The organism is Dictyoglomus turgidum DSM 6724 (assembly GCF_000021645.1).
GTDB classification, from domain to species: domain Bacteria; phylum Dictyoglomota; class Dictyoglomia; order Dictyoglomales; family Dictyoglomaceae; genus Dictyoglomus; species Dictyoglomus turgidum.
Map to the genome: position 1 here is coordinate 1,669,786 of NC_011661.1, position 185,775 is coordinate 1,855,560.

Consider the following 185,775-nt stretch of genomic DNA (forward strand, 5'->3'; position numbering starts at 1 on the left):
TTCGCCTGCCCCATAAAAACCTGTATTTGTTATGACATTTAATCCAGTTTTTTCTGATAGAATTTTCAAAACCTTTACATCTCTTCCTACATACTTGGGAGTACATTCAAAGAAAGTACTATAACCTAAATTTTTAATCTCCATTAAATACGGTAACATTATCTCTACAATCTCATTTCTCAAATTATCATCAATCTTTATTTGTTCTTCGGCAGGAGAGAAATCCACAAGAATATGCTCATGAACTAAGGTTTTTCCCATATCTTTTTTATCAACAAAACCTTTTACAGTCATAACCATAAGGTTCACCCCTTTTGCTTTTTACAAATGATATTGATATAATATCAAACATGAGAAATTTTACAAAGCCAAGAATAGTATATAGTGCTTGTCTTAATTCAGAACCAGTAAGATACGATGGTGGAATAATAAAAGATAGTTTTGCTCTGAAATTAAAAGAATATTGTGAAATTATAACAGTATGTCCAGAAGTCTCTATAGGGCTTGGGGTACCCAGGGAAAAGATCATAGTATATGTGGAAGAGAATAGATTAGGAATCTATCAACCCAAAACTGGATTAGACCTAACCGATAAGATACTTGACTTTTCCGAAAATTTTCTAAATACCTTACCTGAAATAGATGGATTCCTCCTAAAAAGTAAATCTCCTTCCTGTGGCCTATCAAACACCATGATTTATAAAGATAGAGAAGGAAAAATCTTCCACTCTAAAGGAAAGGGAATCTTTGCTCAAAAGGTTTTAGAAAAATTTCCTTACATTCCAGCAGAAGACGAGGGAAGGTTAAGAAATCCAGAAATTAGGGAGAGATTTCTAACGAGAATTTTTGCTCTATCAGAGTTAAGAAATCTCAAGAATAAAGATAATACAAAAGTAAAAGACCTAATAGAGTTTCATCAAAACAACAAATATCTCCTTATGGTTTATTCTCAAAAGCATTTGAAAGAACTTGGAAATCTTTTAGCCAATCAGTCTAAATATCCCTTTGAAGAGCTAATTGAGAAATATGCCCTCTTGTTTAAAGAAGCACTCTCTACAAATCTTAAAAGAGGAAATCATGTTAATGCCATCTTCCATATATATGGATATTTTTCTAGAAAATTAAAAGCGGGAGAAAAAAATCATTTTCTACATCTTTTAGATCTTTATAGAAGAGCGAAAATAAATTTAAGCCCTCTTGTTGAAATCTTGAGAAGTTGGGCATATAGATTTGATGACCAATATCTTTTAAATCAAACCTATTTAAATCCTTATCCTAATGAACTATCTTATATTGAATAAATTCTAACTTTTATGGTATAATTTTCCCAAAATTAAATATGGTTTTCCAGGGGAGCTGAGGGGATAAGCTCGGCTGAGAGGAGACCTAAGATCCCGGTCTCGACCCTTTGAACCTGACCCGGGTAATGCCGGCGGAGGGAGTGAAAGGTATAAAAAATCAAAGGACCGCTCGGTATAAACCGGGTGGTCCTTTATGTTTAATAGGGAGGGAAAAACATGCTTGTAAACGATAAAGAAGTAAATTTTAAAGGAAATTTAAAAGAATTGCTTCTTTCTCTTAATTATCCCACCGAAAAAATAGTTGTACTAGTAAACGGAGAAATTGTAAAAAAGGAAAATTGGGATAACGTAGAGTTAAGAGATGAAGACTACATAGAAATTGTCTCTCTTGTGGGAGGGGGATAATAATATGGGCTTAATAATTGATAATACTATTATAAATAACCGTCTCTTTGTAGGGACAGGTAAACTGCCAGATTATAGTGTTATCCCCAAAATGCATGAAGAACTAAAAATAGAAGTATTTGCTGTGGCAGTAAGAAGAATAAACCCCGAAATCAATAAGGGTTATTCTATCTTAGATTTCCTTCCTAAAACGGCAAAAATAATGATTAACACCTCTGGAGCAAGAAATCATAAAGAAGCAGTTAAAATTGCGGAAATAGGAAGAGAACTTACGGGTTCTGATTGGGTAAAAATAGAGATATCAGGAGAATTAAAATACCTTTTACCCGATAATGAAGAGACCATAAAGGCAGCAGAAATACTTGTCAAAGATGGATTTAAAGTCTTTCCCTATATATCTCCAGACCTTATCGTAGCAAAAAAATTAGAAGAAATAGGAGTTTCTGCAGTAATGCCTTTAGGCTCTCCCATAGGAAGTAACAAGGGAATCGATTGTGAAACTTTGCTTAAGGCGATTATAAATGAAATCTCTATTCCTGTTATTATCGATGCTGGTATAGGAAGGCCTTCCCACGCTTCAAAAGCTATGGAATTAGGTGCTGATGCAGTACTTATAAATACAGCCATTGCTACATCCAATGATCCCTTTAAAATGGCTGAGGCTTTTAATTTAGCGGTAAAAGCAGGAAGAATTGCCTACGAAATTGGTCTTCCCGAAGAAAAAGACTATGCTGACGCTTCGTCACCACTGATAGATTTTATAAAAGGAATTAGGTGAAAAACATGCTCAGGGAGATTCTTAAAGAAGCAGATGAAATCTTGAGAAAATCTCATGTCTTAGAGAATAAAGGAGGAAATGTCAGAAAAATAATTGATAAAGACAAGATATCAAAAGAGGACCTTTTTATTCTCCTCACTGATAATTCCGATGAAACTTTAATATTAATGGCTAATAAAGCAAAGAGACTTACAGAAAGGTATTTCGGAAAAGTTATAACCCTATTTACTCCTCTTTACCTTTCTAATTATTGTCTTTCTCCCTGTGAGTACTGTGGATTCTCAGCTAAACTTCAAATTCCAAGGAAGAAACTAAAGGAGGAAGAGATAATAAGAGAATACGAAGCCATCAAACAAACCAGCATTGACAGTATTTTACTTTTAACAGGTTGTGATAAAATTAATACTCCCTTTGAATATATCCTCTATGCAGTTAAACTTGCTAAAAAATATTTTTCAGAGATCTCCATTGAAGCATATCCTATGGAGGAGGAAGAATACAGAGTCTTAGTAAAGGAGGGTTTAACAGGAGTTGTTCAATATCAAGAAACTTATAATAAGGAAACCTATAAGAAGCTCCACCCTGTAGGTCCTAAGAGTGATTACGAATATAGATTACATACTCAAGAAAGAGCACTAAATGCAGGAGTTTATGAGGTAACTGTAGGAGTACTTTTAGGAATTAATGATCCCTATGAAGATGTGTTTAAGAGCATTCTTCATGCGGAGTACCTCTCTCAAAAATATCCAAAGGCTGAGATTAATATATCTTTCCCAAGATTTAGAGACCCCAAAACAGGCTTCAAACCCAAGTACCAAGTAAACGAAAAATTACTTTTAAGGTTTATTTTCTGTGCAAGAATTTACCTACCCCATGTAGGAATAACCATATCCACAAGAGAAAACAGCAGATTCAGAGATAATATCATTGGCTATGGAGTCACTAAAATGTCTGCAGGTTCAAAAACTACTGTAGGGGGATATGCTCAAACTGAAACAACAAGTGTTCAATTTGAAACTGATGACAGAAGAACTGTAAATGAAGTTATTAATGCAATAAAAAATAGAGGATATAGACCAGAATTCACAAATTGGATAAAAGGAGGCCTATATTAATGAATTCTTTTGAGGAAATGCTCCTTAACTATTTCACAAAAGAACAACTTGATAAAATTCAAAAAACCCGCATTGTAATAATGGGATGCGGAGGGCTTGGTTCCAATGGTGCCATTTCTCTAACACGCACAGGATTCAAAAACTTTATCCTCATAGATTACGATAAGGTTGAAATTTCAAATCTTAATCGTCAAGCCTACTTTCTCCATCAAATAGGAATGCCTAAGGTAAAAGCTCTAAAAGAAAATTTATTAAAAATAAATCCCGACTGTAATATTGAGGAATATGAAGAAAAAATAACCCCTGAAAATATAGAAATATTTATGAATAAAGGGGATATTATCATGGAGGCCGTGGATTCAGCCCAAACAAAAACTCTTATTCTCAATACTGCTATAAAACTTAACAAGAAAATTGTCTCTGCATCGGGAGTATGTGGTTATGGAAATTCTGAAAAAATAAAAATAAAAAGATTTAATAATATCTCTATCGTAGGTGATTTTGAAAGTGATAACTCTCTTTTCAAACCCTATGCCCCTAAGGTAATTGCAATTTCAAATATTCAATGTGATGAAATCCTAAGGATGGTGCTTTATGAATAAAAAAGAAAAATTAGAGCTATTAAAAGATTTCAATCTATACTGCCTAACCTGTGAAGAATATTCCATAGGAAGGAAGAATATTGATGTGGTAAGAGAAATTCTTGAAGCAGGGGTAAAGATTATACAATACCGAGAAAAGAAAAAACCTATGAGAGAAAAATATCATGAAGTCGTAAAAATAAGAGATTTAACTGCTAAGTATAATGCTTTACTTATAGTAAATGATCACCTAGATCTTACAAAAATAGTTGAAGCAGATGGGGTACATATTGGACAAGAAGATTATCCTATAGAGGTTGCTAAAGAGTTCTTAGGGGAAAACTTCATTATAGGTCTCACTACTCATACAAAGGAACAAGTTATGGAGGCATTACGAAAAGGAGCTGATTATATTGGACTTGGACCTATATTTCCAAGTTATACAAAAGAAAAACCTCACCCACCAATCGGAATAGAGATTCTTGATTGGGCTATCAAGAATATCAGTATTCCCGTTGTTGCCATTGGGGGTATAAAAGAATCCAATATCCATGAGATACTAAATCTGGGAGCCAAATGTATAGCTATGGTGACTGAGATTGTTTCTTCTCCAAATATTTATGAGAAAACGAGAAAAATCATCCACATATTGGAGGGATATAAAAATGGAAAATACATTGCTTGAAAAAGCCCAAAAAGGAGAACTTTCTTATGAGATAAAATCTGCATTTGAAAATGAAGAAATACCAGCAATGGAAATCTTATTAAAAAACATAGTTGAAGGAAAAACTGTTATTCCTGCTAATAAAAAAAGAAAAAGAAACAAATACTATGCCATTGGAAAGGATTGTACAGTGAAAATAAATGCAAATATAGGAGTTACAGGAAGCTATTCTAGCTTTGATAAAGAACTTAAAAAGGCTGAACTTTGTGAAAAATATAATGTGGAATCAGTTATGGATCTCTCTTGCGGTACTTTTGCTAAAAGATTTAGAGAAAAGCTTATAAATGAATTCTCTTTTATAGTGGGAAGTGTTCCTATATATGATCTTTCCGTTAAATTTAAGGATTTTACAAAAGCAAAGCCAAAGGATTTTTTGGAAGTTCTTGAAGAACACGTAGAAACTGGAGTTGACTTTGTTACTATACATGCAGGAATAAATAGGGAACTTGTGGAAAAATTGAAAGATAAAAACCGTCTCCTAAATATTGTGTCTCGTGGTGGCTCCATGATCTATAAGTGGATGGAGACAAATAACTTCGAAAACCCCTATTTTGAATATTTTGAAGATGTACTTAAAATATTGAAAAAATATGATGCGACTATAAGTATAGGTGATGCTTTTAGACCAGGATGCATACAAGATGCAGGAGAAGAGCTACAAGTAAGAGAAACTTACATAGTAAGTAAACTCGCAGAAAAGGCAAGGGAATATGGTGTACAAGTAATTATTGAAGGTCCTGGCCATGTAAGAGCTAATGAAATTTATTGGACAGTAAAAATGATTAAAAAAATCTGCAAAGATGCCCCTTTATATGTTTTGGGGCCCCTTACTACAGATATTGCAGCAGGCTATGATCATATATCTGGAAGTATGGGAGCATTGATTGCATCCCTTGCTGGAGCTGACTTCCTCTGCTATGTCACTCCTGCAGAACATTTAAGACTTCCAGATTTAGAAGATGTAAAAGAAGGAATTATTGCTTTTAAAATCGCAGCCCATAGTGCCAATATAGCAAGAGGATTTAGAAAATCTATTGAAAAGGATATAGAGATGTCCTTGGCAAGAAGAGAGTTGAACTGGGAAAAGATTATAAATCTTTCTATAGATCCTGAGAAGACAAAAAGATATAGAGGAGAACTCCATAATACTTGTACCATGTGTGGTGAACTTTGTGCCATCAAAAACAGTAGTTAAAATATTAGTTATAGCGGGATTAGATCCATCAGGGGGTGCGGGAATATTCCTGGATATAAAAACAATCCAAAGGCTTGGAGGATATGCTTTTGGTATTCCTACCTGTCTTACTGTCCAAAATACCCAAAAAGTCTACAAAGTTTACGAAATAAATCCAAGATACTTTTTGAAAACCTTTGAAGTTTTAATTAAGGATGTAGGAGAACTTGATAGTGTAAAAATAGGAGTCCTATATTCAAAAAAAATTATTGACTTAACTATAGAACTTATTAAAAAATATCAACTTAAAAACATAGTTCTTGATCCAGTAATAAACCCTACAAAAGGAGTTTTACTCCTTAAAAAAGATGCTTTTTCCTCTTTCCTAAGGCTGATATCCTTATGTACAGTGATAACTCCAAACATACCAGAAGCAGAAATCCTAAGTGGAAAGAGAATAAAATCCTTGGAAGATATGGAAACTTCTATAGAAGAAATCAGTAAAAAATTTGAAATTGAAAATATAGTTTTAAAGGGTGGACATTTAAATATAGAAAACAAGGTTTATGACTTACTTTATTCTAGAAATAGATTTGTATTATTTGAAAAGGAGTATTTAAAAGATCAAAATATCCATGGGACAGGATGTCTGTTTTCCTCAATTCTCTCCTTTTTTCTTGCCCAAAATTTAAACATAGAAAAAGCATTTTATGAAACACAAAACTTTTTTCAGAAAATCATTAAAAAAACTATAAAGATAGGAAAAGGGCAGGACTTAGTAAATTTTTAAGACTTTTCATAATTTTCTCAGAAACTGCTTGTACAACTCCTTCTACTCCGCCTCCTACTGGACCCGAAGAGGATACAGCAATATTTAATTTTGAGGATGGAACTCAAGGATGGCAAAAAGCAAGTGGTGATGATGGGTCAGCAGTAATAGGTGTTTCTCAGGATACCACAAAAGCTTATAAAGGAAATGGTAGTTTAAAAGTAGACGTAAAGTTAATTAAGGGAACTCAAGAAAAAGCGGGAGTAGAAATATATTTTGCTGAACCTGTAGATATGACTGGAAAAACATTGACAATACACATGTACATTGATCCTAGCTTAAAAGGAAACAATAATGGCATACAAATATTTGCAAAGGACAGTGATTGGTCTTATGGAGCAGGACCTTGGATCAACGTATCTGACAGCAATGTAGGAACATGGACAGAAGTAACACTAAATTTTGATAACCCAAATTGGAGTTGGGCAGGTGGAGGATCTGATGGTCAATTAGATATAACCAAAATAAAGGCAATTGGAATCAAAATCCTGATGGGTGGAAATGCTCCAGCAGGAGAAACTCTTGAAGGTTCCTATTGGCTTGATTCTATAAACTACTAACATAAAAATTAGAGCGAGAGGCTACTTTTATTAAGCCTCTCGCTCTACCAATTTAGTCTAACCACTTCTTCATTTATACCTTCATCGCTGACTTTTATCAAAATAAAATGAGGCTTTCCCTCATCAAGGTTCGATGAAATGTAAGGACGGGCGCCACCAATTCCAGAGATGATATAAACAACTCCGTTAATTTCTTTCCTATAATACATATGAATATGCCCTGAAAAAACATAATTTACATGATATTCCTCAAATAATTTCATTAATATTTTAGACTCTACAGGATCTGCCTTGTGAAAAAGGAAAAACCAACTTGGAGATATAACTGGTTGGTGCATAAAAACAAATTTATATTTCTTATTGGTCCCCTTAAGTACTTCAATTAACCATTCAAGCTGAACCTTTCCAAGAGATCCCGAAGCGTTATTCAGAATAATAAATCTTGCATTCTCATAGTCAAAATAATAATACAAGGGTCTCTTAGTAAAGCTTTGAAACCTTGCCCCCTTAGGATCTTTATATAAATCATGATTCCCAGGAACGATATAAAAGGGTACACTTACATTCTTTAAAATGCTTCCCACATACCGATACTCTTCGTCACTACTTTCTACCAGAATATCTCCCAGCTGAACTATAAAATCAGGTTTTCTTTTTACAACTTCAGAAAGATTTCTTTCAAAAACTCCAAAAACAGGCCTTCCCGCTCTATCTCCAATTACCGCAAAAGTAAAAGCATAAATTGTTGAATATAGACTAATAAATAAAAAAATTATTGCTAATATTTTACTTGTATTTCTCATCTTATTAGACTAATATATATCTCCTTCTCTTTTACAACTTTACTTTCTATCTCCCTTATAATTTTATTAAAAACTTCATCCTTATTAGATTTACTTAGTTTACTCTCTAACACACTATAAATCAATCCCCCAGCCTCAACTATAAAGTTTTTAATTTCATCTTCGCTGTATTTGTCCTTCTCTTTATAAAAATATATAAAGTTAGGCCTTCTATCAAGCACTATATGATTAAATAAATATCGTACATCAAGCAAAGAACTTCCTACAAACTCACTCCATACTTTTTCGATCTCCTTGATCAAACTCTCTTCCTTTAGTTCCCTTTTTAAAGTATTCCAAAAAATATAGAAAGAATAAATCATAGCTATTTTATAGTCACTCTTCACATTTATCAAACAATTATTAATTATTAAATTAGCAATAACATTTTGAGTATATATTTTCTCTAAAGGAGAATAATCAAAAACTTGCCTTAAAGTTCTCTCTCCATCAAAGAAAAGAGAAACCACAAATTCATCTGTCCTTAAATCTCTACATACAGGAACAAATATATCATTTCCCTCACCCTTTAATACTACCGAAAATTGTTCAGCTTTTGTCTTGTCGATTTCACTTTTCACATACTTATTCAGAAAATCAAATACATCTCTTATAGCTAATTCCACTTCATTAAAATCAAATCTTGTCAAATGCCTATAGAAGTAATGCCATGACATCTTTTCAGAATTTATCAAATCCTCTAACAAGCCTGAAAAATCCTCATGAATTTTAGAGACAAAACTCTGAATATCCTTTTTCAGCCCTCTTTCATTAATCAAGTATCTTCTGCCTTCTTCCTGCATCAAAAATTTCCAAAACCTCCATAGTATATATATCCAGAAGAGCCTCTCATCATCGTCTACTCTAAGAAGCTTTCCCTCCCTTATCAATTTCTGAATTAACTCAAGAGCTTTTAGCTCTCCTAATGGTGAGTTTAAAACCACATCCCTTACTTTAGCAGTACCATCAAAAGAGGAAGATACCACTTCTTCTTCTAAAGCAAGTCCATCCATTCTAACAGGAAGTAGCACAAAGTCGCTTAAATAGTTCATTAAGTCAAGATGTTTAGAGAAATTTACAATAATCTCAAGAGGATCTAAATTCAAAGTTTTATTCTGGGTCTTCCCTTCAGGATAAAAAACAAAGTCCCCTATATTCCAGAGCACAAGTCCCAAAACTGCATTATATCCCTCTATAAAACCAGTTTTAACATTAACTATCTTACCATTTTCAAAAAATACCTCTACCCTCTTTAAGCCGTTATCTATTTCAAGCTTTCCTGTCTTTCTTCCTATGGAAAGAGTCTGAAGTACTTCCCAAAGAGGAATACTTTGTAAATCTCCCCTTATACCCATAACATTCCCCCTTTTCCCCTTCCTAAATAAATTTTATCTTAGTAAACCCATTTTTCTTTTCCTATATTGATCAAAGATAATTGCTGCTATAATTATTGCACCTATAGCTGAGGGTTGCCAGTAAGCTGGAAAACCTAAAAGTACCATTCCTGTTCTTAGAACCTGCATAATAGCAGCTCCAATAATAACTCCAAGAACTGTTCCTTCACCTCCAGCAAGAGAAGCTCCACCTATAACTGCCGCAGCAATTACATCAAGCTCATAACCTAAAGCTGCTGTTGGGGCAGCTACGCCTAATCTTGCAGTCATTAAAATACCACCAATAGCTGTAAGAACACCACAGAGAGTATATACTAAAATTTTTATTCTTCCAGTATTAATACCTGAAAGCCTTGCAGCCTGCTCATTTCCACCAACCGCATATATCTTATATCCCCAAGAGGTTCTATTAAGAAAAATTGATGTAATTACTCCTAAAATTATCATAAATATTACAGGAAGAGGTATACCTACACCTAAAAAGGGAACATCATATTGGCCAAGGAAATTAAAGGATTTTGGAAGATCTCTAACGGGCCACCCACCTGTTACTCCATAACAAAAGCCCCTTGCAATATTCATAGTACCAAGAGTAGCTATAAAGGGCGGAAGATTAGTTTTACTTATGAGTATTCCATTTATAAAACCTATTAATCCTCCAATAAATATTCCACCAAGAATAGAGAGAAAAACCCCAAAATTTGCTTTAAGCATCATGGCTGTTATTAGTCCTGCCATAGCCATTACTGAACCTACAGAAAGATCTATTCCTCCAGTAATAATAACCATCAATATACCAAAACCACTAATGGCAATCCAAGAAAAAGCCCGTAATATATTAAATATATTTGTAGAGGTTAAAAATGTTTCGGTAGTTAAGCTTAGAAAAAGAGATAGTAAAAATAATATGACCAATATTCCTAACTCTTGAATCCTACCAGTTTTTATTAGCCTTTTACTTTTCACACCCTCTTTCATTTCTAATCCTCCTCTCATTTAATTAACTATATTTCCAGAGGCATATGCCATAATTTTTTCTTGCGTGGCCTCTTCCCTTGAAACTTCTGCTACAATCTTTCCTTCACTCATAACAAGAATTCTATCGCTCATGGCAAGGACTTCAGGCATTTCCGAAGATATCATGATTATAGAAATTCCAGATCTGGCAAGTTGACTCATAATCGCATGTATCTCAGCCTTTGCTCCTACGTCTATTCCTCGAGTAGGTTCATCAAGAATAAGTATCTTAGGCTCGGAAGCAAGCCACTTTGAAAGTACTACTTTTTGTTGGTTTCCTCCCGAAAGATAAAGAACTTTCTCAAATACCGAAGGAGTCTTTATATTTAATCTCCTAACAAATTCTTCTGAAATCTTTGTAAGCTTAGCTTTATCAACAAAATTCAAAAGTTTTAATAATTTCTTTATAATTGTTATTCCTATGTTTTCTCTAATAGGCATATTTAATATCAAGCCTTGATTCTGTCTATCCTCAGGTACTAATCCAATTCCAAATTTAACAGCATCCTCAGGAGAATTTATCTCTACTTTATTACCCTCAATAAAAATCTCTCCTGATTTTTTAGGATCAGCACCAAAAATCAGTCTCACAAGTTCTGTTCTTCCCGAACCTACAAGTCCTGCAATTCCAAGAATCTCTCCTTTATAAAGAGTGAAACTAACATTTTTAACCACATTACTACTCAAATTTCTAACCTCAAGAATTGGCTCTCCCTTGATACCTTCTTCCCTCTTAAACATATCTCCAATAGGCCTATTTACCATAAGATAAATAACTTTGTCCGGTGTAGCCTCGTCCTTAGACATATATCCCACTAATTTACCATCTCTTAATATGGTTATTCTATCGGCAATTCTAAATACCTCTTCCAATCTATGAGAAATGAAAACAATAGCAATACCCTGATCTTTCAACTGCTTTATTACTTCAAAAAGTTTTTCTACTTCTTCCGGACCAAGAGCTGAGGTAGGCTCATCCATAATTATTATTTTTGCCTTGAGAGCTAAAGCTTTTGCTATTTCTACAAGTTGGATCTGAGCTACCGAGAGATTTTTAACCAGCTCATCAGGAGGAATGTTAGCTCCTACCCTTTCTAAAAGCTTTTTTGCTCTCTCCTCTATTTCTTTTTTATCCACAAAACCAAGAAAACCCCATATTCCTTTTCTCTTAATCTCCCTTCCAAGAAATATATTCTGTGCCACAGTTTGATTAGGAGTTACATTCAATTCCTGATGAATAGTACTAATTCCTAAAAGCTGAGCATGATAAGGATCTTGTATCTCAACCCTCTTACCTTCAAGATAAATCCTCCCTGAATCCCTTTTATAAACTCCACTTAAGATCTTCACAAGGGTTGACTTACCTGCACCATTTTCTCCCACAAGTGCCATAACCTCGCCAGCATATGCCTCAAAATCTACCCTATCAAGAGCTTGAACTCCTGGAAATGCTTTAGATATTCCCTCCATCCTTAAAATTGGCTCCAAGCTTACTCACCTCCTTATTTAAAAAGAGGGTACGGCCTTAAAAAAGCCGTACCCTCTATACTTCTTAGTGTATCATTAGTTTAGAATGGAGGTGGAAGAGGTGTCTTGAAATCTTTCAAGAGCCATGCCCTAATCATTGCATCTACATTTTTCTGGGTTACAATATCCATTCCAGAGTCAATCCAATCTGGGAACTTTTCGTTATTTACCACTTTCCTATAAAGGATATCTATAGCATCATAACCCCAACCCCAATATTTTTGACCTACTAAACCGCAAAGATATCCCTCTTTAAGTAATTGTAGTTCCACAGGAAGAGTATCAAAAGCAACAGTAAATACTTTCTTAGCCTTTGCAGCCTTTTCCCAAAGAGGCATAGATCCTCTTTCTGCAAAGAGGGGCCAAAGTCCTACAAAGAACCAACCTCTAAGCTTTGGATACTTCTGCATAGTCTCTTCTACTACCTGTACTCCTCTATTAATATCATCATAACAAGCTACAGTAGTAACAATCTTTATCTTTGGATATTTCTTAATTTCATCTTTGAATCCTCTCATTCTTTCCTCTAAGTTAAGAGCTCCAGGTACACCAGTTAAAAGTGCCACATCTCCACTGGTACCCATAGCTTTTACAAGGAGTTTTGCAGCCCATTTACCGCCCTCATAGTTGTTAACTCCAAGATATGTGAATCTCTTACTCTTGGGAGAATCCGCGTCAAAAGTCATTACCGGAATTCCTGCCTCAACTGCCTTATTAATTACATCTATCAAAGCGGTAGGATCATTACAAGAAATAGCTATCCCATCAACCTTTCTTGCAACGACATCTTCCACAACTCTTGCTTGCTCCGTAGCATCAGAAGCTACTGATGCCACATATAGAACCTCTACTTTATAAGGACCTTTCTTAGATAGTTCTTCTGCTCTCTTAAAAGCACCGTCTCTACCAAGCTCAAATACTGGGTTATTCAAAGCTTTAGGAATCCATGCGAATACGAGTTTTTTAGGAGTCTGGGCTGTAGTAGCCATCAAAAGGAATACCGTAACGATGAATAGAATTACTAAAAGCTTTTTCATTACCTCACCCCCATTAAATTAGTTAGTAAGACTCATAAATAAAGAAACCTTAAGAAAATCTTTCACCTGAACGCTAACCCCTATATCACCCCTTCCTATTCAGTGTGTAGAATAATTATATAACACTCCTTAAAAATTGACAATGTTATAATAAATCAATAAAAATTTTAGGAGGCTACCATGAAAAACACAACTAAAATTTTCGTCTTGTTAATTCTTCTTATTTTCTCCTTTGCTCTTGCCGAAAACGTGGACAAAAATCTATTAACCATAGCTAAGGGGAATAACCTTTTTGGCCTGAACCTCTATCAAAAACTAACTATAAAAGAAGGAGGAAATATTTTCATCTCACCTTATAGCATATCTTCAGCTCTCGCCATGACTTATGCTGGTGCAAGTGGAAACACTAAAAAACAAATGTCAGAGGTATTATATTTTAATTTGCCTGATGATGAATTACATTTCGCCTTCTCAAAACTAAACTCCATACTCAATACCCCTAAAAGTGATTTTCAACTTGCCATTGCCAACTCTCTATGGGGACAGATTAATTATCCTTTCCAAGAAGACTTTCTTGATCTTGTTAAAAAATATTATTCTGCTGGATTTAATTTAGTAGATTTTGTAGACGAAATTAATAGAGAAAAGGCAAGAAATGAGATAAACAAATGGGTAGAAGACAGGACAAACCAAAAAATAAGAGAACTAATACACAAAGAAGATCTCAATCCTATGACAAGACTTGTCCTTGTCAATGCTATCTACTTTAAAGGCAAGTGGAAGTACACTTTTAATAAAGAAGAAACAAGAGAAATGCCATTTTTCCTCAATGAAAATAAAACCTTAAAGGTTTCTATGATGCACCAAATTAATGAGTTTAATTACTATGAAGATAAAAATCTTCAAGCTATTGAGCTTCCCTACTCAGGTAATGAACTCTCTATGGTGGTAATCCTTCCTAAGGAAAGAAATCTTTCAAAAATTGAGAAAAATCTAACTTATGATATGTTAAACAGTATTAGTCGTAGTATGGAGAAAGAAAAAGTAGATTTATATATTCCCAGATTTAAAATAGAGAAAAGATATATCTTAAATGAAGCTTTAATGAAACTTGGAATGACCGATGCTTTTATTGATATGCTTGCAGACTTTTCAGGAATGACAGGAGATAAAGACCTTTACATAAGTAAAGTAATTCACCAATCCTTCATAGAAGTTAACGAAGAAGGAACCGAGGCAGCTGCAGCAACAGCAGTTATAATGTCAGGAAAAAGTATAGGATTAGGCCCTAAAGTATTCAAAGCTGATCATCCATTTCTCTTTTTCATAATTCATAAGCCCACAAATACAATTCTCTTCATGGGGAGATTTATAGAACCTTGATTTTTTGGTAATATTAATAAAAAAATAATTTGAGGTGATAAAATGCCTATAATATATGATAGAGAAAATAATATTTTTCACTTAATGGCAGGAGATTCCAGTTATATTATAAAAATCTTTAAAAACAAATATCCTGTACATCTTTACTGGGGGAAAAGACTAAACCATTCTCATTTCTCAGAAGCTTTTATCACCTCTCCCTTTGGGGCAAATCCAGATCCTAATGACAAATCCTTCACTTTTGACAGAATGCTATTAGAGTATCCTTCGTATGGAAATTCTGATTTCAGACATCCAGCCTTTCAAGTAGAGCAAGAAGACGGTTCCCGAATAACCCATTTAGTTTTTAACAACTACAGAATATATAAAGGAAAGCCTAAGCTTGAAGGTTTACCCGCAACATACGTAGAAGACGAAGATGAGGCAGAAACCCTTGAATTAGAACTTGCAGATGAACTTATAAACTTAAGAGTCATTCTATTATACACCGTTTATAAAGATTATAACGTAATTACAAGAAGCATTAAATTTATAAATGAGGGAAATCAAAAACTAAAGATATTAAGAGCTCTAAGTACTTGTGTTGACTTTGATCATTGTAATTTTGATCTTCTTCATCTTTGGGGATCATGGGCAAGGGAAAGATACGTAGAGAGAGTACCATTGATGCATGGCATAAAAGTAATTGAAAGCTCCCGTGGAGAAAGCTCTCACCAACACAACCCCTTTATAGCTTTACTCTCCAAAGATGCTACTGAGAAACATGGCGATGTATATGGATTTAGCTTAGTATATAGTGGAAACTTTGCAGCAAACGTAGAGGTGGATCAATTTAATACCACAAGAGTCACTATGGGTATTAATCCCTTTGAATTTACATGGATTCTTGAAAAGGGTGAAAGTTTTCAAACACCAGAAGTAGTAATGGTTTATTCCTCTCAAGGAATAGGAGAAATGTCTAGAACTTATCACAGATTATATAGAAAAAGACTTGTGAGAGGAGTTTATAGAGATAAAAGAAGACCTATTCTTGTAAACACATGGGAGGCAGTTTATTTTAATATAAATGAAGAAAAACTTCTCTCCTTAGCTAAAGAGGCTAAAGAACTTGGAATTGAACTTTTTGTCCTTGATGATGGATGGTTTGGAAGAAGAGACGATGATACAAGTTCTCTTGGAGATTGGTATGTGGACAAAAGAAAATTACCTAACGGACTTGACGGATTGGGCAAAAAATTAAATGAGATAGGACTTAAATTTGGACTTTGGTTTGAGCCTGAAATGGTTTCTCCTGATAGCGAACTATATAGAAAACATCCTGATTGGTGTATACAAGTTAGGGGAAGAACTCTCTCTCAATGTAGAAATCAGTATGTGCTTGACATCACGAGAAAAGAAGTAAGAGAAGAAATATTAAGAATGATGAAAGAGATTATAAAAAATGCACCTATAGAATATATCAAATGGGACATGAATAGACCTTTAACTGAAGTAGGTTCTCTTGCTCTCCCTCCAGAAAGACAAAAAGAAGTATTTCATAGATATGTGTTAGCTTTATATGAAATGATGGAGGAACTTATTTCAGAATTTCCCTATATCCTCTTTGAGGGATGCTCAGGAGGAGGAGGCAGATTTGACCCCGGAATTCTCTATTATATGCCTCAAATTTGGACCAGTGATGACACCGATGCTATAGAAAGATTAAAGATACAATGGGGAACCAGTATAGTATATCCAGCATCCACCATTGGAGCCCATGTATCTGCAGTTCCCAATCATCAGGTAGGAAGAATAACTCCCTTAAAAACCAGAGGCTATGTAGCCATGTCTGGTGTATTTGGATACGAAATGGATCTTACAAAATTAACTCCTGAGGAAAAGGAATTAGTAAAAGAACAAATAGAGATATATAAAAGAATATGGCATATTGTCTTTGAGGGTGACCTCTACAGACTTGTAAGCCCCTTTGAGGAAAACTCTGCTTCTTGGATGTTTGTTACTCCTGATAAAAAAGAGGCTTTTGTGATTTATGTAAATATGTTAGCTGAACCTAATCCTCCTTTTAAAAAGCTTAAACTTGATGGATTAGATCCCAACAAAAAGTATATAATCGAGGGTACCGACAAGGAATACTATGGAGATGAACTTATGAACATTGGTATAAATATACCTCCTATGAGAGATTTTGATTCTTTCGCTTTTATATTAAAAGAAAAATCTTAAAAAGGAGGAGTTCTGTGAAATGAGGGTAATTATACGTAGAAATAATGAGATAAGGGAGATTAAAGGAGATCTTAAAGTAAGGGAAATATTTAAGGTCCTAAATATAAACCCAGAAACAGCTCTTGTAATAAAGGGAGAAGAGATTCTTACCCCCGACAAAATAGTAAGAGATGATGAAGAGATAGAAATCATACCCGTGATTTCTGGAGGAAGGTAATGCACTGTACTAAGTGTCATAATGAAGCAAGCATATATATAAGAAGGCATAATACTGCCTTTTGTAAGGAACATTTTATAGAATATATATATGGACAAGTAGAGAAAGCTATTAAAAAATATAAGATGTTTGAAAAAAATGACCAAATCCTTGTTGCAGTCTCCGGAGGAAAGGACAGCCTTGCCCTATGGGATATTTTAATTTCCTTAGGATATAAAGCTGATGGCTTACATATCGATCTTGGAATTTCAGAATATTCTGAGAAATCAAAGGAAACTGTTAAAAAATTTGCAGAAAGTAAAAACTTAAAACTCCATATCATCTCTATAAAGGACCTATATGGTTTAGGAATAAAAGAAATTGCTCATAAAAATAGAAAAACCCCCTGCGCTACTTGTGGCGTAATAAAGAGGTACATAATGAACTTAGCTGCTCTGGAATTAAAATATAATGTGATTGCCACAGGACACAATCTTGATGACGAATCTGCAACTCTCCTTGGAAACATCCTTCATTGGCAAATAGACTATCTTAAAGCCCACTCTCCAATACTCCTTGAAGATGAGGTTGGATTTGCAAGAAAAGTTAAGCCCCTTTATAGAGTCTCAGAGTACGAAACCTCTGCCTATTGTATTATGAAGAAAATTGAATACATAATTGACGAATGTCCTATGTCCATAGATGCTCAATCTCTTAAATATAAGGAAATCTTAAATATCATTGAAAGGGATTCCCCCGGAACAAAAGAACAATTTTATTTTGGTTTTTTAGAAAAAGGAAAAATTTATTTTAGCCCAGAAAAAAGAGATATAAAGCTAAATAATTGTAAAATCTGTGGACAACCTACTACCTCAGAAATATGCGGATTTTGCAGGCAAATGACAAAGGCAAATTTAGAACCTCTACGGATAAAAGAATTTGTAATAAAGTTAAAAGATTCTTATGGGCAAATTTAATATATCCTCATCTTTTTTAAAATAAGCATCAAGTTTTATGGTGGGATTAGTATTAATTCTCAAAGAAAAAACTAAATAACATATCTCTGGAATCATACTATTTTTGTCCTTTTCTGACAAATACTGTCCTCCTTCAGGATGGGAATGATAAACCCCTATAAAGTTTTGCCCAATTTTCTCTATAAATCTTAAAATTTTAATCTCTTCCCATGGATCTATAAGATATTCTCTATAAGGATCTGAAGAAACATTCTTAGTCGTAAAATAGCTTTTAACGATAATTTGAGAAGCTCCCACCTCACCCCCAAGAATTCCACACGCCTCAAAGGGATATTCATGGATGGAATGTACAACAAGCATCTTAAAAATATCCTTAGGAAGATAAATTTCCATTATCTTATAAAAAAGACAAAACCTTAGGACAATAAGGATCTGGTTTACTAATATCCCTTTCTACTATATAAGATCTCGCATAACACCCCCCTTTACAGAATTCTGCTACACCGCAACCAAAACAAAGTTTATATCTTTCTTTAAGTAACTTATAAAATCCATTCCGTTCCACTTCTCTTAATGCTTCAGAAAGAGATTTTGTCCTTATTTCAGAAAGAGGCATATCCAGTACGTCACAAAGCATAATATCACCTGTAGGAGCAAGATCTATACAATCAAAAACATGGCATTCATCTACAATAACATAGTTTGAGAGTTTCATACTCTTCATAAAAGGCACACACCAAAGTATTACGGGATATTCTTCCTTCTCAGCCTCATAAGAAACTTCCCTAATGGTATCTATTAAGATTTTGGAATCTATATAGATTCCTGTGTTCTTAGCTTCTCCAGAGGGAATTACTGGTATCATACAAAGATCTTTTGCCCCAATATTCTTGGCAAATTTTACCATATTTTTAGCGTCATAATAATTCAAGGAAGAAATAGAAAAAATTATGGAATAAGGAATAGCAAATTCATTGATTAAGTCTATACTATTTAACAGCTTGTCAAAATTACCTCTACCCCTCATCTTTTCAAAAGTCTCTCTATTAGAGCCATCAATAGAAACATAAAGATATACATTATTGTCTTTCAAAAACTTCGCTATTTCCCTGGTAAGCAGAAGAACATTAGAATTCAAAGACACTTCAAGTCCTAAAGAACGAGCCTTTTCTATATATTCAAAAAGATCTTCTATTAAAAGAGGTTCCCCTCCTGTGAAATCTATACTTTTAATGGATAGTTCCTTTACTTCTTCTATCAGTTTTAAGGCTCTCTTTTTTGAGATTCTTCTCTCCCAATTCCTCCTATGGACATAACAGTGAGGACAATTTAAATTACATCTTATGTCAAGGATCCAAATAATATTAGTAATGAATATATCAACCTCCCTTCACAGTTTTATAATAGTCTGTTATATTTTACTATTAATAAAATTTTTATGTCAAAACCACATGAAAACTCAATTACAAAACCAAATTTCTAAATGTGAAAAATACTAATAATGAAAAAACTATAATGTAACCAATACCAATACCTTTTGACAAAGAAACTAAATCTGTGTTAAACTCTATTCAAGAAGCGTAGGGTAGGAAAAAAGCCCGGGAATATGGATTTTATCCACCCGGGCTTCTAAAATCAAAAATTATTAACACATGTTAATAGAGGTGAAAAATGAGAAAAAAGTTCTTCATTAAGAAAGCTTTTGTCCTCATATTTATACTCTTAATTTTTATAACCTATATTCATGGATATAATGAACCCTGGTATAAAGATTCCATCTTCTATGAGGTATTTGTAAGATCCTTTGCAGACAGTGACGAAGACAAGGTAGGAGATATAAATGGACTTATAGAGAAATTAGACTACTTTAAAAATCTAAATATTAATGCTTTATGGTTGATGCCCATCTTTCCCTCAATAAGCTATCATGGCTATGACGTTACTGATTATTATGATATTCATCCCGCTTATGGTACCTTAGAAGATTTTGAAAATTTGGTAAAAAAAGCCCATGAAAAAAATATTAAAATTATTCTTGATTTAGTAATAAACCATACTTCTTCTAGACATCCTTGGTTTGTCTCTGCTACATCTTCTTACACTTCCCCTTATAGGGACTATTATATATGGAGTCCAAAAAAGCCTGATAAAAATCCTAATTTATGGTATCAAAAACCCACAGGATACTACTATGCATTATTTTGGTCAGAAATGCCTGATCTAAATTTTGACAATCCCAAAGTAAGAGAAGAGGTTAAGAAGATTGCAAAATTCTGGATAGAAAAGGGTGTTGATGGATTTAGACTTGATGCAGTCAAACATATCTACGATGATGACTATAAAAACATCCAATGGTGGAAGGAGTTCTACTCATATCTAAAAGGTATAAAACCTGATATTTATCTTGTAGGTGAGGTTTGGGATAATGAGTATAAGATAGCAGAATATTACAAAGGTTTACCATCAAACTTTAATTTTCCCCTCGCTGATAAAATAATAAATTCTGTAGCAAACCAAAGAGACTTAGGACTTATAGAATTCCTACAATTTGAAAGAGAACTTTTTAAAGAAAGCAATCCTAACTTTATTGATGCCATCTTTTTGAGAAACCATGATCAAGTAAGAGTTAGAACATCTTTCGGAGGAAGCATAGATAAGAGTATTCTTGCTGGATCTATTTATTTGACTTTACCAGGAACTCCTTTTATATATTATGGAGAAGAAATAGGAATGGAGGGAGCAAAACCTGATGAGTATATAAGGGAGCCCTTCAAATGGACCGATGATATGAAATCCAAGTATCAGACCTATTGGATCATCCCAAGATATAATTTTATAGGAAACGGTATAGCCTTTGATACGGAAGAAAAAGATCCTAATAGTATATATAATCACTACAAAAGAATTTTAGAGTTAAGAAGTAAATATAAAGCTTTATCTCTGGGAAGTATTGAGAGGATAGAAACTCAAGACAAATCTATCCTTGCCTATAAGCGAGAACTAAACAACGAAGGATTAATAGTTATTCACAATCTAAATAGAGTAGAAACCACCTTTAACCTTAGTTTTAGCGTAAAAAATGAGGATATTCTCTATATTAGAAATGCTAAACTTAATAATAACAAAGTGATTTTAGGTTCTTATAGCACTGTTATAATCAAAATTCCATAAGTAATCCCAAATTTCATCCGTTAGGACACAGCCTCCTTTCTCATAAGCAATAAGTACTGCTCCTACAGCTGGTGGAATCTTAAGAGGGATTACTTTACACTTTTCTGCATAAACCCTTAACTTTCCCTGAATATATTCGGGAAGCCATTCTGCTCCTTTATAAACACTTCCTGCAAGAACCACAGGAGTTTCTTCCCTTAAAAGATCTAGTTTTTTCATAAGATTATAAGCTGAAATAACAGTCTCATCTACAACCCTTTCTACAATTTTTATGGCTACCTTATCCCCCATTCTTACAGCCTCAAAGAGTAAAGGAGCAAGTTCTAATGCCTTGTTATATTCTGAGGGATTATAATAGAGTCTTTTAGCAAGATCAACATAATCCTTTTCATTAAAAAAGTTAAGAACAATGTCTTCTAATAATGTCTTTTCTCCCCTTCCATCATAGGATCTAAAAGCATGAAAAAGCATCTCTTGTACTATAGAAGAAGCGCCACCCCAATCTCCAAAAATATATCCCTCACCAAAATACCTATACCATCTACCATTCTTTGCTCTTCCATAACCATTATTTCCCGTTCCCATCACAATAATTACTCCCCAAAACTCTTTGTTTCCAGCTCTAAGAGCAATGGGAGCATCATTCTCCACTATAAATTCCTTTGCTATATTAAGTTCTTTAATCTCCTTCTCAAGCATAATAAAATCTTCGGGAAAATCTGCTCCAGCAAGCCCAAAACAGGCAACCTCAAACTCTATATTCCTTCTTTCCCCCTTTGCCTTTTCAATTGCTAAAATCCAATTTCTTTTTGCTTCTTCAACTCCTATTCCCTCATAATTCCCAGGACCAGACCTCCCAATACCTACTATCCTTCCTTCCCCATCCAAAATAACAGCTTCCGTCTTTGTTCCCCCCGCATCCACTCCGAGAAAATACTTCATCTTCAATCTTCTCCTTTTTATATTACTTCAATTCTGGAAAGAGTCCTTTATTCACCTCTATTAATTTATTTAACAGTTTTTCAGAAAGAGAAAGAGAAGAAATAAGGGGATGTTGAGAAAGAGCTAAGAGAGCTTTTTTATACGAACCTTCCATAGCTGCCTCAATGGTTAGCCTCTCATAAACTTTTACCGCTTGTATTAATCCTCTAACTTCTATAGGTAAACCCCCGATAACATATCTGTGAAATCTATCTTTTTGTACATAAACAGGTATCTCTACTACGCTATCTTGAGGAAGATCAAGAATACTTCCATCGTTTCTCACATTGATTATTTGAAAACCTTCCTGCAAGCCATAAAGATGTGATATTAAGTTTACAGCAGCCTTAGAATATAAAGCCCCTCCTCTTTTAGAAAGCTCCATTGGTTTTGTATCAAGATTTGGATCTTGATAAAGCTTTAAAAGGTCTTCCTCTACTTTCATAACTTCTTCAGCCCTCTTAGGTTTATGCTTTAGCTCTTCAACCATCTCTTCTCGAAAGTAATAATATCTAAGATAATAATTAGGAAACATCTTTAAGTAATCTATTATTTTCTTTTCCGAATCTGAAGCTTTCTCTTTTGCCTTCTCCAAAAGTTCGCTGGTTCTATCTTCACCTCTAACAAAAATCCTTCTTACAAAACTTAAATGATTTAACCCAAAATAATCTAAAAAAACCTCTTTCATATCTACCTCAGCAAGGTCTGCAAAAAACTTTTGAAAATTTATAGGAACATTACACAAACCTATAGCCTTTACCTTTGTATAATTTAAGAGCATCTCAGTTATGATTCCTGAAGGATTTGTAAAATTAATAAAATAGGAATTTGGAGCATAGTTTTCAACTTTCTTAGCAATATTATAAACCACAGGAATAGTTCTTAATGCATTAGCAAAGCCACCAGGGCCTGTAGTCTCTTGTCCTAAAAGGTTAAATTCTAAAGGAATTGTTTCATCAAGAAGTCTTGCTTTGTTTCCTCCTACTCTGATTTGATTTATTATAAAATCAGCTCCAGGAAGTATCTTATCAAGATCAGTGGATTTTTTAAGATCTATTTTAGCTTTGACTTTATGGATCATTCTCTTCAAAAACTCATAGACAATATTTAACCTATTTTCATCTATATCCATAAGAACTATTTCTAAGGAATCAACTTTATCCCATATATCAAAAAATCCCTCAATCAATTCTGGGGTGTAGGTACTCCCTCCTCCAATAACAACTACCTTCATGAGGTAAACCTCCTCAAAACAAGTTTAAAGATATTATAAACCACCCCAAAATTTTTGTAAAGTATGTTTACTAAATATACTTTTAATTTTACTGAAACTCTTTTACTATCTTTTCAAAAACCTCAACAGGCGATCTAACCTTCTTATAAAGGGGTTCACCTTTTAGTTGAGGTAAAATTTCCTCAAAAGTTTGTCTTTCGTTTTTATAGATAATCCCAATAGGTATTTTATTCCCCCATTCTAAAGACTTTTCAAAAGCCTTCATAACATCTGTAGGATCATAATCTGGACCAAGTTTATAAATTCTTTCCTTATACCATTGATAGGTATTTATCCTATTAAAGGTAACACAGGGCTGAAGAATATCAAGCAAAGCAAAACCTTTGTGTAAAATAGCTTGCTTCATCATCTCCACTAAATGATCTGGATCTCCTGAAAAAGACCTTGCCACAAAAGATGCCCCCTGAGATATGGCTAAGGCTATAGGATTTAGGGGCTTATAAGGAACCCCTAAGGGCTGTACCTTTGTTTTCATTCCTTGATCACTTGTAGGCGATGCTTGTCCTTTTGTAAGACCATAAATTTGGTTATTATGGACAAAAACCTTTATATTTAAATTTCTCCTAATGTTATGTATAAGATGATTACCACCCTCTCCATAGGTATTTCCATCTCCAGACTCGCAAATTACTATTAAATCTTTATTAGCAATTTTAGCTCCCACAGCAGCAGGAATATCCCTTCCATGAAGTCCATTAAAAAGATTGCATTTAAAATAATGGGGTGCCTTTGCTGCCTGACCTATTCCTGAGACCATAAGAAGATCCTTAGGTTTAATTTCTAATTCAGAAAGAACCCTTTTCAAACAATTTAAGATAGACCAATTTCCACATCCAGGACACCATGCAGGTATTTGATTGTTTTCAAAATCCTCTATTCTCATCCCATTATCTCCTTTACCCCCTTTATAATCTCTTCCACATAAAAGGGAAATCCATTATATTTAACTACTCCTCTCTCCACATTTATACCCGTTTCCTTTCTCAATAAAGCAGCAAATTGTCCTTGATAATTCTGTTCTATGGTATAAAGTTTCCTTCCCTTAAATTTCTCCAAGGATTCTTTAGCTATAGGATACACATCGGAAAAATGTAGATGCCCAATAGGGTAACCTTCATTAATTAGCCTCTCTATTCCCTCCCTTATTACGCCATAAGTAGATCCCCATCCGATAAATACAAATTCGGGATTATCCACACCAAAGAATAGGGGTTCCTCAATCTCTTTTAGTAAAAGTTCTTTTTTCTTCATCCTCTTTTCTACCATTTTCTTCCTAATTTCAAGGTCTTCTGTTATATGCCCCTCTTCATCATGTTCATCACTATCGGTAATCACAAGAGCTTCTGATTCTCCTGGAATAGCAAAGGGAGAAACCCCGTCTTCAGTAATTCTATGTCTTAAGTAATCAGCATTACCTTTTGTCCTATAGGACTTTATTTCAGAAGGCGGAATCAATCCTTCTATTACTGCTTTGGAGTCAATTAGGTATTGATCGGTAAGAATTATAGATGGGATTTGATATTTTTCAGCAAGTTCAAAGGCCTTTATGGTTTTATAAAAAGCATCCTTTTGATCTCTTGGAGCAGTGATGTATCTTGCAAACTCACCATGTCCTGCATGAACCACAAAATTTAGATCACCTTGTTCAGTTCTTGTGGGAAGTCCTGTCGCAGGTCCTGGACGCTGACCTATATGAATAACTACTGGTGTTTCTGTCATACCTGAGAGACTTAACCCTTCTACCATTAGAGCAAAACCTCCACCAGAAGTAGTAACCATAGACCTTGCCCCAGCAAAGAAAGCTCCAATTGCCATATTGATTGCAGCTATCTCATCTTCTGCCTGTTCCACCACTATATCAAAATCCAATTCATGCTCTGCAATAAAGTTCATAACCGCTGTACCAGGAGTCATAGGGTAGGAAGCTAAAAATTTACAACCTGCAACTATGGCTCCAAATCCTACAGCCTCAGCCCCATTTACTAGTAATCTTTTACCTCTACTTCTCTTAGGAAATTTCCCACAACTCTTTCCCAAATTTAGAGTATGTTTATAACCTTCTTCCAAGGCTCTTAAATTTATTTCAAAATACTCCTCTTTGAAACCTTCAGAAATAACCCTTTTCATTTCCTCCATATCTCCCCTACTTAATGCAAGAAGAGCTCCACAAAAGATGGTGTTTTCTACAAGTCTTGACTTTAATTCTTGGGTTATCCTCCTAACAGGGATTTTAATAATTCTGTCTTCCTTAGGAAAATCTTCTGTGTTTATGTTCTCATCGCAGAGGATATACCCTTCTCTCTTTACTTCAGGAATATGCAACTTAATAGTTTCCAAATTTAAAGCAATAAGAATGTCTATTTTATCATCATCAATGGCATATATGGGTCTGTCGGATATCCTAAGGAGACTATAGTTATGCCCACCCCTAATACGAGATTGATAGCTTTCAACAGTAAATACATAATAGCCAATCCTAAAAAAATATTTTGAAAGAATATTTGATACAGTCTGAATTCCCTGACCTGCTTCTCCCCCTATCAGGATCTTACATTCCATAAATATCATTCCCCCAATTTTTTAAACTATTATAACATTTGAAGATAAAAAATAGAATAAATCTTATTTTAGTAATTCTCTAAAGTAGTTTATAAAACCTAATATACCTGCTCCAATAAGAAGCCCATCATTTCCCAAGGGTGATGTATAGAAATATATCTTATCTTTTAAATATTCAAAGACATATTTATCAACTTTGTCTTTAAGAATTTTAGTAAAAAGATTTAAGATATCCTTTGTCATACCCCTATTACCAGAGATACATATGGCTTCAGGTGCAAGAATATGTATAGTATTTGCTAAAGAAATTCCGAGAAATTCAAAGATTTCTTGCAAGACAGAGTTTTTGTTATCTTGGATATAATTTATGAGTGCCTTCTCTAAACTTCCCAAATCCAATATCTTTTCCTGAATCTTTGGAATTGAAGCAATACTCTCAAGACATCCTTTATTTCCACACCAACATTTTTCTCCTATTTCCTTACTTACTATAGTATGTCCAATCTCCCCTTCAATATTATTAAAGCCTTCAATAATATTCCCTTTATAGTAAATCCCAAGTCCTATGCCTTTTTCAAACAAGAGATAAAAGAGAATATTGAAATTTTTACCTTCACCAAACCAAAGTTCTGAAAGGAGTCCAGAATTTGTATCTTTCTCCATGTAAATAGGATAATTAGGATATTTTTCTTTCAAAAATTCTTTTAATTTAAAGTTTTTCCAGTTTAAACCTACAGAGAGAATTACTTCTCCATTATATTTATCAATAATACCGGGAACCGAAAGAGAAATAGCTACTACATTATTTTTGTATTTTATAAGCAAAGGATCTATGAGTTGAAAGAGATCCTCTTTCTTCTCTATAGGATGATACCTATCTTCTTCAATTTTTCCATTAGCATTGACAACTCCTACTCTTCCCTCTAATCCACTTAAATCAATCGCTAAAACCTTTAACTCAGGATTAATGGTCAATTTAGTAGGTCTCCTACCCCTTGAAGTTTCAACCTTTCCTACCTCTATAAGAATATTTTTTTCAATGAGCTCGTCTACAATCTCAGATATGGCCGTCTTTGTCAACTTAGATATTCTTGCGAGTTCTGCCCTAGATTTGGGACCTATTTTTATAAGAATCTCAAGAACAAGATTTTTATTGTATAAGCCTATATATTCTGGTTTTCTTCCCTCTCTCATAATATCAAACCTCACTTTATTTTATTTTTATTTTATAAATTTTAACACAAATTTCTATTGTGATATAATTAGAACACAAAAATGGGAGGTGGAAAGAAATGAAGAACAAAATATGGAAACTCCTAATTATAGTTTTTCTTATACTCTCCATGTCCTATCCTCAAGAGAAAAATCTCGCAGTTTCCATATATCCCATTGGTAGCATTACCAAGTACATTGTAGGAAAATTATGGAATATCTCCATTTTATTACCATCTAACACTAACCCTCATCTCTTTGAACCCACTTCAGAAACCATGAGAGAAATAGAAAAGGCGAAACTCGTAATCATCAATGGGAAGGACGTGGATATTTGGGCAAAAAAACTTGCCGATTCTGCTAAAAAAGATGTTTTAGTAATCTCGGATTACTTGAAAGTTAGGGAATCCAATCCTCATTTCTGGCTTGACCCTATATTGGTAAAAGACATGGCAAAGATAATCTATAATAAAATTTCAACTCTTGATCCTTCAAATAAAGGCTATTACCTAAAAAACCTAAACGATTTTAACAAGAAAATAGATGAACTACACAAATATATTATAAAAGAACTTTCTACTTTCAAAAATAAGAAAATAATAGCTTATCATCCTTCCTTTTACTACTTCTTTAAAAGATATAATATAGAGGTCCTATCATATATAGAAGAAGGTGAAGGGAAAGAGCCATCCCTTAAAAAGATCTTAGGGATAATTGAGATTATAAAAAGGGAGAACATAAAATATATTGTTAAAGAGCCCTTTGTGAATAATCCCACATTGGAAACAATACAAAAAGAGACAGGAGTAAAATTGGTGGATATGGATCCTTTAGGATATAATAAAGATTATTTTAGCTTGATTAAAGAAAATGTAATTATACTAAAGGTGATCTTTAATGAACAAAATCCTTGAGATAAAAAATCTCTATCATAGCTATAACCATGAGCTTATACTTGAGAACATAAATTTGCACCTTTTAGAAGGAGAATTTTTAGGTATAATCGGTCCCAATGGTGCAGGAAAGTCTACTTTACTAAAAATTATTGTAGGGATAATTAAACCATTAAAGGGAACAGTAAAAGTTTTCAATAAAGATGTACAATTCTTAAATGAAGAGAAAAAATGGATAGGCTACGTACCTCAAAAGCCTGATTTAGAAAAATATTTACCCCTAAAAGTTAAAGAAATCGTAGCCTTAGGAAGAAGGGTGGCGAATAATTGGCAAAAATTAACTGCCTATGATTTTGATTTAATTGATAGGGTTATGGAGGAAATGGAGATAAAAGATATAGAGAATAAAATCTACGGGGAGCTTTCAGGAGGACAACAGCAAAGGGTACTTATTGCAAGAGCCCTTGCTCAAGAACCTAAATTATTAATCCTTGATGAGCCTACGGTGGGAGTAGATATTAGCACCCAAAATAAATTTTACACCTTGTTGAGAAACTTTAAAAAACAAAATACATCAGTTATCTTGGTATCCCATGATATTGGTATAATCACTAAAGAGGTAGATAAATTAGCTTGTCTAAATAGAAAACTTTATCTTCATGGTTGCCCCGAGGAAATAGCAATACATGGTACTTTAAAAGAGCTTTATGGAGAAAACTTCCTATTTCTTACCCATAAGGAGGAGTAAATGGAGATCCTTACTTATACCTTTACCCAAAGAGCTCTCATTACAGGAGTTTTAATAAGTATACTCTCAAGCATAATAGGAATTTATTTGATTTATCGTGGAATGACTTTTATGAGTGCAGGAATAAGCCACGCAGTTTTCGGAGGACTTGCCATTGGCTATCTTTTAGGAATAAATATGACTTTAACCGCTATCCTTTTCACTCTTTTTTTAATATGGAGCATACCCCACATTGTGAAAAGATCTAATTTAAAACAGGAAATTCCTGTAGGGATATTTTACTCCTCATCTATGGCACTTGGTGCTCTCTTACTTTCATTTCATAAGGGCTATACTACTGACCTTTTTAGTTTTCTCTTTGGAAGCATTCTCTCAGTAAAAGAAGAGGATATTATATTGACATTACTTCTCACAGCCATAACTTTAATATTCTTTGTTAAAAATTATTGGAAGATCATATTTATACTCTTTGATAAGGAGACAGCAGAAGCATCAGGAATTAAGGTTTTTAAAATTGAGAGATGGATCCTTATGCTCACTGGAATCTCTATTGTCCTTATAAGCAAATTAGTAGGAATTATTTTATCCTCAGCTCTTATTATAATACCTGCTGCAACTATTATTCCCTTTGTTAAGGACATTAAAAAATCAATCTTATTCACAATTCTTCTTAATTTAATTTTCATTACTCTTGGACTAATTCTTTCTTATTACTTCAATATTCCTACAGGCTCTACTATTGTAATGATAGCTACAACGTTCTTCCTTATCTCACTCTTTATAAAAAAGAATTATTAATTACTCCTCTGTTTTCTCAAAGATTTTTTTAAGTAAAGTCTCTTCAATTACCTCTGATGCTGCCCCTATGGGACCTGTCAATGCTCCAAGTTTAGTAACCATGATCTCAGGTATAGGTGGAAAAGCATGAAGATTAACAATCCTTCTTACAGGTTCTAAAAGGAGTTCTCCCGCCTTAGACAATCCCCCTGCAATTATGATTATTTCTGGATTAAAAAGATTTATAAGATTAGCTATGCCAATCCCCAAATAGGTTCCCATCTCCTCAAAAATATTTAAAATAAATCTATCCCCACTTTTTCCTGCCTCTATTATCTCATCTAATATTTCATCTTTTGTTTTATTTTCAATATTTACCTTGGTATACGCATTTTTTTGTATACCTTCAAAAACCTTTTCATATAGAACTTGGGTAGAGACATAAGTTTCCAAACATCCATAACTACCACATTTACATTTTTTGCCATTTCTTTCTATTACTGTGTGTCCAAACTCTCCAGCTCTATCATTAGGACCTCTGTACAACTTTCCATCAAGTACAAAACCCGCACTCACGCCACTTCCAACCCTTACACATATGATATTATCCTTTCCAATCCCTGCTCCATACCACATCTCTCCATAGGTAACTGCCTTTATTATATGCTCAATAAAAAGGGGATAATCTTTAATATATTGTCCTAAATACTCTTTTATGTTTATATTTCTCCAACCAAGATTTGGAGAAAAAATACATACCCCTTCTTTTCTATTTATGGTTCCTGGAACTGCAACCCCTACTCCAATTATCTCCTCTTTATTCACATCTTCTATAAGAGATCTATAAACATTCACCACACTACCCAGGACCTCGTTTACATCAGTAGTATTTAAATTTATTACCTTGCTTTTTAAAATCTTCCCAGAAAGAGCCATAAGTATTCCTGTTATTTTGTCTTTTTCAATCTCTATACCTATAGGGTAATATCCTGTTTCATTTAAAGTAAGTTCTATAGGTCTTCTTCCTACCTTAGTGACTTTAGCAGGGGTCTCTTTAACTATGCCCACATTTATTAAATTTTCCACAATACTAGAAACAGCTGAAGGACTTAATTTTGTAATCTTAGAAATATCATAACGGGAGATAGGTCCCATTCTCCTTATAGTATCCAAAACAAGAGAAACATTTGTCATTCTCATACTTTTAATATTTACCGGCTTCAATTCTCCTACCTCCAAATACTCATAATTTTTTTTAGTACTAAAAAATTATATTATTAACATAAAACCAAAGTCAATTGTATAATATATAAAAAATACAAAAGAGGAGAAACATGGACAAGAAATTAATTATGATTCTTGAAAAAATGCAAAAAAACGAGATCACTGAATACTTTGTATACAAAAAGCTCTCTGAGTGGGAAAGAGACGAGAGGAATAAGAAAATCTTTTTAGAAATTGCTGAGGATGAATTAAAGCATTTCAATCAACTTAAAGATTATACCAAGAAAGATTTAAAACCAGATAAAATAAAGATTTTCCTTACTTTATTCCTTACCAAAATATTGGGATTCACTTTCACTACAAAACTTATGGAAAGGGGAGAAGATAGAGCTATAGAAGGTTACAGCGATCTTCTATCTTCTCTCCCCAATATAAACAAAATCATAGAAGAAGAAAAAACTCATGAGCAAAAACTATTAGAAATCCTCGACGAAGAGAGATTACATTATGTGGGATCTATAGTCTTAGGTCTTTCTGATGCATTGGTAGAATTGACTGGAACTTTGGCAGGCTTAACTTTTGCCTTTCAAAACAATAAACTTATATCTCTTTCAGGACTTGTTACCGGAATTTCAGCGGCTCTTTCCATGGCTGGATCAGAGTATTTATCTACTAAAGCTGAAAGTTCTGAGAGAAACCCTCTAAAAGCAGCTATTATTACAGGCATAACCTATATCATAACAGTAATAATATTGATTTTTCCTTACTTACTCACACCTAACTATGCCTTGTCTCTTGTATTGGCTTTAGTTTCTTCCATACTATTAGTGTTGATTTTTAATTACTATATTTCAGTGGCAAAAGACTTAGATTTTAAGAAAAGATTTGTCGAAATGTCCATCATAATATTCTCAGTATCCTTTATAAGTTTTGCTATTGGATTAATCATCAAAAGAGTTCTTGGGATAAATTTAGATTAAAAAGGGGAAGCCTATGCTTCCCCTACTAAACTTAATCTTGGTTTACACCTTCCACTAACACAATATTTATCCTTAAAGTGAGAAACAAATTCTTCTCTGAAATACTTAACTGCAGAACTTACAGGAAGATAAACCGATTGCCCTAAGGGACAAAAAGAGGTATCTTTCATAACTAAACTTATATTAACCATCTCATCCAAATCCTCTTCTGTCCCTTCAAGAGACGCAAATCTTTCAATTATCTCCACAAGTCTCTTAGTACCTACTCTACAAGGGGTACATCTGCCACAGGACTCATGTTTAAAGAACCTCAAAATACTCTTAAGCATATCCACAATACAAGCCCCATCGCTCATCACTAAAATAGCTCCAGAACCAAGAACCGCCTTATATTCCTTAAGATTTTCAAAATCCATTTTTACATCAAGCATCTCTTCCCCTAAAAAAGCTCCTGCAGCTCCTCCTACTAATGCACACTTAAATTTTCCACCATTCTTAATTCCACCGCCATATTGGAAGATAATGTCTCTTAAAGGAGTCCCCATTTCCACCTCAATCAGTCCTGCATTGACCACATCACCAAGAATGGTATAAACTTTTGTACCTGGACACTTCTCCGTTCCAAACTGCCTAAACCATTTAGCCCCATTCCTTATAATATCAGGCACATTTGCCAAAGTTTCCACATTATTAACTACCGTAGGCTTATTTCTCAAGCCTTGAGATACGGGATAAGGAGGTTTTATGCGAGGAATGCCCCTTTTGCCTTCTAAGGACTCAATTAAAGCTGTCTCTTCTCCACAAATATAAGCGCCTGCTCCTTTTCTTACCTCTATATCAAAGGAAAAATTAGTGCCCAATATGTTCTCTCCTAAGAGTCCATATTCTCTTGCTGTATTTATGGCTTTTTGCATTCTCTCAATGGAAAGCTTATACTCCCCCCTTATATAGATATAACCCTTTTTAGCTCCCACAGCATAACCTGCTATGGTCATCGCCTCCACGATTCTAAAAGGATCACCTTCAAGAATCAATCTATCCTTAAAAGTTCCAGGCTCACCCTCATCAGCATTACATACAACATATTTTTCGTCAGATGGTATTTTATAAGTAAACTCCCACTTTAGCCCTGCAGGAAACCCTGCCCCACCTCTACCTCTAAGTCCTGATTCTTTTATCTCTTTTATAACATCTTCAGGGGTCATCTCTGAAAGAGCCTTTGAAAGTCCTTCAAATCCACCATTTGCAATATACTCTTCAATACTCTCAGGATTTATAACTCCACTATTCCTCAATACTATTCTTACTTGCCTTCGTGTGAGCCCAATCTCTTCTTTGGTTACTAAAGTTGGCATAGACACTCCTTCAATCATAAGTCTCTTTAAGGGCCTTCCTTTAATAAAATGCTCTTCTACGAGCTCTGGTACATCTTCTAATTTTACATTTCCATAATAAATTCCCTCAGGATAAACCACCATAACCACACCTTTACCAATAATTCCCAAGGGTCCTGTTTCAATAACTGCTATCTCTTTATCTAATCCCCTTTGCTTAAGTTCTCTTATTAACGCTTCTTCCACCTCTTTTGCTCCCGCAAGGAGAGTATTAGCGTCTATAGATATAAGCACATGGCTTCTCGCTATACTCATAAATTCCCCCTCTTTTCCTCTAAGATTTTGTCTATCTTTTCAAAGGTAAGATTACCATATACCTCATCATTAATCATCATGGCAGGAGCCACAGCACATACCCCAAGACAGCTGGTAACTTCTAAAGTAAATACCCTATCTTCGGTCGTCTCTCCAACTTTAATATTTAATTTTCTCTCTAAATACTCAAGTAGAGACTCTGATCCCACTAAGTGACATGGAGGAGAGTCACAAAGTCTTATTACATATCTTCCTCTGGGTTTTAAGCTAAACATGGAATAAAAGGATGCAACTCCCTCCACATAACTTACAGGAAGCTCCAAATACTCCGCACAGGCTTTTATATCTTCTGGGGTAAGATAATTGTAAGGATTGTTATTTTGCAGTTCATGGAGAATCTCAATAATATAGTCTGGATCCCTAGGAAAGGACTCTAAGATTTCCTGTCGAGTTTTCATTTTTTAAGCCCCCCCCAAATTATAAATCTTTTTTTATCTTTTAAATAGTGTAAAAAATAACGATTTACTCTGTCAAGATTTTTCTTCAACCTCTTCCTTGATAATCCCAATCATTATTTCTGCTAAAAAAGGATCAAACTGGGTACCTTTATTTTTCTCTATCTCTTGAATTGCTTCTTTTAAACTTAAAGCCTTTTTATATGGCCTTTCTGCAGTCATAGCCTCAAAAGCATCAGCAACAGCAATTATCCTTGACTCAAGGGGAATATTTTCTCCTGAAAGCCCATCAGGATATCCTTTTCCGTCCCACCTCTCATGATGATGCCTAACTATTTTTCCCAGATCCTTCAACTCTTCCACTTGAGAAAGAATTTCTTCACTTTTTACAGGATGTATTTTTACAAATTCGTACTCGTCCTCTGTAAACCTGCCATTCTTATTAAGAAGGTTCTGAGGAATGTAAATTTTTCCAATATCATGAACAAGGGAAGCCCAATAAACCCTTTTAATTCTCTCCCTATCAAGACCAATCCTCTCGGCTATCTTCACCGCATACCTTGCTACCCTTTCTGAATGTCCTTGAGTATATCTATCATAATACTCCAGAGTTTTCACTAAAACAGTAATTAATTTTGTTAAATAAATTTCTCTCTCCTTTAAATAGCTCCTAAAAAAATAAAAAATTGATATGGTATTTGTAAACTTTTCTATCAGTTCTATATCAAATTCATCAAAATTTTCCTTACTATCCTCAGGAATATCAAGGCAGAAATATCCCCATAAATTATTATTCCATTTTAAAGGTACAATTAAAGATTCTTTTATAGGTTTACTGTATTTTAATAGGGTCTCTCTTAATTTCTCATTTCTTCTCTCAATTTTTAAAAGCTCCTTAACCACAATTGGTTTTTCAGAGCCTATGTAATTTCCTTCATCCAAGATCAATCCTTCTAAACTTTTCTCATGTCCTATGGTAGCTATTAGTTTTAAATTGTTTTCTTCTTTTAAAAATATGCTTCCATACATTGCTTTAGGAACAAGTTCAATGATCACCTCAAGAACCTTTCTTAAGAACTCTTCATCTTTTAAAGTCAAATTTGACATCTCTGATATTCCCATAAAAAAACTCCAGAATCTCTCTACGGAATCTTCAAGTTTTTTCCTTGTCCTTTTTATTTCATAAGAAAGCAGCCTACTATAGAGAAATATTAAAAAACCAATAAGAGAAATAGAAATTAATATAGGATACACATATCTTTCAATTAAGGTTTTTTCTCTCTCTTCGGAGATTACATATTTTTCTGTTAATTCTTCCAACTCTCTTTTGGCAATTCTATCAATACCCTGATCTATTAGAGCTATAACCCAACCTTTGTTTTTAAGGGCTGCTACATGAAGATAATTAGTAGTAATAACAGGTCCCTTACTAAATTTATACAAAAGGTCGTGCTTAATAAGATAATAACTCGCAGGTATATCATCCATGAGAAAGACCTTTATCTCACCCTTTTTAGCAGATTCTACAATCTCAGAGTAATCATCAAAGAATTTAAAGCTGATATATGGGTTCTCCTTTAAAGCAACTTCTATCAAAGCATCTCCTCTTTTCACACCAACCAGATATGGAGTTAAATCCTTTAGAGAAGAGATCTTAGGTATTTCAGTTTTATAATATATGCTTGAAGTAATTTTAAAAATAGGCTTTGAGAAAATTAAGTATTTTTCTCTTTCAGGAGTCTCAAAGATAGTATCAATAGCATCAAACTTCCCTTCAAGAAGCGCCCTTTGAGCTTTTTCCCATTCCATAGGAAAAAGTTCCACCTTTATTCCCATTCTTTCACTCCATATTTTCCAAAAATCCACTGATATTCCTATCAAATTTCCCTTTTCATCTATGAAAGTGAAGGGGGGATAATCTTTATCAATAATAATCTTTAAGGAATTTTGAGCATTAACCTGTAGATTTATAAGAAGAAATATTAAGATTGATAACAGTATATTTCTAAACTTCATAATCATACCTTAATACCTCTTTAAATTAATTATATCAAGATTTATGCTATACTATACCAAAAAGAAAAAGGATTTTGCAAAAAATGGGACTTATAATTTTAGCTCTCGCTCCTGGGATCTCTATAGCGTGGTATGTATATAATAAAGATAAATGGAACAAAGAACCATCAAAATTGATTCTTTGGTCCTTCATCCTTGGAGTAATTATTTCCTTTCCTGCTGCTATTTTTGAGCTCATTATGGAATCTATCATTCCTTTTAATTTTAATAGTGATTTTGTTTCACTCTTTCTTTATTCCCTTTTAGGCATTGCCATTATAGAGGAAGGAACAAAGTATTATGTGATATATAAGTATATATATCCAAAAGAGGAATTTGATGAGCCCTTTGATGGCATAGTATACTCAGTAATGGTAGGAATGGGTTTTGCTACTATTGAGAACTTCTTTTATGTAATTTCGGGAGGATATTTTGTAGGAATTACAAGAGCCTTTCTTGCGGTACCTGCTCACTTTGTTTTTTCCTTATTTATGGGATATTCTTTTGGACTCGCTAAGTTTGGAGCAAATCCTGAAAAGCATCTACTCCAAGCTCTTTATTATCCTGTATTTTGGCATGCCTTATATGATTTTTTAATTATTACTCAAAAATGGTACTTATCAATTCTTATATTGCCCATAGTCTATGGGGTAGGAAGGTGGATATGGAAAAAAGGCCAAAAGCTTATTATCTTTAAATCGGAGGAAGAACATGCTTAAAGCAATTCTTTTTGATCTTGATGGCACCCTTCTTATGAACAATTTTGATTTATTTATGAAGAATTATTTTTCCCTTCTAATGGAAGAATTCAAAAAGATAGGAGATGAGAAAGATCTTTTTAAAAATCTAAATTTTGCCATTGAAAAGATGCTCGCAAATAAGGGACCAAAAACCAACTATGATGTATTCTGGGAAGAGTTTACAAAGCTTACAGGAAAAGATAGAAAATACATGGAAGATTTCTTTATGGATTTTTACTCAAAAAAATTTCCTCTTTTAAAAGAACTCTCCCAAGCAAGAGCAAATTCCTATGCTAAAGAGGTCGTTGAGAAATCCTTTGAATTAGGATTAAAAGTAGTGATTGCTACTAATGCGGTATTTCCCCTTATAGCCATAAAAGAAAGACTTAAATGGGCTAATCTTATTAACTATCCCTATGATTTGATAACTTCCATGGAGGTAATGCACTCCTGTAAACCGAACTTAGAATATTATAAAGAGATCTTAGAAAGGATAAATGTAACTCCAGAGAAAACTCTCATGGTAGGAAATGATATAAAAGAGGACCTTTCAGCCTCCAAATTAGGAATCTTAACCTTTTTATACACCCCTCACAATAATCTCATCTTAAATCTTGATCATAAGCCTGATTTTATGGGAGATCTTAAAGATCTTTTTAAGCTCCTTCCTCTACTATCTAAATAAAGTAAGGTGTTATAATATAGTATCCTTGAGGTTTTGGGAGGTGCAAAAATGATAAGTAAGATCCTAATAATTCTTTTTGGACTTGCTTCCATAATTCTTGGAATTTGGGGCCTAATAATCTGGTGGTCTTATTTTGTTAAGGCTCTCATGGCAGTAGTTCCAATATTTCTTTTATTCTTAGGGATAATATTAATCATTTTTGGATATTCAGAGTTAAAAGATCAACTCTCTAAAAAAGAATAAAAATTTAATGGGAGGGGAAAACCCCTCCCATGATTTTTAATATCCTAAGCTTTTATCTACCACATTCAGCATTCTACTAACCTCAGGATAATTTTTTAAATTATGAATAAATATCTCTACAAGCCTATCATCGTAATAAGGGGTCATTCCTGCTATATGAGGAGTTATAATTACATTCTCAAGATTCCATAATGGACTTTCTTCTGGTAAAGGTTCTTCATAAAACACATCAAGAAGAGCACACTGAATCTGCCCATTTTCTAATGCCTTTACAAGAGCATCTTCTTTTACTGTCTTCCCTCTTCCTACATTAATAAAGATGGCATCTTTCTTCATCACTTTAAATTCCTCTTCACCTATTAAATCCTTTGTCTCAGAAGTTAAAGGTAAAACTAAAACAATAATATCTGATCTTCTCAACACTTCATGTAAATCCTTATAGGAAAAAAGCTCGTCAGGGAGAAAAACCATATCATCCTTTTGATTTATATCTCTTTTTACTCCTATAACTTTCATACCAAAACTCTTTGCGATTCTTCCTATCTCTTGACCTATTTTCCCATAGCCTATTATCCCCATGGTCTTTCCTGTAAGTTCCTCACACCATTTTATCTCATCTCTATTCCATTTCCTCTCAAATTTTCCCCTAAGAGCTATATTTATTCTCCTGGTCCAAGAAAGTAAAAGAGCAAACACATGTTCGGCAATTGGTTTAGGATGAACACCACTTGCAGTAGTTATAATTATGTCTGAATTAAGAAGTTCTTCAAAAAGAAGATTATCAATACCTGCTGAGGAAGATTGAATCCATTTAAGATTTTTTGCCTTTTTAAGATCATCCTTAGAGATATGTCCCCCTAAAAACACCTCAGCTTCTTCAATATTTTCCACAATCTCAACATCATTTCTTGCCTCTTTTATCCGTTCTAAATATTCTTCTTTTAAAGGGTAAGCTATATATACTTTCATTTTCACATTTCCTCCCTTTGAAATTTCTTATTATATTATGTTATAATCTTATTCACTATGGAACTTTACTTATATAATACACTAACAAGAAGAAAAGAGAAATTTGAACCTTTAAATCCGCCCTATGTGGGGATGTATACCTGTGGTCCCACAGTATATAACTATGCCCATATAGGAAATCTGAGGACTTATATTTTTGAGGATATATTAAAGAGAGTATTATTATATAATGGTTATATAGTAAAACATGTGATGAACATTACCGATGTAGGGCATCTTACCTCTGATGCCGACGAAGGAGAAGATAAAATAGAAAGAGAGGCTAAAAAGGAAAGAAGAACCGCTTGGGAAATAGCAGAATTTTATACTGAAGCCTTTAAAAGAGATATTAAAAAATTAAATATTCTTGAACCTGATATATGGTGTAAGGCCACTGATCACATCAAAGATTTTATTGATTTAATACTTATTTTAGAAAAGAAGGGCTACACTTATAAAACTTCTGACGGAATTTATTTTGATACTTCAAAAGTTCCTGATTATGGAAAATTAGCAGGACAAGACTTAGAAAATCTTCTTCCTGGGGCAAGAGTAGAATACAATCCCGAGAAGAAAAATCCTACAGACTTTGCTTTATGGAAGTTTTCTCCAAAAGATGTAAAAAGACAAATGGAGTGGGACTCTCCATGGGGCATAGGATTTCCTGGATGGCATATTGAGTGCTCTGCTATGTCCACAAAATATTTAGGACAACCTTTTGATATTCATTGTGGTGGTATAGACCATATCCCTATACATCATACTAATGAAATTGCTCAATCAGAAGCAGCCTACGACAAACCTATGGCAAAATATTGGCTTCATGGAGAGTTCCTTGTAATGGGTGAAAAAAGAATGGGAAAATCCGAGGGCAATTTCATCACCTTGTCAGATTTAGAAGAAAAGGGATATCATCCTCTATCCTATAGATATTTTTGCCTCACAGCCCATTATAGAAGTCCATTAAGATTTACTTGGACTGCTTTAGAATCAGCCCAAAGAGCCCTATTTAGATTATACGAAAACATGAAGAGATACCCTCAAGAAAATGCCTCCTATGATAAAAAATACGAAGAGGAATTTCATAAAGCTATAAATGATGATTTAGATATGCCAAAAGCCCTTGCCATAACTTGGGAATTAGTAAAAGATGATCAGGTACCTCCCGAAGTAAAGAGAGCAACTCTTCTTCAGTTTGATAAAGTTTTAGGACTTTCCCTTAATAATCCCCCAGAGATAAAAATAGAAATTCCTGAAGAAATTTGGAAACTCGTGGAAGAAAGAGAGTTAGCAAGAAAAAACAAAGACTGGGAAAAAGCCGACAAAATACGTGAAGAAATAAGGAATAAGGGCTACATTATTGAAGATACTCCTCAAGGACCAAGGGTTAAGAAAGCTACACCGTTAACAAAATAATATCAATCCTTATACTTATACATTCTCTCGTCCGCTACCTTTAAAAGAGTATTCAAATCTTCTCCATCCTTAGGATATTCTGCTATGCCATAGGTAAAACTTAAATTAAATCCAAAAGAACTCATCATTTCAATCTCAAATTTTTCCTTTACTCTATGTACTATTTTTTCTGCAGTATCCTTATCAATGTTTAATAAAATAATACAAAATTCATCTCCCCCATATCTTACCAAGATATCATAATCCCTAAAGTTTTTCTTAAAAAACTCTGATACATTTACAAGTACCCTATCTCCTAATTCATGCCCCCATCTATCATTTATATTTTTAAAATTATCCAGATCAACAAAAACTAAAGAAAACAAACTATGATTTCTCTTTATATCCTCATAACTTTCTTCAAGAAATCTTCTGTTATAAACTCCTGTTAAATGGTCTAAATAAGCCAATTTTTCTGTTTCTCTTTTCTCCCACTTTAACTTTTCTTCTCTTTCTTTTATCTTGGAAATCATATATGTAAATGCCTTAATAAAATCTCCAAGCTCATCATCTCTATTTTTTATAAGCTCTATCTCATACTCGCCATTTGCTATTTTGTGAGAGACCTCCACAAGTTTTTCAAAAGGCTTAAAAGTTATATTCAATAAGACTCTTATAAGAGATATAGACAAAATCAAAATAATCCCCAAGGATATACCAAAAATAATTAGAATCATCTTATTAAACTCATGTAAAGAAGTATCTTCCTTGTCCATAACAACATAAATCCCATTCTCCAAAGGAACCACCATATGAAGATAAGGATACTTGTAATAATCTTCTAAACTAACTTTGTTAGAGCTATCCTTAGAAACAAAAGTAAGTCTTATACCCATAATTTCTTCCAATCCTTTTATATACTCCGTATCGACTTTCCTCGCAAAGAGAAGATAAGCACCATAAAATTTTTTTCTATTCTCATCATACACAGGTCCTACAGCATAAAGATAAAAATCTTTATTTATCTCCATTAGAGAAATTTCTATCTCTCTCTTTAATGGAATCTTATTTAACGGAAAATTAAAAGAAGAAGTTATTACTCTTCTATCCTCAGTAAAAAGCACCACATCATAACCTAAGGTATTTTTTATCCATGGATTTATATTTGATTTAATCCAAAGCTTATCTCTTTTAACAACTGCATTCTCACCAAGGTCCTTCCAATAAGTATAATCTTTTATTTGATTTTTTAAAATCTGCTTTTCCCTATTTATGATATATAAAATTGTTCTCTTATAAGCTTCTACTTCTTTGGTCACTCTTTCCCTTAGATTTAGAGCAAGTAAATGAAAAGAAAGCAGAAAAATCAAGAGAAAAGCCAACAATATAACGCCAGAAGCTAAGATTGTTATTCTAAATCTAAAACTCTTTATCTTTATAATGTCTAAGACCTCCAGTCTTTTTGATATCTAAGAAAAAATTATAACATAAGATTTATAATATCAAGTTTTGTGTTAAAATAATTCATGGAGAGGTGGCCGAGCGGACGAAGGCGCTCGCCTCGAAAGCGAGTAGGCTAAATGCCTCGTGGGTTCGAATCCCACCCTCTCCGCCATTTAAAACATGAAAAACAAAGTTAAGAATATTAAGAGAAAGCTTAAAATTTTATACCTCTTTTATAAAGATCCTACTGTCCCTCTTATAAAGAAATTTCCTGCCATAATACTCCTTGGTTATACCTTAAGTCCAATTGATCTTATCCCTGATTTTATTCCCATACTTGGATATTTAGACGATTACATAATACTTCCCATAGGCATATATCTTTGTTATAAATTAATTCCCCAAGATAAATTGAAAAAATATGAGGAAATTATTGAAAAGCAAGATCCATCTTTGAAAAAGAATTGGATTTCAGGAGTAATTATCCTTCTAATTTGGATAATCATACTAGGAATCCTATTGAAACGATTGCCTAAAAGTTAATGTTATTGTAAAATGTTATAAAAATAAAAAACGGGAGGGTTAAAAATATGCCTTTTGTGGATCACCGTAATCAAAAAATTAGAAGATCAAAAGAAGAACTTCTCAAACACATGCAAACCTTTAAGTTAGACTTGAAATTTTCCGTAGGAATTTGGTACTTTACCCCTGGTGGTGGTAGGTTCCATGAACCCTATGTAGAACAAAAAGGTATCCCAGAAAGAATAGAAATGGCTGCTGAGATGGCAAAATATGGAGTAAAAGGAATTGAAGCCCACTATCCAGCAGAGGTAAATGAAGAAAACCTTCATCTTTATAAACAGTTAGAAAAAGAGACAGGAATAAGACTTGTTGCGGTTCCACTGAGCCTATTCTATGATAAGATCTTTGAATTTGGCTCTCTTTCTAATCCCTATGAAAAGTATAGAAAAATAGCCTATGAAAGGTTAGTAAATGGATTAAAATTAGTGAAAGAGGCTAATGCAGATATTTGTATTATTTGGCCTGGAATTGACGGATATACTTATTCCTATGGGCATCTATACTATCATATGTGGGATACCTTTGAAGAACTTGTAGCACAAGCCATGGATGAGGTACCTGGAGTACAAGTAGCTATAGAACCAAAACCATATGAGCCTGCTCCTAATAACATATATAGAACTACTGCTGATGGAATTTTAGCTGCAAGAGACATAGAGGCAAGATTAAAGAATCCTGAAAATTTAAAACTTTTACAAGAAGGTCATGCTCTTGTAGGACTTAATCCTGAAGTAGGTCATGTAAGAATGGGATTTGAAGATCTTCCTTATGCCTACGCAAGAGTAGCGAGAGAAGGAAGGTTATTCCATACCCATTGGAATAGCCAACCCTTAGGAAATTATGACCAAGATCTAAATATAGGAGTAGTTGACTGGGATTCCACCGAGGCTCTTCTTTACACCCTAAAAATGGTAGGGTATCAAGGATACTTTGGAATAGATATAAATCCAGAGAGAATTCCTGTGGTTAAGGCTATTGAGATCAATACGAAAGTTCTTCAAATTATGAATGAAAGAATTGAAAGATTACCTCATGATAGAATCATTGAATGCTACTTTGATCCAGAAAACCATAGAGGCGAACTTGAATTAATTCTTGCTGAAAATCACAGATAAGCCCTTTAAAGATGGGGGAGGACTTTCTCCCCCATTATTTTTAACCTCACTTTAACCTATAGTCAAAAAAACCTAAAAATACAAATAAATAAAAGAATTTAGGTAAAAAAATACTAATTTCTTTGATTTTTCCATCTTGCTCTATATGTTGGGTTGTGGTATATATATAACCACAATATTTAGTGGGGAGGGTAAAAATTGAGATGCCCATTCTGTGGATATGAGGATACTTTTGTCATAGATACTAGAGAAATTGAGGATCAGAAGGTAATAAGAAGGAGAAGAGAATGTCCTAACTGTAAAAACAGATTTACTACCTATGAAAGGATAGAAGAAAAACCTATCATGGTTATTAAAAAAGATGGAAGAAGAGAACCTTTTGACAGAAATAAGCTTCTTGCTGGACTTCAAAGAGCAGTAGTAAAAAGAAATATAGATAACGAAAAATTGGAGGCTATAATTGACGAGATCATCACAAATATAAGAAAACAAGGAGTAAGCGAAATAACTTCAAAAGAAATTGGAAAAATGGTGTTAGAGAAACTAAAGGATCTAGATGCGGTCGCTTATGTGAGATTTGCTTCTGTTTATCAAGAATTTAGCTCTTTAGAAGAATTTGCAAAGCTTTTATCTCAAATGAAAGAAGAATAATCTTAACTTAAGGGGGATTAGCCATGATTAGCAATCTGAATGACTTAATAAAAGAATATTTAACAAGGGAAGATTGGAGAGTTAATGAAAACTCCAATATGGGATATTCTCTACAAGGACTAAACTACTATTTATATTCTTCTTTAATCGCAAAATACTGGCTTGAAGAAATCTACCCACCAGAGATATCAAAAGCCCATCAAAGTGGTGACTTCCACATACATGATTTGGGCTCTCTATCGGTATATTGTGTAGGATGGGATCTTGAAGACCTACTTCTCAAAGGCTTTGGAGGAGTAGAAGGTAAAGTAGCAAGCAAGCCTGCTAAACACTTTAGAACAGCCTTAGGACAAATAGTAAACTTTATGTTCACTTTACAAGGAGAAGCAGCAGGAGCTATAGCCTTTTCTAACTTTGACACTTTTCTTGCTCCTTTTATAGCCTATGATGGTCTCACTTACAAAGAAGTAAAACAAGCCATGCAAGAGTTTATTTTCAACTTAAACATACCTACAAGAACAGGTTTTCAAACCCCATTTACAAATCTAAGCTTTGACCTTGTAGTACCAGAAGATTTAAAAAACAAAAAAGTAATAATAGGTGGAGAAAGAAAAGAAGCGACCTATGGGGAATTCCAAAGAGAGATGGATCTTTTGAATGAAGCTTTTGCTGAAGTAATGATAGAAGGTGATGCCAATGGAAGAATATTTACCTTTCCAATTCCTACTTATAGCATAACTAAAGACTTTCCATGGGAAAAATCAAACCTTACGAAAATCTGGGAAATGACAGCAAAATATGGTACACCCTATTTCTCCAACTTTGTAAATTCGGATATGGATCCTTCAGATGTAAGATCCATGTGTTGTAGATTAAGGCTTGACAATTCCTTGGTAAGACAAAGAGCCTTAAGTTTCACTTTGAATAACAATACCAAAAATGTAGATGAACTAAAACATAGGGGAGGAGGACTCTTTGGTGCCAATCCATTAACAGGGAGTGTAGGCGTAGTAACCATCAATATGCCAAGACTTGGATATCTTTCTAAGAGCGAAGAGGAATTTTTTGAAAGATTATTTTACCTTATGGAGCTTGCAAAAGAGAGTTTAGAGATTAAAAGACAAGTAATTGAAGACCTAACTCATAAGAACTTGTATCCTTATTCTAAATATTATCTCTCTGGAATTTATGAACTAACAGGACAATATTGGGGAAATCATTTTGCCACTATTGGACTTATTGGAATGCATGAGGCTTGTGTAAACTTCCTTGGAGAAGGTATAGAAACTCTTGCAGGAAGGGAATTTACCATAAAAGTTTTAAAATTCATGAGGGAGAAATTGATAGAATTTCAAAAAGAAACAAATAATTTGTACAATCTAGAAGCAACCCCTGGAGAAGGCACTTCTTATAGACTTGCAAGAATAGACAAGAACAAATATCCTGAAATCTATACATCGGGAACTGATGAACCTTTCTATACCAATTCTACGCAACTTCCTGTAGATTACTCCGCTGATCCTTTTGAAGTCTTAGAGCATCAAGACGAGATTCAAAGTTTATATACAGGTGGAACAGTACTCCATATATTCTTAGGAGAAGCCTTAGAAGATATAGAGATGGTTAAAGAAGCAGTAAAACTAATTACTTCAAACTACAGACTCCCATACTTTACCCTTACACCTACCTTTAGCATATGCCCAGAACACGGTTACCAAAGAGGAAGTCATGAAAAATGTCCAATTTGTGGAAGAGAGACAGAAATATACTCTCGAGTTGTAGGATACTATAGACCCGTAAAGAGCTGGAATAAAGGAAAACAGGAAGAATTTAAGTTGAGAAAGACCTTTATCTTGACATTAAAGGAGAGGAGAAGAATTGAAAATCTCAGGTTACCTGGGATTTAGTCTAATAGACTATCCTGGAATACCAAGTTTTGTGATATTTACACAAGGATGCAATTTTAGATGTCCCTTCTGCCATAATCCTGAGTTAATATCGCAAAGAAAGAAGGGACAATATTCAGAAGAATTTATACTGGAAGAAATAGATCGAAGAAGAAAATTAATTAAAGGAGTTGTTATCACAGGAGGGGAGCCTACACTTCAAGAAGATCTCCCCTCCTTCCTTTTTAAGCTTAAGAAAAGAAGACTTTTAGTAAAGCTTGATACTAATGGCTCTAATCCAAAAATGCTTGTGGAAATCATAAAAAGCAAGCTTTTAGATTATGTAGCTATGGACTTTAAAACCTCTATTCCCAAATATCATAAAGCCATTGGACTTTCCGAAAGGGAAACAAGTAAATATCTTAAAAATATTTTTGAATCCTTAAGGATTTTAAAAGAAAATAACGTAAGATTTGAGATAAGAACCACAGTGGTACCTGAAATTGTAGAGGAAGAAGATCTCATTGAGATAAGAAAGACAATTGGCGAAGATGTGCCTTATGTTCTTCAGCCTTTTAAAAATGATAAAACCTTAAGTTATGAATTTAAGAACAAAAATCCCTATCCTAATGAGCTTTTAGAAAAATATGCATTTACTGTAAAAGGTAAGTTAAGATGATTTTTTATTGTTCGTAACATTCCTTAGTACTAACAGTCCTAAAATAGTAGCAATTAAGCCCTGTAAAAAATTAGCCCTATAACCTAAAATATCAATCATAACTCCTGATGTTAAATAAGCAATAACTTGAGAAACCGAAACCACTAATGCGTTAATCCCTACAATACTTCCTTCTTTATCTTTCGGAATATAGCTCAATATCAAACTATAAGGAATAACTGTGAGAAAACCAAGACTTATCCCATAAAAAACCGAGGAGATAAAAGCCATATTAATTCTTTGAGTTTGGGAAAACAAAAAACTGCTTATTCCAAATAATGCAAGAGACATAGCAGAAAGTTTTTCCTTTGCAAACTTATCAGCAACAAAACCTGAGAAAAAAGTAGACAAAGCTGTCAACACTCCAAAAATAACAAGTATAATCATATAGTCACTTAAAGAGGCAGAAAGGACATCTTGAAAAAAAAGTAGTATAAAGGAACTTACAGAAGAAATTCCATACCACACAAAAAACTGTAAAAGAAAGAGATTAAACCAAAATTTTCTCCTTAAGAATTTCATATCCATAGAGAAATTTTGTGAAATTCTTTTATTTTCTTTTTCAGGTATAAAGAAGAAAAGAAATGAGGATAAAAAAATGCTCCATTTTAGTAAAGTAAAAGTCAAATTAGAAGCATGAGATATGACTATAATAAAAATATAAATTCCTTGAAAAAATTGTGAAGCAAAATTTAAAACCCCTGTTGCCCTTGCAAAAAAATCCTTACTAAAAAGATCAGGAACAAGGGCTTGATACAAAGAAATAGCAGAATAAAAGAATATATAAGTCAAAGTCAAATAAAGATATAATTCTGAAAGATTTTTGGTCTTCTCTAAAAAGTATATAGATAAAGAAAGAAAAAACAGAGAGACAATTATTAGATACTTTCTTCCTTTTATTAACTTTTTTAGTTTATCTGATAGAAATCCAACTAAAGGTGGTACAAAAATACCCACTAAACTTCCTAAGGAAAGTAGAACCCCTATTTGAGATTTTGAATTAACAAACTTGTTTATAAAAAATATCAAAGAAAACCCACGAAAAGCCTGAAAAAAAGAGAGCCCAACTCCCCCAACACTCAAGAGCACTAAAATTTTTGTTAAAAAATTTACCCTATTACTCTTCACAATAGAGTAATTTTATCACCAATAGAGAAAATATTGAACCATCAATTAGCTTACATAGACCTCAGAAAGTATCCTTTGGGCTGCCTCAATTAGTTTGTCCGATGCATAAGTCTTAGCATGATCCATAATCTTGTTAATTAAGTTATCAACTTCCTCTTTGGGCAAAGTCTTAGAGGCAAAATCTATGATTAACTTAAGGGCTTCTTTCAAGAATGCTCTCAATTCTTCTTCTTGAGAATTGGCAATATTTCTGTAAAAATATGGGAAATTCTGTTTTGATTCTGATGGGAGATAAGAGAATAAATGCTTGACATCAGATAAGCTCTCGGAGATAAATCTGTCCCACTCCTTCACAAACTCTTCTCTCTTGCCTATTTTTTCAAATTTTGCTAGCATCTCCTGCCAAGCCATAAAGAAATAGTTCAGAAGATCAAGTTTTATGTTATACCCCAAGGGCAATACTAACTTCTTGTCAAGGACCGACTTTATCAACTGAAGTCTCCTAAGATCTCCAAAGGGTAAAATATTCTCTACATCTTTAAAGGTCCTTTTTCCATCAAGAGACCACAATACAATATTTTCTTCAATTACTTCACTATATTTTATAGGGACGTAGATTTTAGACATGAAAGGATCCAATTCCTGAGATAAGAATAAAATCTTTCCAGTATCAATCACATTATTGATCTCAAGTTTTCTATAATTTTCTATGAAAAAAAATACATTTTTTATTACGTTAAAATATTCATTAGAAGGAGCATCTTTAATTAAAGGATAGACATTATACCATTCTACTTTTCTATCCTTCGTAAGTATCTCAAAAGCAAGTTTATAAGTAGTCAATTTATTCAATTGATCGGACCATTTCTTCCTAAAATCTCTTTCATTTTCTCTTTCAAGGGTAAATATGAAGTATCTCCAAAAAGTATAGGTCCAGAATAAATTAATATTATCATCAATTCTTAAAAGATTCTTATTTCTTCTTAATTTCTCAATTATTCTAAGGGTTCTATATTCACCATAAGGGGAATTTAAAATTATATCTTTTGTTGTTCTAATCCCATCAAAAAGATTTCCTACTTGTCTTTCCTCGTCAGATAAATTAGCAACATTAACAAAGAGAAACACTAAATCCCCAAGATATTCTATTAAATCAATATCCTTTGATACATCTACCAAAATATGGAGAGGATCAAGATTTAAATTAGCTTTAGGAGCCTTTTCATCAGGATAAAAAGCAAAATTTCCTTCTTTCCAAAGAGCAAGATGCAAAATAGCATCTTCATCCTCACAGGTGTCTGCCTTTATATGCTTTATTTTTCCGTCCTCAAAGTAAACATCAGTCTTTTTTTTATCCTTTGTAAGTTGTAGTCTACCAGTTTTCCTACTAAAAGATAGTATCTCTAAAACCTCCCACAAGGAGACACTTTTCAGATCCCCATTAAGGCTCATTAGTTATTCTCCTTTCTTAATAATATTTTTATAAAGAAGGGGAAGAACTCCATCTTGGAGCCTTCCCCTTGCTTAAATTATATCACAATTTATACATTAATTTAAATAGTCTTTAAAATAGCTTGCAAACAAATTAAAAAGTTCTGGAGTAATTCTAAAACTCTGTTTCCCTTCCACAATTACCAGATCGTCAATATATAAATCAAGGGTAGAATTACTAGGTACTTCTACATATAAAGCTAAATCAAGGATATTTACTCCTGCAGGTATTTGATATGTTCCAGAAAGCTCTATCCATTTACCACCTGGGGTCTCTTGATTGTGGCTTATCCAATCATATTGAGTACTACTATCACTATCATACCTTCTTCTCATAGTGATACCAATATGCTGAGGTAATTCAGAATTGTGCTTAACCCATAAAGATATACTGTAAGTCTTTCCTGGTTTTAAAAGATCCTTTAGTTGAATTTGAGCTCCATTCCAACCTACTTTTCTTCCCGTAATATATAAGCTATATTTTCCTGTATGCGTATCTTTATCAACCACAGCTATGGATACACCTTCTCCATTAGGAGTCCATCCCTCTTCTTTTCCAGATTCAAAAGTAGTAATAAGAACAGCATTAGGTATATTTGGAACTTCCTTAGTTACTTCTTTCACAGCTTCTTGAGAAACAGCAATAGGCATCCCTGTCTCCTTAGGGGCACAACCGGAAACTACAAAGATCAAAAATAACACCAAAAGCAAATAGGATAGCTTCTTATACAATTTAAACACCTCCTTTTGGTTTTAAGAGGAGGGGAATATATTCCCCTCCTCTTTTTCTACTGCTTAAAGAAGAACTGCTCTGGGAAGGAATTTAACTCAGATCTATATGGATCATCCCATAGTATCCCATCGGGCACATTTCTTAACTTATTGTTTACGATCACAAGTTGAGGAATTCCTCCTACCGTTCCAATAATCCAAATATTCTTTCTATGTAAAGCTATAATTTGCCTTATAATTGTATCTCTTTTTCTTGCATCAACAGTTCTATTGAATTCGTCCCACAAGTCATAGATCTTCTTTATATCTCCCGTTGGCTCTTCCCCCTCTTGCCCTTTTGTCCAATACCATCTTGCATAGAGTGGTGCCCATGGTCCATCGGTCCATGTACCAAGAAGTCTTCCTGCAGAAATTGCCACATTACTCATTCTATCCATGACCCAAACACCTATTTCTATATCACCTGAATTACATTGCGTAGTATACAAGCTTCTATCTACCTGCTTGATTATAGTTTTTATTCCTATCTTTTCCCAATAACTCTTAATAAGCTCCATGGTACTCATGTTAGCACTACCGGGATATGTAGTGAAACTTACTATAAGCTCAATTGGCTTTCCATCAGGTCCAATTCTAAATCCATCTTTTCCAACCTTAAGCCCAATAGAATCAAGTAATATCTTCGCTCTTCCTGGATCATACTGAGCATAAGCTTGTGCCCATGCCTTATCATAATAGGCTGATCCAGGTGGAATAGCTGCTTGCATTGGAACTCCAAGACCAAAGAATAAAATCTTATTAATCTCTTCCCTATTTATTGCAAGGGATAAGGCTTGTCTAAACCTTGCATCTTGGAAGAGTTTCCTCTTCACTGGATCCTTTACATTCTGGTTCAAATATATGGCAGGATCTGCACCTGTTCCTGTTCTCCAAATAAGAATTCTGTAATTACCTTTATCTTTATTTTGCATAAATAGGGTGTAGTTAGGTAATCTCATATGGCGAGCTTGGAAGTCTATTTCTCCTGCTACAGCCTTCATGTTGATCATTTCTGCATCACTTACTAAGTAATGAACTACCCTATCAATATACGGCAATTGATTACCTTCTGTGTCCACCACAGGATAATATGGATTTCTCTCCATTACAAATACAGGCTCATTGGGGCTCTTGCTCACGATCTTCCATGGAGACATGGTAGGTAGATCAGGGTTTTGAATGTAATCTATCATAAACTGAAACAATTCATACCACTTATTAAAGCCTTTTTGTTTTGCAAGAGCCTCTAATTTATCCTTAGGAGTATATTTAGGATGAAATTGCATTAAGTAATGTTTTGGTGCATAGAAAGCAAAAGAACCTTTGGAATTATCAATAAACCACCCCTGAGTTGGGAAGGTATAAATAAACATTGGATTGGGATTCTTAAACTCAATCCTAAAAGTATAATCATCTACTTTTATAAATTTAGCTCTAACTCCATCTTGAACAAAACCAGAAGGAAATGTAGGGGTTAATTCCTCATTTCCTATTACATCCTCATACCAGAAGATTACATCATCAGTAGTCATAGGATGTCCATCAGACCACTTCAATCCTTCTCTCAATTTAAAAGTAAACACTCTACCATCCTTTGAGACTGTATATTTTTCTACCAGCCATGGAAGAATGGTTTTACTGTCCGATGCCCATCTCATTAGATTATTTGCATCATAACAAATCTTTGCTATTCCCCACCTATCTCCAGGTCCCATCCAAGCTCTTCTGAGAGTTCCACCATAAACTCCAACCTCTTCTAAAGGTTTTACCACAATGGGATTTTTAGGAAGTCTTTGTTCTACTGGTGGAAGTTTCCCTTCCCTTACAAGTGCTGCAGTCATAGGAGACTCATTATACTTTTTCTGTCCTACAATGGTGTTCCCGAATATTAGTATGAAAATCAAAAGAATACTCAAAAACTTAACATATTTCATAACTTAATCCCCCCTAAGTTATTGGAATACCCTTTAAATTTAATTCCTTAGCAAAATGGCACGCCACATAATGTTCATTCCCAATATCTATTAACTCAGGTCTCACCTCCTTACAAATATCCTTTGCATAGCTACACCTTGGATGGAAATAGCATCCAGAAGGAGGATTAGAGGCATCAGGAACCTCGCCTTTAAGAAGAATTCTATGAGTCTTCATCTTAGGGTCGGGCTTAGGTACAGCAGAAAGTAAAGCTTCAGTATATGGATGCTTAGGATTTTCAAATATCTCCTCTGTCTTTGCAAGTTCTACAATTTTCCCCACATACATTACTGCCACCCTATCACATATATGCTCTACCACGGAAAGATCATGAGATATGAAAAGATAAGTTAATTTAAACTCTTGTTGAAGATCTATAAGCAAGTTTAGAACTTGAGCTTGAATAGAAACATCAAGAGCAGATACAGGTTCATCACATATTACAAGCTTAGGATTCAAAGCAAGTGCCCTTGCAATACTTATCCTCTGTCTTTGCCCTCCAGAAAAAGCGTGAGGATATCTTTTCATGTATTCTGGTCTTAAACCTACTTTCCTCATAAGATCTGCTATCCTCTCATCTAACTCTTTGCCCTTTGCCACATTATTTACAATTAAAGGTTCTCCTATGATATCCCTTACTGTCATTCTGGGATTTAAAGATCTAAAGGGATCCTGAAATATCATCTGCATATATCTTCTCACACTTTTTAGTTCCTTTTGAGAAAGTTTTGCTACATTTATTTCTGTTCCATCTACATGCAATATTACATCTCCATCAGTAGGATCATAGGCACGAAGTATCACTTTTCCTGTGGTAGTCTTTCCACAACCCGACTCTCCCACAAGCCCAAGAGTTTCTCCTTCTCTTACAAAGAAACTTATATCATCTACCGCTCTAACTGTTGCTACTCTTTTCCTTAAAAAGCCTTTAGTTATGGGAAAATACTTTTTTAGATTTTTCACCTCTAACAACAAATTATTCATGACTCTTCACCTCTCCATAAAGTAGACAACTTACTTTATGTCCTGGTTTTACCTCTATGAGTTCTGGAACCCTTACATCGCACAGTCCTTTTACAAATTCAGGACATCTGGGATGAAAAGTGCAGCCTGTAGGAAGATTGTAAGGATCTGGAACTATCCCTTTAATGGCTTTTAATCTCTTCCCTTTAACTTTTTTACCAATTTTGGGAATAGATTCTAATAGCGCCTTTGTATAAGGATGCATTGGATTGTAAAAAATCTCTTCTACAGGAGCACTTTCTACAATTTTACCTAAATACATTACAATAACTTCCTCAGCCATCTCAGCTATTACCCCTAAGTTATGGGTTATCATCATAACTGCCATACCAAATTGCTTTTGTAACTCTTTGAGAAGCTCAAGAATTTGAGCCTGTATCGTAACATCTAAGTTTGTAGTTGGCTCGTCTGCTATAAGTAGCCTTGGTCTACAAGAGAGTGCCATAGCAATCATTGCTCTTTGGAGCATTCCACCGCTGAACTGATGAGGATACTCATCGACTCTTAACTCAGGCCTTGGAATTCCAGCAATTCTCATGAGTTCAATAGCTGCATCTCTTGCAGACTTCTTATCCAATTTTTGATGGAGCATTATAGCTTCTATTATCTGCTCTCCCACGGTATGCACAGGAGAAAATGAGGCTCCTGGCTCTTGGAATATCATAGCTATTTCTTTTCCTCTAATACTCCTTATTTCATCCCCCTTAGGGTCTAATTTAGCTAAATCTATAATTTGTCCATCTCTATATAACAAAATCTCTCCTTGAATTTTACTTCTTGGTCCTGTAAGTTTTAAGATAGATAGTGCCGTTACACTCTTTCCACAACCTGATTCTCCTACTACCCCGAGAGTTTTTCCAGGTTTTACATCAAAACTTATTCCATCTACAGCCCTTACTGTACCCTCATCCAATATAAAATAGGTCTTTAAATCCTTTACCTCTAAAAGCTTATCCATTTTTACTCCTCCCTACCTTGCATAAGGATCTGCAGCATCTCTCAATCCATCACCCACAAAGTTAAAAGAAAGCACCACAAGAATAACAAAAACCACAGGAAGCAGTAACCAAGGTGCTAAAGCTACAGTTCTAAAATTTTGAGCATCCTGTATTAAAACACCCCAACTTATGGCAGGAGGTCTTATCCCCAGTCCAAGGAAACTTAAAGAAGTCTCACCTATGATCATACCAGGTATAGATAAAGTCAAGGAAGCTATAATATGACTCAAGAAAGAGGGAAGAAGGTGTCTAAAGATTATTCTACCTTCGCTTGCTCCTGCAAGCTTTGCGGCAGTTACAAAATCTTCTTCACGCAGAGACAAAAATTTGCTTCTTACCTCCCTTGCAAGTCCTGTCCAACCAATAAAGGAAAGAATTATAGAGATAGCAAAATATACCTTTACAGGAGACCAGTTGGCAGGAACAGCGGCAGATAAAGCCATCCAAAGGGGTAAGGTAGGAATACTTCTTAATATCTCTATTATTCTTTGAATAATAATATCAAAAGGTCCACCATAATATCCCGAAATTCCTCCTATAATAATTCCAAAAAGAAAACTTAAAAATATACCCACAAGCCCTACTGTAGTAGAAATACGGGTACCATATATAACCCTTGAAAACACATCTCTTCCTAAACTATCAGTTCCAAAGAGAAATATATGCCCATCTCCTTCTACACCAAAAAGATGTATATCTGTCTTAAATAGACCTAAAAGTTTATACTCATGCCCTCTTACAAAAAACTTAATAGGATATTTTCGGGTTTTATCTTCACTGTATATCCTTCTTAATGTATTTGGATCTATATCCATTTTATACGCATATACAAAGGGTCTCAAATGAAATCCATGCTCATCCACAAAATGAATTCTTTGGGGAGGAGCAAGAACATATCTTACATCATATTTGTAAGGATCATAAGGGGCAAAAAACTCACAAAAAGCTGCAATAATATAAAAGATTACAAGAACCACCAAACCAGCAATTGCAAGTTTGTTCCTTCTAAATCTCCACCACATTAACTTCCACTGGGAAGCAACATATATCTTCTCTTCTTTTTCTGGAACCTCTTCTATAAATTCTTCTCTTTTCTCAACTTCTGCCATATGATACCCTCCTCTTACTCATACCTTACGCGAGGATCTACCCATGCAAGAAGAAGATCCGATATTAAAGTCCCTAACATAGTTAGAAAACTTAACATAAGTAAAAAGGCACCTGCCAAGTACATATCTTGGTTTCTGAGAGCCTCAAGAAGTAAAGGGCCAGATGTGGGAAGATTCAAAACTATAGCGGTAATTTCAGCACCAGAAACCAGAAAGGGAAGAGACCAACCTACAGTACTTATAAAGGGAATCATAGCAACCCTTAAGGGATATTTAAATACCACTTTCCATTCCTTTAAACCCTTTGCCCTTGCAGTTAAGACATAAGGCTTATTTAATTCATCAAGAAGATTTGCCCTCAAAGTTCTAATCATTCCAGCAGTATTTGCTAAACCAATAATAACCACAGGCACCCATATATGTTTCAGCATATCTACAAACTTAGCAAAACTCCATTTTGCTTCTAAATATTCTGGTGAAAAAAGTCCTGTCAAATTCTGCCCAAAATAAGCATAAGCCACCCAAAGAAGAATCAAAGCCACCATAAAAGCAGGAACCGAAAGTCCAATATATCCTAAAAAGGTAAAAAAGTAATCTCCAAAGGAATATTGATGAGTAGCAGAATAAGTTCCTATTAAGAAACCAACTACCCAAATGAAGACAAGGGTAAACAAAGATATGACAAAAGTTATAGCAAGTCTTTCCCCTATAAGCTCACTGACAGGTCTATTGTAAAGTAAAGACCTCCCAAAATCTCCATGTAAAACATTCCAAATCCAAAGAAGATATTGTTCCCATATAGGTTTATCAAGTCCATATTGTTTCTTTAAAGCCTCTATGGTCTCTAAATTCACCGATTCACCGCTAGTGGCAAGCTGAGCTATATAGGAGGTCAAAAAATCACCAGGAGGAAGTTGAATTACTACAAAAACAATTATGGAGACAAAGAATAAGGTTAACAACATATAAAGGATTCTTCTTAATAGATACTCTTTCACCTGAGTTTAGCCTCCTCTCATTAGAAACATAGAAATTATGGAATTTTTTTGCCCCCTAAAAAATATTTTATACAATAAAAACGTTTGCTAATCGTTTTTATTTAAATATACATTATATTTTTTTCAAAGTCAATATCTTTTATAAATAAGAAAAATCTTGAAATATGCAAAAAAAATTCATAGAATAAAAAAAATTAGACAATTATATCTTGTGGTGTTAAAGTTTAAAAACATGAAAAGGAGAGTTGAAACATGAGGAGAAAAGAAAATAAATCACCTACAATGAAGGACGTAGCTAAACTTGCAGGCGTTTCTATAAGTACTGTATCCCATGTGATAAACAAGACCAGGTATGTAGAGCCTGAAACAAGAGAAAAGGTTTATCGAGCTATAAAAACCTTAGGATATAGGCCAAATATTCTCGCAAGCAGTCTGAGAAAAAAAGTAACTAACACCATAGGGCTTATTATCTCTAACATTACAAACCTTTTTTATCCTGAAGTAGTAAGAGGAGTTGAAGACTACTTAGCAAAATACAATTATAATCTTATTCTATGCAACTCTGATGAAAACGTAGAAAAGGAGAAAAATTACATAGAGGTTCTTTTTAGTAGAAGAGTTGATGGACTTATCATTACTCCAAGTAAAAGTAGCGAAACAAGAGAAAACCTGGATCTTTTTCGAGAGAAAAACATTCCTGTAGTTCTTGTAGATAGAAAAATTGAAGGATTAGAAGAAGATGTGGTACTCGCAGACAATGTGGGAGGAACATACGAAGCAATAAATTACCTGATAAGCTTAGGTCATAAAAGGATAGGAATAATAACAGGTCCTTTAGATACAACTACAGGTTATGAGAGACTTGAAGGATATTTTAAAGCCTTAGAGGAGTCAGGAATTAATAAGGATGACAACCTTATATATGAAGGAAACTTTAAGGAGGATGGCGGTTATAAAGGGATAGAAGTCCTACTTAACATTAGCAATCCACCTACCGCTGTTTTTACCAGTAATAATCTTATGGCCCTTGGAGCTCTTAAAAAAATAACTGAGCTTGGATTAAAAATTCCTAAGGACCTTTCCTTAATATCTTTTGATGATATGGATTGGTTTCCATATTTTTCTCCTCCCCTAACAGCAGTCTATCAACCAGCATATGAATTAGGAGAGACTGCAGTAAAACTACTCTTTGAGAGATTAAAAAGGGGAAGAAAAAAGAGAAAAGAGGTAATATTACCCACAAAATTGATTATAAGAGAATCCTGCGCTCCTCTTAAATAAGTTAAATTAAGATGAAAAAGTATGAAGCTTACTTAGATATAGAGACTACAGGATTAAGTCCTATATATTCAGATATTACTGTAATTGGAATATATCTTGAAAATAAAGAAGAATCAATCCTTATTCAACTTATTGGGAAAGAAATAACTTCTTATAATCTCTTGTACATCATAGAAAAAGTACACACTATATATACCTATAATGGGTCAAGATTTGACTTGCCTTTTATTCATTCAAAACTTGGAATAGACTTAGAAAAGCATGTTCTCCATGAAGATCTCATGTATCGTTGTTGGGAGAGAGGATTGTATGGTGGATTAAAAAAAGTCGAAGAAAAATTAGGAATTGAAAGAAAACTGAAAGAAGTTAATGGAAGGATAGCAGTAATACTTTGGTATAGATATACAAAACATAATGACTACAATGCCTTAAATTTACTATTAGAATATAACAGGGAAGATGTTATGAATTTGAAGACTTTAAGAGAAAAATTATATGGATTCTAGTTAAAGCCAGCATTGATAATCTTCAGCAAAACTATCAGAAAATAGAGAAAAAGAGAGGGCTCTACATCCTATACAATCCTCCATGGCACATAGAAAACATTTTCCTTTCAATTTATCCTTAGTAAAATTAGCCCTAAAATCTAAAATTTTTGGGTATATTTTAGAAAAACTTTCCTGACTTAAATTACCCAAAACTAAAGGAAACCTCCTACAAGGATAAACGTCTCCATTAGGCATAACTGCACAAGATTCACCTAAATTGCAAAGAGCTCCTAAGATTCTATTCTCTTCAAAATCAATATAAAAAGCCTTATAAGGAAGCAGATCTTCTACAGTAAGATCAGCCCAAGTAGCTACCCTATCCACTACCTGGTACCAATCCTTTGAATTTAATACCATATCTTTGATTTTTGACCCTTCTCCAAGAGGTATAAACCTCTCCAAGATAAATCCCTTTGCACCTAAATTCTGAGATAATCTATACATATCATCTAACTCTCTATAATTGTATTTTGCAAGAGTAAACATTAAAAGAAAATTATAATTAGTATTTTTAAGATTACCAATAACCCTTTTAAAAATCCCCCTACCCCTTATCAAATCATTAGTCTCTTCCCTTGCTCCTTCCAGAGAAACCTTTAAGTATTTTAATCTTTCATAACGCCCTTTGAGCACAATATCGGGCATTATTATGCCATTAGTTATAATATTTATCTCGTCTATAATATCTATTTCGTCTAATGCTTTTAAAATAGGATTAATATAGGGATAAATTAGAGGCTCACCTCCAGTAATATTTATGGAAAGTCTTTCAAACCCTTGCTCTTTTAAAAACCCTGATATATCTTGAATAATATGGATTAACCTATCATAAGTAAGCTCTCTACTTCTATCAAAAATATCTTGATAGCAGTGCTTGCATCTCAGATTACAAAAGTCCGTTATATGCCATTGAAAGGAAAACTCTTTTCCCATAAACCCTCAAACCTTTGATATAATAACCAAAGATGGGAGGTGAAAAGATGGCAGAGTGTAGAGTAGAAAAGAACCTAAAAAATTGCAATTGTACCTATGAACCTTGTCCAAGAAAGGGCATATGCTGTGAATGCTTAGCTTATCATAGAAGTCATGGAGAACTTCCTGCATGTTACTTTCCTCCTGAAGTAGAAAGAACTTATGACAGATCTATCGGAAAATTTGTCTCTCTTTACAAATAGGGAGGACAATTAATCCTCCCTTTCTCCTTTTGGATCTATATGTACCGTAACTTGTGAGTTTTCAATCTTTGACTTAATCTCATCTTGTACTTTTAGAGCTAAATCATGAGCTTCTTTCACAGTTAAATTATTGTCTACCTCTATATGAAGAGTAATATACTTCTCGTTCTGATAATCATGTACTGATAAGTCATGATAATTTAAAACCCCAGGGGTATTCACTATGATATCATCAATCTTTTTTACAAGGTCGCCACTCGGCGCCTCACCAATCAAAAAACTAGTAGCACTTTTTAAAAGATCAACTCCTACCCAGGCAATTAATAAGGATACAAGAACTCCTAAAATACTATCAAGCCTATAAAAACCTAATTTACTTCCCAAAAGTCCTATTGTCACAAGAAGGGTTGCAATAGCATCACTTCTATGATGCCATGCATCAGCAATTAAAGGACTAGCATCAAATCTCTTTCCTAAATAGATAGAAAACCTTGCCATCCATTCTTTAAAAATAGCAGAAATTATCAATAAAACAAAAACTCCTAAGTTAAATTCAACCTTGTGAGGATTCATCAATCTTTCAAAGGAAGATCTAACGAGATCATAAGCAACAATTAATAATAAAAGTGCAATTATAAGAGTAGCTATCTGTTCTATCCTACCATGCCCATAGGGATGTTCTTTATCGGCTGGTTTACTTCCTAATTTAAAACCAAGAATTACAACTACTGAGGTAAATACGTCCGACAGAGAGTGAAAAGCATCAGCAATTAGAGAAATGCTTCCTAAGGAAAGACCAGCAAAGTATTTAAATAAAAATAAAGTAAGATTTCCTACTATACTTACCCAACCTTCCAAATATCCAGCATATTTTTTACTATATTCTTTTTTAGTCAAAATTTTATTTGACAACCACTCACTAAAATTCATGGCTCACCTTTTATCAAACAAAAGCTTCCCGTTAAAAAAAAACAGGAAGCTTTCTTATCTTTATATACGAGGCATATTATATTACTTTAATTAAATTATGTCAAAGGCTCTAAAATTTAAAACTTCTTGATGTGTCAATCATAGCTCTTATATTTTCGCCAGGGGTTCCAGGAGATACACCACCCCCAGCAGAAAGAAGTAATCCCTTCTTCATTCCATAATCCATTAGTATCTTTTCTACAACTCTTTTCACATCCTCTTTGCTCCCATTAACAAGAACATCCAAGGGAGGTACATTTCCCATTAAGCACATCTTTCCTTGGGTTAAATTATAAACATCTTTTATATTTTGGAGATGAGTAAAGTTAAATATGTTGATACCAAGTTCTGGTAAATATTTGTAATAAACATTGTTATTAGTATCATTATGATAAATCTTTACTGGATAATCAAAGCTTGAAAATATCTTTTTAAGATAAGGATGTGCAAACTCAAGATAATCTTCCTCCGAGAAAAAGCCTACAATATCATCAAGTACAAGGATACCTTCCACATCATGGAGGACTTCTATTTGAGCAGTAAGAAAATCAATTACCAAATTTGTTGCAATTTCAATAAGTCTCTTTGCTTCCTCAGGATATAACTTCACCGAGACTAAGAACTCGGTAACTCCCATTAAATGAGAGGAAATAGCAAGAGGACCTCTTGCAGCAACGATTTTTATCTTTTCTCCCATCCCTTTTACTTTAGGCTCAATATATTTATAGTACTCAAGAACAATAGGCATAAATCCATCAGTCTTAGGATTTGGAGTTTTTAACCTAGCAATAAAAGTAGGAAGATCGTCAGCAGAACTTAATATAGGTTCTATATTAGGAGTAGCATTAGGCTTAAAGACAATTTTAGCTCCAAAAGCAGAAGGTTCTTGAGCCATTCCAAACTCGACCCAGAAATCGGGAATAAAAATAACTTCAGGAAATCTCCTTTTGATCTCTTTGTAGGCTTCAAGCCATACATCAGGAATAAAATAAAATTGCATGTGAGGAATTCCTAAATATCCAGGAATCCAAGGACTATCCACAATAAGAGCAATAGGAATCTCCTCAGGTTCTTTCATATTTACACAATCCAACAAAATCTGCCACTCTTTATCTTTCATGTTTTTTCCTCCTCCTTTTAAGGATATATTTTTCTACCTTTTTCATCTGGTATTCCCGTTCTCCTAAAGAAATACGTATTTATAACATCTCTCCATTCTTTCGCATGCTCTATCTGTATATCCAACCTATTTAAAACCCTTTCATATATCTTATCCTCAATCTCGCCCTTTAACTCAATCCATTTTTTTCTAATCTCCTCTGCCTCCTCTACCCCTTCAAAATGCAAATCGTAATAAGTCTGAATTAGAGTTTTTCCCGACTTTAATTTGTAATTGTAAGGTACCCTATGAAAGAACAATAACAATTCTTCAGGACACGTCTCTATATTATCGTAAATTTCTCTCCAAGGAGAGTGATACTGAAGAGTATAGCCTGTACCTCTTGAAGATCTATCCACTCCTATCGCCTCGTAATTTGCTCTATGATAAGTACCCCATTTAGAATATTCGTACCCTTCTGGGTTAGGTCCATAATGATGACCTGGATTTACCATCCATCCCAATCCTAAAGGAGTAGTATATTTCTCATAAGCCTTATGAGAGCTTAATAACATATAAGAAATATTTTTAATTACCTTCTCATTATCTCCGAAAGTCAATTCTATCCATCTTTTTACAACTTCTTCTATCCTCTCATCAGGATTCCAGCTAAGAGCTCCAAAGGTATATAAATTAGCCTGAGCCAAATCATGTCCTGTCCAATTGATATCATCCCCCACATTAGATACCCCCGCCATACCGTTATTTTTCAAATCAAAAACATTTCCCTTTAATATCTCCTTTACCTTAGATCCCTCCCCTTTTGCATAAGTATCAAAATCAAGAACTTCTTTCCACAAAGTACCCAAATAACATAAATGTATTTGCTGTCCTGTATACTCTTGAGTTATTTGTAGCTCCAATATCTGATTTGTATGTTCTAATCCTCCGAAGAGAGGATTAACAGGCTCCCTAACCTGAAAGTCCATAGGACCATATTTTATCTGCACTATAACATTTTCACTAAATTTACCATCAAGAGGCTTAAAGTTCTCATAAGCAGCCTTTGCCCTATCCGTATTAGTATCTCTCCAATCTTGTAAACAATTGTAAACAAAAGCTCTCCATATTACAAATCCTCCATAAGACTCTAAGGCTTCTCCCAACATATTAGCCCCATCAGCATGAGTCCTGCCATACATATGAGGTCCTGGATTAAACTCAGAATCTGCTTTTACCAAAAAGCCTCCAAAATCTGGAACATACTCATATATTTCGTCTACTTTTGCCTTCCACCAAACTGCTACCCTTTTATCAAGAGGATCAGCAGTATTTAAACCACCAAGATATATGGGAGAGGCAAAGTTTATAGAGAGGTAAATTTTAATCCCATAAGCTGAAAAAATTTTAGAAAGCTCTCCTATTTTTTTTAAATAAGAAGGTGTTATAAGCTCTACTTCCTTTTTCTTTACATTTACATTATTAATCACTACCCCATTAACTCCTATAGAGGATAGCAATCTTGCATAATCCTTAGTTCTTTCATTAATAAGTATCTTATTCTCCCTAAAAAATATAGATTTCCCTGCATATCCTCTTTCTATACTCCCATCTAAATTATCCCAATGATTTAACATTCTAAACCTTAGAGAGGGATTGCTTACAATGTCTATATTTTCTATATCTTCTCCCCGTTTTAACCTTTCAATCAAATTAAATATCCCATAAACAATACCATTATAGCTTTTTGCTGTAATTATCAAAACCTTGTTTCCATCAATGTCTATTCTCTTTATTATAAAACCCTCATCATTTAACAATTTTTCAAATCTTTCACTCTCTTTGAAAATTTTCTTAATTTCTATTAACCTCCCAATTAACACATAATTTCGGCCTTTTACAAGAGTATTTTTAAAAATTTTAGGTTTAATATTTAAAGAGAAGGTGAGAAAATTTTTTAATTCTTTCAAGGGTAAATTTAATTCATTGCCTCCTAAGACTACAACATTTTCAAACACTTTAATATACTTGTTTTTATACTTACTAAGATCTGTATACTCTAACCAACACATATTATAAGGTTTAACTTCAGCCATATATTTAAGATCCTCCTTTACGCCAAAAATGTGAAAACCCCTGGGATATTTTTCCCAGGGGTTTTTCTTACTGTATCAATTCAAGATTTCCAAACCTTCTTGTATCTCTCCAATTATCTCCCACTGGATCATTCCATGTGTAGATTCCTATCCTCATCCCCTTTGAAGCATTGTTCACCTGTATATCAAATCCTATTACTTCTCCCACCTTAAGTCTTTTTGTTTTCATCTTTATTGCTACTTCTACAGCATAGCCTATAACTTTTTCTCCATCCCTTAGTAACCTTGTAGCAGAGTTTATATACTCAGCATTGGCTCCAGTACCAAAAGTTTGTACATTCTTAAAATTAACTCTATATTGGGCATCATCTGCCTGATAACTTGCAGTCTTTGCATTATTCTCATCTATAAAGATCTCAAAAGAATCCTGTTCCCACGGATTTGTTGCTGTATCATCAAGATCATCATCGCTTACTTCTGCGTATAAATATATATGATCCTCATCCCACAATATCCAAGCTTTGCCCTTTACTTTCTCTATTTTACCCATTACTGCAGTTTCTGTTTCTATGGGATCAACACTCTTATAGAGGTCATCCATAAGGGCATCAACTACAGGGCTTCCTTTCTTAGCTTGGGCCAACTTAACTGCTTCTTCAAGTTCTAAGGTACCATACCTTATAGTGCTTAACAACTGCTGATTAGAGTGATCACTCCAACTTACAACCTTTTCTCCATCTATCATTGAAAAGTCCATTCCTATTTTACTCCCTTTTCCTATTGGAATAGCATATATCTGGATTTCGCATTCAATTGTATATCCTGTTTCTTTTTCTCTTATCGTATAATTCTTTAACATGGGAGCAAAATTACTTTCTATTTTTCCATTTCTATAGAACTTAAAATATACATCATCACTTTGAAGATATGGGGATTTTGCATTGTTTTGGTCCACAAACACAGTTAAACAATCTGTATCATCTTTTCTTCCATCAAATACCTCTGCAAAAACAAATATCTTACTCATATACCATATAGGTTTAACCACAGCTACATCTCTTTCTCCATCATTTATAATTACTGGTATAGCAGATTTATAGCTTTTATCTTCTATCCCATCCACCACAGCCTGTCCACTTGCCATCTTAGCACTTTGAATAAGAGGAGGCAAAACATTAGGAGACACCAAAGCCCAATAAGCCAATTTTGCCTGATAATCTTTATCAAACAATAGAGGATAATTGAATCTTCCCCTCTGATTTAACCAAGAATAATCGTCTTTTAATCCCCAAAAGGTTACATTAGTCACTACGTTTTTATATTTTTTAAGCATATCGAATAACTTTCTATACCTATACCCTTGTCTTACAGCCACATCTCTTGGCAGAGTTTTATACTCTTCTCCAGCCTGGGTATAGACACTCATATCAAGCTCTGTAATATGAATTTCTATTCCTGGAATAGTACTAAACAGTTTTATGGTATTTTCTATCTCCTCAATCTCTGGCCAAGAGATATTTATGTGACATTGTAATCCAACCCCATGAATCGGAACACCTTTTTCTTTAAGAGATTTCACGAGTTTATATATAAATTCCCTCTTAGCAGGAATCTCAGTATTATAATCATTATAGAAAAGCTTTGCATTTGGATCTGCTTCATGAGCCCATATGAAGGCTTTCTCTATATATTCGGGACCTAATATTTCAAACCACTTACTTCTTCTAAAACCATCAGGTTGAGCTTCATCTATAGCTTCATTTACCACATCCCAAGCATAAACCCTTCCCTTGTATCTTCCCACCACTGTTTTAATATGATTTTCCAATCTCTTTAAGAGTAATTCCTTAGAAGCAGGTTTTCCGTCTTTATCTACGAAGAACCAATTAGGAGTCTGACTATGCCATACAAGAGTGTGTCCTCTCACTACCAAACCATTTTCTTCGGCAAACTTTACATAAGCATCTGCTTTACTAAAATCAAACTCTCCTTCCCTTGGTTGAAGAGATTCTGGCTTCATTTCGTTTTCCGAAGTAATGCTATTAAAATGTTTAACCACCATTTTAGCCTCAACAGGATTTATCAAAACTTTAAAAGGAATAGCAACTCCAATTTTAAAATACCCTTTGAACATCTCAGCTAAGGATGGGATTTCCCATTCTGGTTGACCCAAAACTAAGGTCCTATCGGTTACCTTAACATCATCCACATAGAATTCTAAATTGGTATTAGGAGATTCCACATAAAGTATTAACTCTTCAATCTTTACATTGAGTGGAACATTGTAGGATCCTGAAAGCTCAACCCAAGTCTTATCTGGAATACTCTTTTGCCAGACTATGGTTTCATATCTTGTTTTCTCATCTATGTCAAATTTCCTCTGCATTGTAAGAGTTATTTTTTGAGTTTCACCAGAACTTTGATACACCCAAACTGATATATCATAGCTCTTTCCCGTTTCTAAAATTTTTGAAAGATTTATTTGAGCACCATGCCAACTTCTTGTTCTTCCCGTTACAAAAAGAGAGTACTTTCCAGTTTTGGCTACATTATCCCTAACTAAGATTTTTACCCCATCTCCTCTTGCTTCCCAATTTTCCACAGTACCACTTTCAAAAGTTGAGTTAACCACAGATCCTGGGGAAGAAACTTTATTAGGACCCAATACTTGTATCTTATCCACATAAAAATCAAATCCAGATTCATTAGGAGATACAATCATTAAATCTAATGCCTCTAAATAAACAGAATAATTAAACTTAAAATTTCCTTTTATCTCCTTCCATACCTTAGGCATTGCTATGGTTTCCCCAATAAGTTCAAATCTTTCACCTACAATATCTTTAATACGAGCAACAATTTGAAAAGGCTGAGGTTTATCAGAAGTATGGTATACAAAAGCACTTACTAAATAATTCATCTCAGGTAATAAATTATAAGTCAAGCTTACCCTACATCCGTCCCAAGAAGAGAGTCTATTATGTACCTTTAATGCATATTTCCCATCTAAGACTACATCTTCTACAATACTTAGTTTTACCCTCTCACTGGTCCCCAGGAATCCCTCTTCTGAACCATTTTCAAAACTAAAATATAAAGTAAGATCTTCAGAACCAATGGTTATAGAGAGGATTAGTAGGAATGTAATCAAAAATAGAAGAGAGAATCTCTTTTTAAGCATTATTATCCCCCCATCTCTCAAAGTATTCGTTAAATATTATAAAGGATAAAAATCGTTTATACAAATGTTTTTGAAAGAAATTATCTTAAAGCCTTAATATGTTAGTTAGAAAAACAAAAAAAATAATTCTATACACTTTATTAAAAAAGTAGTAAAATAATAACAAAAAAGATGTAGAGGTGATAAAAATATGCCTTTGAAAGTGACAAAAATAGATGAATATATAACAGCAATTCAAACTCCTGACTATCCTTTTACCTCAAATAGTTATCTTATTACTTTAAAAAACAAAGAAGAAAAGATAAACATTTTAGTAGATCCCATCCCTCAGGAATTTTTTAAAGATTTAGTCCTAAGTTTAAAAGACCTTATAGGAGGGGTAGAAAATATAGATATCATATTTCTGAATCACCAGGATCCTGATGTGTCATCCTCGGTGGCACCCCTTATGGATATGAGCAAAAATACTATCCTCATCACTTCTGAAGATACATGGCGACTTGTAAGATTTTATGGATTAAACAGAGAAAGATTTCAACCTATAGAGTATTTCCCCAATAGAAGAGTGATTTTAAAAACCGATGATACGTTAGAATTTATACATACACCTTTTTGCCACTTTAGAGGAGCATGGATGCTATATATTCCCGAGAGAAAAGCGCTTTTCTCAGGAGACTTATTAGGAGGTTTATCAAGTAGAGAAGTAAATGGAATATATGCTAACGAAGATTCATGGGAAGGCATAAAATTATTCCACGAGATATATATGCCCTCTAAGGAAGCTTTAAAACTTGCCATTGATAAGATAGGTAGGTTAACTCCCCTTCCTGAACTTATTCTTCCTCAACATGGAGATATAATAAGAAAAAATCTGATACTTGATTTTCTATCAAGGCTCAATGATCTCGACGTAGGCTTGGACTATATCAAAAAATACGAATCACAACACCAGATATACTTATTCGCTTTCAATGAAATCTTACAAAATCTCAAAAACAGTTATCAAAATAGAGATAAATTAATGCAAAAATTAAAAGAACTAAACTCTTCTCCTTTCTTCCCAGAACTTATCCATTTTGAAAATGGAGTTGCAACAGAATTTAGAATACAACCAGAATCAGCCCTTGAACTTCTTTTTGAAAAATTTAAAGAAGATGCTACCCTTGAAGAGAAAGAGAACTTAAGGATTGATATAATAAAGACCTTAAGGAAGTATAATCTTGATATTCCTGAAGGAATTCTTACAGAAAAACAAAAGACTACAGAAAACCCATTAAGAAGATTATTCAAAATCTTTCAGAGGTGAAACACCATGCCTATCTATGAATATAGGTGTGAAAACTGTGGAGAGAAATTTGAAAAATTAGTAATGGGAGAAGAAGAAATCACATGTCCCAAATGTGGCAGTAAGAAGATTATAAAATTGTTATCCCTATTTGCAACTCAAGGACTTTCTTCAGGACCATCGTGTTCCTCTTGTTCTGGAGGAAGTTGCAGTTCCTGTAGGTAATTTTTAAAAAGGGAGAGCTCAAAAGCTCTCCCTTAGAACTTAATAAGTTCATACTCCTTTGTTCCGAGTCCTATTTCTTCGGCATATTTTATTTGCCAACTCCAGTCTATATCAGGATGCACCGCCCTTAATTTGTCCTCTCCAGGATTAAATCCAGATTTTAAAGCAGTGTCTCTCAACCCGATTTGCTTATTTATAAGATCAGAAGAGGCCTGATCTATAGCCACAATATCCCAGCCACCTAAAATTCCCACATCAGGTACTAAATTTGCATCATGCCACCCTGCACAATCGCAATCAGGAGAAACATCCATGACAAAATTGATAAAAGCATATTTAGGTTCCTTTTGTTTCAATATGCCGTAAGTAAACTCAACCATCTTTTCTTGCAGACCAATAGCAGATTCGTTCCATAAAATCTTTATTGCAGAAGTAGGACACACCACTGCACATTCTCCACAACCTATACAAAGCTCAGGCCTTGTTAACTTCGATTTTTTATCCACCATCTCTAAAGCTCCCGTAGGACAATGATCAACACACCTTCTACAACCTATACATAGATTGGGATTAGGGTTTGGCTTAAATTGAGCATGTTGCATTTGCTTTCCAGATCTGGGAGCACATCCCATTCCCACATTCTTAATAGCTCCCCCTAATCCTGCTGACATATGTCCCTTAACATGGGTTAACACTAAAAGAAAATCAGCATCATATATAGCTCCTGCTACTTTAATTTTTTTAAAATGTTTCAAATTAACTTCAACTTCTTTATAATAATCTCCATTTATACCATCAGCTATGATCAATGGGGCACCAACTGATGAATATCCAAAACCATTATAGATAGCAGACTCCAAATGATCCACAGCATTTGCACGTCCACCTTTATATAAAGTATTAGCATCAGTTAAAAAGGGTTTACCTCCAAGTTCTCTCACTGCTTCTACAGCTTGTCGTACAAAGACAGGTCTTATAAAGGCATGATTGCCGGGCTCTCCAAAAGTAAGTTTAATTGCTACAAGAGCTCCCTTTTCTATTCTTCCCTCAAGCAACTTTTTTGTAAGTCTTTTTATCTTGCGTACTAAAGACTCATTTTCATTTGTAGCTCTCATGGATATAAAGTATAAGGGTGCCTTCATTACTCTAAACCTCCTAATTTACACAGATTTTAAAGCTTCTGCAAATAGTGAGGGGATATCGTCTCCTATTCCAATAAAGTGTATTTCTTTAAAGACTCCAGGATTTTCTTTAACAAATTCCACTACCTTATTAACAATTACTCTGGTCCCAAGCTCAGGAGGGAATCCAAAAATCCCACAACTTACTGCAGGAATACTCAGAGATTTAATATTTTTCTCTTTAGCAAGGTTAAGAACACTTTCAATAGCCCTTTCCAATTTTTTTTCTTCATCACCCTCTCCCCATTGAGGTCCTACAGTATGAATCACATATTTAGCTTTTAATTTCCCAGCAGAAGTTATGGTAGCACTACCTACAGGTAATGGTCCATATCTCTTAACATACTCATCACTTTCTTTCTGGATTATTTCTCCTCCTGCTCTTACAATAGCTCCTGCCACTCCTCCTCCATGCTTTAAATAGGAATTTGCTGCATTCACAATAGCTTCAACCTCTTCTTGAGTAATATCTCCCTTAACAACCTTCAATTTAACACCGCTAATCTCTTTTTCGAATAAAAAGTCCATGCCCTTTCACCTCCTTAAAATTCCTTTAAGTAAATTATATCAACAAAAAAAGGGCATGGACCTAGGAATCAACTAAGTATAAAGATAACACTTTACTAATCTATCATCTACTTCCACATCGGGCACTGGATTTTTGCATTTTTCCATCCTATATGGACATCTACTTATAAATTTACAGCCTTTCATCTGGTACTCTTCCTCTTCCAAAGTAAGGATCTTTATATCTTTCGTCCACTTCTTCTTGGGATCTGGCTCTGGAATAGACTCTTTAAGAAGCATTGTATATGGATGTTTTGGATCCATCAATACTTTTTCTACAGAACCTATTTCTACGATCTCTCCTCTGAACATTATAGCTATTCTATCACTTACGTAATAAGCGGTAGCAAGATCATGAGTTATATATAGTACACTTACTCCTCTCTTTTCTTTTAAATCTTTGAATAAATTTACTATAGACATTCTAAGCGATGCGTCTACCATGGATACAGGCTCGTCAGCAACAAGTAAAGTTGGATTTGTAAGCAAAGATCTTGCTATGGAGATCCTCTGTAGTTGTCCTCCTGAAAATTCACTGGGGTACTTATCTTTTACCTCATTCCACGTTAATCCCACAAGATTCAATGCAGATTCTATAACTTCTTCAGGCCTTTCGCTTATACCAAAATTTTTAACTGTTTCCATTAAATAATTACTGACTCTTCGCAAAGGATTGAAGGTTTCAAAAGGGTTTTGGAATACCGCTTGCACTTCTTTTCTTAAAAGATCTTTTGCCCTATCTTTTTGTAATTCTGAGATATCTTTACCTTTGTATAATATCTTCCCACTGGTAGGTTCTAAAAATCCAAGTATTATCTTTGCTACAGTTGTTTTTCCGCTTCCACTTTCACCAGCTAATGTGAATATCTCGGAATTTCCTATCTCAAAATTTACATTGTTTACAGCTCTAATTCTTACCCTTGAAAAAATACTTCCAATAGTGAACACCTTATTTAAATTCTCAACCCTCAAAAGTATTTCTTGTTTCATAACTATTCCCTCTCCTTTGAATATAAGAAGCAAGCAACTCTATGATTTGTATCTATATCAACAAGCCTAGGAACAAACTCTCTACACTCTTCCGTAGCATAACTACACCTTGGATGAAATCTACATCCTTTAGGTGGATTTAAGAGGGAGGGCGGGGCACCTGGCGCACTAATTTTATAGGACTTGTCACCTATTTTGGGCAAGGCTCCTATGAGATATTTTGTATATGGATGTTTAGGACTCTCAAATATAACCTCTGTTGGTGCTTCCTCTACGATTTTCCCCGCATACATAATGGCTATTCTATCAGATATACTTGCATGCACACCCATGTCATGAGTAACAAGTATTATGGTATTTTTTAAGTTTTTCTGTATATCCTTTAATAACTGAATCACAGCTCTTTGAGCAACCACATCAAGAGCTGTAGAGGGTTCATCCGCAACTATTATCTTAGGTGTTAATACTGTAGCAAGAGCTATTGTCACTCTTTGCCTCATACCTCCAGAAAGTTGATGAGGATAAGCATCCAATATCTTTGTGGGCAAACCCAAAAGGGTGAGATAATCTTCTATATGTTTTTTCCATCTAACCCTATCTGAAATGTCCTCATGAGATCCTATAAAATCCCAGAAAGAATCAATTATTCTTGCGACTGGATTTAATACACTCATAGATCCTTGAGGTATATAAGAGATATATTTCCATCTTATCTTACCAAGTTCTCCATTAAGGGAGAATATATCCTTTAACTCTCCATTTATTTTATAATATACTCTTCCCTCTATAACATTTAATGGTGGTTCAACCATCCCATACAAGGTTTTTATCAAGGTACTCTTCCCACAGCCTGATTCTCCTGCAATCCCATATATTTCATTTTCCTTTATAGTAATATCTACGCCATCCACTGCTCTTACAGATTTTAACTCTCCACCTATATCCAATAAATAATACGCTCTTAAGTTTTCTGCTTTTAGAATTTCCATTTCATCACTCCTTTATGACTCTTATTCTTTGTATTCTTGTACGAGGATCAAGATACTCACTTATACTAACTGAAAGTAAATATAAACTTACAAAAAGAAATACTGACGTTACAACAGGAGTAAACAGCCACCACCAAAGTCCCAAAAGTAGTGCTTGATAACTCAATGCCCATTGAAGCATAGTACCTAAGGTAGGTATCTCCAAGTTAGTCAAACCAAGAATAGCAAGAGTCATCTCCATGCCAATAGCCCAAGACATATTGTTTATTAAAGTTGAGAAAACAATAGGTATGACAAAAGGAAAATATTCTTTAAAAACAAGACTTAATGTTTTAGATCCGGAAAGAAGAGCAGTATAACTAAAGTCTCTTTCCCTCAGACTTAATATTTGTGATCTTATAACTCTTGCATCCCAACTCCAACCAAAGAAGCTTAAAATTAATCCTAACCCTATAAAACTTAATCTTCCTTTTATTAAAGAGGAAATCAATATTAAGATAGGAAGCAAGGGAAGAACAAGAAAACTATCGTTTATTCCCATAAGAAACCTATCTATACCACCGCCTCTATATCCAGCTACAAGTCCCACAATTATAGCTATGATTCTTGAGAAAAATGCTGCTACTATAGCTATAGTCAAGGAATTTCTTACCGCAAAAGTTAGTTGCCAAAAAACATCTTGTCCCTGGGAATTAGTTCCTAAAATATGTTGGAGAGAAGGAGGTAAATCCCTTGGAACTAAATTCCACCTTGTGGGATCATAAGGAGAAAAGAAAGAAAGTATAGCCAAGAAAAGGATAATACATATAATTATAAAACCTAATCTAAATTTACCATCTCGCAATAAATCTCTCAATACTCCCATAGCTCTTACCTCTTTTTCATTAGTTTTTATCTATACCTTACCCTTGGATCAAATAGTGGATATAATAAGTCAATAATAAGGATAAAAGAAGAAATGCCTACAATAGATATGGTAGCAATTCCCATTATCAAATTGAAATCTCCTGTGGCGATAGCATTGTAAAGAAGAGTTCCCATACCAGGATAAGAGAATACAATCTCCGTAATCAAAGCACCGCTAAAAATCTGCCCCATAGAAAGAGCCAAATTAGTAACCTGAGGAAGCATAGCATTTCTTATTACATATTTAAAGGTAATTATTCTCTTTTTAACTCCGCCAGCTCTTGCATATGTTACGAAATCTTCTTTTACAACATTAGAAACAATAAGCCTCATAGTCTGCAAAGTAACTGCAATTCCTAAAATCATCATAGAAATTAAAGGTAAAAAGGCATATCTAAAAAGTTCCAATATAAATTGTAGACTAAAACTGGGCCTTACCCCGATTGGCATTCCTCCACCAAGAGGAAACCATTTTAGTATATAGGCAAAAATCACAAGAATTATAAGGGCAAAAACATAATATGGGATAGGACGAATAAACATAGCTATACCTTCAAGAATTCTTGCCCATCTTTTATCATAATAAAAACCTACAATTCCCCCCAAAATATTGCCAATTATCCAAGATAAAAGGGTGCTTACACTCAAAAGACCAACAGTCCAGGGTAAAGAATCTCCTATAAGTTTTATCACTGGAATTGGAAATCTAAAAAGAGATGGTCCAAAATCTCCTCTAAAGAGCCTCAACCAGAAATTAATATACTGTTCAAACAAACTCCCCTTTAAACCATAAAGCTCCTTTAGAGATTCAGTCATCTGTTCTACAGCTTTGGGATCAAGATATGTACCCATCTTCATTATTGTACTAATCATTTGCTGAACAGGATCCACAGGAGTGAAACGTGGTACAAAAAATACTATGGTGACTCCCACAAAAATCACAAGCAGATACTGCAAAAACCGTGGTATTAGATATCTCTTAAGCAATTTACCACCTCCATAAATTTATTTTACTATGAAAAATCCCTTCAATCTTATATCCTCCGATGAACTTCCAATAAAAACCTCAAATCTTCCTGGCTCTACTATAGGTTCCATATCTATATTTAAAAATTCTAAATCTCGCCTATCAAGTTTAAAAGAGACAGTTTTCTTTTCTCCTACAGCAAGAGTTATCCGCTTAAACCTCTTGAGCTCTTTAACTGGTCTTACCACACTGGCAAATTCATCATGTAAATAAAGCTGTACTACCTCATCTCCTTTATATTTACCTATATTTTCCACCTCAAAGGTAATGGTAATCTCTCCATCCATAGGAATTTCTTCAGGGGTTATACGTAAATTACTGTATCTAAATTCAGTATAGGAAAGCCCATACCCGAAAGGAAAGAGATATTGAGGACTTCTTAAATCCACATAATCATCCACTCTACCAGAGGGCTTATGATTATAATAAAGAGGTAATTGACTTGAGTACTTGGGAAATGTTATGGGCAATTTTCCTCCTGGATTATAATCTCCAAAAAGCACATCAGCTATAGCATTTCCTCCCTCTTCTCCAGGATACCATGCCTCAATTACCGCCTGGACCTTATCAATCCAGTTCATCATGGTTATAGCACTTCCATTTATAAGAACTACTATTACAGGAGTATTTGTATTACATATTTCCTTTATAAGTTCTTCCTGAACCCCTGGCAGGTTAAGATTGTGCCTATCTCTTTGTTCTCCCTCTGTTTCAGGCACAGAATTTCCTACAAACAAAATTGCTACGTCACTCTTTTGAGCTATCTTTATGGCTTCGTCAAATCCAGACTTAGATGTATCATTTAACCCGCAACCCTCAGCAAAATAGATTTTAGCTTTATTTTCCATTTTGTTCTTGATCCCCTCAAGTGGAGTGACAATTTTTACTCCATAACCACTATATCCTCCCAATCTTGGCACAGCTGCGTTTGGACCAATAACCGCTATAGAGCCTATATCTTTGCTTAGTGGTAAAATCCCTTCATTTTTAAGAAGTACTATTGACTCCCTTGCCACTCTCAATGCTAACTCTCTATGTTCTGCACAATCATTTACTCTCTCCGCATAATCAGGATCCACAAAAGGATTATCAAAAAGCCCAGCCCAAAATTTAACTCCAAGAATTCTTCTTACGGCTTCATTTATTGTTTCCTCTGACAACTTACCACCTTTAACAAGATTAATCATCTCTTCAAAACAATCACTGTCTGGAAGTTCCATATCAAGGCCTGCTTCTAAGGCAAGCCTTGCTGCTTCAGCCTTTGACTCAGCCACTTTATGTTTCGTCATTAAATGAAGTACTGAAAAATAATCTGAAACAACATAGCCCTTAAATCCCCATTCTTTTCTCAAAACATCGGTCAATAACCATTTATTTGAAGAACAAGGAATTCCATCAAGGGAGTTATAAGCAGCCATTAAAGATAAAGCCCCCGCTTCCTTTATACTTGCCTTAAAGGCTGGAAAATATACTTCCCTTAAAAGCCTTTCTGAAAAATGTATAGGATAACTATCTCTTCCACCGTCTCCTACAAAATTTGCTGCAAAATGCTTTGGAGTCGCAATAACACCTTGCTCCTGAACTCCTTTTATATATGCCACCGCCATTCTTGAGGCAAGATAAGGATCTTCTCCATAAGTTTCCTCAGTCCTCCCACATCTTGGATCCCTTGCAATATTTATAGTTGGAGATAAAACTTGATGTATTCCCCTTGACCTAGTCTCTTTCCCTATAGCAGTAGCAACTTGATAAATAAGCTCTGGATTCCAAGTACTTGCCATTCCAATCGCTTGAGGAAAAATAGTAGACCCCTTAGCCATACATCCATGCAGAGCCTCATCATGTATTAATACTGGAATCTTGATCTCGCTATTTTCCAAAACATATTTTTGAATTTCATTAGCAAATTCAGCACTCTCCCGTGGAGACATAGACCTTAAGGCACAACTGAGTTCCCCTATAGGATACTTTTTTTCTTCTCCTTCTAAAACTAATTTTTTCCACATCTTTTTCCATAAAGCCTTAGTCATTTCCTCAGCCAATTCCCTATCTCTATAAAAACCAAAAAGAAATCCCATGATTTTCTCTTTAAATTCGGGCGTAAGATCTGAAAAGACATCTTCTAAGAGTATTTTTCCAACAGTTTGCCAAATAGATACTGTTTTTGCTTTCAATTGAGCTATCTTTTCTTCTAAGGTCATACTTGAGATCAAATAATCTATTTTCTCCTCAATCTTTTCTTTCTCCATTCCCTTCCTACCTCTCCTTTTTTTAAACTCCAATTTTTTAGCCCCCCTTTCGGGGGGCTTTTTAATTTACTTTCTCCCAGTAGGCTTCAAGAAGGGCAACATATACTTGAAGTTAGGCCAATGATGATATGGTATGCAATATGGATTTTCTTGTGTTGGATAATTGGTCCAGTAGTATTCATTGTAGCATGCAATACCAGGATAAGAACAAGTTGGAATTCCTGCCATCTCTTCAAAGGCAATCTTTAATCCATCCATTCCTAACATTCTTACTTTTAGACTATTCCAATCGGTTTTTGCCAACTTTTCTATCACCTTATCCATACGAGGGTTACTCCATCTGCTTGGATGACCAAAGGTTCTGTCACCTATAGGTCTTACATATTCGGATCTCCATGCGTTAAAGGTTCTATACATATCTGGATGACCGCCCCATGGTTCAGTTGCTGGCCAATCAGAGCATGCGTCAAAATTACCATATTGCAGTAGGGTTGGTCTTTGTTCTGTGGTCACCACCTCTACGTCAATACCAAACTTCTTCCACTGTTGACTTGCTGCAAATCCATTTCTAAAATCTGGATGAGATGGGTTAGTATGAGCAAGTATAGTCATCTTCCATGGTTTACCATCTGGTAACAACCACTTACCGTCTTTATCTCTCTTGAAACCATTCTTTATGAGTAATTTTTCTGCCACATCTGGAGCATATTTAAACCATCCAATTCCAAAAATCTCTCTTATGACTTTTGGATCAGTAGGTACATTGTATCCTCTCTTTCTTGCATACTCTGCAAGTCTAATAGGCGCATCAGGATCAAATACTTTGAATTTTTGGCCATCTACTGTTATTGTGAAGTTCTTTAACCAACTCTCCAAGGGCTCATAGTACCACTTAGTATAGGCTGGAGTAGGTGGTACAAGAAGAGCACCCATAGTAGCAGCACCATCAAAAGCTGTAGCAAGAAAGTCTACGATATCAATAGAGAGAGCCAATGCCCATCTTACCTCTTTATTGTTGTATGGAGCCTTTGCTGTATTGAAATAAACTCCCGTAATACATGGGTCTACATTAACAATGTATGGAAAGTCCTTCATATATGCCCTCGCATATTTGTTGGTCTGAAGAACAGATCTCAGTCCTTCCATGGTAAGATCCGCCATGTCAAGTTGATTGTTGTTTAATGCAAGCACTTGCTTTTCTGTTGGTCCTGCATAGAAGAATAATACATATTTAGGCTGAGGCATTCCAAATAACTTTCCTGTGGGTGTTCTCTGCCAATCCTCTCTTCTCTTCCAAAGAATCCAATATCCACCTGGATCATAGCTCTCTACTACATATGGGCCAGAACTTACTGGTGGGTTAAAGGTAAAAGATGCAGGATCTTTAACTTTTTCAAATATATGTTTTGGAAGTGGTCTACAAGCTCCCCATCTATCAAGGAAGTAGGTGTGGAATCTTGCGTTTGGTTCTTTCAAATCTATTTTAACTGTGTATTTATCAATTTTAGTAAGTTTTGCTACTTCTTGGAATGAAGCATGATAAGCCATAGCTGGATTACTTTTTGCAAGCTCAATGTGATAAATCAAATCATCAACAGTAATCTCTACACCGTCACTCCAATAGCATCCAGATCTTAATTTAATGGTTAGAGACTTAAAGTCTTTGCTATACTGAGGTGCAGAAGCCGCTAAAGCGTTAATTACCTTACCTGTTGCAGGATCTACGATCCAAAGAGGCTCAAGCATTAACTGTTGGATTCCTCTATCGGGAGTTATCCAAGAAGAGGTCCAAGAGTTAAAATTATCAGGTGCTACAATCCTACCTGTCAAGATATTTGCAATCAATGTCTCATTTCTTGGTACATTAGGAGCAAGCTGAGAAAAACCTACCTGCGATAAGATTAAAAATATTAATAATAAAGAGAAAAATACAAACTTTCTCATAAAACAACCCCCTCTTCTATCAAGAATCTGAACCTTAAAAACTCACAAACTTAAAACTAGAAGATCTCCACCTCCTTTAGGGAAAACTATCATACAATCGTTTTAATAATATTATAACTAAATTTAAAAGTGTGTCAATTAAAATAAAAAGTTTAGCTATGAAATTAAATTAAATAGGTTTGACAATGAAAATAAGAAGGAAGTATAATTTATAAAATTTTTTGGTTATTTTGGATATTTAGGGGAGGTGAACTATATGAGTACCCAAAGTTTAAAGTTTAAGATGTATCTTGGAGACATGTTATTTGAGTCCCTATTTAAGTATGTAGCAAAGGACTACAAGAAAAGAATTCCTAAACTTTTGAATTTAGTAAAGAGATTTAGCCCTGACGAAGGAACAGATAAAATTATAAGCACCATAGAAGAATATTTACAGAAAGATCCTGCTGTCCAAAGGTTGATACACAGAGTTTTTACAGATTATGATCCTAATTATGCTTCAAGGATATTTGCTAATGTTATACTGAACGTAGGTTTCTTTTGGATATACTTCAATAATGAAAATCAAAAAAAAGATATACCAACTCCATATACCATTTTAATAAGCCCGACTATGAGATGTAATTTACAATGCATAGGATGTTACGCAGGAAACTATACCAAAAATGACGATCTTCCCCCAGAAACTGTAGAAAGAATAATAAAAGAAGGAGAAGAAATTGGCACTTATTTTTATACTGTTCTTGGAGGAGAACCCTTTGTATATCCTGGACTTTTGGATATAGTCAATAGACATCCAAGATCTGTATTTCAGATATTTACAAACGCCACCTTGCTGGATGAAAATAAGATAGAAAGATTTTGGAAGAGCAAGAATGTAGTACCTGTCTTATCTTTAGAAGGAGGAAAAGAAGAGACAGATTATAGAAGAGGATTAGGGGTGTATGAAAAAGTAGTAAATGCTATGGATCTCTTGAAAAAAGCCGGAATTCCTTTTGGGTATTCTATAACCCTTACAAGGAATAACTTTGAGGCTGTAACAAAGCCTGAATTTTATCAATGGCTCGCCAATAAGGGTGCCTTCTTTGGCTGGACATTTCTTTACATGCCTGTTGGAAAAGACGACGATCCATCATTAATGCCTACTCCAGAGCAAAGAGCAGAGTATGGAAAATTCATAAGAAAGATAAGAGGACATCTTCCCATATATCCTATGGATTTCTGGAATGATGCCCCATACGTAGGTGGATGTATAGCAGGTGGAAGAAGATACTTACATATTAACCATAAAGGAGAGGTTGAACCCTGTATATTTGCCCATTTTGCAGTAGATAATATAAAGGAAAAATCTCTTGTAGAAGTACTTAATTCGGAATTCTTTAAAGAAATAAGAAAAAGACAACCATTCCATGAAAATCTCCTTCTTCCTTGCATGATTATAGACTCTCCTTGGATCTTGAGAGAAATTGTTCAAAAAACTGGTGCTCACCCAACCCATCCTGGAGCTGATGATATAATTACAAAGTTTGCTCCTATAATTGACGAGTATGCAAAGGGAGTGAGAAAAGCTCTAAATCCCATATGGGTTGAAGAATTTCATGGAGATCTCCCCGAGGAAGAAAAAGAGAAAGTAGGAGTTGAGTAATTATGAGCCTTACTGAAAGAAGAAGACAATTTCTACAAGCATTAGAGAACTTATATAAAAAAAATAAAAGACCTATACATTATGCAGAAATTGCAAAAGAACTTTCAGTAAGTCCTGCAACAGCCTATGATATAATGCAAGCTCTTTACAAAAACGGATATGTAGAAGCGGTATACCTTGAAAATTCTGTGAATAACAAACGAGGAAGGGGAAAAATATTTTTTAAACCTAAAGAAGAGAAAGAAGATATAAATACCTCTATAACAAGTATTCAAGAATTAAATAAATATCCTATCTCAATTGCTATTATTCTTTCTCTTATATTAACCATATTAAAAGAGGCTAAGTTCTCTAAAGAATTAAAGTCCATAATTAGCCTAATTTTAGGCGTGTTCCAATCTAATTTAGAATTAGTGCTTATCTTACTTCCTGTTTTAATGGTAGGATATGCAGGCAAAAAAATCTACGAAATTATTCCTAAGAACAAAATAAAAGCATATTTCGAAGACTACATAAAATCTCTTAATCAATTGGCAGTGGAGGAAAGAAAATTACTACTTAATTTCATTTTGAATGTTCTTGATATTTAAATACCTTCTCTTTCTTGGGGAGGAATGGATATTTTTATGCCCTAAATTTTGGAAAAGCTTTCTCCATTCCTCCCTAAGAGGTTCTAATTTGAGAAAATCTCTCTTCATCCGTGGTGGTTTACTTAATATCTCCTTATAGACTTCTACCATCATATCTGCCACATTATCAGCACTATATTCTTTTGCAAGCCTTAAGGCTCGCTTTTGATATTCTTCTCTAAAGGATATGTCTTGATGAAGTTTTAAAATATAGTTTTTAAATTCTTCATCATTCTTTGCAGGTATGTACCAGTCCTTATAAGGCTCTCTATATTCAGGATTATCTCTGAGAAGAAGTGGAAGCCCGCAGGATGCAGCTTCTAAAACTGCCATTGGAAAATTTTCTTGATATGATGGGAAGAAAAAGATGTCTGCAGCATTTAAATAAATTGGCATTTCTTCATAAGGTACAAGACCTGTAAAGATAACATTAGGAGGTGCCTTCTTAATTTTCTCATTCATTTCTATATATCCCGCAGTAAGAACTGAGAAGGGTTGTCCTCCTACCCAAACAAATTTAATAAAAGGTAAAATTTTTGCAATTTCTAAGAAAGTATCAACTCCTTTTCTTGGTTGAATTTGTCCAGAGCAAATCACAACAAAATCTTTATTGGAAAGTCCAAGTTTTTTCCTACCCTCTATTCTTAGTTCCTGACTTTTATAAAATCTTTCCAAATTAACAGGATTTGGTATAAAAACTATAGGGGCTTTTACCCCTATCTCTTCCAATTCTTCCTTCACCTTGGGTGAAACTGCAATTACCATATCCGCTAAGTTATAATACCTTATTAAATATGAGGTAAAAAGAGGAAGCCATAAATTTGAAAGAATAAAACTTCCTAAAACGGACTCTGGAACCACATGAGCACTAATTACTAATCTCTTTCCTGTAAAAAGTCCTTTACTTATAGCATAGGGACCTGGTGTATGAAGATGAGCAATATCAAATAACCCATTGGCATTAAGATAAACTTCCACATCACTTCTCTTTTTCAGAGCTTCTGTTAGTACTAAAGTTGCGGTATAAACTCCTTGTCCTTTTACCTCCCATGCTTGAGCCTCAGAGACAATATTAACAGTTATCTTCTCCCTCATAGTATTACCCCTTTAATCTGGAGATCCTTATAAATCCAGAACAATTTAATATCTCAATTCCACTTTTTTCAAGATTATCTAAAAGAATATTCATACCAAGAGAATCAGAAGCCATGTGTCCTGCAATGACCACATTAATATGATGTTTCTCTGCCTCTTTACGATGCTCTTCACTCATATGCATTCCTACTATAGTACCAACTCCTATTTCTGCAAGCTTAGATATAGCTTCTACGGGTCCTTCCGTTCCACCAGTCATGTCTACAAATATTTTACCAGCCCTATTTTTAGGATTTCCCACAAGTATTTTAGGAGGATTATTCCTTTTGGTTGCTTCTTTATACTCTGGTATATCCTCTAGAAGTTCTAATATCTCCTGTAAATTATAAGGAGCTTTTGTGTCAAAAAGCTTTTGAAGATAAGTAGCAACACAATTGTCCGCTGGAGTATGACAACACATAAAGGGTATATTAAGAAGTCTTGCTGCATCGACACTCTTATTATGATTTGCAGGCATTACTTTTCTCTCAACTTCTAAAATTCTGGGGTATAAAACACCCTCAGCATAATTTATTGGAACTCCTAACTTTGCAAGTAGATCTTCCTGAAGATGCATCACATCATAGAAATTAGCATAAGCATAACCTGCAGGATGATGAGATATAACAAGGTCTATTTCTTTTCCATTTCTTCCTAACTCTTTTGCAAGCAAAATTTCAGAAGTATCAATATCTATCCCCACAAGTACCCTTTTTACCTCTTTATTAGGATCACCATTTAATATTCTTGTATCAGTATATGGATTTCTTAATTTCTCTAAATCAAATTTTTCCTTTTCTTTATCACTTAACTTCTCATAATCTTTCTTAGCTCTCTCCAAAATCTCTTGAACCTTATCCCAACCCCTCGGATCATTCTTCATCCCCAAATCAATAAACATTTCATATATCTCTTTCACATTCATAAAACTATCCTCCTCAAATCTCAAAGCATTGAACAACATATAATATTATACCAAATCAAAAAGGGAGCCATAATCAATAAAAACTAATGATCATGGCTCCCCAATAAAATTTATAAATTCACAAATTTACTCTATCTTCTTTCCCCAGATAGCAATACCCCTTGAATTCAAACCTGTGAAAACAAGAGTAGGCCTCCAATTTTCCCAATCCCAAGAAGCCAAAACCAGGAGATTTTCTTTTTCATTGGAATCTCTCCAAATAAGGCTTAAATTATTAGGAGAAGTAAATTCCCATGTACCTTTTCTATCTCCAAAAACAAACGTCCCATCCTTTTGTAATATAAGTCTCTTTGATTGAGATTGAACCTTGTCATAAGGGTCCAAAACAATTCTTTCCCAGGTTCCTATCACTAATTCTTGAGGTACTTCTTGAATAATTTCTCCCGTATACCTTTCTGGAGAAACCACAGGCCACCCATCATTTGTCCATAACATCCTTCTTATATGCAAATACATCCAATTTTTATTGAGAGCTGGCCTTGCATGATGTACTATATACCAGTTATCTCCATCATTTAAAACCGAATTATGTCCAGGGGCAATCCAGCCATTGTCATTTTCAAATTTATACCCTCCAAGAATTTTAGTTCCAACCTCCTCAGGAGGCAAAGTCAAATCTGTTAGAGGATTTCCATTATAATCCACATAGGGTCCTGTTATTTTATCAGCTCTTCCTACTCTTACGTTATAATCTGAAAACAAAGAATCATATGACACAAAGAGATAATATTTCTTAAACTTAGGATTATAAATTATATAAGATCCCTCAACAGCGCCAGCAACGGTTCCTTTTCTCCTTGCAATATTTACTCCAAACCCCTTTTCAGCTGGCTTTCCAGTTTTTTTATCAATCCTAATTATATAAATACCACTCCAAAAAGAGCCATAGGAAAGCCAAGGTTCCCCATTTTCGTCAAACACAAGACACGGATCAATAGCATTGACAGGATCTCCCTGTCTTGTCTTTATTACTTCACCCTCATCTTTCCAAGGACCTTCAGGATTATTAGCTGTAGCTAAACCAATATATGATTGGTTTTTTCCAAAAGTAGAAGCAGAATAGTAAAGATAATATTTATTGTTCATAAACTTAACATCAGGAGCCCAGAGAGTAGAAGCCTTACTCCACTCAAAAGCTTGCGGAGGTATACCCTTGAAGACATATTTATCGTCATTAAATACATAGCCCACAAATTGCCAATTAATCAGATCCTTAGACTTTCTTATTTGTATCCCTGGTCTTGGAATACCATAAGCCTTCACATCAGTAGAGTAGATATAATACCATCCATTACTTGCTTTAATTATAGATGGATCATGAACATTATTGATACTCCATTTACTTTCATCATTAACTATAGATGCATCCATAAGCTCAATTTTGGGGGGCTCCTTAGGATAAATAATGCCTTGAGAATAGCTTCCAACAAGGAGCATTAAAAATGATATAGCAACAATAAACAATCCTAAATTAATCACTCGCATATTTTACACCTCTTTATAAAACACTAAATCTTATTTCTCTCCAACACTTAAAGATATACCTTGCATCAAATATTTATGAAAGACCACAAAAATTATAAGAGTAGGCAAAACAGATATAAAAGCTCCCGCCATTAATGGGCCAATCCCTCTAAAAGGATCTCCCCACCCAGCACTAAATCTAACTAAGGCTATAGGTAAGGTTAATTTCTCTGGAGAATTCATAACCAACAATGGCCACAAAAAACTATTCCACGATCCTAAAAATGACATTAACGCTAAGGTAGTAAGAGCGGGCTTCACATATGGTATAACCACTGTTATTAAAAATCTTAAACGGGAACACCCATCAATCCAAGCAGCATCTTCTAATTCCCTTGGAATTCCCAACATGTATTGCCTAAGAAGAAATACTCCAAAGGTACTCCCTAATCCAGGTAAAATCAGAGCAAGAAAATTATCCATGAGCCCAAGTCTATGTATTATGAAATATTGAGGAACTAAAAACAAAACCCCTGGAAAAGCCAAAATTGCTACATAGCTCCAAAATATAGCATTCCTACCTTTAAAATTAAGACGAGACAAAGCATATGCTGCAGGGGTGGCTATTACTAATCCTAAAATAGTAGAGACAACAGCTACAATGATACTATTTATTATACCTCTCATAACACTTATACCACTTGCCGCTGAAAAAACAGTCTTATAATTTTCAAGAGTAGGTTCCTTAGGAATTAACCTTGGAGGATCTTCTGTAATCGCTATTTGAGTGGATTTTAGAGAAGTAGAAAGCATCCAAAAAATAGGAATATACCAAATAGCAGCTATAATCCACAAAAAAATTGATATTAGGACTCTCTGAAATTGTTTCCAATTCTTTATATATCGCATAATATCACTCCTCTGCACTCCTCACTGTCCTTGTTAATAAAATCAACTGAAGCAAAGCAAAAATTAAAACTATTGCAAAGATATACCATGATATAGCAGCAGCTTGGCCTAATTCCTGTCTTGTGAATCCCACTAAATATAAGTAATACACCATAGTTCTTGTGCTCCCTGCGGGTCCTCCACCTGTGAAGAAATATACTTGATCAAATAAACCAAAAGCAAGTAATACTTGTCTGACCACATCAAAAAAGAGTACATTTCTCATCCATGGAAGAGTAATATTCCAAAAAGTCTTCCAAGGACCAGCGCCATCCACTTTTGCAGCCTCATATTGTTCAGGAGGAATTCTCTGCAGGGCACCTAAATAAAGGAGAACGCTAAACCCAACAATCCACCAAACTGTAGTTATAATTATACAAGCCCAAGCCCTTGTAGGGGTTTCAAACCAAGAAATTGCCTCTTTTAAAAAACCAAGTTTCAATAAAGCATAATTTGCAAGACCTGTAGGATAGGATGCATATATCCACTTCCACGTAGTAAGTATTCCTACGGATCCAAAAAAGGTAGGTGAAACAAAAGCAACAAGAAGCCATAGTTTGCCATATACCTTTTGGTTAAGTATTAATGCGATAATCATAGCAACAGCCATGGTAAGAGGTATGCTAATTATGGCAAAAATTACTGTATTCTTTACCGCCAACCAGAATCTATCATCAGTCCATATTCTTATATAATTCTGCAGTCCCACATAAACCTTTTGTCCCAATAAATTCCAGTTGTGAAAACTTATCTGTATATTAGTAATTAAAGGTATTACAATAAAAAGTAAAAAAAAGAACAAATGGGGGAGGAGGAACCCCCAGTTCCCCAACTCCCACCATAATTTCTTTGAAAATAATTTTGACTTCATTCCTTCTCTCCCCTTCAAACTATCTTACTGTAGACCAATAATCATCAAGAATCCTTTGAACAGACTTTTCTGCTCTTTCCATAGCCTGCTCTGGAGTCAATTTCCTGGTTATCAATACATCCTCTAAATATACCGCTATTTCATCTAATACTTCAGAGATGTAAGGGAAGAATTGGAAAGTTTTCACATACGGCAATTGTTGAGCTACTGCATAAATATGAGGTAATTTTGTTTTTAACTCATTACTGGTAGCAATGCTTCTTCTGGAAGGAGTCTGTCCAGCCGCATACCAATCTAATGCATGATCCCACAAATATTTCACCCATTTCATAGCAGCATTATACACCTTAGGATCACTTACCATCACTTCAGGTAGTGCAATTATATGTGATCCACCAAATACTGCCTTTTTAGTGCCAACTTGCGGACATGGAGCATAACCAAAGTTATTTCCTAAAGCCTGCAACCATGGATTAATTGTCCATATTCCGGTAATTAAGACTGAGGTTTGACCAGACTGAAATGGTGGTCCAGGATCCACAGCAGCCTTAGGGAATAATCCTCTTTCTTGAAGATCCATTAGGAATTTCAAAGTTTGAATGGCAGCGTCTTTAAAGGCAGGCTTTTTAAAATCAGGAGTTAAGAGATCTCCTCCAAATTGCCATAAGAAATGTACAAAAATCCAAGCCCAAGTAGGATTCTCATAATAAGGAGTTAAACCTTTAGGAGTTACCTTTTTAAGAGCTTCGAGAGCTTTAATAAATTCATCTCTTGTTTTAGGAGGCCTTTCTGGGTCTAATCCTGCTTTTTTAAAATTGGCTTTATTATAGGCCATGTAAAAGATCCAAACATCCAAAGGAATTCCATAGTATTTATTGTCTTCTACAAGCCCCTCCAAAAGATTAGGATAAACATCCCTTATGTTTATTCCGTATTTTGCAAAATCCCCTGCTGTAAATCCTTTCATTTGATTAAGATACATAGGTAAGTCAAATTTACGAATAAGTAATACCTGTGGAGCCGATTTTGTAGCCAAGCCTGTAGACAATTTTTGTTTGTATTCTACAGAACTTCCTACTACCATGTGTACTACATTTACATCAGGATTTTCTTTGTTAAAATTTTGAATTATTTGATCCATATATGCTCCATCTGCTCCACTTAATGGTGTCATGAAAGTGATCTGAATCTTAGCCTGTGATGATGCAGTACTTAAAAGGAGCAAAAGAGTCACTAAGATAACAGTAATGGGTAGAATTTTTTTCAAGGGATTCACCTCCCCAACTTTAATAAAATTTTCAATAAAAATTTTATATCCTTAATTGTCTTTTGTCAATAATAAACATGAAAGAAATTTGTAAATAAAAGTTTTTAAATGTATTCGTTATTTTAGAGAATATAGATAGTGAAAAGGTTTCCAAAAAAGTTAGAAATAAAAGGGAGAGGATTTTTAAAGTCCTCTCCCTTCTCACAAAAATTAATTATGAAATAAAAGGATTTTCCTCTGGATATCTCTGATTCTCAGGCAAGTTATAGTATATCTCCTTTATTCCTAAAAGCTTTAGTACTTCATATACGTACTTACCTACATGCTTAAAGCCAACCGCTGTATGATGCGGGAATTTCTTTTCTAATAGTACATACCTATAAAATCTCCCCATTTCTTTTATTGCAAAAACACCAATTCCTCCAAAAGATTTAGGATCAATATCTAAAATCTCACCTTCTGCCAAATAAGATATCAATCTTGCATCAGGTGTTGCATGAATTCTAAAAATAAGAGTTTCACCAGGTCTTAGTCTTCCTTCCAAGGTTCCTCTTGTAATATCGGGCTCTTTTCCAGGTTCTAAAAGTCTATGCATAATCAATTGATATTTAATAGCTCCATTAATAAGGCAACAAGATGGCGTATTTCCACAATGGAAACCCATAAAAAGATCCGTTGGCTTATACCCCTTATCTCTTATTCGGTCCTTATTTTCCTCTATCAGATCATATGGCACAGTGTTATTAACATCAAGAAGAGTTGCTGGCAATTCACTTACATTGTAAATAATATATTCACTAAGTGCTCCATAAACATCTACCTCGCAAGCCACAGGAATCCCTCTACTTGCAAGTCTTGAATTCACATAACAAGGAACAAAGCCAAAATATTTTTCAAAGGCAGGCCAACATTTATTGGCAAATATACCAAATTGGGAAGCTCCAAGATTTTTTTCCATAAAGTCAATTAAAGCTACTTCATATTGTGCAAGCTTTCTTAAAAGTTCTGGATAAGTATTACCTGTTCCAAGCTCTTTTGCCATGTCTTCCATAACCTCTGATATCCGTGGATCATTTTCAGCTTGTTTGTATATATCGTAAAGATCTAATTCACTATTTTCCATTATGGAGATCCCAAGATCATATAGTGGTTTTATAGGAGTATGCATTGTAACAAAATCTTGAGGTCTTGGACCAAAGGAGAATATCTTCAAATTCTTCAATGCAAGAATTGTCCTTGCAATTGGCATAAATTCTTTTATCATATCCGCTATCTCTGAAGGTATTCCTACCGGATAATGGGGTATATATACTTGCTTATTCCGCAAACCTAAATTATAACTTAAGCTTAAAAATCCACAGTAAGCATCACCTCTACCCCCATAGAGATCTTTACCAGTCTCCTCTGCAGCAGCACTTACCATAACAGGACCATCAAACTTTTGGGCAAGTAATGAAGTTGGTCCTTCAGGTCCAAAATTGCCAAGATATATTACTAAAGCATTAACTCCTTTTTCTTTTATCTCTTTTAGAGCTTTTAGAACATCGCTTTCATTCTCAATTATGGTCTCTAAATTAATAATTGGAATATTTTTTTTAGTACATTCCTCTACAACTTTGTTTTTTCTATTTCTTGAAAGCTCAATAGGAAAACAATCTCTGCTGACCGCAATTATACCTAATTTAATATCAGGAACATTTTTCATCTTCACACCTCCTATTTATTTTTGTCCATATATCTCGTGAAATCTTGTATACCATTTTTCAATCTCAATATCAGGCAAGGGCTCAGGCTTTCCCAAGGAGAGAGCAAGATAACAAGTTTTTGCTATTTCTTCTATCATAACAGCATACTTTAAAGCCTCGGTAGGTGTTTTTCCAAAAGTAAATACTCCATGATTCTTCAAAAGAACCACAGGAACAAAAGGAGAATGTTTCTTTACCCAAGAGGGTCTATCATCCTTATTTATTACCTCAAGAAGAGCATTTCCTACATCTTCAAGAGGCAAAGGAGAAGCATATCTTCCTATAGGAATCTCCTCCCCAAAATAGTCAGCATGAGAGGTGAGATACACAGGTATAGGTTTTCCCAGAAGAGCAAAAGCAGTAGCATAAGGCGAATGGGTATGAACAATCCCCCCTATATCCTTTCTATTTCTATAAACTACTAAGTGAGATAAAGTATCTACAGAGGGTTTAAGATCTCCTTCAACTACATTACCTTCCAGATCCACAATTACCATTTTTTCTGGAGAAAGATCTTCATACTTTACCCCACTTGGTTTTATAACTACATAATTTGTATGAGGATCTTTACCGCTTACATTTCCACTGGTCATAACCACAAGATTATTTTTAGGAAGTTCCATATTCATTCTATATACTTCTTCCCTCAACTCTTTTAAAAGCATATTTAATTCACTCCTTGTTTTTTTAATCTGATTACATTCCAAGAAAACTTAGGAAGTACAACCTCTAATTTATTACCATCGATTTTTGCAGAATTTCTCTCTTTTCTCGGTACTACCCTATCGGGATTTTCAGGGGTATTTCCAGCAAAAGGATCTTCAGAATCATACACTATATGTTCTTCAACTTTAAAACCATTAAACCCGTGCAAATCGTATTCCACATAAAGACTATTCTCTACATCCCTGTTAACAGCAAAAACTGAGATTTCTTCTTTTTCGTCGTTATAAATCACTACCGTTTCTAAAAGAGGCACATCAGTATAAAGCTTAGAGTCGTACTTAGGAGACTCTACCTTAGGAAGAAGTACTAACCCATCTCCATAATTAGAAGCATGCATAAAAGGATAATAAATAGTTTGTCTATATGCTATTCCACCTTTAACAGTAGTGATAGGTGCAAGGACATTAACAAGCTGAGCAAGACAGGCTATTTTTATCCTGTCAGCATGTTTCAAGAGAGTTATCATCATATTACTTACCAAAAGCGCATCGGCAAAATTATAATCCTCTTCTAATAAAGGAGGAGCTATCTGCCATGGTTCCACATTTTTGTCCTTCTTAAAAGAGTGGTACCAGACATTCCATTCATCAAAGGATATATATACATCCTTTTTCGTACGCTTTACAGCTTTTACATAGTCAATAGTAGAGACTACAGCTTTTATAAAATCTTCCATCACAAGATTTTTAGCGATAAAACTTTTCAAATCAGGATTATCAGGCAAATCAATATGATCAGGTCCAGGCATATTAGCATAATAGTGTAAAGAGATATAATCCACTACATCATAGGTATGCTCTAAAACTATTCTTTCCCATTCAGGAAAAGTAGGCATGCCTGGCCCAGAACTTCCACAGACTACAAGCTCTATGTCAGGATCAACCATTCTCATTACCTTTGCTACTTCCCTTGCAAGTCTACCATACTCATGGGGTAGTTTATGCCCTATTTGCCATTCCCCATCCATTTCATTTCCAAGATTCCAAACCTTGATTTTATGAGGTTTTTCATAGCCATGTTTTCTTCTTAAATCACTATAATATGTTCCTCCAGGAAAATTGCAATACTCTACAAGATTTCTTGCCTCATCTATTCCTCTCGTTCCCAAGTTTATCGCCATCATCACCTCAGAATTTACCTTTTTAGTCCAATCTACAAACTCATTTACCCCAACCTCATTTGGTTCTATACTTCTCCATGCAAGCTCTAACTTTTTTGGTCTTAACTCCTTTGGACCTACCCCGTCTTCCCAGTTATAACCAGAAACAAAATTTCCCCCAGGATATCTTATTATGGGAACCTTTAAATCTCTAACGAGTCTTATAACATCTTTTCTAAATCCTTGTTCATCAGCCTCAGGATGAGCTGGTTCATAAATCCCTGTATAGATAGCCCTTCCTAAATGCTCAATAAAGGATCCATAAATTCTCCTATCAATTCGAGAAATAATAAAATCCTTCTCTACCTTAACCTTAGCTTTTTGCATACCAAAATATTACCTCCCTTTCCCATAATTTTTTATGTTGATTCCCTTATTACTAACTTGGGTTCAAAAATATAACGCACAGGCTCTTTATTATCTTCTAAAAGACCCAATAATATTCTTGCTGCTAAAACTCCCATATCAAACTTAGAAATATCAATGGTTGTTAAGGAAGGGTTAAGAAGCTCTGTATAATCCAAGTTATCACATCCCAAAATTGCAACGTCATCCGGAATTTTCAAGCCTTCTTCTTTTACAACCTTCATTACTTCAAGGGCTATAGAGTCACAAAAACAAAAAATTGCTGTAGGTCTACTTTTGCTCGAAAATATCTCACTTATTAATTTTTTAAGATCAGTGTCTGGCTTTATAGAATATATTAATTTGGGATTAATAAGAAATCCTGCTTCACGTAATGCAGATTTATAACCCTCAAGCCTAAATTTTGCACTGGAATTTTTCCAAGAATTGAGAAACAAAATCCTTCTGTGTCCCTTTTCTATCAAATGTTCTGTACCAATTTTCCCGACCTTAAAATCGTCAGCAATCACAAAACTTGTATCTTCTTCCAGGGTTCTCCTTGCCACCAAAACAAAAGGTATCTTACTATCTATCAGATATTTCACATTTTGAGATTCGTACTCAATAGGAGCAAAAATTATCCCATCAACTCTCTGCTGTCTTAAAATAAGCAAAGCTTCCCTCTCTTTACGGGGATCTTCATTAGAATTATACAGTATAAGCGTATATCCATTAGCAGTTAAGACCCTTTCTATACCACTAACAACAGCTGCGTAAAAAGGATTTAGGACAGTAGTAATAATTACCCCAACTTTTTTAGTCTTCCCATATACGAGACTCCTTGCAAGAGAATTTGGAACATACCCAAGCTTTTGTGCTGCTTCTAATACTTTCCTTCTTGTCTCAGGATGTACATCCCCTCTATTATTTAAAGCCCTTGATGCAGTAGCAATTCCCACACCAGCAAGTTTTGCTACGTCTTTTATTGTAATATGACTCTTCCTCTCAACTACCATCTTATGTCTCTCCTTTGTTTTTAGTAAAATTTATACTATAATTTTAACTTTTTTTTCAATACTTTTCAAATAAAAACGTTTTTATAAAATCAGAAAGAGGAGAGGGGAAAACAATTCCCCTCTCCTCCAACACTCTACTTACTTGCAAGAAACAACACTTCAGAATCTGTTAAAACCCCGCTGTAAATTCTTAAATCATCTATTAAACCCTTAAAAGGAGTATCCCAATAATTTACCCCTATGGTGAATATAGCGTCCTTGTTACTGAAAAGATCGGGGAATAATGCCTGTAAACTATTTTGTCCATTAATACGGGTGTCTAAAGCTTGTTTTTCTCCATTTATATATACGGACAATTCACCTTCATTTACCACAACTGCTATATGATACCACTTGCCTACTTCTAAATTGACATTTGTTAAACCATCAAACCATGTGCTTCCATTGTTATAATTTGACCAAATCTGAAATCTCCCTCCAAAAGCTGCAAGTCCTCCAGGAGGTATACTTAACCATTCATTTGTTTTATTCTTAACACACCCAAAAAATGCAGGAGTATAATTTGTTAGTTGATCTGCTTTTAACCAAAACGCTATAGAATACTTGTAAGAATGTATCAAATTATCTGGTAATTGTATCCCAGAGGCACCATCCAAGTATACTGCTTTTCCTACAACTCCATCAGTATATGTTACACTACCTCCAGTTTCTCCAATCTTTGTTCCAATTACAATTCCATCAGAAAAATCACCAGTGCTGTCAGACAAATTATCTTCAAATTCGTAGTGTGCAAGCAAAGTTGCAGACTCTGTTGTTACAGACTTCATACAACCACTAAGACAAATTGAAAATATTAATAACAAGAAAATAAAGAACATTTTTTTCGTCATAAAATACCCCCCCCTATTTAGCACTTGCCAATTCTTTAACTTCATCAGCTGTAAGAACTTTGTTATAGATTCTCAATTCATCTATCTTTCCTTTAAATGGAGGGTCCCACCAATTAACACCAAGAACAAATATTGCTTTTTCTCCTCTAAACAGATCCTGAACCCTCTTACCCTCAAATCTCTTTTCACCATTAATGTATACGCTTACTAATCCATTGTCCACTGTAACAGCAAAGTGATACCACTTGTTTGTCTCTAACTTCATATCTGTCCATCCATCAAACCAAGCACTACCAGACCAAAAACCAGCTCTTCCTTCAAATAAAGAATGCCCACCTGGTACTATACTTATCCAAGTATCCGTATTTATAGCAGCAAAGAAGGCAGGAGTATAATAAGTTAAAGCTTCTGGGTATATCCAAAGAGCAATGGAATACTCATATGTCTCTACAGGACCCTCATATAAAAGAACCCCAGAATTTCCATCAAGTACAAGAGCCTTTCCAACGACCCCATCAGCGAAACTTACATTTCCCCCCGGCTGGCCAATTTTAGGACCTATAACTTTTCCTTCTCCTAATAAACCATTAGCATCTTTGAGATCTCCTTCAAAAGGATAATAGGCTACTAATCCCTTTGGTAGTTCTAATTTTTGAGGAATCTGCTGTATTTGTTGTAAAGAAACCTCACCAGCCTTCTCACAACCTGCAACTAACAATATGAAAAGCAACCCAACAAAGAGTACAATTCCTTTTTTAAACATGATTTAACCCCCTTTTATAATCTATATTTTCTAAACCAACTAAAGTGCTCTTTAAAAAATTTTCTCCTTCTTTTTACCACCTCCCTATCCAATCTAATTACTGGAAACCTTTCCAGATATCGTAAAAAAAATTAAAATACCTTATTTTTTAAATCACTAAACTATATTTTATTAAAAATTTTAATTAAATTTTATCTTGCATATTCGATTTTGTCAACACTATTTCTAAAGGCAGGAGAGTCCTAAATAACTCTCCTGCCCCTAAGGTTATTTATCTTTTCTTTAGTCTTAACACCGTTAGTGAATACCTAGGAAAAACATACACAAAATTTTTGTCTACTCCAGATATATTTGTATATTGAGGAGAGATTTTGTTGGGAGCTATAAATGAGTTTTCATCCTTCAAACTATCTGAAGTTAAAGTTATAACTCTTGCCTCTTCTTCTAACCTAAGATTTTCCAACCCCTTAATCACAATACTAAATCTTTTGTTTTTATTAGAGATATTAACAACTTTGATAAGTATATCTCCATTTTCGTCTTCTGTAACATTACTATAAATGTCTTGCCTCACAACCCTATCCTCCACATCGTGAATTAAAACCCCGTCTAAGTAACAACGAATTCTATTACCATTTACTTCAATCTTAATGTCATACCATCTGTTTTCTTCTACCCTTACATTGGCAGAGTTTCCGATAATGCTTTTTATTCCTCCTACCGCTTTTTCAATAGCGGTATAAGAATTACCCCACCCTCCTATATTCCACCAATAAAAATTGTCTGAATTTTTAACTCCAAACATTATTAAAAAACCTTCTCTCCCAGAAATTTTTCTCGCCTTGACTTGTATTGTGTAATTACTCCAATTAACATCTCCTGTTAAAGCAAAACAATTCTCCGAGAGAGTAGACTGGGAAAAAACACCATTTTTTATCGTCCATATGCCCCTCGCAATAGTCCAATTTTTCAAAGTATCAATGAAATTATCTTTGTAGAGTACTTCTCCCGTAATATTACTTATAACTCTTAAATCCTTATATTCCACAGAAGTTTGCCAAGATCCTAAACCTATCATTCCAGATATTACTTCATCAGCTTTGTCTTTTAAGGTGAGCAACTTAAAAGGCAATACGTATTTCCCTTTGTTCTCATTCAAGATCTTAAGCACGTAATAACTGGGAGTAGCATAGGAAGATCTATTATTAAACCATATCAAATTGGGCTGCCACTGGCTTGCTCCTTCCTTCCCAAATAAAGGAGCATAAGAAATCATAGAAACTATATCTGAATACTTCTCAATATTTAATAAATATGCAGCTTCAGAAAGGGCTGCTTCTAAATTATTTCTTCTCCCTACCCCATGAGCAGCATACTCTCCTACATAAACCTTAGGGCCTTTCCTATCGTATGTAGAATAACGATCTACATTGTTCAAAAACCATTCTGGAGACATATAGTAATGTTCGTCTACAAGATCAGCTTTTCCTGTCTTCTTCACCCAATTCCAACCATCATCGAAAATTTTTCCACTGGGAGAAGGCCCTACTCCAAATATAACTTTTATATAAGGATATTTTTTCTTTATAGCGTCATAAAATTTCTCATAACGTACATAATATTCAGGCCCCCATTGCTCATTTCCAATTTCAATATATTTCAGATTAAAAGGCTCCGGATGTCCAAGTTTAGCTCTTATAGATCCCCACTTAGTATCTACCGAACCATTTGCAAATTCTATTAAATCCAATGCATCTTGAATATATTCATCCAGTTTGTCTAAAGGAACCATATCTGTATAGCTACCACCTTGAAAAGACATACCACAGTTAATTACAGGAATAGGTTCAGCTCCAAGATCTTCACATAATAGAAAATATTCATAAAAACCCAGTCCAAGACTTTGATAGTATCCCCAAAAATTGGGTATGGTTGGTCTTTCTAACGGATCACCAATGGTAAACTTCCACCTATAAGCTTCATTCATGTTTCTACCTTGAACAAGACATCCCCCTGGGAATCTCATAAAAGATGGCTTCAAATCATAAAGCCATTTTACCAAATCAAACCTTAATCCATTTTTGCGCTCTTTCCAGGTGTTTTGAGGAAAAAGAGATATAAAATCCAAATCAACAGTACCTTTTTCCTTAATCAAAATTACAAATCTTCCATCATCAATATCTTGATTACACATTATTACTTTCTCAAATTTTTTCCATTTTCTATCTATATCAGAAATAAAATCCTTAAAAGCAACATTTCCTTTTCTATTAGAGACTTCAAAATTTATATTCTTAATGCTACCATCGGGAGAACGAGCATAAAGGGTCACAATGTAATATTCTCCTTTTTTTAAAGAAATACCTTGATAACCTTGATTTGAAAGCAATACTCCTTTATCTAAAGAACTAATAACAATTCGTAAATAATTGGGATTTTTCGTAGAAACAGGATCCTTCTTTTCTATAACATAACCTGCCTTATCTTTTCCCATAACATTTATTGACCAGCTATACATAGGATCAGGAAATTCAAAAGATCTATTTTGAATTAGTTCTGCATAAAGTCCACCATCTCCTGCATAGTTAATATCTTCAAAAAATATTCCATACAAATTTGGGCTTATCTCAATTCCTTTCTTAGATAGATCTATTTCTAAAACATCAGTAGTTTCATCATTCCCTTCTAAAATAAATGGCATCACTAAGAAAATTATAAAAAAGATTATCAGCAATCTTTTATTCATTCTTTTACACCTCCTTATTTTATTCAATAAAAACTGGACATACGGAAATCTTATCAATGTTTGGCGCCCAAGGTGAAGGAAGGGCAGGAGAACTTATCTTGTGAGGATTGTAAATTTTTATAAAATTATTTCCCACTTCCAGTTTCGTATAGATTACTTTTGTTTTAAAGGTTTCAAAGCCATTAGTATTTCTAAAATAGAATTCTCCTAATTCTCTATCATCAAGCTCAAATAAAGCACATCTATCTATCACATTCACATTATATTGATGAGTACCTAAAATCTCTCCATTGGAATAATGCACCACTATTGCATAATATCCATCTTCAACAATATTGGGAAGGAAAATTTTTAGGTAATTTTCATCACCCATTCCTATCTCTCCCACATGTCCTCCCGAAGAAGCGTAGGAAGAATTAAATATTTTAACCCTACCACTTATTATGTTTTGTTTGTCCTCTGCTTCAATTTTTCTGATAAAATGATCGTAATTATGAGTTTTTCTAATCTCAATATAATCTAAACAGAACTTACTTTTATCTACCCCACTAATTTCTAATATATTTATTCCCCTTTGCAAGAACATAACTTGATTAGTAATAAAGTCTTTATCAATACTTTCTGTATAGGGAAGATTTAATATCTTGTAGGGGCCATAATTAAGGGTAAGTTTCATCTTTATATAATCTTTGCCATAAGTAGAATAAGCTATACTTATTAAGTAATAGGCATCTTCATCAACACTTACTACAAATTTAATCTTCTTATCCGAACCAATTCCTGAAACCAGGCTTGCCCCAGAACATGCTTTGGAATAATACAAACTTAGCCCATCATCTAACCTTGCTTCCTCCGCCTCATATATTTGAGGATTCACATCTTCATGGACTTTTTCCGAGGTTACATAAGTAAATGAAATTTTATCCAGATCAAAAGGATGTAGAGACACATTTTTTCCATCATTTCTTGATATTATTATCTTATGCTTTCCTCTCTTAAAATAAATAAATCCGGTATGTTTTCCAACAAACCTCCAATTTGTTGTAGGATTCAGACTAATCTTAGTATATTTACCATCGTCTATTTTCATATACCCATCAACTATTAAGCCACTATTATTTTGTCTATTTCCATTGGAATAGAAGATATCAAACATATATGTCCCATCGTAAGGTAAATCAACTTCAAAAATTAAAGAGCTATTTGTATTTTCCAATAACACCCCTTTCCCATTAGAATACATATTGTTATTAGGATTTGTCTCTGTTCCATCATCAAAAACTTTAGCATTACTAATTTTTGCTAATTCAGCCTCGTAGGATAATTGAGCTGATTTAAAATTTTCTCTATATATCTTGTCCTTTTCGGTTTTTTGCATAATTAAAAAGTAGGCTGATGTTTTATTTATCCTGGGAATAGAAATTTTTAAGAAAGCATTTTCTACATTTCTTATTTCTTCTAAAATAACAGATGGCTTAAATAAGGCACCATCATATCCCGACCAATCTGCTTTGTAAACTTTGACAAATACCTTCCCAATAAAATCATCAGGTAAATTTGATATGTTCACTTCTATATCTGTATCATCACCCCCAAAAAGAACCCATAGCATCTTGTTCTTCTCATTTAAAACTGAGAGAGCTGACAAATCCTCCAAATTAGGATATGGAACTTTTGTTTCTAACAGTTCTCCGTCCATATCTGAGTACCATTTATATACCCACCACCCCCCATTAGGTGAGTTATTATCTACCACTAAATCATCAAAATTTCCAGCTGTATGCCAATATGCAAGGCATGCAGAAACTCCAGTCCTTTCAAATCTTGAGATCCACTGTACTAATTTCCCTGGTACTGAGAGGTCACTAAAAGTACCATATTCATTAATACTTATATGTCTTGGCTCTATATTTAGACTTTTTTCTATTTCTCTATAATTTTGATAATTCTTCTCATAAAATCCATAAAATCTATTATTCAGCTCATGCCAGGTGATTATATCTGGTATACAATTATTTTCCTTACAAAAAGTCATAAAATTTTTCATAAAATCAGCCTTATAAATAGCCAAGTTAGGGCCAGCAATTACAGCTCCTTTATCTATACCCTTTATGAAATCATATATTTTCTTCCAAGCTTTCAAAAACGTAGAATTATTTATATCTCCTCTCCAAATGGAGTCATTGTTATACCATATAGCATCAGGTTCATTAAAGGGTACATAAACTATTTTCGACGCATACACGGTATTTTTAATATTTTTAACTATACTCTCAACTTTTTGGAGAAAATCATCAGGAATACCATCATTATCAATATCAGATCCCTTTTCGTAGGGCCAATTAGCATAGATATCCTGCAAATAAACCTGTAAAAATTTTCCTCCTGCTTTAAAGAAAGTTTCAGCAACCCTCAAAGCATCAGCTCCTGGATGTTGCATCCCATAGGGTGGCTTTTGGTTAACAGTATAAATTTTTAACGAAGATAGAACAAGTATAGAAGGAACATCAGGTTCCGATAGAGCATAATGGCCACCTATAGCCCCATGTATAATTTTCCCTAATCTCTTAGAAGCATCAATCTCAATAAATTTAACAGTAGATTTAGCAGAAGATATTCCCATTATAAAAATCCCTCCAATCATAAGTAAAATAAATATTTTTTTAAATATTGCCATTTATCATTCCTCCTTACCTCTTAATTACTATACTGGAAAGGTTTCCAGTTTTTTCTAAACTATAACTTTACAAATAGTTGCCCTAAAATCTTGTTATTAATATTTCACTGCACCAAAAGTTAAACCACGCAATAAATATCTTTGCATGGTAAAAGAGAAGATCACTGCCGGTAGCATGGTAACTATACCTGCAGCTGCCAACGGTCCCCAAGCTATTCTCCAACCTGTAATATATCTTCCAAGATAAACAGGAAGAGTTTGAGAATTTGCCGTACTTGTTAGGATTAAAGCAAGGAGAAACTCTCCCCAGCAGGTAACAAAACTTAAAGTCATCATCGCAGCAAGGCCTGGAGCGCTAAGAGGTAAAACCACATGAAAGAATGTACTTAAGGATGAAGCGCCATCTATATATGCTGCCTCATCAAGTTCCTTTGGTATTCCATTAAAAAAAGAAATCAATACCCAAGTGCTAAAAGGAATAGTGAATACAAGATATACCATTATAAGAGCAGTCCACGTATCAAGCAATTTTAAATTTTTAAACAGAATATATAAGGGCAGCGCAGAGGCAATTGGAGGCAACATTCTTACAGAAATTATCCAATTAGCAAATTTTCTACCTCCAGTTTTAAACCTTGATATGGAATAAGCAGCTAAAGCAGAGATGATAACAGCAAGGATGGAAGTTATTAAAGATATAGCAGTACTATTTCTAAGATAAGGTGTTATATTTTCAATAGAAGTGGTTGTACTTCCATAAAAACTTCCACCACCTGTAAAATTCTCTAAGGTCAAAGTTCTTGGAAAGATCATGGGAGGCCATTTAAACCAATCACTGGCAGGTTTAAAAGCAGTTATAACAAGCCAATAAACTGGAAAAAGGAAAAAGACAAGTATAACTAAAAGAATTAGCCATTTAAGAGAATAAAACAAATATTTCATAATTTTAATCCCCCTATAACTCCAAATACTCCCAAAGTCTCATTGTCCTTATAAGTATATTTGTTAGAATTGTTACTAAGATAAGGAGTAAAATACTTAAGGCTGAAGCATATCCCACATCCCATCCGAAAGATATTCCTACCTTATATATATAGAAACTAAGGGTATGAGTAGCATAACCCGGACCCCCAAAGCTTGTCATATAAACGATATCAAACATTCTTAAGATATCTATTAGTCTTAGGATTATTAATATCCAAAAAAGGGGTCTCAAAAATGGAAACTCAATATACTTAAAAATAACCCATCTGTTTCCACCATCAACTTTTGCAGCTTCAATTAGATCTGTAGGAACCGTTTGTAATCCCGCATATAATACCAGAAAAATGAAAGGAGTCCATTGCCATACATCCATTATAACTACAGCAATCCTTGCAAAAAAAGGATCTCCAAACCAAGCAATTTTGTTTACTCCAAATAAACTTAATAGATAATTTACTGGACCATACTCATAATTAAAAAGCATTTTCCATATGACTCCTACAACTACTGCAGGGATCATCATAGGTAAAAGTAAGGAACTTCTTACAACTTTTTCTCCAACTAAATTCTGTATAAATAAAGCAATAAATCCTCCTAAAATAATTTCAATAGGTAAAGCTAATAACACAAGTAAAAAGGTAAATTCCAAAGTAGAATGAACACCCTCATCCCTAAAAGCTTTAACATAATTTTCTAATCCTACAAAGTAAGGGGCTTTCCATTCTGCCAAATTATAATGCATAAAAGAGATAACTATCATATAGATAAAGGGGAAAATCGTAAGTAATAAAAATACAAACACAAGCGGCATAACCATAAATATTGCCGTTCGTCTTGTTCCTTTATCCATCAAATTTCCCCCTATTTCTTATTTTTTTAATAATTAGAAGGGGAGCATTGCGCTCCCCTAAATTTATTACTTCCCAGAGAGAATGTTCATCCATTGATCAGCTAATTTATTTAGTTCATCTACTGTATTAGGTCTCTTACCCATCAAAATCTCAGAGAAGAAACCAATAGTAACATCTTCAAGCTTTGGTTCTTCTGGAATTCTGGGTCTATGAGATTGGGTCTTTATAGTTTGTAAGAATACTGAAACCCTTGGGTCTGCCTTTCTTACTTCTGGATCTCTTACTGTTGAAAGTCTTGAAGGGGCAACTCCATATTTAATAAATTTGATTTTATCATTTTCTTTATTTGTCGCAAATTGTATAAACATAAATGCCTCTCTCTTATTCTTACTTGCAACGTTAAGTCCTAAAGCCCAATTACCACTTACAGAATGTCCACCAGGCATTACCGCAACACCTACTTTTTTATCAATGGGCTGTAGAGCAGAAGAAGTCTTAAAAGTCGCCCATACTCCAGTCCATTGAGGAACCATTGCTACTGTTCCTCTTGCAAAGTATTCTAATGTTTCACCATAGTCAGATCCAAGAGGATCAGGGCTATAAGGCATTAAAGCTTTCATAGTCTCAAGAGCTTTTACTCCCTCGGGAGAATTAAAAGCTGGCTTTTTATCAGAGGTGAAATAATCTCCATAATCGAGATCTACAGGACCCCATTTCTTCAAACCTTCTTGGCTTCTTCTATATGGAGCAAAATACAATAGGTACATATAGAATAATGTATGGGTCCTTGGGAACATTAAAGCTATACCATATTCTGTAGGAGAGTTTGGATTATATTTCTTCGTAAAGAATTTTGCAACCTCTACAGTTTCTTCCCAGGTTCTTGGTACCCTTAAGTCTTTTCCAAACATCTTTTTAAATTCGGCTTTTAACTTAGAATCGCTGAAGAGATCTTTACGATAATAGAAGAGCATGGTATTGCAATAAAAAGGTATACCTATATTCTTTCCTGCCCATATACCAGCTATATGCCATATAGTGGGGTCAAAATCTTTCATGTCCCAATTAGGATCCACAAGATCCGGATTCTGTTTTCTAAATTCCTCCAAATCTACAAACCCCTTTGCAACAGCACCTGCTGTCATTACGTCCCAAGTTGCCACATCAAAAGCCCCGGTCCCACTCGCCACATCAGCAAGCATCCTTGGATAGAGCACTTCCCAAGATATAGGAGTCACCTGGACTTTTATATTAGGATATTTTTGCATAAACCTTTGAGCAATATCTTGCAAGGCATCAGCATTATCAGGTGATGACCACACATTTAAAACTACTTGTTTTTGGGCATATCCCCCAACAATTAATAATAGGAATAAAGAAACGGTAGCTAAAACCAAAAACTTTCTCATAAATAACCCTCCCCTTTGAGAAAATTTGGAAACCCCAAGAGGATCTTTAAAAGATTTACAAAACTCCTTACTCCTTATCGCCCCCTTAATTTTTTTAGTAAAAACTTCACTAAATAATATAACACTACTTACTTTTAAAGTCAAGTTTAAACTGTTGACTACTAATTAAAATAATTGTATATTTTAAGTAAAATTTTAATCTCTTAATGTCAAAAGGTGATAGTAATGAGGAGAGAAGATATAAAGAAAAAGGTCACATTAAAAGATATTGCAAAAGCTGCTGGGGTATCTGTATCAGCAGTATCCTTTGCATTAAATAACAAAGGATCTCTTAATCCTGAGACAAAGACAAAAATTTTAAAAATTGCTCAAGAACTTGGCTATACTCCAGAAAGAGAGCTAAAAAAGACTTATACTATAGGACTTGTAATAAGTGATGTTACAAATCCCTTCTATCCAGCAGTGGTTATAGGAGTGGAGAGTGTCTTATTAAAACATGGTTATAGTCTCTTCCTTTGCAATACTGATTATGACCCTGACCTTGGATGTACATCTATAAAAAGGTTCATAGACAGAAACGTAGATGGTGTAATAATAATGACTAACAGATTGGATGACTCAGTAATAGAACTTCTTAAACTGTATAATATTCCTGTGTTAGTCTTTGACAGGAATATAGAGGGTCTTGATGTCAGCGGGTTATTAGTAGATTTCCAGTCAGGAATATCCGAAGCTGTCACTCACCTTGTCAATTTAGGACATACAGATATCGCCATAATTACGGGACCCCTTGATTTAGAGACAGCCCAAGCAAGACTCAGAGCCTTTAAGATGGCTCTTAAGAGATATCATATTGACTTACCCGAGGATAGAATCTTTGAGGGCGACTTCAAAATGAGAAGTGGTGAAGAGGCCATGAGAAAAATTTTAAAACTTGACCCAAGACCTACTGCAGTTTTCGCATCTAACGATATGATGGCAATTGGTGCTTTAAGAGAGGCTCAAAACCAAGGATTAAGAATTCCAGAAGATATATCCATTGTAGGTCTTGATGATATCATGATGGCATCTTATGTAAATCCTTCTTTAACCACAGTAGTATTCCCTCAACAAGAAGTAGGAACAAAAGCAGCAGAACTAATACTTAGAGCCATAGAAAAGGGAGAGAAAGCAGTATCCTATATCCATACTTACCTTGTCATTAGAAAATCCACTGGCCCTGCACCAATTAAATAAAAATTTATGATAATTCCTTAGCAAAAAGGGCAGCTCCTAAAGCCCCAACTATTTGGGGTTCATGGGGAGTTTTTATACTTACTCCTATTAACTCCTCTAATGCCTTTACAACTCCAATATTTTTTGCTACTCCCCCACTCATAACTACCTCCTGATCTATGCCTACCCTCTTGACAAGAGCAACCGCTCTTTTAGCTACCGAATAATTAATTCCTTTTATAATTTTTTCCTTAGGTACGCCCTCAGAAATTAGGGTTATTATTTCAGATTCTGCAAAAACAGTACAAATATTAGTTATATCCACGTAATCTGAGGTTTTAAGATGAATTTCTCCAAATTCATCAAAAGAAACTTGAAGTACCTTAGACATGATCTCCAAAAAGCGTCCTGTCCCTGCGGCACACTTGTCATTCATTACAAAATCAAGTACAGCACCATTTTTACCAATTTTTATCACTTTACTATCTTGTCCACCTATATCTATCACTGTTCTTGCATCTGGAAATAAAAAATTTATACCTTTAGCATGACAAGATATTTCAGTTTTGGATTTGTCAGTAAAATCCACTTTTATCCTTCCATAACCTGTAGCCACAATACTGTTAATATCCTTTAAAGAGATATTATGAGTTTTCAGCAAATCGTCAATCAGATCCAAAGCAGTTTTATTCCCATCAGAACCTGTTTCTCTTATAGCATAACCCAAAATATTATCTTTTGTCCCATTGGATGAAAGCAAAACAACCTTTGTGGTAGCTGAACCAATATCTACTCCTAAGAAATACTTCATGATATCACCTCTAAAAAGGCTTCTATTCTCGTTTTAATCTGCTCTTTGGGAAAATTAAGTTCATCTACTAGGTCTCCATCAATTACAAGAGAGGGAACTCCCTCTCTTACAAGTTTTTGCCTAATTATATAAGTAGGTACTGAACCTTGTCTACATCCCCATTGATTGAAAATTATCACCCCATGAGCTTTATATTTTTCTACGTTTTCTAATGCTACCTTTATTCTATCCTCCAAACTTGAGAAGGCTTTAAGATTTATTAGCTTTTTAGCAAGAGATTCAAAGGGGTTATTAATATCAAGCCTTTCCCAAGAGACCGATGTAGATTCCTCAAAAACAATGTACGCTCCTTTATCATTTAGCCACTTAAAAAGGTCTGTCTTAAAATAGGGGCCAAGATGCATCCAGTATAATCTTACTTTTGGTTCTATAATTTTACCTTTTTGAATTCTACTTTTTATCTCATCTCTTAGGGTCTTAAAGAATTCAACTCCATACTTAGAGCCAAAAACTGAAAAAATCATCCCAGCATAATCAAGAAAATTTTTACCATCCATCACTACGTAATCTCTTCTAAGTTCTTTCACTTCTTCAAAATAATTATAAGCCTCATTGGACAAAATAATAACTTTCTTAAGCCTTTCTATTCCATCTTTTACCCCGAGCCTTTTAGTAAGTTCATAATATATCCTCTCAATTTGAGAAGCTAAATACTCTTCATCTTCAAAAGAATCTATGACAAAAATCTCTCCTCCATTCAATTCTTTTATGAGACTAAAAGAAAATATGGGAGAAAAGCATGGCTTTGTATAGCTTACGAGGAAATCAGGAGTAGGAAAAACCTTTAATTTTGATAATCCCAAAATACCTCTATGTACACTACATACATCAGAATTTCCCAAAATTCCCTCGCTTTCATTAAGAGCTCTTCTTAATAAACCAAGAGCAGAGAAAAAACCTGATGCTACTTCTGGAAGAAGGGGATATATATCTAAAGCATAGAATATCTCTGAGGGAGTAAAAATATTTATCATAACTTTTTTACTCTTCTTACCATATATGTACTTTATCAGATCTAAAGCATACAGGTAGGAGATTTTTGTAACTTTGTCTTCCTTGTATTTCGCGTTGATGAAGATCTTTGCCCCTAAATAGACAGGAAAAGAACCCACAAAATTTTTTATTAAATTTTGTCTTTCATAAACTAACTTTTCTACGCTCATAAATCATCTCCACAAAAGCTTCAACTCTTGTTCTTATTTGTCCTTTATTCCCTAAGGTATAATCATCCTCAATTGTAAGAACTGGAAGATTCAAAGTTTTAATAATCTCCCTCAATCTTGCTGATTGGTAGATAAGAGGATCACAGAATTTTAGAGTATAAATAATAACTCCATCAATATTTTCCTTCAACCTTTTTATATTTTCAATCCTTTTTTCCTGCCCCAAACTTCTAACACATGCAGTTCTTTTAAGATAATACTCGGAGATAACATAAAAAGGATCTTTATGGTAATTTTCAACTCTTTCTAATAAATTCCCCCCAAAACAGGAATCAATATAAGCAACCTCAACTCCTAAGCTATGTAAGTATTTAATAAAATCAAGAGGAAACATAGAAGAGAGTAAATAAACTTTTACCTGAGGGTTATGATCATAATTATTCTCAAAGTTAGTATAGGCTTCTCCAGTAAGAAGAGAAAATATAGATAAAGGATTTAACCCATCTCTCCTAATCTTATCCCTTAAAGAGTTGTAAAAATCAATCGTCTTAACAAGCTTTTCCGTTTCTATACCACCGTTTAGGTCTTTAAAAAGTTCCTTAAGTTCAGTAGCAAAGTATTTTACAGAATTCTCATCACTATTAAAGGGAATTCTTAAGAAATAAATACTATTAGAAACTCCTAACTCTTTCCAACACTCATATATTCTCTTTGAGGAATCACAACCATCGGTAAGAATGATCTTTTCCAAATTTAAACCATTTCTTAAAATATATTCATTCACATTTCTGATGTATGGACAGAAATATTTAGGATATACCTCGTCAGTTCTTTCTGGATATAAAGGAGGAAAAATTATAGGAAGAGGTTCAAAACCTGAAGCGGAAATAATCTCGGGAGGTACATAGGAACACATATATCCTACATACCCCCCTGAATTAATCTTGTCTTTTAAGTATGAATAATAATCAAAATATTCTCCTATTTCCTCCATTGAGAAAGATTATATCACAAAAACTACTTTACTCCTTTAACCTTATCTCTAATTTCAATCAATTCTTTCATCACATGGTACAAATTATAAGAGGCTTCTTTGGTTCCAAAAATATCATGAAGCTCCCTATATAACTTATAAAGTTTATTGTAAATCTCACTATCTTCTTGCCTTGGATAATATACTTTATCCTTTACTCTACATATAGCCTTTTGTGCTTCCTCCACATTCCTATACCCGCTTTTCTCATATCCCGCAGCTACTGCTCCAAAAATAGCTGCTCCCAGAGCCGGCGTTTGAGAAGAATAGGATATTTTTATTGTCCTTCCTAATATATCAGCATAAACCTGCATCATAAAAGGATTCTTTTCAGGTATACCACCACATGCTATAACTTCATTGACTTTCACTCCATATTCTTCAAATCTTTCCATTATCACTCTTGCTCCAAAAGCTGTCGCTTCTATTAACGCTCTGTAGATCTCTTCTGGTCTTGTATGAAGGGTTTGTCCTATAAGAAGGCCAGTTAACTTTGCATCTACAAGTACTGTTCTATTTCCATTATTCCAATCCAAAGCAAGAAGTCCGCTTTCTCCTGTCTTTAGCTTCTCTGCCTTCTCTGTTAAGAGTTGATGCAAATCCTTGTTTTTTCCCTCTTCTCCAAAATATTCCCTCGGAGTTAAATACTTCACAAACCAGTTAAATATATCTCCTACAGCAGACTGCCCTGCCTCGAGCCCATAATATCCTGGAAGAATTGAACCATCTACTATTCCACAAAGCCCAGGTATGTCAGGAAGTTTCTCAGTATTTGGTACCACCATCATATCGCAAGTAGAAGTGCCTATAACCTTCACAAGCACACCAGGCTTAATTCCTGCTCCAACTCCACCCATGTGAGCATCAAAAGCTCCTACAGCTACTACTACATCTTTATTTAAGCCAAATTTATCCGCATAATACTCTGATATATATCCAAAAGGAACATCAGAAGTATAAGCCTTATCGTATAGCCTATCCCTCAAATCTGCTAACTTAGGATCTAACTGAGAAAGAAATTCCTTACTGGGCAATCCTCCCCATTCCAAATTGAACATAGCTTTATGCCCTGCTGCACATATACTTCTTTTTATCTCATGAGGTTTAGTCTTTCCTGTCAAAACTGCTGGTATATAATCACATATCTCAACCCAAGTATATGCAGAATCAAACACCTTAGGATCTACTCTTAAACAATGTAATATCTTGGAGAAGAACCATTCTGAGGAATATACACCCCCGTATTTCCTTAAATAAGGATATCCCTTCTCGTTAGCCAGTCTCGTTATCTCCTCGGCTTCCTCATAACTTGAGTGATCCTTCCAAAGCCACGCTAAAGCATTAATGTTATCTTTAAATTCTTCATGAAAGGCAAGAGGAACCCCATCCTTATCTATTGGTAAAGGAGTACTTCCTGTAGTATCTATTCCTATCCCTATAACATCCTTTCTACTAAACTCCTTACTATTTTTCTCTGCCTCCCTTAATGCTCCTTCTATAGTTACCTCAAGACCTTTTATATAATCTGCCGGATGTTGTCTTGCCACATTAGGATTTTTAGGGTCAAGAATTACGCCATCTTCTCCATGTTCATAATTATAAACATACGTGCCTAATTCTTCTCCATTACTTATATCTACTACAAGGGCCCTCACAGAATTGGTCCCATAATCTAAACCAATAGCATATTTACCCATATATGCACCTCCCCAAAATATTCTTCAATTTTTAGTAATAATTTTACTAAAAATAAGTCAAAAATAAAATATTAGTAGTTCAAGTAATCTCTAAGCTCTTTATTAAAAGGCTGAGATAGGATCTCATCTAAAACAGAAAGCACTTGCTCATAAGACTTAGTTCTTGGATCTCTAATTAATATCTCTTCCAGAACCTTTACATCTTTGGAAATAAATCCCTCCAATGCCCATTCCATTCTTAAAATTCTTGGTATTAAATAGAAGATTTTTATTCTATGAGTAAGATCAGGCTCTATTTTTTCATGCTTTATTCCCGATTCATCTACCCATACAGGAATCTCCACCACTACATCATCAGGAATTCCAGAGATAGTACCCCGATTAGGAACATTTAGTATTAATCTTGAATTACCTCCGCCAGTAATGCTATTTATAAAATGTACATGTTGCTCACCGCTTAACTTATCTCTATTAAATAGCTCAGGCCATATATCCATGAGCTTTATACTTTTATCTTTTTCCACTTCTTTAGCGAGTTCAATTATCTTTCTTCTACCCTTCCTCAATTCTTCGTGAAATTTAGGTCTTTCTATCTCATTATCAATACCCCCAAATTTTCCATACCACTTTTTCTTAGTCTCAAGATTATAATTATATTTCCAAGTACCATTTCTACAGGTATCTCCTATAGGAAGCATCCCATAAAATTTATACATATCTATTACCGCAGGACTCATTTGAAGATCCCATGGGTTTTTAGGTTCCCAATTTTGAGCCTCTTTTTCAATCCATTCGTCAAGAAGAGGATAAGCATTTTTGCCCCTATATAAAAATCTGTTCAAGAAGATCCCATGATTAACACCAGCAACTTGCCAATCCACCTCTTTCGGATCTAATCTTAAAGAATTGAACACTTCATATACTCCATGAAAGCCATGACATATACCTACCACCTTTATATCAGTTAACCTGTTCAAAAGCTGACTAATCTCAAACACAGGATTTGCAGTTTGAAGTAACCATGAAGATGGAGCATATTTTTTCATGGCTTTTGCTATATCAAGAGCAAGCTTTAAATCGTAATAGGAAATAAGCCCATAAGTATAAGTAGACACCATATTTAATTCTTGACTATCAATTCCCCTATAATAGCCATGTTTTTCTCCAATTTGGGTAATTAAATCATATTTTATAAATCCATCTTCGTGTCCTTGAGGAAAAGGAAGGGCAGTATTTATAATAAAATCTGCTCCTTCAATCCCCTCTTCAAGACTTTTTGTCTTTTCAAATCTTAAGTCAGCTTCAAGCTCTTCTATATACTTTTTAGCAAGAATATAAGAGGCATTTAACCTTTCTTCATGTACATCTACCATGGATATTAAAGTCCCATTTAATCTTGGCGTTTTAGCAATATCCCCAATAATCTGTAAAGAAAACCTAATACTTCCTGCTCCTACAATAGCTATTTTCATAAGATTAACCCCCTTTCAAAATTTATTTGAACAACACAAGAAAAATTATACCTAAAAGTATAGTAAGGGATACATAAAAAGAGGCAAATTTTGAATTTAAACCCTTTTCGTTGGAATAAATTACCACTACAAGGGGTGCTGGAAGCAGTACCCCTATGGAGATAATTTTAACCATTAAAGAATGCCATATAGATCTTAATACCAAAGAAAAAATTATTCCTGGGATAAATCTTATTAAAGTTCCATATATTAAGGCTCTTATTTCAGCTTTATTTAACCTAAAATCTAAAAAATAACCAAGGGTAAAAAGAGCAAGAGTAGAGTTGGGAATAGAAAGTTGAGATATAAGAGAGATAAAAATTTCTGGAAAATTAACTTTTAAAAGACTTAATAGAATAGAAATTATATAAACCTGCAAAGGGAAAAAAGAAAAAACTCTCTCTAAAAGATGAGTAGTTTTATTAAAGGACCATCCATCCTCAGACACTAAGGAAAGAGCATAAGAAAGCCCAAAAACAATAAAAGAATTTCCTATATCAAACATCGCCATATAGAGAAGTCCTTCATCACCATAAAGACTTTTAATGAAAGGATAAGAGAAAAGACCTACGTTATAACCACATATTCCTATCAGTAAAGTCCATTTTAATCTATCTTCTAACTCCAAATTGTTTAAAAGTAAAAAACCAATGAGAAATATTAGTAGTCCAAAAAAGAATGAAATTAAAGGAACTATAAAAAGATCAAGCTTCAAAGCTGAAGAAATAAAAACTTTTAAAACAGTTGCAGGAAGGGTTATATATATTACAAGTCTGCTAAGGACCGTTCCTGTATCTTCAGGGAATAATTTTATTTTTTTTGCAATATGCCCTATAATTATCACAAGCACATTTATTAAGATACTTTCTGCCATATGAAAAAAATTATATCATTTTTATAGGGGGACAAAAAATGTTAGTTTGGGACAAAGATTACTCAAAATTAATCTCCTATATCAAAATTCAAAAAGAAAAACCCTTTCTTCTTGCTGATGAAAACACCTACGAAGTATGTGGAAAAGAAATTGAAAACAAACTAAAAGAACTAAACATTAACTATGATCTGTTAATATTGCCCAGGGATACTCATGCAAATGAGAAACACATCTGTAAAGTAATGCTTTATGTAGATCACCATCACATGATGGTATCCATAGGTGCAGGAAGTCTAACAGATATTGCAAGATTTATCGCTTATAAAATGAAGCTTAAATTTATATCTGTGCCCACAGCTCCATCTATGGATGGCTATGCTTCTTCAGTTGCAGCTCTTACAATCGAGGATATAAAAACTACGGTAATAGCAAAAACTCCTAAAAAGATCTTTGCCAATCTTGAGATTATAAAAAATGCTCCCGATATACTTAAAAGGGCTGGTTTTGGAGACCTAATAGGAAAGTATACTGCTCTTTCCGATTGGAAGTTAGCAAATATTCTCATAGATGAGCCTTTAAATGAGAAAGTTTATAATGAGATGTATAAAGCTTGTGAGAATACTGTAAAAAGCATAAATAAACCCGATTTTGAAAAACTCCTTCTTGAAGCCCTTATAAAATCAGGAGAATTGATGGCAATTGTAGGTAATTCCAGACCTGCATCGGGCGCAGAACATCATATTGCTCATTATCTAGAATTCTTAGGTTATGAGATATTTCACGGAATAAAAGTTGGCATTTCCACCTTCTATGTAATAGATCTATATGAAAAACTTCTTGAGCTTAATCTTGATAATATTGATGAATATTTAGCTTACAGAATAGATATAGACCAGTGGAAAGGGGAGATAAAAACCCACTTTCCTAAAAATAGTGAGAGAATAATAAAAGAAAACATAGAAAGGATTAAAAAATTTAACGATCTATCTTTTAGAAAAGATCTGATAGAGAGAATAAAACTGAACAGGCACAAAATATATGCCATTGCAGAAAATCTCCTTGATAAGAAAGAAGAGATAACAAAAGCATGTAATAAAATTGGATTTTCTACAAATCCAGAGGACTGGGGTATTAAAAAGGAAGATATCAAAAAAGCAATTCAGTACGCTTTATACATAAGAGATAGATTTACTATTCTTACTTTATATCAATTTTTAGGAATTTTAAAAAATTTTTAACTGATGTATAATATTGTTAAGAAAGTTAACTTTTCTAAAAGGGGTATAACTTGAGAAAGAGGATTGGAGTCATAGTAAACTACTTATATGAGGAATACCAATTAAAGGTAATCTCTGGAATAATTAATACTTCCAGAAAGTATAATATTGATCTTTTCATCTTTGTGGGAGGAAATCTAAATTATGATATAGAAAACCTACAGAGAAATAAAATATATCAGTTGATAAACTATAAAGATATTGATGGATTAATAATTCTTGGTTTAGTCCTTGGATACAACATACCAAAAGAAAAGATTATTGGATTCTATAAAAATTTTAGTGATATACCTACAGTAAGCATTGGGCTTACCGTAGAAAACTTTCCTTCTATTACCATTGATAACTCAAAGGGCTTTATTAACCTACTTGATCACCTTGTAAAAGACCATAAATACAAAAATTTTACCTTCGTAACAGGACCTCTAAACAATGATGAGGCAAAAGAGAGATATGAGATCTTTTTGAAAATAATGAGAGAGAACAATATAGAGATAAAAGATGACCATATTTACGAAGGGGATTTCTCAAAGTTTTCTGGGATTAATGCAGTAAGAACTTTTTTGGACGAGAGAAAGTTAAAGCCAGATGTAATTGTCTTTTCCAACGACATGATGGCTATAGGTGGAATAGAAGAACTTAAAAGAAGAAAGATAAAAATTCCAGAAGATATTGCAATAACCGGCTTTGATAATATTGAGGAATCCTATTTTATAACCCCTTCTCTTACTACCGTAAACCAGCCCCTTTACGAGCTTGGAGAAAAAGCATTAGAGATCTGCTTATCTATAATCTTAGGAGAAAAAGTAAAAGAGAATATTGTCCTCCCCACAAGATTAATAATAAGAGAATCTTGTGGACATAAAGAAGAAATTTTTAATAAAGCAATTCCACCATCGGAAAAGAAAATAGTAAATATTACTGAGGCTAAAATTCTAAAAAATAAATTTTTAGAATTTCTAACAGAAGATTCTCAAATTAAAAAGGAAAACTATGAGTTGTTCTCTAAAATTTATGATCTATTTTTTACCTCCCTATTTGAGAAACGACAAATCTTTTTAGAAAAAATTCATGAGTACTTGGAAAAAAATCTCTCCACCACAGAAGAGTTAAAAGAAATAGTGTTTTTAATTGACTCCTTTACTAAAACATATTTAGAAAAAGATTTAAAGAAAGATGCAGAAACTCTAATCCTGAAAGCAGAAAGAATAATAAGTACTTATTCAGAAAAGTTATTAAGATATGAGCAATACAAAACTAACGAAGAAATAGAACTTTTAGGATATATTGGTTCTGATCTACTTTCAAGTTTTAGAATGGAGGATATTATAGAAAGGATATCTGCAAGACTTCCAGAGTTAAATATCAACAGTTTTTACCTTGTATTCACCGATGAAAACCTAAAAGAGAAAAAACTTATATTTGCCCACTTAAGAGATGAAAATGTTCGAGAAGAAATAAAACTTAGCTTTGATGAAATAATACCTAAAAAACTTTATCCTAAGGAAAGAAAAGAACTTATAGTAAAACCTCTTTATTTTCAAGAAAACTTTTTTGGATATATGGTATTGGAGTATGGTCCCAAGAGAGGTGTAATATATGAAATTTTAAGATCTCAGATTAGTGCAGCCATTCAAGGAGCAAAAATCTTCGAAGAACTAAACCGATTAGCCATTACTGACCCACTAACCCAACTTTTTAATAGGAGATATATTGAAGAGGAACTTAGAAAAGAGATAGAAAGATCCAAAAGATATTCAAGACCATTGTCGGTTATGGTGCTCGATCTTGATAATTTCAAAATTATAAATGACATCTTGGGTCATCAATACGGAGATGAAGTACTAAAGAAGATTGGAGAAAATTTGAAGAAATCTTGTAGAAAAGTAGACACCGTAGGAAGATTTGGAGGAGACGAATTTGTAATAATCCTGCCAGAAACGAATCTTGAAAAGAGTATAAAAGTTGCAAATAAAATAATAAAAAACCTTGAAAAAATGGAGATAAAATTTCCCAACGGTGAAAAAATATACATAAGTATAAGTATTGGTATAGCATCATATCCGGAAACCAGTAAAGATCCAGAAAAAATTTTAAGTCTTGCTGATTCAGCAATGTATAATGCAAAAAGATTAGGAGGAAAGCAATATTCTATTGCAAGTTTTTAAAGATTAAAATTAAATATCAAAGCGGGGGAGGATGAATTTAATGCGGAAAAATATTGGAATATTCGTAGACAATTTAAATGTATATCAATGGAATATTTTAAAGGGAATTTTCTCATATGCAGAGAGAAAGGATATAAATCTCTATTGTATTGTAGGAAAAACCTTAAACTCTCCCTTTGATTATGAAAAATGCGCCAATAAAATCTATTATTTGATCTCTAAAAAAGATATTGATGGACTGATAATGTTCACCTCTGCTTTAAGTTCTCACATCCCTAATGAAGAAACCATAAAATTCTGCAAACTATTCTCTGAAAATATACCTACTGTAAGTATTGGACTTCCCTTAGAAAAGGTTCCAAGCTTTATTGTTGACAATATTAATGGTTTCAAAGAACTTTTGATCCATCTCATTGAAGACCATGGTTATACAAAGTTTGCTTTTATAACTGGGCCCATGGATAATATTGAAGCCAGAATAAGATATGAAACTTTTATGGAGGCTTTGTCTCAATATGATATAAAGGTACCAGAAGATCACATATATTATGGAGATTTTCTACATGAATCAGGGAAAAAGGCTATAAAAACCTTTTTTGATGAGAGAAAGATAAAACCCGAAGTTATTATTTCATCCAATGATGACATGGCTCTTTCAGCTATTGAAGAACTCAAAAAAAGAAAATTTCTTATACCAGAAGATATTAAAATTACTGGATTTGACGATGTAGAAGAAGCAAGCTTTATAACTCCACCTCTCACTACGGTAAGACAACCCCTTTTTGAGATGGGCGAAAAAGCTATAGAGACCTTAGTAAATATTATAGAGGGAAGAGAAATAGAAAATATGGAACCTCTTCCCACTAAATTAATTATAAGGGAATCTTGCGGATGTAAATATTCAGCGCTGGACAGAGCAAAGGTGGAGCCTAAAAAAGTAAACATAAGCCTCTCCTGGGAGAAATTAGAGGACTTAAAAGAGGAATTTGTAAAAGTGGCAAGTAAAGTCCAGTATGAATTAGAAAAAAATGAGTTAATAGAACTTTACAAAAGCTTTCTTACCAGTTTAAGAGAGAAAAATCCAGACTATTTTATCAATTATCTCCAGAAACTCCTTAAGACAAGGGAATTAATCACCCCTCAAATAGGATATTTCCAAGATTACATTTCCACATTAAGAAGATTTGTCATATATTATGTGGATAAAGATGATTTGGCCTTTGCAGAAAATCTTTGGCATCAAGCAAGGGTCATAATAAGCGATTATGCAGAAAGGTCTCAGGGATATAAAAAAGCTCAATTAGAAGAAGATTTTCAAAATCTGACAGGTTTTGGAATAAATCTAATTTCTTCCTTTAATAAAGATGCTATTGTAAATTATCTAAAAGATAATTTACCTGATCTTGGTATAAAGAGCTTCTATATTGTAGAGCAGGAAAATTCTCAGAATAAAAAGAATTTACTTTTTGGCTATTCAGAAAATGCAGAACATAAAGATATAAAATTTTCAGACGAATTTATACCTAAAAGAATTCTCCCTAAAAGGAGATTTACATATATTATAGAACCCCTATATTTCCAAGATACATTTTTTGGATATGCTCTTTTTGAACTTGGTATCCCACATAGATTTTTTTATGAGATTCTAAGAACCCAAATAAGTGCAGGAATCCAGGGAGCAAAATTATTTGAAGAAAGAAGAGCATATGAAGATCAGCTAATAGAACATATCCGAGAGTTATCAATTCTAAATGAGATTGGAAATACCATAACCTCCTCCATCGAACTAGATCTAATATGGGATCTTGTCTCAAGCAAAATAGCAAATCTATTTGATTATGATGCTTTTTACTTAGCTCTTCTAAATGGAAATGAAAATATCTTAGATATAAAAGTGAAAAAACTTAAAAAGACTCATGAAAAGTTAACTAATGCAGACAAAAACATAATAATAGAGTCAATAAAAAATAATAACCCTATGCTTATAAAGAAAGAAAACAAAAACATTTTATGTGTACCATTAATTACAGGAAGAGGAGTAAAAGGTGCCATAGTCCTTAAACATGAAAATGATGTATACACCGAGAAGACAGTAAACTTTTTAAAAGCTATTGCCAATTATATTTCTATAGCTATTGAAAATGCCTTTCTATTTGAAGAGATAAAGAAATTAGCAACCATAGATCCTCTTACAGGAGTTCTAAATAGGAGAGCTTTAGAGGAAGGGTTTAACAAAGATGTAGAAAGGGCAAAAAGATACAATAGACCCCTTTCTGCAATAGTAATAGATGTGGACAATTTTAAGTTATTTAATGATACCTATGGACACACTTTTGGAGACCAAGTACTAAGAGAGTTAGCGAAAATTTTAAAAAATTCATGTAGAAAAACGGACTTAGTAGGAAGATATGGAGGAGATGAATTCGCAATAATCTTACCAGAGACCAATTTAGAGGGGGCTATTAAACTTGCAGAAAGATTATTAAAGAGTATTAGAAACTTAACCATTACAACTCCTACGAACAACAAAATCCCTATAAAAATAAGTATGGGAATAGCATCTTATCCTGATGATACTAATGAACCAGAGAAACTATTGACCCTTGCAGATATAGCCATGTACAAAGCTAAAACTTCAGGAGGAGATTCTTTTAGTACCATATCTTGCTCCTACAAAACTCCCATGTCCAAAGAAGCCCCTAAATTTGATGAATTTCTTGGTTTAATTAATGCCATTGATAACAAGGACAATTACACTTATACTCATTGTAACGAAGTAGCCAAATATGCAAGAAAAATTGGAGAAAAATTAGGACTTTCTAAAGAAGATCTTGAGATATTAGAGCTTGCAGGAAAACTTCATGATATTGGAAAAATTGGAATACCCTTCGAAATACTTAAAAAACCAGGACCTCTAACCGATGAGGAATGGAAGATTATTAAGGAACATCCAAGATTAGGCTACCTTATATTAAACCAACTTCCCAAAATGGAAAAACTCCTTCAGGCAGTACTTTATCACCATGAGAGATATGATGGAAAAGGATATCCCCAAAGCCTTCAGGGAAAGGAAATTCCTCTTCTTGCAAGGATTATCGCAGTAGCTGATGCCTACTCTGCAATGAAATCCAATAGACCTTACAGAAAAGGCCTTTCTAAGAAAGAGATCATTAATGAAATAAAGAAAAATATGGGCAAACAATTTGATCCAGAGATTGCCCAATTATTTTTAGAATTATTAGAAAAAGGAGAAATTGAGTGATATAATTTTTTTTAAAACATATATCAAAAAAGGAGGCTTTCATAAAAATGAGAAATTTTGTATTCCATAATCCTACAAAGATCATCTTTGGAAATGACTCAACTAATAAAGTGGGAAAGGAAACAAAAAATTATGGAAAGAAAGTACTTCTCATTACAGGACAAGGAAGCATCAAAAAAATAGGATTATATGATAAAGTAGTAGATTTACTCAAAAAAGAAGAACTTGAAATATATGAACTTTCTGGAGTTAAACCAAATCCAAGAGTAGACCTTGTAAGAGAAGGAATAAAAATAGTTAGAGAAAATAAAATTGACATACTCCTTGCGGTGGGTGGCGGAAGCGTGATTGATACCGCAAAGGCAATTGCAGCAGGGCTAACCTATGAGGGAGACGTATGGGACTTATTTACCAAAAGAATTCCCATAAAACCTACTATACCTATTGGAGTTGTCCTAACCTTAGCTGCGACAGGTTCAGAAATGAACGGTAATGCAGTCATATCCAACATGGATACCCAAGAAAAGTTAGCAATTTCAAGTCCTTATCTCTATCCTAAATTTTCTATTCTTGATCCCCAAAATACTGTGTCTGTTCCCCTAAACCATACTCTTTATGGAATTGTAGATATATTGTCCCATGTATTTGAACAATATTTTGATAGAACTGAAGATGCCATACTTCAAGACAGATTTGCAGAAGCTATAATGAGAACAGTAATAGAAACCGCACCAAAACTTGCCCAAAATCCCGAGGATCTTGAAAGTAGAGCCATAATTCTTTGGTGCGGAACTAATGCCCTCAACGGAATAATAGGCGTAGGAAAAGAACAAGACTGGGCTTCTCATGCAATTGAACATGCCATCTCCGCCCTTTATGATATACCCCATGGTCTTGGACTTGCCATTGTTTTTCCTCATTGGATGAAATATGTTATAGATGTAATTCCTAACAAATTCGCTAATTTTGCGAGAAATGTATGGGGTATTCAAGGAGAAGATGATTTTGAAGTAGGACTAAAGGGCATTGATAAACTTATAGACTTTTATGAGAGCTTAGGAATTCCTACTAATCTATCAAGAATAGGAATCAATAATGAACGTTTAGAGGAAATGGCAGAAAAAGCTACTAAATTTGGCCCCATAGGAAATGTAAAGAAACTAAATAAAGAAGATGTGTACAAAATTTTAGAGATGTGCTTATAAAAAATCCCTTGACATAATAATCTCATCGTTGTTAAGATTATGCAAATTTCTCATTTTGGGGAAAAGGAGGCTCGCTTATGCATAGGAGTGATGCTGTTAAAAAAGGGATAGAAAAAGCACCTCATAGATCTTTGTTTTATGCCATGGGATATACAAAGGATGAATTAGAAAAACCTCTTATAGGTGTAGTAAATTCTGGAAATGAAATGATTCCTGGACATATCCATTTAGATATAATCACAGAAGCAGTAAAATATGGTATTTTGGAAGCAGGAGGTACTCCTTTAGAATTTAGGGTTATAGGAATATGTGATGGAATTGCCATGGGACATAAAGGGATGAAGTATTCCCTTGCCAGCAGAGAATTAATTGCAGACTCTATTGAAGCTATGGTAGAGGCGTATCAACTTGATGGAATAATACTTATAACCAATTGTGATAAAATCGTCCCTGGAATGTTGATGGCAGCAGCAAGGCTTAATCTACCCTCTCTTATATTGAGTGGCGGTCCTATGCTTGCAGGAAGATGGAGAGGAAAAGATGTAGATCTTATAAGTGTCTTTGAAGGAATAGGACAAGTAAAAGCAGGAAATTTGAGAGAAGAAGACCTCTATGAATTGGAACAGTATGCTTGCCCTGGATGTGGTTCATGTTCAGGAATGTTTACTGCGAACACCATGAACTGCCTTTCAGAAGCTCTTGGTATAGCTCTACCCTACAATGGGACACTACCTGCTGCTTATGATGGTATGAGAAAAAGACTTTCAAAAGAAGCTGGAAAAAGAATAGTCCAATTAGTAAAAGATAATATAAGGGCTCGCGATATTTTAACAAGATCTGCATTTGAAAATGCCATTGCAGTTGATATGGCTCTTGGGGGATCTACAAATACAGTACTTCACCTTCTTGCAATTGCAAAAGAAGCAAAAGTGGACCTACCTCTTGACACTTTCCAAAAAATTAACGAGAGAACCCCAAATATATGTAAGTTAAGCCCAGCTTCTTCTCAACATATTCAAGACCTTCATGAGGCGGGAGGAATACCCGCAGTATTAAAAGAACTTCTCAAAGGGAACCTAATAGATCCAAATGCCTTAACAGTATCAGGAAAAACCATAGGAGAAATAGCAGAAAGTGCAGTAATAAGAGACAGAAACATCATAAGGCCACTGGAAGAACCTTATGCAAAAGACGGCGGTCTTGCTATATTGTATGGAAATCTTGCACCAGAAGGTGCTGTAGTTAAAAAATCCGCAGTCTCACCTAAGATGTTAAAGCATGAAGGACCCGCAAGGGTATTTAACAGCGAGGAGGAAGCTATAAAAGAAATATATGCTGGTAATATTAAAAAAGGAGATATAGTAGTGATAAGATACGAGGGACCTAAGGGTGGGCCTGGAATGAGAGAAATGCTCGGACCCACATCAGCCCTTGCTGGAATGGGACTTGATGAAGATGTAGCCCTAATAACCGATGGCAGATTCTCAGGAGGAAGTAGAGGAGCTGCTATTGGACATATTTCTCCTGAGGCTGCCGAAGGAGGTCCCATAGCCCTTCTCAAAGATGGCGATATTGTTGAGATAGATATCCCCAATAGGACTTTAAATGTGAAATTAAGTAACGAGGAGCTTGAAAAGAGAAAGAAAGAATGGAAGCCCATTAAAAGAGATATTGAGTTTAGTTATTTAAGAAGATACGCAGCTTTGGTTACATCTGCAAGCAAGGGTGCAGTTTTAAAAGACATATATGAATAAAAAGGAGGGTAAGAAATGATTATCACAGTAGTAGATCACTATCCTAAAATACCTAATCCACCTAAGGAGCCAAAACTAAGAAAAGCTATTCATGCTTATGACCAAGGCAAAATTACAAAAGAAGAATTAGAAAAAATATTTGATGAGGTAACCCAAGAAGTTATACAAGAACAGATTTCGGCAGGAGTAGAGTTAATAACCGATGGACAAATAAGATGGGAGGATGGACAAAGCTATATTGCTAAAAAACTTGACGGAGCTCAAATCGGAGGACTTATAAGGTATTTTGATAACAATACTTATTATAGACAGCCAGTAATTGTGGGTGAAATAAAATGGAAAGAACCAATTGTTATAGAAGACTGGAAAAAAGCTCAAAAATGGGCAGGAAACATTCCAGTAAAAGCAGTACTTACAGGACCATACACTATGGCAAGACTTAGCAGAGATGAGCACTACAAAAACTTTGAAAAACTTGTAAAAGCCTATACCAATGCCCTTATAGAAGAAACTAAACTTCTTGAAGAAAACAAGGTAGAATACCTTCAATTTAATGAACCATCTATTCAATACTATCCTGAAGATATAGACCTTTTCATAGATGTATATAAAGAAATGAGAAAATATTTTTCAGGAAATTTAGCTATATACACTTATTTTCATACAGTAATTCCCCTCAAAAACAGAATTAAAGATCTTCCAATAGACACTTTTGGCATTGATTTTGTATCCAGGAAAGAAAACTTTGAGATACTAAAAGAATTTCCTAAAAATCTTGCCTTAGGTTATGGAATAGTGGATGCAAGAAATACAAAATTAGAAACTCCAGAACAAATCGCAGATCTTATAAAACAAGCTTTACAATGGATATCAGAAGACAAACTTTTTGTAAATCCAAGCTGTGGTCTTGAATACCTACCCAGAGAGAGAGCATATGATAAACTGGTAAATCTTGCAAAAGGAGTAAATTTAGTAAGAGGTGAGAAAAGATGAAAGAGATAAAACTACCCATATTACCTACCACCAGTGTGGGAAGTTTTCCTAAGCCAGATTATTTGGTGAAGGCAAGAAACCAATACTCAAGAGGTTTAATCCCTTATTCTACTCTCCACGAATTAGAACTAAAAGCCACAGAAGAGGTTATAAAACTTCAAGAGGAGATAGGAATAGACATATTGGTACATGGAGAAATGGAAAGAGGCGACATGGCAACCTACTTTGCCGAAAATTTAGAAGGATTTACCATAAGTGGCCTTGTAAGGTCCTATGGAAATAGATATTACAAAAAACCTATTGTGATAGGAAAAATAAGAAGACCAAAACCTATAACTGTAGAAATGTTTAAATATGCCCAGAGTCTAACTAAAAAGCCTGTAAAGGGGATGTTAACAGGACCTTACACCATAGCAGACTGGTCCTTTAACGAATATTATGACAATAAAAGGGATTTAGTCCTTGACCTTGCAGAAGTGATAAATCAGGAAGCTTTAGACTTAGAAAAGGCGGGAGCCTTATTTGTACAGATAGATGAACCTGCTGTTCCAACCCATCCTGAGGAGATCGAGATTGCAAAGGAAGCCTTTAAAATTACTACAAGAGGTTTAAGAAGTTTCCTTATAACCCATATTTGTTACGGTGATTTTAGACCTATATGGAAAGAAGTAGTAAATTTTCCTGTACATCAATTTGATCTTGAATTCACTAATAATGCTGACAAACTTTATCCTCTTATAGAAAAAGAGGGTTTTCCAGAAGAAAAATATGTTGCCGTTGGGGTTATTGATGTACACTCCCACAGAATAGAAACAGTAGATGAGATAAAAGCAAGAATAAAAGAAGCCTTAAAACATTTTAGCCCAGAACAGGTATTTATTGATCCCGATTGTGGCTTAAAGACAAGAACCTGGGAAGAAGCAAAAGCAAAGTTGGAAAATATGGTTAAAGCGGTAATGGAGGTAAGAGAAGAATTAATAAAACAAGGATATCCTTCTGAAATCACTATAAGATTAGAGCTATGAGCGAAAAATATCTATTAGAACAATGGAATTTTTGGTTAGATGAACTTTATAGTTACTCTATTCTCAGAAAGTTTATTCTTGATGAGTGGGGATTTACAGATAGAAGGGAAGATATTGAAACTTTATCAAATTTAGAGGTTATAAAACTTGGGGAGAGATGGAAGAAGATTTCTCTCCCCGTATACTTTATAAAAAGAGTTAAGTTAAGTAGAGAGGTGTCGGCTCTCCCTCTTTATATACATCTTGATGTAGGGGGAGAGGCATTTTTATTTTTAAACAATATCCCCTACGCTGGTATAAATCCCTATCACCAAGATCATAAAATTCCCTACAAAGAAGAATATCTCTTTTTAATAGAGGCAGTTCCCAAAGGGCTTTTTGGGCAAAATCAAAAAAACCCTATTTTCAAAGAAGCCTATATCTATCAGAAAGATGAAGAATTATATCGTGCATGGCTTACTTTTTATCTCATAAGAGAGTTTGGACTTGCCTTAGAAGACACAAATAAAGAACTCCAAAAGAAAATCCAAAATATTTTAGAGGAGACCCTTGGAAAAATTGATTTAATAAGCTCTTATTCTGAGTTTATGCTAAGAATTCAAAACACCAAATTTACTATGGACCTTATAAATGGACTTTGGAGCCAACCTGATTTTGAAAATATTGAAAAACCTATACCTGAGGAGCTAAAAAAATCTATTACTCATTATTCTCAATTGGCATTAAAAAGGCTCTCTGAATTAAAAAATGAATATCCTAACATGGGAGAACTCTATGCCATAGGGCATGCTCATATAGATTATGCTTGGCTATGGCCTCGAGAAGAGACCATAAGAAAGGCACAAAGGACCTTTTCTACTGTTCTCACTCTTATGAAGAACTATTCAGACTTTGTCTTTCTTCAAAGTAGTGCCCAAATTTATCAAGATATAAAAGAAAAAAATAAATATCTTTTTGAGAAGATAAAAGAAAAAGCAAAAGAAGAAAGATGGATAATTGAGGGAGGAACATGGGTAGAAAATGATTGTCAACTTCCTTCTGGAGAATCCTTTGTAAGGCAATTTCTCTATGCCCAAAAATTTTTTGAGAAAGAATTTGGGATAAAATGTAAATTAGCATGGCTTCCTGATACTTTTGGCTTTAACCCTAACTTTCCTCAAATCCTAAAAAAGTCAGGTATTAAATACTTTGCAACCACTAAACTAACTTGGAATGAAACCAATACATTCCCCTATGATCTTTTCTTATGGAAAGGAATAGATGGAACAAAGATTGTTGCTCACATCTTTGGAAAACACTGCGGCTATAACGGAACCACAGATATTAAAGAGATTATAAAAACCTTTATGGAATTTCAACAAAAAGACTTATCAAACTCTCTTATCTACTCCTATGGATATGGAGATGGCGGTGGTGGACCTACTTTTGAAATGATTGAAAGGCTCAATCTTTTAAAAGATTTTCCCTTAATCCCTAAAATAAGAAAGGAAAATCCTATTAAGTTTTTAGAAAAAATAAATGAAGAAAAACTTCCTATATATTATGGAGATCTTTATTTAGAGCTTCATAGAGGAACCTTTACTACACAAGGAAGGATAAAAAGACTCCACAGAATAGCAGAAAACCACCTAATAACTATTGAGAGTTTAGCTACCCTATTTAATGCTCTTGAAAATACTTTATATCCTAAGGAAGAAATAGACAAGCAATGGAAAAAACTTTTAAGGAATGAATTTCATGATATTCTTCCAGGATCCTCCATAAGAGAAGTCTATAAAGATACAGAAAAAGAACTTAAAGAAATCCTTGATTTTAATATCAATTTAACCTCAAAAGATAAGGGAGATTTCCTTCTCATATATAATCCAACTTCCTTTCCTCAAGAATTAAATTTTGAATTAGATTCTAATCAAGATTTGACCCTAGTATACAAAAATAAAGCTTTGCCCTCTCAAAAAACTTATGACAAAAAAATGTTAGTTTACTCGAGAGACGTATTAATTGAGCCTTTCAGTTTTATAACCCTTCAAGTTTCAAAAGAGGAAACCTACGAAAAAATAAGTACTGATCTCATTATCGGAGAAGATCATTTAGAAAATTCTTTTCTCAAAGTAAAAATAAATGGAGATGGAACCATAAACGTTTTATATAAAGACTTAAACAGAGAAGTTTTTAAAGAAAGAGGAAATCAAATATTTGCATTTCCAGACAGACCCAGATATTGGGAAGCATGGGATATACCTTTAGAATATGAAAAATTTGGAAAAGAGATAAAAGACGTAGAAAAAATTGAGATAGTGGAAAAGGGACCTTTAAGAGCCCAAATAAAAGTTGTAAAAAAATATAAAAGTTCAACAATAACTCAATACTACACTCTCTATGCCTATTCAAAAAGATTAGACATTATCAATGAAATTGAATGGCACGAAAGAAGAACTATGCTTAGAGTTTATTTCCCTATAAATATATTTACTCCAATTACTCAATACGAAGTTCCTTATGGAATTTATTGGAAACCTGTACACAAAAATACCTCCTGGGAAAAAGCTCAATTTGAAATCCCAGTACAAAGATTTATTGATCTATCCCAAAGAGATTTTGGGGTAAGTATAATCAACAATGGAAAATATGGTCATAGTATTGACGAAAATATTATAGGAATTACCCTCTTAAGATCTCCTATAACACCTGATTATATGGCAGACATAGGTATCCATAACTTTACATACTCTGTTTTTCCTCATTTAGGAGGCTTAGATGAATCAACCTTAAAAGAGGCAGAAGCACTTAACAGACCTTTGTATATTATGGAAATATCTGAAAATAAAGGAGAAAAAAGATTTTTAAGTTGGGATAAAAGAAACGTTATTATTGGAGCGCTTAAAAAATCGGAGGATGAAGAAGGAATAATTTTAAGATTTATAGAGTATCTTGGAAAAGAAGAAGAGGTTGATATAAACCTTGATATTCCTATCAAAAAAGTTTATGAAACAAATCTTTTAGAAGAAATAGAACAAGAAATACCCCAGAAAAACTCTTGTTTTAAATTGCATTTCAGACCCTTTGAAATAAAAACTATTAAAATAATTTATTGAATTACGTAAACTTTTGTGGTATAAAAATCAAAAGAATTTTCCCTTTAATCTTTTTCACTTTTTTAGAAGTTATTTTTGTAAGTGTTGTAAAGTTGAAGGTATAATTTTCCAAAATGGCAATACATATAAACTAATACCCAATATAAAATACAAGGACATCCCCCAAAATCTCCTTACTCAAAAGAACATATATTACAAAGATAATTACTTTTATGTTTATACTTTAACGAAAAGCTCACTAAACTCAGTAGAGCTAATATTTAGTTTTGACATAAAGGATTTAAGAAACAAAATTATAGGTTCTGCTGTTTCTTTTTCTTTGCCTCTTCTTACTCTTCAAATATTCTTTACTATGCTTTTCTACTATTCCATGAAATATACCTACGTGAAACCCCTTGAAAAATTAGCCGAACAAAATAAATAGAAAAGACGAAATCGGAGATTTAACCCGAAAAATCATAGATAAGGCTACTTCAACAAAAAGGAAGCAATCCAAGTATACTTCTTCAGTGTATCTCTGACTTAAATATGGCAAAAAAGCCTGTGGACGTAGCAAGAGTAGTGGCTAAACTTTGTAATGGAAGAATTTTATCAAGATTTTCAAATAATTAGTAGAGAAGAAGCAAAAGAGATAATTGATATACTTAGTTTTGGTAATGATAATAGTTTTTATACTTCAAAAGATATAAAACTATTTGCTTATAATATCCCAGAAGATTATCTTCTCATACCTTTAAAGAGAAATGAAAAATTATACGGATTTGTGGGATTATCAATGCCCTCTTCCTATGACTTACAGGACACTATACTTTCGATCCTGTATCATCTTACTATATCTCTTGAAAACTCTTTTATTTATGAACACACTGAAAAGCTTTCCTGTATTGATCCTCTTACAGGAGTATACAATAAGAGAAAAATTGATGAGATCTTAGAAAATGAGATAAATAGAGCACTAAGATATAACCGTCCTTTGAGTCTACTGTTCATAGATATTGACCATTTTAAAAACATCAATGATATGTATGGACATATAATAGGAGATAATTTTTTAAAGGAACTTGCTCTTTTTCTCCTACGCAACACAAGAAACATAGACAGTATAGGTAGATTTGGTGGAGAGGAATTTGTTTGTATATTACCTGAAACAGACCTTGATTCAGCTTATAAAGTAGGAGAAAAGCTAAGAATTAGATGGAACATAGAAAGGCATATAGTACCTATAAATGTTCAAGAAAAAACAGGAACTTTAAGTATAGGGATAGCAAATTCACCTATTCACTCTCAAAACCCCAGAGAACTTTTAATATTAGCAGACAATGCCCTTTACAAAGCTAAAAGGGAAAGAAATAAAACATCAATCTTTGAAAAATTCTAAGAAAATTTCCTCTATAACTTTTTTAGGGTTTTCAATCTTTCCTTGTAAAAATTCTCCCTCTTTACTCCCTCTCCATCCATTTCTAAAAAGAAAAGATAAAATACTATTCCAAAGATCTTTCTCTACACTTCTTCCAAATACAAATCCCTGCCCCTGTGGATTAAATAAAACCCCTACTACTTTATCCTTTACAAAAAGCCCTTGAGCTACGTATTTTAAATCTCCTATTTCAAGATCCATCATTCTTGCAACAAATTTATATTCTTTAAATTCCTTTGTCTCTTTTAACAAAGCCTCCAACCTATAGGAATTCAATTCTTCTTTAAGCTTTCTGATCTGCTTTTCTAAGTTATCAGCCTTTGACAAGAGCATATCTACTCCTTCCACAATATTAGGATTCCCTAATTTTTCCTTAATAATTTTGTATTCTTTTTCCCTTTTCTCAAGCTGTTTGATAATTCTCCTGCCTGCTACAAATTCCACCCGCCAATATAGATTATTCTTTTTGTAAAAATCTAATATCTTTAATAATTTTAGTTCTCCTAAACTTTTCACATGAAGACCCCCACAAGGATTTACATCAAGACCTGGAATCTCAACAATTCTTGTACTTTCATCCTTCCAATATATGGAAATAGAGATATTTCTTCCGATATACTCATTAACCTTTCCTTCCACCTCTTTAATAAAACCCTCTGGATCTAACCCTTTATATGGAATCTCAATCTTTGTATGATCTTCAAAAACTTGAAAACCTGTAGTCTCAAGAGAATAATCTTTCTCTAAAATAGCAGAGAGAAGATGCTGGGCAGTATGCTGTTCCATATATTCCCTACGAAGATCTATATTTATAAAGAGATCAACAATTTCACCTATTTTAGGAAAATTTTCCCCAAATATTTTACCTTTATGCCATATTACCCCGTCTTTTTCAAAGACTTTACTTACTTCAAGCTTCCAGGCTTCTCCCACTATTTCTCCTCGATCCGAAGGTTGTCCTCCACCCTCGGGATAAAAGATAGTCTCATCCAAGCTTAAGAGAAGAAAATCTCCTTCTTGTTTTATATCCTCAATCCTACTCTTCCAATTAAAAATTTCTGAATCTTCGTAATAAATTTTTCTCGTTCTCATGGACTCAATTATACATCAAATAAAAAGCCCCTGCTACTTTTTTTCACAGGGGCTTCCCTTTTTCAAACCATCAAAATTTTCATAATTTAAAATCTTCTGTTATGGCTTCTGCTAGAAGAAGATCTTCGCTCTTCCTTAGGTCTTGCTTCGCTTACAACAATCTTCCTTCCATTGAATTCATAACCATTGTAAGAATCAATAAGTTTTTGTGCTACCTCTTCTGTGGTCTCCACAAAAGCAAATCCTTTGGATCTTCCAGTATTACGATCAGTAATCAATCTAACACTTTGGATCTCTCCTTCTCCTCCGAAAAGTCCCTTTATGTCCTCCTCGGTGGTCTGCCACGATAGGTTGCCTACATACAGTGTCTTAACCAATTTAACGTACCTCCTAAAAAAATTTATTCTTTAATTATACACTTATTATTTTTTTTGTCAAATTTTATTGTGACTGAGCAGGAGCAGGCGTAAATGCTGATTCTGTAAGCTTTACAGTTATTCTATGATATCTCTCTCCAAAATAATTAGTATCCCCTGTACAAATATAGTCCCTTTCTATCTGACCATTAATTGAACCACTTAAAGTATTTGTATTTAAATCAAGAACAAAATCTAAATCTTTTCCTTCTCCTTTTAAAATATCCAGATTATTCTTGAAATTCAGGCTTCTCATAGAATATTCCTGAATTACTCTAATTTTTATGGGTACCTTTGTATTTTTGCTACTCAAGGGAATCTTTAAAAGCCAATTAGAATCAGCAATACCGTCACCATTTCTGTCAGGTATTACAGTGCTGAAAATCTCTCCCCCTATTTCAGCTTCCACATAAAACCTCTTCGAAGAGATATTAATCTTTTCATTTCTTGCAGTATAAGGAGTTATTCCCCTAATATCCTTTACCACCAACCAGATGGTTTTATCTTTATAGACAGGCTCATTTAGAGAATAATTGAAGAGAGAATATTCATAAGAAAATCCATCCCATTCATATATTTGTGCCTTAAATTTTTTAGACCCTACAAGATAGTTTACTTTTACAAAGAAATATAAATCTCCTGATAAAGCATTTAAACTATTTCTTCCAAAAGCAGAGATGTCAAAAAAGGAATTATATATGGGGTCTTGTAAAACTAATCCCAAACTGCCTCCTAATTCAAGACTGTCTTTCAAAATAGTAAGTTCACCACCCATTCCTGCAGAAGCCACCTTATAATCAATCCCAACTTCTGCAAAAGCTTTTGTGTCTATGGATGGCTTTACACCTATAGAACAATTCAAACTATCAAATTTAGAATTTAATTCCAATATTATGCCGCCTCTTATACCAAAAATTCCTGTTATGCTAAAAGGTCCCACAGGAGCAGTAATAGGAAATCCCCAGTCTACATCATATTTTAAGTTTTCCTTTAAACTATAACTGACATTAAAGTTTTTTGAATATTCCTTATTTCCCAGAATGTACACATTTAATTTAGCATCATTATTACTATTTCTTGCCGAATTTAGATCGGCCTCAATCTTTATTAGCTCAGCTTTACGCCCTAAAACCCTGGCTTCTGCTAAAGCATAGGCGTTTGTTAATACTTGATCTTCTCTTCCTTTCATCTCCAGATTTGCAAATATATTAATATTAAAATTATCATCCCCTAATGGTAATTCCCATTTTCTTGAAAAATTATAGTCCTTAAATTCCTTTAGAGGTTCTTCCTTCTGAACAGGCTCAAAAGTAGCAAAAGGCGTAATACTGTGCATAAGTTTTCTTTGCATTTCTAAATCTTCTCTTTTTATTAAAATCCTTTGAATTACAATTTCCTCTTCTTTATCCCTTAAAGAGTATCCATAATCATTTAATTTCTTCTCAATATCATTTATTTCCTTTAAGAATTCTTCTCCTGTAATTTTGTTTCCATTTTCTAAAGTTATTATCTGGTCCTTAGTTATTTTAAAAAAGCTATAATTAAAAGGCTTAAAAGCAATAGGAGTCTTTTTAATAGTAATTATCTTAATATTAGAAGAGCTAAGTATAAGAGGAGTATTTAATCTCACCTTTATACTCTTAATATTTGGAGATATACTCGGTACATTAAAACCTTCTTGATTGCCTTCTGCAAAGCCTAAAAAGAGGAAAACAAAAAGGATGCCAATTAGAATTATTTTCTTCATAATAACCCCCCAGTTTTAAAGATAATTTAATATTAAAACAATTATTTTAAAAAATCAATAAAATTTTAGGGAGTTCTTTTTCTAATTCTTCTAACAATATGATTGGTTAATTCTTCAACAGGTTTTGATCTTTCCTCGGAGATTTTGGGAATAAAGATTCTTAAAAAAGTAAATCTCAACATACCTGAGAGAATAAATATTAAATGATACTCCACAAGATGAATATGGAGAAGACTATTTATGAAATTAACTATTGAAGGAGCAACATACTCTATAATGTAGCCTCCAAGAATAAAAGATATAGCATTGATAATACCCACAAACAAATTTAATACTGCTATATAAAAAGACCTGTTTTCGTTAGGAGAAAGACCCAATGCTAAATTATTAAAAGAAAGATCAATACCAGGCCAAAAAACTCCTGCAAAGATTTGTACGAGTATCACAAATAACAACCAATTATTGGGAGTAGTAAAGCACCATATGTAAGGCAAAAAACTCACAATAAAAGTACTTATTTGAAGAACAGGCTTATTCCCAAATCTATCTATTAGTCTTCCCAAAATTCTTACCGAAAGAATAGTAGTAACATTGCTAATGATCTGTACATAAAGAGCTATATCAAAGTAACTCATTTTTAGGTACTTTATCATGTATAAATTAAAATAAGGAGCCGAGATATTCAGAGCAAAGTTCCAAAGAACAGCAAATAATAGAAAATGAGAAAATTTAGGATGAGTTATTGATTCCTTAAAGAGTTTAGCAAAATTAACATTTGAAAAATCATTTCCCCTCATAGGAGGATCGTATACCCATATGAAGCACAAAATATCAAAAATTCCCAAAATTACTGCAAATATAAATACTACTGCAAAACCGTAAAGATCAGAAAATCTATCAAGAAACGCACCAATTAAAAGACCACTTATCAATGAAACAAAAGTTGCAAGCATACTTCTATGACTAAAAAACCTTCCCCTAATCTCTATGGGAACCAAATCCCCCATCCAAGACATAAAACTTACATTTATAAAAGCACTACCAATAGCAGTAATGCTTAATAAAAAAACAATGCTTGAAAAAAGAACATTTTTATCGTGGACAAAAAAGGGCAAAATTACCACTAAAAGCCATGGAAGTCTTTGAATAAATCCACCTAAAAAGAAAAGAAGTTTTCTCTTTCTTGTTTTCTCAAGTACATATGAGGCAAAAAGTTGTATAGCACCACCAAGAACAGGCATTGCCAACATAACTCCGTATAAAAGATCTCCAAAACCAAGCTCCTTAGCAAAACCTGCTATTGGTGCTCCTTGGGTAACATTAAAGAATATAATACCAAAGCATACGCCAAGTATTACAAGGCTCAAACTTTTTCTTAATTCTTTATCCTCAACAAAACTTATATCAAATAAATTCCTTACTCTCATAAGAAAAAATTATATCAAATTTACCTCTTTTAAAAACTCCTTATCGGAAAAAATAGTTTTGTAATCACCTACTTTCAAAATTTTCTTTTCCTCGTTCATAACAAAAATTCTGTCAAAAAATCCATTTACCATCTGTAAATCATGAGTTGCAGTAATTATAGTTTTACCAGCAGCTCTTAACTCCTTAATATAGGAAAGAAGCTCTCTAACACTTCTTGGATCAAGTTCATTTGTAGGCTCATCCAAAAGAATAATATCGGGCTCTATTATAAGGAGCGAGGCAAGAGCAACTTTTTTCTTTTCACCTTCGCTCAATTGAAAGGGGGACCTTTTCAAAAGATTTTCAATCCTAAACTTCCTACTACATTCATAAATTTTCCTTTCTATCTCGGAGTCAGAATAGCCAAGTTGAAGAAGCCCAAAAGCAAGCTCGTCCCTTACAGTAGGGGAAAATAGAATAGCATCTACATTTTGAAAAAGTAAGACCACCTTTTTTCTAAAATAACGATTAAAATTAGGGTCCTCAAAACTCTTTTCCCTAAGCTCTCTTCCCTCAAAAAAAACTTTTCCTTCTTGAGGAAATAAAAGACCATCAAGAATTTTTAAAAGGGTAGATTTTCCTGATCCATTAGGACCTAATATTCCTATGCTTTCTCCTTCTTTTATCTCAAGGGATATAGAATTTAAAGCCAACCTTTCAGAAACATAATAGAAACTTACATCTACTAATTTAAATAAAATTTTCGATCCATCCATATTAAAACTCCAATTATTAAAATTTCCATTATTATAGGCAAAAAGTCCTTTATAGTATATTTTTCTCTCTTAATAATAGGATGAAACTCTTTACCAAAACCGCGAGAAATCATTCCTTGAGATACTTCCTCCGAGAGCATTCTTGCCTTCATAAACAAAAGTCCAATAGCAGAACCAATAAAAGAATATTCCCTTTTGTAATTAAACTCAATAGTTCTACTTTTTTTAGCAAGAAAAATATCTTGAGCTAAATTAGCAAAAAAGAATATGTATCTGTAGGTCATATAAATAATAGCGATAGCCAAAGAAGGAACTCCAAGCATCCTCAAACCCTTTACTATATTTATCCAAGGAGTAGTGAAGAAAAGAATATTTGCTAAGGAAATAGAGATCAGAACTCTAAATATCAACCTAAGGGCGACATAAAGCCCTTTATGGGAATAACCTATATTAAGAGTTTCAGGATTAAAGAAAAGGTAAGGAATAACAATAAGAACTGTAAAAAATAATACAAAACTAAAAGAGCGCTTCATGAATTTCCTTAAGTCTATCTTCAAAAGATAAGCAAAGATTAGTAAAAGAAAATAGGCTAACAATAAAAAACAAAGATTGTGAATAAAACTTACTCCAATTAAAGACAAAATTAAGATTACTATTTTTATATCGTCTTTCACATCCTTCCAAAAATCCGGAGTCTCTACTACCTCAAAGAATAGAAAGTCCTTTACTATTCTGTTTATCTCATATAAAGTTTTATCTATAAAATTATTCATTCTTTTTCTTTTTTACACTCCACCTTCCTATCACATAAGTTATAAGTATAACAACTAAAACCCCAACTATTCCACTGATTATATATCCAATACTTTGATACAAAACATCCTTATCCTCCCAACCCTTTATATTATAGTCAGGAAATAAAGGTTTTGCGAGAGAAGAAAGTTTTTCTATTCCCTTTGGCACATAACCTATCATCTCTTTTAACTCTTCAGGTCCCCACTCTCCCCATGCAGATCCAGCATTGAGAAGAGTAGGCAAAATAATACCTATGGGAGACAAAAGTACAAGAATTAAAATACCTATAAACAATCTTTTCCAATTACTCATTTTTTATCTCCCCCTATTTATTTTCTATTTTTCTTAAATAATAAAGCGCAGCCATTGTAACTACAGCTTCCACAATACCAAAAATTAAAAGATGCTCTACCATCATCGCAGGAATAGCAACTTTCAAAGGATAAGGACAATAAAGAGGAAGCCCATTAGCATCCTTTGCTATATAAGGTTGAATACCAAGCTCTATAGCAGTAAGCAAAGCAGCCACATTTATCCCTACATATGCTCCAATTCCTGCAGAAATAATTTCTCTTTTAGAACCTAAATTTGCCTTCCCTTTCACAAGCTTATAAACATAATATCCTAAAAAAGGCATAACAATTGCCATATTAAAACAATTTGCTCCAATAGCAGTAATTCCTCCATCCCCAAAAATCAGTGCCTGTATTATAAGAACAATAGAGGTAACAAGAGTTGCAGTCCAAGGTCCAAGAAGTATAGCAATAAGGACACTCCCTACTGCATGCCCTGTGGTTCCTCCGGGAATAGGTATATTGAACATCATAATCACAAAAGAAAAAGCTGCAGAGATAGCAAGAAGGGGAACATCTTTTTCTTTTAAAGATTTTTTTACAGCATTATAAGCTTTAGCCCAAAAAGGAACCATTAAAACAAATAGACTTCCATAAGTTTCTGGCCCTAAATAACCATCAGGTATATGCATTACCCACACCTCCGTGTATTATAAATTTTAAAAAAAGTGCTACTAAAAAACTAAAAAATTATATATCAATATATTAAAGGCGTAAAGAAAAAAAATCTGAAGCTAAATAATATCAGTTATGGCAATGTTTGTATGTCTTACCCACTTAAGAGAAGATAGCTCATCATAAAGTCTTTTTATCTTTTCAACTTTTCCCCTTACAAGTATCACTTCCATACAATTTTTTTCATCAAGATGAACATGCAAGGTAGAGATAATTACATCATGGTAATGATGCTGTATGTCCGTCAACTTTTCAGAAAGTCCATAAACATCATGCTCATAAATGAGGCTTATACTTCCTGCTACCTTTTCTTTTTTTAAATTCCATTTTTCCTTTATAATATAATCTCTTATTAGATCTCTTATAGCCTCTGATCTACTATTATATCCTTTATCTTCTATTATTTTGTCAAAATTTTCTAAAAGATCCTCCTCTATAGAAACCCCAAAGCGAACAATTTTAGCCATGTCAAGCTCCCAGTAAAAAATCTTTGAATAAATTATAACACATGAAAATAAATTATTTCACAATTCATACTTTTTAAGTATAATATTTTAAAAACCAATTGAGGTGAAGCATATGAAGGAAAAATTAGAAGAACTTAAAAATTTCTTAAGAGATTGTAAAAAAGTAGTAGTAGCATACTCGGGAGGTGTAGATAGTACTTTCCTTTTAAAAGTTGCAAAAGACACCCTTGGAGACAATGTATTAGCGGTAACCCTTATAAGCCCTATTTTCCCAGAAAGAGAAATTAAAGAGGCAAAAAGAATTGCAGAAGAACTTGGAGTAAGGCACATAATACTGAAAAATGACGAGCTTTTGAAGCATGAAGAGTTTATTAAAAATCCTCCTGAAAGATGCTACATATGTAAGAAATATAATTTTCAAAAAATAATTGAAGTTGCAAAGGAAAATAATATAGATTGTGTGCTTGATGGGAGCAATGTAGATGACCTAAAAGATTATAGACCTGGAAAAATGGCTCTTAAAGAGTTAGGAATCTTAAGCCCTCTTTTGGAATTAGGATTTTCAAAGGAAGAAATTCGAAGGTTGTCAAGAGAATTTAATCTTCCCACCTCAGAAAAACCATCCCTCGCCTGCCTTGCCACAAGAATCCCTTACGGAGAAAGGATTGAGATAGAAAGGCTAAAAAGAATAGAAGAAGGAGAAGATTATTTGACTAAATTAGGGTTCAATCAGGTTAGGGTTAGAGACTATAAAAACATGGCAAGAATAGAAATAGAGGAAGAAAACTTCTCTTTGATCCTAAAAAAGGATATAAGGGAGAAAATTATCAGAAAACTTAAGGAGCTAGGATATAAGTATATAACTCTTGACCTTGAGGGATACAGAACAGGGAGCATGAATCAAGAAATTAAAAAATAGGAGAGGAAAATTTCCCTCCCCTTAGGAAGTTAAACCTAACTCTTTATGTTTTAAATAGATAGCATCAGCAAGCTCATCTAATAATTTAAAATCTTCTTTCTCAGGAAGTCCTTTAACAAGCACAGGATTTAATATTTCTACATTCAAATTTGTAAGATTATTCTTTAAGATTTCAAGAGTTCTTCCACCCCATCCGTAAGATCCAATTATGGATACAAACTTTGCCTTTGGCTTAAGAACATTTGCAAGGTAAGTAACATAAAGAGCCTTTGGATGAGGTCCAGCAAGTACCGTAGGAGTTCCCACTATAATGGTTGCAGCATCCACAAGTGCCATAGCTATCTTTCCAATATCAGCAGTGGATAGATCAAATATCTCTACAGCAATTCCTTTTTCAATAAGTTTATCTGCTAAATAATCCACCATTATTTTCGTACTATCATGCATAGAAACATAGGGAAGAACTACTATATTTTTAGGATCTTCACTTATCCAATCCTTATAAGCATTAATAATAAAATTAGGGTTATTATAAATAGGCCCATGACTTGGAGCTATTAAATCAATATGAAGTTCTTTAATTTTTTCCAAATTTTTCTGAATTATACTACGAAATGGCATCATGATCTCGGCATAATATCTTTTTGCAGCCTCATAAACAATTTTTTCATCCTCCACATATAAACTTGAAGTAGCATAATGGGAACCAAAAAGATCACAGGTGAAAAGAATTCTATCTTCCATAAGATAACTTACCATGGTCTCGGGCCAGTGTACCCAAGGAGTATATATAAACTTTAAAGTTTTATCTCCAAGAGAAAGCTCTTCACCATCATTCACTGTAATAAATCTATCATCAGGTATATGTAAATGGGACTTAAGAAGCTCCTTACCTTTTGGATTGGTCACTACCTTAGCTGATGGATATTTTTCTAAAACAAAAGGAATACTTCCTGAATGATCTTGCTCGGCATGATGGGATATTACATAGTCAATTTTAGATATATTAGAAAAATAGGAGAATAGTATATCTTTTTTAGTGGGATCAACAGTATCTATCAAGGCAGTTTTCTCACTTCCTATAACTAAATAGGCATTATAACTGGTACCATCAGGCAAAGGAATAAGAGAATCAAACAGTGTCCTGTTCCAATCAGGCACTCCCACATAATAAACCTTTTCCTTTATTTTTCTTGGTTTCATTCTCATCCCTCCAATTTATACTTTTTAGATATACTTTTCGAAAATAATTATAATACTAATAATACAAAATTGCAAAAAATTTTCAATAAGGAGGAACAGCTTCTGAGGGATTAAAGGGTAAAAAGGGAAGGAACATCTTTGTTCCTTCCCTAAGCGGTAAATCCTCCATCAATGGAGATAATACTTCCAGTCATATACCCTGCCTCATCACAAGCAGCAAAAAGTATAGCAAAAGCAATCTCTTCCTCTTTACCCAATCTTCCTATAGGACGTCTTTCAGACATCTGCTTTAATACCTCATCAGCATTAGGCAATTTCTTTAACCTTTCTGCAAGTCCTTGAGTAAAAGTGGTTCCTGGACATACCGCATTAACTCTTATGTTTTCTCTTGCATAGTCAATAGCCATAGATTTTGTCAAAGAAATAAGGGCTCCCTTTGACATACTATAAACACATCTTTCGGGAATTGCCTTCAATGCTACCTCTGAAGATACATTTACTATTACTCCTCCACCTTGTTTTTTCATCTCAAGAACAGCATACTTTGAAAGGAAGAAGGGACCTTTTACATTCACAAGCATGGTCTTATCAAAATCTTCTTCAGAAGTATCCTCCACCTTACCATATACCACTATTCCAGCATTATTAACCAGGATATCTATCTTGCCAAAATTTTCAACCACTTCTTTTATTATCCTTTCGGCATCCTTAGGAGAGGAGACATCTCCCAAAATAAAAATAGCTTCACCACCATTATTTTTTATGATTTCAACAGTTTCCTTACCTTTTTCTTCCGAAATATCATTTACTGCTACCTTTGCTCCCCTTTCTGCAAACATAATAGCAGTTTTTCTTCCAATACCAGAACCTGCACCAGTAATGAGAACTACCTTACCCTTAAAGTTCATCTTTTCTCCCTCCTATTTTCCAAAGATTAAGTTTGGGATAAAGAGCACAAGACTTGGGAAGAAGATCAAAGTAACAATCGCAAGGACTACAGCTAAAAGAAAAGGCCAGGATTCTTTTAAAAACTCCTCTAAGCTAACATCCAGAATCGTACATACCGCATACATGGCAGCACCTACAGGAGGGGTAAAATTACCTATAGCACAAGTCATAACAAAGACAAGTCCAAAATGTACAGGATCAATACCAAGCTTAATAGCGATGGGGAAAAATATAGAAGTTAGCATCAATATAAGAACAGTAGCGTCAATAAAACATCCAGCAACAAGAAGTAAAGCAATTAAAATCAAATAAAAAATGTAAGGATTAGTTGTTATACCTAAAATCCAGCTGGAAATTATTTCTGGAATTCTCTCCCAAACAATTCCATAGGAAAATATATTGGAAAAAGCAATTAAAGACATAGTTGCACCTATATCTATAGTAGAATCTCTAAGAGCCTCGATGAAATTCTTTAAAGTCAATTCTCGGTATGCCAAAATCCCTACAAACAATGCATATACCACACATAAAGCTCCAATTTCAGAGGGAGTAAAGAGTCCTCCTCTCAATCCCACAATAAGTATTACTGGAAAGATTATAGCCCAAATACTCTTTATGAAAGAAATTCCAATTTCCAAAATAGAAGCTCTCTTTTCTCTTAAAGGTGCAAAATTTCTTATACGAGAAGTAATTGCAACAGTAATCATTAAAAATGTCATCACTAAAAGTCCTGGAATAATGCCTCCTGCAAACAATCTTCCTATGGAGACTTGGGCAATGGTTCCAAACAAAACCAATCCTATACTTGGAGGGATAGTTGGAACTTCAAGAGAAGAATAAACCAAAGCTCCTGCTGCATAACCCTTAGGAAGTCCCCTTTTTATCATCTCAGGTCCAAGCATTCTCGCTTCCATTGCTGCATCTGCAATAGCAGAACCTGATACTCCTCCCATCAAAGCAGAAAGGACACAAGTCACATGAGCAAGTCCTCCCCTTAAATGTCCTACAAGCACCATAGAAAGATCTATTAATCTCTTAGTAATACCAGTATAGTTCATCATATTCCCAGCAGTAATAAATAAAGGAATAGCAAGTAATGCAAAGTTAATATTTTGGGTTAAAGGCAATTGAATAGGAGTTGTTATTGGAATCTCTGGGTGTTGTAAAAAGAAAAGAAAACCTGAAATTGCTATAGCAAAAACTACAGGCATTCCAAGGAGCATAAAAAGGAAAAAGAAGATTATAACCAACAGCATAGCTATTTCCTCCATTTCCTCAAATTATTTATTTCGTCAATAATTTTTACTATGGTTGTTATTGCCAAAAGAAAAGAACCTACAGGAATACTTAAAGTAGCCCACATGTAGCTAAAACCATACATTCCTTCGAAGGTTCTATATTTTTGGACAAAAGCAAGTCTAATCCCAAACACAATAAGATAAATTAAGAAAGCTAAAATAATAATGTAGTTAAAAATTTTTATATAACTCTGAACCCTTTGAGGAAGTCTTTTAACTAAAAGATCCACATTCATAAGTTTATCTCTTCTATAAGCAGCATCCATCGCAAACATTGTTGCCCAAGCAAAAAAGAAGCTTGCTAATGGATTAGCCCAATATATAGGACTTCTTAAAGTTCTTGAGACACCGGCAGAAAAAACCAATACTACAATTAAGACCAAAAGAATTTCTGCCATATATAGTTCAATCTTTCCTAATATCTCATATATTTTTCTCATTGCTTTTCAACTCCTCCTGTAAGAATAGAGAAAATTTAAGGGGGTCCTACATTGAACGGACCCCCTTGAAATTTTTCACCTACTTCTTTCTCAGCTCTTTCCAGATTCTATCTTTCACTTCTTTTACCTTTAATACTTCATAAGCCTTTTCTCCAGCTTTCTTAAACGCCTCAAGATCAATATCCTTTGTAGGGACGATTACCATACCCTTTTCTTGTATTAACTTCTTTACTTCTTCTTCTCTCTGGAACACAACCTTGGTTGTTTCAAGTCCTGCCTTATCGCATTCTTCTTCTAAGATCTTCTGATAAGTAGGTGGCAAGCTTCTAAACCATTTAGCACTAACAACCTCAAAGTTAATAAGGAGAATATGTCTAGTTTCATTCACATACTTTAATACTTCATAAAGTCTCATTCCTGGTATGTTGTTATATACTAGCTCTACACCATCTATAGCCTTTTGCTGGAGAGCAGGATAAACATCTCCAAAAGCAAGAGCAACTGGCGTTGCTCCAAGAGCTCTGATAGATTCTTGCCAAACTGGAGTTCCAGGAGTTCTTATTCTAAGACCCTTTAAATCCTCGGGCTTTTTAATGGGTTTATTAGTCATAAAATGTCTGAATCCTTGAATCCAAGTAAAAGAAAGTACCTTAAAGCCATATTTCTCCTCAAGGGTCTTTAACCAATTATGTACTGTTGGCATCTTCTTTAACTTTGCCACCTCTTCAGGACTGTCCACAAAGTAAGGGCAATTCATAACACCAATTTCTGGCAAATACATAGCCATTCTTGCAGCATCGGTGTTCTGCCCTACATTAGCTCCCTGTCTAATCTGCTCCAATATATCCTCTTCAACTCCTAATTGAGCACTATGATAAACCTCAATTTTTAAGCCACCTTTTGTTCTTTCTTCAACAGCTTTTGCCCACTTCAAGAATCCTTCATGATATGGATCAAGAGGGGAAAGAACGTGGTTAAACTTTAAAACAAACTGACGAGTTTGAGCAGAAAGTGGTACAGCAAAAAGAAGTATAATTAGAGATGCTAACATCAAAAACCTTTTAAAACTTTTCATTCCTTTAAAACCTCCCCTTTTAAGAAATTATTTTCAAAAATTCCCAAAAAACCCTTAAAAAGCTTATAACTATTTCTTTCCCTTCCTCTCACCTCCTAACTTAACATACTCTATATAAGGGCTCTTTACCCTTTAAAGCTAATACAAGATTTTCAACCGCTATTCTTGCCATATTTATAACCGCCTCTTCGGTATGAGCACCTATATGCGAAGTAACCACCACGTTATCAAGTTTAAGAAGAGGTGAATTTATGGGAGGTTCATTCTCAAAGACATCTAATCCAGCCCCTAAAATTCTTCCCTCTTTTAAAAATTTATATAGTGCCTCTTCATCAATGATCCCACCACGAGAAGTATTTATAATCACTGCATTCCTTTTCAACATATTAAGTTCTCTCTCAGAAATCATATGATATGTTTCATTAGTTAAAGGGACATGTATAGTAATTACATCAGACTTTTCAAGAAGCTCTTGTAAAGTTACATAAAAGATCTTTTCCCTTGAAGCCCATTCATAGTCGGGATATTTATCAAAACATAAAACCCTCAGATTAAATCCTCTTAAAAGCTCAACTACTCTCTTCCCAATGCTTCCTGTGCCTATAACTCCTAAGGTTTTCTCACTTAATTCATTTCCTATAAATCTATTCCAGTTCCCTCCCCTAGTTTTCTTGTCAGAAAGATTTATCTTTCTCAAAACATTTATAATCAAACCAACCGTAAGTTCAGCCACAGCGTTACTGTTTACTCCTGGAGTATTTGTAACCACAATATTTCTCCTCTTGGATTCTTCCAAATCAATATTATCTACTCCTACACCATACTTTGATATTACCTTTAATTTATTAGCATTCTTTAAAACCTCAGATGTTACAGGATCAATCCCCACAATAAGCCCATCCAAGTCTTTTACTAACTCCTTCATCTCCTCCTCAGTTAACACTCTTCCCAAAGGATTAATTATTACCTCTATCTCTTCTTTCCTGAAAATTTCCTCAAATCTATCTTTTACTTTTTCAAAACTTCTTGGAGTAATAAGCACTTTGAACAAAAACATCTCTCCCTTCTTTTAAAATCTTTTAGGAACAATTGCTTCCCTTGTCAACTTCAGGTTTTCAATCATTTTGTCTAATCTTTTTAAGGCTACGCCTATATACAAAGTATCTATAATAGAAAGTTGAGCTATCCTTGCAGAAGTACTCTCCGTTCTATAAAAGGTTTCTTCAGAAGAAACCGAGAGCTTTATGTCAAGAACCCTATCAAGAGGGGTTTTCGCATAATGAGTAATTCCAATTGTAGTAGCACCTCTATTTTTGGCAAGTTCCAAAGCCTCAAAAATATCTTTACTACTTCCTGATGCCGATATCCCTATAACCACATCCTGAGGTTCAAGGATACTTGCAGACATTGCCATCATATGGCTATCTATATAAGCCACGGTAGGAATTCCAGTTTTCATAAATTTATGCTGAGCATCAAGGGCTACAGGTCCCGATCCTCCAACTCCATATATCTGAAGTTGTCTTGCATTCAAAATAGCATCAATTGCTCTTTCGATTTCTTTTACAGAAATGACATTTAACGTAGACTCCATTGCCCTTATATTCGCCGAGAAAACTTTTTTAAGAATTGTTTCCAAATCGTCTCCCTCTTGTACTGCTTGATGTACAGTCTTAATAGGTTGAATTTTCTCCGTTGCAAGAGCAATCTTTAATTCTTGAAAACCTCTAAGCCCAAGTTTTTTGCACATTCTCACTATAGTTGCTTCACTTACTCCTATTCTTTCGGCAAGTTCTGTGATTGGAAGATGAAGAACTTCCTGCCAACGAGCTAAAATATAATTTGCTACTTTTTCTTCCGAATCTCTAAAGCTCTCTTTTTGTTCCTTTATCTTCTCAAGAATACTATTATCCATTTTGTTCCCCCTAAGAAAAAATTTTACATTTTATAAAAATTTCCTTTTAAAATTTCTTTTAAGAAAAATTTTTACAAAAATAAAAAATTAAAGTATATTTCTATGTTTAATTATAATATTATAGGGTGTAAAAATGTCAATAGAGTTATAAGATGAAAATTTTCTACAAAAGACCGGTAAAAAATTACTAATAGGAATCAAAAACAAAAAACTTTTATAGATAACTCATTATCCTTCTTGTAGTTTCCATTAATTTAGAAACATATTCTTCTGGCTTCATCTTCTCGTATTCTGGCCTTACTACCTCGGGAACAATATACCCATTAAATCCCCCATCTCTTAAATAAGTTAAAATCTGAACTAAAGGAATAACCCCTTCGCCTGGAAAAACTTGCTGATTTTCTTTTAGATAATATCTTGGAACGTTTTCTGCATCCTTTAAAAAAACAAATTTTATTTGAGAAAAATCCTTATCTCTAAATACATCAAAATCTTCTCCACCTAAGTAAAAATGAAAAGTATCAAAAGCTAAACTTAATCTTTCCCTCTCTTTTATTAAGTTCAAAACCTTATAAGCTTTACTTAAAGTGTTAACTACTGAGAAAGCATTTATCCTTATTACTATTAGCAAATCAATCTTTGATAAAGACCTTGAAAGATTTTTTGCAAACATCTCCAAAGCCACATTAAAGCTTATATTAGAGGGCTTCTCACAAGGATTAATAAGGAGAAAAGGAAGGTCTAATTCTTTTGAAAGCTCATAAATTTCTAAAATCTCCTTATTTTCTCCTTCTAAAGGGAGTTTGAAATCATGAGAGATTAACAAAGGCTTTATATCATTTCGTAGCAAAATATCCTTTATTTTCTCCTTATCATTCCCCTTTAAAAAATTGACCAATTTGTGATGATCAAAAATTATAAGTTTTGAATATTCCTTTATCAAATCTATTTCTTCTGTTAAAGAAAGACTTATCAAATTACTTCCTGTCCAGACTATCTCCATACTTTTTATTCCCCCTTCTCAATATTCATATATCTAATTCTAACACATTCTTGTCACAGACCTTATTCTATGCTAAACTATCCAAGGCACAATATAAAAACTACAATAAACAAGGAGGTAAGAGATAGAAATGAGAAAACCGGAAGAAATAAGACAATTAATACAAGAATTAAGTGACTATAAACATTCAAAATTATTAGATAGCTTTGGCCCAGAGTATATAAGGAGAGAAACAGCCCAAAGAATAATCTCTGTATTAAGGTGGGTTCTTGAAGATCCTGCAGTACAAATTAATTTAAAGAAAGAACAATAATAATTAGGAGGAGCTTATATTGAAAAAGGGATTCAAATCTACCTTTGATTGGGAAGAAAAATTAATTGCCTTTTATTATACAGCTCTTGAGAATTATGTTGAGAAATTGGAACTTTCCGATAGGTTAAAAGATGAATTTGACGAGGAAGTAGATAGTGATGATTTAATGATTCTCGCTCAATTCCTTGCTTTAGCTACTAAAAAATTCTTACAACAAGAAGGTTGGCTAAAGCAAGAAGACGATTTTGATCTCTTCTTTCCCCCATCTCCATACATACATTAAATAAAGAGCAATGAATAAGGATATTGAAAGAAAAGTTATTGCCATCCTTGAGATACTCAACAACTATAACGAGCCTGTTGGTGCTAATACCATATCAGAAAAGCTTTTGGAGAAAGGTATAGAGCTAAGTGATAGAGCTGTGAGATATCACTTAAAAATAATGGACGAACGGGGACTAACAAAAGTAGTAGGAAAAAAGGGAAGACTTATAACAGAGAAGGGCAGAGAAGAGATTAAAAAGGCTTTAATAGCTGATAAGTTAGGCTTTATTATAAGCAAAATAGAAAATCTTGCTTATCAAGTTACCCTTGATAGATCTACAGGGAAGGGGAAAGTAATTCTAAACCTCTCTATTATTCCTAAAAAAGATCTCCAAAAATCTTTAAATATAATGAAAGATATACTTAAAAAGGGCTATGGGATAAGTGAGAAAATCATTATTTTTGATAAAAAAGAGGAGGAAATAATTCCAGGGGTAATAGTCCCTGAAAAATCTGTAATTTTAGGAACTGTTTGTAGCGTAACCATCCATGGTGTCCTTATAAAAAATGGCATTCCTGTGAATGCAAAGTTCGCAGGAGTTTTAGAAGTAAAAGATCATGAACCTACAAGATTCTTAGAAGCAATCACCTACAATGGTTCAACTCTTGATCCTTTAGAAATATTCATAAAAAGTAAGATGACTTCTATTTCTTCAGTGGTAAAAAAGAAAGAAGGAAGAGTTCTCGCTACTTTTAGGGAAATACCTAATTCTGCTCGGGAGGATGCTCAAAATATAATTGAAGAGCTAAAAGAAATAGATATAAAAGGCAAAATCTACTTAGGAAAACCCAATCAAGAACTTTTTGGTGTTCCTGTTACTCAAGGAACCTCAGCCCTTGTAATAGTGGGGGGGTTAAATCCTATTGCTGGCATAATAGAAGCAGATATTGAGGCAGAAAATAAAGCCATGAGTATACTCTATAACTATGAAGATCTTAAGCCTATAAAAGACTATATTTAGTAAAGTCCTTCTAACAACTTCGCTAAATCAGGTAAATTATTTCTCAAAATATTCCATTTTTCAATTGTATTTTTCATTTCTTCCCTTCTCTTTTTAATTACTTCTCTATTTATATCTGGATTAGGACTTCCATAGGTTTTCTTAAATTTTAAACTGCTTTCTGGAGTTAATAAACTAAATACACTCTCATCAAAAAGATCCGAAAAACGCCTCCAATCTTCAAGAGAAAGATCTCTAAATTTTTTATTATTTTCCTCACAAAATCTAACTATCTCTCCTACAACTTTATGTGCTTCCCTAAATGGCATACCTTTTAGCACAAGATATTCAGCTATGTCAGTAGCAAAAAGAAAATCCTCAGAGGAAAACCTATACATCCCATCAATATTGAATTCAATATGAGATAAAAACCCAGTCCAAACTTTTAATGTTATCTTTAGTTCATCCACAGAAGAAAATAAAGATGGTTTATCTTCCTGCAAATCTCTATTATAACTTAAAGGTAACCCTTTCACCACAGTAAACATATTTACAAGGTTTCCTATAACCTTTCCAGTTTTTCCCCTTGTAAGTTCTGCTACATCAGGATTTCTTTTTTGAGGCATCATACTACTTCCTGTAGAGTACTCTTCAGGAAGTCTTATAAAAGAAAATTCCTTAGTTGACCAAAGAATTATCTCTTCAGCAAGGCGAGAAAGATGAGTATACACAAGAGCCGAGAAGAAAAGGAATTCGAGCACAAAATCTCTATCAGACACAGCATCCATACTATTATCAGAGATCTTTGAGAATCTTAAAAGCTTTGCAGTATACTCTCTATCAAGAGGAATATTACTCCCTGCAAGAGCACCAGAGCCAAGAGGCATAACATCAATCCTCTTATATATATCTTCTAACCTCTCCAAATCTCTGCTAAACATAGCATCATAAGCTAAAAAATAATGAGCAAGAGTTACAGGCTGAGCCTGCTGAAGATGAGTGTATCCTGGCATAGGTACGTTTATAAATTTCTCTGAAAGATCAAAAAGGACTTTTCTTAAATCTATTAGTAACTCCGCTATATTACAAGCTTCTTCCTTTAGATAAAGTCTCAAATCAAGAACTACCTGATCATTTCTACTTCTTCCTGTATGAATTTTTTTGCCTATATCTCCAATTTTCTTAGTCAAATTTTCCTCAATAAAGGTATGAACATCTTCGCTATCTCTTATTAAATCAGGATTATTTAGAATTTCAAGATAAAGATTTTTAATCTCCTTTTTCAGAGTTTTTAATTCCTCTTCTGAAATAACTCCAATTTTATTAAGCATAATTACATGGGCAAGGGTACCTGTAAGATCTGCCTTCCATAGTCTTTTATCAAAGTCAAGTGAATATGTAAAATCTTCTACCGTTTTATCTAACGGCTTTCTCCAGCGGCTTCCCCAGAGAGCCATACTTCCTCCTCATAAAACTCCTGAATTGCTCTATAATCTATATCTTTATCTCCAAACTCCATAATCATCTTTACCACCGCATTCCACATGTCTTCCGAAACAATACAAGAAAGTCCAATATCAAAACATGCCCTCCTCCATGGCTTGTCTTTATCGTTCACAGCCACTACAAGGTCAAAATCATAATTAGTAAGAGTAGATAATTCGTCTCCTCTCATCTCTACCTTTGTAAAATCCTCATGATTTTCAAGAGAAAAGAGCTTAAAGCCTAATTTTTTTAATTCTTTCCATTTAGAAGGAATAACAGTGGTAACAAATATTTTACCCCCATTTATGGGAACTTTTACTCCACTAGCATATAGTGCCTTATAGAGAGCTTTAGACCATTCATAATCTATTCCCATAACCTCCCCTGTAGATCTCATTTCAGGACCAAGTTCTACTTCTGCACCCTTTATTTTTGTGAATGAGAAAACAGGGGCTTTTACAGCATAATAATTGGGTTTAGGATAAAGTCCAGGTTTTAGCCCAAGCTCTCGCAGAGTATAACCAAGAGCAATTTTTGTAGCATATTTTACTAAAGGTAATTTTAAAGCTTTACTAAGATAAGGAATAGTTCTTGAGGCTCTTGGATTTGCCTCCAAGACATATACTTCTTCATCCTTAGAAGATATTACATACTGAATATTCAAAAGCCCCTTAACTTCAAGTCCAAGAGCTATTTTTGTGGAATAGTCTACAATTTTATCTACCACTTCCTGAGAGAGTGTATAATGAGGAAAAACAGTAGTACTATCTCCTGAATGAATACCAGCCCTCTCAATATGTTCCATAATCCCAGGAATAAATACTTCTTTTCCATCACAGAGAAGATCTACTTCCGCCTCTTTACCCACTATAAATTGATCCATCCACAAAGGTAAGATTATATCTTTTCTTTCAAAATAACTTTCTAAATCTTCCATATTGTAAACAATAATCATAGCCCTTCCACCAAGCACATAAGATGGCCTCAAGAGTACTGGAAATCCAATTTCCTCTATTACCTCCTTGGCTTCATTAATATTTCTTATATAAAATCCTTTAGGTCTTGGGATTTTATTTTTTCTTAGGAATCTATCAAATTTTTCTCTATCTTCTGCAAGATCTATGCTCTTTTGAGATGTTCCAAGGAGGTAAAAACCTCTTTTTTCAAGATTCTTTGATAAATTAATAGCGGTTTGGCCTCCAAATTGGGAGAGGAACCCAAGAGGCTCTTCTTGCTCCATAATGTTAGTAACATCCTCACTGGTCAGAGGCTCAAAATATAGTCGATCCGACATATCAAAATCAGTACTTAAAGTCTCTGGGTTATTGTTAATCATTATGGACACCAAACCTTCTTCTTTAATAGCCTTTACAGCATGGACAGTGCAGTAATCAAACTCTATTCCCTGTCCTATTCTTATAGGACCGCTACCAAGCACTACAACAGATCGTTGTGGGTTTTTCTGAGCCTCATTCTCCTCTTCATAAGTAGAGTAATAATAAGGAGTATTTGCAGAAAATTCTGCCGCACAAGTATCAACTATCTTATAAACCGGAAAGATTTTATGGAGCCTTCTATAAGCAAAGATTTCATCTTTTGTAGCATTTAAGAAGCAAGAAAGATCATAGTCCCCAAACCCCATCTTTTTAAGTTCTCTAATTTCATCAGGAGAAAGCTCACTTAGACTTTTACCCTTATATTTCTTGGAGACCTCTATAAGGTTGTATATCTTGGTAAGGAAAAATTTATCTATCTTAGTTAATTCGTAAGCTTCATCTACCGTAAGACCCCTCATAAAGCCTTCAGCAAGTAAAAATAATCTCCTATCATCAGCCATTTTTAAATACTTTCTTATTTCATCATCGCTAAAATAAGAATACCTTCTATCAAAAAGCCCTGCATCAACCTCCAAAGACCTTAAAGCCTTCAGCAATGCCTCTTCGAAAGTTCTTCCAAGAGCCATAACTTCACCTGTGGCCTGCATTTGGGTGCCTAATCTTCTATCTTTAACTCTAAATTTCTCAAAAGCCCATCTTGGAATCTTTATCACCACATAATCCAGGGCAGGTTCAAAAGCTGCATAAGTTTCACCGGTTACAGGATTTTTTATTTCATCAAGAGTCTTTCCGAGAGCAATTTTGGCTGTGAGTCTTGCAATAGGAAAACCCGTAGCTTTAGACGCCAAAGCAGAGGACCTACTTACTCTTGGATTAACCTCAATCACATAATATTCCCTTTTATTAGGATTTAAAGCATATTGAATATTACATCCACCCTCAATTTTTAGTGCAGTAATTATTTTTAAAGAGGCTGTTCTCAGCATTTGATACTCTATGTCATTAAGGGTCTGAGTTGGCGCAACCACAATACTGTCTCCTGTATGTATGCCCATAGGATCCACATTCTCCATACTACAAACAGTAATCACATTACCTTTTCTATCCCTCATTACCTCAAACTCAATTTCCTTCCATCCTACTACGCTTTTCTCAAGAAGGGCCTGGCTCACAGGACTCAATTTTAAACTTCTTAAAAGAGCCTTCTCAAATTCTTCAACGCTCTCTACAATTCCCCCACCAGTTCCTCCAAGGGTATAAGCGGGTCTAATGACAAGAGGTAATCCAATTATCTCAAGAGCTTTTCTCCCTTCCTCCATGGACCTTACAACCACACTTGGAAGTACAGGTTCTCCAATCTCTTCCATTCTCTTCCTAAAAAGTTCTCTATCTTCAGCCATACTAATAGATTCAAGAGATGCTCCAAGAAGAGGAATACCATACTTTTCAAGTATTCCTATAGAGGCAAGCTCCATGGCAAGGTTTAAACCTGTCTGTCCGCCAAGAGTAGCAATTATGCCATCAGGTTTTTCTTTTTCTATGATTCTTTCTATCACTTCCGCAGTTATGGGTTCTATGTAGATTCTATCAGCCATCTCCCAATCAGTCATTATAGTAGCAGGATTTGAATTGATAAGTACTACTTCAACCCCTTCTTCCTTCAAAGCCCTACAAGCCTGAGTACCGGAGTAGTCAAACTCTGCCGCTTGTCCTATCACTATAGGTCCTGAACCTATAACTAAAACCTTCTTATATTTACTCAATATATCTCACCTCACTAATCAAAAAGTCTATAGTACTCTTCAAATATAAATTTGGTATCCCATGGACCTGGAGATGCCTCTGGATGAAATTGTACCGCTACAAGAGGCAAAAAGTTGTGTTTTATTCCTTCCACAGTATGATCGTTCAGATTATAATAATTCACTTCAAAGCCCTTTGGTAAAGTCCTCTCGTCTATAGCATAGCTATGGTTTTGAGAAGTTATATAAGTCCTTCCTGAGTCCACATGGTATACAGGATGGTTAGCCCCTCTATGTCCAAACTTTAATTTATAAGTTTTTGCACCAAGGCTTAAAGCTATAAGTTGAATACCAAGGCATATCCCAAGAACTGGCTTTTCAAGAGCCATAATCCTTCTAATAGTCTCTTGAACATAGGGCACGTTAGAAGGATCCCCAGGACCATTAGATAAGACTATACCATCAGGATTATAGCTTTTAATATCTTCAAAAGAGGTCCAAGCGGGAAAGACTTTTATTCTAAAATTATACTTTAAAAGCTCCCTTAATATACCCATTTTTACTCCAAAATCCAAAAGGGCTAATTTTTTATCTCCCTCTGGATTTACTTCGTAAGGTACCGTAGTAGTAACTCTTCTTACTAAGTCAAGATAATTAAAATCATATTTTAGAAGCTTTTTGGCAAGCACAAAGACATCTTTTTCTTTTGTAGATATAATTGCCTTCATAGTACCAAATTTTCTTATCTCTCTCACTATGGCTCGGGTATCTACTTTATGAATTCCTACAATTTTGTTTTCAATCAAAAATTCCCTTAGAGATTTTTTACTATTCCAATGAAACTTGTAATCATTAAACTCCCTTGCCACAACCCCCGAACAATGAATCTTTGAACTTTCAAGTCTTTCCGTATCTACCCCATAGTTTCCTATGAGAGGATAAGAAAACACAATTATCTGATTAGCATAAGAAGGGTCTGTTAAAGTTTGAGGATATCCCACCATCCCTGTATTAAAAACGATCTCTCCTACTACCTCGCCCTCATATCCAAAACTTTCCCCTATAAAACTATGCCCTGTCTCTAAAACAAGAATAGCTTCCTTTCCTTTCATTACTAACACCTCTTTTGTAAAGCTTCTTTTATAGTCTCTATACCCTTTTCTAACTCTTCTTTAGTTACTATTAAAGGAGGAAGAAGCCTCAAGACATTTTCTCCTGCAGAAAGAACAAGTACACCTTCCTCTATCAATTCCTCCTGAAGTTCCCTTACCTTTATATCCTTTAGCTCTATACCCCACATAAGTCCTCTACCTCTTATCTCTTTAACTATAGGAAGCTCCAATAAGTCTTTTAGTTTTTCCTCTAAAAATCTTCCTTTTTCTCTTACCTCTCTCAAAAACTTCTCATTACCTACAATATCAAGAACTGCAGTACCTGCGGCACATACCACAAGATTTCCTCCCATAGTAGTACCATGAGACCCAGGACCCATTACTTGAGCAATATCTTTTGAAGTGCATACAGCTCCAAGAGGAAGACCTCCTCCAAGAGCCTTTGCAAGAAGGATTATATCTGCTTCTACTTCATAGTATTCTTCGGCAAGGAAATATCCTGTCCTTCCTATACCTGTTTGAATTTCATCAAAGATCAAAAGAATTCCTAGCTCCTTTGTTATTTCTCTTACTCTCTTTAAATATTCTTTATCTGCAGGATTTACTCCTCCCTCTCCTTGTATAGGCTCTAAAATCACAGCACAAGTTTCCTCGTCAATAGCACTTTCAAGGGCTGAAACATCGTTATAGGGAACGTAAATAAATCCCGGAACAAGAGGCCCAAAACCTTCGTGATATTTTTTTTGTCCTGTAGCAGAAAGAGCACCATAAGTTCTTCCATGAAAAGAATTATTCATACTGATAATTTTCCATTTTTGGCCATCAAAATATTTTCTGGATAACTTAATTGCTGCTTCTACAGCTTCGGCACCACTATTACATAAAAAAAATGCCTCCCTTTTTGTAAGGGAGGCAAGCCTTTCAAGAAGCTCAAACTGCGGCAGATTATAAAATAGGTTTGAGACATGACTCAATTTTTCTATCTGCTCTTTCACCCTTTTAACTATCTCTGGATGAGAATGTCCTAAAGCATTCACTCCTATTCCACTGGTAAGATCTAAATATTTTTTCCCTTGATCATCAAATAACCAAACTCCCTCTCCCCTTACAAACACAGGCTTGAATCTCTTATACACAGGGAAAAACCTATCTTCTTTCATATTTCCACCTCATGTTCTGTAGTATGCGTTTATCTTCACATACTCTTCAGTAAGATCACATCCCCAGGAAATTGCACTGTATCTGCCTTCGTTGAGTATTATTCTTATTCTTACTTCATTACCCTTTAAGTAGTTTTTCACTTCCTGTGAATTATAACCTAAAGGTTCATTTTTTGCAAAGACTAAATGATCACCTATATAAAGCTCTATTTTATTGAGATCAAAAGAGTATTCAGTCTGTCCTATACTTGCAAGAACTCTCCCCCAATTATCATCACCTCCAGCAATTGCCGCCTTCACAAGATTGGATACAACCACCGATCTTGCTATAACCTTCGCTTCTTTCAAACTTCTTGCCTTCTCCACTATCACCTCAATAAGCTTTTTAGCCCCTTCACCATCTCTTGCAATCATCTTAGCAAGATCTTGCGCAACCATATCTAACCCCTTTTGAAAAGTCTTATCTAAAACCTCACCTGTAGAGAAAAGAAGAACCGTATCATTGGTACTACTACATCCATCCACACTTATCTGATGAAAAGATTTATCTACACTCTTTTTTAAAACTCTTTTTAACTCTTCACTGCCAAGCTTTACATTGGTTCCTATAAAAGCCAACATAGTAGCCATATTAGGATGAATCATTCCTGCTCCTTTTGCTACTCCACTTATAACGGCATCTCCCCTTTTTGCTCCTGAAATTTTGGGAAATGTATCTGTAGTCATAATAGCTTCTGCTATACTCTCTCCAGAATTTTCCGACAAATTTTTATAGGCCAGTTCTATTCCATAAGCTATTTTCTCTTTTTCCAGATAAGCTCCTATTTTCCCCGTAGAAGCCACAAAAACTAATTCTTTTTCAATTCCAACCCTTTTTGCTACCTCCTCAGCCATAAATTCAGCATCTTTAATTCCTCTTCCTCCAGTACAGGCATTTGCCTGGCCACTATTTATTATTATCGCTTGAACAAGACCATACTTCTCTAAATGTTTCTTAGAAACTATTACGGGGGCAGCCTTAACTGTATTCCTTGTAAACATGGCAGTTGCCTTTGCAGGTTTATCAAGCACTATCAATGCAAGATCTAATTTATTATCTTCTTTTAATCCGCAAGAAACAGCAGCAGCCTTTACTCCCTTTATGTTGGTAAGATACAACTTTTCTGTTTTCCAAGACATATTATTCAACCTCTCTTCTCTTTATGGATATAAAGGTAAAAAGTCAAGTCCTAAACTTTCCGCAAAACCAAACATAATATTCATATTCTGAATTGCTTGCCCTGCTGCCCCTTTTATTAGATTATCTATGGCAACCAAAATTACAGCATTTTTTGTATTCTTATCCGCCTGAGCACTTATCACTGCCCAATTTGTTCCTCTCACCTTTTTAATCTCTGGAGAGCAAGATGGAGGTAATACTTTTATAAAATATTCATCTTCATATACCTCTTTAAAAATCTGATACAAATCCTCAGAGGTTATCTCATCTCTAAGAGGAACATATATGGAGACAAACATACCTCTAAATACTGGAATAAGTTGAGGAACAAACAAAACCCTTAAATATCCTATCTCCTTAATTACATTTTCAATTTCAGGTTGATGTCTGTGATTTAGTATTGAATAAGCTTGATAATTTTCAGCTATATTGCCATATATACTTTTATCAGTAGGTTTTCTACCTGCCCCTGAAATACCAGACTTAGCATCAATAATAGCATTTCCATAGGTTAAATTATTTTTTATCAAGGGAAAAAGTCCCAGAAGAGATGCGGTAGGATAACATCCAGGATTAGCTATATACTGTGCGCCTTTAATCTTATCTCTAAAAATTTCAGGAAGACCATATACTACCTTTTCTAAAATCTCAGGCATATTATGTTTTATTCCATAAACCCTTTCATATTCTCCCGGATTTTTAAACCTAAAATCAGCACTCATATCTATAAATCTTTCTGGAATTTCTCCTTTACTCAAAAATCCCAAAGTCTCCCCGCTTCCAAGAGCAAAAAATACTACATCTAAATCCTTGTAAAGTTCACTATAAGTACTTCTATCAGTAATAAAAATTTTTTCCGACTTAAAAACCCACGAATCCTCAAAGTGATCAGAGAAAAGATAAAGCTTATCTACCTGAGGATGTCTTAAGAGTATTCTCGTAAGTTCAAGTCCCACATATCCCGAGGCCCCAACTATTCCTACTTTAAGCATTTTTACCTCCCTTCAAGGCATAGAGATAGTTTTGAAGCCCAAAAAGCTTTATAAAGCCAACAGCAGATTCTGTTGAGAAAGTGCTACCTTTATCATAAGTAGCAAGACTATGGTCATACAAGGAGTAAGGGGAGTCCCTACCAACTATTGAAAAACTCCAAGGAATAAGTTTTATTTTCACCTTTCCTGTTACCCTTTCTTGAGTCTTATCCATAAATGCTTGAAGAGCTTCTCGGAAAGGATCAAACCAAAGTCCATAATATACAAGCTCAGCATATTTATCCTCAAGCATCCTCTTAAAATGAGCAAGCTCTCTTGGCAAAACAAGATCTTCTAAAGCCTCATGGGCTTTTATAATAACCAAAGCAGCTGGAGCCTCATATATTTCTCTTGATTTAATCCCCACAAGCCTATTTTCTATATGATCAATTCTTCCAATACCGTAACTTCCTGCAATTTTATTCAGCTCTTCTATAAGCCCCACAAGATCCTTCTCAACACCGTTTAACTTTACTGGAATACCCTTCTCAAAGGTTATCTCAATATAGGATGGCTCTTTATTCTCCAATTTTGTCCATAAATAAATATCCTCGGGGGGTTCTTGCCAAGGATCCTCTAAAATACCCCCTTCTATGCTCCTACCCCATAAATTCTCATCAATACTATAAGGATTTTTTCGAGAAACCGGAATAGGAATATTATTCTCTATGGCATATTCAATCTCCTCTTCTCTCGAAAAATTCCACTCCCTCACAGGAGCAATAATCTCTAGATCAGGAGCAAGGGCTTTGACTCCTAAATCAATTCTTACCTGATCATTTCCCTTACCTGTACATCCGTGAGCTACATATTTTGCACCATTTTCTTTAGCTACCTTCACCAAATATTTTGCAATCAAAGGTCTGGATAAAGCAGTAGCAAGAGGGTAGACCCTCTCATACATGGCATTAGATTTTATAGCAGGAATAATGTAATCTTTTATAAACTCCTCTCTTAAATCCAACACATAAGCTTTTTCAACCCCCAAATTTTCTGCCTTATTTTTTATCTCGTTAAGATCTATACCCTGACCTATATCTACCGTTAAGGTTATCACATCAAGTGAATATTTTTGCATGAGCCACTTTATTGCCACAGAAGTATCTAAACCACCAGAATAGGCTAATACTACTTTTTCTCTTTCCACTTTACGTTACCTCCTTTTAAATTTTGAAAAATTATACCATAAAATTGCATATTTACACAGAGATTAAAAAAAATTTAACAAATATTGTCCAAAAAAAGTTTCGTATAGTATACTTTAGAAAGTTTTCAAAAATAAGGGAAGGAGGAATTCCTATGAGTATTACTTTATACATACTGTTGATCCTTTTTATCATTCTCTTAGCTATAGATATAATCTTGAGATTAAGAAAAGAGAAAAAACCTCAATTTCACAAATTAGAGAAAGGCGAAGAAATAATAGGCACTTCCAATACCATGAAGCTTGATGCCTCTTTACTTCCTATAAATTGGGCATATCTAATAGTAAAACACGGAGAAAATAGAGGGAAAGATTTTAAAATTGTAAAAGACGAAACTACCATAGGAAGAGAGCAGGAAAATGATATTGTTATCCCTAATCCTACAGTTTCCAGATTTCATGCCAAAATAATTCGTAGTGAAGACAAATATTTCATAGAAGATTTAGGAAGCGCCAATGGAACCATGGTAAATGGTATTAAAGTAACAAAAGAATTACTTCATGATGGAGATATTGTTCAATTAGGAGATGTGGTTTTAGTATTTAAGTGTTTATAATTCAATAACTCTCTTTGTCATTATCCCTCTTAATTATAGTATCAGATGATAAAATATTCTTCCTATCATAAGGATGAAGAGGGTATCCTCTTTTTAAATCCTCAAGAAGCTCTTCTAGAGTCTGATATCTAAATTCAGGAAATCTCGCGGTCATCTTTTCAATAATTTTCGCTATTCCTTCAGGAACCTCAGGATTTATAGTTCTTACATCAGGTAAATCTTCTTGATATCTTTTCAGCATAAGAGAAATGGTAGTTTCTTCGGAATATGGAAGAATTCCTGTCAACATCTCATAAAAAACAATCCCAAGAGAAAATATATCCGACCTTACATCTACTTTTTTACCCTCTAACTGCTCTGGAGAGGCATACTGTGGAGTACCCATAAACATACCTGTTTGGGTTAATGTAGAAAGCCCTCCAATTCGAGCTATCCCAAAGTCCATAAGCTTTACTTTTCCATCTTTTGTAATCATAATATTCTGGGGTTTTATATCCCTATGTACTATATTTTTTGAATTAGCATAAGAAAGAGCTTCGGCTACTTTTTTAACAATCTCAACCGCCATAGAAACAGGAATTCTCTTCCTCTCTTCTATAATCTTCTTCAAATCCTTACCATTAACAAACTCCATAACCATAAAGACATAATCATTTTCTTTGCCATGATCCAAAATTTTCACAATATAAGGATGATCAAGAACCTTGCAGATCTCTATCTCTCTATAAAATCTCTCTAATACCTCCTTATCTTCAGCATATTGAGGATGAAGAATTTTTATAGCAACTTCTTTCTCTGTTTTCCTATCTAAAGCAAGATAAACTGATGCCATTCCGCCTGATCCAAGCTTCTTAAGTATTTTATACCTCCTCTTTATTACTACACCTTCTAATCTTTCCTTGGGTATTAAATTCAAATAAATTACATTTCCTAAAAATGAAAAGATCAGACCTACAGAAGGCGAAACTAAAGGAAGTAAAACTTTATTTATAAAAGCCTGATAAGAGAACATAAAGTAGAGGAAAATAAACAAAAAAGTTAAGAAAAGATTCAGTATAATTCTCCTTCCAAAAAGAACTCCTGGCAAAAATACTGCAAGAAAATTTATAATGAAAACAAATCCCGGAAAAATTGGGACAAAAAAGTCATGCATAAACAAATTATCAATTATATTTGCATGAATTTCCACTCCAGACATATAGGAATAATTTACTCCTAATCTTGAGGTGAATCCCGAAAAGGGATGCAAGAAAAGATCTTTTAATACAGGGCTTACAGCACCTATTAGAACTATCTTGTTCTTAAAAGTATTTTTTGGAAAATTTCCTCTCAAAACATCAATATAAGAATAAATTTTGTAAGTTCCCTCTCCTCCCCTAAAGTTAATATAGAAATCCGAAGGTAATTTCAAGACAAGAGATGATAAGTCTTGTTTACTTATAAATTTATAAGCCACAAGAGAAAGAGAGTAATATTTTATTGAGCCAGAATTTTCATAAATTTTTACCCTTCTTACCTTGTTATCCTCATCAATATATAAATTACTATAGCCACTGCCAAGAGCAGAACTTTTTAGGATACCAACAGGCTCCTTTAAAGACATCACATTAATTTTTAATCTCTTATCAAAATAACTTTGAAGATATCCAGAAAGAATAACATTACCAGATAGTTTTACTTTTTCAGCTAAGAATACGTCGGAGGGAGTAACAGTATCAAAAAGAATATCAAAAACAACAAGTTTAGGACTCTCTCTTTTTAATACATCAAGAAGCTTACCATGAATACTCCTATTCCAGGGCCAATTACCAAGTTCCAAAATAGAATTATCGTCAATGCCTACTATAACTATATCTTTATAGGGAGCAATTTCTCCTCTTAAATGAAATCTAAGATCTATTGTTTGCTTCTCCCATACCTTAAAAAAATTAAGGTTAGATAAGATAAGAAGCAATACAAAAAAGATAAAAAGAAGCCCAAACTTTATTAATATTCTTTTCATATCCCCTCGTACTTATTTTACTATAAAATTTTATACCAATAAAGCCATAATTGCCTTCTGTACATGAAGTCTATTTTCGGCCTCATCAAAAACTACCGAATTAGGTCCATCTATAACTTCATCGGTAATCTCTTCACCCCTATGAGCAGGAAGGCAATGCATAACAATAACGTCCTCCTTAGCTAAGGAAACTAATTCCTTGTTAACTTGATAGGGAGGGAAAACCCTTTTCCTTAGCTCTTTTTCCTCTTCCTGTCCCATACTTACCCATACGTCAGTATAGATAACGTCTGCCCCTTTAACAGCCTCCTTAGGATCCTCCACTATTTCCACCTTTCCCCCATATTTTTTAGCAAGATTATTTGCTTCATCCAATATCTTTTTAGGAGGCATAAACTGAAAAGGAGAAGAACATACCACATTCATACCTAAAATTGCTCCCGCAAGAATTAGAGAATTTGCCACATTATTACCATCTCCCAGATAGACTACTTTTAGCTTCCTAAAACCCTTTTTCTCAATAATAGTAAAATAATCAGCTATAATTTGACATGGATGTTCCAGATCAGAAAGCCCATTAATCACAGGAATAGATGAATGTTGAGCAAGTTCCACTAATGTATCATGAGAATAAACCCTTGCCATTATTCCGTCTACGTACCTCTCCAATACCCTTGCAGTATCAGCTATAGTTTCTCCTCTTTTGAGTTGCATCTCTTGAGCATTTAAATACAAAGGATAACCCCCTAATTGATATACTCCAACCTCAAAAGAAATTCTTGTTCTTGTGGAAGGTTTTTCAAAGAATAAAGCTACTGTCTTACCCTTCAAATAATCGTGAATCTTTTTTCCTGCATAATACTCAGATTTTAGATTTTTAGCAAGATGAAATATTTGTTCCATATCCTCCCTTGAAAGATCAAGAATAGAAAGTAAATCTCTCCCTTTAAGATTCCCCATTAATCTTTCCTCCCTATGGAATATTTTTAATAGAAAATTATATTATACTTACCTTATAAAGCAAAATTTGATATCATACAAGTTATGAGTCTAAAAGAAAAAGACTATCGTTGGAATTTTATAGTAAACAGCATAGATAATGCCTTCTTTAATTTAGGAATGACTTTTGGGTCAATTCAGACCCTTCTTCCCCTTTTTGCAAAACATTTAGGGGCAGGCAATTTAGAAATAGGTCTGATCCCTGCTATTGCAAACTTGGGATGGGCAATACCTGCCATAATAGGGGCAAAATATTCTGAAAAATATAAGATAAAATTACACTTAGTGCTCAAAGTCACTATGGGAGAGAGGCTTCCTTACCTCTTCATGGCACTTATAGCTTTTTTTGTCGCTCCTAATAACTCAACTCTTGCCCTCTATTTATCTCTTCTTATGTTGGGAATTGCTACCTTTTCCATGGGATTCCTTGGACCTCCTTGGATGAGTATGATAGGAAAAGTAATAGAGCCATCAAAAAGAGGAGTATTTTTTGCCATGGGAAATGGTCTTGGAGCAATAATGGGAGTTGGAGGAGCAGGTATTGCAAGAATAATACTCTCAAAGTATCCATTTCCCCATAATTTTGGTTATTCTTTCTTATGCGCTAGCATAGCTCTTCTTATATCCTTAGCATTCCTTGCTTTGACACGAGAATATCCTGACGATCAAGAAAACCCTGATATCCCCCTCGTAGAGTATATTAAAAGTATTAAAACTGTATTTAAATACAAGAATTTTAAAAACTATGTCATTGCAAGAATTCTAAATGCTTTTTCTGTTCCCTTCATAAGCTTTGTAGTAGTATTTGCTTCTAAGACTTTTTCCATACCCGACAAAGTAGCAGCAGATTTCACAGCAATTCTTCTTATATCCCAAGCAATTTCTTCTTTCCTTTTAGGTCCCCTTGGAGATAAATATGGTCACAAGCTTCCACTACTTATAGGAAGAATTCTTATATTCCTTGATATTCTCATCCTTCTCTTTGCAAAAAACATATCTTATCTTTACATTGCATTCATTTTAGTTGGTTTTATAAATAGCGCTTTCTGGGTTGGAGACTCTGCCATGGTTCTTGAAATTTCTCCTCCCCAACACAAAGAGCTCTATATTGGAGCTCTAAGTCTTATTCTCTCTCCTTTTTCCTTTGTAGCACCACTAATTGCAGGTAAAATTGCTGACGTAAAAGGCTTTCGATTTCTATTTATGACATGTCTTCTAATCAGTATAATCAATATTGTATTTTTTATATATGGAGTTAAGGATCCAAGAAAAAATGCTGAAAATATTAATAACATTAATAATAATTAGCTTATTAGGCTATTTAGGCAAAAACTATCTCTTCAAAGAAGAGGACAAAGAGGTTATTTCAAAATTTGTGTACAACTTTTCTCTTCCTGCCCTGGTCTTTTATTCCATTTATACAAATCCTCCCCAAATAAGTTCTTTTAAAGTGGCCATCACTGAATGGATAATAAGCTTCATAGTAGGCACTCTTTCAATATTTCTTGGTTTCATACTTAAACTGAGTAGGGAGACCATAGGAAGTTTATTCCTTGTAAGTATTGGGGGAAATGTCACCTTTATGGGATATCCTATAATGGAAAAACTTTTTGGAAACCAAGGTCTAACCCTTGCTATTCTTTATGATCAATTGGGCATGATTGTCTTTGTGTATACCATTGGAATTTTAGTAATTAGTCTGCTTGTTAAACCAGAAAAAACCACTAATAGAAGATTTTTGGGGATTGAGAGAATACTAATAAATCCTCCCCTTTGGGCTTTGATCGCAGGATTTCTCTTTCAAAAAATTAATATTCCAGATTTTATCCTTGAAAGTTTCTCTATTCTCGGAAGAGCTACAACTCCTCTTATGATGTTTCTTCTTGGCCTTTCTCTCTCTAAACCTTACAAAGACAATAAATCCATTATGGGAGTTTCTGTAGGTGTGCTTTTAAAATTAATTCTTTTTCCTCTTTTTGCTTTAATTACTGCAAAATTATTAAATCTTAGCGATATTCCTTTAAAAGTTACTGTTCTTGAATCAGCAATGCCCTCTATGCTTACCGCTCTTGTTCTTTCCCTTCAATTTAATTTAGATTATGTATTTACATCTCAGGTAATCACATACTCTACTCTTCTCTCCTTGATCACATTAAACCTATGGATAGGGGTGATAAAATGATAGCTTTACTTAAGGTCAGTATAATTCTTGGAATCATTGTAGTTTTGTTAACTAAAAACTTTCCTCTTGCTTGGGCTCTCCTTGGTGGAAGCCTCATCATGGGAATTAGTTTTGGCATTCCCTTTAATATGATCCTTAAAGGTTTTTGGGAAGGACTCTCAAGCTTAGATACTATCAAACTTGTGCTTATCCTGTATCTTATTGCCTTATTTGAAAACATTTTAAGAGAAAAAGATTTACTTAAAAACATGGTTTTATCTTTTAAAAAGCTTATTAATGATATTAGACTTAGATTAATCTCTATGCCTATAATTATGGGACTCCTTCCATCAGTAGGTGGAGCCCTTTTTTCCGCACCTCTTCTTGAAGAACTTTCTAAGGAAAATAATATCGATCCAGAAAGAAAAAGTTATATAAACTACTGGTTTAGACATGTGTGGGAACCCTTTCTCCCCATATATCCCGGAATAATATTAGCCTCCGTACTAACAGAAAGACCTTTAAACTTCTTTGTAAGAGAAGCCCTACCTTATGGGCTTGCAGTACTTGCTATTGGATTGTTTTTTGCTTTTTATAGAGCTAATTCTAATCAAGAATATAGGCAAGAAAAAGAAAATTTAGAAAATCCCAATGAGGAAATTACTGAAAATCTTGAAAACTTAGAAGAGACTCCTACAGAAGAGAAAAAAGAAGAGGAAATCAAAAATCCCCTTCCTACTTTTTTAATTTCTATTCTACCTATATTAGTGTTATTAATTCTCGTAATCTTCCTTCACTCTGATCTTTTATACACTCTCATAGGATTAAACATTGTTCTTTTTTTAGTTTTAAAATTTGACATTAATAGAATTAAAAATCTACTCCTTAACTCAATAAATATCCAGAATTTAATCTTAATTGTTGGAGTAATGATCTTCAAAAGAATGCTTGAAATCACTGGTGCTGTCTCGGATATTGCTTACTCTCTTAACTATTCTTTTATACCCACTTATTTAATATTTTTTGCCCTACCCCTAATTATAGGAATCTTTACAGGGGTAACTTCAGCAACAGTAGGAATCACATTTCCCATCCTTATAAAGATGCTTCCTTATCAGGATCCTTCAAAATATATTATTCTTGCTTTTATCAGCTCTTTCTTAGGAATAATGGTATCTCCTTTGCATTTATGTCTAATACTAACTAAGGAGTACTTTAAACCCGATTGGAAAAGCTTTTACAATTACGTATTAAAGAGTGGAGTTTTACTTGGTATTTTTATACTTATTAAATTTTTCTTAACATAAGCTTATAAGTTTTTAAGAGAATATCTACAAATAATGTGATAAAATTATTCCTGTAAAAACAATGAAAGGGGGTCATTGCAATGAGGCATTTTAAAAAGTTTTCCTTATTACTAATTGTGTTCTTCCTATTCTCTTCCCTTATCTTTGCTCAAGAGTTAAAGCCTATTGAGATCAAAATTCTCCACATTAACGATTTCCATGGCAGACTACAACCTTACATTGTAAAAAGTATAAGTGAGACTATCCCTGTAGGTGGTGGTGCTTACCTTTCTTATCTCATAAATGAAGAAAGATCCAAAAATCCCGATGGAACAATTCTTCTTTCAGCTGGAGATATGTTCCAAGGAACCCCCATATCTAACATATTCAAAGGGGAACCTGTAATAAAAATGATGAATTATCTAAAATTTGATGCCATGACTATTGGAAATCATGAATTTGACTGGGGACAAGAACTCCTTCAAACATGGATCAAAAATTCTAACTTTCCATACTTAGCTTCCAATATAATTAAGAATGGAGATTATCTTCCCAATGTAAAACCCTATGTAATTCTCGAAAGAAAGGGGCTAAAGATTGCAATTATAGGCTTAACTACTCCTGAAACAGCCTACATCGTAAAACCGGACTATGTAAAAGACTTGACCTTTTTAGAGCCAGAAAAAGTATTACCAAACTTAATAAAAGAGGTAAAGGAGAAAGGAGCTCAATTAATAGTTGTTCTTTCCCATTTAGGATATGATGCTGATAAAAAGTTAGCTGAGAATGTCCAAGGAATAGATGTAATTGTGGGAGGACATAGCCACACAGTAGTGACAAAACCCACTATTGTAAGGGGAACTATTATTGTCCAAGCAGGATACAATGGAATATATCTTGGAGTATTAGACCTTAAAATACAACCAGAGACAGGAATTATCCTTGACTTTACAAGAGAAAATGAGTTAAAGACTGTGTTTGCTGCCCCTGAAAATAAATATGATACAGAAGTAGCAAATTTAATTGAAACTTACAATAGTCAATTAAAAGAGGAGTTCTCTAAGGTAGTAGGAGAAACTTTAGTAGATCTTGTAAGGAATTACAATGAAGAGTCCAATGTTGGAAATGCCATTTGTGATGCTATGCTTGAGGCAAGTAAAGCCCAAATAGCATTCCAAAATAGTGGGGGAATAAGAATAGATATTCCAAAAGGAAAAATAACTATGGAGCAAGTTTATAGCTTGCTACCCTTTGATAACGTCTTGGTAGAAATGGATCTTACAGGAAAAGATATCTTAGATCTATTAGAACAAAGTGCCACTTTAGAGAAGGGTATTTTACAAGTTGCAGGAATTAAAGTAAAATATGATATGAAAAGACCAATAGGATCAAGGGTGATCGAGGTCTTTGTTAATGAAGAACCATTAAATCCTAACAAGGTTTATAGAGTAGTAACTAATGATTTTCTTGCAGCAGGCGGAGATAAGTTTATAGCATTCACAAGAGGTAAGAATATAACCTATGGAGATATGCTAAGAGACGTATTTGTAGAATATCTTAAAAAGCATTCTCCTATAAGTCCTAAAGTTGAAGGAAGGAGTATAGTAATTAAATAGTTGAAGGAAAAAATTAAAGTTTTTGTCAACGGCGAAGAGATAGAAATATATCAGGGCATGCAAGTAAAGCATGCCCTGATTTCTTATGATTATGACCTTTATAAAAAGTGTGTTGAGGGTGAATACATAGTTGTAAACCAGGATGGATTTGAGTTAGGACTTGAAGGTACATTAAATGATAATGCTAAAATATATACAAAAAGGAGGGAGTAATTTTGTTGAGAAAAACCAAAATAGTATGCACTATAGGTCCTGCCAGTGAAAGAGAAGAGATTTTAAGAGAGTTAATAAAAGCAGGAATGAACGTAGCAAGATTAAACTTCTCACATGGAGATTACAATGTCCATGGTGAAAGAATAAGACTAATAAGAAAGCTCTCTGAAGAATTAGAAACTCCTATACCCATTTTACAAGATCTCCAAGGACCAAAGATAAGAGTTGGAGAAATAGAAAACGACAAGGTATTTCTGAAAGATAATGAAGAGATTGCTCTTACCCCTAAAGAATTAGTAGGAAATGAAAAATTAGTTTCTGTAAGCTATCCTCACCTTCTCGAAGATATAAACATAGGAGATAGAATTCTTATTGATGATGGACTCATAGAGCTTAAAGTCATAGATAAAAAAGAAGACAAGTTAATATGCCACATTATCCATGGAGGCTATATTTCTAGTAGAAAAGGAGTAAACTTTCCTGATTCTACCCTTAGAGTTTCTCCTCTTACTGAAAAGGATAAAAAAGATGTACTTTTTGGAATTGAGAAAAAAGTAGACTTTATAGCTCTTTCCTTTGTACAAAGAGCTTCTGACATTTTAGAATTAAAAGAATTCCTTGAACTTCACGATGCTAGAATCCCTGTGATAGCTAAAATAGAAAAAAGAGAAGCGGTAAATAATTTCAGAGAAATCCTTGAAGTAGCAGATGGGATAATGGTAGCAAGAGGAGATCTTGCCATAGAAATGTCTAACGAAGAAGTACCACTAATACAAAAAAAGATAATAAGAGAAACAAGGCTTGCTGGAAAACCTGTAATAACAGCAACCCAAATGTTAATATCTATGGTGAATAATCCTACTCCAACAAGGGCAGAGGTAAGTGATGTGGCAAATGCAATCCTTGATGGTACCGATGCGGTGATGCTCTCTAATGAAACTGCCACAGGAAAATATCCTGTGGAAAGTGTACAAATAATGGATAAGATTGCAAGAAGAGTAGAAAAAGAATTCCCCTATGATACCTTTCTTCAAGAATCTAATTGTCATAAAAATATCACTGAAGCAATAACCTTTTCTACCTGTCAAATTGCAAAAGAAATTGAAGCCTCTGCAATAGTTACAGCAACTCACAGTGGCTTTACAGCAAGACATATATCAAAGTATAGGCCCAAAGCTCCAATCTTTGCCATCACTCATTTTCCTGAGGTCCAAAGAAGACTTAACCTATCTTGGGGAGTCACCCCCCTTCTTACAGAAGTATTCTACAATACTGATGAAATGTTTGAAAAATCCACAAAAATCTTACTGCAAAAAAATTATGTAAAAAGAGGAGATACCATAGTAATAACTGCAGGAATTCCCATGGGAATTTCAGGTATGACTAATCTTATAAAGGTACATGTGATAAGTGACGTAATAGGACAAGGTCATGGTCTTGGAGGAGAGGCTAAAACTGCCAAAGTAATTATCGCTAAAAATGCAAAAGAGGCAATAAGCAAAGTAACAGAGGATGTAATCCTCTTGATTCCAACTTTTGAGAAAGAATTAGAAATTATATTAGACAAACTCCAAGGAATAATAATTGAGGACGAAAAGATACCACCATTCCTAATTCCGTGGAGAAGTAAAGGTATAAGCATAATAGTGGGTGCTAAAAATTTATCAGAAAAATTAAAAGATAATGAGATCATTACTATAGATCCAGAAAGAGGAGTAATATATCGTGGCGTGGCAAGAATATATTAAAAAGAAACAAAAGTGCAAAATAGACCCTTACAAAATTATGTTCTTTTTCTTTTTACTATATCTTAGTCCATCTATCTATAACGGAGTCAAAGATTATATAGAATACACCAAAAAATTAAAGGAACTTTTAGAAAGAAAAACCAAATTGGAAAAAGAAGTAAAAGAATTAAGGGAAATTGCATACCATATGAATGATCCTTACATAATTGAAAAGATAGCCAGGGAAAAGCTATTTATGGGAAGACCAGGAGAAGAACCCATATTGATAATTGAAAAGAATACTGAAGATAAAAAATTAAAAATTGATTTCTTAAATCTTTTTAAGAAATAAATTTTAAAATATAATATCTTTGTCAAAATAAAATTTAAAATAACAGAGGTGAAAAGATGGGCAAGCAGTGGAGAGTTATTCTTAAAAGGAGAAGAAGAAAAGCAAGAGAAAAAAGAAGAAAAGAAAGACTCAAAATGCTCCTGAAGGAGCTAAAAAAGGCTTAATTTTAAATTATTTTATGTTTTTATTCTTTAAGAAGGACCCCATAGATTATGAATAATACTGAGAAATTAGAAATATTATCAGAAGCTGCCAAATTTGATCTATGTGGGTCCTTCTTATGCTCAAAAGAGTCAATCCAAAGAAAACCCACATTGAAGGGTTGGATATATCCTACCACTCTCCCCGATGGAAGAACAGTAAGACTTCTAAAAATCCTTTTATCCAATGATTGTATTCATAACTGCTACTACTGTGCCAATAGAAGAGATAGAAATTTCCAAAGAGTAAGCTTTACAGCTGATGAATTAGTAAGGCTTTTTTTAGAACTTAGGAGAAAAAATCTTGTTGACGGACTTTTCTTAAGCTCTGCAGTAACCAAATCTCCTAAGTATACCATGGAACAAATGTTAAAAACAGTAGAAATTCTAAGAGAAAAACACAATTTTAAAGGATATATTCATTTGAAAATCTTACCCGAATCTTCCTTGGACTACATAGAAGCAGCTATAAGGTATGCTGATAGAGTCTCTGTAAACTTAGAAGCTCCAAAGGAGGACTACCTTAAAGAAATCGCCCCCGAGAAAAATTTAAATCTTCTTATGAGTAAGCTTGAAATGATCAAAAAATTATCTGAAAGAAATCTAAAACCCAAATCTGGAATAACTACTCAATTTGTAGTAGGAGCCACAAGGGAAAAAGATATAGAAATTCTTTCCCTTACTTTCAAACTTTATCAAGAATATAACCTCTCGCGAGCTTATTTTAGTGCTTTTCAACCTATACCTCAAACCCCCTTAGAAGAACTACATCCTACCCCTACATGGAGAGAAGTAAGATTATATGAAGCGGATTTTCTAATTAGAAAATACAATTTTTCAATTGACGAACTTATCTTTGATGAAAATGGGAATCTTCCCCTAAGAGAAGACCCAAAAATCATTTGGGCAAAGGCAAATCCTCAATTTTTCCCAATAGAGATAAATACAGCAACCTACGAACAACTTTTAAGAATACCTGGAATCGGACCTATAAGCGCAAAGAAGATTATAAAGGTAAGAAAAGAACAAAAGATAAAAGACATAAAAGACTTGAAAAAGTTAGGAATTCAAGTAGAAAGATGTAAGAATTACATCTTAATAAATGGAAGAAGACCTTTCTCAGAGAAGCAACTCTCACTCCTCTAAGAAAGGGCTTTCATCAAGCTACTCCTCTATTCCGTTTTCCTCGATAACTTTTTTATAAAAGTAGGCACTATCTTTAAGTATTCTTTTTTGAGTATCATAATCTACATATATAATTCCAAATCTCTTACTATACCCATGAGCCCACTCAAAATTATCCATAAGGGACCATATAAAATATCCTCTTAAATCTACTCCATCCCTAATAGCAAAATATGCCCTTTTAATATGTTCTCTTAAGTACTCTATCCTCTTATTATCCTCTACCTTTCCATTCTCTAATTTATCATTATAAGCTGCTCCATTCTCAGTGATATAAATAGGAATTTTATAATCCCTATAAAGCTGAATAAGAATGTCATATAGCCCATCAGGATATATTTCCCATCCCATCTCTGTACGTTCATTGGGCCCCTCTATTCTTTTTAGACCTAAAAATTTATTACTCTCGTCATGAGCCACAATGTTTCTAGTGTAATAGTTTATACCCAAAAAATCTATAGGAGAGGATATAATATCAAAATCGGAGATAGGAAAATCAAAGCTCAAATAATTTTTCTCTAAGATCTTCCATATTACTTCTGGATATTTCTTCCTAAAAATAGGCTCAATAAACCATCTATTCTCAAAAGCATCTTGCACTTGTACTGCCCTCAAATCTTCCTCAGAATTAGTATAAGGATAAACTGCTGCAACATTTATGGTAATTCCAATATTTCCATTATATCCTCCCTCTTTATATGCCTGAACTGCAAGACCATGAGCAAGAAGAAGATTATGCCCAGCCACAAAAGCACCCTTAAGATCTTTTTTACCTGGAGCATGCCACCCCCATGCATAACCAAGAAAAGCATTAACAAAGGGCTCGTTTAAGGTGATCCATATAGGCACCATATCCCCAAATTTATAAAAAATAAAGCTTGCATATTCTGAGAAGTACTTTGCGGTATCCCTATTTAGCCATCCCCCTTTATCTTCAAGAGCTTGAGGAAGATCCCAATGATACAAAGTTATAGCTGGCTTAATATTTTTCTCAAGAAGTTTATTAATTAATCTTTCATAAAAGGAGACACCCTTAGGATTAATCTTTCCTCTTCCTTCGGGAAATATTCTGGGCCAAGAAATTGAAAACCTATAAGCCTTAAGTCCTATTTCAGCCATGAGCTTTACATCTTCCTCATAGCGGTGATAATGATCACATGCTACATCTCCATTTTGATTTTGATATATTGCTCCAGGAGTATGGGAAAATCTATCCCAAGTACTTTCTCCTTTACCATCCTCATTCCAAGCCCCTTCTATCTGATAAGATGCTGTCGCTGTTCCCCATAAAAAGTCCTTAGGAAAAACCAACTTAACCATATTCCCTACTCCTCCTCTATTTCAAATTTTTTGACTTTTGTTATCTTACTAAACTAAATTGCTTTTGGAAAGAGGGATTATACCCTTGATTTTTCAAAAAGTTTTTTATATAATTTTGTACAACAATAATTAATCGCTCCTCGGTAGCTCAACGGTAGAGCGGCCGGCTGTTAACCGGCGGGTTGCAGGTTCGAATCCTGCCCGAGGAGCCAAATTTTTTATTAAGATAAGAGTTGTAAATATCATCTTTAGAGTATTTCCTCAATTTATAATTTATAAAAAGAAGGGGCTAAAACAACCCTTACATAGAAGTAGCCTCTATTCTTAAACTCCTAAGCATTGGTCATTATCTCTATACTTATGTAAACTATTTTCATTGATTTTTATTGACTTAATCTAAGCATTAATATAACATTAAAAGAAAAAAGGAGGATCTTTAAGTATGGGGAAGTATCAAATAATTGGTGAAAAAATTCCTAATCTTCCTTGGGAAGATAGGCCTAAAGGAAGCAGTGACATTGTATGGAGATATTCGAAAAATCCAATCATCAAAAGAAACCACATTAAAAGAGCAAACAGTATTTTTAATAGTGCTGTTGTAACCTTTAATGGCAAATTTGCAGGAGTATTTAGAGTTGATGATAAGGCAAGATCCATGAATCTTCATGCAGGATTCAGCGAGGATGGTATAAATTGGGTTATAGAAGAGGAACCTATAAACTTTATTCAAAAAACCCGTGATCCCTTAATTAGCGAATATAAATACGATCCAAGGGTTACCTTTATTGAGGATCGTTATTACATAACCTGGTGTAATGGGTATTATGGTCCTACCATTGGAGTAGGATATACTTTTGATTTTAAAGAATTTTACCAGTTAGAAAATGCCTTCTTACCATACAATAGAAATGGAGTCCTTTTCCCAAGAAAGATTAACGGTAAATACGCTATGCTAAGTAGACCTTCTGATAGAGGACATACTCCCTTTGGAGATATTTTTTATAGTGAAAGCCCTGATATGATCCATTGGGGATGTCATAGGTTTGTTATGTCTGCAGGTCTTACAGGTTGGCAATCTCTAAAAATTGGAGCGGGTCCAACTCCAATTGAGACCAGTGAGGGATGGCTCCTTATTTATCATGGGGTACTTCTCTCTTGTAATGGATATGTATACAGCTTTAGTGCAGCTCTTTTGGATTTAGAAAAGCCATGGAAAGTTAAATATAGAGCAAGATCTTATCTTCTCTCTCCTCAAGAGTATTATGAGTGCGTAGGTGATGTCCCTAATGTGGCATTTCCGTGCGCAGCACTATGCGATTCAGAAACAGGAAGACTTGCTATCTATTATGGCGGTGCAGATACTGTAGTTGCTCTCGCTTTTGCTTATGTAGATGAGATTATTGATTTCCTAAAAGAAGATGGTATAAAATATGAGTAATTTAAAAACTATGGGGGGAGAGATTTCTCCCCCGCTGGGAATATGGAAAAATATATTTATATTGTTCCCATTGGAAATATAGAAAAAGATTTACTTGATTTTCTAAAGAAAAAAATAGAAGAAGTTTTTAATATAAAAGTAAAGGATTACAAAAACTTATCTATTCCTGAAGAGGCTTACAATCCCCAAAGGAAACAATATTACTCTTATCATTTTTTAAACCTACTGTCTTCTCTAAATCCACTTGATGCTTACAAAATCCTTGGAATCACTAATGTGGATTTATACACAGATTACTTAAACTTTATCTTTGGCGAAGCAATTGTGAATGGAAAAGAGTGTGTAATAAGTATTGCTCGATTAGACAACAAATTTTATAACCTACCTGCTGATAATGAACTTCTAAAATTAAGAACCCTAAAAGAAGCAGTACACGAATTAGGACACACTATGGGGTTAAAACACTGTGAAACCCCATCTTGTGTCATGTATTTTTCAAATACTCTCGCTGATACCGACAAAAAGAGCTATAACTTCTGTCCTAAATGTAAATCAAGACTTTCTAACTTTTTTTAGGTTATAGCCCTCTATTTCTAATTTATCTTCTAATTCTTTTAGGGAATATGGTGCCTTAAATTTTATACTATATTTAGTTTTAGGATAGATATTTACAAAATTGTCCTCCCATTCAGCATTCTCAAGTTTTAAAGCCACCCATAAAGATAGAAAATCACTTTCCATATTCAGCAGATAGGAGTTTTCTCCAATCTCCTCCACGTTATACACAACTACCGCATCTGGAAGATCCAAATGTTTAAAGGGAGCAAAGAAATATTCATTTTGATCCATAAGCTCCCCCTTTTCATTATAAAGCTTGACATAGAAAAATTCTTTGTATTTATCAATATCTTCTAATTTAAATTCTCCGAGAACTACTGAGGAGTTTTCAGGAATTTCAATCTCTACTTCTCTTTTTCCCCTCCTCTTTCCCCGAAAAGTACTTATGGCATATTCCATTTTTCCATAAAATTTTTCAAGAGTATCATTAACTCCAAAGACCAAAAGTTTTCCATTTCGGGGCTCAATATTAACCTTAATATTCCTAAAAGCCCTTTTTACAAAGTAATAAGAGGGTTTTAAATTTTTGTAATAATCTATGATACTCCAGCTCACCACAGGCCAACAATCGTTCCATTGCCAGATTAAACTTCCAGAGGTATGAAATTTATTATTTCTCCAATGCTCTATTCCCGTCTTTAAAGCAAGTCCTTGAATTACCTGAGAAAGATAAATATATTCATCCATGTCCTCAGTTATTTTGAAATGTCCGGCAATATATCTTATTATCCTTTCAGTTCCCTCTCTTGCTTTATTATGAAACTCCATCTCTACACTTTGAGGATAATACTCTTTTTCTGAAGTTATAAACTTTTTAATAGTTTCAGCTACAGGTGGAGCTTGCATACCAAATTCACTTATAAATCTTCCGTTGTCCCTGAGATAACCATTAAAGTCAACCCAACCATGCCAAATCTCCCAGTTATGTCTATCTCCTATTTCTTGAGAATTAGGATCTTTACCCCCATAAGGGCTACTGGGCCAATAAGGCCTTGTCAAATCAAGCCTGGCACAAACATCAGGGAGAACCCTGTTATATATTTCCTCTCCCCAGAATTTTTCCCTCTCTCCCCACCATTTAGCATAATATCCCCAATGATTTTCATTATTTCCACACCAAAGTACTATAGAGGGATGATTTCTTAGTCTTTTTATTACAAACTCTGCTTCCTTTTGCACCTCACTTAAAAATTCCTCATCATCAGGATACTCTGCACAGGCAAACATAAAGTCCTGCCAAACCATTATCCCAAGCTCATCGCACAAGTCATAGAATATATCGTTTTCATATATTCCTCCACCCCAAACTCTCAACATATTTAATCCAGCTTCCTTAGCTCGAGTAAGTAGAACTCTATAGTCTTCTTCTTTTATTCTTGGAAGGAAGCTATCTGCAGGAATCCAATTAGCACCCTTTGCAAAAATAGGTATGTTATTTATCTTAAATATAAAACTCTCACCCTTAGCATCTTCTTGAGTAAAAAGTTCTACCTTTCTTATTCCAAATCTTTCTTCTACCTTATCAAGAACTTCCCCATTCTCGTCAAGAAGTACCAATTGCAAGGTATATAAATTTTGTTCCCCGTATCCTTGAGGAAACCAAAGTTTTGGATTTTTAATGGTCAATGGAATTTTTAGAAATATTCTTCCCTCAGGAAGAGTAAACCTTAGTCTTTGTTCAAGTACAGGTTTTTTATGTGAGATTCTAAAAGCTATATCTACAGGAATAGATTCTTGCAGCTCAATATCTAACTCAATATTTATTTGAGCATTCTCTCCAAGGTTCCTTACAGGTACCCAAACATCAAGAAGTCTTGCTTTATTCCAACCTTTTAATTTTACTGATTTCCATATTCCAGAAGTAGCAAGGCGTGGTCCCCAATCCCAACCAAAAGAATATTGAGCTTTTCTCCCAAAAACCCTTGGAGAGTAATCTCCTCCATGAAGCTTAAAAGGATATTTATCAGCTCTTTCCTCAAGTACCTTTATAGGCGAAAGAAGCTTCACTTCAAGTATGTTTTCTCCCTCTACTAAAAAATCCTTAACATTAAATTCCCAACTTATAAACATATTGTTAGTTTCACCAACTTTTTTACCGTTAAGATATATCTCAGAAAAGGTATCTACACCCTCAAATTCTAAATAGATAGAAGAGTAATTTAGAAAGTCTTTTTTTATCTCAAATTTCTTGCGATACAACCAATCCTCTTTCTCCACCCACTGTACCTCAAGTTCATTTTTTCCTATAAAGGGATCTGGAATGATATTGTTTTCCATTAAATCCAAGTGTACACATCCAGGAACTTTTGCTTTATACCATCTTTTATCCTTAATTCCCTTAAATTCCCACTCTCCGTCAAGCCTCAATATCTCCATAAATAAAAATCCTCCCTCGAGAGAATTTATTAAGTATAGCTTAATCATACTTTAAATGTAAAGATTTCGAATTGCCTCATATAAAAATCTACTTAAAAATTTTAAAATAAAAAGGAGGAATTTTTTAAATGGAAGAAACAATAAAATTAGGAAGAGAATATACAATGTATTACCTACCTTAATAAAGTATGAGAATTAGTCCTGCTACTATTGATAGAATTCTTTCTCCTGAAAAGAAGAAACTTGAACTTAAAAAAGATACCCATAAGAACATTCTCTTGTAGGTCATGATGGAAGTAATGTTAAAGGAGAGTTTGTTACACCTTGAATGCTACAGATATAAAAACATGCTGGGTAGAGATGAAAGCAGTTTTTAGGTATAGATTCTGATTATGGCTCTGAATTTATCAATGCTCATCTTTTAAGGTATTGTAAGGCTGAAAGGATAAGTTTTACAAGGACAAGGTCTTATAGGAAAAATGATAATTGTTTTGTAGAGTAGAAGAATTATAGTGTAGTGAGAAGGGCTGTAGGATATTTGAGGTATAATACAGAGAAAGAATTAAAATTTCTAAATGAGCTTTATCAGTATTATAGATTATTTGTGAACTTTTTTCTTCTCGTAGTAAAGCTTGTTAAGAAGGAAAGAAGAGGTAGTAAGGTAATAAAGAGTTATGATAAACCAAAGACCTCTTATGAGAGAGTATTGGAATGTGAAGAGATAGAAGAAATAAAAGAGGGATATAGAGAAAGCATGGGGAAAGTTATGGAAGGCTCACAGATACAAGGAAGAGAAGAATGATTTCGTATAGAATTTTAATGAGGCAACGAATACCTATTTCATATAGAAAATTATGTGAGGCAACAAGGATTTATCCCTCTTGGGAGGATTACAAATTTAAACTAAAGAACCTTTATATCACCCATGGTACAGCTTAGCTCCATATAAGATTTTTCACCTGCTCCATAGATATAAGTATCACCCTTTATAATATCCGCCTTCTTTGCAAATGATAAATCACCTAAGGAAACTGTTGCATCAATTTTTCCATCAAAGTTTTCAGGAAGAGCAATCTTTAAATCCCCCATATGACAATTCAATTTGACAAGAGAGGGACTTTTTAAAAGTTTTATCTCAAAATCTCCCATATTAACTCCACCTTGAATTCTGTCTGCCTCTACCTCTAAATTAGCGTCTCCCATCTTTACAAAAATCTCGAGCTCATTACAGATTAATTTTCCTTTCAAATCTCCAGCTGAAACATTAACTTTTACTAATTTCAATTTAGGAATAGCTAAATTAAAATCTCCAGCATGGATTTTTAGCAAATCACCATTAGTAGAAAATACCCCTTCACCTATTACAACCACCTTTAGTTCCTCAGAAAGACTCATATTTACATCTACTGCCAATACTTCAATATAAAGGGGTCTCTCAAAATCCCAATCAAAGGTCTCATCAACTTTAGTACCTCCTCTTATTCCACTTGCAACCAAGGTAGGTACCATAGAGAACGCAGAAGTAATAGCTTCAGCCACAATACTTCCAATATCTAAAACTCCTATCCCTTTTCTTTTAGTTTCTCTCTTTTCCTCAATAGCTTCAATTAATTTTTCCGCATCTTCAGCGGTAATCTTACCCTCCTCAAGAAGTTTTAATATCTTCTTAATTTCCTCTTCCATATATACTACGCCCCCTTCCAATTTAATAAAATTCTTTTTAATAAAAATATAGCATTAATTTCATTTTTTATCAACATATATTTTATAATTTTAGAAAGAAAATTTTAAATTTTACCATAAGAAAAATTTTTATAACCCTAACTAACCCATGTTAATTAATATAAAACAATGTAACTGCCTAATTTTTCATGAATTTTACCTATTTGAAATCTTTAAGTTTTTGTTATATCATTCTAAAGAAAACTCCCAAAGATAAGGAGGTAGAAAAAATTGAGAGAAGATTATTTGGAAAAATTGAGAAAAGAAGAAATCATAGCCTATTTCTCCATGGAGATTGCTTTAATTAGCGACATCCCCACCTATAGTGGAGGACTGGGAGTTCTTGCGGGAGATACAGTAAGAACTGCAGCAGACCTTAATATACCCTTCATAGCGATAACCCAACTTAGTAGAAAGGGATATTTTAAACAAGAGATAGATAAAGATGGAAATCAAATTGAATACCCAGTAAACTGGGATCCTGAAAAATTTCTCACCAAGCTTCCCTTTAAGACTAATGTGGAGATAGAAGGGAGAAATGTCTCTATTCAACCTTGGGTTTATTATTGGACTTCCCTACATGGACATAAAGTACCTGTAATTTTTCTCGATACTAATCTTCCTGAAAACTCTGAAGAAGATAAAAATATAACCGATGTCCTTTATGGAGGAGATTTAGCCCATAGGCTAAAACAAGAGATAATCTTAGGTATTGGAGGGGCAAAGGTAATAAAACAATTGGGCCTTAGAGTAAGAAAGTATCATTTAAATGAGGGACATTCTTCTTTATTAACCTTAGAACTACTCAAAGATGAACTTTCTTCAGGGAAGAGTTTAGAAGAAGCAGAAAAAAATGTGAAAGAAAAATGTGTATTTACCACCCATACTCCTGTAGAAGCTGGACACGATAAGTTTCCTTATGATATGGTAACAAAAATAATGGGAAACTACATTTCCATAGATATTATTAAGAAATTCGCAGGAAATGATATTCTTAACATGACCCTTCTTGCCCTAAATCTTTCTGGATATGTTAATGGTGTGGCCAAAAGGCATCAGGAAATCTCTCTCCAAATGTTTCCTGGACATAGAATTCATGCCATTACCAATGGAGTTCACTCTTTTACCTGGACTTCTCCAAGTTTTAGAAAACTTTTCGACAAATACATCCCAGGATGGGCCACCGAACCAGAGCTTTTATCAAGAGCTCAATTCATTCCCAATGAAGAGATATGGAATGCTCACATGGAAGCAAAAAGAGATCTGATAAAATTAATTTCCAATGAGACAGGAGTTCAATTTGATGAGAATGTACTTACTATCGGCTTTGCAAGAAGAGCTACTGCCTATAAAAGACCTCATTTACTTTTTTCTGATATCAACAGACTTAAGAAAGTAAAAAGAAAAGGACCAATTCAAATTGTCTACGCTGGAAAAGCTCACCCCAAAGATATTGAGGGGAAGAAACTTATAAAGGAGATTTATGAATATATAAAAGCTCTTGAGAATGATATAAAGATCGTTTATTTACAAGACTATAATTTAGATATGGCAAAAAAGATCATAGCAGGTGTAGATGTATGGCTAAATACTCCCCAAAGACCTCTTGAGGCTTCGGGCACTAGTGGTATGAAAGCAGCCCACAATGGAGTAATCAACTTTAGTGTCCTTGATGGATGGTGGATAGAGGGACATGTGGAAGGGTATACCGGATGGTCCATTGGACCTTCTCCCTTTGAGGAAAAAAGTATCGAAAACCATGTTCAAGAAGAAATAGACGATCTATATAACAAACTTGAATATATAATTATCCCTACCTATTATCACCATAGAGACGAATGGATAGAAATAATGAAAAACTCAATATCTAACCTTGCATCTTACTTTAATACTCATAGAATGATGAAAAGATATATTACTGAGGCATATTTTAAAATAGGATAAAGGGGAGGTTTTTTTTGCCCTCCCCTCTAATTTTTTTAAACCCCTGATAAAGATCCTGAAAGTAATCCTCTCATGAAATATTTTCCAAGAAAGATATACACTAAAAGAGGAGGAAGAGCAGTTATTAAAGCTCCAGCCATTTGAATATTCCACTCTACAAAATAACTTCCAGCAAGATTATTAAGAGCTACAGTTACAGGCTGAACTGAAGGATTAGGGGCTACCACAAGTCCGAAAAGAAAATCATTCCATATGGAAGTAAACTGCCAAATCATAACAACAGCAAAAGCAGGCATAGAAACAGGTAAAACTATTCTTCTATATATTCCTAAGAAATCAGCACCGTCAATTTTAGCTGCCTCGATAAGTTCTGTGGGAATTGTAGAGTAATAATTCCTAAAAATAAGAGTAGTTATAGGTATACCATAAACTACATGAACAAAAATCAATCCATAAATAGTACTATAAAGTTTCATTCTTTGTAGTACTTGAACCAGAGGTATTAAAATACTTTGATAAGGAATAAACATACCAAAAAGAAGAAGAGGAAATATAATATTAGCCCCCTGAAATTTCCACTTAGTAAGAACATATCCATTCATGGAACCAAGAAGAGCTGATATTATTGTAGCAGGAATAACTAAATACAAGCTATTAAGAAAGTTTTGAGAAAGCCCCCTAAGTCCCTTTTTGCTATCTCCCAACCATGCCTTAACAAAACTCTCAAAACTTATTGTTTTGGGTGGATTCCACATTCTTTTGAGATCTACTTCTGCAAAACTTTTCATGCTTGTGATAAGAAGAACATAAACTGGAGTAAGATAGAAAATCGCAAATAAGATAAGCACTAAATAAATTAAAACTCTACTTAATTTCATTATCTCTTGACCTCCGACCTTAAGCTATATCTCAAATATGGAACAATCAAAACTCCAACCATCACAAGAAGAATTATAGCTATGCTTGCTCCTTGAGCAAAATGGTTTCCCCTAAATGTAGTATCATACATGAATAGGGCAGGCACATCACAAGAAAAACCTGCTCCTGCTCCTGTCATTGCAACCACAAGATCAAATATCTTCAAAGATATATGTCCCAAAATGATTACAGCTCCTAAAGTAATAGGTCTTAAAAGAGGTAAAACAATATACCTATATACCTGCCATAAATTTGCTCCATCTACTTGTGCTGCCTCAAAAAGCTCATAGGGTATACTTCTTATTCCTGCAAGATACATCGCCATAACATAACCTGACATCTGCCAAACAGCAGCAATAACCACAGCTTTTATCCCAATTTTGGGATCTGTGTACCATCCACTTTTTAAAAAAGAAAGTCCTATCTTATCCAGAAGTTGATTCAATCCAACAGGGTTTCCTGCTGTACCGGGATTAAGTATCCATCTCCAAACTACACCCGTTACTACAAAAGAAATAGCCATTGGAAATAAATAAATGTTTCTAAATAAATTTTCTCCTCTTATCCTTTGATCAAGAAAGATAGCCAATAAAAAACCAATAATCAAAGAGGCCAATAAGAATAAAGTTGTAAAGACTAAAGTATTTCTCATTGAAATCTGAAACCTTAAATTTTGGAAAAGTTCCAAATAATTTCTAAATCCGACCAGGTTATAACTTGGAAAAATATCATTCCAGTCAGTTAGAGAAATAAATCCTGTCCATCCAATAAATATATAAACAAATATGATTACAAGGATTAGTGAAGGAAGTATGAAAAGAAAGGATAAAATTTTATCTTTTTGCAAAGAAGATCCCTCCTAAAAAATTAATTAAAAAAGGGAGAGGGCTTTATTCCCTCTCCCAAAGAAAATTTTTACTGTTTTACACCATTTTTAATAGCAACATTCACAAGTGCTTTCTGGGTTGTCTTCACATCTGGTCTCACCACAAACAGAGAGATTACATCTTTAAATTCGGTTACCCAGCCTTCAGAAGCTGCAGCTCCATGCATTACACTTGGTACAATCTTATGTTTCAACCAGTCCTCCATACAAGATCTTTGATAAGGTGGAAACTTTGATTTGTCTACATCAGTTCTTGCAGGAATTGATCCCTTCTTAAGATTGAATGCTTCTTGCCCCTCCTTAGAACCTAACACCTTTAAGAAGGCTATCACATTATCTCTATTTTTCGCCCCCTTAGGAAGTCCAAAACTATCAGAAAGAGCGTCAAAAATACCAGCATTACCAGGTGCAAGGACCCAGCCAAAATCATTAAAACCCTTAGCGTAGAAGTATCCTACTGCCCAATCCCCCATGATAGTCATAGCAGCACTACCATCTACAATTAAAGCACAAGCCTCATCCCATGTCCTTGCTGAATGATCTGAATTCACATAAGTTAGCATTTTCTTGAAAGTCTCAAGAGCATCAGTAACTCTTGGATCTGACCACTTAGTCTTACCATCCCAAAGTCCTTTATAACCTTCAGCCCCAAGTTTTCCAATAAGCACTGTCTCAAATACATGAGCTGCTTCCCAACCATCCTTAGTTCCAAGGGCAAAGGGAGTTATACCTTTTGACTTTAGTGCATCTGCTACTTTAAAGAAATCCTCAAAAGTTTTAGGAGGAGTTAAATTGTTTTCTTCAAATATTTTCTTATTATACCAAAGCACGTTTGCCCTATGAATATTTACAGGAACAGACCAATAATCACCTTTGTAAGATACAATATCAAGAATTCCCTTTGGCATTACCTTTGCCCAACCCTCTTGTTTATACAAGAAGGTTATAGGTTCCATGAAACCTGTTTTTACCCATGTATCAATCAACTCGTGTCCTGCATGTACTTGGAAAGTATCAGGCGGATCTCCACCAAGCATTCTAGTCTTTAACACTGCTTTAGCATTAGCACCAGCCCCTCCTGCGACGGTAGCATTAATTATTTCTACATTTGGATATTTTTTGTGGAATATATCAATTAAAGCTTGTAAGCCCTCTGCTTCTCCCCCTGCAGTCCACCAACTAAAGATCTCTAATTTACCTTTAAGTTGAGCCATAGAGGAAACTGAAAGTAAGAGAATAGAAATTAACAAAATCATTATAATTTTGCGAAACATTTCAAACCCCCCTTTGAGTATGATTTTTAAAGAAACTTAAGAAGAACAAAAATCTAATTTAAAATTTCACCTCCTTCCTTAAAAGTTTAAACTACAAATCTTATACTGTTGAAAGCACAGGGCCCTCAAATATGTCCCAGAATGCCCATATACCTGCTCCAACAAGCTCAGCAGGATAATCCAAAAAAGATGTCAATTCAATTCTTACCTTTCCAGCATCAGAGGTTATACTTTTTTCCTCAACAATCTTCTTAACTTCTTGTCTTATAAACTCCCATACATCCTTAGTATCTTTTTTAATAAGAGGCCCACCAAGAATTATTACATCTGGATTAAGCCCATTTATAATGTTTATTAAACCTACAGTTAATTCATCTACATACTTTTTAAGGGCTTTCTCATCAGCTATCTCTGCAGTCTCCTTTTCCAGATCAAAACCTGCCTTTTCTGCAATATCGCCTCCTAAGGATGCGTACCTTTCCCAACAACCTAAATTCCCACACTTACACTTAATACCATCTTTCATAATGGTCATATGTCCGAATTCACCTGCAGTATTATATCTTCCTCTATACAGTTTTCCATCAAGAATTAATCCTGTTCCTATTCCTTCCCCTACATAAACGTATACAATATTTAGATCGTTATACTCTATTTTAGTTCCTAGCATTCCCTCTGCAACAACAGCCATATTTGCTTCGTTATCCATCTTCACAGGAATCTCTACAGAAAAAGCCCTTCTCATCCTTTCTGCTATCATATCTCCAAGGGGTAAGTTTTTCCAATTTAAGTTGGGTGCAACTACTACATTCTTAAAAGTATTATCCACTATTCCCGGTATTCCTATACCAACTGCATGGGTTTTTTCAAGACCTTCAGGAAAAAGCATTTGGGTGGCTTTTTCAAGTTCATCAAGAAAATCTTGAGGATTCTTAGGAGTAAGAAAACTTTTTATCTCTTTTATATTCATAGCAAAGTCAATTTTTGATAAATAGGTATAGGTAACTCCAACTTTTATAGCAAGAGCATTTCTATACTCAGGATTTAAACCAAGAACTATTGCTTTTCTACCAATTTTTTTCTCACTTGAAGGTTCTATTTCTATAATCATACCTTCATCTATGAGATTGTTAACAAGCCTTGTAACTGTACTTTTACTTAAATTGAATCTTTTGGCTATCTCAGTACGAGAAATATTTCTACAACGCAAAAAAGCATTTAGTATTATGGTTTTATTAACTTCTCTTTGCTGGCTTGCTCTTCCCCCTCTCCCTGTCCTAATAAAAACCATGTTTATTAATCATCCTCCTATTAGTTTCTACTTGAAAATAAAGTATATTTTATTAAACAACTTTTAATTTTTTTTGTCAATAGATAGAATTATAGTGTAACTAAAATTAACTTTCAAAGGAGGATAAAAATGTTTAGCTGGCTTAAAAAACTATTTTCCAGTTCTCCTTCACAAATTTCATCAAGTTCTTTTATAGTTAGTGTAAAATGTAAAAGATGTGGAGAAATCATTGATGTAAGAGTAAGACCTAAGGAAGAAGCAAATCCCGAATTTGGAGACATGGATCAAATAATAAAATATGAACTTTTTAAAGATGTTCTTGGCACAAAATGTCCTAACCTTATGAGGCTTCATATTGAATTTTCCCCTTCTTGGAGTATAATCTCAAAAGAAATAGAAAATGGGGAAATTATTGAAATTAAAAAATAAATAAGTGAGGCAAGATAATGGAATATAGAAAACTTGGGAAAGCTGGAGTTAAGTTAAGTGTTTTAGGACTTGGAGCGTGGCTCACCTTTGGAGAAAAAGTAGACTATGATGTAACTAAAGAGTGCATTGCTACTGCTATAGAAAGTGGAGTAAATTTTATAGACCTTGCTGACGTATACGCTCGAGGAGAAGCAGAAAGGGTAGTAGGCAAAGTCATAAAAGATCTTGGAATTAGAAGACAAGATCTTGTCATATCCAGCAAAGTTTATTGGCCCATGAGTGAGAATGTAAATGACAGAGGACTTTCAAGAAAACACATAATGGAATCCATTGATGGTTCATTAAAAAGGTTAGGCGTAGATTACTTGGATATTTATTTTTGCCACCGTTATGATCCAGAAACTCCTATAGATGAAGTGGTAAGAGCTATGGACGACTTAGTGCATCAAGGAAAGATTCTTTACTGGGGAACCAGCGTGTGGAGTGCAGCCCAGATTGAAAATGCTATTGGAACAGCAATAAAATACAATGCTTATCCTCCTCAGGTAGAACAACCAAGATACAACATGTTGGATAGACATATTGAGCCAGAAATAATACCCACATGTGCTAAACATGGAATTGGAATTACAGTTTTTTCTCCACTGGCTCAAGGTATCCTTACAGGGAAATACAACAATGGGATTCCTGCAGGAAGTAGAGCATCCTGGAGTGATTGGCTTAAAAATGAGCTTACTGAAGAGAATATAGAAAAAGTGAGAAAACTTACCAATATCGCAAAAGAGCTTGGAATAACCATGTCTCAACTTGCTCTTGCGTGGATCTTAAGAAAGCCAGAGATAACTTCAGCAATTGTAGGTGCCTCAAAACCTGATCAATTAAAAGAGACTCTTAAGGCTGGAGATATTAAACTTACAGAAGATGTTCTTGAAGAGATTGAAAAGATACTTGCTAACGCTCCTAAGTAAAAGATGAGGTTAAAGTTAAGTTTTGATTTATTAACCTTAGAGCTCTTTTATGAAGAGACAAAAGATCTTATTTTAAACTCCATCGTAGAGAAAATATATCAAATAGGAAATACGGATATATTTTTAGAATTATTTTCTCCTAATCATGGAAGATTCAAACTTATTCTCTCAGTACACCCTCAACTTTATAGGATTCAAATAACAAAAAAAGAATTTCCATATCCTGTCCGTCCCCCTTCTTTCCTCATGCTTCTGAGAAAGCATTTAGAAGGGGGACGCATAATAAACTACTCTTTAGTACCACAAGAGAGAATTGTAGAATTTAAAATAAAAAGATTTCCTGAGGAAGATAAAAAACTCATATTAGAACTAATGGGAAAATACAGTAATCTCATCCTTTTAAACGAGAACCATATTATTATAGATGCTATAAAACATATAAGTAGCGAAGTAAGTAGATTTAGGGAGATATTACCTGGAATTTCCTATATATACCCACCTAAAACCCAAAAGATTTCAATCCTTGATCTTAATGAAGAGAGACTGGATGAAATTTTAAATAAAGAGACATCCCTTAAAGATGTACTTTTAAAAGAAGTAGCCTATATGAACCCTCAATTGGTGAATGATATTCTTGGGGAAAAAGATAAAGAAAAGATCAAGAAAAGAATATTAGAAATAAGGGAAAAAATTATAAAAAAAGAATTGACCCCAATAGTATATTTTCATGAAGATGAACCCATTACCTTTAGCTTGTTTCCCTTGAAAGAATATGAAACCTTTGAGAAGAAAGAATTTGATAAAATTTATAAAGCTATTGATTTTGTCTATTCCTATGCCTTTGATAAAACCCTTTTTGAACAAAGACAAAGAAGGCTCTTGGAGCTAGTAAAGGAGAATATCAGAAAAGTGGCTGATAAAATAAAAGAATTTGATGAGCAGATAAAAGAAGGAGAAGATGCAGAAAAATTAAAAATTAAAGGAGAAATTCTTCTTTTCCATAAAGATGAGATCAAAAAAGGAGTTGGAAAAATAATACTTCCTAATCCCTATAATTTTGAGGAGATTGTAGAAATAGAGCTTGATCCAAGTCTTTCAGCCTTCGAAAATGCCCAAAAATACTTTAAAAGGTATAAAAAATTAAAGAGAGGAATAAATATTTTAAAAGAACAAAGACAGAAATTAGAAGACGAACTTTATTATTTAAACTCTTTAGAATTTTCTATAGAGAATGCCAAGACCTTTCCAGAGTTAAGAGAGATAGAAGAGGAATTGGAAAAGGGAGGATATATAAGAGAACCAAAGGAAATAATATACAAACGCGAAAAAAGCCCAGAACTTCTTAAATTTTTGAGTTCCGATGGTTTTGAAATATATGTAGGAAAAAACAATAAACAAAATGAAACTCTAACCTTCCAAATTGCAAAACCAGAAGATTTATGGCTCCATGCAAGAGGAATTCCAGGAGCTCATGTGATAATAAAGACCAACAATGAGGAAGTTCCTGAAAATACCATTTATGAAGCCAGTTCTCTTGCAGCCTATTTTAGTAAGGGTAGATATTCAATTTATGTTCCAGTAGATTACACGAAAAGAAAATATGTAAATAAACCTAAAGGCTCAAAACCAGGATTTGTAATATACAAAAACGAAAAAACCATATTTGCGAAACCAGAAGATGCTCTACCTCTTCTCTCTCAAAAGAGTTAAAACCTTTTTAAATTCCTCAGGAAGATCAATCTCAAACTCCATAGGTATACCCTTGGTTGGATGTATAAATGAGACTTTTTTAGCATGCAAAAGTTGCCCTTTTACCCCAAACTTCTTATCTATCCTTCCATAAACCTCATCACCTACTATAGGAAACCCTAAATGAGATATATGAACTCTTATCTGATGAGTTCTTCCCGTTTCAAGATCTGCAGAAATTAAGGTATAGCCTTTAAATCTCTCTAAGACTTTAAAATTGGTGATCGCTATCTTTCCATAAGGCACAATAGCCATTTTCTTTCTATTTATAGGATGCCTTCCTATAGGAGCCTCAATCCTTTTTTCCTCCCAAGGAATTTCCCCCTCACATAAAGCCCAATAAGTTCGCCTTAAAGTTCTGTTTTTAAGCTGTTCTGAAAGCTTTTGGTGAGAGAGATCATTTTTAGCAATTATTAAAAGACCTGTGGTATCTTTATCAAGCCTATGTATGATTCCTGGTCTTAGCTCCCCTCCAATTCCAGAAAGATCTTTTACCCTATAAAGAAGAGCATTCACAAGGGTATCATTATAATGACCATGAGCCGGATGAACCACCATACCTTTAGGCTTATTAATTATCACCATATCTTCATCTTCATATACTATCTCAATAGGAATATCCTGAGGTTTAACTTCGGTCTCTACAGGAGGAGGAATAATAACTTCAATTCTATCCCCAAGTTTTACTTTATAACTATTTTTTATAGGTTTTTCATTTACTTTAATCAGTTCTTTCTCTATGAGATCTTGAATTTGAGAACGAGAAAGGGGAACTTTTTTAGAAAGGTATTTGTCTATTCTTTCACTCTCACCTTCTACATAGATCTCATATCTTTGTTTTTCCATGGGATCTTATATTCTTCTCTTTAATTCCCAAACATCTTTGATTATTACTTGATTTCTTTCAATAGAAAGAATTCCATCTTCTTCGAAACTTTTTAATATCCTCGTAGTAGTTTCCCTTGATACCCCAATCAGATTTCCCAGCTCTTGCCTTGTAAATTCAAGATCAATTAGAATTTCATTATTAATCTTCTTACCCCTCTCTTGAGCAATATCAATAAGTAGCCTTGCTACTTTACCCGGCGCATCCAAGAACATAAGGGTTTCTATCTGCCTATTTGCTTTTCTAAGTCTCAAAGATAAAGTCTTTAAAATCTTTAAAGCAAGTTCCGGATGTTTATAAAGAAGAATTAAGAAGTCATTTCTCTCTATAATGATTACCCTTGTTTCTTCCAAAGCTACCACTGTGGCAGATCTGGGCTCCCCATCAAGAAGAGACATTTCCCCAAAAAATTCCGTAGGATATAAAATAGAAAGAATACCTTCTTTCCCCTCTTCTGTTTCAATAATAACCTTAACTCTCCCTGAACATATAAGAAAGAAAAAGTTTCCTAAATCACCTTTTTGAAAAATAACCGCATCCTTAGGATAAGTCTTCTCCTTAGATATAACTAAAAGCTTTTCTAATTCTTCATCGGAAAAATCTTCAAAGAGAGGGACATTTTTCAAAAACTTTTTTACTTCCATTTTTTCTCTCCTTTTTGACATGGTCTCCAATCAAGATTATAACCTAACCATGAAAAATACAGCAATAAAAAT

At 34.0% G+C, this 185,775-nt stretch carries 162 protein-coding genes, 2 tRNA genes and 1 riboswitch (1 of these 165 only partly in view); of the genes, 66 read left to right on the forward strand and 98 right to left on the reverse strand.

From position 1 onward, the window contains the following. A protein-coding gene (locus DTUR_RS08550; protein WP_242603698.1) for a phosphotriesterase family protein crosses the window boundary here: on the reverse strand, positions 1-294 show its 5' end (the start). Its footprint begins 636 nt before the window's first position; only the first 294 of its 930 coding nucleotides appear in the window; the start codon lies at positions 292-294; the stop codon falls past the left edge of the window. A gap of 20 nt (positions 295-314) precedes the next feature. On the opposite strand from DTUR_RS08550, the gene DTUR_RS08555 reads away from it, so the two are divergent. The 9 genes from DTUR_RS08555 to DTUR_RS08595 all read left to right on the forward strand — a co-directional run bounded on the left by DTUR_RS08555 (position 315) and on the right by DTUR_RS08595 (position 7,467). Next, positions 315-1,301, forward strand: a complete 987-nt coding sequence (locus DTUR_RS08555) for a YbgA family protein (protein ID WP_242603699.1) — start codon at positions 315-317, stop codon at positions 1,299-1,301. 38 nt (positions 1,302-1,339) lie between these two features. After that, positions 1,340-1,459, forward strand: a riboswitch (TPP riboswitch). A gap of 58 nt (positions 1,460-1,517) precedes the next feature. Beyond that, on the forward strand, positions 1,518-1,706 hold the full coding sequence (gene thiS, locus DTUR_RS08560; protein ID WP_012584003.1) for a sulfur carrier protein ThiS: 189 nt from the start codon (positions 1,518-1,520) through the stop codon (positions 1,704-1,706). A gap of 4 nt (positions 1,707-1,710) precedes the next feature. After that, positions 1,711-2,484 carry a thiazole synthase gene (locus DTUR_RS08565; protein WP_012584004.1) on the forward strand — a complete coding sequence of 258 codons (774 nt, stop codon included), beginning with the start codon at positions 1,711-1,713 and terminating at the stop codon, positions 2,482-2,484. 5 nt (positions 2,485-2,489) lie between these two features. Further along, entirely contained in the window at positions 2,490-3,599 is a 1,110-nt protein-coding gene (gene thiH, locus DTUR_RS08570) for a 2-iminoacetate synthase ThiH (protein WP_012584005.1), read from the forward strand. After that, positions 3,599-4,201, forward strand: a complete 603-nt coding sequence (thiF, locus tag DTUR_RS08575; protein ID WP_012584006.1) for a sulfur carrier protein ThiS adenylyltransferase ThiF — start codon at positions 3,599-3,601, stop codon at positions 4,199-4,201. Before thiH ends, thiF begins: the two co-directional genes overlap by 1 nt. Further along, entirely contained in the window at positions 4,194-4,865 is a 672-nt protein-coding gene (gene thiE / locus DTUR_RS08580) for a thiamine phosphate synthase (RefSeq protein WP_012584007.1), read from the forward strand. The genes thiF and thiE overlap by 8 nt, the downstream gene beginning before the upstream one ends. Beyond that, positions 4,846-6,099, forward strand: a complete 1,254-nt coding sequence (gene thiC, locus DTUR_RS08585; protein ID WP_012584008.1) for a phosphomethylpyrimidine synthase ThiC — start codon at positions 4,846-4,848, stop codon at positions 6,097-6,099. Before thiE ends, thiC begins: the two co-directional genes overlap by 20 nt. Further along, complete coding sequence (thiD, locus tag DTUR_RS08590; RefSeq protein WP_012584009.1) at positions 6,077-6,868, forward strand: bifunctional hydroxymethylpyrimidine kinase/phosphomethylpyrimidine kinase; 792 nt, start codon at positions 6,077-6,079, stop codon at positions 6,866-6,868. Before thiC ends, thiD begins: the two co-directional genes overlap by 23 nt. Positions 6,869-7,167: 299 nt before the next feature. Next, entirely contained in the window at positions 7,168-7,467 is a 300-nt protein-coding gene (locus DTUR_RS08595; protein WP_164931032.1) for a hypothetical protein, read from the forward strand. Between the two features lie 44 nt (positions 7,468-7,511). On the opposite strand, the gene DTUR_RS08600 is transcribed toward DTUR_RS08595, so the two are convergent. The 5 genes from DTUR_RS08600 to DTUR_RS08620 all read right to left on the reverse strand — a co-directional run bounded on the left by DTUR_RS08600 (position 7,512) and on the right by DTUR_RS08620 (position 13,284). After that, positions 7,512-8,270, reverse strand: coding sequence for a metallophosphoesterase family protein (locus DTUR_RS08600; protein ID WP_012584011.1), 759 nt, complete (start codon positions 8,268-8,270; stop codon positions 7,512-7,514). Then, positions 8,267-9,664, reverse strand: coding sequence for a DUF4388 domain-containing protein (locus tag DTUR_RS08605; protein ID WP_012584012.1), 1,398 nt, complete (start codon positions 9,662-9,664; stop codon positions 8,267-8,269). The genes DTUR_RS08600 and DTUR_RS08605 overlap by 4 nt, the downstream gene beginning before the upstream one ends. A 33-nt stretch (positions 9,665-9,697) precedes the next feature. Beyond that, on the reverse strand, positions 9,698-10,681 hold the full coding sequence (locus DTUR_RS08610; protein ID WP_012584013.1) for an ABC transporter permease: 984 nt from the start codon (positions 10,679-10,681) through the stop codon (positions 9,698-9,700). Between the two features lie 18 nt (positions 10,682-10,699). Next, the gene (locus DTUR_RS08615; RefSeq protein ID WP_353745317.1) at positions 10,700-12,190 is read right to left on the reverse strand and encodes a sugar ABC transporter ATP-binding protein; all 1,491 of its coding nucleotides are present in this window, start codon (positions 12,188-12,190) and stop codon (positions 10,700-10,702) included. Positions 12,191-12,288: 98 nt separating this feature from the next. After that, on the reverse strand, positions 12,289-13,284 hold the full coding sequence (locus tag DTUR_RS08620) for a sugar-binding protein (protein ID WP_012584015.1): 996 nt from the start codon (positions 13,282-13,284) through the stop codon (positions 12,289-12,291). A 180-nt stretch (positions 13,285-13,464) separates the two neighbouring features. Between DTUR_RS08620 and DTUR_RS08625 the strand changes: the two genes are divergently transcribed. The 4 genes from DTUR_RS08625 to DTUR_RS08640 are packed head-to-tail and all read left to right on the forward strand — an operon-like array spanning position 13,465 to position 18,063. Continuing rightward, positions 13,465-14,667: a serpin family protein gene (locus tag DTUR_RS08625; RefSeq protein WP_012584016.1), complete on the forward strand. Its 1,203-nt coding sequence runs from the start codon at positions 13,465-13,467 to the stop codon at positions 14,665-14,667. Between the two features lie 42 nt (positions 14,668-14,709). Further along, positions 14,710-16,890 carry an alpha-galactosidase gene (locus tag DTUR_RS08630; RefSeq protein WP_012584017.1) on the forward strand — a complete coding sequence of 727 codons (2,181 nt, stop codon included), beginning with the start codon at positions 14,710-14,712 and terminating at the stop codon, positions 16,888-16,890. 19 nt (positions 16,891-16,909) lie between these two features. Next, on the forward strand, positions 16,910-17,107 hold the full coding sequence (locus DTUR_RS08635; protein ID WP_012584018.1) for a MoaD/ThiS family protein: 198 nt from the start codon (positions 16,910-16,912) through the stop codon (positions 17,105-17,107). Further along, positions 17,107-18,063 (forward strand): PP-loop family protein, encoded by a 957-nt coding sequence (locus DTUR_RS08640; protein ID WP_012584019.1) that lies wholly within the window; start codon positions 17,107-17,109, stop codon positions 18,061-18,063. Before DTUR_RS08635 ends, DTUR_RS08640 begins: the two co-directional genes overlap by 1 nt. On the opposite strand, the gene DTUR_RS08645 is transcribed toward DTUR_RS08640, so the two are convergent. Then, on the reverse strand, positions 18,037-18,456 hold the full coding sequence (locus DTUR_RS08645) for a M67 family metallopeptidase (protein ID WP_012584020.1): 420 nt from the start codon (positions 18,454-18,456) through the stop codon (positions 18,037-18,039). The two genes, DTUR_RS08640 and DTUR_RS08645, sit on opposite strands and share 27 nt — an antisense overlap. A gap of 4 nt (positions 18,457-18,460) precedes the next feature. Next, positions 18,461-19,441 (reverse strand): radical SAM/SPASM domain-containing protein, encoded by a 981-nt coding sequence (locus DTUR_RS08650; RefSeq protein WP_012584021.1) that lies wholly within the window; start codon positions 19,439-19,441, stop codon positions 18,461-18,463. Between the two features lie 293 nt (positions 19,442-19,734). On the opposite strand from DTUR_RS08650, the gene DTUR_RS08655 reads away from it, so the two are divergent. Further along, positions 19,735-21,234, forward strand: a complete 1,500-nt coding sequence (locus DTUR_RS08655; protein ID WP_012584022.1) for an alpha-amylase family glycosyl hydrolase — start codon at positions 19,735-19,737, stop codon at positions 21,232-21,234. Here the strand turns inward: DTUR_RS08655 and DTUR_RS08660 are convergent. From DTUR_RS08660 to DTUR_RS08680, 5 genes are all read right to left on the reverse strand, one after another. Beyond that, the gene (locus DTUR_RS08660) at positions 21,196-22,176 is read right to left on the reverse strand and encodes an N-acetylglucosamine kinase (RefSeq protein WP_012584023.1); all 981 of its coding nucleotides are present in this window, start codon (positions 22,174-22,176) and stop codon (positions 21,196-21,198) included. The genes DTUR_RS08655 and DTUR_RS08660 overlap by 39 nt on opposite strands. A 22-nt stretch (positions 22,177-22,198) precedes the next feature. Beyond that, complete coding sequence (locus tag DTUR_RS08665) at positions 22,199-23,449, reverse strand: 6-phospho-beta-glucosidase (RefSeq protein WP_012584024.1); 1,251 nt, start codon at positions 23,447-23,449, stop codon at positions 22,199-22,201. A gap of 88 nt (positions 23,450-23,537) precedes the next feature. Continuing rightward, the gene (locus DTUR_RS08670; protein WP_012584025.1) at positions 23,538-24,392 is read right to left on the reverse strand and encodes a 2-oxoacid:ferredoxin oxidoreductase subunit beta; all 855 of its coding nucleotides are present in this window, start codon (positions 24,390-24,392) and stop codon (positions 23,538-23,540) included. Beyond that, complete coding sequence (locus DTUR_RS08675; protein WP_012584026.1) at positions 24,389-26,068, reverse strand: 2-oxoacid:acceptor oxidoreductase subunit alpha; 1,680 nt, start codon at positions 26,066-26,068, stop codon at positions 24,389-24,391. The genes DTUR_RS08670 and DTUR_RS08675 overlap by 4 nt, the downstream gene beginning before the upstream one ends. Positions 26,069-26,131: 63 nt before the next feature. Next, entirely contained in the window at positions 26,132-27,262 is a 1,131-nt protein-coding gene (locus DTUR_RS08680) for an ROK family transcriptional regulator (protein WP_012584027.1), read from the reverse strand. Positions 27,263-27,360: 98 nt separating this feature from the next. On the opposite strand from DTUR_RS08680, the gene DTUR_RS08685 reads away from it, so the two are divergent. From DTUR_RS08685 to DTUR_RS08695, 3 genes are read left to right on the forward strand one after another with little or no spacing between them, the layout of a single operon-like run. Further along, entirely contained in the window at positions 27,361-28,194 is an 834-nt protein-coding gene (locus DTUR_RS08685; protein ID WP_012584028.1) for a metal ABC transporter substrate-binding protein, read from the forward strand. Beyond that, complete coding sequence (locus DTUR_RS08690; protein WP_012584029.1) at positions 28,178-28,921, forward strand: metal ABC transporter ATP-binding protein; 744 nt, start codon at positions 28,178-28,180, stop codon at positions 28,919-28,921. Before DTUR_RS08685 ends, DTUR_RS08690 begins: the two co-directional genes overlap by 17 nt. Next, entirely contained in the window at positions 28,922-29,719 is a 798-nt protein-coding gene (locus DTUR_RS08695) for a metal ABC transporter permease (protein ID WP_012584030.1), read from the forward strand. Here the strand turns inward: DTUR_RS08695 and DTUR_RS08700 are convergent, their stop codons facing one another. Beyond that, the gene (locus DTUR_RS08700) at positions 29,720-30,922 is read right to left on the reverse strand and encodes an ROK family transcriptional regulator (RefSeq protein WP_012584031.1); all 1,203 of its coding nucleotides are present in this window, start codon (positions 30,920-30,922) and stop codon (positions 29,720-29,722) included. A 110-nt stretch (positions 30,923-31,032) separates the two neighbouring features. Here DTUR_RS08700 and DTUR_RS08705 point away from each other — a divergent pair, with 110 nt between their 5' ends. Next, positions 31,033-31,902: a VIT1/CCC1 transporter family protein gene (locus DTUR_RS08705; RefSeq protein ID WP_012584032.1), complete on the forward strand. Its 870-nt coding sequence runs from the start codon at positions 31,033-31,035 to the stop codon at positions 31,900-31,902. A gap of 11 nt (positions 31,903-31,913) precedes the next feature. Here DTUR_RS08705 and nuoF read toward each other — a convergent pair whose 3' ends face one another. From nuoF to DTUR_RS08720, 3 genes are all read right to left on the reverse strand, one after another. Continuing rightward, positions 31,914-33,551 carry an NADH-quinone oxidoreductase subunit NuoF gene (gene nuoF, locus DTUR_RS08710; RefSeq protein ID WP_012584033.1) on the reverse strand — a complete coding sequence of 546 codons (1,638 nt, stop codon included), beginning with the start codon at positions 33,549-33,551 and terminating at the stop codon, positions 31,914-31,916. Continuing rightward, positions 33,548-34,009 carry an NADH-quinone oxidoreductase subunit NuoE gene (gene nuoE, locus DTUR_RS08715; RefSeq protein ID WP_012584034.1) on the reverse strand — a complete coding sequence of 154 codons (462 nt, stop codon included), beginning with the start codon at positions 34,007-34,009 and terminating at the stop codon, positions 33,548-33,550. The genes nuoF and nuoE overlap by 4 nt, the downstream gene beginning before the upstream one ends. Before the next feature lie 72 nt (positions 34,010-34,081). After that, positions 34,082-36,028, reverse strand: coding sequence for an HD domain-containing phosphohydrolase (locus DTUR_RS08720; protein ID WP_012584035.1), 1,947 nt, complete (start codon positions 36,026-36,028; stop codon positions 34,082-34,084). A 77-nt stretch (positions 36,029-36,105) separates the two neighbouring features. Here DTUR_RS08720 and DTUR_RS08725 point away from each other — a divergent pair, with 77 nt between their 5' ends. Genes DTUR_RS08725 through DTUR_RS08735 form a run of 3 tightly spaced genes read left to right on the forward strand, consistent with a single transcriptional unit; the run spans position 36,106 to position 37,729 of the window. Further along, positions 36,106-36,780: a PrsW family intramembrane metalloprotease gene (locus DTUR_RS08725; protein ID WP_012584036.1), complete on the forward strand. Its 675-nt coding sequence runs from the start codon at positions 36,106-36,108 to the stop codon at positions 36,778-36,780. After that, positions 36,773-37,486: an HAD family hydrolase gene (locus DTUR_RS08730; RefSeq protein ID WP_012584037.1), complete on the forward strand. Its 714-nt coding sequence runs from the start codon at positions 36,773-36,775 to the stop codon at positions 37,484-37,486. Before DTUR_RS08725 ends, DTUR_RS08730 begins: the two co-directional genes overlap by 8 nt. A gap of 48 nt (positions 37,487-37,534) precedes the next feature. After that, complete coding sequence (locus DTUR_RS08735; RefSeq protein ID WP_012584038.1) at positions 37,535-37,729, forward strand: hypothetical protein; 195 nt, start codon at positions 37,535-37,537, stop codon at positions 37,727-37,729. A gap of 36 nt (positions 37,730-37,765) precedes the next feature. Here the strand turns inward: DTUR_RS08735 and DTUR_RS08740 are convergent, their stop codons facing one another. Continuing rightward, entirely contained in the window at positions 37,766-38,698 is a 933-nt protein-coding gene (locus DTUR_RS08740; protein WP_012584039.1) for a D-2-hydroxyacid dehydrogenase, read from the reverse strand. Between the two features lie 57 nt (positions 38,699-38,755). On the opposite strand from DTUR_RS08740, the gene cysS reads away from it, so the two are divergent. Further along, entirely contained in the window at positions 38,756-40,153 is a 1,398-nt protein-coding gene (gene cysS, locus DTUR_RS08745) for a cysteine--tRNA ligase (protein WP_012584040.1), read from the forward strand. Between the two features lie 2 nt (positions 40,154-40,155). Here the strand turns inward: cysS and DTUR_RS08750 are convergent, their stop codons facing one another. Next, positions 40,156-41,451 (reverse strand): sensor domain-containing diguanylate cyclase, encoded by a 1,296-nt coding sequence (locus tag DTUR_RS08750; RefSeq protein WP_012584041.1) that lies wholly within the window; start codon positions 41,449-41,451, stop codon positions 40,156-40,158. Between the two features lie 209 nt (positions 41,452-41,660). Here DTUR_RS08750 and DTUR_RS08755 point away from each other — a divergent pair. The 6 genes from DTUR_RS08755 to DTUR_RS08780 all read left to right on the forward strand — a co-directional run bounded on the left by DTUR_RS08755 (position 41,661) and on the right by DTUR_RS08780 (position 46,488). Continuing rightward, positions 41,661-41,747, forward strand: a tRNA-Ser gene (locus DTUR_RS08755). Between the two features lie 8 nt (positions 41,748-41,755). Continuing rightward, positions 41,756-42,118: a YkvA family protein gene (locus DTUR_RS08760; protein ID WP_012584042.1), complete on the forward strand. Its 363-nt coding sequence runs from the start codon at positions 41,756-41,758 to the stop codon at positions 42,116-42,118. Positions 42,119-42,165: 47 nt separating this feature from the next. Continuing rightward, a complete protein-coding gene (locus DTUR_RS08765) occupies positions 42,166-43,272 on the forward strand; it encodes a TIM barrel protein (protein WP_012584043.1) in 1,107 nt (368 codons plus the stop codon). Between the two features lie 198 nt (positions 43,273-43,470). Beyond that, positions 43,471-43,923, forward strand: a complete 453-nt coding sequence (gene nrdR, locus DTUR_RS08770; RefSeq protein ID WP_012584044.1) for a transcriptional regulator NrdR — start codon at positions 43,471-43,473, stop codon at positions 43,921-43,923. A 23-nt stretch (positions 43,924-43,946) separates the two neighbouring features. Next, on the forward strand, positions 43,947-45,830 hold the full coding sequence (locus DTUR_RS08775; RefSeq protein ID WP_012584045.1) for a ribonucleoside triphosphate reductase: 1,884 nt from the start codon (positions 43,947-43,949) through the stop codon (positions 45,828-45,830). Further along, the gene (locus DTUR_RS08780) at positions 45,802-46,488 is read left to right on the forward strand and encodes an anaerobic ribonucleoside-triphosphate reductase activating protein (protein ID WP_012584046.1); all 687 of its coding nucleotides are present in this window, start codon (positions 45,802-45,804) and stop codon (positions 46,486-46,488) included. Before DTUR_RS08775 ends, DTUR_RS08780 begins: the two co-directional genes overlap by 29 nt. Here the strand turns inward: DTUR_RS08780 and DTUR_RS08785 are convergent. From DTUR_RS08785 to DTUR_RS08820, 8 genes are all read right to left on the reverse strand, one after another. Continuing rightward, complete coding sequence (locus DTUR_RS08785) at positions 46,480-47,655, reverse strand: MFS transporter (protein WP_012584047.1); 1,176 nt, start codon at positions 47,653-47,655, stop codon at positions 46,480-46,482. The genes DTUR_RS08780 and DTUR_RS08785 overlap by 9 nt on opposite strands. 45 nt (positions 47,656-47,700) lie before the next feature. Then, positions 47,701-49,107, reverse strand: coding sequence for a DUF4388 domain-containing protein (locus DTUR_RS08790; RefSeq protein WP_012584048.1), 1,407 nt, complete (start codon positions 49,105-49,107; stop codon positions 47,701-47,703). A 96-nt stretch (positions 49,108-49,203) separates the two neighbouring features. Then, complete coding sequence (locus DTUR_RS08795) at positions 49,204-49,878, reverse strand: carbohydrate binding domain-containing protein (RefSeq protein WP_012584049.1); 675 nt, start codon at positions 49,876-49,878, stop codon at positions 49,204-49,206. Between the two features lie 56 nt (positions 49,879-49,934). Continuing rightward, entirely contained in the window at positions 49,935-51,851 is a 1,917-nt protein-coding gene (locus DTUR_RS08800) for an ABC transporter substrate-binding protein (protein WP_012584050.1), read from the reverse strand. 13 nt (positions 51,852-51,864) lie between these two features. Then, positions 51,865-52,875 carry an ABC transporter ATP-binding protein gene (locus DTUR_RS08805; protein WP_012584051.1) on the reverse strand — a complete coding sequence of 337 codons (1,011 nt, stop codon included), beginning with the start codon at positions 52,873-52,875 and terminating at the stop codon, positions 51,865-51,867. Continuing rightward, on the reverse strand, positions 52,868-53,872 hold the full coding sequence (locus DTUR_RS08810; RefSeq protein WP_012584052.1) for an ABC transporter ATP-binding protein: 1,005 nt from the start codon (positions 53,870-53,872) through the stop codon (positions 52,868-52,870). The genes DTUR_RS08805 and DTUR_RS08810 overlap by 8 nt, the downstream gene beginning before the upstream one ends. A gap of 12 nt (positions 53,873-53,884) precedes the next feature. Then, positions 53,885-55,021: an ABC transporter permease gene (locus DTUR_RS08815; RefSeq protein ID WP_012584053.1), complete on the reverse strand. Its 1,137-nt coding sequence runs from the start codon at positions 55,019-55,021 to the stop codon at positions 53,885-53,887. Positions 55,022-55,035: 14 nt separating this feature from the next. Then, positions 55,036-56,019, reverse strand: coding sequence for an ABC transporter permease (locus tag DTUR_RS08820; RefSeq protein WP_012584054.1), 984 nt, complete (start codon positions 56,017-56,019; stop codon positions 55,036-55,038). A 252-nt stretch (positions 56,020-56,271) separates the two neighbouring features. Between DTUR_RS08820 and DTUR_RS08825 the strand changes: the two genes are divergently transcribed. Continuing rightward, the gene (locus DTUR_RS08825; protein ID WP_012584055.1) at positions 56,272-57,300 is read left to right on the forward strand and encodes a LacI family DNA-binding transcriptional regulator; all 1,029 of its coding nucleotides are present in this window, start codon (positions 56,272-56,274) and stop codon (positions 57,298-57,300) included. Between the two features lie 11 nt (positions 57,301-57,311). Continuing rightward, on the forward strand, positions 57,312-57,806 hold the full coding sequence (locus DTUR_RS08830; RefSeq protein ID WP_012584056.1) for a ribonuclease H-like domain-containing protein: 495 nt from the start codon (positions 57,312-57,314) through the stop codon (positions 57,804-57,806). Here the strand turns inward: DTUR_RS08830 and DTUR_RS08835 are convergent, their stop codons facing one another. Continuing rightward, on the reverse strand, positions 57,807-58,781 hold the full coding sequence (locus DTUR_RS08835) for a radical SAM protein (protein WP_012584057.1): 975 nt from the start codon (positions 58,779-58,781) through the stop codon (positions 57,807-57,809). 47 nt (positions 58,782-58,828) lie between these two features. Here DTUR_RS08835 and DTUR_RS08840 point away from each other — a divergent pair, with 47 nt between their 5' ends. Next, entirely contained in the window at positions 58,829-59,023 is a 195-nt protein-coding gene (locus DTUR_RS08840) for a DUF6485 family protein (protein WP_012584058.1), read from the forward strand. 9 nt (positions 59,024-59,032) lie between these two features. On the opposite strand, the gene DTUR_RS08845 is transcribed toward DTUR_RS08840, so the two are convergent. The 4 genes from DTUR_RS08845 to DTUR_RS08860 all read right to left on the reverse strand — a co-directional run bounded on the left by DTUR_RS08845 (position 59,033) and on the right by DTUR_RS08860 (position 66,368). Continuing rightward, entirely contained in the window at positions 59,033-59,953 is a 921-nt protein-coding gene (locus tag DTUR_RS08845; RefSeq protein WP_012584059.1) for a cation diffusion facilitator family transporter, read from the reverse strand. A gap of 109 nt (positions 59,954-60,062) precedes the next feature. Further along, positions 60,063-61,112: a uroporphyrinogen decarboxylase family protein gene (locus DTUR_RS08850; RefSeq protein WP_012584060.1), complete on the reverse strand. Its 1,050-nt coding sequence runs from the start codon at positions 61,110-61,112 to the stop codon at positions 60,063-60,065. A 17-nt stretch (positions 61,113-61,129) separates the two neighbouring features. Then, positions 61,130-63,187, reverse strand: a complete 2,058-nt coding sequence (locus DTUR_RS08855) for an alpha-glucuronidase family glycosyl hydrolase (protein ID WP_012584061.1) — start codon at positions 63,185-63,187, stop codon at positions 61,130-61,132. A gap of 67 nt (positions 63,188-63,254) precedes the next feature. Continuing rightward, positions 63,255-66,368, reverse strand: coding sequence for an endo-1,4-beta-xylanase (locus DTUR_RS08860; protein ID WP_012584062.1), 3,114 nt, complete (start codon positions 66,366-66,368; stop codon positions 63,255-63,257). A 190-nt stretch (positions 66,369-66,558) separates the two neighbouring features. On the opposite strand from DTUR_RS08860, the gene DTUR_RS08865 reads away from it, so the two are divergent. Together DTUR_RS08865 and DTUR_RS08870 are read left to right on the forward strand one after the other, a co-directional pair. After that, positions 66,559-67,674, forward strand: coding sequence for an oxygen-binding di-iron domain-containing protein (locus DTUR_RS08865; protein WP_012584063.1), 1,116 nt, complete (start codon positions 66,559-66,561; stop codon positions 67,672-67,674). Between the two features lie 6 nt (positions 67,675-67,680). Further along, positions 67,681-67,878, forward strand: a complete 198-nt coding sequence (locus DTUR_RS08870) for an FmdB family zinc ribbon protein (protein WP_164931033.1) — start codon at positions 67,681-67,683, stop codon at positions 67,876-67,878. A 32-nt stretch (positions 67,879-67,910) separates the two neighbouring features. Here the strand turns inward: DTUR_RS08870 and DTUR_RS08875 are convergent, their stop codons facing one another. The 8 genes from DTUR_RS08875 to DTUR_RS08910 form a co-directional block, all read right to left on the reverse strand. Further along, complete coding sequence (locus DTUR_RS08875; RefSeq protein WP_012584064.1) at positions 67,911-69,020, reverse strand: DUF362 domain-containing protein; 1,110 nt, start codon at positions 69,018-69,020, stop codon at positions 67,911-67,913. An 18-nt stretch (positions 69,021-69,038) separates the two neighbouring features. Beyond that, positions 69,039-69,587 (reverse strand): macro domain-containing protein, encoded by a 549-nt coding sequence (locus DTUR_RS08880; protein ID WP_012584065.1) that lies wholly within the window; start codon positions 69,585-69,587, stop codon positions 69,039-69,041. Positions 69,588-69,659: 72 nt separating this feature from the next. Beyond that, complete coding sequence (locus DTUR_RS08885; protein ID WP_012584066.1) at positions 69,660-70,616, reverse strand: ABC transporter ATP-binding protein; 957 nt, start codon at positions 70,614-70,616, stop codon at positions 69,660-69,662. A 2-nt stretch (positions 70,617-70,618) separates the two neighbouring features. Then, a complete protein-coding gene (locus DTUR_RS08890; protein WP_012584067.1) occupies positions 70,619-71,605 on the reverse strand; it encodes an ABC transporter ATP-binding protein in 987 nt (328 codons plus the stop codon). A gap of 4 nt (positions 71,606-71,609) precedes the next feature. Then, complete coding sequence (locus DTUR_RS08895) at positions 71,610-72,470, reverse strand: ABC transporter permease (protein ID WP_012584068.1); 861 nt, start codon at positions 72,468-72,470, stop codon at positions 71,610-71,612. Between the two features lie 26 nt (positions 72,471-72,496). Beyond that, positions 72,497-73,498, reverse strand: coding sequence for an ABC transporter permease (locus tag DTUR_RS08900; RefSeq protein WP_012584069.1), 1,002 nt, complete (start codon positions 73,496-73,498; stop codon positions 72,497-72,499). 18 nt (positions 73,499-73,516) lie between these two features. Then, positions 73,517-75,787, reverse strand: coding sequence for a glycoside hydrolase family 3 N-terminal domain-containing protein (locus tag DTUR_RS08905; RefSeq protein WP_012584070.1), 2,271 nt, complete (start codon positions 75,785-75,787; stop codon positions 73,517-73,519). Positions 75,788-75,853: 66 nt separating this feature from the next. Then, positions 75,854-77,731: an ABC transporter substrate-binding protein gene (locus DTUR_RS08910; protein WP_012584071.1), complete on the reverse strand. Its 1,878-nt coding sequence runs from the start codon at positions 77,729-77,731 to the stop codon at positions 75,854-75,856. Positions 77,732-77,987: 256 nt separating this feature from the next. On the opposite strand from DTUR_RS08910, the gene DTUR_RS08915 reads away from it, so the two are divergent. Both DTUR_RS08915 and DTUR_RS08920 read left to right on the forward strand, forming a co-directional pair. After that, entirely contained in the window at positions 77,988-79,376 is a 1,389-nt protein-coding gene (locus DTUR_RS08915; protein ID WP_012584072.1) for a radical SAM protein, read from the forward strand. A 2-nt stretch (positions 79,377-79,378) separates the two neighbouring features. Next, positions 79,379-79,966 carry a helix-turn-helix domain-containing protein gene (locus DTUR_RS08920; protein ID WP_012584073.1) on the forward strand — a complete coding sequence of 196 codons (588 nt, stop codon included), beginning with the start codon at positions 79,379-79,381 and terminating at the stop codon, positions 79,964-79,966. On the opposite strand, the gene DTUR_RS08925 is transcribed toward DTUR_RS08920, so the two are convergent. The 17 genes from DTUR_RS08925 to DTUR_RS09005 all read right to left on the reverse strand — a co-directional run bounded on the left by DTUR_RS08925 (position 79,931) and on the right by DTUR_RS09005 (position 101,985). Beyond that, positions 79,931-81,100 (reverse strand): glycosyltransferase, encoded by a 1,170-nt coding sequence (locus DTUR_RS08925; RefSeq protein ID WP_012584074.1) that lies wholly within the window; start codon positions 81,098-81,100, stop codon positions 79,931-79,933. The genes DTUR_RS08920 and DTUR_RS08925 overlap by 36 nt on opposite strands. Before the next feature lie 4 nt (positions 81,101-81,104). Then, a complete protein-coding gene (locus DTUR_RS08930) occupies positions 81,105-82,064 on the reverse strand; it encodes a Nif3-like dinuclear metal center hexameric protein (RefSeq protein WP_012584075.1) in 960 nt (319 codons plus the stop codon). A 126-nt stretch (positions 82,065-82,190) separates the two neighbouring features. Continuing rightward, positions 82,191-83,609, reverse strand: a complete 1,419-nt coding sequence (locus DTUR_RS08935) for an arabinan endo-1,5-alpha-L-arabinosidase (protein ID WP_012584076.1) — start codon at positions 83,607-83,609, stop codon at positions 82,191-82,193. 30 nt (positions 83,610-83,639) lie between these two features. Continuing rightward, the gene (locus DTUR_RS08940; protein ID WP_012584077.1) at positions 83,640-84,497 is read right to left on the reverse strand and encodes a carbohydrate ABC transporter permease; all 858 of its coding nucleotides are present in this window, start codon (positions 84,495-84,497) and stop codon (positions 83,640-83,642) included. A 4-nt stretch (positions 84,498-84,501) separates the two neighbouring features. Continuing rightward, positions 84,502-85,407, reverse strand: a complete 906-nt coding sequence (locus DTUR_RS08945; protein WP_012584078.1) for a carbohydrate ABC transporter permease — start codon at positions 85,405-85,407, stop codon at positions 84,502-84,504. 19 nt (positions 85,408-85,426) lie between these two features. Further along, the gene (locus DTUR_RS08950; RefSeq protein ID WP_012584079.1) at positions 85,427-86,674 is read right to left on the reverse strand and encodes an extracellular solute-binding protein; all 1,248 of its coding nucleotides are present in this window, start codon (positions 86,672-86,674) and stop codon (positions 85,427-85,429) included. 214 nt (positions 86,675-86,888) lie between these two features. Next, positions 86,889-88,379 (reverse strand): L-fucose/L-arabinose isomerase family protein, encoded by a 1,491-nt coding sequence (locus DTUR_RS08955; protein ID WP_012584080.1) that lies wholly within the window; start codon positions 88,377-88,379, stop codon positions 86,889-86,891. Positions 88,380-88,394: 15 nt separating this feature from the next. Beyond that, the gene (locus tag DTUR_RS08960) at positions 88,395-89,084 is read right to left on the reverse strand and encodes an L-ribulose-5-phosphate 4-epimerase (RefSeq protein ID WP_012584081.1); all 690 of its coding nucleotides are present in this window, start codon (positions 89,082-89,084) and stop codon (positions 88,395-88,397) included. Between the two features lie 2 nt (positions 89,085-89,086). Next, a complete protein-coding gene (gene arfA, locus DTUR_RS09580) occupies positions 89,087-90,631 on the reverse strand; it encodes an arabinosylfuranosidase ArfA (protein ID WP_012584082.1) in 1,545 nt (514 codons plus the stop codon). Positions 90,632-90,663: 32 nt separating this feature from the next. Beyond that, a complete protein-coding gene (locus tag DTUR_RS08970) occupies positions 90,664-91,665 on the reverse strand; it encodes a LacI family DNA-binding transcriptional regulator (protein WP_012584083.1) in 1,002 nt (333 codons plus the stop codon). Between the two features lie 134 nt (positions 91,666-91,799). Continuing rightward, positions 91,800-92,555, reverse strand: coding sequence for a LamG domain-containing protein (locus DTUR_RS08975; RefSeq protein ID WP_012584084.1), 756 nt, complete (start codon positions 92,553-92,555; stop codon positions 91,800-91,802). Positions 92,556-92,568: 13 nt separating this feature from the next. Next, positions 92,569-93,318: a LamG domain-containing protein gene (locus DTUR_RS08980; protein ID WP_012584085.1), complete on the reverse strand. Its 750-nt coding sequence runs from the start codon at positions 93,316-93,318 to the stop codon at positions 92,569-92,571. Positions 93,319-93,589: 271 nt separating this feature from the next. Beyond that, entirely contained in the window at positions 93,590-96,064 is a 2,475-nt protein-coding gene (locus tag DTUR_RS08985) for an alpha-L-arabinofuranosidase C-terminal domain-containing protein (RefSeq protein ID WP_012584086.1), read from the reverse strand. 19 nt (positions 96,065-96,083) lie between these two features. Further along, positions 96,084-98,741 carry a carbohydrate-binding protein gene (locus DTUR_RS08990; protein ID WP_012584087.1) on the reverse strand — a complete coding sequence of 886 codons (2,658 nt, stop codon included), beginning with the start codon at positions 98,739-98,741 and terminating at the stop codon, positions 96,084-96,086. 96 nt (positions 98,742-98,837) lie between these two features. After that, the gene (locus tag DTUR_RS08995) at positions 98,838-99,683 is read right to left on the reverse strand and encodes a carbohydrate ABC transporter permease (RefSeq protein WP_012584088.1); all 846 of its coding nucleotides are present in this window, start codon (positions 99,681-99,683) and stop codon (positions 98,838-98,840) included. Between the two features lie 13 nt (positions 99,684-99,696). Next, positions 99,697-100,575, reverse strand: a complete 879-nt coding sequence (locus DTUR_RS09000; protein ID WP_012584089.1) for a carbohydrate ABC transporter permease — start codon at positions 100,573-100,575, stop codon at positions 99,697-99,699. A gap of 66 nt (positions 100,576-100,641) precedes the next feature. Next, positions 100,642-101,985, reverse strand: coding sequence for an ABC transporter substrate-binding protein (locus tag DTUR_RS09005; protein WP_012584090.1), 1,344 nt, complete (start codon positions 101,983-101,985; stop codon positions 100,642-100,644). A 225-nt stretch (positions 101,986-102,210) separates the two neighbouring features. Here DTUR_RS09005 and DTUR_RS09010 point away from each other — a divergent pair, with 225 nt between their 5' ends. After that, on the forward strand, positions 102,211-103,221 hold the full coding sequence (locus DTUR_RS09010) for a LacI family DNA-binding transcriptional regulator (RefSeq protein WP_012584091.1): 1,011 nt from the start codon (positions 102,211-102,213) through the stop codon (positions 103,219-103,221). Positions 103,222-103,225: 4 nt separating this feature from the next. On the opposite strand, the gene DTUR_RS09015 is transcribed toward DTUR_RS09010, so the two are convergent. The 6 genes from DTUR_RS09015 to DTUR_RS09040 form a co-directional block, all read right to left on the reverse strand. Continuing rightward, positions 103,226-104,011 (reverse strand): acyl-CoA dehydratase activase, encoded by a 786-nt coding sequence (locus DTUR_RS09015; protein ID WP_012584092.1) that lies wholly within the window; start codon positions 104,009-104,011, stop codon positions 103,226-103,228. Next, complete coding sequence (locus DTUR_RS09020; RefSeq protein WP_012584093.1) at positions 104,008-105,234, reverse strand: 2-hydroxyacyl-CoA dehydratase family protein; 1,227 nt, start codon at positions 105,232-105,234, stop codon at positions 104,008-104,010. The genes DTUR_RS09015 and DTUR_RS09020 overlap by 4 nt, the downstream gene beginning before the upstream one ends. Next, positions 105,209-106,228, reverse strand: a complete 1,020-nt coding sequence (locus tag DTUR_RS09025) for a 2-hydroxyacyl-CoA dehydratase subunit D (protein ID WP_012584094.1) — start codon at positions 106,226-106,228, stop codon at positions 105,209-105,211. Before DTUR_RS09025 ends, DTUR_RS09020 begins: the two co-directional genes overlap by 26 nt. Positions 106,229-106,251: 23 nt before the next feature. Continuing rightward, positions 106,252-107,964, reverse strand: a complete 1,713-nt coding sequence (locus DTUR_RS09030; RefSeq protein ID WP_012584095.1) for a ribulokinase — start codon at positions 107,962-107,964, stop codon at positions 106,252-106,254. A gap of 71 nt (positions 107,965-108,035) precedes the next feature. After that, positions 108,036-109,436, reverse strand: coding sequence for an alpha-glucosidase AglA (gene aglA / locus DTUR_RS09035; RefSeq protein WP_012584096.1), 1,401 nt, complete (start codon positions 109,434-109,436; stop codon positions 108,036-108,038). A 22-nt stretch (positions 109,437-109,458) separates the two neighbouring features. Next, on the reverse strand, positions 109,459-110,349 hold the full coding sequence (locus tag DTUR_RS09040) for an AEC family transporter (protein WP_012584097.1): 891 nt from the start codon (positions 110,347-110,349) through the stop codon (positions 109,459-109,461). A gap of 38 nt (positions 110,350-110,387) precedes the next feature. Between DTUR_RS09040 and DTUR_RS09045 the strand changes: the two genes are divergently transcribed. The 9 genes from DTUR_RS09045 to DTUR_RS09085 all read left to right on the forward strand — a co-directional run bounded on the left by DTUR_RS09045 (position 110,388) and on the right by DTUR_RS09085 (position 126,506). After that, positions 110,388-111,587, forward strand: a complete 1,200-nt coding sequence (locus DTUR_RS09045) for an iron-containing alcohol dehydrogenase (RefSeq protein ID WP_012584098.1) — start codon at positions 110,388-110,390, stop codon at positions 111,585-111,587. A gap of 50 nt (positions 111,588-111,637) precedes the next feature. Beyond that, positions 111,638-113,794 (forward strand): diguanylate cyclase, encoded by a 2,157-nt coding sequence (locus DTUR_RS09050; RefSeq protein WP_012584099.1) that lies wholly within the window; start codon positions 111,638-111,640, stop codon positions 113,792-113,794. A 40-nt stretch (positions 113,795-113,834) separates the two neighbouring features. Beyond that, a complete protein-coding gene (locus DTUR_RS09055) occupies positions 113,835-117,056 on the forward strand; it encodes a diguanylate cyclase (RefSeq protein ID WP_012584100.1) in 3,222 nt (1,073 codons plus the stop codon). A gap of 47 nt (positions 117,057-117,103) precedes the next feature. Further along, positions 117,104-118,261 (forward strand): iron-containing alcohol dehydrogenase, encoded by a 1,158-nt coding sequence (locus DTUR_RS09060; RefSeq protein WP_012584101.1) that lies wholly within the window; start codon positions 117,104-117,106, stop codon positions 118,259-118,261. Between the two features lie 77 nt (positions 118,262-118,338). Continuing rightward, positions 118,339-120,015 carry a dihydroxy-acid dehydratase gene (gene ilvD, locus DTUR_RS09065; protein ID WP_012584102.1) on the forward strand — a complete coding sequence of 559 codons (1,677 nt, stop codon included), beginning with the start codon at positions 118,339-118,341 and terminating at the stop codon, positions 120,013-120,015. Positions 120,016-120,030: 15 nt separating this feature from the next. Next, positions 120,031-121,008: a methylcobamide--CoM methyltransferase gene (locus DTUR_RS09070; protein WP_012584103.1), complete on the forward strand. Its 978-nt coding sequence runs from the start codon at positions 120,031-120,033 to the stop codon at positions 121,006-121,008. Beyond that, positions 121,005-122,033, forward strand: a complete 1,029-nt coding sequence (locus tag DTUR_RS09075) for a methionine synthase (protein WP_012584104.1) — start codon at positions 121,005-121,007, stop codon at positions 122,031-122,033. The genes DTUR_RS09070 and DTUR_RS09075 overlap by 4 nt, the downstream gene beginning before the upstream one ends. Then, positions 122,030-125,128, forward strand: a complete 3,099-nt coding sequence (locus DTUR_RS09080) for an alpha-mannosidase (protein WP_012584105.1) — start codon at positions 122,030-122,032, stop codon at positions 125,126-125,128. The genes DTUR_RS09075 and DTUR_RS09080 overlap by 4 nt, the downstream gene beginning before the upstream one ends. Positions 125,129-125,705: 577 nt before the next feature. Beyond that, positions 125,706-126,506, forward strand: coding sequence for a GGDEF domain-containing protein (locus DTUR_RS09085; protein ID WP_012584106.1), 801 nt, complete (start codon positions 125,706-125,708; stop codon positions 126,504-126,506). On the opposite strand, the gene DTUR_RS09090 is transcribed toward DTUR_RS09085, so the two are convergent. The 9 genes from DTUR_RS09090 to nikR form a co-directional block, all read right to left on the reverse strand. Continuing rightward, positions 126,486-127,637, reverse strand: a complete 1,152-nt coding sequence (locus DTUR_RS09090) for an alanyl-tRNA editing protein (protein WP_012584107.1) — start codon at positions 127,635-127,637, stop codon at positions 126,486-126,488. The two genes, DTUR_RS09085 and DTUR_RS09090, sit on opposite strands and share 21 nt — an antisense overlap. Positions 127,638-127,723: 86 nt before the next feature. Continuing rightward, positions 127,724-128,014: an RNA recognition motif domain-containing protein gene (locus DTUR_RS09095; RefSeq protein ID WP_012584108.1), complete on the reverse strand. Its 291-nt coding sequence runs from the start codon at positions 128,012-128,014 to the stop codon at positions 127,724-127,726. Between the two features lie 64 nt (positions 128,015-128,078). Beyond that, the gene (locus DTUR_RS09100; protein ID WP_012584109.1) at positions 128,079-129,800 is read right to left on the reverse strand and encodes a hypothetical protein; all 1,722 of its coding nucleotides are present in this window, start codon (positions 129,798-129,800) and stop codon (positions 128,079-128,081) included. A gap of 65 nt (positions 129,801-129,865) precedes the next feature. Beyond that, on the reverse strand, positions 129,866-131,227 hold the full coding sequence (locus DTUR_RS09105) for an MFS transporter (RefSeq protein ID WP_012584110.1): 1,362 nt from the start codon (positions 131,225-131,227) through the stop codon (positions 129,866-129,868). A gap of 9 nt (positions 131,228-131,236) precedes the next feature. Next, positions 131,237-131,983, reverse strand: coding sequence for an energy-coupling factor ABC transporter ATP-binding protein (locus tag DTUR_RS09110; protein WP_012584111.1), 747 nt, complete (start codon positions 131,981-131,983; stop codon positions 131,237-131,239). Continuing rightward, positions 131,953-132,756, reverse strand: coding sequence for a cobalt ECF transporter T component CbiQ (gene cbiQ / locus DTUR_RS09115; protein ID WP_012584112.1), 804 nt, complete (start codon positions 132,754-132,756; stop codon positions 131,953-131,955). Before cbiQ ends, DTUR_RS09110 begins: the two co-directional genes overlap by 31 nt. Beyond that, positions 132,749-133,090 carry a PDGLE domain-containing protein gene (locus DTUR_RS09120; protein ID WP_012584113.1) on the reverse strand — a complete coding sequence of 114 codons (342 nt, stop codon included), beginning with the start codon at positions 133,088-133,090 and terminating at the stop codon, positions 132,749-132,751. Before DTUR_RS09120 ends, cbiQ begins: the two co-directional genes overlap by 8 nt. A 13-nt stretch (positions 133,091-133,103) precedes the next feature. Further along, entirely contained in the window at positions 133,104-133,763 is a 660-nt protein-coding gene (gene cbiM, locus DTUR_RS09125) for a cobalt transporter CbiM (RefSeq protein WP_012584114.1), read from the reverse strand. Positions 133,764-133,865: 102 nt separating this feature from the next. Next, on the reverse strand, positions 133,866-134,273 hold the full coding sequence (gene nikR, locus DTUR_RS09130; protein ID WP_012584115.1) for a nickel-responsive transcriptional regulator NikR: 408 nt from the start codon (positions 134,271-134,273) through the stop codon (positions 133,866-133,868). A 112-nt stretch (positions 134,274-134,385) separates the two neighbouring features. Here nikR and larE point away from each other — a divergent pair, with 112 nt between their 5' ends. Then, positions 134,386-135,192, forward strand: coding sequence for an ATP-dependent sacrificial sulfur transferase LarE (larE, locus tag DTUR_RS09135; protein ID WP_012584116.1), 807 nt, complete (start codon positions 134,386-134,388; stop codon positions 135,190-135,192). A 21-nt stretch (positions 135,193-135,213) separates the two neighbouring features. Here the strand turns inward: larE and DTUR_RS09140 are convergent, their stop codons facing one another. From DTUR_RS09140 to DTUR_RS09175, 8 genes are all read right to left on the reverse strand, one after another. Then, positions 135,214-136,395 (reverse strand): FprA family A-type flavoprotein, encoded by a 1,182-nt coding sequence (locus tag DTUR_RS09140; protein ID WP_012584117.1) that lies wholly within the window; start codon positions 136,393-136,395, stop codon positions 135,214-135,216. Between the two features lie 149 nt (positions 136,396-136,544). Next, entirely contained in the window at positions 136,545-137,303 is a 759-nt protein-coding gene (locus DTUR_RS09145; protein ID WP_012584118.1) for an SDR family NAD(P)-dependent oxidoreductase, read from the reverse strand. 12 nt (positions 137,304-137,315) lie between these two features. After that, positions 137,316-138,599 carry a TRAP transporter large permease gene (locus tag DTUR_RS09150; RefSeq protein WP_012584119.1) on the reverse strand — a complete coding sequence of 428 codons (1,284 nt, stop codon included), beginning with the start codon at positions 138,597-138,599 and terminating at the stop codon, positions 137,316-137,318. Positions 138,600-138,601: 2 nt separating this feature from the next. Then, positions 138,602-139,081, reverse strand: a complete 480-nt coding sequence (locus DTUR_RS09155) for a TRAP transporter small permease (protein WP_012584120.1) — start codon at positions 139,079-139,081, stop codon at positions 138,602-138,604. A 79-nt stretch (positions 139,082-139,160) separates the two neighbouring features. Continuing rightward, complete coding sequence (locus DTUR_RS09160) at positions 139,161-140,156, reverse strand: C4-dicarboxylate TRAP transporter substrate-binding protein (protein WP_012584121.1); 996 nt, start codon at positions 140,154-140,156, stop codon at positions 139,161-139,163. A 100-nt stretch (positions 140,157-140,256) separates the two neighbouring features. Further along, positions 140,257-141,213: a phosphoglycerate dehydrogenase gene (locus DTUR_RS09165; RefSeq protein ID WP_012584122.1), complete on the reverse strand. Its 957-nt coding sequence runs from the start codon at positions 141,211-141,213 to the stop codon at positions 140,257-140,259. A gap of 12 nt (positions 141,214-141,225) precedes the next feature. Next, on the reverse strand, positions 141,226-142,071 hold the full coding sequence (locus DTUR_RS09170; RefSeq protein ID WP_012584123.1) for a MurR/RpiR family transcriptional regulator: 846 nt from the start codon (positions 142,069-142,071) through the stop codon (positions 141,226-141,228). Between the two features lie 214 nt (positions 142,072-142,285). After that, a complete protein-coding gene (locus DTUR_RS09175; protein ID WP_012584124.1) occupies positions 142,286-143,074 on the reverse strand; it encodes a sugar phosphate isomerase/epimerase family protein in 789 nt (262 codons plus the stop codon). Positions 143,075-143,204: 130 nt separating this feature from the next. Here DTUR_RS09175 and DTUR_RS09180 point away from each other — a divergent pair, with 130 nt between their 5' ends. From DTUR_RS09180 to DTUR_RS09190, 3 genes are read left to right on the forward strand one after another with little or no spacing between them, the layout of a single operon-like run. Next, positions 143,205-143,387, forward strand: a complete 183-nt coding sequence (locus DTUR_RS09180) for a hypothetical protein (protein WP_012548709.1) — start codon at positions 143,205-143,207, stop codon at positions 143,385-143,387. A gap of 19 nt (positions 143,388-143,406) precedes the next feature. After that, a complete protein-coding gene (locus DTUR_RS09185; RefSeq protein WP_012584125.1) occupies positions 143,407-143,670 on the forward strand; it encodes a hypothetical protein in 264 nt (87 codons plus the stop codon). Between the two features lie 10 nt (positions 143,671-143,680). After that, a complete protein-coding gene (locus DTUR_RS09190; protein ID WP_012584126.1) occupies positions 143,681-144,673 on the forward strand; it encodes a DUF128 domain-containing protein in 993 nt (330 codons plus the stop codon). Here DTUR_RS09190 and argH read toward each other — a convergent pair. The 7 genes from argH to DTUR_RS09225 are packed head-to-tail and all read right to left on the reverse strand — an operon-like array spanning position 144,670 to position 154,885. After that, positions 144,670-146,109, reverse strand: a complete 1,440-nt coding sequence (gene argH / locus DTUR_RS09195; protein WP_012584127.1) for an argininosuccinate lyase — start codon at positions 146,107-146,109, stop codon at positions 144,670-144,672. The genes DTUR_RS09190 and argH overlap by 4 nt on opposite strands. Next, on the reverse strand, positions 146,073-149,237 hold the full coding sequence (carB, locus tag DTUR_RS09200) for a carbamoyl-phosphate synthase large subunit (protein WP_012584128.1): 3,165 nt from the start codon (positions 149,235-149,237) through the stop codon (positions 146,073-146,075). Before carB ends, argH begins: the two co-directional genes overlap by 37 nt. A gap of 14 nt (positions 149,238-149,251) precedes the next feature. Further along, positions 149,252-150,328 carry a glutamine-hydrolyzing carbamoyl-phosphate synthase small subunit gene (gene carA, locus DTUR_RS09205; RefSeq protein WP_012584129.1) on the reverse strand — a complete coding sequence of 359 codons (1,077 nt, stop codon included), beginning with the start codon at positions 150,326-150,328 and terminating at the stop codon, positions 149,252-149,254. Between the two features lie 2 nt (positions 150,329-150,330). Then, a complete protein-coding gene (locus DTUR_RS09210; protein WP_012584130.1) occupies positions 150,331-151,488 on the reverse strand; it encodes an aspartate aminotransferase family protein in 1,158 nt (385 codons plus the stop codon). 9 nt (positions 151,489-151,497) lie between these two features. Continuing rightward, positions 151,498-152,667: a bifunctional glutamate N-acetyltransferase/amino-acid acetyltransferase ArgJ gene (argJ, locus tag DTUR_RS09215; RefSeq protein WP_012584131.1), complete on the reverse strand. Its 1,170-nt coding sequence runs from the start codon at positions 152,665-152,667 to the stop codon at positions 151,498-151,500. A gap of 21 nt (positions 152,668-152,688) precedes the next feature. Further along, complete coding sequence (gene argC, locus DTUR_RS09220) at positions 152,689-153,699, reverse strand: N-acetyl-gamma-glutamyl-phosphate reductase (RefSeq protein ID WP_012584132.1); 1,011 nt, start codon at positions 153,697-153,699, stop codon at positions 152,689-152,691. Continuing rightward, positions 153,692-154,885: an argininosuccinate synthase gene (locus DTUR_RS09225; RefSeq protein WP_012584133.1), complete on the reverse strand. Its 1,194-nt coding sequence runs from the start codon at positions 154,883-154,885 to the stop codon at positions 153,692-153,694. The genes argC and DTUR_RS09225 overlap by 8 nt, the downstream gene beginning before the upstream one ends. Before the next feature lie 152 nt (positions 154,886-155,037). Between DTUR_RS09225 and DTUR_RS09230 the strand changes: the two genes are divergently transcribed. Beyond that, the gene (locus tag DTUR_RS09230; protein ID WP_012584134.1) at positions 155,038-155,499 is read left to right on the forward strand and encodes an FHA domain-containing protein; all 462 of its coding nucleotides are present in this window, start codon (positions 155,038-155,040) and stop codon (positions 155,497-155,499) included. 1 nt (position 155,500) lies between these two features. Here the strand turns inward: DTUR_RS09230 and DTUR_RS09235 are convergent, their stop codons facing one another. Together DTUR_RS09235 and argF are read right to left on the reverse strand one after the other, a co-directional pair. Next, on the reverse strand, positions 155,501-157,501 hold the full coding sequence (locus tag DTUR_RS09235) for a CHASE2 domain-containing serine/threonine-protein kinase (RefSeq protein ID WP_012584135.1): 2,001 nt from the start codon (positions 157,499-157,501) through the stop codon (positions 155,501-155,503). A gap of 30 nt (positions 157,502-157,531) precedes the next feature. Continuing rightward, the gene (gene argF / locus DTUR_RS09240; RefSeq protein ID WP_012584136.1) at positions 157,532-158,461 is read right to left on the reverse strand and encodes an ornithine carbamoyltransferase; all 930 of its coding nucleotides are present in this window, start codon (positions 158,459-158,461) and stop codon (positions 157,532-157,534) included. A gap of 84 nt (positions 158,462-158,545) precedes the next feature. Between argF and DTUR_RS09245 the strand changes: the two genes are divergently transcribed. From DTUR_RS09245 to DTUR_RS09280, 8 genes are all read left to right on the forward strand, one after another. Beyond that, a complete protein-coding gene (locus DTUR_RS09245) occupies positions 158,546-159,808 on the forward strand; it encodes an MFS transporter (RefSeq protein WP_012584137.1) in 1,263 nt (420 codons plus the stop codon). Then, on the forward strand, positions 159,774-160,682 hold the full coding sequence (locus DTUR_RS09250; RefSeq protein WP_012584138.1) for an AEC family transporter: 909 nt from the start codon (positions 159,774-159,776) through the stop codon (positions 160,680-160,682). The genes DTUR_RS09245 and DTUR_RS09250 overlap by 35 nt, the downstream gene beginning before the upstream one ends. Further along, on the forward strand, positions 160,679-161,968 hold the full coding sequence (locus tag DTUR_RS09255) for a DUF401 family protein (protein ID WP_012584139.1): 1,290 nt from the start codon (positions 160,679-160,681) through the stop codon (positions 161,966-161,968). Before DTUR_RS09250 ends, DTUR_RS09255 begins: the two co-directional genes overlap by 4 nt. Before the next feature lie 80 nt (positions 161,969-162,048). Further along, the gene (locus tag DTUR_RS09260; protein ID WP_012584140.1) at positions 162,049-163,563 is read left to right on the forward strand and encodes a bifunctional metallophosphatase/5'-nucleotidase; all 1,515 of its coding nucleotides are present in this window, start codon (positions 162,049-162,051) and stop codon (positions 163,561-163,563) included. Then, positions 163,564-163,776, forward strand: coding sequence for a hypothetical protein (locus DTUR_RS09265; RefSeq protein ID WP_012584141.1), 213 nt, complete (start codon positions 163,564-163,566; stop codon positions 163,774-163,776). 2 nt (positions 163,777-163,778) lie between these two features. After that, a complete protein-coding gene (gene pyk, locus DTUR_RS09270) occupies positions 163,779-165,524 on the forward strand; it encodes a pyruvate kinase (RefSeq protein WP_012584142.1) in 1,746 nt (581 codons plus the stop codon). Continuing rightward, positions 165,502-165,855 (forward strand): FtsB family cell division protein, encoded by a 354-nt coding sequence (locus DTUR_RS09275; RefSeq protein ID WP_012584143.1) that lies wholly within the window; start codon positions 165,502-165,504, stop codon positions 165,853-165,855. The genes pyk and DTUR_RS09275 overlap by 23 nt, the downstream gene beginning before the upstream one ends. 212 nt (positions 165,856-166,067) lie before the next feature. Then, a complete protein-coding gene (locus DTUR_RS09280; RefSeq protein WP_012584144.1) occupies positions 166,068-167,201 on the forward strand; it encodes a putative DNA modification/repair radical SAM protein in 1,134 nt (377 codons plus the stop codon). A gap of 18 nt (positions 167,202-167,219) precedes the next feature. On the opposite strand, the gene DTUR_RS09285 is transcribed toward DTUR_RS09280, so the two are convergent. After that, a complete protein-coding gene (locus tag DTUR_RS09285) occupies positions 167,220-168,560 on the reverse strand; it encodes a GH1 family beta-glucosidase (RefSeq protein WP_012584145.1) in 1,341 nt (446 codons plus the stop codon). Between the two features lie 137 nt (positions 168,561-168,697). On the opposite strand from DTUR_RS09285, the gene DTUR_RS09290 reads away from it, so the two are divergent. The 3 genes from DTUR_RS09290 (at position 168,698) to DTUR_RS09300 (ending at position 170,574) form a co-directional block, all read left to right on the forward strand. Further along, positions 168,698-168,772, forward strand: a tRNA-Asn gene (locus DTUR_RS09290). Between the two features lie 230 nt (positions 168,773-169,002). Next, positions 169,003-169,998: a glycoside hydrolase family 130 protein gene (locus DTUR_RS09295; protein ID WP_012584146.1), complete on the forward strand. Its 996-nt coding sequence runs from the start codon at positions 169,003-169,005 to the stop codon at positions 169,996-169,998. A 42-nt stretch (positions 169,999-170,040) separates the two neighbouring features. After that, positions 170,041-170,574 carry an archaemetzincin family Zn-dependent metalloprotease gene (locus DTUR_RS09300; RefSeq protein WP_012584147.1) on the forward strand — a complete coding sequence of 178 codons (534 nt, stop codon included), beginning with the start codon at positions 170,041-170,043 and terminating at the stop codon, positions 170,572-170,574. Here DTUR_RS09300 and DTUR_RS09305 read toward each other — a convergent pair. Further along, positions 170,551-172,992, reverse strand: a complete 2,442-nt coding sequence (locus DTUR_RS09305; RefSeq protein ID WP_012584148.1) for a beta-mannosidase — start codon at positions 172,990-172,992, stop codon at positions 170,551-170,553. The genes DTUR_RS09300 and DTUR_RS09305 overlap by 24 nt on opposite strands. A 517-nt stretch (positions 172,993-173,509) precedes the next feature. Between DTUR_RS09305 and DTUR_RS09310 the strand changes: the two genes are divergently transcribed. After that, positions 173,510-173,794, forward strand: a complete 285-nt coding sequence (locus DTUR_RS09310) for a hypothetical protein (protein ID WP_164931034.1) — start codon at positions 173,510-173,512, stop codon at positions 173,792-173,794. A gap of 101 nt (positions 173,795-173,895) precedes the next feature. On the opposite strand, the gene DTUR_RS09315 is transcribed toward DTUR_RS09310, so the two are convergent. Further along, positions 173,896-174,675, reverse strand: a complete 780-nt coding sequence (locus DTUR_RS09315; protein ID WP_012584149.1) for an SHOCT-like domain-containing protein — start codon at positions 174,673-174,675, stop codon at positions 173,896-173,898. A gap of 270 nt (positions 174,676-174,945) precedes the next feature. On the opposite strand from DTUR_RS09315, the gene glgP reads away from it, so the two are divergent. After that, positions 174,946-176,658 carry an alpha-glucan family phosphorylase gene (gene glgP, locus DTUR_RS09320; RefSeq protein ID WP_012584150.1) on the forward strand — a complete coding sequence of 571 codons (1,713 nt, stop codon included), beginning with the start codon at positions 174,946-174,948 and terminating at the stop codon, positions 176,656-176,658. A gap of 35 nt (positions 176,659-176,693) precedes the next feature. On the opposite strand, the gene DTUR_RS09325 is transcribed toward glgP, so the two are convergent. From DTUR_RS09325 to DTUR_RS09340, 4 genes are all read right to left on the reverse strand, one after another. After that, the gene (locus DTUR_RS09325; protein WP_012584151.1) at positions 176,694-177,536 is read right to left on the reverse strand and encodes a carbohydrate ABC transporter permease; all 843 of its coding nucleotides are present in this window, start codon (positions 177,534-177,536) and stop codon (positions 176,694-176,696) included. Next, positions 177,536-178,423, reverse strand: coding sequence for a carbohydrate ABC transporter permease (locus DTUR_RS09330; RefSeq protein WP_012584152.1), 888 nt, complete (start codon positions 178,421-178,423; stop codon positions 177,536-177,538). Before DTUR_RS09330 ends, DTUR_RS09325 begins: the two co-directional genes overlap by 1 nt. Before the next feature lie 68 nt (positions 178,424-178,491). Beyond that, positions 178,492-179,736, reverse strand: a complete 1,245-nt coding sequence (locus DTUR_RS09335) for an ABC transporter substrate-binding protein (protein ID WP_012584153.1) — start codon at positions 179,734-179,736, stop codon at positions 178,492-178,494. A 100-nt stretch (positions 179,737-179,836) separates the two neighbouring features. Continuing rightward, the gene (locus tag DTUR_RS09340; protein ID WP_012584154.1) at positions 179,837-181,027 is read right to left on the reverse strand and encodes an ROK family transcriptional regulator; all 1,191 of its coding nucleotides are present in this window, start codon (positions 181,025-181,027) and stop codon (positions 179,837-179,839) included. A gap of 129 nt (positions 181,028-181,156) precedes the next feature. Here DTUR_RS09340 and DTUR_RS09345 point away from each other — a divergent pair, with 129 nt between their 5' ends. Genes DTUR_RS09345 through DTUR_RS09355 form a run of 3 tightly spaced genes read left to right on the forward strand, consistent with a single transcriptional unit; the run spans position 181,157 to position 184,134 of the window. Next, entirely contained in the window at positions 181,157-181,456 is a 300-nt protein-coding gene (locus DTUR_RS09345; RefSeq protein WP_012584155.1) for a hypothetical protein, read from the forward strand. A gap of 17 nt (positions 181,457-181,473) precedes the next feature. Then, positions 181,474-182,424, forward strand: coding sequence for an aldo/keto reductase family protein (locus DTUR_RS09350; protein ID WP_012584156.1), 951 nt, complete (start codon positions 181,474-181,476; stop codon positions 182,422-182,424). A gap of 3 nt (positions 182,425-182,427) precedes the next feature. After that, positions 182,428-184,134: an Rqc2 family fibronectin-binding protein gene (locus tag DTUR_RS09355; RefSeq protein WP_012584157.1), complete on the forward strand. Its 1,707-nt coding sequence runs from the start codon at positions 182,428-182,430 to the stop codon at positions 184,132-184,134. Here DTUR_RS09355 and DTUR_RS09360 read toward each other — a convergent pair. Together DTUR_RS09360 and DTUR_RS09365 are read right to left on the reverse strand one after the other, a co-directional pair. Further along, positions 184,108-185,019: an RluA family pseudouridine synthase gene (locus tag DTUR_RS09360; protein ID WP_012584158.1), complete on the reverse strand. Its 912-nt coding sequence runs from the start codon at positions 185,017-185,019 to the stop codon at positions 184,108-184,110. The genes DTUR_RS09355 and DTUR_RS09360 overlap by 27 nt on opposite strands. A gap of 6 nt (positions 185,020-185,025) precedes the next feature. Next, positions 185,026-185,703 carry a Crp/Fnr family transcriptional regulator gene (locus DTUR_RS09365; protein WP_012584159.1) on the reverse strand — a complete coding sequence of 226 codons (678 nt, stop codon included), beginning with the start codon at positions 185,701-185,703 and terminating at the stop codon, positions 185,026-185,028. Positions 185,704-185,775 lie beyond the last annotated feature (72 nt).

Bases quoted from the DNA above. Each gene is read 5' to 3' on its own strand.
- DTUR_RS09180 (WP_012548709.1), top strand. From the start codon at position 143,205: ATGAGAAAACCGGAAGAAATAAGACAATTAATACAAGAATTAAGTGAC.
- cysS (WP_012584040.1), top strand. From the start codon at position 38,756: ATGGAACTTTACTTATATAATACACTAACAAGAAGAAAAGAGAAATTT.
- ilvD (WP_012584102.1), top strand. From the start codon at position 118,339: ATGCATAGGAGTGATGCTGTTAAAAAAGGGATAGAAAAAGCACCTCAT.
- DTUR_RS08890 (WP_012584067.1), bottom strand. From the start codon at position 71,605: ATGGAAATTCTAAAAGCAGAAAACTTAAGAGCGTATTATTTATTGGAT.
- DTUR_RS08850 (WP_012584060.1), bottom strand. From the start codon at position 61,112: ATGAAAGATAAAGAGTGGCAGATTTTGTTGGATTGTGTAAATATGAAA.
- DTUR_RS09120 (WP_012584113.1), bottom strand. From the start codon at position 133,090: ATGAGTAATTGGAAAAGATTGTTTATAGGTATTTTAATTCTTGTACTT.
- DTUR_RS08945 (WP_012584078.1), bottom strand. From the start codon at position 85,407: ATGAAGTCAAAATTATTTTCAAAGAAATTATGGTGGGAGTTGGGGAAC.
- DTUR_RS09140 (WP_012584117.1), bottom strand. From the start codon at position 136,395: ATGAAACCAAGAAAAATAAAGGAAAAGGTTTATTATGTGGGAGTGCCT.
- DTUR_RS09190 (WP_012584126.1), top strand. From the start codon at position 143,681: ATGAATAAGGATATTGAAAGAAAAGTTATTGCCATCCTTGAGATACTC.
- DTUR_RS08895 (WP_012584068.1), bottom strand. From the start codon at position 72,470: ATGGGAGTATTGAGAGATTTATTGCGAGATGGTAAATTTAGATTAGGT.
- DTUR_RS08975 (WP_012584084.1), bottom strand. From the start codon at position 92,555: ATGACGAAAAAAATGTTCTTTATTTTCTTGTTATTAATATTTTCAATT.
- DTUR_RS08940 (WP_012584077.1), bottom strand. From the start codon at position 84,497: ATGCGATATATAAAGAATTGGAAACAATTTCAGAGAGTCCTAATATCA.
- aglA (WP_012584096.1), bottom strand. From the start codon at position 109,436: ATGAAAATAGCTATTGTAGGAGCAGGAAGTATTAGGTTTTCTTTACAG.
- DTUR_RS08985 (WP_012584086.1), bottom strand. From the start codon at position 96,064: ATGAATAAAAGATTGCTGATAATCTTTTTTATAATTTTCTTAGTGATG.
- DTUR_RS09295 (WP_012584146.1), top strand. From the start codon at position 169,003: ATGGGGAAGTATCAAATAATTGGTGAAAAAATTCCTAATCTTCCTTGG.
- DTUR_RS09020 (WP_012584093.1), bottom strand. From the start codon at position 105,234: ATGAGCGTAGAAAAGTTAGTTTATGAAAGACAAAATTTAATAAAAAAT.
- DTUR_RS09300 (WP_012584147.1), top strand. From the start codon at position 170,041: ATGGAAAAATATATTTATATTGTTCCCATTGGAAATATAGAAAAAGAT.
- DTUR_RS09110 (WP_012584111.1), bottom strand. From the start codon at position 131,983: ATGGATGGATCGAAAATTTTATTTAAATTAGTAGATGTAAGTTTCTAT.
- DTUR_RS08905 (WP_012584070.1), bottom strand. From the start codon at position 75,787: ATGGAGAAAGAAAAGATTGAGGAGAAAATAGATTATTTGATCTCAAGT.
- DTUR_RS09080 (WP_012584105.1), top strand. From the start codon at position 122,030: ATGAGCGAAAAATATCTATTAGAACAATGGAATTTTTGGTTAGATGAA.
- thiC (WP_012584008.1), top strand. From the start codon at position 4,846: ATGGAAAATACATTGCTTGAAAAAGCCCAAAAAGGAGAACTTTCTTAT.
- DTUR_RS08735 (WP_012584038.1), top strand. From the start codon at position 37,535: ATGATAAGTAAGATCCTAATAATTCTTTTTGGACTTGCTTCCATAATT.
- DTUR_RS09305 (WP_012584148.1), bottom strand. From the start codon at position 172,992: ATGGAGATATTGAGGCTTGACGGAGAGTGGGAATTTAAGGGAATTAAG.
- DTUR_RS09145 (WP_012584118.1), bottom strand. From the start codon at position 137,303: ATGAACTTTAAGGGTAAGGTAGTTCTCATTACTGGTGCAGGTTCTGGT.
- DTUR_RS09315 (WP_012584149.1), bottom strand. From the start codon at position 174,675: ATGGAAGAGGAAATTAAGAAGATATTAAAACTTCTTGAGGAGGGTAAG.
- cbiQ (WP_012584112.1), bottom strand. From the start codon at position 132,756: ATGAATAATTTTATAGATAAAACTTTATATGAGATAAACAGAATAGTA.
- DTUR_RS08600 (WP_012584011.1), bottom strand. From the start codon at position 8,270: ATGAGAAATACAAGTAAAATATTAGCAATAATTTTTTTATTTATTAGT.
- DTUR_RS08775 (WP_012584045.1), top strand. From the start codon at position 43,947: ATGATTAGCAATCTGAATGACTTAATAAAAGAATATTTAACAAGGGAA.
- DTUR_RS08635 (WP_012584018.1), top strand. From the start codon at position 16,910: ATGAGGGTAATTATACGTAGAAATAATGAGATAAGGGAGATTAAAGGA.
- DTUR_RS08620 (WP_012584015.1), bottom strand. From the start codon at position 13,284: ATGAAAAAGCTTTTAGTAATTCTATTCATCGTTACGGTATTCCTTTTG.
- DTUR_RS09085 (WP_012584106.1), top strand. From the start codon at position 125,706: ATGGAAGAATTTTATCAAGATTTTCAAATAATTAGTAGAGAAGAAGCA.
- DTUR_RS09090 (WP_012584107.1), bottom strand. From the start codon at position 127,637: ATGAGAACGAGAAAAATTTATTACGAAGATTCAGAAATTTTTAATTGG.
- DTUR_RS08730 (WP_012584037.1), top strand. From the start codon at position 36,773: ATGCTTAAAGCAATTCTTTTTGATCTTGATGGCACCCTTCTTATGAAC.
- DTUR_RS08805 (WP_012584051.1), bottom strand. From the start codon at position 52,875: ATGAATAATTTGTTGTTAGAGGTGAAAAATCTAAAAAAGTATTTTCCC.
- argJ (WP_012584131.1), bottom strand. From the start codon at position 152,667: ATGTCTTGGAAAACAGAAAAGTTGTATCTTACCAACATAAAGGGAGTA.
- DTUR_RS08980 (WP_012584085.1), bottom strand. From the start codon at position 93,318: ATGTTTAAAAAAGGAATTGTACTCTTTGTTGGGTTGCTTTTCATATTG.
- cbiM (WP_012584114.1), bottom strand. From the start codon at position 133,763: ATGCATATACCTGATGGTTATTTAGGGCCAGAAACTTATGGAAGTCTA.
- DTUR_RS08870 (WP_164931033.1), top strand. From the start codon at position 67,681: ATGCCTATCTATGAATATAGGTGTGAAAACTGTGGAGAGAAATTTGAA.
- nikR (WP_012584115.1), bottom strand. From the start codon at position 134,273: ATGGCTAAAATTGTTCGCTTTGGGGTTTCTATAGAGGAGGATCTTTTA.
- DTUR_RS08760 (WP_012584042.1), top strand. From the start codon at position 41,756: ATGAAAAACAAAGTTAAGAATATTAAGAGAAAGCTTAAAATTTTATAC.
- DTUR_RS09025 (WP_012584094.1), bottom strand. From the start codon at position 106,228: ATGGAGGAAATAGGAGAATATTTTGATTATTATTCATACTTAAAAGAC.
- DTUR_RS08690 (WP_012584029.1), top strand. From the start codon at position 28,178: ATGAACAAAATCCTTGAGATAAAAAATCTCTATCATAGCTATAACCAT.
- DTUR_RS08840 (WP_012584058.1), top strand. From the start codon at position 58,829: ATGGCAGAGTGTAGAGTAGAAAAGAACCTAAAAAATTGCAATTGTACC.
- DTUR_RS08660 (WP_012584023.1), bottom strand. From the start codon at position 22,176: ATGAAGTATTTTCTCGGAGTGGATGCGGGGGGAACAAAGACGGAAGCT.
- DTUR_RS09150 (WP_012584119.1), bottom strand. From the start codon at position 138,599: ATGCTGTTGGTTATAATCTTCTTTTTCCTTTTTATGCTCCTTGGAATG.
- DTUR_RS08915 (WP_012584072.1), top strand. From the start codon at position 77,988: ATGAGTACCCAAAGTTTAAAGTTTAAGATGTATCTTGGAGACATGTTA.
- DTUR_RS08865 (WP_012584063.1), top strand. From the start codon at position 66,559: ATGCCTTTGAAAGTGACAAAAATAGATGAATATATAACAGCAATTCAA.
- DTUR_RS08565 (WP_012584004.1), top strand. From the start codon at position 1,711: ATGGGCTTAATAATTGATAATACTATTATAAATAACCGTCTCTTTGTA.
- DTUR_RS08655 (WP_012584022.1), top strand. From the start codon at position 19,735: ATGAGAAAAAAGTTCTTCATTAAGAAAGCTTTTGTCCTCATATTTATA.
- DTUR_RS09335 (WP_012584153.1), bottom strand. From the start codon at position 179,736: ATGTTTCGCAAAATTATAATGATTTTGTTAATTTCTATTCTCTTACTT.
- DTUR_RS08800 (WP_012584050.1), bottom strand. From the start codon at position 51,851: ATGAAATATGTTAAGTTTTTGAGTATTCTTTTGATTTTCATACTAATA.
- DTUR_RS09075 (WP_012584104.1), top strand. From the start codon at position 121,005: ATGAAAGAGATAAAACTACCCATATTACCTACCACCAGTGTGGGAAGT.
- arfA (WP_012584082.1), bottom strand. From the start codon at position 90,631: ATGCAAAAAGCTAAGGTTAAGGTAGAGAAGGATTTTATTATTTCTCGA.
- DTUR_RS09170 (WP_012584123.1), bottom strand. From the start codon at position 142,071: ATGGATAATAGTATTCTTGAGAAGATAAAGGAACAAAAAGAGAGCTTT.
- DTUR_RS08685 (WP_012584028.1), top strand. From the start codon at position 27,361: ATGAAGAACAAAATATGGAAACTCCTAATTATAGTTTTTCTTATACTC.
- DTUR_RS08765 (WP_012584043.1), top strand. From the start codon at position 42,166: ATGCCTTTTGTGGATCACCGTAATCAAAAAATTAGAAGATCAAAAGAA.
- DTUR_RS09055 (WP_012584100.1), top strand. From the start codon at position 113,835: ATGCGGAAAAATATTGGAATATTCGTAGACAATTTAAATGTATATCAA.
- DTUR_RS09030 (WP_012584095.1), bottom strand. From the start codon at position 107,964: ATGGGTAAATATGCTATTGGTTTAGATTATGGGACCAATTCTGTGAGG.
- DTUR_RS08680 (WP_012584027.1), bottom strand. From the start codon at position 27,262: ATGAGAGAGGGAAGAAAACCAGAATATATAGGCTTATACAATAAAAAT.
- DTUR_RS09355 (WP_012584157.1), top strand. From the start codon at position 182,428: ATGAGGTTAAAGTTAAGTTTTGATTTATTAACCTTAGAGCTCTTTTAT.
- DTUR_RS09015 (WP_012584092.1), bottom strand. From the start codon at position 104,011: ATGAAGTATTTCTTAGGAGTAGATATTGGTTCAGCTACCACAAAGGTT.
- DTUR_RS08615 (WP_353745317.1), bottom strand. From the start codon at position 12,190: ATGGAGGGAATATCTAAAGCATTTCCAGGAGTTCAAGCTCTTGATAGG.
- DTUR_RS09350 (WP_012584156.1), top strand. From the start codon at position 181,474: ATGGAATATAGAAAACTTGGGAAAGCTGGAGTTAAGTTAAGTGTTTTA.
- DTUR_RS08810 (WP_012584052.1), bottom strand. From the start codon at position 53,872: ATGGATAAGCTTTTAGAGGTAAAGGATTTAAAGACCTATTTTATATTG.
- DTUR_RS09100 (WP_012584109.1), bottom strand. From the start codon at position 129,800: ATGAAGAAAATAATTCTAATTGGCATCCTTTTTGTTTTCCTCTTTTTA.
- DTUR_RS08595 (WP_164931032.1), top strand. From the start codon at position 7,168: ATGTACATTGATCCTAGCTTAAAAGGAAACAATAATGGCATACAAATA.
- DTUR_RS08855 (WP_012584061.1), bottom strand. From the start codon at position 63,187: ATGGCTGAAGTTAAACCTTATAATATGTGTTGGTTAGAGTATACAGAT.
- DTUR_RS09280 (WP_012584144.1), top strand. From the start codon at position 166,068: ATGAATAATACTGAGAAATTAGAAATATTATCAGAAGCTGCCAAATTT.
- DTUR_RS08610 (WP_012584013.1), bottom strand. From the start codon at position 10,681: ATGAAAGAGGGTGTGAAAAGTAAAAGGCTAATAAAAACTGGTAGGATT.
- DTUR_RS09045 (WP_012584098.1), top strand. From the start codon at position 110,388: ATGTTAGTTTGGGACAAAGATTACTCAAAATTAATCTCCTATATCAAA.
- DTUR_RS09345 (WP_012584155.1), top strand. From the start codon at position 181,157: ATGTTTAGCTGGCTTAAAAAACTATTTTCCAGTTCTCCTTCACAAATT.
- DTUR_RS09365 (WP_012584159.1), bottom strand. From the start codon at position 185,703: ATGGAAGTAAAAAAGTTTTTGAAAAATGTCCCTCTCTTTGAAGATTTT.
- nuoE (WP_012584034.1), bottom strand. From the start codon at position 34,009: ATGAAAACTCGACAGGAAATCTTAGAGTCCTTTCCTAGGGATCCAGAC.
- DTUR_RS08860 (WP_012584062.1), bottom strand. From the start codon at position 66,368: ATGCTTAAAAAGAGATTCTCTCTTCTATTTTTGATTACATTCCTACTA.
- DTUR_RS08670 (WP_012584025.1), bottom strand. From the start codon at position 24,392: ATGAGAATAGAGGATTTTGAAAACAATCAAATACCTGCATGGTGTCCT.
- DTUR_RS09010 (WP_012584091.1), top strand. From the start codon at position 102,211: ATGAGGAGAGAAGATATAAAGAAAAAGGTCACATTAAAAGATATTGCA.
- DTUR_RS09285 (WP_012584145.1), bottom strand. From the start codon at position 168,560: ATGGTTAAGTTGGTTTTTCCTAAGGACTTTTTATGGGGAACAGCGACA.
- DTUR_RS08740 (WP_012584039.1), bottom strand. From the start codon at position 38,698: ATGAAAGTATATATAGCTTACCCTTTAAAAGAAGAATATTTAGAACGG.
- DTUR_RS09105 (WP_012584110.1), bottom strand. From the start codon at position 131,227: ATGAGAGTAAGGAATTTATTTGATATAAGTTTTGTTGAGGATAAAGAA.
- DTUR_RS08925 (WP_012584074.1), bottom strand. From the start codon at position 81,100: ATGAGGGAGAAGATAACTGTTAATATTGTCTCTGAGGCTCAAGCATGG.
- DTUR_RS08845 (WP_012584059.1), bottom strand. From the start codon at position 59,953: ATGAATTTTAGTGAGTGGTTGTCAAATAAAATTTTGACTAAAAAAGAA.
- DTUR_RS09165 (WP_012584122.1), bottom strand. From the start codon at position 141,213: ATGTTTTTGTTCAAAGTGCTTATTACTCCAAGAAGTTTTGAAAAAGTA.
- DTUR_RS09235 (WP_012584135.1), bottom strand. From the start codon at position 157,501: ATGAAAAGAATATTAATAAAGTTTGGGCTTCTTTTTATCTTTTTTGTA.
- DTUR_RS08720 (WP_012584035.1), bottom strand. From the start codon at position 36,028: ATGATTATGAAGTTTAGAAATATACTGTTATCAATCTTAATATTTCTT.
- DTUR_RS08995 (WP_012584088.1), bottom strand. From the start codon at position 99,683: ATGAAATATTTGTTTTATTCTCTTAAATGGCTAATTCTTTTAGTTATA.
- DTUR_RS08605 (WP_012584012.1), bottom strand. From the start codon at position 9,664: ATGGGTATAAGGGGAGATTTACAAAGTATTCCTCTTTGGGAAGTACTT.
- DTUR_RS09255 (WP_012584139.1), top strand. From the start codon at position 160,679: ATGATAGCTTTACTTAAGGTCAGTATAATTCTTGGAATCATTGTAGTT.
- DTUR_RS08880 (WP_012584065.1), bottom strand. From the start codon at position 69,587: ATGGACTTTTTATTCGAAAAAGAGATTAGCGGTGTTAAATTGAAGGTT.
- argH (WP_012584127.1), bottom strand. From the start codon at position 146,109: ATGGCTCTCTGGGGAAGCCGCTGGAGAAAGCCGTTAGATAAAACGGTA.
- DTUR_RS08695 (WP_012584030.1), top strand. From the start codon at position 28,922: ATGGAGATCCTTACTTATACCTTTACCCAAAGAGCTCTCATTACAGGA.
- DTUR_RS08930 (WP_012584075.1), bottom strand. From the start codon at position 82,064: ATGAATGTGAAAGAGATATATGAAATGTTTATTGATTTGGGGATGAAG.
- DTUR_RS08640 (WP_012584019.1), top strand. From the start codon at position 17,107: ATGCACTGTACTAAGTGTCATAATGAAGCAAGCATATATATAAGAAGG.
- thiF (WP_012584006.1), top strand. From the start codon at position 3,599: ATGAATTCTTTTGAGGAAATGCTCCTTAACTATTTCACAAAAGAACAA.
- DTUR_RS09340 (WP_012584154.1), bottom strand. From the start codon at position 181,027: ATGGTTTTTATTAGGACAGGGAGAGGGGGAAGAGCAAGCCAGCAAAGA.
- larE (WP_012584116.1), top strand. From the start codon at position 134,386: ATGAAGGAAAAATTAGAAGAACTTAAAAATTTCTTAAGAGATTGTAAA.
- carA (WP_012584129.1), bottom strand. From the start codon at position 150,328: ATGAAAGGAAAGGAAGCTATTCTTGTTTTAGAGACAGGGCATAGTTTT.
- DTUR_RS08990 (WP_012584087.1), bottom strand. From the start codon at position 98,741: ATGGCAATATTTAAAAAAATATTTATTTTACTTATGATTGGAGGGATT.
- DTUR_RS08910 (WP_012584071.1), bottom strand. From the start codon at position 77,731: ATGAGAAAGTTTGTATTTTTCTCTTTATTATTAATATTTTTAATCTTA.
- thiS (WP_012584003.1), top strand. From the start codon at position 1,518: ATGCTTGTAAACGATAAAGAAGTAAATTTTAAAGGAAATTTAAAAGAA.
- DTUR_RS08830 (WP_012584056.1), top strand. From the start codon at position 57,312: ATGAAAAAGTATGAAGCTTACTTAGATATAGAGACTACAGGATTAAGT.
- DTUR_RS09210 (WP_012584130.1), bottom strand. From the start codon at position 151,488: ATGAAAGAAGATAGGTTTTTCCCTGTGTATAAGAGATTCAAGCCTGTG.
- DTUR_RS08970 (WP_012584083.1), bottom strand. From the start codon at position 91,665: ATGGTAGTTGAGAGGAAGAGTCATATTACAATAAAAGACGTAGCAAAA.
- thiH (WP_012584005.1), top strand. From the start codon at position 2,490: ATGCTCAGGGAGATTCTTAAAGAAGCAGATGAAATCTTGAGAAAATCT.
- DTUR_RS08825 (WP_012584055.1), top strand. From the start codon at position 56,272: ATGAGGAGAAAAGAAAATAAATCACCTACAATGAAGGACGTAGCTAAA.
- DTUR_RS09175 (WP_012584124.1), bottom strand. From the start codon at position 143,074: ATGGAGATAGTCTGGACAGGAAGTAATTTGATAAGTCTTTCTTTAACA.
- DTUR_RS08675 (WP_012584026.1), bottom strand. From the start codon at position 26,068: ATGGAATGTAAGATCCTGATAGGGGGAGAAGCAGGTCAGGGAATTCAG.
- DTUR_RS08835 (WP_012584057.1), bottom strand. From the start codon at position 58,781: ATGGGAAAAGAGTTTTCCTTTCAATGGCATATAACGGACTTTTGTAAT.
- DTUR_RS08790 (WP_012584048.1), bottom strand. From the start codon at position 49,107: ATGAGCCTTAATGGGGATCTGAAAAGTGTCTCCTTGTGGGAGGTTTTA.
- DTUR_RS09040 (WP_012584097.1), bottom strand. From the start codon at position 110,349: ATGGCAGAAAGTATCTTAATAAATGTGCTTGTGATAATTATAGGGCAT.
- nuoF (WP_012584033.1), bottom strand. From the start codon at position 33,551: ATGAGTATAGCGAGAAGCCATGTGCTTATATCTATAGACGCTAATACT.
- DTUR_RS09070 (WP_012584103.1), top strand. From the start codon at position 120,031: ATGATTATCACAGTAGTAGATCACTATCCTAAAATACCTAATCCACCT.
- DTUR_RS08630 (WP_012584017.1), top strand. From the start codon at position 14,710: ATGCCTATAATATATGATAGAGAAAATAATATTTTTCACTTAATGGCA.
- DTUR_RS08960 (WP_012584081.1), bottom strand. From the start codon at position 89,084: ATGCTTTTAAAAGAGTTGAGGGAAGAAGTATATAGAATGAATATGGAA.
- DTUR_RS09245 (WP_012584137.1), top strand. From the start codon at position 158,546: ATGAGTCTAAAAGAAAAAGACTATCGTTGGAATTTTATAGTAAACAGC.
- DTUR_RS09230 (WP_012584134.1), top strand. From the start codon at position 155,038: ATGAGTATTACTTTATACATACTGTTGATCCTTTTTATCATTCTCTTA.
- argC (WP_012584132.1), bottom strand. From the start codon at position 153,699: ATGCTTAAAGTAGGAATAGTTGGGGCCTCGGGATATGTGGGACTTGAA.
- DTUR_RS08955 (WP_012584080.1), bottom strand. From the start codon at position 88,379: ATGAAAAATGTTCCTGATATTAAATTAGGTATAATTGCGGTCAGCAGA.
- DTUR_RS08645 (WP_012584020.1), bottom strand. From the start codon at position 18,456: ATGGAAATTTATCTTCCTAAGGATATTTTTAAGATGCTTGTTGTACAT.
- DTUR_RS08625 (WP_012584016.1), top strand. From the start codon at position 13,465: ATGAAAAACACAACTAAAATTTTCGTCTTGTTAATTCTTCTTATTTTC.
- DTUR_RS08875 (WP_012584064.1), bottom strand. From the start codon at position 69,020: ATGAAGGCACCCTTATACTTTATATCCATGAGAGCTACAAATGAAAAT.
- DTUR_RS08920 (WP_012584073.1), top strand. From the start codon at position 79,379: ATGAGCCTTACTGAAAGAAGAAGACAATTTCTACAAGCATTAGAGAAC.
- DTUR_RS09250 (WP_012584138.1), top strand. From the start codon at position 159,774: ATGCTGAAAATATTAATAACATTAATAATAATTAGCTTATTAGGCTAT.
- DTUR_RS08665 (WP_012584024.1), bottom strand. From the start codon at position 23,449: ATGAAGGTAGTTGTTATTGGAGGAGGGAGTACCTACACCCCAGAATTG.
- DTUR_RS09155 (WP_012584120.1), bottom strand. From the start codon at position 139,081: ATGAGAAAAATATATGAGATATTAGGAAAGATTGAACTATATATGGCA.
- DTUR_RS09260 (WP_012584140.1), top strand. From the start codon at position 162,049: ATGAGGCATTTTAAAAAGTTTTCCTTATTACTAATTGTGTTCTTCCTA.
- DTUR_RS09325 (WP_012584151.1), bottom strand. From the start codon at position 177,536: ATGAAATTAAGTAGAGTTTTAATTTATTTAGTGCTTATCTTATTTGCG.
- DTUR_RS08885 (WP_012584066.1), bottom strand. From the start codon at position 70,616: ATGAAACAAGAAATACTTTTGAGGGTTGAGAATTTAAATAAGGTGTTC.
- DTUR_RS09005 (WP_012584090.1), bottom strand. From the start codon at position 101,985: ATGAGAAAGTTTTTGGTTTTAGCTACCGTTTCTTTATTCCTATTATTA.
- DTUR_RS09060 (WP_012584101.1), top strand. From the start codon at position 117,104: ATGAGAAATTTTGTATTCCATAATCCTACAAAGATCATCTTTGGAAAT.
- DTUR_RS09360 (WP_012584158.1), bottom strand. From the start codon at position 185,019: ATGGAAAAACAAAGATATGAGATCTATGTAGAAGGTGAGAGTGAAAGA.
- DTUR_RS08935 (WP_012584076.1), bottom strand. From the start codon at position 83,609: ATGCGAGTGATTAATTTAGGATTGTTTATTGTTGCTATATCATTTTTA.
- DTUR_RS08705 (WP_012584032.1), top strand. From the start codon at position 31,033: ATGGACAAGAAATTAATTATGATTCTTGAAAAAATGCAAAAAAACGAG.
- DTUR_RS08815 (WP_012584053.1), bottom strand. From the start codon at position 55,021: ATGGCAGAAGTTGAGAAAAGAGAAGAATTTATAGAAGAGGTTCCAGAA.
- argF (WP_012584136.1), bottom strand. From the start codon at position 158,461: ATGGGGAATCTTAAAGGGAGAGATTTACTTTCTATTCTTGATCTTTCA.
- DTUR_RS08725 (WP_012584036.1), top strand. From the start codon at position 36,106: ATGGGACTTATAATTTTAGCTCTCGCTCCTGGGATCTCTATAGCGTGG.
- DTUR_RS09160 (WP_012584121.1), bottom strand. From the start codon at position 140,156: ATGAAAAGTTTTAAAAGGTTTTTGATGTTAGCATCTCTAATTATACTT.
- DTUR_RS09000 (WP_012584089.1), bottom strand. From the start codon at position 100,575: ATGGATAAAGGAACAAGACGAACGGCAATATTTATGGTTATGCCGCTT.
- thiE (WP_012584007.1), top strand. From the start codon at position 4,194: ATGAATAAAAAAGAAAAATTAGAGCTATTAAAAGATTTCAATCTATAC.